The sequence below is a fragment of the Pedobacter riviphilus genome (assembly GCF_014692875.1).
Lineage (GTDB): Bacteria > Bacteroidota > Bacteroidia > Sphingobacteriales > Sphingobacteriaceae > Pedobacter > Pedobacter riviphilus.
The window spans coordinates 3,458,635-3,689,320 of record NZ_CP061171.1; the positions used below are offsets into that span (position 1 = coordinate 3,458,635).

The window sequence follows — 230,686 nt, forward strand, 5'->3', positions numbered from 1 at the left end:
TCTACGCCGCCAATGGCCAAAACCTGAGATAACTCTTCCAGGTTCCGTACCTCAATTTCGATCTGAAGAGATTTATTTTGATCTATAAGATATTTTTTAGCGGCTGTAATGGCGTTTGAAATTCCCCTGCATAATCTACATGATTATCCTTAATTAAGATCATATCATATAAACCAATGCGGTGATTTACACCTCCTCCTATCCTTACTGCCCATTTTTCTAAATAACGAAGCCCAGGAGTGGTTTTACGGGTATCTAAAATTTTGGTTTTAGTTGTTTTTAACAGTGCAACAATCCGATGGGTTTTAGTAGCAATACCGCTCATGCGTTGCATGCAATTTAAAACCAATCGTTCGGCAATTAAAATAGAATGTGTACTTCCTGAAACGGTTAAGGCAATATCTCCTACTTTTACTGTTACACCATCTTGCAAAAGTACATCAACCTTTAAAGTATCGTCAACCTCTTTAAAAATCTCAAGGGCTAATTCAACTCCAGCCAAAACGCCGTCTTCTTTGATAATCAGTTTTGCTTTTCCCTGCGTTCCTGGTGGAATTGTTGAAAGTGAAGTATGATCTCCATCACCAACATCTTCGGCAAGGGCATTTTTTATGAATTGATGTATAAGTTGAGTATCCAAAATGTAGATTTTATGCCGCAAAAATAAGAATTATTTGTTAGCAGACAATTTACTGAAGGGTTAAAGTGATTTGTTAACCTGAGTAATCTAATTCAACATACTACCGGAAACGCTTCGAAGGCCGAGCTAATTTTTAATGACCTTAATCTTTAGCTGGTTCAATCCTTAATTCGGTGATCGAAAAGCTGGTATTGAATTTTTTCATGGTGATAGACACCCTGAAAGTCTCTTTGGCGGTACTTAGAATAATTACACCAAAACGATAATTTGGATTTGTATTAATTTTATGAAAAATACTTGTTTTTACTGGAGGATGTTTAACAAAAAAATCTCTTAAAATCTGTTCACCCTGTGCTTTAGAGTATACATCTTCTTCATCAACAATAATAAGTTCGATAGTTGAGGCGAAATTTTTTGCAATTTCTTTTGAGTTGCTGGCCTTAAAATACGACGATAAATCATCAATAATATCTGCCTGAAGCGCTGTAGGGTGATATAATGACGACAAACTAATAATGAGTAAAAATAAGCTCCGGATCATTTCTGTATTTTATACAGAACCCTATAGCTAAAATTATGCCATTAGCACATCAAAAAAAGGATTTCTTCATTTGTATAAGCTTCAATAAAGTTATATTTGCGATATAAACAAAACACTAAAACATGTTATAAACGAAAATGTTTTAATGTATATCAAAAAATTTTACACTAAAAATGGTAAACAATAAAAAACTCGCACTTATAATTCTAGATGGTTGGGGCTACGGAAAACAAGATAATTCTGATGCAGCATATGCCGCCAATACTCCTTTTTTCGATTCTTTATTACAGAAATACCCAAATTCTAAGCTTGAAGCATCTGGTGAAGCAGTAGGTTTACCAGCCGGACAGATGGGAAATTCTGAAGTTGGACACATGAACCTAGGTGCAGGTCGGGTAGTTTACCAAGAGCTCGGACGAATCAACAAATCGATTGCCGACAGAGAATTGCACAGCAACCCGGTTTTGGTAAGCGCATTTGATTATGCTAAGCAGCATAACAAAGCCGTTCATTTTATCGGCCTCGTCTCAAACGGTGGTGTACATGCCCACATCGAACATTTAAAAGCTTTATGCGATGCCGCAAATGAAGCTAATGTGCCAAACACTTTTATTCATGCTTTTTTAGATGGCCGTGATACTGATCCAAATTCTGGTCTGGGTTTTATTACCGATCTGGAAAATCATATCCAAAATACCAATGCTAAATTGGCTACCATGGTTGGCCGTTATTATGCAATGGACCGTGATAACCGCTGGGAGCGTGTGAAGCAAGCTTATGATGTAATGGTAAATGGCATTGGCGAAAAAACCCAGGATGCTTTGGCAGCAATAAAAAAATCCTACGCTGATGGCATTACAGATGAGTTCTTAAAACCAATAGTATTAACACAGGCTAATGGAGCTCCTGTTGCCACCATACAAAATGATGATGTGGTTATCTGTTTTAATTTCCGTACGGATAGAGGCCGTGAAATTACTACTGCATTAACGCAAAAAGATTTCCCTGAACAGCAAATGCATAAACTGCCATTGTATTATGTTACCATGACTACTTATGATGAGAGCTTTGAAAAGGTAAATGTAATTTTTACCAAGGATGATTTAACCCAAACCATTGGAGAGGTATTGGCCAATAACAATAAAAATCAGATCCGTATTGCTGAAACCGAAAAATACCCTCACGTAACTTTCTTCTTCTCTGGCGGCAGGGAAGCTGAATTTAAAAACGAAAAACGCCTTTTAATCCCTTCTCCGAAAGTAGCAACCTACGATCTTCAACCCGAAATGAGTGCTGCAGGAATTACAGATGCTATTACCAAAGAAATGGAAACAGGATGGGCTGATTTTATTTGCTTAAACTTTGCCAATCCAGATATGGTTGGCCATACAGGTGTTTTTGAGGCCGTGGTAAAAGCGGTAGAAACTGCAGATAAATGTGCAGAAACCGTAGTAAAAAAGGGTCTGGAGCATGGCTATTCGTTTATTCTCTTGGCTGATCACGGAAACTCCGAATTTATGATCAATGGTGATGGATCTGCCAATACTGCACATACCACCAACTTGGTTCCTTGTATTTTAATTGATAAGGACTATAAAACCATTGCCGATGGTAAACTAGGCGACATTGCCCCTACCATTCTAAAAATATTAGGCGTGGCTATTCCAGCAGAAATGACAGGAAATGTTTTAGTATAATGATTAAAAAACTTTATATCCTGGTATTTGCTTTGGCGTTGTTTTCCTGCAACCAGCGAAAAGAAGCTGAAGCAAATACTGGTTTACGCTATTTCGATATAAAAGGATATTTCGGAAAGGAAATTTTGCGCTTACAAAAGCTAAACCCTATTGTAAATAAAACCGTTAGTGTAAATGGGGCAGCTGAAAGCAAAACGTCTAAAATCGCTGACTGGGCAAAAGAGTTAGCCATTTTCGTTAATGCCGACATTAATAAAATATCGTGGAAAGGAAGTTTTAAAATAAAAGAACAGAACGGAGTAGATATTTATACTTCCGATCATAAAAAAATCCCTATTAAAAAGGTTTCTATTACCTGGAAAGGCCAGAAAGCAGGCAAAATAGAGATCATCATCGATAATAAAAATATCTTATATCGATCTCAGGATACTTTAACTTACTATCCGGATAGCTTATACACAATCAAAAAACAACAGAAAATTAGATTGCTAAAGGGCAAAAAGTATTCAGTTATTGGAAAACTGAAATAAAAAAATGGGACTCGAAATATTCAAGTCCCATTTTTATTTAAAGGCTGTATTTTTATTTTAGGCTTGCAATCTGTGCTTTATCGTAGGTTACCCAATCGATAATGTCTTTTCTTAACGGCTGTAAGGTTAATACTTTTTGAAAATCAGCGATAGAGTTATTGAACAAAGCTACGCAAGCTACTTTTTCTTCTTTTTTCTTTGCTTTAAAAGACCTGAAAATTGCATAATCTTTGTAAGCTAAGCCACGGTTCTGAAACATTTGCGCATCTTCATCACCATTAATTTCAATGGCTTTTGTAAAATCTTTGAGAGATGCCAAATAAAAATTTTCGCGCATGCTATTTAACGATTCTTTAGGATCGTTAGCAATTTTTAACCTTGCTATACCACGATAATAATAGGCAGAAACCTCTGTAGGTTTAATGGTTAACAATCGGCTGTAAGTAGCAATACATTTCTCATATTCTCGATTTTGGAAGTAAGAATATCCGAGCATCTGAAGTACGGTTGCATTATCAGGAGTTTTAGCATCAGCTTTTTCTAATTGTATAGCGGCAGTTTTATAATCACCTTTCATAATAGCCTGCATGCTTCTATCGTAATTACTTTGTGCGAAACTACTAGTTGATGTAAAAATAATTAATCCTAAAATCGCCTTTTTAAAATAGTTCATGTATGAGTAATAAGTTTAACAAATTTAACGCCTAACCAAATTTATAGGAGAAATTTTTTGCAATATAATCCTATTCTGATAATTTAAAAGTTTTTAATTTTCTTTCATTCAAAACCAAATGCCCTAAACATTAGCTTAAACGCTAAAATATGCTTTATATGATATTGACGAAAATATTTATATTACTCTGCCTTTTTAACATAAGATTAATATTATTTTCACTTTGGCACAAGAGTTGAATTTATTAACTTAATACCAAAATTAAATAAAGTGAATACGATTAAACTGCCAGTTTGTCGTTAGCGGAAAATGTGATAATGAGTAAACAAGATATATTTGATTTCCATACAGCAATGCCAATTATAAATGAGGATACCGAATTTTTTCCCTTAATGTCTCAACAGGACGAGGAGGAAATGAATAATGAGGAAACGCCCGAAACGTTGGCCATATTGCCTTTGCGAAACACCGTTTTATTTCCAGGCGTAGTTATTCCTATTACGGTTGGAAGAGATAAATCCATTAAATTAATTAAAGAAGCTTACAAAGGAAATAAGATTATTGGGGTTGTTTCTCAAAAAGATGTTTCTATCGAAGATCCTACTTTTGAGCAGCTTAACACGGTTGGTACTGTGGCAAACATCATTAAGCTGTTACAGATGCCTGATGGAAATACCACCGTAATTATACAGGGTAAACAACGTTTCAGCTTAATTGAAGAGGTACAGAACGAACCTTATATCAAAGCTGTTGTTAAAAAATTCGAAGAACAAAAGCACAAAGCAGATAAAGAGTTTAAAACATTAATCGCTTCTATACGCGAGATGTCTGCGCAGATTATCCAGCTTTCACCAAATATTCCGAGCGAAGCCAGTATTGCACTAAAAAACATCGAGAGCAATTCATTTTTGATCAATTTCATTTCGTCAAATATGAATGCCGAAATGGCCGATAAGCAAAAAATCCTTGAAATGGATAAATTGCAGGAAAGAGCACAAAAAGTAATGGAACTTTTAATGGTCGAATTGCAGATGCTAGAGCTGCGAAACCAGATCCAGTCTAAAGTACGTACCGACCTTGATAAGCAACAGCGCGATTATTTCTTAAACCAGCAGTTAAAAACCATCCAGGAAGAATTGGGCGGTAACTCTGCCGATTTAGAGTTTGATGCTTTACAGGAAAGGGCTAAAAAGAAAAAATGGACGCAGACTGTTGCTGATCATTTTGATAAGGAACTAGATAAGTTGGGTAGAATGAACCCTGCTGCTCCTGATTACTCTGTTCAGTTAAATTATTTAGAACTCCTTTTAGATTTACCCTGGAGCGAGTTTACTAAAGACAATTTCGACCTAAAAAGAGCACAGCGTATCTTAGATAAAGATCATTTTGGTTTAGAAAAAGTTAAGCAGCGTATTATCGAATACTTAGCCGTATTAAAATTAAAGCGCAATATGAAAGCGCCGATTTTATGTTTGGTAGGCCCTCCGGGAGTTGGTAAAACATCTTTAGGAAAATCGATTGCGAAAGCATTAGGTCGCAAATATGTACGTATGGCTTTAGGTGGTATCCGCGATGAAGCCGAAATCCGTGGTCACCGTAAAACTTACATAGGTGCCATGCCGGGCCGTATCATTTCGTCTATTAAAAAAGCTGGAGCAGATAACCCTGTTTTTGTTTTGGATGAGATTGATAAAGTGGGAACCGACCATCGTGGTGATCCATCATCCGCTTTGCTGGAGGTTTTAGACCCTGAGCAGAACAATGCTTTTTACGATCACTATGTAGAGGTAGATTACGATTTATCAAACATCTTATTCATTGCCACAGCAAACTCTTTAAGTACAATACAGCCTGCTTTGTTAGACCGTATGGAGATTATTGAGGTGAACGGATATACTATTGAAGAAAAAATAGAGATTGCAAAAAAATACCTGTTGCCAAAACAGAAAGAAAACCATGGTTTGCAGGCCAAAGATATTGCGCTTAAACCTGCCCTAATCGAAAAAGTAATCGAAGATTATACAAGAGAATCGGGCGTACGTGGTTTAGAGAAAAAAATTGGCTCTTTGGTGCGTGGTGTGGCTACAAAAATTGCAATGGAAGAGGCCTACGATGCAAACTTAAGCAATGAAGATATTGAGCGTATTTTAGGTGCCCCGATTTATGATAAAGACTTATACGAGGGCAATGAAGTGGCTGGAGTGGTAACAGGCTTAGCCTGGACAAGTGTTGGAGGTGATATTTTATTTATCGAATCGAGCTTAAGTCCGGGGAAAGGAAAATTAACCTTAACCGGTAACCTGGGTGATGTAATGAAAGAATCGGCAGTAATTGCATTGGCTTATTTACGTGCGCACGCAGCTGAATTTGATATAGACTATACTTTATTTGATAACTGGGATGTTCACGTTCACGTGCCTGCAGGTGCTACGCCAAAAGACGGACCTTCGGCCGGGGTAACGATGCTTACCGCCTTAACGTCGGCATTTACACAACGTAAGGTAAAACAGCATTTAGCTATGACTGGTGAGATTACCTTACGCGGAAAAGTACTTCCTGTTGGCGGGATTAAAGAAAAAATTCTTGCAGCAAAAAGGGCAAACATTAAAGAAATTATCCTTTGCAAAAGCAACCGTAAAGATATTTTAGAAATTAAAGAAAGTTATATCAAGGATTTAAAATTCCATTATGTAACGGAAATGAGCGAAGTAATTGAATTGGCCTTAACCAAGAATAAGGTTAAAAAGCCTTTAGATTTAAGTGTTAAAATTGCACCGATTGTAAACTAATTGCTAATTCTTTTGGATTAACAATTGAAAATCCAATTACAATAAATACTTTTATAGCCTAGGTAAATTGCCTGGGCTTTTTTATGAGATCATTTTTATTCACTATAGGTTTTTGTTTGGCTGTTTCAACCAGTTTTTCTCAATCATTTAAAAACGAATTCGGTTTTAAAACCGAAAACGATGCTTATTTGGCCACATTAAACGATAGATATTATACTAACGGATTATTCATCTACTTCCGCCATGCTATTAATACCGAAAAACTATCTGATAAAATAGAGAAAAAGACCTACGAAATTTCTGCCGGACAAAAAATGTATACGCCTTATTGGGGGCAGGTACCTAACAAAGAAGATCAGGACAGGCCTTTTGCAGGTTATCTTTATGCAGGTGGTGCATACTCTATTTTCTATAAAAATGAGACTGTTTTAAAACCAGTGTAGAATTGGGAACGGTAGGCCCCAACTCGCTTGCTCAAGCGGCACAACGTTTTCTACATAAAACAGTGGGTTTTTATACGCCTGCAGGTTGGGATTACCAGATCAAAAATGAACTGGCTATAAACCTTGCTGCCAACTACAGTAAACTACTTTTTAGGCCTGAAGACCCTATTGTGGACATCAGTGCACAGGGTTATGCTAATTTAGGAACAACTTTTTCGGGTTTGGGTGCATCAGTGCTTTTTAGAGCCGGTAAATTAAATCAATTGTTCAACAGTGCCTATCATAACGCGGTAATCGGAAATTCAAAAACAAAAAGCTTAAACAATTCAGAGTTTTTCTTTTATGTAAAACCACAATTAAACTTTGTTGCTTACGATGCCACCATACAGGGAAGCCTTTTTAATGATAACAGTCCATTAACTTTTGGGGTAAAACCGATTGTTTTTGAGCAACAGTTTGGTGTAAATTATAGCTCAAAAAGGTTTACTGCAGATTTCAATATCATTTTTAAAACCAAAGAAGTTAAAAGCGTGGCTAAGGCACAGAATTACGGTGGTTTGAGTTTGTATTATCGGTTTGGGAAGAGTTAGAATAATCGGTTAACTGTTTAAATTGGTTAATTGAAAATTTTCAGTGTATGAAAAAAGCAATCCTTTTTACCATTTTGTTCTTTATTGCCTGTGCTGTAATTTACAATTTATACCCTGAAAAGAAATTACCTTTAAATACCGAAATCGATTATATCATTGTTAAAAAGTCAAATAGACAATTACTGGCTTATTCAAAGCAGAAATTGATTAAAACTTATCAGATTTCTTTGGGCGACAGCCCAGTTGGACATAAAGCGTATGAAGGTGATGAAAAAACGCCCGAAGGCCTGTACACCATCAACGCCAAAAACGCATTTAGTGGCTACCATAAAAATCTTGGGGTTTCTTACCCTAACTCAAAAGATATTGCACACGCAAAACTTTTGGGAAAACCCGTGGGTGGCGATATTAAAATACATGGCATCAGAAACAATTTCGGTTTTATCGGCAAATTTCAAAGATTTTCTGACTGGACCAATGGTTGTATGGCATTAACCAATAGTGAAGTTGATGAGCTATATGCTACCGTAAAAATTGGGACTAAAATTGAAATCAGACCCTGATTAATCTATTGAAGGTTTTTTACGACTTTCTTTCCGGTTTGCGGTAACAGCTTTATTTTTCAACCTCTTCTCGATAATACCTTTAGGGATTTTGGTTGGCTTTCTTTTTTTCTGAACAATCAATGCTTTTTTCAGCAAATCGATCAGTTTTGCAATCGTTCTCTCTTTATTTAGCAGCTGGCTCCTGTCTTCCTGGGCAACAATATGGAGCAAGCCTTCGCTATCTAAACGATGCTGCAGTTTTTCTTTGAGCAATACTTTTTCTTCATCAGTAAAATATGCAAAGGTTTCAATATTAAAAACCAACTCTACCTTACTCGAAACTTTGTTTACGTTTTGCCCGCCTTTACCTCCGCTACGTGAGGTTTTAAAAATGGCTGATCGTAAAATTTCTTCTCTGGCAGGTAACATGCGGCAAAAGTATAAAGAATATCGATTTAAAAAAAGTTAGCAAACCCATTGGCTTTTTTTACCTTTGTAGCAGAATGAAGAAAAACTTGGTTATAGCTATTGATGGCTATTCATCTTGCGGAAAAAGCACCTTGGCAAAGGCATTGGCTAAAAAATTAGGTTTTATTTATGTTGATAGCGGGGCAATGTACCGGGCTGTTACTTTATATTTTTTACGGAACCATATCGATATTACCGACGATGCTAAAGTTGAAGATGCTTTACAACACATCGAACTAAATTTCCATTCGCGCGATTACGAATCGCACATTACCCTTAACGGTGAAGAGGTTTCAGATGAAATCCGTTTAATGCCTGTTTCTGAAAATGTAAGTGAAGTTTCAGCACATAAAATTGTCCGCCATGAAATGGTGAAACAACAGCAGCGTATGGGTAAATCCAAAAATATTGTAATGGATGGGCGCGACATCGGCACTACTGTTTTCCCTGATGCACCTGTGAAATTCTTTATGACTGCTGATCCGAAAATAAGGGCTGAACGTAGGTTTAAGGAACTGGAAAGCAAAGGCAATAACGAAACCACTTTAGAAGAAGTTTTCGAAAACCTTGCGCACCGTGACTATGCCGATACTACTAGAAAAGAAAGTCCACTGGTTAGAGCTGATGACGCCATTATTTTAGATAATACCGATCTTACACAGGAGGAACAATTGGATTTTGCATTGGAAAGAGTGCAACCGTTTTTGATTCATTAGTTCATTGGTCAGTGCTCATCATAGTTGATGATTAATGGCTGTATCCGTCGTTGCGAGGCACGAAGCAATCTTGAAACGAAAGCTTGGTTAATTGTTTAAATTGATAACCGGATCCAAGCTATTGGCTACAAGACTATCAACCACGAACTATCTGGCTATTCACCATAAACTTCGGACTCCCGAGTGAAGACTCCCGACTTCCCTACCGTTTCCTCAGATAGAAAAAAATTCATATTTTTAGCACCTAACCCAAATGTTACTATGAAATTAAAATCAATTTACCTTGTTGTATTATTTTTATCGATTACGATCCTCAACGCCAGGGCCCAAAAAGGCTGGATCAATCTCTTTAACGGGAAAGATTTAAAAGATTGGAACATTAAAATTTCCAAACACGAATACAAAGAAAATTATGCCAATACTTTCCGCGTAGAAAATGGTGTAATGAAAGTGAGTTATGATGGATACAAAGAATTTAACCAACAATACGGACATATTTTCTATAAAAAACCGTTTTCGGCTTACCTATTAAAAGTAACCTATCGTTTTGTCGGCGATCAGGCTAAAGGTGGTGAAGGTTGGGCAACCAGAAATAGCGGTGCCATGTTACATTGCCAAGACCCGGCAACAATGTTGAAAGATCAGGATTTCCCGATTTCTATTGAAGGGCAGATTCTTGGTGGTGATGGTGAGCACGAACGCCATACCAGTAACGTATGTACGCCAGGAACACTGATTAATTATAATGGCAAACTATTTACACCTCATTGCTTAGATTCTAAATCGAAAACTTATGCTGGCGACCAATGGGTAACCGCAGAATTTTTAGTGTTAGGCGATTCTGTTATCAAACACATCATAGCCGGTGAAGTGGTTTTAGAATATACTAAGCCTCAAATTGGTGGAGGTAATGTTTCGAATTTCGACCCGAAAGTTAAAATAGATGGTAAACCATTAACATCAGGTTATATTTCGCTTCAAAGCGAAAGCCACCCGATAGAATTTAAAACAGTAAAGCTTTATGATCTGGAAGCGTACATGAAAGACAAAGCAAAACTGGATAAGGTATTGGCTAAAATATTAAAAGAGTAAACTAAATCGGCATCTGTTTGTTAAATGATGACGCAATAATTTTACACCTAAATTAATACAATGCTCAAAACCCATTTAATCAAACACTTTGCGCTTTTACTTTTCCTTTTCCTGACCAATTTTGCAATTGCGCAAACGGCTTATCATGTACAAGATATTCCCGATCCAAAAAACAACGGTGGTGGCTATGTTAGCGATCCTGACGGCATTTTGGGAAGCAGTACTGTTTCTGATTTAAATAACACCATTGCCCAGTTCGAACATAAAACCAACGTTCAGGTGGCAGTGGTGATTGTTAACGATTTCGACCATGATAAAGAAGATTTCGACTTTGCTTATGAGCTGTTTAATACCTGGGGAATTGGTTCAAAAACCAGCAATAATGGTTTGCTGCTATTTATTTCAAAAGATCGGCGAAAATACCGATTCATTACCGGAACGGGAATTGAAGGTGTATTGCCGGATGTAAAGCTTAAACATATTGCCGAGCAGAACCTCCTCCCAGCTTTCAGGCAAAATGATTTCAGCACTGAGATAACAAATACCATTAATGCCATTGGTGTAATTATTTTAAACCCTGAACATAAATCAGAGCTCAATCAGTTTTTCACCCAACACGAAAGCAATAGTTCACTCGAAAATTTTTGGCTTCCTACGGGAATTATCCTACTGGCATTTTGGGGGTGTTCAAAATTGTAAACAGACAAGCCAAAAATGGTTTAAATCTAAAAGGCTTTGACAAGAACAAAAATAGCTATGATGCCACCATAGCTAAAGGCTGTGGAGTGGCCTTCTTTATTGTATTCGTTTCTATTTTTATCTTTATCTTTACTGGTGCTTTTGAGCTGTTCGAAAAGATAAAATTAGCACACATCCCCTACATTCTTTTTACTATCCTGGCCATATTGCTTTTCTTTCGTTACCTTTTCTATTTGTCGGCATTAAGAAAAGCACACCAGGACGACAAAAATTTCTTTGATGCTGTTGTGGCTTTCCACAAAAAGAACTGGTGGTTAGTTCTTTTCTCTCCTATAATTTTAATTGCAATTATACTCCACCTCATCAAACGCGTTAAAACGATTGATCGTTTCAAGCCAGTTTTGGATAGTAAAAACAACCCGATGATCCGAGTAGATCGCGATATCAATATAGAAGGGAAACCATTTTTAACTGCAGGGCAACGTAAAGAAGAAGTTGTTTTAGCTTATGATTATGATATCTGGGAAAGCACAGACCATAAAGAACATATTATTAAGGCATGGCCAGCGGAAAAATACAATAGTTATACAGAATGCCCCGAATGCGCTTTTAGAACCTACGAACTGAACAAAAGCGTAACAGTTAAACAAGCCACTTACAGTCATGAAGGCCAGGCGAAGCTAGTAAACGAATGTAGCTTCTGTAAAAAAACAGAGTTTATAAAATGGATAACATTGGCCATGCTGGTCGAATCTAGTTCGTCATCAAGTTCCTCTTCATCCGGCAGCAGCTCATCATCTTCATCGAGCAGTAGCTGGGGCGGCGGCAGTAGCAGCGGTGGTGGTACTGGTGGAAGCTGGTAGTTGTCTTTTTTCAATCTTATCCCCACCTATTAAAAGTATTTTCTAATTTTGAAACACTTAGCACGGTGTTTGCTTATAGCGTGTTTGCAATTACCTATTAAAAACTGTTTCGCAGAACCCAATACTTATGACTAGAATTTTCTTCCTCCTCATCGCTCTTTCTATTTTTGCTAACCGTTTAAATGCGCAAGAATTGTATCGGGTTAAAGCCGACAAATTGCGCGTAAGGGAAAGTAGTGATCCGAAAAGTAAGGTTATTGGAAATATTGCTCAAAATGAAAACATTACGGTTTTAGATGCAAACAATGCCAAGTTTTACAAAGTAAAGTTTAAAAACCGCGAAGGATGGGTAAGCAAAGATTTCGTAGAAAAAATTGCATCAACTCCTAAACCATCAACTCCTCAGGCAAATGCTGCACAGCCCACCACTACCCCTCAAACGGCACCAAGCACCGACATGTATCGTGTAACTGCCAACGATTTGCGCGTAAGGCAACAAGCTGATCCGAAAAGCAAAATTGTTGGATATTTACCTAAAAATGAGAATGTTGCCGTTATCGATTCATCAAACACAAGCTTTTACAAAGTTAAGGTTACTAATGGAGAAGGATGGGTAAGTAAAGAATTTTTGGTTAGAATTTCTCCTGTAAAAACTGCAGCCGAAAAAACAAGCATTGCCGCATCGGTACCTCAGGAAAACAAAGATTATACGAACATCATCTTTTTTGTAGTTGTGGCCTTAATACTGATTACCATATTGTACTTTTCAATTAAATATGCGAGTGGCAATAAATTTTTGATCGGTTTTTCTGTGGTGGTAATCTTGATAATCGGATATTTCTGCTACATTACTTTTATACAGGCGAAAGTGGTAACAGGCACCTTTGCCAGCAACGAAGATATACAGTACAAGACCTTTAATTTTAAATCGAAAGATTCGGTAACGGTTACCGATGCCTATACTGATTCTATTTTCACCTCAAAATACGTTATCGAAGGCGATATGATCAAACTTTATGATCAGCAAAATACGATTATGCTATTAATCAGAGATGATGCAACATTAATTGGTGAAGGTTTTACAAGAGGCACTTTTACGAAAAAATAGAAGTTTATCATTTTAGATACTGAAATAAATTCAGCATGACGACGCGCTTTATTTCTATTCGTCAGTCTGAACTTGTTTCAGAATCTTTTTTAAAAGGTATGGATCGTCCTTCTATAGGCTACCATTGACAGGTCCTTATAAAAAGGTCGTCAGCTGACGGCTCTTCGGAATAGCCCGGAGCGTAGTGAGGGCTATAAGCGATAGCAGGACTGCTGCTCCCGATGAAATACGGAGCGCTCATTTTCAAATAATTAGAAAAATCAACCTGTAAACCGGTACCTCTCTGCATTTAGATTCTGATCCCGATTGGAGGATCGGGACAGGATGACGGACCACAATATTCTAATCAGCTAAAAATCAGCAAGATTTATTAAAAAAATCTTTTCTATTAATTAAAAAAGTTTTACCTTTGCAGTCCCTAAATAGGGAAAAAAGGAGATAATTAATTAATGGCTAAAAAACAAGTAGCAGAAAAAGAATTAGCAGCAAAAACAGCTGAACTTCAGGGAGAAGGCGGACGTCTAACTGAAAAAGAAACTATTGAATCAGAAGCTGATTCAGTTTCGATCGAATCGATCAAATCATCATTAGCAACACCAAGCGAAGATTTCGACTGGGATGCAGATGAAAAAGTTTTTGGTAACTACAATGAGGCAGACCGTAAAAAGTTTGAAGATATGTATGCCGGAACATTCAACCAGATCACTAAAGGTGAAATCATCAGCGGTATCGTTGTTTCAATCAACAACAAAGACGTAGTATTAAACGTAGGTTTCAAATCAGACGGTTTAGTTTCTACTTCTGAGTTCCGTGATACACCAGATCTAAAAATCGGCGATTCAGTTGACGTATTCGTTGAAGCACCAGAAGATGCTAACGGTCAATTGATCCTTTCTCGCAAAAGAGCTAAAACCCAAAGATCATGGGAAGCAATTAACGAGGCTCTTGAAAATGATAGAATCATCAACGGTTTCGTTAAGAGCCGTACTAAAGGTGGTTTAATTGTTGATATCATGGGCGTTGAGGCTTTCTTACCAGGATCTCAAATTGATATTAAACCTATCCGCGATTACGATGTATACGTGGGTAAAACAATGGAATTCAAAGTTGTTAAAATTAACCATGAGTTTAAAAACGTAGTTGTTTCTCATAAAGTGTTAATTGAAGACGATTTAGAAAGCCAAAAAGTAGAGATCGTTTCTAAATTAGAAAAAGGTCAGGTACTTGAAGGTACTGTTAAAAACATTACTGATTTCGGTGTGTTCATCGATTTAGGTGGTGTTGACGGTTTACTTCACATTACTGATATTTCTTGGGGCCGCATAGAGCATCCGAAAGAAGTATTATCATTAGATGAAAAAATCAACGTGGTTGTTTTAGATTTCGATGATGAGAAAAAACGTATCGCTTTAGGCTTGAAACAATTAACTCCACATCCTTGGGAGAACTTAAGTGCCGATATCCAAGTTGGTTCTAAAGTAAAAGGAAAAATCGTAACTGTTGCAGATTATGGTGCTTTCTTAGAAATCATCCCAGGTGTTGAAGGTTTAATCCACGTTTCTGAAATGAGCTGGTCACAAAACTTAAGAAATCCACAAGAATTCTTAAAAGTTGGTGATGAGATCGAAGCTGAAGTTTTAACTTTAGACAGAGACGAGCGCAAAATGAGCTTAGGTATTAAACAATTATCTAACGATCCATGGCAAGAAGTTGCGGCTAAATTCCCAGTTGGAAGCAAGCACAAAGCAACTGTTAAAAACATGACTAACTTCGGTGTTTTTGTTGAAATCGAAGAAGGTATTGATGGTTTAATCCACATTTCTGATTTATCTTGGTCTAAAAAAGTAAACCACCCTAACGAATTCACTAAAGTTGGTGATGTATTAGACGTTGTTGTTTTAGAACTTGATGTTGATAACCGTAAATTAAGCTTAGGTCACAAACAATTAGAAGAAAACCCTTGGGATACTTTCGAAACGATCTTCACTTTAGATTCGGTTCACCAAGGTACAGTTGTTAAAGTAACTGATAAAGGTGCTGTTATTGCTTTACCTTATGGTGTAGAAGGTTTCGTACCAACTAAACACATGGTTAAAGAAGATGGTACATCAGTTAAAGCTGAAGAAACCAATGACTTCAAAATCATTGAATTCAACAAAGAAGCAAAACGTATCGTAGTATCTCACGCCCGTATTTGGGAAGAGGTTAAAGCTGAAGCTGTAGCAGAAGAAAGAAATGCTAAGAAAAAAGAAGCTAAAGCTGCTGTAACTGCGGTTAAAAAAGTTAAAGATTCTGTAGAGAAATCTACTTTAGGAGACTTAGACGTATTAGCTCAATTGAAATCGCAATTAGAAGGCGAAGAAAGCAAAGCTAAAAAAGGCTAGTTCTTTTTAACTGATAAATTAAATCCCGATAACTTTCGTTATCGGGATTTTTTTTGGCTATTTTTTGCCACCTATCTTATTATTCAGCCAAGGAAACACGGAATGCACGTACCTCCTCCATGAATCGTCATTGCTGAGGCTGGGATTGAGCGAGCCGAAACAATCTTTTTCACTTTTCTTTTTATCTGAGACAAAATTTACATCCTGAGCTTACATTTTCTCAAATATCTTATATGGTAAATCATAATTAGAAAACGAAAGCAAGTGCCTGTCGGTAACTCCTGCCCCGCTATTCGTTCAATCTTTTTGCAACATCTGTTGTACATTGGCCAAAGGCAGTTATTTATCGGTTACATCTGCTTCGTACCTCAGTATGACAGGATATTCGCGTTTGCTACAAACAAAAAGGATTTCACTGCTATCTGGTTTATGTAACATCAGTAATTCGTTCTACCGCCCTATTCCCACCAATCCGCCAATAATGACTACTTTTGAAAAGCGTAACCTAGCCTTTTCAGCATGAGAAAAATTATCTTTTTGTTTCTGACCCTTATTTCGTTCAAAGTTTCTGCTCAGGAAATTAATATTATCCCGCAGCCGGTACAATTAAGACCAGGACTTTACCCAACCGACAAATTTAAAATTGATAATCAGACTATTATTTTCATAACAGATGATAAAGCGATGAATTCTGCTACATTTTTAGCAGAATATTTATTTAAACATTACAAACTCAATCTTAAAATAAGTAATACTGCAGAAGACGGAAATAAAAATAGTATTAAACTTGTATTATCAGACCAATTGTATACAAACCCAAACAAATACTTTGTGTCGGTACTTTCTACAACTCTAAATGCGGGCGCATCTTCAGAACAGGGCTTATTTTATGCAGTTCAAAGCATTATCCAACTATTACCTGCAACAACTGAGGATAAACTCTTCATTCCTTCCGTTGATATAATAGATTATCCCCGATTCGACTACCGAGGCATGCACCTAGATGTAAGCCGTCATTTTTTTGATGTTGCTTTTATCAAACAATACATTGATTATCTGGCCCTGCATAAAATGAACTATTTCCACTGGCATTTAACCGATGACCACGGCTGGCGGATCGAAATCAAAAAATATCCCAAACTAACCGAAATTGGTGCCTGGCGCAATGGCAGTATAATTGGTTTATGGCCCGGAAAAGGCAACGAAAATATTAAATACCAGGTACTGCCAAACGAAATTAAAATTACGCCAAAAGATGCTGTAATTAAAACTGATGGCATTAAACATGGTGGTTATTACACGCAGGAACAAATTAAAGAAGTGGTTGATTACGCCGCTAAGCGCTATATCACCATCATTCCGGAAATTGAAATGCCAGCCCACAGTATGGCTTTATTGGCGGCATATCCCGAATTAGGCACCGAACCCAACAAAAAATACACGGTTGCCGAAACCTGGGGCATGATGAACAAATACAACAATGTACTGCAGGCTTCTGATACCACTTTTAAGTTTCTGGAAAATGTATTAACTGAGGTAATGGCTTTGTTCCCCTCACCATACATCCACATTGGTGGCGATGAAGCCTCTAAAGTTTGGTGGAAACAATCTGCTGTTTCGCAACAGATTATGAAAGCCAATGGTTTGAAAAATGAAAGTGAGCTACAGAGTTATTTCATCCGCAGGATGGAAAAATTTGTGAACAGTAAAGGCAAAACCATTATCGGATGGAACGAAATTTTACAGGGCGGTTTAGCTCCAAATGCAGTTGTAATGAGCTGGCAGGGCAAAAAAGGTGGTATCGACGCTGCAAACCAAAACCACAAAGCAATTATGACACCCGAAAATAAGATGTACTTTAATCATGGACAGTTCGTAAAAGAAGATAGCCTGGCCGCAAATAAGTTTTCGCCTTTAATTGATGTTTACAATTATGAACCCATACCAGCTGAATTAAGTGCCGAGCAGGCTAAATACATTTGGGGTGCACAGGGCTGTTTATGGAGCGAGTACATTACCAATCCGGCAAAAGTACAGTACCAGCTTTTTCCCCGATTGGATGCTTTAAGCGAAGTATTGTGGAGCCCTAAAGAAAAACGGAATTACCCAGATTTTCAAAAAAGACTGAAAACACAGTTTAAACGCTACGATTTAATGGGAATTACCTACTCCAAAAGATATTTAGAAAATTAATTTTCGATTGCTGTAATTTTTCCTTGCTGCTGCTTACTAACTGTTCAAATCAATTAAATTAGCAATGGAAAATAACAATTCAAAATTAGGCATCGCTGCATTTTTAAGCATTGTAGCGAATACAACAGGCGTTCAAGGCTATACTAAATATTTCATATTAACAGTGGCTGTGATTTCGCTAATCATCGGAATTTATCAGTACCAGAAAGCATTCAAAGCCAACCAACTATCGAAAGACAGATAAGCTATAGCATATGATTGAAAAATCTTATCTCGACAAACTGGAAGCACATAAAGGTATTATCTATAAAATGATAAACCTTTATGCCGATGACGAAGAGGACCGCAAAGATTTATATCAAGAGATCGTTTTTCAAAGCTGGAGTGCTTATGGCAGGTTTAAAGGCGACGCTAAATTTTCTACCTGGCTTTATAAACTCAGCTTAAATGTATCGCTTTCATTTCTGAGCAAACAGAAAAAGCATAACCAGGTTAAAGATGCAGGGCAATTTGCCCATTACTTCGAACCACCCGAACTTTCGGAACGGGCTGATTGGCTGTATCGCTGTATCAAACAATTAACAGAAATAGACCGAAGTATAATTATGCTCCATCTCGATGGTTTCGATAACATCGAAATAAGCGAAATGACAGGAATATCGCGAAACAACACCAATGTGAAGTTACATCGGATTAAACAACAATTAACCACACTGCTAACCCGCAAATAAAATGAATTTAGAACAAGAATGGCAAAATTTGAGTGGAGAATTTAACTCAAAGGTGGATAAAATAAATATCTCGAACATTACAATCGATGAAAAATCGCACAGTCTTCTGCAAGACTTATTATTTAAATTAAGATGGAAATTAAGGTGGATCAGAATTATTGATTTACCAATTTTGGTTATGGCCTTTTTTATAAAAGGGGATTTAAAATTCCTCTTGCTTTTTGTGTTTATCACTTACGAAATTTCGAGGGCTTTGGGTGTAAACAGCTTCAGAAAAATTAAAACCGGCATAGATTATAATGCCAATACCAAACAAGTGCTTACCGATAACCTAAAGGCAGTTAAAAAAATTCTAAGGGGTGAAACTATTTATGGATACATTTTTTTACCACTTGCCGGACCAACTGGCTGGCTAGCATATAAATTATATGTACATCAAACTTTCGAAAAAGTACTCGGTTTACCTCATTTTTTCATTCAAATGGTATTGCTTATGCTAATAGGTATCCCTTTTATCTACATTACCAAGAAAATGAACGACAGCATATTTGCCAAACCTTTAAAAGAACTTAACGAAAAAATAAACGATTTAATGGATTAACTGATTGGCCACCTGCAATTGATATGCACCCGGCGTAATCCCAACTATCTTTTTAAATGCCCTTATAAAGTAATTGGCATCACTGAAACCAAGCTCGTAACTTATTGAGGCTACCTTAGCCCCGGGCTGCGCCAGTAAAAGCTTGGCTTTGTTAATCTTTTCGGTTAGGATAAAATCGTTAGGACTGATACCGAGCTCGCGTTTAAACAACCGATAAAAGGTTGCCTTGCTCATGCAAGCCTTATCACTCAGGCTGTTGATGCTGATCTTTTCGTTGAGATTTGTTTTAATATAATTTAGTACAAAAGCTAAGGGGTTTTGGTTCAGGTTATAGCCGTCGTCGCCAATTGTTTTAAGGTTCTGGGTCTGCATAATGCGCACCAATAATTCCTTTAAAGTTAAATCGGCTAAAACATCTTTTTCTTTTGTCCGTTCAGAGCAGATCCTGATTACTTTATTAATGAGATAGGCAATCTCTTCATTGTTATAAAAATGATATTCATCGTAATTCAGTAGCCATTTTTCGTTGCTTCCTTCCTTTGGAAAAAACTCGTTCAAATAAGCAATCGTTTTTTGGATCTGCTCCTGATCTATAGCCAAAGCAATACACTGGGTAGGATTAAGATTGGAAGCCTCAGGAAAATCAATTTCCATGGTAACGGCCGGCGGAACAATAACAGTTTGACCAGGAAAATAATCAAAGCCTTTCTTATCAAATAAATGCATTACCTTTTTGCCCCTCAGCATACTCGTAATTACAAAATCGTTAAAAGTTAGTGGAACTTTATACGATTCGGTATAGGTTTCGAAAACATTTAATTCGCAACGCTCTAAGGTATAAGAAGTTCTGTTCTCTACTAAAGTCTGCAACGTTTCTGAAGCACTGAGCTTTACATGATCTAATGTATGTTGCATAAACCGAAAATATTTGGTCAGACATATTTAACTAACTCAAATATAATTATTTCATCTAGTTATATCGCATGGATAAATGCCTGTTACCCGCATGGCATGATCCAATCTACATTTACTGGCTGTTAAGATCATTATGGTTTCAATTTGGTTACATAGCCTGAAATAATAATGCTACCAATTGATTCGATTGTACTACCTGCTTCATTGGCTTTGCCATTAGGTTTGTATCAACCAAATCTTATAAACATAAAAATCATGATGAGCCACCCCATTAAAAATGCTATTCCCAAACTCGCTCAAAATGGTTTTTTGAAATTTAATAATCAATAATAATTATGGAAAATTTAATTGAAAAACCATCATTCAAGCCCCATTACGATAATTACATCGGAGGAAAATTTGTAGCGCCCGTTAAAGGCGCTTACTTCGATAACATATCGCCGATTGATGGTAAAGTTTTTACTAAAGCAGCACACTCCACAAAAGAAGATTTAGAATTAGCCGTTGATGCCGCACATGAGGCATTTAAAACCTGGAGCAAAACCTCTTCAACCGAAAGAAGCATCATATTGAACAAAATTGCACAACGAATGGAAGACAACCTAGAGTATCTGGCAACGGTTGAAACCATTGATAATGGCAAAGCGGTTAGGGAAACCTTAGCGGCCGATTTACCTTTGGGTATAGACCATTTCAGGTATTTTGCAGGAGTTATCCGTTCCGAAGAAGGTTCATTATCAGAGCTTGACCAAAATACTGTTTCATTAATTGTACATGAGCCAATTGGTGTAGTGGCACAGATTATTCCGTGGAATTTTCCGCTTTTAATGGGCATCTGGAAACTGGCGCCTGCCCTCGCAGCAGGAAACTGCGTGGTTTTAAAACCTGCAGAAAGCACACCGGTTTCGATTATGGTTTTAATGGAACTGATTGGCGATTTATTGCCTCCGGGAGTGGTAAATATAGTAAACGGTTTTGGCGCTGAGCTTGGGCGTGCCTTGGTTACCAATCCTAAAGTTTCGAAAGCGGCATTTACAGGCTCTACCCCTACAGGTAGATTGGTAATGCAATATGCCACCGAAAATATTATCCCAGTTACACTCGAACTTGGTGGAAAATCGCCCAATATATTTTTCAGCTCGGTAATGGCCGAAGATGATGCATTTTTAGATAAAGCAGTAGAAGGAGCGGTAATGTTTGCCTTAAACCAAGGCGAAATTTGTACCTGCCCATCTCGTTTATTGATCCAGGAAGATATTTACGAAAAATTTATTGCAAAGGTAATCGAGCGAACCAAGGCAATAAAAATCGGTAGTCCGTTGGATAGAATGGTGATGATGGGTGCCCAGGCTTCTAAAATCCAGTTCGAAAAAATTGCCGCTTATATTAAATTAGGTAAAGAAGAAGGTGCCGAAGTTTTAACTGGCGGAGAAGTGAACAAACTTTCTGGCGAGCTTGGTGGCGGCTATTACATCAAACCAACCATCTTTAAAGGCCACAATAAAATGAGGATTTTTCAGGAAGAAATTTTCGGTCCGGTATTGGCCGTTACTACCTTTAAAACAGTAGAAGAAGCCATTGAAATTGCAAACGATACTTTATATGGTTTAGGTGCTGGTGTTTGGACACGCGATGCCCATGAGCTTTACCAGGTCCCGAGAGCCATTCAGGCGGGCCGCGTTTGGGTAAACCAATATCATGCTTATCCTGCAGGTGCTCCTTTTGGCGGCTACAAACAATCGGGTGTGGGCAGAGAAAACCACAAAATGATGTTGGCTCATTACCGCCAGACTAAAAATATGCTTATTTCTTATGATAAAAATAAATTAGGTTTCTTTTAGGTTGAAAACTGAATTCGATTAGTGGTATATCTTTTAAAAGATGTCTTGTAGATATTTTAATTTATGGCCGTCGCCCTGAACTGAGCTTTAGCGAGCTCACCGAAGGTAATTTATTTCAGGGTCTATCTTGCAGGAAAGATGCTGAAATAAATTCAGCATGACGATTGCGTCAGGGTGAATAGGCTAAAAATTAATCAATATGAATAAATATTAGAGTTCTGTGTTTTCTAAAAAAAGTCCATTTATAAAATTAAATCATTATGATTAAGCGTATAGATAGTACAGAAAAAGCAAAGGAGCTAATTGCCATACTTAAAGAAAAACATGGAGAACTGATGTTTTACCAGGCCGGTGGATGTTGCGAGGGTACACAGCCGCAATGTTTCGAAAAAGGAGGCTACTACCTTCGGATGCGTGATGTTTGTTTAGGTGAAATAGAAGGTTGCGAATTTTGGGTAGACAGAGATCTTTTCGAGTATTGGAAATTCTCACACTTTACTTTAGATGTGTTAGATGGATTTGGTGTAGGTGGTTTTTCTTTAGAGACCCCACTACAAAAAACGTTCAAGATTCACTACAGACTGTTCTCTGAAGAAGAACTAAAAGACCTTGAACCCGTTAAAACGGCTGAATAATTTTCGTTTATTCAGTAAGTTTAAGTCAGCTTGGAGAAATCCGGCTGACTTTTTTGGTTTCCTCTGGGTTATGCTGATCCGAGAGCTTTCGGATTTAGTTCAGCATCCTTCTTGTTTTTAAAAATTAATGCAATCTTTGCATAAAAATTAAACCATGCGTAAACTATTTGCCGTCCTTTCTACCATTATTACTTTATTTGCCATTAAAGAAACGGTATATGTATTTACTTCTACTGAAGCAGACATGGTTAAGCAAAAAGCCATTATGATTGTAATTGCCTTAAGCATTACCGTACCATTAATCATTTTAACACTTTGGCTTTGGTCGCCGGCTAGAAAGAAAAATGGTCAACAAAATTAAGCGATAAACTTACTTTTTAATTCAGGAGTCGGCACCCAACAACTCTCCTGCTTTCCCCACCATTGGTAACGGTTTTTGGCAATAATATCATAAACCCAATCGCGTATAAATTTAGGAACAATAAGAAACGCATAAAGAAGCGGGATTAATCCATTAAGTTTTCGGGCCACACGCAATGCTGCTGATGACTTGGTATAGAGTTTTCCATCCTCCAGCAATAAAATCGTATTCAACTTTTCTGGGTCAGCATTAAATTTAGGCAATATTTCCTTGGCGTAATTACCTTGTAGTGCCGTAAACTTGAATTGATCTTTTTTATCATGGGCAATAACAAACTGAACCGATGCATTGCAAAGATTACAAACGCCATCAAAAAAGATTACAGGTTGTTGCATCATATGCTATAAAAATAAAGCTTTTTAATTCAATAAATATCTGAAAGAATGTATAATAAAGATTAATTGATAAGTAGGTTAATCAACATACAGTGTACAGCCAGGCTAATACTAACAGAAAGGCAAAAATTGCTTTAAAAAAAATAGAATAAGAAAACAGTTTTTTTAATGTTGTAACAGAACAATTTAAGCGTAAAGCTAAAAACAATCGATCTTCAACTTTCTTAGCTTAAAACATTTTTATATATTTGCCCAATCCTTCTTCAATGCAAAAGAAAACACTTCTTGACGGACAAAAAATTCAGATTACAATTAAGAGGCTCTGCCATCAATTAATTGAAAACCATGACGATTTCGCAAATACCGTTTTAATTGGCATCCAGCCAAGGGGTATTTTTTTGGCAGATCGCATTCATCAGGATCTTCAACAGATTCTAAAAAACAAGAAAATTTTAAAGGGAAACCTTGATATTACTTTCTTTAGGGATGATTTCCGCCGTAAAGACGGATTGGTTACCGCAAGCAGTAACTCGATCGATTTTATCATCGAAGGTAAAAAAGTAATCTTAATTGATGATGTACTTTGGACAGGCAGAACCATTAGGGCAGCCCTTGATGCCTTGCTTGCATATGGTCGTCCGGAGAAAGTGGAACTTTTGGTTTTAATAGACCGCAGGTTTAGCAGGCATTTACCTATAGAACCCGATTATATTGGGCATCAGGTAGATAGCTTAAACTCACAACAGGTAAAAGTAACCTGGGCGAGTGAAGGAAGTGAAGACAAAGTGATTTTAATATCCGAAAATAATAAATAAAAATGGCAGCAGAAAAACTATCAACCCGACATCTTTTAGGCATTAAAGATATTAACCGGAATGATATCGAATTGATTTTCGAAACTGCAGATAATTTCAAGGAAGTGATAAACAGGCCGATAAAAAAGGTTCCTTCACTTCGTGATATTACGATTGCCAATATCTTTTTTGAAAACTCTACCCGCACCAAACTTTCATTCGAACTTGCCGAAAAAAGACTTTCGGCTGATGTGGTTAATTTTGCGGCTTCATCTTCGTCTGTAAGCAAGGGCGAAACCCTTATCGATACCGTAAACAACATCTTATCCATGAAAGTTGATATGGTAGTGATGCGTCATCCCTATGCTGGTGCCGGTCAGTTTTTAAGTAAACATGTAAAAGCCCAGATTGTAAATGCTGGAGATGGTGCGCACGAACACCCAACGCAGGCCTTACTTGATGCTTTCTCTATCCGCCAAAAATTGGGTGATGTAGCTGGCAAAAAAGTGGTAATTGTTGGCGATATCCTGCACTCGCGTGTAGCCATTTCGAACATCTTGTGCCTACAGCGTTTAGGTGCAGAGGTAATGGTTTGCGGCCCTACAACATTAATCCCAAAACACATCCATCAACTTGGAGTAAAAGTTGAGCATAACTTAATTAAAGCTCTGAACTGGTGCGATGTAGCAAACATGCTGCGTATCCAATTGGAACGCCAAGACATTAAATATTTCCCATCGTTAAGAGAATACGCCATGATGTACGGCCTTAACAAACAGATCTTAGATAATCTCGATAAAGAAATCATCGTCATGCACCCTGGCCCAATAAACAGAGGTGTTGAGATCACCAGCGATGTGGCCGACAGTAAACAATCGATCATTTTAGAACAGGTAGAAAATGGCGTTGCCATCCGGATGGCCGTGCTGTATCTGTTGGCAAGCCAGGGCTAGATTAGTTAGGAGTCGGAAGTTTTTAGTCCAGAGTCATGAGTCCTAAATTTAAATGATTAACTGGCTAACCTTTCTATTAAAATTGTTTCGTTGCCTAAAAAGCCGCCTCTTAATGACGGATGCGGCGACACCAATAAACCAACGACAACCGAACGAATGAACCCAAATTTTCCACATTCGTACGCCCTTAATACCAAACCAAAAATCCTGTCGTTAATTTGTGTTATTAACAGATGTTAATTACTTCTGTTGATAAGCTTTGATACTATTTCTAATTTAGTACCAACCATATTTGAAACCAATGCAGAAAAAATACTTACTAATTCCGCTAATTTTAGCAGGAAGTTTTAGCACCTACGCTCAGGTTAGCGCTGTGCAAAACCTCAACAAAAACTATCAAACGGGCTTAGAATTATTAGACAAAGAAAAATACACTGCAGCTGCACAACAGTTTAAACTTGTTGAGCTGCAACGTTATAAACCTTCCACACAAACGGAGAGCAATGCCGAATTATCTTTACTAAAGGAGAATGCAAAATTTTATGCCGCCGTTTGCGCATTAGAGTTAACCAATAGCGATGCCGAGAGTTTGTTTCAGGCCTTTATCCGCGATTATCCGTTAAACCCAAACACCAAACTGGCTTATTTCTATGTTGGAAAAACTTATTTCAACCAGAAAAACTATAAAAAAGCGCTAGAATGGTTCGAAAAAACCGACCCTTCTACACTTTCGGGCAAACAAAGAAACGAATACCAGTTTAAGCAGGGTTACGCCTATTTCGAACTTAAAGACTACGATAAGGCAGAACCTTTATTCGAAAAAGTTAAAAAAGAAGAAGGCGATTTTCAGGAAAGTGCTACCTACTACTTTGCTTATATCAATTACTTAAACAAAGAGTATAAAACGGCATTGGCCAATTTCGAAAAGTTAAAAGGCTCTCCTACTTATGAGGCCAGTTATCCATACTACATCACTTCGATGTACTATCTTGACGAGCGTTATGATGATGTGATCAGTTATGCTTTAGCTGCGATTCAAAAAACCAAACAACAGTTCGAACCAGAAATGTTGAGTTTGGTTGCTGCATCGTACTTTGCAAAATCTGAATTCAAAAATGCCGAAAAATATTTTGCTGAATATTATGCAAAAGATAAAAGCGAAACCAAGAACAACCTCTTCATTTATCAATATGGGTACTCTTTGTTCCAGAATAAAAAGTATAAAGAGTCTGTTGCCGTTTTAGAAAAACTGAATACCGATGATATTTACCTGCAAAACGGTATGCATACTTTGGGTAAAGCATTTATACAATTGGGCAACAAACAGAAAGCACAAAGCGCTTTTTTCAGGGCTTCTCGTTTAAGTTTTGACAAGGGTATACAGGAAGAAGCCTGGTTAAATTATGCCAAATTAAGTTATGAATTAGAATTCCACCAGCAAGCTTTGGAGGCTACACAGGGTTTCTTAAAAACTTTCCCAAAATCGCGTAAAATAAACGAAGCCAAAACTTTATTGGGCGAGGTTTTATTAACCACCAAAAACTATCAGGCAGCGGTAGACATTTTAGAGCCTATTCCGGATAAAAACCTTGAGGCTAAGGAAGCTTATCAGAAAGTTACTTATTTCCGCGGATTAGAGTTCTATAACGAAAGGGCTTTCCCTAATGCATTATCGATGTTTTTGCGTTCTGAAAAGTTCCCGGAAGACGATGAAATTAATGCCTTAAATACCTACTGGAAAGCAGAATCGATGTACGAACTGCGCAAATACGGAGAAGCGGTTACCACTTTCGAGAAATTCTTGAAGATGCCGGATGCCGATAAAACTGGTGTTTATAATTTCGCAAACTATGCTTTGGCTTATGCCGCTTTCGAAGACGAAAAATATAGTAAAGCAGCAAATTATTTTGAAAAATTTTTGGCGGGTAACGATAAAGACCAAAAAACAATTGATGATGCGACCATTCGTTTAGCAGATTCTTACTTCGTAAATAAGAATTATGGCGATGCAATGGCGAATTACAACAAAATCATTAACAGACATACCACTTCTGAGGATTATGCTACTTTCCAGAAAGGAATGATCCAGGGACTGGAAACGCAGTATGATGCAAAAATTGCAACAATGCAAAGTTTGTTAAAAGCTTTTCCGAATTCGAATTATGCAGATGATGCTGGTTTCGAAACGGCTTATACTTATTTTAACAAGGGTGATTTTGATAAATCTAAATCAGATCTGGTAGAATTGATAGCCAAGTACCCACGCAGTAGTTATGTAGCAAAAGCGCTGGTAACCATCGGCTTGGTTCAATACAACCAGGATCAGGACGATGCCGCTTTAGAATCGTTTAAAAAAGTAATCCGCGATTACCCTACTGCCGATGAAGCTAAACAGGCAATGGAATCAATCAAGAACATTTATGTAGATCGTGGCGATGCAAATGGTTTTATCGCTTATGCAGCTACAACGCCGCTTGGAAATTACTCAGGCTCAGAACAAGATAACATCGTTTTTGCTGCAGCCAATAATACCTATCTAAAAGGCGATGCCAATGGTGCATTCCAAGCTGTAAATGCTTATTTCGATAAATTTCCTAAAGCTAACCACGAAAAGGAGGCTAAATTTATCAGAGCAGAATCATTGGTTAAATTAGGTCGCCCAGATGAAGCCATTCCTGATTATGAGTTTATCTTAAACGATTGGACGAGCGATTATACTGAGCGTTCTTTAGTAAGTATCTCTCAACTCTTCTTAAACCAGAAGAAATACAACGAGGCGATTGTTTACCTGAAAAGATTAGAAACTACAACCGATTACAAATCGCACTATAGTTTTGCCATCAACAATTTATTAAAGGCTTACACCGCCTTAAATATGCCCGATGACATGCTTAAATATGCACAGTTGACCAAAGAATCGGAAAAAGCTTCAGAAGAAGAAAAAAACAGTTCCAGCTTATACTCTGGCAAAGCTTATTTGTTGAAAGGTGATACCACAACAGCCATAAAAGAATTTAAAAATGTGGTGGCTAAAACAAAAACCATTGCCGCTGCCGAAGCAAAATACAATTTAGCTTTATTGGAATACAGCAAAGGTGATTTCAAAACCTCATCTAAAACCTGTTTTGATCTGATTAACAACATGGCCGCTTATGATTATTGGGTAGCAAAGGCATTTATCCTTTTATCTGATAATTATGTTGCCCTGAAAGACAATTTACAGGCGAAAAGTACACTTCTCAGTATAATTGATAATTACGAAGGCAAGGATGATATCATCCCGACAGCCAAAGAAAAACTAGAAAAACTAAACCAGAAGAAGTAGCATTATGAAATCGATTAAATATATATATAGTTCACTGTTTTTTTTAGCTGTTGGATTAACGACTGCTCAGGCGCAGGATAAAAAAACGGAGGAAAAAGGGGTGGTAAATGAGGAGATAGAAGTAGTACGCCCGTATAAACCAATTTTGGCCGAGGCTGTAAAACTAAGAAGAAGCCCGAATTTGGATGATGTTAAAACTTACAAAGCAAAATTAAACTACAGCATTCTGGATAGAAAGCTGGAGTTGAACAGCGATATCCAAAAGTTACAGGCACAAGCCTTAGCAGAAGAAAAAGAAAGCATATTGGTTAACAATTATGTAAAAGGTGCATTCGGGTCCTTGGCTACCCTTTTGGGAGAAGCTTATTTTAATACCGGTAAAGATGAAGGCTTACAGGTAGGTGGTTATTTTAAGCATTTTAGTCAGGAAGGAAAGCTGAACAAACAGAATAGTAGCAACCAACAGTTAAGTGTTTTTGGCCGTAGTATTTTAGAGCAGAATACGGTGAGTGGCCGCATTAATTTTGAGCGTAACGGCACTTATTTTTACGGCATAGATGATGCTAGGCCTACACTTAATGCTAACCCTGATAAACAGGCCTTAACTACGATTGAACTGGAAGGTGAGCTGGTTAAAAACTTTACTGAGGATGAAGATGCTTTTAGTTATGCTTTAAAAGCCAATGGTTACATCTGGAATGATAAATTTAGTGCTAAAGAAAATTACCTGAGCTTAAACGGTTATGTAAACAAACGTATTAATTCGTTAAACTTAGGTTTAGCCGCATCAACTGAATTCGGTAATAGCAAAGATGCTTTAACCAGCGTTGGCAATAACCTGTTGCGTTTAAATCCGTATATCCGTTTGCAGGTTAAAGGTGCTAAAATTACAGCGGGGATTAATTTTGTGCAGGAATTTGGTGCATTCAGCAGCTCTAAAATATTCCCTGCCATTACCGCCGATTTCACTTTAATTCCTGATTACTTACAGGTTTTTGGAGAAGTTAAGGGTGATGTAAACAGAAACTCGTTAAAAGGCTTTACAGATGAGAACCCTTGGTTGAACAACAATATTGTCGTTAAAAATACAGTTGAAAAACTAAGTTTCAGTGCTGGTGTTAAAGGTACCGGAGGGCCAGGCTTTGGTTACAAAGCACGTGTATACGTAAAACAGTTTGACGATATGCCATTATTCATCAACAATTATACTGATTTTAACAAGTTTGATGTAATCTACGATTTCGGTAAAACGAAACTAACCGGTTTAGAAGGTGAAATCTCTGTTCAGGTAAGCGACGCCTTAAAATGGACAGGTAAATTAAATCTAGACGATTGGAAACCTGCTTCAGAGACTTACTCTTGGTTTAAACCAGGGTTAAAAGTAAGTTCGAACCTCGTTTATACCTACAATAAAAAACTAAGCTTTAATGCTGGTGTAGTGATCCAGGATGATGTTAAGGCAAAAGTAAACATTGCGAACCCTGTTAATCCTTCGCAGTATGTGATTCCAAATCCATCGATTGAATCGATTGTTACGGTGAAGGGATTTGTAGATTTAGGACTTGGTGCAGATTATAGGATAAACAAAAAATTCTCTGTTTTTGCGAAAGCAAACAATATCTTAAATACCAACTACAGCAGGTACTTATATTATCAGGTAAATGGATTTAATATTTTCGGAGGTTTAACCTACTCCTTTTAATTAGAAATATAAAATTCATTTTTAATAATTTATATGCCTTTAAGTTTATAAGCTTAAAGGCATATTTTGTTTGTGGGATTAAAGGCTGCCGATCATTATCAAAAACAACTTTAAGATAAGTTATTCCCAGAAAGAATTATTAATAGTTATTCTCTTAATTGAACAACATTTATATTGTTGTGATTTCTACTATATTTACTTTAGTTAGCGTAAAATTAAGGTGGAATGAGAATCCCAACAATACATGGATATATTGACAGAAGAATCTTGATCAACTTCACAGCCGACCCAAAGATTGTGAAAGAACTGATTCCCTTTCCTTTTAGACCAAAAGTTTATATGGAAAAGGCCATTGTTGGAATATGCCTAATCAGACTAAAAAATATAAAACCAAAAGGGTTACCAAACTTTATGGGTGTAAATTCTGAAAATGGTGCTCATCGAATTGCAGTTGAATGGGATGAGGACGGTGTAACAAAATCAGGAGTTTATATACCGCGTCGAGATACGTCACTAAAATTAAATGCGCTCATTGGTGGACGAATATTTCCAGGCAAACACTTTCATGCAAAATTCAGCATAGAAGAAGAAAACGGAAATTACCAAATTAGCTTTAAGAGCTCAGACAATACGGAGATATTAATTGATGCTAGTGAGACTCATTTGTTTAACAATAAATCAATTTTTAAAACACTAGAAAATGCGTCGGACTTTTTTGAAAACGGCGACCTTGGATATTCACCGAATAAAGACAAGTTTGATGGTCTGAGATTAAAAGCATACCATTGGAAAGTTAGACCACTTGAGGTTTTGAAGGTAAAATCAAGTTTTTTTGAAAATGAAGATCTTTTCCCTCGAGGATCGGTGACTTTTGACAATGCGCTGCTTATGACAAATGTTGAGCATGAGTGGAAAAGCGAAACAAACAAATAACTATAAACATTACAGCTCAAAAAAGAATGAAGCAAATATTCATAACCATCTTAAGCATTTTCACCCTGACCGCTTACGGGCAGGATAAAAATAACTATACTCATTTCAATAAATTGACAGAAGTTGAAGGAACAGATTATGTAATTGCAAGTGTTGAAAATTGGGGAAAAATACCTGATGCGAAAAATAAATACCTACTGTTTATTAATACTAAAAACGGGCAAACAAAACAGGTAGATTTCCCGAATGATGGCTATTTTGAAAAACTGGAGCAAGTTAAGATTGACCACCTAGGGATCAATCAAATTATTATCTCAGCTCAAACTATTGATCTTGACGAAAAAAAGGGAATAGACTGGAACGACCCAAAACAGATTATAATCTTATCTCCTGATGGGCAAAAAAGAACACAATTAACAGATAATAAATTCTTCGTAAATACCTGGGTTGTGAATAAACAAACCGGAACTATTATTGTAACGGGCCATACTGATACAAACAACAATAACAAGTACGATAAAACAGATAAAAGCGAAATTTTAATTTACGACTTAAAAACCCTAAAGCAGATCAGTAAAATTTGAGACGCCTTATATATAAGTTTCTCTATTATTACACCTGAAATTTCTGCTTTTATCATTTTTTTGAATTTGCAGTATATCTCATTTTTAATTTTGTTTCTACTATAGTTACTTAAACCTGTACCCTATCCCAATCCTGAAAACCTGATTGGTCTGTTTAAAAGAGCCCAAACTATTACTCACTTTATATGGTGTTAACCATTGGTAGCTTCCGTTAATATCAAATTGTTTAATGTGAATACTGATGCCACCTGTAAACCCTATATTTATCTTATTGCTTACTGTATTTACTAAGGTCGAGTCGATTTGCTTGCTATGGTATAATGTATCACGCGGATCGGCGATCGGGTTTAACCTGGTAATCATCTCAGATTGCTTGCCCACAAAACTAATTACCGGACCTGCTTTAACACTTATATGTTTCGAAAGCCTATAGGCAGCCATTAAAGGAACATCTACTGTAATCACTTTTCGCGTAGCTGTAATTGTGAACGGTGGTAACGAATCGGGACGGTAATAACTCGGATGTGTAAATTCGCCAATAATTTTTTGATAGCTATTAACATTTACGCCAACAGCAAGTTTCCATTTCTTACTTAACGCATATGTACCAAATATACCTGCATAAAAACTGCTATTCTCTTTTTGCACATTCATTCCTGTTGTTACACCATAACTATATGTGGGTTCTATAATTTCGCTTTCTTGTTTAATTTTAGTCGTTTTGATTTTGGGTGATTTGATATTTTTTACTTTCGGGGTTTTACTTGCAGTAGCGCGATCTGCTTTATTGTTGCTTCCCCTCCTACTGTTCTTTATTGAGGATGTACTTTGTAAATCGACAGGGGCATAGGTTTGTAAAACGATCCCTTGATTTAAAATGGAGACTGGTGAGACACCTCGTTTAAAAAATCCATTTGTTTCCTGATAGCTATCCGGTATTAATAACAGATTTTGTCCGTTCATAAATGAACGATCAATATTGCGGCCTTTAGGTTCGTGATCATCAACTTTTGAGCTAAGCTTTAATGATCTCGAACTCAAATTTTCAAATCGTCCAAAATTATCTCGTTTTTGTGTACCATCGTGTTTGTTTTGAGAAACAGCATTAGGTTTCACGGCAGACGAAATAAGGTTTTCATTATCATTCACACCTTTTACAACCTGAGCCGAATCATTGTCAACACCTCTGTTTTGCACTACAACATCATTTATTGCATTTCCATTCTGATCAATACTATCCTTGATTACAGTCGTATCGCCCAAATTGTTGTAATTTATCACCTTGCTACTATCAATAACTATTGAATCTAGAATTGCGGGTTTAACTTTCTTTTCTATTTCTTTATGTTTATTTTTTGATTTCAGCACTGTAAAGTAGCCTACAGTAGAAACCGTAGCAGCTACAGACAATGTATACCCAATTATTTTAAACAGTTTGGCTCCTGTAGATAAATTAGGGCCATGGCCACCGATGGTACTAATCGGCATCTGCTCATTGAGCAATTTGTGCATACCTGCCCATGAAGCATCCGCAGCATCCTGAATTGGAAGACTATCGAATTTATTGCGCCAGAGTTTATGATACCATGCTGAATTTCTCATCTTCTTTTTATGTTTTCAGTTGGTTTATCAATGGCTGAGGAAGCTAACATTGTCCTCAACTGTTTCTTTGCTTCTGTAAGATGCCACCTTGAGGTACTCTCGGTAATATTCAAATGTTCTCCAATTTCCTTATGCGAATAGCCATCTATAACCGAAAGGTTAAAAACCAACTGGGTAGCGGTTGGCAACAGGCGTATCAATTTTAGGAGATCTTCTACAAAAAGTTTATCTAACACCGACGGCTGGATAAAGATTTCCTCCATTTCATCTGTACTGATGGTTTCGTTAAACTTCGCCTCTCTTCGGCTAATATCAATGCACGACCTTACCATCACCGTCCTAATCCAGGCGCCAAATTCTCCTTTTTTAGCATCGAAAGTATGGATATGCTGAAAAACCTTCAAAAAACCAACGCTCAAGGCATCATGCGCCAGATCATCTGATTTTAAATAACGAAAACATATACGCAGCATATCGGCATAGTAAAGCTTATAGAGACCTTCCTGTGCTTGCCGCTCATTAGCTTTGCAGCCTCTGATTAGTTTAGTATCCTGCTTAAAAAAAAGGTTCATCCATTTGATTCGGTAAGCGTTTTTTCACGGTGTTATAATAAGGTTACGCAGTGGATATGAAAAACGCTGGGTTAAAATTAATTTATTTTTGATTGATACATTTTGTTTTTCGACCAAGCGTTTTCAGTACTGGCTTCGTATGATCTTATAAACCCTGATCTATGCGCCATAATGAAAGCTATAACCGACACAACGAATGGTACAATGAACATTTCCCATCCGAAAGTTCTAAAAGCGATTTTTATGGAAAGATAAGGGCTACAGGCGAAAACAATGTTGCGCACTGGCTGCAACAACTATTTTTCAGTTGTCTTGATCCGCTTCTGGACAGAAAAGGCAGAAGCTGGCTTACCGTAGGAGATGCCTATGGATTTGATGCACAATATATCCTAAACTCTGGCAATAAGGCATTAGCAACAGATTTGAATACCGATTTTTTAAACGTTGCACTAAAAGAGGGAATTATTAACGCCTGTGCCGCAGAAAATGCAGAAAAGCTATCGCGAGAAGACAATAGCTTTGATTTTGTGCTTTGCAAAGAATCTTACCATCATTTCCCCAGGCCATATGCTGCCATGTACGAGATGATCAGAGTAGCCAGATTGGGTGTAGTAGTGATGGAGCCGCAGGATCCGGTAACAAAAATGCCTTTACTTTTAATGTTAAGCAACCTTTTTGCTCAAAACGGGCAATTTATTAACAAACTATGGAAAAACCGTTTTTCATTTGAGCCTGTTGGAAATTTTGTATACAAGGTTTCTGAACGGGAATTTGAAAAACTGGCTGCAGGTTTAGGCCTGCCAATGGTTGGTTTTAAAAAAATCAATCCAAATTACTGGTTTAGAGGGGCAGAAGTGATATCAACCGACCAATACAACAGGCAGTTTTTCTTTATCAAAATGAAGAAGTTTCTTTTTGATGCCCTCGTTAAATTAAGAGCTATGCCTTCACAGGTGCTAACGACAGTTATTTTTAAACAATTACCTGATGAGCATACGATTAATCTGCTTAAGAAAAATGGCTATCACCTGGTTTACATTCCCGAAAATCCTTATCTAAATTAAACGATACCCACACTTATCATTTCACCTATATCTAAATAAAACATGAAAATCAACTCAACACCTAAAACCCTTTATTTTTTCTCAATCTTAATGTTACTAGGATTTTTGATACTAACTTATTTTTTTTATCCCCGTGTGCTATGGAGCGAGTTCTTCGCATCAGCAGCTATTTTTTTGCCCGTTGCAGTTGGGATAATGATTTCCGCTATTCTTCTATTTCTGGGCATATACCTGATGATAAAAGGCCTTAACCATGGAAAAGAAAAAAAACACGTTAGATATTTATAGACATTAAAACGCACCTATTATTATGGGATGATTTAGTTGTATCCTCAATATCCAATCATTACTTATCCCACCAAACCCTAGCAGTAAGCACATCGCCTCCAGCTATTCTTGCTACAGCATCTTTATAATTCTGGGGGTTGTTCAGCACCTCTGTTGATAGATAGATCATCCTGCGGGAATAGTGCCATTGGTTACATTACCTTTATAATTTATTGGAATAAGTTTAGGATAATCGCTCCGTTTCCAGTTTAGCCAGGCTTCTATAAAATTAAAATTAGTACCAGTAGCCACCCAATATTGTGTATTTATTTCAGCTATTGCATTTTGTGTGTTGCTTTCATCAAGTGGATTCTGGTTAACGAATGTAGTAATCTTATTGGCATCAACCGCAGCCAAAGGGTCTAATTGCGCAAGTGATTGTATGGCTCCGGTTAATCCGTTGGCATAATGTAGTTTTGCCGTCCCATTTATATTCCATCCTCTTGCCTTTGCTTCTGCCAGTAGAAATTCAGTTTCTGCATAACTCAAAATAAAGATTGGTCCACCTAGTTTAAGATACACGGAAGTTCGTGGTCGGGAGTATTTCCCGAGCGGGGCAAAATCACTTCCGCTACCTGTACCGCCAGGATAGTTTGGCGAATGGCTGATATCAGTTACACCGCCCTGCAAATCATACCCATTAGGCATACCCAGCTGAACGGCTGCATCGGTATTTCCGTTTAGGTTTTGGTCAGCATTTTTAGACAGTCCGTCTTTTGGCACCTCACCAATTACACCTAATCTTGGATCGTTAGTGTTTTTTAACTGATCGATTAAGGTTTTACTCCAGCGTACTTCCAGGTAATCAGAAAAGGTTCTTAAAGCAAGCGATGTTCCGTTCTGGCTGTTGAATGAGGAAGCATCAGTTAAAAGGATTGCATTGTCATTTATGCCTGTAAAAGTTTTATCTGCGGCTTTCTCTGCCCAGAGTCTTGCTTTTTCTGGATCGACCTTGATTAAACGCATTGCAATCCTCAGCATAAGCGAGTAGCCAAACTTTTTCCATTTTGTAATATCGCCCTTGTAAAAAAGATCGGCAGTTGGCCCTGGTTTTTCGGTATCCAGTTGTGCTGTAGCAGCTTCAAGATCTTTCAGCATTTGGTTGTAAATAGCTTCCTGGCTATCGTAAATCGGATATTTAATACCCTGCATAGCCTTAACTGCCTGCGTATAAGGCACATCACCATAGGTATCGGTAATCCGTTGCAAAATCAACACAAACATAATATCACCTATCGCAATCAGGTTTTTATAAGCTACAGTATCTTTCAACCTGGCGAGCCTTTGCATCTCTCTAATATAAGAAGCATCAGTATAACCTTCATCAAAAATGCGACCCTGATAATCGGTAAAGCTGCCCACATTGATGTATTTATCGCCATTATTGTAATAATAATAGGTTGAGGCAAGCAACTGCATCATCGTGCTTTGATACAAAAGCTGGTAATAGCCCAGATTAGAATACTTTAGCTGTGCCTGCCCAAGTAAACTATTAGGGTCATAATTGTTTTCGGTGAGCTTGGTCGGATCGGTATTAATCTCATCCAGCTTTGCTTTCGAACAGCTACTCGCTAAAGTGAGGAAGAACGCACCAATTATATATAACTTGTTCCAGCTCATCCTTTATTTGAATTTAAAGTTAAAATTGACTCCAAAGCTACGTGTAGCAGGTAATGAAGCACCTTCTATCCCCGCATAACCCAATGTAGGTGAAAACTGCGATTCGGGATCTATGTTTTGAGTGTACTTAAGCAAGGTAAATAAATTCCGGGCTACCAAATCAATTCCTATACTGCTAAACGGTGTTCTTTTTAAAAAACCTTCGCTAAAAGAATAACCCAATGTAGCTTGTCTCAGTTTGATAAAACTGCCATTAAGTACTGATAATGTAGAAATATTGGTGGCTAGCTCAGGGTAATAGGCATAAGCCGGAACATTTATCGTGTTCTTCTGCCCATTTTCTAGTACCCCATCGGCAACGATACCCGTCTCTCTACCCGCCAGAGTTGCCTTATTTAAGCCAAGTACGTAGCTATAATATTCTGTTGCCGAAAGAATTTTATTACCAAAGCGATAATCGATCAAAAAGGAAAAATTAAACTGTTTATAGCTAAAACTGTTGCTTATTCCTCCATATAATGTAGGCATGGTGCCGCCCATTGGGATAAAATTACCCCGTTTAGGTATGCCGTCCGATCCGATAATGATATTTCCACTGGCATCGCGCAGATAATCATAAGCCATAACCTGAGTAATCGGTTTACCAACTACCAACGCGGTATTGGCGTTTAAAGGCCTATAAGTACCTGTAAGTGTATAATTGCTATTTCCATCAATAGAGAGTAAGGTATTCTTTACCTTGGTCATGTTAAAGTTAATCTGCCATTTGCTCGTTGTTGTAAGCAGGGGCGTGTAGCCTAATGCAAGTTCTATCCCTGCATTGCGGGTTTCGCCAAGATTAACGTAAGCCGAGGTGAAACCTGTGGTAACGGATTGTTTTGCGTTAATGATTTCATTGTGGGTAATGCGATTGAAATAGGTAAAATCGATATCCAATCGGCTATTGAAAAACTTAAGATCGAGACCCGCTTCTATTTCGTTTAAGGTAAAGGGCTTTAAATTGTAATTGGGTAAATCGCCAGAAAAGCTGCCAACGGGAATACCATTTACCTGGTTATCTACTGTGTAATAAATTTGCGTCGTATAGGGTACAATGGGTTCGCCGCTGGTTTTGGCAAAATCAAGACGCAATTTACCAAAATTCAGTCCTTTCAACTTCAACAGATCTGAAAAAATAAAACTGCCCGAAATCCCTGGTACAAAAATACCACGGTTATTGGCAGGTAGAGTTGAATAAATATCGTATCGCCCCGTAACTGAGAAATTAAGAAACCGTTGATAGCTTAGATCGGCCGTGTAATAAGCAGATTCTGTTACGATCCTTGATACGGCCAATGTTTTGGTACTGGTAATCAGGTTTTCGGGGGTATATAAATAAGGTACCTTAAATTGCGAGCCTTTTAGCTTTTCGCTATTGCCTTTTCTTTCGCGGTAATTAGCCCCCATTGAAAGTTCGAGATTAAACTTATCGCCCAGATTCCGGCTGGCACTGAACAGGATATCGCTGTTAAGTTCAGAAGTACGGTTCTGATCGTAGGCGTTTATCCCGCCCTGTCTGTTGATGGAAAAGGCAGTCCCGGTAGGTAAAATACTCACTACTTCATCTTTACTTGAATCGTAGCCAATTCTTCCCTGTAATGATGCCCAGCTGGCCAACTTATATTTTAATACGGCTGAAGTGATATAACGGTTTCTATTAGCGTAATCAGCCTGTTTGTTCATTAAAAAATAAGGATTGGTTTTATATTCATCCGCATTCCACCGCGTTTCAAAACCTGTTCCGGCATCAAAACCAGGTGCCAGGATAGCTTGGTCTAAGCTGGTAGCCAGGGCAGAAATTCCATAATTAGGATTTAACGGACCATCGCTAAGGTAACTTTTGTTTTTGTTCCTTTCATAAATGTAATTACCAGTAAAGCTCAGCGATATTTTAGGATTTAAAGCAACTATGCCATAAAAATTCAGCGTTTTACGGTTGAGAGCTCCATTGCTTATAACAGAATTATAATCTAAATTGGAAACCGAAACACGATAGTTATTCTTTGTATTTCCTCCAACCAGCGAAAGTGTATTGATAAATGCCGGAGCTATACGGTAAAAAGTCTGAATGTTATTTTTAACGGGAGCATAAGGACGCATAGAGCCATCTACCTGAGGGCTTAATTTGCCATCCATAAGTTCTCCCCAGCTCAACAAACCCGTGGTAATTGCATTGTACAGATCAGCTGGACGTTTATTTTGTGTACCCTGACCGTACAAATATTGAAAATCAGTAGAATTAACAGGGATATCGAAAGCCAGGTTGGTATTGTATTCAAACTTAGCCTTGGTGTTTTCTCGCCCACCTTTGAGGTTAATAAGGATTACACCATTTGCCGCCCTGGCTCCGTACAAAGCTGAAGCCGCTGATCCTTTTAATATGGTGATGGTTTCAATATCATCTGGATTGATATTGCTGATCCCATCGCCGTAATCGGCGCCACCATACTCGTTGGCACTTCCCCTGATACTATTATCAATGGGTACACCATTTACGATAAATAATGGAGAAGCAGCAGTCATACTCGAAACACCTCTGATGAGTACGCGTGCGGCAGAACCCGGGCCACCGTTTACACCGGTAATATTTAGTCCGGCAACCCTGCCTTGCAGTGCCATAATCAGATTACTCTCTCTTGCTTTGGTAATAGATGAGCCTTTAATGGTGGTAAGGGCATAACCTACTTTATCATTATCTTTTTCGATCCCCAAAGCCGTAATTACCACTTCTTTTAAAAAACGGACACTATCTGTATCTATTTTTCCTTCGGCATTTTTTCTGATCACGATGAGATGATTGGGCAGTACAGAATAAGTATAACCACTGTTGAGCAGGAGTTGATCGATCACCTTAAGGGCTTCCTCTTCTTCTACCTTAATGGATACCAGATGTTTAGGGATTTTAGATTCACCGTAGGCAAAATGGTAAACAGTTTGTTGCTGTATCACTTCTACAACCTGCTCGAAATTTGCCCCGTTAAAATTTAAAGTAACTTTAGTTTGCGCATTGGCAAATAGCGGAAAAATCAATCCAATTAACAATATGATCCGCTGCGCACAATTCATGGCTACAAATATACATTGCTTAACTGTTTGTGCTAACGGTAGATATATACATTTTTACCCTTTATCGAATAATTGAAGTTTTCGATCAGTTTTAGCACATTTAAAGCTTCGGCAATGGTTTCTTTATCTACATGTCCGGTAAATTTCACCGTTTTAAGATCAGCTTCTTTAAAAGTTATTTTAACATCGTACCATCGCTCAAAAAGCTTGGCAATTTCATCAAAACGGTTATTTTTATAAATGAGTTCGTGGTTTGTCCATGCGGTTTCCATAACCCTGTCGGTCCCTGTTCCACTAAAATGGGTGAGTTGGCTTAAATTGGGTTTGCCATCAACCAGGGTAAACTTATCGTTTGGCTTTAAGGTAAAAGTTTGTTTGGTATTATTTTTAAGTGAGATGGCAACGCTTCCTCTAATTAAGGTGGTTTCGATAAAAGCATCGTTTTGATAGGCCTTAACGTCAAACGCTGTGCCCAGAACTTTTACGGCCAATTGCTCAGTGTGTACAATAAAGGGATGTTGTGCATCTTTTTTCACTTCAAAAAAGGCCTCACCCGATAGGTAAACGTTTCTGGTATCGCCACTAAAATGTTCAGGGTATCTCAAGCTACTCTCCGAATTCATTTTCACGGTAGAGCCATCGGCCAGTATAATGGTTTTAATTTCGGTTGCCTTAGTCTGCGCTTGCTTCAAAGCCAGCTGATCTGTTTTATTGAAGAAAATAGCTTCTCTGTTATACACCAAAACGCCAGCCAAAACAATAGCTGCAACAGCAGCAATTTTTAGCCAAACACTGTAACCTTTATTTTTGGCAACTTTTAAACGGGGTTCATCGGGTACCTGGATCTGTGCCCTGATCCGATCAAAAACAAGGTCGATATTTTCTTCTTCAGCTGTTTCAGATTCAAAATAGGTCTGCAGCTGTTTATATTCTGCTCTAAGTGCTTCGTTATCGGCTAAAATCGATTTCAGTTCAACAGATTCATCCGGTGAAATTTCACCGGCTAATTGTTTTCCAAGCAATTCTGTAAATCTTTGATCTGTCATTTTTTTTTAACTCTTTATGATATGTTCCTTTTTCTGTTAAAATTGCCTACAAGAAATAAAAAAAAGATAAAGTACCCACTAAGATAATCAGGGAGATCAGTTTTCCAAGTTTTTTTTCATCTGGTCCTTTGTCTTGTAAGGGCTGTAATATTAAGCGGAGTTTTGCAATAGCCCTGAACAATTGGGTCTGCACCGTTCGCGGCGAAATATTCAGCAGTTCTGCCACTTCCTTATATTTCATTCCACTTTCTTTTATTAATCTGAAAACAGTAGCTGCCTGAGGCGCCAAACCAGCAATGGCAAAATCAAGTTGCCGGTGCAGTTCTTTGGTTTCCAAAATATACTCTGGCGTTTGTGCTGTTACCGAAACATCCTCTTCAGCATCAACTAAATCGATAAACGTAATGGAAGAATTTTTTTTAAGGTATTTGAGTGATTGATTTTTTACAGCGATAAAAAAATAACTTTCGGGATTTAATACATGGGTACTTGTTGCGCGGTTTTCCCAACATTTAACAAATACCTCGGTAACCAGATCTTCTGCAGCCTGTTTATCAACTACATAATAAATAGAAAATTTGATTAACCTACTGTACAGAAAGCGGTAAAGTTGCTCAAAAGATTTTATATCGTCCTCGAGGCAAATCTTATTCCATAAAACGACTAGATCTGGCTTAGCTGCTTTCAACTTGGTTAGTTTGGTGAATCAAATGTAAGGTAATAAAAAATATTTCATAAAAAAATCTTGCCACTGTAGGCAATTTAACAAAAAAAGGACTCTTCATTCGGTACTACAATCAGGTACAAGCCATTTATAGATCTATTGAAGTAGAAAACAATGAATAAAAACAAATATGTGTTGGGCATTGATATCGGGGGTTCGCACATTACAGTTGCGGTACTCGATATGCAGCAACGGAACATTCTTAAAAATTCCTATACACGCGAACGTGTCGATTCTCATGGCTCAACAGAACAGATTATCAACACCTGGTGCAGTGCAATTAAAGCAGCTTATCAAAAGGTTGATATCAAAATTGGCCGTATAGGTATTGCCATGCCGGGCCCTTTCGATTATGATAAGGGCATCTCTTATATAGCTGGAAATGACAAATATGCAGCTTTTTATGGTCTAAACGTAAAAGATATGCTGGCCAGCGAACTGCAGATTAACCGCGATCAGATTTTAATGAGCAATGATGCTGCCTGCTTTTTGGCCGGAGAGGTATTTGCAGGCGAAGCCCATGCCTACCAAAATCTAATTGGTATTACCTTGGGCACAGGACTCGGAAGTGCTGTTTGTAAAGAAAGAAAAATTACCGATGCCAACCTGTGGTGTTCTTCTTTTTTGAATGGTATAGCAGAAGATTACCTTTCTACCCGTTGGTTTTTGAAACGTTATTATGAGCTCACAGGTTTAAACATCCTAAATGTCCGCGAACTGACCTTGCTTTACGAGGAGAACCAGACGGTTCGTAAAATATTTACAGAATTTGGGCATAACCTTGGTCTTTTTCTTAAGGATTTTCAACAGGATCATACAGCGGAGGCAATTATAATTGGCGGTAACATTGCCAATGCGTCTGGTCGTTTTATGCCCAATGTGATTAAATACCTCGAATCGCAAGGGATTGACACGTCTATTCATATATCCAAACTGAATGAAGATGCGGCACTAGTTGGTGCTGCAGGTTGCTGGGCCACACAAACAAAAGAGACAGTTGAATAAACCTGACTTAGATTAAATATTATATCATCATAGTCCTTTTCAGGCAATTGATATTATCCGGATCAAGGGCTTTATAACAGGAAATATGCTGAAATAAATTCAACAAGATGGAACAGAAAAAATTATTTAAAAATAATTCAATTCCCTTGTAGGCAATTTGTGTAAGCAAAATACTCTTAACTATAAAACCTGATGGATGGAAATCCCGAAGGCGACAAACAATTAACCAAATACTTATTCAAAATTATTCATAATGAATATGAAAAAATCTTTACAGCTAACGTGCTTATTGCTGTATGCATCCACAGGCTTGTATGCAGCTGCACCAAACGATCATTTTAATCGCGCTATTTCTTTCCATTCTGTTTATCAGGATGTAATAAAAGGGACGGTAAAAGACGAAACAGGTGCAACACTGCCGGGTGTAACCATTACTATAAAAGGAGCGCAGGGCGGAACCCAAACCAACACTTCAGGACAATACAGTATTACTGCGAAAACAGGCGATGTTTTGGTGTTCTCGTTTATCGGCTACCAGCGCAAGGAGGTTACCGTAGGTACGCAGAGCACTATTGATATCGCATTAACTCCTGACTCTAAAAATCTCGAAACCGTAGTAGTAACGGCATTAGGGATAAAAAGATCGACGAAGGCACTTACCTATAATGTTCAAACATTAAATACAAATGCAGTAAACGATGTAAAAGACCCAAGTTTTGTAAATAGCTTAACGGGTAAAGTGGCGGGTTTAACGTTAACGCACTCTTCCGCTCCTGGTGGTTCTACAAAAGCAGTTTTGCGTGGTAACAAATCCATCAATGGAAACAATAACGCCTTGTATGTGGTTGATGGTGTGCCTTTACCAAGTTTGAGCAGCTCGAGCGTGAGTGATGGTTTTCAGATTTCGGATAGCGGCGATGGTATTTCCAACCTCAATCCGGACGATATTGAAGAAATAAGTGTGTTAAGTGGTGCCTCTGCTTCGGCCTTATATGGTGGTGCAGCATCGAATGGGGTAATTTTAATTACCACCAAAAAAGGTAAATCGGGTAAAGCATCGCTTAATTTTAACTCGAGTGTTACCTTCGATAAGCCTTTTGTATTGCCAAAAGTGCAAACCATTTACGGTGCAGAAAGCAATGGCTTTAATGGTTGGGGCGCTCAGGCAGCTAATGCCAGTAATTACGATCCCAAAGACTTTTTTAATACGGGAAAAACCTATGCCAATGCTTTATCAATTTCCGGTGGAACAGAAAAAAACCAATCTTATTTTTCGGCTGCTTCTACTAATGCGCAAGGTATTATTCCCAATAATAAATTAGATCGTTATAACTTTTCTTATCGCAATACTTCATCATTTTTTAACGATAAGCTAAGTTTAGATGCCAATGTTGCCTATACTTATCAAAAGGCTTTAAATATGCCTGGACAGGGTCAATATTATAATCCTTTAACCGGTGTATATTTATTTCCGAGTGCTTCTGCCGATTTTAACCAGTATAAAAACTACGAGGTGTTTAATCCGGCCAGAAACATTAATGTACAGAACTGGCCATACGATCCAAGTGGTATTGCCTTACAAAACCCATACTGGGTTGCCAACCGTAACCTGTTTGCCACAGAAAGAAACCGGATTTTAGGTTCAGTTACGGCAAAATATAACTTTACAAGCTACTTAAATCTACAGGGCCGTGCTAAAATAGATAGAACAACAGATTTTGGGACTACCAAACTATATGCTACTACTATTCCGGTATTAACCGATAATAGCAATAACGGTAAATATGGCGAAAGAAATGCCTTAAATAGTCAAACCTATGCCGACCTATTGTTAAACTTTAACAAAACTTTTGATAAATTCAGCGTAACGGCAACTTTAGGAACGAGTATTTTAAATACTAAAATAAGAACTACGGATATTGGCGGACCTTTAGATCCATTTAAAGTGCCAAATTTCTTTAGTTTATACAATATAGATCCTGCTAAATTAAATATTAACCCTGCGCCTTATGGCTCAGATCCAAGACCGGAATACAGAGAGCAGAACCAGGCTGCGTTTTTTACAGGTACCCTTGGTTATAAAAACTACTTGTTTTTAGATATAACTGGTCGTAACGATTGGAATTCTTCTTTGCCGAAATCATTTTTCTATCCAGCAGTGGGTTTAAGTGCAGTGATTAGCGAAATGGCGAAATTGCCTGAGTTTATCTCTTTTGCCAAATTGCGAGTTTCGTATGCTGAAGTAGGTAACGCTATTCCCCCACAATACGCTTATGCAGGTAATCCAACTTATCCGGTATCGAGCGGTGGTATTTCGTTAAATACAGGTAAATCGTTAGGATCAGAGCTAAAACCAGAAAGATCAAAATCTTTTGAGATTGGTACTGATTTAAAGTTTTTGAAGAATAAACTAAGCTTAACTGCAACTTATTACAAAACCAACACGTTTAACCAGTTCTTCCGTGTGCCTGCTGCACCTTCTACCGGTTATACTTATGTAGATTACAATGCAGGTAAGGTAAGAAATCAGGGGCTTGAGTCATCATTAAGCTATAATGCTAACTTTGGCGAGTTTACCTGGACACCTACCGTTAATTTCTCTTTCAACCGCAATAAAGTAATCGATTTATTGAATACCATAGATCCAACTACAGGCCAAACGGTTCATATAACGAGTGTAAGTTTAAGTGGCAGTTCGGTTATTTTAGAAGGAAGTTCTTATGGCGATATTCAGGTTAAAGATTATGTGCGCAATACTGATGGAAGTTTAAAACTGGATGCAAGCGGATTGCCTCAATATTCTAACAACTTAGTTGTAGTGGGCAACGTGAATCCGAAATACCAGTTGAGCTTTAACAATAGCTTTAGCTATAAAAAATTCAGCTTAAGCTTTTTAATCGACGGCCGTTTTGGCGGTAATGTAGTTTCGAATACTGAAAAAGTATTGGATCAGTTTGGTATGTCTGAGCGAAGCGCAGCAGTGCGTTTGGCCGGAGGTGTGAAATCTGGTACTATCGATGTTACCAAAGATTATTTTGGAAGAATTTCATCAGAGTATACATCTTATGTATATAGCGCAACCAATATCCGTTTACGAGAATTATCGTTTGGCTATACTATACCAGCTAAAGTATTCAACAATAAAATTCAGGGCCTTCAACTTTCTATAATCGGAAGGAATTTATGGATGATCCATAATAAAGCGCCATTTGACCCTGAAGTGATTACACTTACAGGAAATAGTTTTCAAGGCTTCGAAGATTTTTCTGTGCCAAGTTTAAGAAGTATCGGCTTCAGTTTAAAATTCAATTTATAATATTAAGAGATATGAAATACTTAAATAAAACCACCAAGATCACCACCGTTTTTGCGATGGCTCTTGTTACCTTATTTAGCGCTTGTACTAAAAATTTTGAAGAATATAATACCAATCCAAACGGACTAACGAGCGAAGATCTTTTGAAAGATAATCTTGGAGCAGGTTCGTTCATTCCAACCATGCAGGTTAACGTGATTTATAACAAACCGCAAGATAACTGGAAGTATCAGGTACAACAAAACTTAACCGCCGATACCTATTCGGGTTATTTTGCCACGCCGGGTGGATTTGGAGGACCAAATACCACAACCTATGATTTTGTGGCAAAAAACTGGAATATCTGGGCTTTTCAAATAGCCTATAGCGGTATTATGGGTAGCTGGAAAGAAATCAAAAACCGCGCCGCCAATGCCCCTCAGGTAGTAGCAGTAGCCGATATATTAAAAGTAGAAGGCATGCACAGGGTTACCGATACTTATGGTCCTATACCTTACAGTAAATTTGGTGTAAATGCATTAACCACACCGTACGATGACCAACAAACGGTTTACAATACCTTCTTTCAGGATTTAGATAACGCAATAAAAGTATTGAGCGATTATGTAACCAAAAATCCCACAGATAATGGATTAAGTAAGTTTGATCTGGTATATAACGGAGATTATAAACAATGGATTAAATTTGCCAACTCATTAAAATTGCGTTTAGCTATCCGTATTGCTTACGCCAACAGAACATTAGCGCAAACCAAAGCTGAGGAGGCGGTAAACAACAGTTATGGCTTATTAAGCGCTAATACCGACAATGCATTAGTATTGCCTGGTAAAGGGATAACCACTTCGAACGGTTTATGGGTGGCAGATCAGGCTTATGACGATTGCCGCATGAATGCTTCGATTGAATCGATTTTGAAAGGTTATAACGATAACCGTTTAACCAAGTATTTTCAGGTTTCGAAAATAACACCAGGTGATTATCGCGGTATTAGAAATGGTATAACCATATCGGGTAATAAACCTGATGGATACCTTAAGGCATCATCTACCACTTTAAAAGAAAGCACACCAGTACAATACATGTGTGCAGCAGAGGTAGCATTTTTACGTGCCGAAGGTGCTTTGCTACACTGGAATATGGGTGGAAGTGCACAATCGTTTTACGAACAAGGTATTAAATTGTCTTTTGAACAATATGGCGCAAGTGGTGTAGACGCTTATATTGCCAACAATACCGGTACACAGGCTGCTTACACAGATCCGGCCAATGTTGCTGCTAACAATGTAGCTCCAGGCTCTCCATTGTTAAGCAAAACAACTGTTAAATGGGATGAAACCGCTGCTGATGAAGTAAAATTAGAAAAAATCATTACGCAAAAATGGATCGCTATTTTTCCTGACGGACAAGAAGCCTGGACTGAATTCAGACGTACAGGTTATCCTAAAATATTTCCGGTGGTAACCAATCTAAGCGGTGGTTTAATTGATACTCAAAAACAAATCAGAAGAGTACCTTTTTCTCCCGATGAGTATAAAAGCAACAATGCCGAAGTAGTAAAAGCTGTAGCTTTATTAGGTGGCCCGGATAATGGAGGCACCAAACTTTGGTGGGATAAAAAACCTTAATGATCAAGACGGTCGGATTATAAAAATAATCCGGCCGTTTTATTTTATAACAGTTACAGGAACTAAATAAGTAATTTTTGCATCAGGCAATAACATCCTAAATATTTCCTTTTTATTAAAACAATTTCTAACCAAAAATCTAAAATTATGAGAAAATTAATGACCATGGGAGTGGCGCTTCTTGCTCTTTTTACCATTTTTTACGCTTGTAAAAAAGCCAATCCTGAAAAAGAAGACAACCAATTAAACACCAAAGGTACAGCCAGAGCCGCTACCAATGCCTCTGCCCTGGCCTTAACTGGTCCATTCATGACCGCCTATGTAGAAGTAAACAGCAACAATTTTGTAAACCCGGGCTGTTATACCTATGGAACTTCTGCCAGCCAATTATTTGGTGTTTCTGTCATTTTCGCTGCCAATATCAATTCGGTAAACGGCACCCCTACCCTTTACTTCAATCCACAGGTACAAGAAACCTTAAATTCGGGCAAGGTGGCTTACCTTAAATCATTAGGCATAAAAGTAGTGCTCGATGTACTTGGAAATCACCAAGATGCAGGATGGGGCTGTTTTACCACTTATGCCCAGGCTGATGCCTTTGCCATTCAATGTGCCAATGCTGTACAGCAATATGGTTTAGATGGAATTGATATTGATGATGAGTATTCTACCTGTACCGCAAACGATGGCTCATTGGTGCTTGCAGCAGCAGCACTTAGGGCTAGAATGGGTGCTGATAAACTGATTACCATGGCCGCATTTAATCAGGCCAATTATTTTACCTCTACTTATAACAACCAAAAACTGGGCGATATTTTAGATTATGTATTTGAGCAAACGTACTTCTCTACCAATTATGCAGGGCGTTTACAACCTTATATTAATGCTGGTGTACCCAAAAGTAAATTGGGTTTAGGTACCGATTTAGGCAATAGCGATCAGGCAGCAGTAGCTACTTATGTAAAAGACAATGGTTTGGCCAGTGCGATGGTTTACAACGTAGCAAATAATTCGCAAACTAAGTTATCGGCCATGTCTAACGTACTTTATGGATCGGCAACTGCTGTAAAACCAAATTGTATAGATGGCACTGGAGGTACACCACCAGTAGCTGGAAACCGCTCATTGGTTTTCGACGGCACTAATGAGTACTTAAATTCGAATACTTTCAATCTTGCTGGCACCAGCTTAACTTACGAAGCATGGGTTAAACCAACGGCTTTTAAAGGAACTGCTCCAAATATCTCGACCATTATGGGGGTCGAAGTGAGTGATGCCAACGTGGCATTACTGCGTTTAGGTGATGCTGCTCTAGCCAACAACAAAGTACAGTTTGTACTGAATACAGGTGGTGCAACACCTAAAAAACTAAACTCCACTACAGCACTAAGCGCCAATACCTGGTATCATATTGCAGCAACGTATGATGGCTCGACCATGAAAATCTACATCAACGGCACTTTAGATGCCAGCATGAACGCAACAGGTACTATTGTTGCTAACGGCACATTCCAGATTTCGAGAAGCTGGGATGCCAATAGAGGCTTTAACGGCCAGTTCGATGAAATGCGGGTTTGGAAATCGGCACTGGCACAATCTACAATTTCTGCCAATAAATGTAGTGTTAGTGCAACAAGTACCAATTTAGAGGCTTACTGGAAATTTGATGAAGGAACGGGAACTACCACCGCCGATGCAACTGGACATGGACACACCGCTAGCCTACTTAACATGGAGAGTACTGATTGGTCTACCACAGTTCCTTGTTTATAGGTTTTCTTTATAGCTGTTATTCTTGTGATAGGTGCTTCGGCCCATCACCTAGAAAATACAATGGACGGTGAAGGCACCGTCCATTGTATTTTTTACGCTGTACTTTCTACATACGCTTTTCTATAGTAAAGCGTTTCTATAGCTTTAAGCTTTAGCTTCAAATTTGATATTATAATCGATTTAGCCATTTGCTTACTAGCATACCATTTCTATCTTTGTAACCGTTATCTTTGCACGGATACAGATATAGGTTTAAAAAACTGTGTTTTTTCATGATTAAAACAACAAAACTGTACTCGTTTTTGTCCCCCTTTTGGAATAGGATGTATAATAGCACCTGTAGACACTATTTGAAGGTAGAATATAATTTTTAATTTTAAACGCTTAATTTTACCCGAATGGATATCTTATCATACCTACTAGAACTCTTGCAGCAACGCAAAGAAGTTGGGATTACCGGCTTGGGCACTTTTTATAAAAAGAAATACCCAGGAAGATACGATAAGGAAAAACAAACGTTTTTGCCTCCCGGATATACGCTGCAGTTTTCGGCCGAAGTAAGTGAAGAAGAAGCTTTAGCCAACTTTATTTCTACAAAAGCAAACATCAATAATGAAGATGCCCGTAATCACATTGCCCAGTTTGTTGAAGAAGTAAATCAAAAATTAGAATTAGCCCATGAGGCTGAGCTGCAAAATACTGGCCGTTTATTTTTCACCGAACAGGGATTAGGTTTCGAACCGGTTAAAAACATGAACTATGGTTCTGAATTTTACGGACTTCCATCATTAGCAGAAACCGTAATTGAGGAAACAAAAACGGATTCACCTCAACAAGAGGAAGAAGTTTACGACGAAATTACCGAGGCACCAAGTGTACCCTCACCTTTTGAGAATAAGTCATACCACGCTCCGCTAATCGAAAATGTAGAACTGGATGAAGTTAAGGATGATCTTAAGAACACCTTAAAACATTCAGAAAATCCTACTGAAGAGATTGTTGAAGCACCAGAATTTATTAAGGAACAGCACGAGAAACATCCTGACCGCTTTGGTCATACACCAGAATCGGATGTAGAAAATATCGCTGCCGAACAACATGCAATTGAAACGCCTGAATCTGACGAAACACAAGAAGTAGAAGTTCCTGAATCAATTGTGGCACAGCACGAAGCGCATCCAGGCCATTTTGGTCATACGCCAGAATCGGATGTAGAAAATATCGCTGCTGCACATCAGACAATTGAGACACCTGAATCTGGCGACGTAAAAGACGAAGTAATTGCTACAGAAAATACCTCAGCAGCTGAAGAAACCAATACTATAGCGTTACCAGAAACGGTTATCCCGCAAAGCGAACATCCAGGTCGTTTCTCGCTTAGGTCAGAACCAGAAGAACCTAAAACATATATCAATTTAGAAGACGAAGCTAAAAAAGAAGAACCTGTAATTGAGGCTCCGGCCTTTATAAAGGAGCAACATGCAGAGCATCCCAACCGTTTTGGCCACGACCCAATTGAACATGGAGACGAAACGCGACAAGGCATGTCTACCTGGTTGATGATTACAATTGCAGTGTTAGCGCTGGTTGTTATTGCAGCGATAAGCTATTTGGTTAAACCAGAATTATTTACAGGTGAAACTACTGAAGCGGTAAAGCCTGCACAAGCAATTATCGATTCGCCAAAGGTTGTTGTTGATACCCTAAAAGCAAAACAGGATTCGATAGCCAAAACAGACAGCATTTTAAAAGCCAATCAGGTTCAGAAAAAAGCAGATACGGTTAAAAAAATAGAGGCAAAACCTGTGGTCAAACCTACCGTAGAAGCACCAAAAGAAAATAAAATTGTACCAAACACCGGTCCTTCTACGTTTTACGTTATTGCAGCATCTTTTCAATCAGAGAAAAAAGCACTTGTGTTTATTAAGCAAATGGAAAAAATCGGGTTAAATGCCGAAATCGCAAAAATACCTGGCCGTTTAAAAAAAGTAAGTATAGCGAGTTTCACAACTGAAAAAGAAGCTAAAGAACAGAAAGATATTTTACAGAAAAAACTAAAAGGAAAAGGATATTTCGTACAACAAAAATCTAACAACACACAACCATAATGATAACTTTATTAATTCAGGACACCACAAAAGCATTACAAGACACAGCAAATGCGGTTAACCAAGCCGTAACACAACCACAGCCAGAACTACATTTTATCGATCTGCTTTTTAAAGGCGGCTGGGTAATGGTTCCATTGGCTTTTTTAGCTTTGTTAGCCTTAGTTATTTTCTTCGAACGTTACTTAACCATTAAAAAAGCAACTAAAGACGAGTCGAATCTAATGGGTCAGATCAGATCTTATATCCAATCAGGAAATTTAGAGGGTGCCATGTCGCTTTTAAGAAATAATAACTCTCCCCTTTCGCGCATGTTGCAAAAAGGTTTAAAACGTATTGGTCGCCCAATTAAAGATATTGAAGGTGCAATTGAAAATGTTGGTAAATTAGAGGTTTCTAAATTAGAGAAGAACATTAGTATATTGGGTATTGTTGCTGGTATTGCTCCAATGCTTGGTTTCGTAGGTACAATTGTGGGGGTAATTACCATTTTCCACCAGGTATCAATAAAGGGTGCGATTGAAATCGGAACCATCTCTGGCGGTTTATATACCAAAATGATTACTTCTGCAACCGGATTAATTATTGGTATTATCGCTTACGTACTGTATCACATTTTAAACATTATGGTCGAAAAAATCATTCTTAAAATGGAAACCGATGCAATTGATTTTATTGATTTACTAGAAGAACCAGGCAAATAATGAATTTACGCAAAAGAACAAAAGGATCGGTAGAAGTACATACTTCAGCGTTGAACGATATTATGTTCTTCCTGATGCTGTTTTTCCTATTGGCCTCTGCCGTGGTAAATCCTACAGTAGTTAAATTATTATTGCCGCAATCATCAAGTGGCCAGCAATCTACCGCCAAGAAAGCGGTTACTGTTACGATAGACGAAAACCTTAAATATTTCGTTGAAAAAAAACCAGTTAGCATAGAAGAATTAGAACCAACTTTGGCATCATATCAAAAACTGGCACCAGATATGACTATTCTTTTATATGTATCGCGTAATGTGACGTATCAGGATGGATTTGTGGTAAACGACATTGCCAATAAATTAAAATTAAAACTTGTTGTAGCCGTTGAGCCTAAAAAATAATGAACTACAAATCACAAATACCTAACGAGGAAAATAATTACCCTAAGGCCATTGCCATAGCAAGCGGAATTATGGGCTTTTTATTGTTGATCAGCTTTTTTATCGTGATTGGTTCTTTCCAGCCACCTGAAGAAGTGGGTATGGGTGGTATGGTGGTTAATTATGGAACTTCTGCAGAAGGTATGGGTGATGATTATACCAGTATAGAAGAGCCATCAGCAGATCCAAACGCGAACGGTAAACCACCAGAAAAAGTAACGCCTGAAGAGAAAGTTACCCCAACCACCTCTACCGAAAGTAGCGATAAGGAAGTGCAGACACAAAATACCGAAGACGCCATTGCGGTAAATACCAAACCTACAAAACCGACTAAGGCTGCGCCAACTCCGGTAACTGAAGATAAACCTGCCAAGCCAGTAATTAATCAAAACGCACTTTACAAAGGTAAAAAGAATACTGGTCAAGGTCAGGGAGATGGTACCGGAAAAACACCAGGTAACCAGGGCGATAAAGATGGCGATCCATTAGCTTCTAATTATGGAGAAGGTGGCTCAGGAAATGGAAACGTTCAGCTTTCACTGGCCAGCAGAAAATTCATCGATATTCCAAGGATTCAGGATGATGGACAAAGTGCAGGAAAAATTGCCGTTCAAATCCGTGTTGATAAAAACGGCAAGGTGGTTCAGGCCCGTGCAGGTGCAAAAGGTACCACCCTATCTGATTTAGCACTCTGGAGAAAATGTGAACAGGCCGTATTAGGTTCAAGTTTAAACAAATTAGAATCAGCGCCCGATGTACAAACGGGTATCGTGATGTTCAACTTTAAAGTGAAGTAGAACCATAACCAGTCTATATAAAAAAGAGCCCAATATTTTATTGGGCTCTTTTTTATATGTGTCACTATAAAATTATATTGAGCTGAGGTTTATTGCTCGTTTGTTCCTTGCTTGTAAAATAAATATCGCTTTTACTACTTGCCGGAGCATCATTGGTGAGTACAAAGGTTATAATTTTATTACCTGCACTTAGATTTTGGTTGACTATGCTGGTTACATCAATTGAATAACGATCCGCTCCATAGGCTACAAAACTATTGACCAATGGATTACTTAATGGAGCATTATTCCAGGTTAATCCGGTTTCTGTCCAGTTATTTGTTGCTGCAGTATATACACTGATTGTTCTGGAAGGATCTGTATTTACAGATGAAGCGTTTAAAACCAATCTCGCATTAGAAACCGCAGTACCAGGCAGCGCAGAAAAATCAAATTTTAAATAGGCTTTTCTGGCATAAGAGCTTGCATCAGATTTTACAATAAACGTACTTTCAGTACCGTAATTATTGTCGGCGTAGGTACCGTTTCTCACATAGGTATCGGCATTAGCAACAAATCCTGTAAACGAGTATGAGCTTTGTGCAAAGCCAACGTCTGGATTGGTTAAAGGAAGATTAGTTTGAAAATAATCAATTCCGCCATTATTAGTCATATTAACCGCCCCGGCAATTAGAGGAGAAGTTTTTTGCAGTTTAAAATCTGCAGGTGTGCCGGTGGCAGATGCATTATTAAATTTCGGATCGGTATAAGTATTGCCAGAAACAGTTCCAGCCGGCCCATTTACAGCAGTAATAGACTGGGGATAAAAACAATTATTCTTAAAAACAGCAGATGCCATTATGGGTTTGTCCGAAAATCTGGTAATGGTTCCGGTAGCATAAATTATATTGTTGCTAAATGTGCTGTTAAATGCAAAAGTACTTGCCGTATTGGTGTATTGAAATATTCTGGTAAAGTTGTCATTCGTATAAAAGGTATTATTGTATATTTTGTTGGTGGTATAATTTGAGGTATAATTAATAAGTTTCGAACCGCTTGGCGAAGAATTGGCGTTCTTCACATCATTTACGCTAATGTTATATCTAACAATAATATTTTGAGCGCTGGGCATGAATAACATAAAACCACGGTCATTATCATGTGAGTAATTATATTCAAAAATATCTCCGTCGGTATTAATATCTGCATCAAAAGCCTGTCCATCATACGGTCCGCCACCTTTAATACCCGAAACCTCATTGTATGAAATGATGGTTCCTAAACTGCCGTAAGTCCAGCAAGCAGCGTAATTGGCCGCATCACTTTTACAGGTATTTCTTAAAATATTATGCGTAATTTTTGAATTCTTCACCCCATTAAGTACAATACCATCACCATAAATATTTTCAATTAAATTACCTTCAAACACTACATTATCTGCTTTTACTGAGCTTGATGTTCTGATTCCTTCAATATCACAATCCTTAACATGGCAGTTTAAAACCAGCACATTATTAATCAGGCCTGTAAATATAATTCCGCCCGAACCCTTATTATAATTTGGCGTACCAAAACCTGTTGAGTTTACATTATGCACGTAACAATTATTGATTGTAATATTGCTTGCTGCCGTAGTGCCAGAATTATTTACTTTAATACCTGTTACTGCGTATTGTTGTCCTAAGTTTACCGTATTGGTAATTTCAAGGTTATTAACTTCCCAGAAGGATTGATTGTTAAGCAAAAGTGTTATTGAACCATTAGTTAGTCCACCGCCATTTATAACTGGTTTATTACCCGTTCCATACTCGTCAATAATAATGGGGCTTCCTGCACTTCCTGAGCCCAATGGAGCAAGATTTCCGGTCCAAACACCATCTGTTTTAAACAAAATCTGATCACCGGGCATAAAAGTAACCGTATTTACTTTACTAATGGTTTTCCATGGTGTATCGGCACTCATACCGTTATTATTATCGTCTCCTAAAGGATCAACATAATAAATGGTTCCTACCGTGTTAATAAAATTGCTGGTATTACTGCTTAGTTTTTGATTTGACAAGCCTTCAGCAGCCTGTAAAGTCGCTTTTTTACACCCGCCAAGCATCAGCATGGCTAATGCTGAACAGGTAATTAGTAAGTTTTTCATTTTTAATTGAATTTGGTTAAATATTTTTCAATCAAATATTATCTATTTTGAAAGAAAAGAAGGGGGAAGAATCTTAAAGATTAGGGGTAATTTTAGTTCGTTTCTCATTTATTATGATAAAACCAAACATTAACTAAAATTTAATTTAAGGGAAATGTGAAATTGACTTAGTGACTGATTAAAATATTGACCATTTCGTTCCATAATCACTCCAGTCAACTTATATTTGACGCATATTATGAACTACCAACAAACGCTTGATTTTTTATACAGTAAACTCCCCATGTTTACCCGGGTTGGCGCATCTGCTTTCAAAAAAGATTTAACCAATACCATCATTCTTTGCGAAGCTTTGGATAATCCGCAAGATAAATTTAAGAGTATCCATGTGGCGGGTACAAACGGAAAGGGCTCTACCTCACACATGCTGGCTTCGGTACTGCAATCGCAAGGATATAAAACAGGATTGTACACCTCTCCCCATTTGAAAGATTTCCGCGAACGCATCCGCATCAACGGAAAAATGATGAGTAAAACTGAAGTCATATCGTTTGTAAAAGATCAACAAAAATTGATCGAAAAAACCGAGCCTTCATTTTTCGAAGTTACTGTGGCCATGGCATTCGATCATTTTGCCAAACATGAGGTTGATGTGGCCGTAATTGAGGTGGGTTTAGGCGGAAGATTAGATTCGACTAATATCATTACACCGCAAATTTCGGTTATTACCAATATTAGCCTCGACCATATGAATATGCTAGGTAATACACTGGCAGAAATTGCAGGCGAAAAAGCAGGTATCATTAAAAAGAATATTCCGGTTGTAATTGGCGAAACACAAGCAGAATCGGCTCCAGTTTTTGTCAGTAAGGCAAAAGAAGTGGGTGCGCCAATTGTTTTTGCTGATGCGGAATTAAGGGCTCAGGATTCTAAAATCAGGAATAATAAACTTTCCATATCTGTTTATCAGAATAGCGAAATCAAATACAAGGGTCTTCAAAGCGATCTTACCGGTATTTATCAGCATAAAAATATTTTAACCGTATTAGAAACCTTGGCCGTACTGAACGAGAAAACGGAAATTAAAACCGATCAGGAAGCGATTTATAATGGAATAAGCCAGGTTAAAAAACAAACCGGTTTACAGGGGCGTTGGCAGACTTTGAGTAAAAATCCTTTGGTGATCTGCGATACCGGTCATAATGAAGCTGGCATTACGGAGGTAATTAAAAATATCGCACAAACTCCTTATCAAAACCTACATATTGTTTTTGGTATGGTTAAGGACAAAGATATTTCGAAAGTTTTATCCCTGATGCCTAAAAATGCCACTTACTATTTCTGCAAGCCAGATTTAGAACGTGGTTTAGCAGCAGATGAACTTAAAGAACAGGCGGCAACATTTAACCTAAATGGAAGCAATTATGCATCCGTAGCCGAAGCAAAAGAAAAGGCTATTCAATCTGCCGATCCAAAAGACCTGGTTTTTATTGGAGGAAGTACATTTGTAGTGGCCGAAGCGATATAAAATCTTTACATAAACTTCAAAGTAGCTTTACCTAAATTTGCTACTTTAGCCCTTTAACTAAAACACAATGAAGAAAATATCCTGTCTAATCTTTTCCATTTCTATTTTTTCGATCGCACTCTCCTCAGCCCAAACTAAAAAACCTTCCACAACACAAGCTAAAGCATTTCCTGCCGAGGTGGCCCGCCCTAAATTGGTGGTTGGCTTAGTGGTTGATCAGATGCGTTGGGATTATTTATACCGCTACTATAACCGTTATACCAATGGTGGCTTTAAAAGATTAATCAACGAAGGTTTTTCTGTAGAAAACACATTTATTCCTTATACACCAACTTACACTGCTTGCGGACATACCTGCATTTATACAGGTTCAGTTCCGGCCGTTCATGGTATTATCGGTAACGATTGGTACGATCCTGAAACCAAAAAAAATGTATACTGTACTGAAGATTCATCAGTATCTACTGTTGGTAGTATACCATCTTCTGAAGGAAATATGTCGCCAAAAAATATGCTAACCACTACCATTACCGATGAATTGAGGTTAGCTACGAATTTTAGAGGTAAAGTAATTGGTATTTCATTAAAAGACAGGGGCTCGATCCTTCCGGCAGGCCACGCGGCAAATGCTGCATATTGGTATCAAGGTAGCACCGGAAACTGGATTACCAGTACCTATTACATGAAAGAAGTACCAACGTGGATTGCAGATTATAATAAGCTGAAACTAGCGAATAAATTCTATGCAAAAAACTGGGAAACTTTGTATCCGATGAATACCTATGTAAACAGTACTGCAGATGAGAAAGCTTACGAAGGCAAAGCGAGCACTTTTCCACACCAACTAACCCAAAACATAGATAAAAACTTCGATGCCATCAGAAGTACACCTTATGGCAATACCATCACGTTGGATCTTGCCAAATTAGCGATCCTTTCTGAAGATTTAGGACAGGACAACATTACCGATTTCTTGGCCGTAAGTTGCTCATCTACTGATTATGTTGGTCACGCTTATGGTCCGAACTCAGTAGAAGCAGAAGATACTTATCTACGTTTAGATAAAGATTTCGAAGAGTTTTTCAACTACCTGGATAAAAAAGTAGGTAAAGGAAACTATACCGTATTTTTAACTGCCGATCATGGTGCTGCTCATGTACCAGGCTTTATGCAGGAGAATAAACTGCCATCTGGGGTAGTGAGCGACAGAGATATCGCAAACAAATTAAATGCTTACTTAAATGATAAATTTAAAGTAAACAATGTGGTTTTAAAATCTCAGAACAACCAAATCATTTTCGATCACGATAAAACCGATAAAGGTGATGTAAGTTTTGATGTAATTAAATCAGCATCAGTAGAATTCTTAAAAAGATTAGATGGCTTCCAGAATGCTGTTGATATTGCAAAGATATCACAATCTACTTTGCAGGAAACCCAGAAAAAAATGATTACTAACGGCTACAATGCCCGTAGAAGTGGCGATATCTATTATGTTTTACAACCAAACTGGTTTAACGGTAGCAGTACTGGTACTACACACGGAAACTGGAATCCATACGATTCGCATATCCCATTGGTTTTTATGGGCTGGGGAATCAAGCCGGGAGCTTCTAACAAAACACACTACATGACCGATATTGCACCAACACTGGCAGCCTTACTCCATATTCAAATGCCAAATGGTAATGTAGGAGAACCAATTACAGAAATCACCAGCAAATAAATTAAAAAAACTATGCTCACCAGCATAGTTTTTTTGTTTATACCCTTCCTAGTCATTAGGGTGACCTCAAGTGACTAGAAAGTGATAAAAAAACGCAGTTAACTACTTATTCTGAACTACGTTAGTCATCTGGGTATATCTAAGATTCTATACAGTGATTTTGAACTGCGGCTTATATGAGCTTATATGGTAAAAATTAAACTATATTTTTTATTTTAACATCATGTCAACATACACCGCTACCAAACTTACTCCAATGCTCGAATCGCACGATATGCAGGCAACACTAACCTTTTATACAGAAATATTAAACTTCACCTGCGATGCAAAATTCGATGACCTTAGCTGGTTCAGCCTTAGCAAAGATGCTATAGAAATCATGTTCTCTATTCCCAATGCCCATCGCAATATCCCCAAACCGATGATGAGCGGCTCACTTTATATTAAAACAAACGAAGTGACTGCCCTATGGGAAAGTTTAAAAGATCAATGTGAAATCTGTTACCCGCTCGAAGATTTCGAATATGGCATGAGAGAGTTTGCCATTTACGACAATAATGGTTATTTACTGCAGTTCGGGCAAGATTTATAGTTGAACTAAAAGCCATAACGGTATAAGGTATTCGCTGTTTAAGCTGCTTATTTTAGTACATTTGCATACCAAATATATTTGGAAACAAGGATCGGTAATCAGCGCATACCGCCCCCTAAAATCCCATAGTATGCAACAAGTAGAAATCTATAAGCCTAAAAATAAAATCCGTTTTGTAACTGCTGCTTCTCTTTTCGACGGACACGATGCAACCATTAATATCATGCGTCGTATTCTCCAGTCTTCAGGGGCTGAAGTTATTCATCTTGGCCATAACAGATCGGTTGAAGAAGTGGTAAACTGCGCCATTCAGGAAGATGTTCAGGGCATCGCCATGACCTCCTATCAGGGCGGACATATCGAATATTTTAAATACATGTACGATCTCCTGCAGGAAAGAGGATCAGGTCACATCAAAATATTTGCAGGTGGCGGTGGTGTAATCTTACCTTCAGAAATTGAAGAATTGCAGGCCTACGGGATTTCTAAAATCTATTCTCCTGATGATGGCCGTAAAATGGGTTTGCAGGGCATGATCAACGATATGCTCGTACAAACCGATTTCATTACCAAAGCCAGCATTACTAACGAGCTCGAAACCATACCTACAAAAGATATCAAAGCCATCGCAGGGGCTATTACCGTTGCAGAAAATGACCCCGAAGGTGCCCAAAAATTTGTTGATGAATTAAAAAAACTGTCCAAAAACAACATCGCTCCTATTTTAGGTATTACCGGAACCGGCGGAGCTGGAAAATCATCACTGGTAGATGAACTTGTACGTCGTTTTTTGATAGAAGTGAAAGATAAAACCCTGGCCATTATCTCTGTCGATCCTTCCAAAAGAAAAACGGGCGGAGCTTTATTAGGCGATCGTATCCGGATGAATGCGATTAATAACCCAAGGGTTTACATGCGCTCATTGGCTACCCGCCAGGCCAACCTTGCCCTCTCCAAGAATGTACAGGAAAGTATCGATATCTGTAAAGCAGCAGGTTACGATTTAATTATTGTAGAAACCTCAGGCATTGGTCAATCAGACACCGAAATTACCGAACACTGCGACGTTTCGCTTTATGTAATGACACCCGAATTTGGTGCGGCTACACAATTGGAGAAAATCGACATGTTAGACTTTGCCGATCTGGTAGCCATTAATAAATTTGATAAAAGAGGTGCCTTAGATGCTTTGCGTGATGTACGCAAACAATACAAACGCAACCACAATATTTTCGATGCCAAGGATGATGAAATTCCAGTTTATGGCACTATGGCCTCGCAGTTTAACGATCCGGGCATGAACAACCTATTTGTGGCCTTAATGGAACAAATTAAGGTAAAAACCGGAACTGATTTTAAGGCCAAAATGGAACTAACTTCCGATCAATCAGAGAAGATTTACATCATTCCTCCCGATCGTATCCGATATTTGGCAGAAATTGCCGAATCGAGCCAAATGTATAACGAATGGGTAGATAAACAGGCTACTATCGCCAGGAAAATGTACCAGTTGAAAGGTGTGATTGATTTGGCAGGCGATATTAATTCCCCGCTATTAGAAGGCGATCAGCAAGATGGGATGCTAAAAAATTTAAATGCAACCTATCACTACTTTGAAGAACAATTAGATGGCGAATGCAAACGTTTATTGCGACAGTGGCCAGATACAAAAAAGGCCTATAAAGAAGAATTTTTCACCTATAAAGTCCGCGAAAAAGAGATTAAACAACCTTTATATTACGAATCACTTTCAAAGCTGAATATTCCTAAAGTTTCGTTACCCAGATATGAAGACTGGGGCGATATTTTAAGGTGGCTGTTAACAGAAAATCTTCCAGGCGAATTCCCTTATGCGGCGGGTGTATTTCCTTTAAAAAGAGATGGCGAAGACCCTACCAGGATGTTTGCTGGAGAAGGTGGCCCCGAAAGAACCAATAAACGTTTCCACTATGTTTCTTTGGGGCAGCCGGCACACCGTTTGTCTACAGCTTTCGACTCTGTTACCCTTTATGGTGAGGATCCGCATATCAGACCAGATATTTATGGAAAAATCGGTAACTCAGGCGTAAGTATTGCCACTTTGGATGATGCTAAAAAGCTCTATTCGGGTTTTGATCTTTGTGCGCCATCAACCTCAGTATCCATGACGATTAATGGCCCAGCCCCTATGCTGTTAGGCTTTTTCATGAATGCGGCAATCGATCAACAATGCGAAAAGTATATTATCGAAAACGATTTAATCAAAGAAGTTGAAGATAAAATTGAGGCCATCTATAAAGCGAAAAATATACCAAGGCCAACATACAATGGCACTTTGCCAGAAGGAAACGATGGCCTAGGCTTGATGCTTTTGGGAGTTACCGGTGATCAGGTTTTACCTGCCGATATTTATACTAAGATAAGGGCGAAAGCTATCAGTTCGGTTAGAGGAACGGTACAGGCCGATATTTTAAAAGAAGACCAAGCGCAGAATACCTGTATTTTCTCTACAGAATTCGCTTTAAGAATGATGGGCGATATCCAGAAATACTTTATCGATGAAAAAGTAAGGAATTTCTACTCAGTATCCATTTCTGGCTATCACATTGCCGAAGCAGGCGCTAATCCGATTTCACAGCTTGCCTTTACCCTAAGCAACGGATTTACCTTTGTAGAATATTATTTAAGCAGGGGCATGCATATTGATGATTTTGCACCTAACCTTTCATTCTTCTTCTCTAATGGTATCGATCCTGAATATGCTGTAATTGGCCGCGTAGCACGCAGAATCTGGGCAAAAGCCATTAAAAACAAATACAAAGGGAATGACCGTTCGCAGAAGCTAAAATACCATATACAAACTTCCGGCCGCTCCTTACATGCACAAGAAATCGACTTTAACGATATCCGCACCACTCTACAGGCGCTATATGCTATCTATGACAACTGTAATTCATTACACACCAATGCTTACGATGAAGCCATTACTACGCCTACTGAAGAATCAGTTCGGAGGGCAATGGCCATTCAATTGATCATTAACAGAGAATTGGGTTTAGCAAAAAATGAAAATCCATTGCAGGGCGCTTTTATTATCGAAGAATTAACCGATCTGGTAGAAGACGCTGTGCTTGCCGAATTTAAACGTATTAACGATCGTGGAGGTGTTTTGGGTGCTATGGAAACGATGTATCAGCGTGGAAAAATTCAGGAAGAAAGTCTGTATTACGAAACACTTAAACACACGGGTGAATATCCGATTGTTGGCGTTAATACTTTTTTAAACAAGAATGGTTCCCCTACTATTGTTCCCGGTGAGGTAATCCGTGCTACAGAAGATGAAAAACAATATCAGATTTCTGCATTGCAAAAATTTCAGAGCCGTAATGCAGACCGTGCTGCAACTCTCTTAAAACAACTCCAAAAATCGGCCATAGCAGGCGATAATATTTTTGAACAGCTGATGGAAGTATGCAAAATATGTTCGTTAGGACAAATCAGTAATGCACTTTACGAAGTTGGCGGCCAGTATAGAAGAAACATGTAAATGAGAACAATATTATTCTTTTTCATCATTGGTTTTTCGGTCCAAACATGGGCACAAAAGATGCCAGCCTCTTCTTTTATCATGGTACTGGGTGTTGCTCAAGATGGCGGCTACCCACACACGGGCTGTCAGAAAAACTGTTGCAAAATGGCTTGGAAAGATGAAAAGTTAAGGAAAAATGTGGTTTCGCTTGCTTTGGTAGATCCCAAAACAAAGAAATGGTGGCTTTTTGAAGCTACACCGGATATTAAGTTGCAGCTCCAGGATTTTAGAAAAAGAACCAATAAAGCTTATCCTTTTCTACCGGAAGGCATTTTTATTACCCATGCACACATTGGCCATTACATCGGCTTAATGGAGTTTGGTAGAGAAGTAATGTCAACAAATGGTTTAAAAGTTTATATACTTCCTAAATTAAAGTCTTTTCTCGAACAAAATGGCCCGTGGAGCCAATTGGTTTCCTTAAAAAACATAAGCCTTGTAGAGCTTAAAGCAAACAATCCGGTTGATGTAGCAGAAAATAAGATCACCGCATTTACAGTACCTCATCGCGATGAATTTTCGGAGACTGCGGGTTTTAAAATTGAAACACCCACAAAAAAATACCTCTTTATCCCCGACATAGACAAATGGAGCAAATGGGATAAAAATATAATTGATGAAGTGAAAAAGGTAGATATTGCGATGATAGACGCTACTTTTTATGGTAGTACAGAATTAGGAAACCGCCCAATTGCCGAAGTACCACATCCACTGGTCATCGAAACAGAAGAATTATTTGGCAAAGAAGATCATAATATTAAAAATAAAATCTTTTTAATCCATTTCAACCACACCAACCCTCTACTTTGGGATTCAACAATCCAAAAACAGGTTTTAAAAAATGGTTTTAACATCGCCAAACAGGGAGATGTTTATTGATATTCAATGTTTCAATTCTAAGGTTTTAGTTCTACTATCTAATGCAATCGTCATGCTGAATTTATTTCAGCATCTTTCTTGCAAGATAGACCCTGAAATGAATTCAGGGTGACGACTCTTACTTTATAGATATTTAATCAACAAAAAAAGCCCCGATTTACATCAGGGCTTCCACATATCTATTTAATTGCTATTATCCAGCAATCCAGCTAAATTTATAATCTATAGTAGGATTTTTCATTCTTTCGGCAACACGTAACAAACGCGAAGGCAAGGCCATAATATAATCACGGGCTTTTTCACCAGCTTCATTTAAATCACGCATCCCTTCAATTTTCCAATCAACTATTAATTGCTGCATAATTTCAACATAATCAATCGCTGTATAAACACCTAAACGTTGTGCAGCATCTGTAAAGTGACCGAATGTTTGACCGATTTTTAAACCTACTTCACGTAAGAAATGTGCCGGCATTACAATCTTTTTACGCATCATATCTTCAAAAGCTAACATTGCTTCGTTAGGATCAACCTCGAAAATACGGTTCATGAAATCTTTATATGCTTTTGCATGTCTCGCTTCATCAGAAGCAATTACACCACACATTCTCGATAATAAAGTATCACCATCTTTTTTTGCTAAAGAAGCTACCCTTCTGTGCGAGATGTTGGTAGCCATCTCCTGAAAAGAGGTGTAAATAAAGTTACGATAAGGATCGTGGCCAGTGCCGATATCGAAACCATCGGCAATGAGGTATTGCGTAGAAATTTCCATCTGGCGCATATCTACACGACCTGATAGATATAAATATTTATTTAACAAATCACCGTGACGGTTTTCTTCTGCGGTCCAGTGTCTGTTCCATTTCATCCATCCACCATCTTCTTTCATGCTCGGCCCCTGCACCATCGCTAACCACGATTCGTAAGTAGGCAAAGCTTCTTCAGTGATGGTATCGCCGATCAATACTGCTACAAGATCGTAAGAAAGATCCTTTGCATTATCCCTTAATATTCTAATGTCTTGATAAAATGTTTCGCTAGTAGAATCAGGAAGAAAATCAGACGGTTGCCAGTTAGTATCAATTGGTTTAAGATAGGTATCCATCATCTCCAGCATATACTTTTCTATATGCACCATTACTTCCCTTCTTTTATCTGCAAAAAAACTCATTACTTTTGTTTATATATTGTTAACAACAAAGATAACCAAATATTACAGCAAACCTTGTGATATTAACATATTTAGCATTAAATCAGCTTTAAAATAAGCTCTAAATTATCAACACCCCCTTAAATAGTTAAATACGGTGTTTAACTTATTTGTTAAGCCTAGCCCGGTGATTAATTTTTGGATGATCTGGAGCGCAGTGGCAGTAACCTTTAGTTTAGGTCCCGTCCTGCTGTCCGTTTTACTCCGCCAATGAAGGATTGGCTCCATGCCCACTCCCATCAGGGCTATAGTACTCAGGGCGGAAGTGTAAATGGAAGATGGATCAAGGTTCTGTGGAGATCAGTGTAACCTGCGGGAACAATTCCTTAACTTTTCTTCACTCCTTAATGGTAGAAATAACAAGAGTTTTAGGAGCGCAGTGGCAGTAGCCTTTAGTTTGGGTCCCGTCCTGCTGTCCGTTCTACTCCGCCAATGAAGGATCGGCTCCGTGCCCACTCCCATCAGGGCTATTGCACCCAGGGCGGAAGTGTAAAGGGAAGATGGATCAAGGTTCTGCGGAGATCCGCGTAACCTGCGGGAACAATTCCTTGACTTTTCTCCGCTGCTCAATACTGAAACGGGGACAGGTGCGGCTACAGAAAGGCCTTAAACGAAGAAAACCCTTCCGCATTTCTGCTGAAGGGTTTCTTTTAAGATTTGGCACCGACCTACTCTCCCACGTGTTACCGCAGTACCATCGGCTCTGGTGGGCTTAACTTCTCTGTTCGGAATGGGAAGAGGTGGACACCACCGATATAGGCACCTAAATATTTTTATTTGAGCTGAAAGGATAAAGCTCAAAGCTTAAAGCTGTTTCTATCACGCTTTAGTCTTTAGTCTTTTAGCTTTCCGCTTAAATGACATATTATTGAAAGAAGTTAAGTTTTGAAGAACAAACAACAGTCTGTTTAGCTTTGAAAGCTTCGGATGATTAGTACTACTCGACTGTGCTGTCACCAGCTTTACATCTGTAGCCTATCAACGTAGTAGTCTGCTACGGTCCTATATGGAATTCTCATCTCGTGGCTAGTTTCGCACTTAGATGCTTTCAGCGCTTATCTATTCCCAGCGTAGCTACTCTGCAATGCCCCTGGCGGAACAACAGATTCACTAGAGGCTGGTCCAACCCGGTCCTCTCGTACTAAGGTCAGCCCCACTCAAAATTCCTACGCCCACAACAGATAGGGACCGAACTGTCTCGCGACGTTCTGAACCCAGCTCGCGTGCCACTTTAATCGGCGAACAGCCGAACCCTTGGGACCTTCTCCAGCCCCAGGATGTGACGAGCCGACATCGAGGTGCCAAACCTCCCCGTCGATATGAGCTCTTGGGGGAGATCAGCCTGTTATCCCCAGCGTACCTTTTATCCTTTGAGCGATGGCCCTTCCATGCAGAACCACCGGATCACTATATCCGTCTTTCGACCCTGATCGACCTGTATGTCTCACAGTCAAGCAAGCTTATGCTATTGCACTCCGCGTACGGTTACCAAGCGTACTGAGCTTACCTTTGAAAGCCTCCGTTACCTTTTTGGAGGCGACCACCCCAGTCAAACTACCCATCAAACAATGTCTCCCGCTTGGCGGGATTAGACACCGAATACAGAAAGGGTGGTATTTCAACGTTGGCTCCACGACGCCTAGCGACGCCGCTTCAAAGCCTCCCACCTATCCTACACATCCTGTATCCAATGTCAATGTTAAATTGTAGTGAAGGTGCATGGGGTCTTTCCGTCCCGTTGCGGGTACCCGGCGTCTTCACCGGGACCACAATTTCACCGAGCTCATGGCTGAGACAGCGCCCAGATCGTTACACCATTCGTGCAGGTCGGAACTTACCCGACAAGGAATTTCGCTACCTTAGGACCGTTATAGTTACGGCCGCCGTTTACTGGGGCTTCGATTCAATGCTTCTCTTACGATGACATCCCCTCTTAACCTTCCAGCACCGGGCAGGTGTCAGGCCTTATACCTCATCTTTCGATTTTGCAAAGCCATGTGTTTTTGTTAAACAGTCGCCTGGGCCTTTTCACTGCGGCTTACATTACTGCAAGCGCCCCTTCTCCCGAAGTTACAGGGCCATTTTGCCGAGTTCCTTAGCCATGATTCACTCGAGCACCTTAGAATCCTCTTCCCGGATACCTGTGTCGGTTTGCGGTACGGGTTTTTATAACCTGAAGCTTAGCGGTTTTTCTTGGAAGTCTGATTACCTGCGCTATCAACTCACCCGAAGGCTCGTCGTACTATCAGCTTTCAGCATCGTTGGCGGATTTGCCTACCATCGATATACCTACGGCCTTTAACGATCTATTCCGTCAGATCGCGGCAGTGTCACTACTCCGTCCCCACATCGCAGTTATAAAAAGTACTGGAATATTAACCAGTTGTCCATCGAATTTCCCCTTCGGGTTCTCCTTAGGTCCCGACTGACCCTGATCCGATTAGCGTTGATCAGGAAACCTTATCCTTTCGGTGGGCGGGTTTCTCGCCCGCCTTATCGTTACTTATGCCTACATTTGCTTTTCTATACACTCCAGCACCCATTACCAGATACCTTCACTGTATATAGAATGCTCCCCTACCGATATATTTCAATCCCATAGCTTCGGTGTACAATTTTATGCCCGTTTATTATCCATGCCCGATCGCTCGACTAGTGAGCTGTTACGCACTCTTTAAATGAATGGCTGCTTCCAAGCCAACATCCTAGCTGTCTGTGCAATCGGACCTCGTTAGTTCAACTTAACTGTAACTTGGGGACCTTAGCTGATGGTCTGGGTTCTTTCCCTCTCGGCGCGTGACCTTAGCACCCCGCGCCTCACTGCCGGTTATATTATATAGCATTCGGAGTTTGTCTGGATTTGGTAGGATTTGACTCCCCCGCACCCAATCAGTAGCTCTACCTCTATATAACTCAATACCGACGCTGTTCCTAAAAACATTTCGGGGAGTACGAGCTATTTCCCAGTTTGATTAGCCTTTCACCCCTACCCACAGATCATCCGGAAACTTTTCAACGTTTATCGGTTCGGTCCTCCAGTACGTGTTACCGCACCTTCAACCTGTCCATGGGTAGATCACAAGGTTTCGCGTCTACCTCCTCTGACTATACGCCCTATTCAGACTCGCTTTCGCTTCGGATCCGTGCCTGAAGCACTTAACCTTGCCAGAGAAGAGTAACTCGTAGGCTCATTATGCAAAAGGCACGCCGTCACACCACTTGGATGCTCCGACCGCTTGTAAGTACACGGTTTCAGGTTCTATTTCACTCCCCTGTTCGGGGTTCTTTTCACCTTTCCCTCACGGTACTGGTTCACTATCGGTCTCTCAGGAGTATTTAGCCTTACCGGATGGTGCCGGCTGATTCCCACAAGGCGTCTCCGACCTCGCGGTACTCAGGATACTGCTAGGCTAGCATTCTATACGTGTACTGGGCTATCACCATGTATCGCCGGGCTTCCCATCCCGTTCCACTTCTGTTTGCTAATGCCACGTTGCAGTCCTACAACCCCCACTTTGCCGTAACAAGGTAGGTTTGGGCTCTTTCCCTTTCGCTCGCCACTACTCAGGAAATCATTGTTATTTTCTCTTCCTCTGCTTACTTAGATGTTTCAGTTCGGCAGGTTTGCTCATTATATGTGACATGTCTTCAACATGCCGGGTTGCCCCATTCGGAAATCTTCGGATCAGTTCCTATTTGCAAATACCCGAAGCTTATCGCAGCTTATCACGTCCTTCATCGCCTCTGAGAGCCAAGGCATCCCCCGTGTACTCTTTTTTACTTTCTTCTACGCTTGCGCCTTTTGCGCCGCAAGGTATGCTTTTTTTGCTCTTGTCATGATGTCTCATACTTGTTGGTTGATTGCTCTTCCTTCAAGTGAGCACAAACACAACAGTCGCCTATTGTTGTTTGCTCTTCTTTTTTAACTTCTTCCAATATGTCAAAGAACTTTATTAAGGTATAACCCTTAGGGTATAAAAGTCCGGGTGTCATGTGCCCATCCTTAAGCCTAAGCTTATTCCTTATTAGTAAAAACTGCGGTCTCGAACCGTTTCAGATGTGCTGTTCAGTGCATCTGTGCCCCATGGCGTTTCTTTCTTAATCTTTATGTCAATGTATATTACCGATCCCGGTAATTTCTGTGTTTTTTGAAAGCTTTCCGCTTTGGTCTTTAAGCTTTATGCTCAAATGTGGAGAATAACGGAGTCGAACCGTTGACCTCCTGCGTGCAAGGCAGGCGCTCTAGCCAGCTGAGCTAATCCCCCAAAAGTTAGTCTTGAGTTTGCAGTTATCAGTTTGGAGTAACCTAACTCCCAACTATTTTCTCCAAACTCCCAACTTAATGTGTAGTCCCGTCCAGATTTGAACTGGAGACCCCTACATTATCAGTGTAGTGCTCTAACCAGGCTGAGCTACGGGACTATGGTTTTAAGGCAGGCAGCTGTTCGCAGTATATAGTATCTTACCGCTACTGCTTCCTTTGGCTTACCCCATTTCAAGTTCCGTTAAGCTTACCCTTACAGTAGCCCACCGTTGTCTTCTGGGTGTTTCTTGTTTTTCTTTTTTTTTGAAATATCATGTTGCGTGGCGAGTAGGCGGTGCTACTCCAGAAAGGAGGTATTCCAGCCGCACCTTCCGGTACGGCTACCTTGTTACGACTTAGCCCCAGTTACCGGTTTTACCCTAGGACGCTCCTTGCGGTTACATACTTTAGGTACCCCCAGCTTCCATGGCTTGACGGGCGGTGTGTACAAGGCCCGGGAACGTATTCACCGCGTCATTGCTGATACGCGATTACTAGCGAATCCAACTTCATGGGGTCGAGTTGCAGACCCCAATCCGAACTGTGAACGGCTTTATGAGATTCGCATACCGTTGCCGGCTAGCTGCCCTCTGTACCGTCCATTGTAGCACGTGTGTAGCCCCGGACGTAAGGGCCATGATGACTTGACGTCGTCCCCTCCTTCCTCTCTGTTTGCACAGGCAGTCTGTTTAGAGTCCCCACCATTACATGCTGGCAACTAAACATAGGGGTTGCGCTCGTTGCGGGACTTAACCCAACACCTCACGGCACGAGCTGACGACAGCCATGCAGCACCTAGTTTCGTGTGATTGCTCAAGGTACTATCTCTAGTACCGTCACTAACTTTCAAGCCCGGGTAAGGTTCCTCGCGTATCATCGAATTAAACCACATGCTCCTCCGCTTGTGCGGGCCCCCGTCAATTCCTTTGAGTTTCACCCTTGCGGGCGTACTCCCCAGGTGGAACACTTAACGCTTTCGCTTAGCCGCTGACTGTGTATCGCCAACAGCGAGTGTTCATCGTTTAGGGCGTGGACTACCAGGGTATCTAATCCTGTTTGATCCCCACGCTTTCGTGCCTCAGCGTCAATAAGACCATAGTAAGCTGCCTTCGCAATCGGTGTTCTGAGACATATCTATGCATTTCACCGCTACTTGTCTCATTCCGCCTACCTCTAGTCCATTCAAGCCCATCAGTATCAAGGGCACTGCGATAGTTGAGCTACCGTCTTTCACCCCTGACTTAACAGGCCGCCTACGCACCCTTTAAACCCAATAAATCCGGATAACGCTTGGATCCTCCGTATTACCGCGGCTGCTGGCACGGAGTTAGCCGATCCTTATTCTTCCGGTACATTCAGCTTCCTACACGTAGAAAGGTTTATTCCCGGATAAAAGCAGTTTACAACCCATAGGGCAGTCTTCCTGCACGCGGCATGGCTGGTTCAGAGTTGCCTCCATTGACCAATATTCCTTACTGCTGCCTCCCGTAGGAGTCTGGTCCGTGTCTCAGTACCAGTGTGGGGGGCCATCCTCTCAGATCCCCTAGTCATCGTCGCCTTGGTGGGCCGTTACCCCGCCAACTAGCTAATGACACGCATGCCCATCTTTATCCCATAAATGTTTGATCATTGCACTATGCAGTGCTGTGATTTTATGCGGTATTAATCCGGATTTCTCCGGGCTATCCCCCTGATAAAGGTAGGTTGCATACGCGTTACGCACCCGTGCGCCACTTTCATGCCCAGCAAGCTGGACAATCTCGTTCGACTTGCATGTATTAGGCCTGCCGCTAGCGTTCATCCTGAGCCAGGATCAAACTCTCCATTGTAAAATGTGTTGTAAGATGCTGACCAGTTTTAACTATTGTTAAAAATAGTCTTCTTTTTTTATGTTGTCTGTTAGACACCACCTTTAAAATAAAGCTACGTAATCATGTACTTTGATCGGTACTCCATTACCTCGCTACGCTACATTGACATCTCTTTTAAGAACTTATCGATCTGCTAAACCTCACGGCCGATCGCTTATATATCTTCGGTTTCAGTTCCGGCCGGTCTTGTTCGTCCTGCCTGTGTTTCAATCCGTTTCAATCTTTTTTTCTATCTTTCCGGCATCCGCCGTTCCGATTTTTTCCCCTTCCCTTTCGGTTGGGAGTGCAAAGGTAAGGATCTTTTTCAAACTTCCAAATAAAATAAATTTTATTTTTTAAGCCTTCTTTTTTTTCCTTTCCCTCTATTTCAATACGCTGGTCTTATCCAGCTCCCCCCTCCTTCCGGACCGGGCTGCAAAGGTAGCAATCTTTTCCTCATCCGCAATATTTATTTTAAAATAAATACCGCTCTATCTATCTCCTGCGCCATCCTTTCATTCAAAACCCTTCCTCCGAAGCGGGATGCAAAAGTAGAAAAAATTACAGTACATACAAAGGGTTTGCCAGGAATTAAAGCAGATTAGTAGCTAACCTGGTGGATTACAGGCCAAAATAATTAAGAACAATGTAAAACAATAAGGCAGCCCAGTTGTTCAAAGGTGGTTTTTAGGGGTAAACCTAGCGTTTTTATCATTAAGCAATTAAGGTCATTAAGGGCTGAAAGGCTACTTTTATCTTTTTTTGGGCGCCATGACAGTGTGCCCCGCACTGCCCCTGCAGCATAAACCCGATTGCAATGGAAAGCCCGCAGCGCAGCGAGGACTTGAAATGGAAAGCGGGAACAAACCTATATAGTAGTACGAAACCTGATTTACGGAAAAACAAACAACACTCTAGTATATAATCAATACTTATATATATGTTAAAATTTGTTAACTGTATATTTGTACTGAATTGCTTTGCATAGCTTAGCGGCCAATTGTTTTTATTGATGTTATCGTATTATTAATTATCTTTGCAGAATGTTTAAAGTTAAACACTTAATTATTTTAGTATTTGTTGCCGCTTTAGGTATTGCGGGTTGTAAAAGTCGTTTCGAGAAATTGAGAGCGAGTAATGATGTTGCAAAAAAATACCAAGAGGCTCTTCGTTTGTATAATAAACGTGATTACAGCAAAGCTTTGGTACTTTTTGAAGATCTTTCTCAAAAATATAGGGGCCGTGCAGAAGCTGAGGATCTGAACTATTATTATGCTTATACACTATACAGATTAAGTGATTATACAACTGCAAGATACCAGTTTAAAAGTTTTGCAGAAACCTATCCAGCAAGTAAAAATGCCGAAGAAGCTAGATACATGGGGGCTTATTGTTTCTATTTAGAATCTCCAAATTTCTCTTTAGACCAGGAAAACACCTATAAAGCTATTGATGCGCTACAATTATTTATCAACTTATACCCTACCAGCGATCGTGCTGCAGCTGCTGGCAAATATATTGCCACACTAAGGGGCAAGTTAGAGGATAAAGCATTTGAAAATGCTAAAATGTACTTAACTACAGGGCCTAGTAATGTAGATAACTATAGAGCAGCTGTTATTGCCTTAAAAAATGCGCAGAGAGATTACCCAGATATTAAATATGCTGAGGAAATGGACTACCTGATGATTAAAGCGCAATATTTATACGCAAAAAACAGTTATGTCATTCGCCAGGAAGACCGTTATAATGAAGCACTTGCTTTATATACCGAGTTTACTGAAAACCACCCTGACAGTAAATACACTAAAGACGCAAAGGCGCTTAAGGATGATGTTGAGGCAGGAATTGCGGCTACTAAACAAGAATTGGCATTATATGCCGCTGATCAAGAAAAATACAAGCAGATGCTGATCAGAACCGGGAAGTTAAAAGATACTTCTGCTACAATTAATAAAACGGATATTAAAAACAAGTAATACATGAATACTAACAAACCTGCTGTACCCAATACTACGGTAACCAGAAACGTACACGATTTAGATAAAACTACAGATAACTTATACGAATCTTTAGTGGTAATTGCTAAAAGAGCAAATCAGATTTCGAACAACGTTAAAGAAGAGTTACACGGTAAATTGGCAGAATTTGCTTCAAGCAACGACAATTTAGAAGAAATTTTCGAAAATCGTGAGCAGATTGAAATCAGCAAGCATTACGAGCGTATGCCGAAACCTGTTTTGATTGCTATTGATGAATTTTTGAACGAGAAAATCTATCACAGAAATCCTGCTAAAGAACAAAAGTAACTGGCATAGCGCATAGCGTTTAGGGCAAAGCGTTTAATACTACGCTCTATGCTTTATGCCCCATGCCCTAAACACTATGCTCAAAAATAAAAACATAATCCTTGGCGTTTGCGGTAGCATCGCGGCATATAAGTCGGCTATTTTAGTTCGACTGCTCGTAAAAGCTGGTGCAAACGTAAAGGTTATTCTTACTCCTGATGGTGCTAATTTCATTACACCACTTACCCTTGCTACGCTTTCTAAAAATCCGGTTTATACGCAATACTTCGAAGAAGAAACTGGCGTGTGGAGCAACCATGTTGAGCTGGGCTTATGGGCCGATCTAATGATAATCGCTCCAATAAGTGCCAATACACTGGCTAAACTGGCAACCGGCATCTGCGATAATTTATTAACGGCTGTTTACCTTTCGGCCAAATGTCCGGTTTACGTAGCCCCGGCTATGGATCTGGATATGTGGAAGCACGAAACTACCCAGGGCAATATCGAACGTATTACTAGCTACAGTAATACAGTTATAGCACCTGCTAATGGCGAACTTGCCAGTGGGCTCTGGGGTGAAGGTCGGATGGCCGAACCTGACGAAATTGTTTCTTTTCTGGATGGTGCCATAAAAAAATCGATGCCGCTATTTGGCAAAAAAGTAATGGTTACCGCTGGCCCAACTTACGAGTCCATTGACCCGGTACGTTTTATAGGCAATCATTCATCAGGAAAAATGGGCTTTGCACTGGCCGATGAACTGGCAAGGCTTGGAGCTGATGTTACTTTAATTGCCGGACCAACAGCACAAAAATCTAATCAAACTTTAAAAAGGATTGACGTAATAAGTGCACAGGATATGCTCGATGCTTGTTCATCGGTGTTCCCGAAACAGATATTACGGTAATGTGTGCAGCCGTGGCAGATTATCGCCCTAAAGTAATTGCCACTCAAAAAATTAAAAAGCAGGACAGCGGATTGGTTTTGGAACTGGAAAAAACAAAGGATATACTCGCCTCCTTGGGTGCGGCAAAAAAAGCGCACCAGATTTTGGTTGGTTTTGCTTTAGAAACCAATGATGAAGAGAATTATGCCAAAGGCAAACTAGAAAAGAAAAATCTAGATCTTGTTGTTCTAAATTCTTTAAATGACAAGGGCGCAGGTTTTAAATCAGATACCAATAAAATTACTATTTTTAACAAAGCTTTGGAACGGACTGTATTTGAAATGAAATCGAAAACGGATGTTGCTAAAGATATTTGTACTGCCATTTTAAAAATTGCGAAATGATAAAAAAGATTGTTTGGATATTGATATTGGTTGGTTTCGGAAAACTGCAGGCGCAGGAGTTAAATGCAAGGGTAACTTTGCTGGCGCCCCAGGTTTCGAACATCAGCAAGCCAACTTTAGATGCTTTGCAGAAAACAATCCGCGATTTTTTAAACAATAACAAATTCAGCAACGAAAGTTATCAACCACAGGAACGTATCAACTGTAGTTTTATCATCACCATCAATTCGTGGGATGGTGGTTCTGGATATACTGCAGAAGCACAGATCCAAAGCAGCCGCCCGGTTTTTAACAGCTCTTACAACAGCACTTTGTTAAATATGAGTGATAAGAATTTCGATTTTAATTTCAACGATGGTGCTACAATCGACTTTTCTGATCAGAATTACATTTCCAATATCAGTGCCCTCCTCACCTATTACGCTTATACCATTATCGGAATGGATAAAGATAGTTTTAGCAAGATGGGCGGAACTCCCTTTTATAAAAAAGCACAGAACATCATTAACCTGGCGCAAGCCTCAGGCAATACCGGCTGGAGAGCAGCTGATGGTTTGCGCAATCGCTTTTGGTTTAATGAAAATGTTTTGAATCCTATTTTTAGCGAACTGCGCAATTTCATCTATAGTTACCATTTAAGTGGCCTAGATCAGCTAACCGATAATGATAAGGGCTTAACACAGATTGTTGCTGCCTTACCTGCCCTCCAACAAATGGATAAGCAGAAACTGGGTTCTATTTTCCCTAATGTTTACTTTGCGGCTAAAGCCGAAGAAGTAACGAATGTACTTTCTAAACTAAACGGCCAGGAACGCATGAAAGCTTACAATATGTTGGCAGAAATCGATCCGGCGAATATTGGCAAGTACGAAGTGCTGAAGAAAAATTAGTTTTTTGGTTAAGCGGTTAATTGTTTTAATCGGTTAGTTGTACATAATATGGTTAAACAGTTTCAATGGTTAAACGCTAAGTAGTTTCTCTATTCGTTGCGGTTAATTTTAGAAAAGCAATCTCAGCATTTCAATTAAAGCTAGTCCTGCTTTTGTTCATACGCCTGCAGGCCTTACACACAGGCCGGTATCCACGTCAATCAGGTTTAATAACTAGAGTCAGTTTTTCATAGGCGGAGTTTTCCTTTCCAAAGCCTAATAGGCATGCAACATTCTACCTGCTCATGCGTCTTATATCACAGTTATTAACCAATAAAGTTAAAAATTTGTTAAAATATTTTGATCTTACGAATATCTTCGTACATTTGAATACGAAATAATTCGTACAATTTGTAACATATGACTAATCATAACATCAAACCAACAGAAGGTGAAATGGAAATCCTCCAGGTGCTTTGGCAAAAGGGGAATGCGACAGTAAGAGAGGTTCATGAAGCACTGAATAAAAAAGACTCTGGCTATACCACAACTTTAAAACTGATGCAGATTCTGCACGAGAAAGGAATGGTAGAAAGAGATACCAACCAAAAAACGCACATCTATAAAGCGCTTGTTAGTCGGGATAAAACTGAAAAACAATTGGTAAACAAAATGATCGATAACGTATTTAACGGATCGGCAGCGAGATTGGTGATGCAGGCTTTGGGTAACCACAGTGCAAGTGCTGATGAAATTGACGAAATAAAAAAATATTTAGATAGCCTAAAGTAAGGTTAGTGTTGAAGGTTGAAAGGTGTAGGGTTTTGATCCCTAATAAACAGTAAAATTTTCGGATTGTCTCCGTATAAAAAATTAAAATCACCGTTATGGAAACTTTATTACAACAGTTCATCAAAGCATTTGGCTGGAGTATTTTAAACTCACTTTGGCAAAGCGCCATCATCTATGGCATCCTATTTATCGTAATGCTAAGCATTCCGAAGCTGGCGGCAAAACACAAGCACAACCTAGCCTTTGGTGCCATCATTTTAATGTTTATTGGCTTTGGCTATAATTTCATTCATCAATTAACTTTAAATGCAAATAATCAGCCTCCCGCCATTAATGCACAAAATATACAGGTTTACCAATATTTTAACAACCTTCCTCCAAGTTTTAGCAGTAAGGCAGAGCAGTATTTCCCTATAGTAGTCATATTTTATGCCATTGGCATCTTGCTGCAGTTATTCGTTATTATTAAAGGCTATAGTCAGCTTTCAAAACTTAAAAAAGAAAGTTTAAGCGCTATTCCAGATAGTTGGAAAACCATTTTTGAGCAGGTAATTGCTCACCTTAAAATCAACAAAGTTATCCAGTTCCACCTCTCCTCTATTGTTAACGTACCTTTGGTAATCGGTTATTTAAAACCTGTGGTATTATTTCCACTGGCCCTGGTAAACCAATTAGACAACGATCAGGTAGAAGCGATATTAATCCATGAGTTATCACACATCAGAAGAAACGATTTCTTATTAAACCTGATTAAAACCGCCATAGAAACATTATTATTCTATAATCCATTTGTGTGGATGGCAGGTAGATTTATACATATTGAGCGCGAGCATGCCTGCGATGATCTGGTATTAAAAATTACCGGGAAACCGTTGAATTATGCCCATGCCCTACTTAAACTCGAACTATTAAAAGACAAAAACAGTCCGGCTTATGCACTGGCAGCAACAGGCAAGACCCAGAATTTATATCAACGCATAAAAAGAATAACCAACATGAAAACAAATTATTTAAACGCCAAACAACAAATGGCAGCCTTAACTTTAGGCGTAGCCTGCTTGTTTTCTATTGCTTGGATCAATCCAACGGAAAAGAAAAAAGAAACTAAAAAAACGCCGAAAACTGAGGTTTTGAGTTTGATTAACCACCATAATGTGAAAACCATCGTTTGCACAGACACCACAAAAAAACGCAAAATTAAAATTGTAACCATTGATGCAGATGGTAAGAAAACAGAGTATAACTCCTTAAAAGAAATGCCTGATAGCTTAAGAAAAGACTTTTATAGAGATGAACTTTTCGCAGGAAAAAACATTTACAGACTGCATACCGATAGTAATTTTAAATTTAAGTTCAACGATTCGTTATTACTGGCCAAAATACATAAAGACTATAATTCTCCGGAAGCGCAAGCTAAGTGGAAAAAATTCGGAGAAGATATGGCCAAACAATATAACTCACCAGAGGCACAGGCTAAATGGAAAAAATTCGGTGAAGATATTGCCAAACAATACAATTCGCCGGAAGCACAGGCCAAGTGGAAAAAATTTGGAGAAGAGATGCAAAAGAAAATGAATTCTCCTGAAGCCCAGGCCAAATGGAAAAAAATGGGTGAAGATATGGCGAAAGAGTTTAGCAGCCCCGAAGCGCAAGCAAAATGGAGAAAGATGGGCGAAGAAATATCTGCCAAAATGAATACGCCTGAATTTAGAGCGCAGATCGATAACATCAGGATGCAAGCTTTAAAATCTGGAGATATTGCAAAATTATCTGGTTTAAGCAAATTACATACCGATTCTTTATTTAAAACCAAAGGTTACCAGCTTTCTTCAGATGGTGTAATTTTTAAATACAATGATAACTCGAACAGTAAGGTGAGACAAACTGAGGAGTATAAAAAATTGAAAGAAAAATTCGACAACGAAGTAAAAGAGCTGAAAGAAAAGTTGGAGAAAAAAGAGAAAAAAGAAAAGGTAGAAGGTGGTAACAAAAGTTCACAGGTAACTCCCGCAGTAATGTTATACAATAATCAAAATTTTACCAGTGCTGTTAAACCACTGAACACCCTAAATGCGGTAGTAACGTATAAAAAATCTGATTTTACCAATGCCGATCAAACAGCAATAAAAAGTTATGTTCAGGCCGTTAACTTAAAAGTTGATAATGGTAATGTAATTAACATTTCGATAAAATAACAACACATAAACCAAACAGATCATGAGCAGCGAAGATTATTCTTCGCTGTTTTTGTTTTGTATGCACCTGTTGAATAAATTTTAATATTTTTGCTTAGCATGCTACAAAAACTTTCTATACGTAATTACGCATTAATTGATAGTCTCGATATCGAATTCGATAAAGGCTTAAATATTATAACTGGTGAAACAGGAGCTGGTAAATCTATCATTTTAGGAGCGTTATCGCTAATTTTAGGACAGCGGGCAGAAAGCAAATACTTTTTTAACCAGGATAAAAAATGTGTTATTGAAGGAAGTTTTGCACTGGAAGATGAAAACCTGAAAGAACTTTTCGAAGAAAATGATTTAGATTTTGCAAACGAAAGTATTTTACGTAGAGAGATATCCATAGATGGTAAAACCAGATCGTTTATTAACGACACCCCGGTTAATTTATCAATCCTTAAACAAATTGGCGAAAAGCTGATCGATATCCATTCTCAGCATGCCACCCAGGAGATTAACGATGCCGATTTTCAATTGTTAATTGTCGATTCTTTAGCTAACCACCAGTCGCTATTGTTTAATTACCGCAGCGGGTTTAAAAAGCTAAAGCAAGAAATTAACCAGTTGAAGAAATTAGTGAGCGAGGCAGACGAGGCAAGAAATAAGCAAGATTATGAGCAGTTTCTATTTAATGAACTCGAGCAGGCAAAACTACAAGATGGTGAACAGGAAGATTTAGAGCAAGAGTTAGAACGTTTAACGCATGCCGAAACCATAAAAAGAGCATTACTTACCGCTTCGGGCTTAATTAACGAAAGTGAACCATCTGCCCTTCAGATTTTAAAAGAAGCTTCCTTACAACTACAGAATATAGAAAAATTCGATCCTGCAATTAATGTGCTGTACGAACGTTTACGCTCATCAATTATCGAAATAAAAGATATTACCGACGAGGTTTCTGGCATTGAAGAGAATACCATACACAGTGCCGATCGGTTAGAAATTGTAAACCAAAGGTTGGATCTGTTTTATACCCTTCAGCAAAAGCACCGGGTTGCTAATAATACCGAATTACTGGTACTTCAAAAACAATTGGAAGAGAATCTTAACAAACTGTTATCTTCTGATGAGCATATAGAAAAACTACAGAAAGAAATAGATCAACTTAATAAAGAATTGCATAAACAGGCCGAGCAATTAAGTGCCAACCGAAAGAAAGCAATTAAAATGGTTGAGGAACAGACCCGTATTACTTTGAAACAGGTAGGTATGCTTAATGCTAAATTGGTGTTAGAACAAAAAAGCTTGAACGAATTGAATAAAGATGGATTGGATGAAATCAACCTACTCTTTACAGCCAATGCTGGCCAAGCCCCTGCCCCGGTAAATAAAGTAGCATCTGGTGGTGAATTATCACGGCTGATGTTAGCCATAAAAGCTTTATTGGCCAAACATACTTCGTTACCAACCATTATTTTCGATGAGATTGATACCGGGATTTCTGGCGAGACCGCTTTAAAAGTTGGAGAAGTAATTGCCGATTTAGGCCAGAACATGCAGGTAATTTCGATTACACACCTACCACAAATTGCCGCCAAAGGCATATCGCATTACTTTGTTCACAAAAATGAAGACCGTGGAAAAACCACAACCGGCATTCGTAAACTTAAACAAGAAGAACGTATTGGTGTTATTGCCGAAATGTTAAGTGGTAAAAACCCGGGTACATCGGCTATAGAAAATGCACGGGAGTTGCTCGCTTAGTTTATCAATCGGGCGTCACCTTGATTTCATTTCGGGGTCTTGTCATTTGTAAATTTACTGCTAGATTTTACCATTTGGCTATAAGACATATTAATTCCATGGCCTATATCACCACAGGACCATCTAGAATTCAATAGTATTTAGCCGTCTGTAAGGACACAGACCATGACGATAGACCGAAAAATTTCAAAAAGCACTAATAATTTTACATCCGCGCCTTATTAAAACTAACAAATTAGTTTATATTTAAATAATGAAATCTTTTATACTTCTACTTTCATTATTAATCATCGGTAACTTTTGTGCTGCTCAACAAAGTTATATTCTTTCGGGTATAGTTAAAGATAAACGGGGTGAGGCTTTACCCGGTGCAGGCGTATATGTAAGTGGTTATAAAATTGCGACCGTTTCTAACAATGATGGTAGTTATAGCCTACCGCTAAAACCTGGCAATTACGATATTTTGGCACAGCTTATTGGCTATAAAGCGCTAAATAAAAACGTTATTATTTCAGACAAGGCCATAAAACTCGATCTGATTTTGGAAGAAAGCATTACCCAATTAAATGAAGTAACCATTAAGCCAGATCCGAACAGGGAACATTATATTGCCATGTTCAAAGATTTTTTTATTGGTACAACACCAAATGCCGCGCAATGTAAAATGATTAATCCAAATGTGCTGATGATCGATTACGATCAGGACAATGCTTTACTTACTGTAAAATGCAACCAGTTTCTCATCATCGAAAATAAGGCATTGGGCTACCGAATCAAGTACCTGGTTAATAATTTCGAGTACAGCCGTAAAACCAACATTGTTTATTACCAGGGCTTTCCTACCTACGAAGATTTAAAAGGTTCTAAGCACAAAAAGGAAGTTTGGAATAAAATGCGTTTAACAGCCTACCTTGGCTCTCCCCAGCATTTTTTTAAATCGTTATACCATAAAAAGGTCACCGAAGAAGGTTTTATCATCAACAAATTAAAAAGTATCCCTAATAGCAACAGGCCCAAAGACAGCCTAATTAATGCCAATATCAGGCGATTTACCCAGGCTCAAACCTTTACAGGTAATATTCACCTCACCATGGGCGATTCGCTAAATTACTGGATCAAAAAGAAAAATCTACCTAAGGAGGTTTCGGTATTGAGCAAAGTTCCTGTGTTGCAGGATACACTGGCCAGACTAACAACCGAACCTGCCATTCAGGAAATTAATTTTACTGATAAACTTTATGTGGTTTATACTAAAGAGCCCGAGAATCCCGCATTTACAGGAAGGATTGGTTTCGCTATTAGCAGGCCACCCGATTATTTTGGCTATCAGGTATCAACTATCACCTTACAGCAACCTCCTATTTATTTTTACGAAAACGGAGGCATTTACAACCCGCGATCGATGCTTTTTTCGGGCTATTGGGCCTGGGAAAAAATAGCGGATAGCGTGCCGATGGATTATTTACCTCCTGCTAATTTAGAAGAGAAAAAGTAGAAATGGCATCAGCCCGATTTAAAGCACAACTACGGTAGATTATTTTTTTCCTTTTTTTGGAAAGCAGGCAGTGCTATTGGGTTCAAACGGTCCCGCATTTCGTTACAAATCCTTGCCTTCATGCTTCAGGCAGGGGTTTAGCTGGCAATACCAGTAATACTATTCAGGTACCATGCAAACCTACCTTTGTTAAATAAACGCGACAGAGCGGGTAGCCCACAGTGAAGCCTAGCGTAACGAGGACTACAAGCGATGGCGGGACTGCTCTAGCCATGAAAAACAGGCCTTTCGTTTTCAGAAAACAATATTTGCTATTCACTTGACCTATTTTAATCAAATTCCCTTCTTAAAGATCTTTCGATGCACTCAGGATTACAAATTGTATTAGCCCGCTCTCAGCTCAAAATGACGATTATTTGCAAATGTTAAATTTGTTAAAAATCTTTTGCGTTTTTAATAAATATTACGCCTTTTGGTTACATTCGTCTCTATGATTAAAAGCCTTTTAGTAGCCCTTACGCTGATCATATTGGGTACTAATGCCATTGCTCAAAACACCTTCTCAATTAGTGGTTTGGTTCGGGATCAAAAAGATGGATTACCTGGCGCAAGTATCTATTTAAGTGGGTACAAGATTGCTACTGTGGCTGATAACGATGGTCGATTTAAATTATCTAATCTAAAACCGGGCAGTTACGATCTGCTCGTTCAACTGGTTGGTTATCTCCCCTATTCTAAAAGTGTAATCATTTCCGATAAATCGGTACAGGTAGAACTGGTTTTGAAAGAAAATGTTGCGCAGCTGGAAGAAGTTGTAATTAGGGCCGATCCCAACCGTCAGAAGTATATCAACCAGTTTAAAGACTTTTTTATTGGGAAAACGCCAAATGCTTTACAGTGCAAGATATTAAATCCACAGGTGCTAAATATAGATTTCGACATAACCAAAAGTACCTTAACGGTTTCTACAACTGAGTTTCTGATTGTAGAGAATAAAGCTTTAGGTTATCGGCTTAAATATATGCTTGACCGTTTCGAGTATAATTCGAGAACACATATCATTTATTATTCTGGTCACCCGTTTTTTGAAGAATTAAAAGCATCGGCGGCTAAAAAGAAAAAGTATATTGCTGCCAGAGAGGTTGCATATTATGGTTCGTCGCAACATTTCTTCCGTTCGCTTTATGCCAACAAAACGCAAGAAGAAGGGTTTATCATTAATAAGATGATTAAAGTACCCAATCCTAACCGTTATCCTGAATATTTAATTAATGCCAATTTAGAAAAGATTAAGGCTGTACCGGAGAAAACAGGTATCAGACAGAATAAAGGTAAAATAGATACCGCCCTGCTCGCCTTTTGGACCAAACAAAAAGAAATGCCCCGAACCATCGACAAATTTTCGAGAGCAGAGGTACTTACCGATACTTTAGTGCACTATTTTAACCAGAATTTGAAATACTTGAGCTATACCGATGCTCTTTTGATTCAGTATACCAAAGAAAAGAATCACTTGCTTATTCTAAAACAGGTTTCTGGATTTTCAGGCCTCTGGATGTTCCGGAAAATGAAATTTCAGTAGCGAATTTAACCGGCGAAGGTGTGCGTTTCTACGAAAATGGTGGCATTTATGATTCCAGATCATTGCTTTATGAAGGTTACTGGGCGTATGAAAAAGTGGCCGATATGGTACCGATGGATTATGTACCTCTCCCAAAGAAGTAAACGAATGAAGTTGCTAGTGAAAATAAAAATGTTGAAAAGTAGGCATTCGTAGAAATTAAAATTACTAAAAATATTAGTAATTTTAATTTATGATCGGCGAAGAAGAAAAACAATATTTTAAAGGACGGGGCGCTCAAGTTAATCCACACAATAAATTTTTAAAGGATGTTTATGTAAAGGAACATGACGAAGGAATAGATGACTGGGAGGAGAGCGATCGAAAAACTTCCTTTATTTTTGAAAATTCGAAAACCATTGTAAACAAAGTTGACAGCCCCGATGTAGGCATGGCTTATTCTTTAAATCCATACCAGGGCTGCGAACATGGCTGTACTTATTGTTATGCCCGCAACTCGCATCAATATTGGGGTTATAGCGCAGGAATTGAGTTTGAACGGAAAATAATCGTTAAAAAAGATGCCCCAGCACTATTTAAAAAGTTCTTAGAGAAAAAAGGCTGGGATGCTACCACTATTTCTCTTTCTGGCAATACCGATTGTTACCAGCCTGCTGAAAGGAAGTTTAAACTTACCAGGCAGCTGCTCGAAATTGCATTGGCCTACAAACAGCCCATCGGTATGATTACCAAAAATTCACTTATTCTTCGCGATCGGGATATTCTGCAAGAAATGGCGAAGCTGAATCTCTGCATGGTTTACGTTTCCATCAATAGCTTAAATGAAGATTTAAGGCAGGTGATGGAACCCCGTACTACAACTGCTAAACAGCGCTTAAAGGTTGTAGAGGAACTTAGTAAAGATGGAATCCCTATGGGGGTTATGGTTGCTCCACTTGTGCCTGGTTTAAGCGACCATGAAATTCCTAAAATTTTAAAGGCTATAGCAAATGCTGGTGCGATTAAGGCGGGTTATACGGTGGTGAGGCTAAATGGAGCGATTGGGCAAATATTTGAAGACTGGCTACAGAAAAATTTCCCAGATCGTTTTGATAAAGTTTGGCATATGATTCAAAGTTGCCATGGTGGGCATGTTAACGATAGCAGATTTGGCGATAGAATGCGGGGAGATGGTAATATTTCTCAAATGATCAGAGATAATTTTAGGCTGCACTGCCGTTTAAATGGCTTAAATGTAAAAGACATTATTTTAGACCACACTTTGTTCAAAATTCCAAGTAACCAGGTGAGTCTGTTTTAAAATTCGGGGAGAAAAATCCCTAGCGCTCAGGCCGTGGTTTTATCATCACGGCCATCTCAACGTTTTGGTCCTGATCTGCAATCGGGATGTTAGAACAATCAAAATATTAGATTCTTTATAAACCCAAATTTGTAATCCACATTGATTAAACTTAGTTTTAACCTTATGAATATTGCCTTAATAACCTACCTAGATAAAGGTGCTTACGATACAACTACCGTTGAAAGTGAGGATGATAAACTCTTATATTTTTTAAAAGATAAAGGATTAAATATTGAAAAAATCATCTGGAATGATACAAACATTAAATGGGAAGATTACTCGCTTGCCATTTTAAAATCGCCATGGGATTACTTTGACCTGATTGAAGAATTTTACGCCTGGCTCGACCTTTTGGAAGCTAAAAAAGTGAGGCTGCTTAACCCAATCGATGTGGTGAGGTGGAATTCGAATAAAAAATATCTTCAGGAGATTGAAACTGCCGGCTTAAAAATTATACCCAGCGCCTTTATCAATAAGCAGGAAGATGTAACGTTTAAACACTTCTTTGAAAAATTTAATACCAATAAATTAATTGTGAAGCCCTGTGTGAGTGGCGGCGCAAAAAATACCTTCAAGGTGACAGCAGAAAATGTTGAAGAAGTAAACCAAAAGCTAGATAAACTTATTCAGGAAGAAGATTTTATTGTTCAACCGTTTTTGCCAGAAATCCTGGACAGTGGCGAATGGTCTTTCATTTTCTTTAATGGTGTATATAGTCATTCGTTAATCAAACAGGCTAAACCTGGCGATTTTAGGGTTCAGCCAGCCCATGGCGGCACTGTTCATCCACACAAACCTAACGAAGAACTGGTTGCTACGGCACAGCAATATGTAACGTTGTTTGCTAAAGATTGCCTATATGCGCGGGTTGATGGTACTATTGTTAATGGCAATTTTTTATTGATGGAACTGGAATTGATAGAACCTTTCCTATTTTTAAATACCGAACCCGAAAATTATATTCGGTATTATAAGGCATTGAAGGAGCTGATGTAAAGAGAATCGTCATTTTGAGCGGAGTGCAACCGAGTCGAGAACCACATTAGTACTCAGCGAAGCTGAATCTACTGTAAATAGATCTCTCCCCGCCTGCACTGGCAGGTATTCCACTGCGTTCCAAAAGATGACGATTGTTAGTTTTAGATTACTTAGCGGCAAAAACCTGTACCCAATAGTTATCTGTTTTGGCTGCACCCATTTCTTTAAAAGATGCTGTCATGATGTTTTTGCAGTGACTTTCGCTGGCAATCCAATCATTAAAAACCTGTGCTTCTGTAGTTTGCCCAAATGCAATATTTTCACCCACTGTTGTCCAGTTATAGCCAGTCGCCGTAACCCTCGAACCAACTGTTTCGCCATTTGCAGAGGTATGTACCATGCTTTTAATCGATGCCATGTATTTACTTTGATAAATTGCAGCCGAGGCCAGATTGGCATTCCAGGTTAAAGCTGCAACAGGTGGCATTTTAGTAGTACCGCAATTACAACCGGCCAAACGGGTATCGTTAACCAGTTTTAACAGCACATCGTTGTTAATGTTCGTAGCAGTAGAGTTTTCTATTTTTAATGTTGTATCTGGTGTATTGGAATCAGTTCCTTTTTTACAGGACAATGCACAACATAGCGTTAAACACGCTAAAGAAAAGGTAATTAGTTTCATTAATAAGGAATAGTTTAAGGAAAGGTACAACGATTTTCTTTATAAAAATTAATTTCTACCTATTTTTTTATATTCCAAAAAACAGCTAAGTAGTAGTCTAGTATCCTAAACAAAAAAACTCCCGATTTTTATCGGGAGTTTCTTACTTATTTACTTGAAGAATCTTCTTCTTGTTTTGGCTCTTCTTTTTTCTTTTCGCCTTTTTTGTGGTTGATCAAAATCTGTTCGGTAGTTTTATCATAATCAATTTCTAAAACGTCACCTTCAGCCAATTCGCCTTTAAGAATCTCTTCAGCAATTGGATCTTCTAAATATTTCTGAATGGCTCTTTTTAACGGACGAGCACCAAAATTACTATCAAAACCTTTATCAGCAATATATTCTTTAGCATTTTCAGTTAATGCAATTTCATAACCAAGGGTATGAACGCGACCAAATAAGGCTTTTAATTCGATATCGATAATTCTGAAGATTTCTTCTTTACCCAAGCTATTAAATACCACTACATCATCAACACGGTTTAAGAACTCAGGAGCAAAAGCACGTTTTAAAGCACTTTCGATTACACCACGGCTGTGAGAATCGGCCTGATTTGTTTTCGCTGTTGTAGAGAAACCAACGCCTTGACCAAAATCTTTTAGCTGACGGGCACCAATATTAGATGTCATAATGATGATTGTATTTCTAAAATCAACTTTACGGCCTAAACTATCGGTTAATTGTCCCTCATCTAAAACCTGTAATAAGATATTGAATACGTCAGGGTGCGCTTTCTCAATCTCATCCAATAAGATTACGGCATAAGGTTTTCTTCTAACTTTTTCAGTTAATTGTCCGCCTTCTTCATAACCTACATATCCTGGAGGCGCTCCCACTAAACGTGACACCGCAAATTTCTCCATATACTCACTCATGTCGATCTGGATCAAAGAATCATCACTATCGAACATGAAACGAGCCAATTCTTTCGCCAATTCTGTTTTACCTACACCAGTTGGGCCTAAGAAAATAAATGAACCGATTGGTTTTTTAGGATCTTTTAATCCAGCTCTTGTACGTTGAATGGCTTTGGTTAATTTTTTGATCGCATCGTCCTGACCGATAATTTTCTCAGCCACCTTATCGTACATGTTCAACAGTTTTGCACTGTCTGTTTGCCCCACACGTTGTACCGGAATACCAGTCATCATCGAAACCACTTCGGCTACGTTATCTTCTGATACTTCGTAACGTTTAGTTTTGGTTTCGGCTTCCCACTCCGCTTTAGCTTTATCTAATTCTTCAATTAAATTTTTCTCTGTATCGCGTAGTTTTGCCGCTTCTTCGTATTTCTGGCTACGTACAACCTTGTTTTTCTCTAATTTGATATCTTCAATTTTAGCTTCAATATCAATAATGTTCTGAGGAACATGGATGTTGGTTAAGTGAACACGTGAACCTGCTTCATCTAAAGCATCAATGGCTTTATCAGGTAAGAAACGATCAGAGATATAACGCGATGTTAAAGTAACGCAAGCTAAAATAGCTTCATCAGTATAAGTTACACCATGGTGTTCTTCGTACTTATCTTTTATACGTGTTAAAATTTCTACAGTTTCATCCGGTGTAGCCGGTTCTACCATCACTTTTTGGAAACGACGGTCTAAAGCACCATCTTTTTCAATGTACTGACGGTATTCATCTAATGTTGTAGCACCAATACATTGAATTTCGCCCCTTGCCAAAGCAGGTTTGAACATATTGGATGCATCTAATGAACCTGATGCGCCACCAGCACCAACAATGGTATGGATCTCATCAATAAATAAAATTACATCTGTAGATTTTTCAAGCTCGTTCATCACGGCTTTCATACGTTCTTCGAACTGGCCACGGTATTTTGTACCGGCCACCAGTGATGCCAAATCTAATGTAACTACACGTTTACCAAAAAGCACACGCGAAACTTTACGTTGCACAATGCGTAAGGCAAGGCCTTCTGCAATTGCCGATTTACCAACACCTGGTTCTCCGATTAAAATCGGATTGTTCTTTTTTCTGCGGGATAAAATCTGCGATACACGCTCAATTTCTTTCTCGCGACCTACAATAGGATCTAAACGACCTTCTTCAGCAGCTTTTGTTAAATCACGGCCGAAGTTATCCAAAACAGGGGTTTTAGATTTTATATCTGAAACCTTTTTAGGCGTACTAAAGCTTTCTTCTTCGCGATAATCATCATCGCCTCCTGTAGAAGCACTATTTGAGATATCATCTCTGAAACCATTTTTATTCACTTCAACCTCCTGTTTAAAAACATCGTAAGTAACACCATACTGCAATAAGATTTGCGAGGCGATGTTATCATCATCTCTCAAAACCGATAATAGCAAATGTTCGGTGCCAATTAAATCGCTTTTAAATATTTTGGCTTCTAAATAAGTGATTTTTAAAACTTTTTCTGCCTGTTTTGTTAATGGAATATTGCCTAAGTTTACTGTAACACTCGAAGTACCGCGAACGGCATCTTCAATTGAGCGGCGCAATTTACCGGTATCAACCCCTAACGATCGTAAAATTTTTATAGCCATGCCATCGCCTTCGCGGATGAGGCCCAATAATAAATGCTCGGTTCCGATGTAATCGTGCCCTAAGCGGAGCGCTTCCTCCCTACTAAAAGAGATTACATCTTTAACCTGTGGTGAAAATTTTGCTTCCATAATACCTTTCTTAACAGCTACGTCCCTAAACTATAAAATAACTTTATAAAAACGAACGTACTGTTTTCTTTATTTTATCAACAATTGCGCCATATGGGTGGATAAAGAGGCTTTTGAATGCCTGAGAACCCAAAATTCAATGTAAGACTATCGCTTCGACAAATATTATTTTATTTATATCTATCTACGTAATAAGTGTTCTATAGGTTTTAAAGGGACATTTGCCAAAAACATCCGATTACAAATATTACATTGTCGGTTTATTGTAAGGATTTTTTCGCCATCAAAAACTGACAATATGTATCTTTTTACTAAGGCAATTTACAAGTTTTGACAGAAAAACAAAAACAACGTGACATCATTTAACAATTTCATTAGATAAAAATCAACAAACGAATCCAATAGACCCACCCTATAATAATCTTAATACGAGATTAACTGTAATTAGGTTGTTTTTGTTTTTTAAACATAGTAGTTTATTGCAATTCATTTTTCATAAAGAAAGTATATCCTTTGGTATGCAGCTTTAACCGTTTGGGCTATAAAAACGTTTCAGCTAATTGCGCTTTGTTGTTGGAGGATAACTTCTGCAAAAACTGCAACGGAACATCAGTAGCACCAAGTTTATTACATCGTGAAACTAAATCATTTAAATCGAAATGGCCAGATAGCGATTGATAAAATTCTCCGGCAGCCTGCTCAAACCCCACACTCCAATCTGTAAAACAACGTCGGTCATATTTGCCAATTTGCAGTAAAGCAACTGATTCATGACGTTCGTCATTTACAATTTTTTTAAAAAGTCTGCGGATGATCCGTTCATCCCCTTCCAGCAATTGCATAAACCTTCCTTTACTCTTTGTAATTTGCTGACCTCTTACATACAATAGTATTCCGGTAATATTATTCCGGTTATTAAAATCCTTACACTGATTAAGCAAGACTTTAAGTTCATCGTGATTAAACAAATCACTCTCTACACTTGTATAAATTAAATAAAAGACGGGTTTTAAAATTTCATTCTCAAATTTCATAGGGATAATTAACGCTATTTTTTATATCTCCGATAAAATACGCCAATTATCTGATTATTCTTAAAAAAATTAAACAAAAAAACAACCTCAATCGCTTAAATTCAACTAAAAAACTATTAACAAACCAATTATTTACCTTTATAGGCTAATGGTTTAGAAAATAATAAGCATAATTTTCGTTTTTATTTTAGCCGCCAAGAAAAAATCGTCTATTTTCTTTAAAACATGATCTACAAAACAAACATTGTTTTGATGATGATAAAACATAAAAGAACATGGGCTTCTCTTTACGCTGATGTACGAGTTTTAGATTTTCCCAGTTGCAAAATGGCAACCGGGAAAATCAAAAAATCAGGAAGCTTAAAAATGAGTACTAATTTTCATTGTACGATGCAAAATTGACAGATATACTATTATATCAGAATAATCATTATGGGATATAGGCACCGCTGAATTCCGTTAAACCATCTTTACGCATGGCTTCGATAATTAAACAGGTATAGGCAAAATCCCAGCTTGAAGTAACCTCTGAATTCTGATTAAGACCATAAGGCCAGTAATGTTGGCTATCACCACTAAGTTGGGCCGTATTGTCATTTGTGATCTGCCTCAATATTGCGGTTACGCTTGGTGCTTGCAGTTTACCATTAACAAGCGTACTCCACCACCACGAAGAAGTTCCGGTACCTAAAGTGTGCGAACCTTCATGAAGCATTGTTCTGAGGTTTTGATAGGAAGAATTGGTTCCAAACCGCATCCAACCTTGATTGTTGGCATCGGCCGTTGGTACACCGTCAACATAATTTAAATACACGTGTTTCGTAACAGAGGTATAGTTGTTAAAATACCAAAGTGCACTATCAATGGCCACCTGCAACCTGCCATATGCCGCAAGCTCTTCTGCACCAGGATTTTGAGATTTGTTAAAGGTGTAGGTGAAATTACCTTTTGCAATGGTTTTAAAGGTAATTTCATTACTATAATTCACACCCTTCGCATTAATGGCATAGGCCCTGGCATAATAGGTGGTTTTTGGTGTAAGGTTCTTTAAGCTCACCCTAAACTTACCAAGTCCCGCATTATTATGCTTCACTTTGCTATTGCTGATGGTAGGATTTGGCGAGGATGCATAAACAATACCTCGTTCTGTAATGGCATCTCCACCATCTGTTAACACTTCAATATCTGCTGCTGCTACCGTTGAGCCTATAATATACATAGGCGAAAAACCAAATGTAGAGCTGGCTATACTGGCTGTGGTGAGTTCGATTTCATTACCGTAAGCAACTCCTGCTTTATTAATGGCGAAGGCTCTGACATAATATTTAGTGGAAGCCGTTAAGCCCGTAAGCTGACTGGTAAAAACACCTGCCCCGTTAATGCTAATAACACCAACCTTCTTGCTGTCAATAGTTGGTTTTGGTGAGGTACTCCAGCAAATTCCCTGGTCAGTAACAGCAGAACCTCCCTTATCGGTAATGGTTCCTCCGCCCGTTGCACCAGTAGTTGTAATGGAAGTAAATTCGGTAGTAGTTAAAGTAGCGACAGCACCAGTTACCTCCGTCTTAGTAGTTGTAGGTTCTGCTACTTTTTCAGTTTTTTTACAGCCAACGAATAAAGTAAGAACCATAAACGCCGGGATGAGATATATTTTAGGTTGGTTATTCATTTTTTTTCGTTATCAGAAGTTAATGCCGATAGATTTAAGCACTAATAATTAAGAGGAATGATCATAATCTTCCTACGAACACCTTATTAAGCGTAAGTATTTTTTATAGAAAAACACCCTGGGAAAGTGACCATCCCAAGGTGTTTATTTAATCTATTTAGCCCACTTCAATAATTTGACGCTTTTAACTTTTATATATTGGCCAGAATTATCTATCGATACGCCGAAACCTATTGAGACAGTGGTTTGTTGCGTAAGTGAAAAATTCAATTCACCATCAGCGATATTAGCATAAGCAATAGCCGCAGCCGGAATATCAGTTACATTCGGTAAGGTATTACCGGCAGCAACAGCAATATACCTTGAACCTCCGCTATTCTGATCAATACCTGATAACCTAAAAGTATATCTGCCCGCGGGCAATGTGATGGTTTGATAAATAAGACCATTGGTAACAGGTGTATTGATTCCCCAGCCGGATTCGAAAGATAATACACCAACGCCACTTCTTAACTCATACCCACCATATTGATTGTTGTTGATATTCTTAGCACCTGAACTAGTGGTCCATCCTGCTAATGTTCCCCATCTTGATCCATCGTAAGCAGCTCTTGTAAATGGGCCGGTATTCGATAATAAGCTGGTCATATCTTCATCAACGGAGAGATTGGCCGAATAAGCTACTCTGAAAGTATCTACACAATTTGTATCGGGCAGAAACAAAGTACGGTACTTAAATGTAGAACCACTCTTGTAATTTTTAAGAATTGTTTTGGTAGAATCAATCGGTGTTCTAACCGTAACCAAGGTGTTGCTGGAATTGGTATACTGAAGTTCAGTGGTAAAAACACCGGTTAATTTATCCATACCTAACCACTGGATGGTTGCGTTGCCATCTGTTCCTTTAACCGCTGTGGAAATCCCGCGGTTACTTAGTGAAGCTTTATAACGATCGCCATAAGATCTGGCATTGGCATAAACCGGAATAGACTTATTACCCGCTTTATCATAAGTATATATGGTAAAATTCTGTAAACCTTCTGTACTGATGGGTATAGAGTAATTAAGTGTATCTACGATATTTTTTTTCACAACCGGGATTACTATTGAATCTTTTTTGTTGTTCCAAAATATTTTACAACTTACAACTTTAGGATCTGCCAGAAAAAGTCCTTTTAACACTACTCTCGAATCACCGGAATACATTTTCACAGAATCCAGCTTACCTGTATAAGAAATTTCACCACCTGCTACAAATTTCTTAAAGTCATCCTGTTTGGTACAGGCACTGTAAACACCTGCAACCAATATGAGCAAGGCAAAAACAGTTAACTTTTTATATTTTTTTGATTTATAATTATTCATCTTTATAATTTTTAAATGAAACTTAAATCGCTATCGCGGATCTCCATAACATTGAATCTCAGAAATGGATTGAAAAGTTGTGCCCTGCCAGTTTTTATTAGATTTAATGCGCAGATAACGGAATTTTTTACCAACAGCTCCAAAAGTATAACTGATACCGGCATTGGCAAAGGCATAATCTTCTGATGTTTGAACACCATAAGCACTACCTGATGGTTTTGTAGATTTATATGATCCAATCATTACCCAATTATTAAAGCTACCATCTGCAGGAGGGTTATCCGATGCCCAGATCTCAAAATCCTTTAAATTTCCACCATAATAATACATCCTTCCGGCATTCAGATATTCAGGATAGTTCCACACCACAATTCTGCTTAAAACAGCAGGTTTTCCGATATCGAAAGTTACCCATTGTGGTGTTATCTGTGTTACATCTGTAAGTGAACACCTTGGCCAGTCAATAAAGTTATTATCCCACATATTCTCTAATGCAGTTGAAGTGTAAGTCTGTACTGCATCTGTTGGAAGTTTTAACGCTTTATACAGCGATTTAGAAAGTGCTGTTTCATACAGTGGCTTTAAGGTAGTATATAAGGTATCACTATAATTTAACCACCTGTCGCGAATAGTAATGGCAAATTTACTGCTAAGTGTGTCCAAACCACGAATTGACTGGTTAATATCTGCCGCAGAAGTGTATATGTTTTTACCCAGCGATTCATATTTACCATTTTTCATGATCATTACTTCAATGGATAAATCGGCTTTGGCCGGATTGCTTGATGTAAAGTTAATCCCTGCAAAATCAGGTATCACTTTTAGGTTTCTGAACACCCCCCTAATTGGATTTTCCAAAGGTTTTATTTTAACAATTTTTGGTGCTGAAGCGACCTCACTTCTGTTTACAGCATAAATCATCACTTCATGTTCATTGGTATCGCCAAAGCCTTCTACCAATAGGCTGCTGCTATAATAAGATGCTTTAACTTCAGCCTGCGTACCATTTGCTAGTTTATATACCGCTTTAACATAAAGCAAATCCTTGTCAGCAGGCAAGGTATAGCTAATTTTTGCATTTGCCGGACCGTTCTCTACTAAAATGTTGGAAACCTGCCCTGGTGGCGTTTCATTCTTTTCGAATGGTATAAGTGCCTCCTGCTTACATCCTATAAATGATACTATCATCATTGATAGCACCCAAAAAAATAGTTTATTAATCTTTTTCATATTTTTCTATTGATTAATGATAATTTTACCATCCAGGGTTTTGTACCAGATTAGGGTTAACTGTCAAATCATAAGTTCTAATTGGCCACAAATAATCACGCGGTGCTATAAAATTCTGATTTAATACCGTTCTCACACGATAATAAGACTGCTCGTCAGGCTGGTTTACACTCCATGCTGTAATGGGCTGGTTAAACATCTCGGCTGCACGTTTCCACCTTCTGATGTCCCAATAGCGGCTACCTTCAAAAGCCATTTCAATTAAACGCTCCTGTTGAATAATCTGGCGCATACCATCTTTAGTGGTATATTTTGATGGATTGGTTGAATAGTTCGTCCATGATGTTTCTACACTTTGTAAACCTGCCCTGGTTCTGATTTTATTAATATAATTATATACATCAGAAGAAGGACTTGACAAAGTCTCATTTAATGCTTCCGCATACATCAGATATAAATCTGCTAAACGGACCTCCGGCCATGCATAAGTTCTGTATGTTGCCCCGCTGTTGCTTTGCGACATATTCCAATCCACCACTTTCTTAACAAAATAACCAGTTTCATTATACCAGCCAAAGTTATTTGCGCCGGCCAATTGTGTAGATTTTGCTTCAACAGTATAGGTATTTTCATCAGAGCCTGAAGGGCTGTCATATTTGTACCAGGTAGCGCCGTCAAATGCTAAATCGGCATAGAAACGTGGCTCTCTGTCAAAATTTAATCTTGCAGTATTATACCCTTCTTTGATGTAAAAACGCTCAGCTTTTACCGCTTTCCTAATAGTATAGCGATTACTGAAATCGAGTGTTTTATCTTCATTGATAGGTACTCCGTTTTTTGAATAAAACATCTCTGCAATCTTAATAGGCGGCGCTAATTGTTGTCTGGCTGATCCTACCGGGATCGGATCTGAACCTTTCATTAAACGTGGCATAGCTACCTGTTGCATAAATGATGATAAACTATTTGGGTTAGCCCAAACATGCTCAGAATTTTGAGCAACTCTTTCCGTCAAAGCTCCTCTGATGGTAAGCTGCCTCAATGTACTGTCAGATAATTTAAACTGTGACCCAGGAAATTGATATAATTTAAATCCTGCACTTTCGGCTGCATCTACCGCAGCTTTTGCCGCATCCTTAGCCTTTATCCATTTATTAGCATCGTATGTAGTATTAAAAAGGGCAACTCCATCTTTATCCCTGAAGCCTGCATAATCTGTATTTCCATTAAACAACGGGCTTGCCGCTGTGAGGAGTAATCTAGCCTTAATTGCAAGTGCGATAGGTTTTGTAATACGTCCCAGCTCATTGGTCCTATCGGTAATAATCATGGGTAAGTTGGTTGTCGCTTCATCCAACAAATTATTCACATAATTTACACAATCATCAAAAGGCATCCTTTTAATCCTTACTTCCTCAACAGATGCATCAAGATTCAGATTTTTATCTACGATTGGAATCGGGCCATACATACGCAGCAGCAAAAAGTTATAATATGCTTTTAAAAATTTTACTTCTGCAATCCAGCGCTGTCTTTCATCCAATTTAAGATCCGGAACTTTGGTTTGATCCTGTACATTATCCAAGAAAATATTACAAGTTCTGATCGCTTTGTATAAACCAAAGTTATCATTATATCCTCCTCCCTGATAACGTCCATTCCATGCATCCATTAATGGATTGTCGGCATTCTGGCTACCTCTGGCTATACGCCAACCATAGGAGATAAATTCCCGCTCTTCTATATTTGACCAGATTTCATCCCCAGCCATAAACCCCATATTATATAATGGTTCGCCGTCTTTAGGCAAAAAGGAATAACAGGTAAATAAATACTTTTCTGCCTCACTTCTTAAGGTAAATGCATTGTCTATTGTGGCCACGTTATCAGGAACGATATCCAGATACTTTTTACACGAGCCCAATAAAACTAAACTCAGCATTAAAATGGTGGCAAACCCCATTAAACCAGGCTTCTTTTTATTTTGAAATAATATTTCGGTACTTTTCATTGTATTTTCTTTAACAATCTTTAAAAACTTAAACTCACACCTAAATTGTATACCGTTTGTACAGGGTAACCTAAACCGTTTCCACCCATTTCGACATCCCATAAGCTAAATGAACTAAATGCGGTAGGATTACTGGCATTTAAATAAAACCGGGTAGCCTTGATTCCAAGTTTGTTTTGGATTCTAGTTGGAAGATTATAACCAATCTCTACCGTTTTTAATCTTAAAAATGATCCATTACGCATCCACCAGGTTGATGTTTGATTATTATTAGCAATAAATTTATCGCTCAATCGTGGCCAGAATGCATATATATCACGATTTTCTTCACTCCAATGGCTCTTGGCAATCACATCAAGAAGACCATTTTGCGAACCTCCGTTAAATACAAAAGGAGAAATATTTTGCGGATTGATAAAAAATGATGAACGGGCAGAACCTTGGAAAAAAGCAGAGATATCAAAACCTTTAAAGCCAAATGTTCCTCCAAAACCATAAATAATTTCTGGTGCTTGTGGTAGTCCGATAGGCACAGCATCCGCTTCTGATATGATACCGTCCCCATTTACATCTCTGTATTTGAGATCACCACCACCGTAATCAAGTCCAGGTTTACCGGCAAACTGCACAGGTGAATTTTTGGCTTCAGCATCGTCAACAAATAGCCTTTCTGCGATATATCCAAAAGTTTGCGTACTTGGTAGTCCTACACGGGAGCGGTATGCCTCATTTGTATTATAAGCAGGCTCATCGTTGATTAAGATTTTATTAGTAGCATAGGTAAGATTACCTCTTAACTGCAAATACATACCGTTTCCAAAAGACTTGTTATAATTAGCCGAAAAGTCAACTCCCCTGCTTTCCATCTCATTGGTATTGGCCTTAACTGCCGCCTGAAGTCCCATTGTACTTGGCACATATACCCTATCTGTTAAAATATTTGAGCGGTTTTGTTTATATACATCAATATTGAGACTTAATGCATCAAACAGGGTCATGTCCAAACCAAGATTGAGTTGCTTAGATTTTTCCCATGTGATTAAAGGATTTGCATAACGAGAAATAGAGATACCATTTTTATAATAAAAGTTATTCTCTCCAAATGTTCCGCCAAAATCTCCATTATTCATGTTTACCTCTGAAAGATAGAAGAAACGATCCTGAGTTCTTCCAATTTGATCATTACCGGTTATCCCATAAGTGGCTCTTAATTTTACATTGCTTAATACTTTGCTCAATGGCTTGAAGAATTTTTCATTTGAGATCAAATAACCCAAACCAAATGATGGAAAGAAACCAAAACGATTATTTGCAGCAAAACGCTCCGATCCATTATAACCAAAATTGAATTCTGCCAGATAGCGATTATCATATCCATAAGTTGCACGTCCGGACACGCCCTGATTACGGGATGGCAACGACAACTGAAGACTTCCTGCATTTGCAGCCAGATAATTCCTCATATTGGTAATCAACATTCCGGTTACCGCGTGTTTCTCTTTAAAAGTATGATTATAATTTACAGCTACTTCTGTATAAAAAGTAGAGTTTAAACTTTTAGTTCCTTCTGAATAATTAAGATATTCTGTTCCTGTAAGTCCATATGTTGGAGGTGCACCACTATTTAATAAGTTGAGCATAATATCTCCACCTGCCGGATTAGGAACAGCTGAATAGTAAAAAGGATTATAATTGCGCGCAATATCAAAATAGGAATACCGGATTACGTAAGACATCAGTCGCGCACTTAAACCTGGTAGTACCCCTTTTAAATCTTGCTTTAGTTCAATTTGTGTTTGTAAGGTTGAAGAATTGTTATCCTGATATCCTTTCACCATTTCTGCGTAAGGATTAATATAAAGTGATCCACTAGGAGAAATTGCGTTACCGAATAGAGGATGTTTGGAATAGGGCTGATAACTTGCAGGATAAACTGCAGGGAACATCACCGGATTTGACCAAAGTGCCTGATTAAAAATCTTCTGACCGCCATTGATTTTATTTCCCTTATCATCAAAACCGCCAACCGGGCCTCTGTAATCATCAAACTGACCATAAACCCTCACAATAGCTTCCGTAGTGTTGGTTAGGTTTATATTAACCGTAGATCTCAATGAATAGTTTCTAAGTTTGATGTTACTATTGAAATTATTGAGATCTGCCACTTTCAGTACCCCATTATCAATATTATAAGTACCCGAAATATAATAGCTTGCTTTACTTCCACCACCCGTTACGTTCATATTATAACGTTGGTTAAATGTATAATCCTTAATTAACTCTTTTATCCAGTTGTTATTAGGATATAAAAGCGGATTCTCACCAGCCGCCGTAGCATCAATTTTAGTCTGCAGGTAAGGCAATATCGCCAATCTACTCCTGGTCAAAGCTGCTTCGTTAGCCAGTTTCATATAAGTAACATTATCTGCGAATTTGAAATTTTTCGTATTGCCGGATAATGAAGTTTCAGCACGGAAAAAATATTTGGTTTCTCCAGCCTGTCCTGCTTTTGTTAAAATCAAAAGTACACCATTTGCACCCCTGGCCCCATAAACTGCTGAAGCAGTTGCATCCTTCAACACGTTGAATGAGGCAATATCATCAGGCTGTAAACGTGCCATATCATTTTGAGTAGATTCTACACCATCAATCAAAATTAACGGATCTTGCTTACCTGCACCGAAACTACCCAACCCCCGAATAAAAAAAGACGCATTATCTGCACCTGGTTCACCGCTACGTTGATAAGCAATCATACCAGCCACTCTTCCTGCCAGCATTGTTGTCAGGTTACTGGTTGGTCCTTTTAGCTCTTTTGGGTTAATGGAAGTGATGGAACTGATCACACTGGTTTTTTTCTGTGTACCAAAACCAACCACAGCAACGTCATTAAGTGTATTCGCATCCGGCTTTAATACTACGCTAATAGTATATACTCCATCACTTCCATGTTCATAGTCAGCAATGCTTTTTGTTACTGCTTTGTATCCCACTAAGCTAAAAAGTAATTTTCCAGATTTTGCAACCTTAATGGTATAGCGCCCCTGATCATCTGTGGATATTCCACGGCTTGATCCAGATACCTTAACGTTTACCCCGGGTAAACCGCCTACAGTATCTCTCACCACCCCCTTAACAGTTACTTCACTTTGTGCAGAAGCAGAAAAACAAAAGCCCGTGAACATTATTATGCCCACAAGCGTTCGGAAAACGCTTCCACGGAAAAATAAACAGCCCGAATTTTGAGCCTTCTTTTTGTAGATTTTTCTCATTGTTTGATTTTAGTTTGATATAGTTTGTCGATTAGTTTATTCATGAGCATACCAATCACCATATGGTCAAACCTTATGATGGCAGATATTCTTACTTTGCAAAACTCAGCTGAAAGCTTTTCTAGTTAGTGAAAGAGCTTGATGATAAATTAGGCAAAATCATCTATTATAGAGATAACTATAAGCAGATGTTATTCTAATGTTTTTAATAGTTTGGTTTTCTTCATATGTGCATTATTATATTTGGTTGGTTGCAACAAATTAACTACTAAAATCCCTATCCGAGTGAGGGGCAATATGGTAATTTTTAGGGGCCAAATTAATATGAAAAGCCTTTCAACTACTCAATTAAACACATTTCATCAAATTAAAACGTTTAACTAACGTTTATTTTTTTTCGAAAAAAAATTATTACTAACGCACGAAGTTTTGAAGAATACAGCAAATGGTTATAATACTTGTTAAAGTTTAGATACCCTCTGGTTTCGATGACATTATAATATAGCAGGATTCTAAGTCCTTTAATTCGAAATTATGATCCAGCCATCGTCAAAAAGTTATGATATACTTCATAAACCACTTTGTAATGGGCTTGTTGTTCTTATCTTTGTAAGCAATTTTGGCGTTGCCATTATTTGGTTGGGCAAAATCAGTCTGTAAGAAAAACTGTTACCTTCCTTTAATATCAATCTTAGCATTAAAAACTACTTTAAAAACAATACAATTATAATGTCTGACGAAAAAATAATCTTTTCAATGGCAGGAGTAAATAAAATTTACCCTCCACAAAAACAGGTTTTAAAAAATATTTACCTTTCTTTCTTTTACGGGGCTAAAATCGGGGTTATCGGTTTAAACGGCTCTGGTAAGTCATCTCTTTTAAAAATTATTGCTGGTTTAGATAAATCTTATCAGGGCGAAGTGGTTTTCTCACCAGGTTATTCGGTGGGTTATTTAGCGCAAGAACCGATCTTAGATCCAGAAAAAACCGTTCGCGAGGTGGTTGAAGAAGGCGTTGCCGAAGTTACCGCCATTTTAAAAGAATACGAAGAAGTAAATGAGGCCTTTGGTTTGGAAGAAAACTATTCTGATCCTGACAAAATGGATAAGTTAATGGCCAGACAGGGCGAACTTCAGGATAAAATCGATTCTTTGGGCGCCTGGGAAATTGATTCGAAATTGGAAAGAGCCATGGATGCCTTACGTTGCCCTGATCCTGACACTAAAATAGGTGTATTATCGGGAGGTGAACGCCGCCGTGTGGCCATGTGCCGTTTATTGCTTCAACACCCTGATGTATTGTTACTGGATGAGCCTACCAACCACTTGGATGCCGAAAGTATCGATTGGTTAGAGCAATTCTTACAAAACTACGAAGGAACCGTTATTGCAGTTACCCACGATAGGTATTTCTTAGATAATGTGGCCGGATGGATTTTAGAGTTAGACCGCGGTGAGGGTATTCCATGGAAAGGGAATTACAGCAGCTGGTTAGATCAGAAAGCAAAACGTTTATCGCAGGAAGAGAAAACAGAAAGCAAACGCCAGAAAACTTTGGAACGTGAGCTGGAATGGGTACGTATGGCACCAAAAGCACGTCATGCAAAATCTAAAGCACGTTTAGCCAACTACGATAAATTAGCTTCAGAAGATGGCAGAGAAAGAGAAGATAAATTAGAGCTCTTTATTCCTGCAGGCCCACGCCTGGGTAATGTGGTAATTGAAGCAACAAATGTTACCAAAGCTTACGGCGATAAAGTATTGTTCGATAACTTAAACTTCTCCCTTCCTCCAGCAGGTATTGTGGGTATTATTGGTCCCAATGGTGCAGGTAAAACCACATTATTCCGTTTAATTACCGGACAGGAAGAAGCAGATGCCGGTACTTTCCGTGTTGGCGAAACGGTTGAGCTGGGTTATGTAGATCAGATGCATAATGATTTAGATGCCGATAAAACCGTGTACGAAAATATTACCGATGGATTAGACAATATACAATTGGGAAATAAAGCGGTTAACGGACGTGCTTATGTTTCAAAATTCAACTTTAATGGTGGCGATCAGCAGAAAAAAGTAGGTATTTTATCAGGTGGTGAGCGTAACCGTGTGCACTTGGCCATTACCTTGAAAAAAGGAGCCAATGTATTGCTATTGGATGAGCCAACCAACGATATTGACGTGAATACTTTACGTGCACTGGAAGAAGCCTTAGAAAACTTTGGTGGTTGTGCCGTAGTGATCAGTCACGATAGGTGGTTTTTGGATAGGATCTGTACACACATTCTTGCTTTCGAAGGTAACTCTGAAGTTTACTTCTTCGAAGGCAACTATTCAGATTATGAAGAAAACCGCAAAAAGCGCTTGGGCGATGTTACCCCAAAACGCATCAGATATAAAAAATTAAATTAATACAAAGTCCCGATTTTCATCGGGACTTTTTTGTTTGAGAAGCGTAATTTGAAATATATTTCCAATTTCACCGAAGTCAGGTTTAGCGTCATTTTACTATAAAACTTGACTTCTTTTATTGCCGCTACATAGATGGTTGAAAAGGATTTGGCCTTTGGTTTTCTTTCGCTTTGCGTTTCCCCCTAAAAAAGAAGTACAGGTTAATAAACAGCATAATTCCAAGATAAATGGCAAAGCCACCAATTTTAGAACCCAATGCCTCAATTAAATTACGGTAATCGTTAGCGCCAATCGTAATCTTCATAATGAGCAGTGCGAAACCAATGTTCAATAGATAAAAACCCGTTTCGAAGAGTTTGTTCGTCGCATTGGCAATCTCTTCTCTTCCCTTAAAAATATCTAACATATATACCTTACTGTTTTTGAACAGCGTTTTTGAAACATAAAAAGTCAAAAAAAGTGCAACTGGTAAATAAACTGCGTAGCCGATTAAAATTTTTGTCGTTTCCATAATTGAAAATTTTAGATTGTTACTTTATTAATTTATGAATGGTATTGGTAAGCAAATAGATATTTAAATAGTGAAGAATAGACAGGATGCAAACAATGGTGGCCACTTTTACCGACATCACTTCTACAAGCTGCTGCGATGAAAGGATTGTCTCCCACCCTATTAATGTCATGGCACAGTAGCCAATATTCACCAAGTAGTAAGAAACCAGTAACGATTTATTAATCTGCTGACAGAGATCGAGATGATCGGGAATGAGTTCGGCTACAAAGATATTTCCGTTACGGTAACATATTTTTCCTACTACTACGATGATGAATACGATAACCGTTATAAAGATGGCATATCCGAGTACATTGTAATCCATAACCAACAATTTTAAATTATTTAATTTTCAGGAAAAACTGAAAGAATAGATTAAAAAAATACGCCCCTTTGGAGGCATTCTTAAAAATATATTATACTCTTTTTCCTTTCACCATGTAAAAGTAAGTCAAATTTACTAAACTTTCAAATATTACTGAAAATTAATTATAAAAGATCACTTCGTTACCATTAACAAACTTAATATAAGAAACATCTTTCCTTTGGTTAAGCAAAGGAAAGATGTTTTGATTTACATTGGTCAAATTTCTGCATCATGTTAACTGATGAACTTATAATTAACAAGTGAACTAATGGCCAATGAACTTCTAGCGACTATTTTTCAAGGCTTTTTTCACCGCAACATCCGTCACTTCTTCCATTATTTTATAACCTGCAAGGTTAGGATGAACACCATCAACTGTTAGTTCAGCCCGCTGTCCTTTCCTTTCGTCTACCAGCGGCGTCCAATAATCCAAAATGGTGTAATTTCTATCTTTGGCATAGGCCTCAATTTTTTCATTTAAGTTCACAATGGAATCGGCCGCTTTAATACGCTTATTCCATGGATATTCGTAAACAGGCAGATATTTACAGAGTATTACCTTAATATGGTGTAACCGCGCCAGTTCTGCCATCGATTTAATGTTATCCATAATCTTATCCGTGGTAACATGACCAGTATTGCCCGCAATATCATTACTACCTGCCAAAATAATCACCACTTTTGGTTTAAGGTTAATTACATCCTGCCGGAAACGGATAAGCAGTTGCGGCGAAATCTGCCCACTTATCCCCCTATCCAGATATGGGTTTTTAGCAAAATATTCAGGATCTTTCTGTTTCCAGAATTCAAAAATCGAACTCCCTAAAAATACCACCCGCTTTTCTTTTCGGTTTGGAGGTGGCAAAAGCTCATTCTCTTTCTGGTACTTTGTAAGGGCCGCCCAATCATCGGCAAAGTTTTCTTTTTCAGGTTTATTGTTTAAAGAATCCGCTTTCTGAGCCTGGGCAAACAAACTACTTGTAGAAATCAGCAAGATAAAAAACAAGAAATTACTTTTCATGGGGATATGTTATTGGTAAACGAGCGAAACGCTAAACTAAACAAACCGGGTTTAATTATTCTATTCGTCGACATTAAAGTTACCATTCGTTTTACCTTTTTTATTTCCAAACTGGCTCAGGTTATAACTCAAGGTAGCTTGTACAAAACGGCTGATAAACCTTGTCCTATTCTCGGAGATAGAGTTATTGGTAATACTGGTGCTAAAAAGTGCCCCCTGATTAAATAAATCGTTCGCCTGGACAGAAAAAAGGAGTTTGTTGCCCTTAAGGAACGAAGTATTTATTCCCATGTTTACCAGTAAAGGATTGCCGGCATACAAACTATAGCCAAAATTCAAGCTTTTAGAAGCCGATGCATTTACCCGAAAATGCTTGTCGGGGATCCAGCTGACACTTCCACTCAAAGCCACAACCTGTACATTTTTAATGTTTTGGTTCATTACCGAATAGGTATTTGAACTGAAACTATACGACGCACTGGTATTAAAAGAATATTTTTTCTGATTGAGGTTAAACCTAAATCCGTTCGAAACGTTAATGCCGCTACTCCTGTTCAATACATTATCGGTATAAAAAACATTGTGGCTGTAAGCAACATTCCCATTTATAGATAAAGACAGTTTATTATCAAGCATTCTTTTGTTGAAAGAATAATTTCCTCCTACATTATAAATGCCGTTCACATTCTCGTAGGTGGTTTGTTGCTTTAAGCTGTTCAGCGTATCCCTGAGAAAAACTGTATTGCTTACCACGCTGTTAATGGCGAAAGTTCCCGATAAGCCAGCCATAATACTTAAGCCAGATTTCGTACTAAATTTGTTAAAACTCAGATCAGCAGTGTGGCTCGATGTCGCTTTCAGGTCGGGGTTACCAATAATTAGGTTCTGTACATCATTATTGTTCCTTACTGGCTGCAGTTTATTAAAATCAGGCGAATTGGTATAACCATTATAGCCAAAACTCAGGTTTCCGTTGTCTTTAATCTGATAGCTTAAATTGGCCGAAGGAGAAAAATTCAGCTGATAATTTTTGAGTTCCTGTCCGGTGTTCTGGTATTTACCAATAATGATGCTTGGCGAAAAATTAAGACCAAAATTATAACTGATCCGGTTGCTATTGGTATTGTAACCGATGCTGATATTCTGGTTAATGAAATTCGATACATAATCCTGTCCTAATGAATCGACCACAAAACTATTTCCCAATGGACTGGTAACGGACGTAGTTTGTAGGTTCCTGCTCCTGCTTACCGAAAAGCGATAGGAAAAATTGATAAAACTGTATCCGCTACTATCATCTACCTTTTTTAAGGAGTTTGAAAACTGGATATTTCCACCAAAGTTCGAATTTGAAGTATTATTATCTACCAAACGGTTTAATAACGAATCTTTAACCAGTACATTTGTAGTTTCGTTATAATAACGGATAATATCGTTAATGATACTGTTGCTATTTCCGCCACTGCTGCCAAAATTGAAACCCATGGATAGCGAACGTTTATTATTGGCCAAACGCCTTGACCAGTTGATGCTTCCATTAAGATTTGGATTACTATTGCGGGAAGCCGAATTGGAAATAAGATCCTGCTTGATATAGCCTGTTTTATTGGAGGTAGAAAAAGCATCATTCCTGGTATTGGCCAAAGAACCGGCCAGCGAAGCATTGAAATAATTCTTTTTTGTAGCACCGTTTAACCCCAGGTTAATGTTATTGTTTAAAGAATTAGAGTTATTGGTACTTTCCCTTAAATCGTAAATGGTTCCCTGTGGGTTAAAAGTTTCGAGGTAATTGCTCTGAATGGATTTATTGGTGCCGCTGCTAAAATTATAACTCCCGTTAACGCTAAATTCTTTTGAAATTTTATCCCTGATATTACCATTCAAGGCACCATTATTCATCTGGCTGAACTCATTATTGGTAATGCCATAGCGACCGCCAAAACCAATCTGTTTTGTTTTTTTCCATATACTGCCGTTGGTTCCCAGATTATGCGCATTGTTGGTGGCAGAATTCACATTCATTCCCCCAAAAATACCCTTATCCATGCCAGGCTTGGTAACCAGGTTCAGCATTTTTTGAGGGGTACCGATTTTAATGCCGGTAAAATTAGCTTCATCGCCATAATCATCAATTACCTGTAGTTTGGCAATGATATCTGCTGGTAACTGCCTGATATAATCTTCTACATTGCTGGTAAAAAAATCTTCACCATTTACCCGAAGCTTGGTCATTTTTTTTCCCATTGCCGTAACAGCACCTTTTTCATCAACCTCAATGCCCTGTAACTGTTTTAAAAGGTCTTCAACCTTGTCGTTTTCCCTAATGGTATAAGCGCCGGCATTATACTCGATGGTATCTTTTTTGATTTTAATGGGATCAATCTTTACTTTAACCTCTACATCTTCGAGGCGGATGCTTTCGGTTTTAAGCATAATTGGATCCAGGTTGGAACTTTTTTTGGAAGATTCGACTTCGTAAATTGACGCATAAGGTTTATAGCCCAACGCTTTTATACTAAGGTAGAATTTGTTGTGGCCTACTTTTGGGAATGTAAAATTGCCTTTCGAATCTGAATTAGACCGTAGGGTATCCTTATCGGTAATCAATTGGATACTTACCCCCTCAATAGGCTTTTTTAAAGAATCGGTTACGTGGCCGCTTATTTTAAACTGAGACTGAGCGAGAGCGTTAAAGGAGAAAGTGATCAGTATAAAAAATAATAAAAAGCATAAATTATTGCTTTTTCTCATCCCTCGGACCTCTTTTATAAATTACCAGACCATTTAAAAAATTACGCAGGATCTGATCGCCACAGGGTTTAAAATTTTCGTGGTCTTCATTCCTGAAAATATCGCCCAATTCTGCCTTGGTTACCTTAAATCCAACGAGGTCGCAAATGGTTATAATATCCTCTGTTTTTAATGATAAGGCCACTCTCAGTTTTTTTAATATATCATTGTTGCTCATTGCTAATTGTTGTAAAGTTATAATGTTGGGATGTTTTAAAGCTGTAGAATACTTAAAACGTTTAGTTGGCTACTCAGACTCCCGATTTCGGATTAATCTAACTCGCTACTTCTAATTTAAGTTTTTTCCCTTTAATTTTTTCGCCGCTTAATGCTTTTAATAATTTCTCTACTTTGCTTCTTTTAACCGCGACATAACTCGTAGTATCTTTAACTTCGATCAAGCCAAGATCTTCTTTTGTTAAATTACCTTTCTGCAAAAATAAACCTACAATATCAATTTTGTTAATTTTATCCTTTTTGCCATGTGCAAGATATAAAGTTATCCAATCGCTGGCTTCTGGTAATTTATACTGCTCTGATAAAACTTCTTCTTCAATATCATCCGGCAAATATTTATAATGCTCTTCTGTGGTTAAAATAGCGTATGCCGTTCCTTTTGCATGCATCCTGGCCGTTCTACCATTGCGATGGATATAAGCATCTTCGGTGTAGGGCAATTGATAATGTACAATATGCTCTACTTCAGGAATATCTAGACCACGGGCGGCTAAATCTGTTGTAATTAAAATCCGATGGCTACCATTTCTAAATTTAAGCAATGCCTTTTCACGATCGAACTGTTCCATCCCACCGTGAAAAACATCGTGACCTAAACCATTTTCGAAAAGTAAGTCACTTATCCGATCTACCGTTTCCCTATGGTTACAGAAAACCAATGTATTTTTACTACCTATTTTACTCAGTAATCGGAAAAGGTAATCTAGCTTATCGGCTGCGGGCGCAGTTATTTTTTTAAGCTTTAGATCTGGTTTTGCTTCGATATTTTTTGAAAAATCAACTTCAACAGGCACATTTAACTTTACAAAAGCCGGAATTTCCTCCATTTTGGTAGCAGAAGTAAGTATACGCTGTTTTAACGAAAGCAGTGATCCAATGATGTAAGACATGTCTTGCTCAAAGCCAAACTCCAGCGCTTTATCAAATTCGTCTAAAATTAAGGTCTCGATAAAAGATTCGTCAAAGTTTTGATGTTCTAAATGGTAAGCTATCCTACCAGGTGTTCCGATCAGGACAGCAGGTGGATGTGCAAGATTATTCTTTTCTATCCGTACGGCATGCCCACCGTAACAGCAGTTTACTTTAAACGGAGTACCCATTTGTTTAAAAACCTGCTCTATTTGTAAGGCAAGCTCTCTCGACGGTACCAAAACTAAGGCTTGCACGCCCTTAACTCCGGCTTTTAGGTTGGAAAGTAATGGCAATAAAAAGGCCAGCGTTTTCCCCGAACCCGTTGGCGCAATCAATATCACATCTTTACCAGTCTTGGCTGCTTTTACAGAAGACTCCTGCATCTCATTAAGTGCAGTAATGTTTAATTTTTTTAAGGCATTTTCTATCATTCCGCCATAAAGGTAATCATTTCTCTTTAGGGCTAAAACGGCATCCTTTTTTAGGGCTTGAAAAATCTTTCCCTGAGTTTCCGCAGGGTAGAAAAGTTTAATCTTTTCTCGAGCAACATTAACATATTACCACGTTTAGACATTGATGATAGCACTTTTTCGTTAACCGCATCAACTGATGATAAGATCTTGTCAGCCAGTTCATCTGCAAATTTATTCGCTCTGCTATTTTGTAATAACTGGAACTCTTGAATCAATTCTGCTCTCATAATTAAGAATTTTTAATGAATGTACAAATATTAACGGACCGAATAATAATTTGTTTCAAGAAATAATAAGTCCATCTAAACTATTATCACTAACTTGTTGATAACTAACTTTTTGTTAGCAAATAAACAATCTGCACTTAACACATATTTAATTTTTAGCGCCTATTTTTATAAAAACCTGATTACCATTCGTTAACCTCAAAAACTCAAATGTATGACGTGGAAAAAATTTAGTGGTGAAATTATTCAGTCTTCAATCCTCGAAGAAGTAGAAAATGCGATTATCAGAGAAACAGAAAATGGCTATAAGCTTAAAGTTTGCATCGGTACCGATTCGCAGGTTAAAGGGGCAGTAACCGATTTTGCAACCGTAATTGTTCTGTTAAGAGAACACCATGGTGGTTTTATGTACATCCACCAGGAAAAGAGCTCACAACAGGTAAGCATTAAAGAAAGAATGTTAATGGAAGTACAAAAATCTATTGAAACAGCTTACTCTATTTGCGATTTACTTGACATTTATGACGTAGCGCTTGAAGTACATGCCGATATCAACACGAGTCCATCGTTTAAATCGAACAAGGCACTTAATGATGCAATGGGATATATTTTAAGCATGGGCTTTATCTTTAAAGCTAAACCGGAAGCATTTGCCAGTTCTACCTGTGCGGATAAGATGGTACATTAGCAGAAAAGCTTTGACAAATTTCTTAGTCTAATGCTAGAAATTTGTCAAAGCCGATCTTTTTTATAAATAACATATAGTTTTTTTTTGGAAAGCAGTTTCAGTAGCTTTTGATTATTGTAGTCCCGCTCCCGCTTCTGCCGATGAAATATCGGCATCTCGCTCTGATCGGGTTTAGGGGGCTTAAACAGTGCAGCTATCCGGGGTAAAATAAACATAGCCGATATCAATCTCCTTACAAATTATACTGTTAAGTCTTCGACTACGCTCAAACTGGCATACATTTAGTATATTTCCCTAACTTTATGCCATCTAGTGGTCTTCGTGGTAAAAAAGATGTAAAATGGATAGCACACTCAACTCTGCGATCTCTGCGCCTTCATTCTGCGAACTTTGCGGTTAAACCTAAACTATTCTCAACAAAACCCCATCTTTGTTGTTGTGCTTTAAAACAAAGACTTGAAAACATATAGATTAGAATTTACCCAAGAACTCCCTGCTGATTTAGATACCGCATGGGACTTTTTCTCTTCACCATTGAATTTAGCCGAGATTACACCGAATAACATGACATTCGAGGTAACCTCCCCAAACATGGCCAATACCAAAATGTATCCCGGCCTGATCATTACTTACAAAGTTTCGCCCTTATTCGGTATCAAACTAAACTGGGTAACAGAAATAACGCATGTTAAGGATAAAGAATATTTTATAGACGAACAGCGGTTTGGTCCATTTTCATTCTGGCATCACCAGCACCATTTCGAAAAGGTACACGACGGTGTATTAATGCACGACATTTTGCATTACGGCATCGGTTGGGGACCAATTGGTACCATTGCAAATGCCTTGATCGTAAATCATAAAATCAATGAAATTTTCAAATTCCGATCTCAGAAAGTAGAAGAATTATTTGGAAAATTTTAGGCTGAACCAACTACCATTGTTTAGTAGAAATGGTTTCGACTTTCTTCTTGGCTTTTTCGACTCTGTTGGTGGCTAAATACTTTTTAAAATCATCGCCAAATTTTTCAACTTTAAGATAAGTGCTATTTAAAATATCTTTCCATGCACCTGCGTTCAGCTTACCTGGCGTACGCTCTAAAGGCACACCAATTTTTGTAGTTGGCACAAAATTCCCGTAACGATCTCTCTGGTATGGAATAAACAACATATTAGTTAGCCAGAATCTATATCTTCCATTACGTGCCTCAAAAACAAAACTATAACTTACCTCTCCACTGGGATGGCCAGCAACTAAAATTGTTTTATCAATTACTATCGTGCCTTTAGCTAAAACAGAAGAATCGGTAACACTTTCCTGAATCATCGATTTTTTATAAGCAACATTAACGAAAGCTTTTGCTCTTTGCAGTAAAGTATCTTTGCTTAGCAGTTGAGAATCTACAACCTTATAATAGATAAATTTACCGTTATCATCTTTAGAAAACTGTTTTTGCTGTGCAGATAATTGAATTGAAAAGGCGGCAAGAATAATAAAAAGAAGATATTTCATGTAAAATTGGTTAATAGATAAATCTAAATATTTAAAGGTAAGAAAAAGCCGTCCCGATTTCACATCGGGACGGCCTAATATTATTTATTTCCTTAAAAAGCGTAAACTGCCGCTAAAGAGAACTGGCCTCCATTTGGTGCAGCGGCGCCACCTTCTTTAAAGAAAGGTTTATCGCTATTGTGGTCTAATCTTACCTCTGGAATAAAGGTTAAACCACCAGATTTAATGTTTGCGGTAAGTGTTACTGCCGTAAAGGCCGTAGCTGGAACTGCACCTGCTGCTTTAAATTTGAAATATTCACCTCTTAACCCTAAAGTTACTGCATCTAATACTGCGTACTGCGGGTATAAAGCAGCACCAGCATAACTTCCTGGTACAGCACTATCCTTAATATCATAATTAGCGGCATTTAAACCTAATTTAAACTTTTCCGTAATCTGATATGCAGTAGTTAAATCCACAATCGTTCCGTACCCACCAAAACCCGCGCCCGATAAAGCATTAATGTAGGCTGTCCAACCTTCTACCGGTGCAACCATTAACTGACCGCCAATAGCCGAAACACCTCGCGATGCACTGTAAACATTCCAATCATTAAATAAACCAGCCATTAAACTTACTTTATCGCTGAATTTATAAGTTGCTTTAATACCTGCATTTTGGAATGGACCATTAGTAAATAAGTATGAAGTTGAGTAGTTGAAGTTTCCAACCGGAGAAATTACCTCATATCCAATAAAGGTACCCATGTAACCAGCAGTCATGCTAAATTCATTTGTGAACTCGTAGTTAACATATAAATTCTGGATATTAAATGAAGAACCACCAGCAGCGGCATCAGGAATAGATTGCGATTGTCCTCTCGGGCCAAAAGAAAGCTCTCCAACAAATGAAGCCTTGCCTGTTTTTTTCTTCAGCGCAATATCAATCATCCCTAGCGATACTGAGTTGTGATCTGTTACAAAAGATGTTTTTGCATTTAATGGATTCTTAGCAAAATCATATTTAAAGTACGTATCTACCGACCCTGAAATTTCAAGTGGTGATGTAGTGGTTTCTTGAGCCAGGGCACACGTAGTGCTGGCCATTGCAAAAATAGCTGTTAAAAGTTTCTTCATGTTTGAGCTTGATTTGAGTTTAGATATATAAAGTCCTTAAGAAATTGATTCTGTTAATGGGCTGTTTTTTTCGATATAGATGGCTCTCTCCTCTACCAGTAAAGTACCTTGAGAGTATTTTTCATCATGCTGAGAAGCATCAAGACCTAGTTCTTCTTCTTCTTCAGAAACCCTGATTGGATTGATCAGATTTACCAGTTTGAAAATAACGAACGATACAACGAAACTGAAGATGATTACGATTACAGCGCCTTTTAGTTGTGTAATAAAGAAAGCTGGGTTACCATAAAATAATCCGTCAGCACCGGCAGCATTTACTGTTTTTGTAGCAAAAACACCAGTTAACAACATACCAACAATACCACCTACACCATGACAAGGAAAAACGTCTAATGTATCATCCAAACTGGTTTTTTGTTTCCATGTAACTACAAGGTTAGAGATAACTGCAGCAATAGCACCAATAAATATACTTGATGAAATACTTACAAAACCTGCACCTGGTGTAATAGCTACCAAACCAACTACTGCACCGATACAAAAACCTAACACAGAAGGTTTTTTACCTCTTGCAACATCAAAGAACATCCACGATAAACCTGCAGCACCTGCAGCAGTATTTGTAGTTAAAAATGCCGAAACAGCTAAGCTACCTGCACTTAATGCAGAACCTGCATTAAATCCAAACCAACCGAACCATAATAAACCAGTACCAATTAATACATATGGAATATTAGCCGGTGGAACTTCTTTATGCTCTAAGTGAGATTTTCTACGTTTTAAAACCAATGCTCCTGCTAAAGCTGCCATACCTGCAGAAATGTGTACTACTGTACCGCCTGCAAAGTCTAACACACCCATTTTAAACAAGAAACCTTGTGGGTGCCATGTCCAGTGAGCCAAAGGAGAATAAACAAATATTGCGAACAAAACAATAAACAGAATGTATGAAGTAAAACGAATACGTTCTGCAACTGCTCCAACTACCAAACCTGGCGTAATAATGGCAAACATTAATTGAAACACAGCAAATAAAGAAAGCGGAATAGTTAAATCCGATCCTCCTTGAAGATGTGGTGCTCCAGAATTTACACCTTTGAAGAACAAAAATGTTGATGGATTTCCGATAAAGCCACCAATAGTATCTCCAAAAGCCAAACTAAAACCAACAACTGTCCACAAAACTGTAATTACTCCTGCCGCTACAACACTTTTAATCATTGTGGATAATACATTTTTACGGTGAACCATACCACCATAAAAGAATGCAAGACCTGGGGTCATTAAAAATACAAGCGCTGCTGCGATTAATATGAATGCAATATCAGGTCCACTATACTTGCCTTCATCAAAATTAGGGAGAAGCGGAATAAATAGAGCGAAAATCGCGACGATCATTAAGATCGCGAAAGGCGCAAACTGTTTAAAGGAGAATTTACTCATAGTTTTTAGTTTAATTTGTTTGTAATATTTAATTATTAATCAAACGTTTGACAATAATTGATCAAACGTTTGATTTATTTTTATAAAAATACGATATATTGTAGTTTTTACACCATTAAATTAAAATATTTTAATAAAAACAAATGATTTTTATAAAATAGAGCAAAAATTAACCGTAAAATTAAAAATAACAAAAAATTCAGCGGATTTTAATGTAAGTTTTTAATAAAAACAAAATCACATATTAACCATCATTTATCCAATTTTAGCTAAAATTTGTAATTTTTAACCTAAAAAACTCATCAATAACAGAAAAACCCATGAAATTTCATGGGTTTTTCTAAAAATTATTAAAAATTTTATCTTTTTAAGAAAAATAAGCAGATCCTTGAACTATCCCTCTTTTTTCTATTTCTTTATCCATATACGTTTGAATTGCCGATTTATTAAGCCCCCAGTTTGGTGCAATTAGCAAATCCCAGTCTGAAATGCCAAAAAGGCGTTGAATAACAATATCTGGACGCAAAAGCGGGATCAACTCGCAAAGCAGATCCGTATATTCTTCAAGTGAAAATAACTTAAAAGGCTCTTTTTTGTATTTAGCGCCCATTATAGAACCCTCCACAACATGAAGATGGTGAAATTTAACAAACTTAATTTGCGGAAAACGGTTAATTTCATGAATATAACCATACATCTGCTCTCTGGTTTCCCAAGGGAAACCAAAAATAGTATGCACACACAAATCAAGCTTACTGTCTTTTAAAAGCTCAACCGCAGCAACAAATTCGCCATGACTACAGCCCCTGTTAATCTGATCGAGGGTTTCATCATAGATAGATTCCATACCCATCTCCAAGTCTACGTCAAAACGATCGGTATAACTTTCTAATAAAGCTACCTTTTCGGCATCGATACAGTCAGGACGGGTACCCACTGCAAACCCCACTATATCTTCGGTATTAATAGATAAGGCCTCATCGTACATCATCTTTAAATAATGCACCGGAGCGTAAGTATTAGTGTTCGGCTGAAAATAAACAATATACTTATCAGCTTTATAAGAGGTTTTAGCCCTTAACATGCCTTCGGCAAGCTGATCTTTAATATTTGGATTTTTACGCGAAGGTTCTGGTGTAAAAGAATCTACATTACAATAAGTACATCCACCGTAACCCTTGCTACCATCGCGATTAGGGCAGGTAAAACCACCATCTACAATTACTTTAAACACACGCTGCCCTTTATACTTTTCGCGCAAATACGTACCGTAATTTTTATACCCCTTTATCCCTGAATCTACAAGTGTTCCCATTAATTGCAAAAATACGCTTTTTGTTCGAGACACAAGGTTAGATTTGAGATATTAGAGCGGAGATGTGAGATTAGGCGTACAATTGGGGCTAGGGAAAAACACACTGCTGATCATTAAAGTTTAGAAATTCTATTTTTTTTAGAAAATCAACACCTGTGTTTCACTTTCATGTCAGGCCCGCCACAGGTACCTGGCAGGTCTTACACCCTGACCGGTATTTGCCATGTCGGGTTTAGAATAAGCTGTTACCTGCACAAATCTAAGTTAACTAAACCCGGTAGCAGCGAGCACGAGGCAATAGTTCATTGCCGAAGAAAAGCGGATAACGGGGCTTTCGGAACCTATTGATGCAGAACCCTGATTTTCAAAATGTAAAAATTAGATTTGGGGCGGTAAGATTTAGCATATATATATAAGGTAGATGGTTTAGGGTTTAGGGTTTAGGGTTTAGGTAAACAACCAGCAACTCAACAGCGTTTAAAAATTTAGTTCTTTTTTTAGAAAAGCAAAACCTGTGGTTCTTCGCAGTGCCAGTCCCGCCACATGCTCATACGCCTGCAGGCCTTAGGCGCGGGGCCGGTATCCGCCATGTCGGGTTTAAAATAAGCTGTTACCTGCACAAACCTAAGCTAACTAAACCCGGTAGCTGCGAACACGAGGCAATAGTTCATTGCCGAAGTAAAGCGGATAACGGGGCTTTCGGAACCGATAGATACCAACTCTTGCTTTTCAAAATCAGATTGAGGGGGTTAATATCAGATGAGGTCTAAAAGCCGGGTTGGCAAGCAGTATTCTTTAATGTAAAAAACCTCGCAGTTTTTAAAGCCTGCGAGGTTCCGTAATAAATTCTTCATCTCGTACCGTCATCCTGAACTTGTTTCAGGATCTATCCTATCACTAAGATGCTGAAACAATTTCAGCAGGACGACCCTGGCTAATCTTACTGTTCTTTTTTGTTAATGAAAAAGTAGACCGGTACACCTAGCAAAACAATCACAAGCCCAGGCCAGGTATATTGTTGTTTATAAATGAGCAGTAAAATGCAAAATGCCGCCCCTATTAATAAATAAACAATTGGAGTAACTGGATATAACCAGGTTTTGTAAGGTCTTTCAAGTTTAGGTTGTTTTATCCTTAAATAAATAACCCCAAAAACAGTTATCATATAAAAGAGTACAATAACAAAAGAGATCATATCTAACAGATTGCCATACTGCCCACTTAAACATAAAGCAGATGCCCAGATTCCCTGCATCCAAAGCGATTTTTCCGGAACACCATTTTTATTGTTTTTAAGCGCTGCTTTAAAAAACATTCCATCTTTTGCCATAGTCTGAAAAACCCTTGCCCCTGCTAATACAATTCCATTAACGCAGCCAAAAGTAGAAATCATCACCAACAAGGCAATTACAATTGTACCAATTCCATTACCAAAAATTTGTTCTGAAGCGGCAACAGCAACCCGATCATTTAATGCAAAAGCAATACTATCTCTGTTTAGGGTATTGAGATAAATAAAGTTGACCAATAGATAAAGAATCATTACTGCCGAGGTACCTAAAACCATAGAACGTACTACATTTTTTTTAGGATTTTCAATCTCTCCTGAAACGAAAGTTACGTTTTCCCAGGCCACACTCGAAAATACTGAACCTACCATTGCCGCTGCAATTCCACCCATTATAGTCATCCCAGAAATAGTTTCCCATCCAGATTTTAAGAAATTTCCACTCGAATCTGTTTTAAGATTATTAAAAGCACTAGACCCAAAACCTAAATTTTCAGTCCAAAAGCTATTTTTTACTAAGAAGAAGCCTAAAATAATTAAAGCAATTAAAGCAACAATTTTAGATCCTGTAAAAATATTCTGCAATATTTTACCACTTTCAACCCCCTTTGTGTTAATATAAGTTAAAAGCAGAATAACAGCAATGGCAAGAATCTGTATCCAGGTAATTTTATAACCGCCGCTTTGGAAAATCGGAGCAGCATCGTTTAATGCAGGGATTAGATAAGCCGTAAATTTACCAAAAGCAACGGCAACGGCTGCAATAGTTCCGGTTTGAATTACAGTAAACAAACCCCAGCCGTAAAGAAACCCCATCATTTTGCCAAAAATCTCTTTCAGGTAAGTGTATTGTCCGCCCGCTTTAGGAAACATAGAAGAAAGCTCCCATAAGAAATTGCAGCTGCAACTGTCATCCCCCCGGTTATTACCCATACCACAATCAACCAGTAACCAGAACCTAAGTTTCTCATTATATCGGCACTGACAATAAAGATCCCGCTTCCGATCATCGAGCCCATTACCAACATTGTAGCATCAAAAAGGCTTAATTTTCTCTTAGAAGGTCCATCTTCTTTTTCAATTTTCATCTTTAGTTTGGTTTAGTTTGTGGCTAATTTATTTAAAAAAAAGAAAATAGGAGCGCTTCGATTGTATTATTTTAATTGAGCAAAATTTTATTTGTCTTGGCAATGAAAATTTTAATCACAAGAAGAATATTTTATTATCTTGCTAATTATAAGTCCGAGGTCTGGAGTCCGAAGTCCATAGTAGATTAACGGATTAAAGAATTTCGGAGTTTGAGCGGGATGTCTGGAGTCGATAAAACAATTAACAGATTTATACAGTTAAGCAATAACAACTAACCAAATATAAAACCAATTATTAACTATGGATTTTTTACAAAACAATTTAATTTACTGTATCCCGGCTCTGGGCCTTGCGGGGATTATAGTTATGATGATTAAAAGTGCCTGGGTAAACAAGCAAGATGCAGGTGATAAGAATATGCAAGAGCTTGCGGGCTACATAGCCGATGGTGCTATGGCCTTTTTAAAAGCCGAATGGAGGGTATTGAGCATTTTTGTCGTTTTTACGGCTGCGCTCCTAGCCTACTCGGGAACAATTACTGAAATTAAAGGTATTCCGATGCACTCGAGCTGGATTATCTCTATCTCTTTTATTATAGGAGCGGTATTTTCTGCAACTGCGGGTTATATCGGAATGAAATCGGCTACTAAAGCCAATGTTAGAACCACACAAGCGGCCAGAACAAGTTTAAAACAAGCATTAAAAGTTTCATTTACCGGAGGTACGGTAATGGGTTTGGGTGTTGCCGGATTAGCTGTTTTGGGTTTAGGTGGCTTATTCATTGTGTTTTTAAAGCATTTTAACGTAGTATCTGTAAACAGCGTTGAAATGAAAACTGCTATAGAGGTTTTAACCGGATTTTCTTTGGGTGCCGAATCTATTGCCTTATTTGCCCGTGTTGGCGGTGGTATTTATACCAAAGCTGCCGATGTTGGTGCAGATTTAGTGGGTAAAGTTGAGGCTGGTATCCCTGAAGATGATGTACGCAACCCTGCTACCATAGCCGATAACGTTGGCGATAATGTAGGTGATGTTGCGGGTATGGGTGCCGATTTGTTCGGTTCATACGTAGCTACTATATTAGCTACTATGGTTTTAGGGCAGGAAATTGATGTGAAGGATAATTTCGGAGGGATGTCTCCTATTCTTCTTCCAATGGTAATCTGTGGTTTGGGCATTATATTTTCGATTATCGGAACCTGGTTTGTAACCATTAAAGACGAAAAATCAAATGTTCAAAATGCGTTAAACCTGGGTAACTGGTCGTCGATTGTGATTACGGCGGTGGCTTCATTCTTTATTGTGAAATGGATGCTACCAGAAACCCTTAACCTTCGTGGTTATGAGTTTTCGAGCATCAATGTATTTTATGCCATTATAGTAGGCTTGGTAGTGGGCACCATTATGAGTATTGTGACCGAATATTTCACCGCAATGGGCAAAGGGCCCGTAAACTCGATTATTCAACAATCTTCAACTGGCCATGCCACCAATATTATTGCAGGTTTATCTGTAGGAATGAAATCTACCGTAATCCCTATCCTGGTATTAGCAGGAGGAATTATGGCTTCCTATCACTTTGCTGGTTTATATGGCGTGGCTATTGCAGCGGCAGGAATGATGGCTACAACAGCTATGCAGCTGGCGATTGATGCTTTCGGACCAATTGCAGATAATGCAGGCGGCATTGCCGAAATGAGCCAATTGCCGCCAGAGGTACGCGAACGTACCGACAATTTAGATGCAGTTGGAAATACAACCGCAGCAACCGGTAAAGGATTTGCTATTGCATCTGCAGCCTTAACATCTTTAGCTTTATTTGCAGCTTTTGTAGGTATTGCGGGTATTAATGCGATAGATATTTATAAAGCGCCAGTTTTGGCCGGACTATTTGTTGGCGGTATGATCCCGTTTATCTTTTCTGCACTTTGTATTCAGGCGGTGGGTAAAGCGGCAATGGATATGGTTCAGGAAGTTCGCCGCCAGTTCCGCGAAATCCCGGGCATTATGGAATACAAAGCTAAACCTGAATACGAAAAATGTGTAGCCATTTCTACCAAGGCTTCTATCCGTGAAATGATGATGCCGGGAGCTATTGCTTTAATTACCCCGGTAATTGTAGGCTTTACCTTTGGGCCAGAAGTTTTGGGTGGCTTATTGGCTGGAGTAACCGTTACTGGTGTATTGATGGGAATTTTCCAAAGTAATGCGGGGGGTGCCTGGGATAATGCCAAAAAATCTTTTGAGCAGGGTGTAATCATTAACGGCGAAACATTTTACAAAAAATCAGAACCGCACAAGGCTTCGGTTACCGGAGATACCGTTGGCGATCCTTTTAAAGATACTTCAGGCCCTTCGATGAATATTTTGATTAAATTAATGTCTATTGTTTCACTAGTTATTGCTCCGTACATCGCAGTTAAGGCAATTGCAAGCGAACATAAGCAAGAAGTTCGGAAAGAAATCAGAATTGAGCAAAAAACCGATAGTTTGGGACATACAATTACCGACACTTTAACAAATACAACCGATACATTAAAGTTTTAGTTGTAAAATCATAGATATAATAAAAGTAAAAGGGATTTTTAACCAAAATCCCTTTTACTTTTCCGTAATTTTTAATTACGTTTGAGGCTGAAATAATCTAAACAAAAACTAAAATATGGGTTTATTTACTAAGAAGCCGATGCATTTACTGCTAGAAGAAGCGGGAGATTCAGCCAAAGGCTTAAAGCGTACACTTAGTGCTGGTGCATTAGTGGCATTAGGTGTGGGCGCAATTATTGGTGCTGGTTTATTTGTTAGAACAGCAGCAGCAGCAGCACAAAATGCTGGGCCATCTGTTACCATTGGCTTTATTATAGCCGCAATTGGTTGTGCATTAGCCGGTTTATGCTACGCAGAACTATCATCATCTATTCCGATCTCCGGTAGTGCTTACACTTACACTTATGCCACTATGGGCGAGTTTATGGCCTGGATAATTGGCTGGGATTTAGTGTTAGAATATGCTGTTGGGGCTGCAACAGTAGGTATTGCCTGGAGCGAATACTTAAATAAATTACTGGTCGAAGTATTGCATACCTCGCCCATACCTTACGAGTGGTGCCACTCACCTTTCCAGTCGCATCCAGATGGTACCGTAAATGGAATTATCAACCTTCCTGCATTATTTATTGTAGGCTTATTGAGCTTACTTTTAATTAAAGGAACTTCAGAATCTGCTTTTGTAAACGGTCTGATCGTAATTACTAAAGTAAGTATTGTAATCTTAATCATTGTTTTAGGTTGGGGCTTTATTCATGAAGCCAATCACCATCCATATATTCCAAAAGCAACTACTTATGTAGATCATGCAGGCATCAGCCATAGTTTTGGTGGTTTCTGGGGTGTTCTCGGTGCGGCCGGAACAGTATTCTTTGCCTTCATCGGTTTTGATGCTGTAAGTACTGCAGCACAGGAAACTAAAAACCCTAAAACAGCAATGCCAATTGGTATCTTAGGTTCATTAGCTGTGTGTACTGTTTTATACATCTTATTTGCACACGTTTTAACCGGTATCGCTCCAGTTGAGTTCTTTAGAACTAAAGGTGGTGAAGCATCGGTTGTGGCTGCAATTAGCGAATACATGACAGGTTATGGCTGGTTAGCTAAATTGGTTACCGTAGCTATTTTAGCAGGTTTTTCTTCCGTAATTTTGGTAATGTTATTGGGCCAGAGCCGTGTATTTTACTCCATGAGTAAAGATGGTTTATTACCAAAAATGTTCAGCGATTTACACCCTAAATTCAAAACACCTTACAAAGCCAACCTAGTAATTTTGGTAATCGTAGGTTTATTTGCAGCTTTCATCCCTGGTGATGTAGTGGGTGATATGACCAGTATTGGTACTTTATTTGCCTTTATGCTGGTTTGTATCGCAGTAATTATTTTAAGAAAAACTGATCCTGATCTTCCACGTCAATTCAAGACACCTTGGGTACCTTTAATCCCAATTTTAGGTGTAATTACCTGCGGATTAATGATCCTTGGTTTAGGCTGGACAAACTGGTTAAGGTTATTTGGCTGGTTAGCTTTAGGCTTTATTATCTATTTTGGATACAGCAAACAGCATTCTCATTTAAAAGATTCTAAATAAGCCGAATATTTAAAAAAAATTAAGCCTCGACCAAAAGTCGGGGCTTTTTTTATGTTAAATAATTGTTAATAAAACTACCTTTGCAAAAAATTGATAACATGTACCGCCATCCAGCCAAATTTAAGCGCGTTTATTTCTCCCTAACTATTGTTTTGTTATTCATTTCTGCTGCAGGATACGCACAAAGAACAATTAATGATGTAATGGATTCCACAACAGTAAACCATTTGCTCATTATCTCGAAGAAATATGGTTCATTATCTTTCAGTGGTTATTTACAGCCACAGTTCCAATTGGCGCAATCGAAAGGTACGCAGGCTGAGTTTCAGGGTGGAAATTTTGGCGATTTTACCAATAACAGGTTCAGGTTAAGAAGAGGCCGTTTGAGGGCAGATTACATGATGTTAACGGAAGATGGTGCTCCCTCTACCTACTTCGTACTTCAGTTTGATGGTACAGAACAAGGTGTAGCGATCCGGGATTTCTGGGGACGTTATTACGAGAATAAATGGAAAATATTGGCAGTAACTCTTGGTCTTTCGGGCCGTCCCTTTGGTAATGAGCTCCAACTGTCATCATCAGTAAGGGAAGCACCTGAACGTGGTCGAATGTCGCAGATTTTAATGAAAACAGAACGTGATCTGGGTGTAACCTTTACTTTAAACCCACGCTGGAAAGATGCCAAACTCAAAAATTTTGTACTCGATTTTGGTGTTTATAATGGTCAGGGCTTAGCTGGTAACGGAGAATTCGATAACAGCAAGGATTATATTTTAAGGTTAAGCCATAAAACTTATGCATTTAAAAACTTTACCATTGCAGGTGGGATAAGTACGCTTCAGGGAGGCTTAGATCACCGCTTGCCTGTGAGCTATAAGATGGAGCAAATAAATGATACATGGAAAATGGTTAAAGATTCATCTACAGCTACCATAAACAAAGTGGCCCCAAGAAGATATTATGGTGCGGATATACAACTGGCTACCAAAACCAAAAGCTGGAAATCAGAGTTTAGGGCAGAAGTAATATCGGGCTTACAAACAGGTACCTCAACCACATCAACCACACCTGGCTCTTACCCTGTTGATAATAAGGCCGTGGCCTTGCCTTTTTATACACGTACTTTTAATGGTGCCTACTTTACCTTTGTACAAACCTTAAACAGTACAGATAACCAGCTAATTTTAAAATATGACTGGTACGATCCGAATGCTAAAGTAAAAGGCATGGATATTTCTAGCGATAAAGGGCTTTCTCCGGCTGATGTGCGTTTCGACACCTTTGGATTTGGTTTTTTACACCACTTTAACCCACATTTTAAAGCGGTGCTTTATTACGATATTATTAAAAACGAATCGACTCAAATTCAGGGCTATACAGTTGACAGAAAAGACAATGTGCTTACTTTAAGAACACAGTTCTATTTCTAATAAATAACTGTACAATTGAGGAATTGATACAAATTCCACTACCTTTGCTTAAAATTGCGCCGCTATGAAATTCGATTTTATGACGTTCAACTTAAGCCAGATCCTATCGACAACGATGGTACTCTTTGCTATTATCGATATTTTGGGCGCTATTCCCGTTGTGATCGAATTGCGTAGAAAAGCTGGCCATATCGAATCAGAAAAAGCATCATTAGTGGCTACGGGCTTAATGATCCTCTTTCTGTTTGTCGGAGAATCTTTATTGAAAGTGATTGGATTAGATGTAGAATCTTTTGCCATAGCAGGTTCATTTGTGATCTTCTTTATTGCCATGGAAATGGTATTGGGATTAACCATTTTTAAAGAAGAAGCACCAGAAACGGTTTCTATTGTTCCATTAGCCTTTCCTTTAATTGCCGGAGCAGGTACAATGACAACTTTGCTATCATTAAAAACAGAATACCATACCCAGAATATTTTAGTGGGCATTATACTTAATATGTTGTTCGTTTACTTTGTATTGAAAAATACCAACAGACTGGAAAAACTTTTCGGAAAATCTGGTTTAAACATCTTACGTAAAGCCTTTGGGGTAATTTTATTGGCAATAGCAATTAAATTATTCAGAAATAATACAGGGCTTTAAAGTACCATTTCAACGATTCATCACCCTGGATTTATTTCTGGGTCTATCTGCAAGAAAGATGCTGAAATAAATGCAGCATGACGATTAATCGAGAGAAGTAACGTTTCTAAATGACAATCCTCCAATTTAGCTTGTAACAATAATTCCGTATATTCATCTAAACATAAAGCTTACATCATGAACAGCTTTGAAGAATATACCTTAATTATCGGAGCAATAGCCGTTTTAATCGAAGCGGTAAAATACTTTAAAAAGAATTTCAAATCTTGGTTTGAACATACGTAGCGTTACATTATATCGACGTCACCCTGACCTGTAGCGTAGCGGAAAGCTGCGAAGTAAATTTATTTCGAGATCTATTTTACAGGAAAAATGCTGACCACGTAGTAGCTACAAGACCATTGAAAACACTACTTCTACTTGTAAAACAAGTTCAGCATGACGATCGCTTTGAGAAAGCACGTTAAAAAATGATCGTTATAAATAAAAATTAATCGAACTCAGGTTAATAAGTCACTTGATCTTAAAATCGCAGAATCCCTTAATCTTGGCTATTCCTGACCTTTTTTAATCAACCTCGCTACAAACATCGTATCGGCGTTATTTTCATAACCTTTAATCAGTTCCATTTTTTCCAGCTCTAGCGGCAACTGCTCAATCATATGCTGCACAATGGCTTCGTTTTCTTCGGCAAAGGCGGAGCAGGTAATATAAATTAAAGGCTTACCAGGCTTTAAATATTTTACAATATTTTGGACGATCCCCCTTTGGATGTTTGCAAATTGATTGATTTTCCGTTCCTCAAAAAACGTAAGCATTTCGGGTGTTCTGCCCCATGTTCCGGAACCTGTACAAGGCGCATCCAAAATGATCCCATCAAATTGATAGTGGTGTAAAACCTGATCGTTGTTCTGTAAAAGATCTAGCTCTTTTTTATGGTATTTTTTGATCCCGGCTAAGCGGAAACGTTCATCTAGATTTAAGAGTATACTTTCTCTCAGATCGGAAACCAAAAGCTCGATAACAGGCTCCAAACTGTGCAAAAGCAATGTTTTTCCACCTGATGCCGCACAGCAGTCCCACCATTTATCCCATTTGTTAGGTTTAAAATAATGGCCCGTATGCTGAGAAGATAAATCCTGAACCTGGTAACTGCCTTCTTTTAAAACAGTTTCGAGCCTGGTTCCATTGGGCAAGGCTAAAGCAGTTGGAGAAATAGCTTTAACCTCAATTTTTTCATCTTCTAATTTGGAGATGATGCTTGCAGATTCGTCGGCTCCTACCCTAATAAACAGATCGGGCTGTTTGAAGAATGAGGTATAAAATGCCTCCCGGTCTAATCCATCAGATAGATTTGCATGAAACGGATATATCTCCTGAAAATTAAAATCCGGATACTTCGTTTTGATAATGGATATTTTTTCTTCAAGCTGCAGCGTAATGCTTTCTTTTAGTTCCGGCAAATTTTTCTCCACAATAAGGCTAAGCGTATCGTGGCACAAGAAATCGGCAATACTCAAACGTTCTTCCTGTGGAAGCCCTGATAAAGCCTTACCTAATCTAAAAAAGCTATATATATGACGCGTGGCCCATCTCCTATCAGATGATCCCATTTGTTTATGTTGCTTAAAATAGGTCGGTAAAAAACGATGTAAGGGCAAACTTCCATCATAATTATTCAAAATCTGTTCAAAGGCTCTTAATTGATGATCTGCTCTCATGCAATAATTAAAATGGAAGAAAAATAAATATAGAATTACTCAACTATGTTTAACGCAAAGTTTTTAAACTTCAATAACATTAAACTGGTGTTAATATAGCCTAATTTTTCATCATGGATAAATGAAAAGTTATTATGAAGACCTTTATATTTATCTTTTATCAGATAATCTCTATAATCCTCTCCGTATGTGGTTAACAGTTTACCGAAGTAGTAGCCAACATCAAAGCCCTTAAAAGCATATTCTCCAGGCTCAAATCCGTATCTGTAGCGATATTTTTTAACAAAGGCAATAACTGCGCTGCTTTTGTAGTCTATTTTATAAGAAGAGCTGATAATCGTATTCAGATCCTGTAATTTATCGGTAGGATAATTCTGTTTTACCCAGTGAGGATGGCCAAACAGATTAATACTATAACCACCTGTAGGTAAATGCTTTAATTTATACAGTTTTTCTACTGTTGGCAATACAAAAGCCCTGTCAGATGAGGTAAGCACCACTACATACTCTTTACCTTTGATCATTTTTGTTTCAAAAGCATAGGCCGAAGCGTACTCCTGTACCACAAACTTGGTATTGCTTTGAAAATAGTTCCTTATCGGTGCTGCAAACTGTTCGTCTTCTGTTTTCTTAGGGTTAATCAACACCACTATGGTATTAGCAGGATTATAATTTTTAGCAATATATGTAGCTATCTTTTTTCCATGCAAGCCAATATTATTTACAATGGACACCAGATTTGGATTATTAAATTCAGCAGGTTCGGAAGCGGCCAGAGGAGATACAATAATTGCATTATTTTCTTTGGCATAATTGGCGATAAACTTTAATCCATCAGGAAAAACGGGGCCAATAATTAAATTGCTTTGTTTAAACCGCTCATTTTTGTACAGGAGCGATATATGTGCATTATCATCTTGCGTATCGAAAACATTCAGTTTAAAATTTAAGCCCTGGGCCGCTGCAGAATCCAATCCCAATTTAAAACCCTGATAGAAATCAATAGGCATGGCATATTTCTCGATATCGGCTTTTGTGGCTGTTTTTAAATTCAGTTCATCCAATTTAAAGGGAACGAGCAGAGAAATACTTGCCTGCGAAAACTTTTTGATAGGCTTTTTATCTGCTGGCTTTTCTTTTTCAACAGGTTTACCGGCTTCGGGCTTGGGTGTCCTGATTTTAGGCGAACAAGCACCCAAAACTACCGCAAACAAAACCAGCAATCCATAAACCTTCTTGAAATTCATACCTATCATTTTTAACAAAATATGCTAGCAAAGGTTATTCCACCTTGCTAGCATCACATTTATTTTATGCAGTTTGGACTGAAAACTCCAAACTGAAAACTCCCAACTCAAAACTAAACAACTATTCCCACTCAATAGTTGCAGGTGGTTTAGAGCTGATATCGTATACGACTCTATTGATGCCTTTAACTTTATTGATGATTTCGTTTGAGATTTTAGCCAATACCGGATAAGGTAGGTGGCACCAATCTGCCGTCATTCCATCAAGCGATTCTACAGCTCTTAGTGCAATTACATTTTCGTAAGTACGTTCATCGCCCATTACCCCAACAGATCTCACGGGTAAGAAGATAGCGCCTGCCTGCCATACTTTATCATAAAGGCCTGCTTCTTTTAAATTGTCTATATAAATTTTATCGGCATCTTGTAAAATGGCTACCTTTTCTGGGGTAACCTCTCCAATAATGCGGATACCTAAACCTGGTCCTGGAAATGGATGACGGCCTAAAATAAACGATTCTAAACCTAAAGTGGTACCTACTCTTCTTACTTCATCTTTAAACAAAGTTTTAAGTGGTTCTACTACTTTAAGTTTCATGAAATCTGGCAAACCGCCCACATTATGGTGCGATTTAATAGTTGCAGATGGACCTTTAACCGAAACCGACTCAATAATATCTGGGTAAATTGTACCTTGGGCCAACCACTTTACATCTTGAATAAGGTGAGATTCTTCATCGAAAACTTCGATAAACACACGGCCAATAATTTTACGTTTTGTTTCTGGATCTTCTACTCCAGCCAACTGACCCAAGAATTTGTCTTTAGCATCAACGCCTTTAATATTTAAGCCAAAATCTTTGTATTGCTCTAAAACACTTTCATATTCGTTTTTACGCAATAAACCGTTATCAACAAATATACAGTGTAGGTTTGTGCCAATAGCTTTATGCAAAAGCACTGCAGCTACGCTACTATCAACACCACCTGAAAGCGCCAGAACAACTTTATCGTTACCTACAGTAGCTTTAATATCGGCAATTGTAGTTTCAACAAAAGCAGCAGAAGTCCAGTCCTGGCTACATCCGCAGATATCAACCAAGAAGTTTTCTAAAAGGATTTTTCCATCAATACTGTGCGTTACCTCAGGGTGAAATTGGATCGCATAAGTATCAGAATCTTTGATGTGATATGCTGCTACTTTTACACTATCGGTACTGGCAATCAATTCAAAGTTTTCAGGAATATCGGTAATGGTATCGCCATGGCTCATCCAAACTTGCGAGTCGATGTTTATGCCTTTAAATAATTTGTTCTCCTGGTTTACAAAATTCAAATTAGCACGGCCGTACTCGCGTGTTGAAGATGGCTGAACCGCACCACCCGAATGTTGGGCAATATATTGTGCACCATAACAAACAGCCAATAATGGATATTTTAAATGGTATTTCGATAAATCGATTTGAGGTGCATCTTCCTGACGGACAGAATAAGGACTACCCGAAAAAATAACCCCTTTTACGTCAGGTGTAACCTCAGGAAGATTGTTGTATGGATATATTTCACAGTAAATATTTAATTCGCGAACCCTACGAGCGATGAGTTGTGTAAATTGCGAACCAAAATCGACGATAATGATTTTTTCTTGCATCCGCAAAGGTACCAATTAGATATGAGATTTGAAGCCGGAGATTTGAGATTTTTAGCGGAAAAAGTCCGAAGCTGGCAGTCAGGAGTCCAAAGTCAAATATGGGGAGATAACTCAAGGAAACGAGCATCCATCTTAATATCAATTATTCGATCAAGCATTACGAGTTATAAGCTAAATTAGACCAAGTAGTTCCTCATCAGTCATGGCAAAATCTCCTCTGAAAATCACTTGAGCTTTTCCATCAAGTAGACCTATTTTTCTTTTTTTACCATTTTTAGATTTTTTAGAAACAAAATAATTGATGATTTCATTTCTCTTCCAATAACCGAAAACGATTCCTACACCTACAATTAAAAAAACCTTATTCATTTAGGTAAAGTACGAAAACTATTTAACCTTATCAATCATGTATTTTTTTCGTTTATGAATTAGCGGCCCCTTACTCTTAAACTTGCGAAGCTCTCCCCTGCTTTCCCTCTGTGAAACTTTGTAAGGCACCACACTATTCACCAATGAACCGATGACAAGTAAACTAATGAACCTCTACGATTCTATCAAAACCACCTCGACACCAAATTTTCTTAAAAAATCTACGCCTTCGTCGCTAGGCAAACCTTTGTAAGCTGCATAAGATTTAGAATAGTATACCAGTTTGATTCCTGAAGATAAAATTAAACGGGCACAGGCAATACAAGGCGACAAGGTGGTGTATAAAGTACATCCTTCTATCCTCGATCCATTTTTTGAGGCATACAGTATGGCATTTTCCTCAGCATGTAAAGCCAAAGAACAACTTCCTTTACTATCGCGGGCACAGCCATGCTCTGGCCATTCCTCGTCACAGTTGTGGGTACCGGCCGGCGGACCATTGTAACCGATAGAAATTATGCGCGTATCTTTTGTTAACACTGCACCTACATGGGCACGCACACAATGTGAGCGGGCAGCCAAATCGGTGGCCAGGTTCATAAATATCGAGTCGAAACTTGGTTTATCTGTCATTATAAAAATTAAAAAAGCCACAAAGAACTAAATCTCTGTGGCTGTAAAATTACTTTATTAAAAATTAATGTCCACCAGAAATTTTCTCATCAAAATTAATTCCCTGTGTCTTCAAAATGGCACTTCCTTTAATTGCATAAAATGCAAGGTATGCAAAACACAGCACCCCAACTAAGTAACTGTATTGGATACCTGTAAACTTTGAAAGGTATCCTTGCGCTAAACTCACAATACCACCGCCCATAATCATCATAATTAAAAAACTACTTCCCTGACTGGTGTGTTTACCTAAGCCACTAACAGCCAAAGTAAAAATACATGGCCACAATGTACTGCAGAATAAACCCACGCTAGTAAACGCGTAAACACTAGTCATACCTGTAGTAAACATACCAATAAATAAGGCTATAATGCCCATTACCGAAAAAATTAATAGCATGCGCGCCGGGTTTCCTTTACTGGCCATATCGGCACCAATTAATACAACTATTACTGCTGCATATACATAAAATGGTGTTAAATCGTGTTTAGCGATAGCATTTGCAACTAAGAAAACACCAAAAGCTAAATAAGGTGCTACAAATCTCAATATCTTTTGTAAGGTCATATCTTCAGTAAAAGCTTCTACCGCCCCTGTCCAACGACCAATCATTAAACTAGCCCAATATAAAGAAACATATGGAGCAATATCTTTAATGGCAAATCCTAATTTCTCTTCCATATATGCGGGTAAATTACTGGCAGTAGATACCTCTACACCAACATATAGAAAAATAGCAATCATTCCCAGTACCAACTGCGGGTAATTCAAAGCAGATCCCTTAATCGATTTAGTATCATTTGCTGAAGCTTCTACTAAAGTAGGTCGATCAGGCAAAGACGACATTTTTAAAAATACAGCTACTAAAAGAAAGGCTACTCCTAATATTAAATATGGAATTTTTACACTTTCGATGCTCACATTGGTAGTAGCGCTTGTAGCAACACCAAAAATAGCGAAGTTTACCAATAGTGGACCAATGGTTGTACCAAAATTATTAATACCACCTGCAAGTGTTAAACGTTGTGAACCAGTTTTAATTGGCCCCAAGGCAATAGCTAAAGGATTTGCAACAGTTTGTTGTAAAGAGAAACCCAGGGCAACAATAAACAAGCCAGATAACATTAACGGAAATGAGTGCAGATTTGCTGCCGGGTAAAACAAAAGCGTTCCGGCTGCCGAAATAACAAGCCCCAAAGCTAAAGAGTTTTTGTAGCCTAATTTATTTACAATATCCTGGCCCATTACTACCGAAATGCCATTATAAATTAAAGCGCCAACCGTATATGCAATGTAAAATGCAAATGATACCAACTGGCTTTGAAATTGAGTTAAATTAAAGGCCTGCTTAAATACCGGTATTAAAATATCATTACTGGCGGCCACAAAGCCCCAGAAAAAGAATACCGTGACCAAAGGAATAAATTGCCCCCATTTGGTTTGTGTTTGTTCTGAACTCATTTTTTAAATTTAGTTTTAGTGGCTCTAAACATAAATAAAAAAAAATGAAAACCAGTAATTTTATGCAACCTATGCAACAAAAATAAATGTTATATGTTTAGGTATAAAGTTGCATATTCGCATATTATAAACAATACAATGCATGTTTGAAGCCATATTACTCGGTATAGGAGCAGGGATTATTTCGTCGTTTTTAACTGGGCCGGTATTTTTTGCAATGATCAAAACTAGCATAGAAAGGGGCTTCAAAGCTGGGTTTTCTTTAGCTATTGGCGTAATTATTAGTGATGTGATCTTAATTGGCCTGGTTCTTTTTGGTAGCCAGTTTGTTGATTATAAAGCCGAATTTGATAAATACGTTGGCAGCATTGGCGGTGTATTTCTGCTTGCAGTGGGTATTTATTACCTGCTTTCTAAAATTACCGTACATTACGATAGCACCACGCTTCAAAAAGTGAGTAAACGGGGTTATGTACTCAAAGGTTTTTTAATGTGCATCCTCACTCCTTCTACCCTCATGTTCTGGATTATTGTAAGTGGGATCATTTCGGTTAAATTGAACAATATGCTGAACGAAAAATTAGTTTGCTTTTTTATCGCCATGGCTACTCAATTAAGCATCGATGGAGCAAAGAGCTTTTACTCCAGTAAACTCCGTTATAAAATAAAAGAAGATGCACTGAAGAAACTCAATAAAATAGCCGGGGTAGTGATTATCTTTTTCGCCTTCTGGCTCATTATTAAAACCTACCTGAAGTTTTACGCATAAAAATTGAACAGACTCAGTACATTAATGTCTGATGTACGCTGTACCTTTGAGGTTAATATTATTTTTTGGAAAGCAACAGCACTGCTCCTATTAAACGCTAGTCCTGCCAATGCTGCATTCCTCACCCGATAAAAGATCGGGTTCCGGGCTTTCCGCGAATGTCAGGTTTAGATTAGGGAAGATCGTACTCGATCTTACGGTCACCCTGGCAGAAAATGAGCGCAAAAAAATAGCCCATATAAATATGAGCTATTTGTTATTCAAGTACCCTTTAGGGGGTATGGGCCTAATAAGCCCTTTGGTTATTTCCTTCTTTCCAGTTAACAAAAGCTTTATTAACCACTTTGTTTCCACCTGGGGTGGGATAATTTCCTGAGAAATACCAGTCACCTTTGTTTTTCGGACAAGCTTCATGCAGGTTCTCTAAACTTTGATAAATGACTTCAACCTCAGCAACAGTACCTTTTGGTGTAATAATCTGTGCTATTTTAGCCGAAATTTCTTCTGGAGTAAATGGTTTATAAATTTCCTTAACGTGGTTTACAATTTCCTCTTTTGGTAAAAGTAACGAAGCTTTACATTTCGTGTAAACATCTTCTATTACCTGCCACATACCGCGCTCTGTTAACAGTTGAATAGCCGCATCGAAAGCCACGAACTGTCCCATCCTACTCATATCGATACCATAACAATCAGGGTAACGGATCTGAGGTGCAGAAGAAACAATAATAATTTTCTTCGGATGTAAACGGTCAACAATTTTAATGATACTCTGCTTTAAGGTAGTACCACGTACAATCGAATCATCAAGTGCTACTAAAGTATCCTGGTGGTTATTGATAATACCATAAGTAGTATCGTAAACGTGTGCCACCATTTCGCTACGATCAGCATCCTGGGTGATGAAAGTTCTTAGCTTTACATCTTTAACAGCCAGCTTTTCTACACGTGGTGCTAAAGACAACAGGTCTTCAAGCTGTTGATCTGTTAGCGATTCTTTTTTATGTAAAAGTATATCTTTCTGGTGCCTGCGTACATATTGCTGAACACCATCAACCATTCCGAAAAACGCCACTTCTGCCGTATTTGGAATAAATGAGAATACTGTATTTTTTAAATCGTAATTAACGGCCTGAAGAATTTTATCACTCAATAAACGGCCTAACTGCTTGCGTTCGCGGTAAATCTCTACATCACTTCCTTTTGAGAAATAGATACGCTCGAAAGAGCAAGATAACCTTTCGGTAGGCTCGCGGAATTGCTCCATGCTTACCTCACCATTTTTCTTGATAATTAAAGCATGGCCCGGATCGATCTCTTTAACATCTTTAAACTGAATATTAAATGCAGTTTGCAAAGCTGGTCTTTCAGAGGCCGCTACAACGATCTCATCATCATAATAATAATATGCCGGACGGATACCTGCCGGATCGCGCATAATAAACGAGTCGCCATTACCAACCATACCACAGATAGAATAACCACCATCCCAGGTTTTGGCCGAGCGGCGAAGGATATTGGCAATATCTAAATTATCAGATATTTTGTGTGTAATAGCAACGTTATCATGCCCTTCTTTTTTATACTGATCGAAAAGCTCCTGGTTCTCATCATCTAAAAAGTGACCGATTTTTTCTAATACTGTAACCGTATCTGCTTTTTCTTTTGGGTGTTGACCTAACTCGTATAATTGTTCCAGTAACTCATCAACATTCGTCATGTTAAAGTTACCTGCAATAACCAGGTTACGTGTCATCCAATTATTTTGCCTTAAAAAAGGGTGGCAATTTTCGATACTGTTTTTACCATGCGTACCATAACGCAAATGGCCCATTAACACCTCGCCGATAAAGCTTACGTTGTTTTTGAGCCATTCTGTATCCTGCATTAATTCAGGAGTGTTTTCTTGGATATCAACAAATTTGTTCTGCACATATTCGAAAATATCGGCTACCGCATTAGATGCCATGCTCCGGTATCGGCTAATGTACCTACTGCCCGGTTTCATATCCAATTTAATGGTGGCAATACCTGCGCCATCCTGGCCCCGGTTATGCTGTTTTTCCATTAAAAGGTATAATTTGTTAAGGCCGTAAAGTGCTGTACCGTACTTTTGCTGGTAGTAAGAAAGTGGTTTTAACAGGCGAATAAAAGCGATTCCGCATTCGTGTTTTATCTGATCACTCATTGTGTGGGTTTGAAGCCGCAAAGTTATCCTTTTAACTTGTTACAACCTAAAGAAAAATACTTTCTTTTGTCACAACGGAGTTAATTTGGAATCATACAATTTAACCATTTAGAATTATTCAAAAATAGCTAAAAACGATAAGTTATTAAAAAGATCCAAAAAAAGCGCAAAATTCCTTTACCCTTTGTTTACCCTTTCTTGCTACCAAGTTAACCCCAGGGTTACCCCAGGCTTACCCCAGGCTTACCCCAGGCTTACCTATTCTTTACCTTTTGGTTACCTAAAAGGTAAAGCCAGGGGCTGCTTTGGGCCTTTCTTCGGTATGCCAGGGCCGATGCTGCCCGCCAGCAAGTACGAAGCGCACCTGTTCAAGAATGGCCTTGCAATACATTCCTCCCTGTTTTAAACAAGCATAGATTTGCTAAAGAACATCTTCAATCCGTTAACATTTCATCTTAATGAAAAGTGCTAAACAGACATGGGTTGCCAGTTAGCAATTTGCAGTTAACCTATTTTAGCTGGCAATTGGCCGTCAACAATCAAAACAATCTGGCAATTTAACAATTCATATCCCTCATAGCTTATTAGATTTCAGCGACTCTCCAAAAAAAACGGAGGCATGTTCATCAAAAGCAATTGGATCGCCACTAGTATAAAAAGATTTCTCTCCCTGCTTACCTAACTTTTGTTCCATTTCAGGGTGTCTCTTTAAATAATCAGCTAAACTATTGGCTACAATCTCGCCTTGCGTTAAAACGCTTATATGATCTGGAAATACTTTCTTCAGTTTAGGCATTAACAAGGGATAATGCGTGCAAGCCAATAGTACACAATCGATATCTGCCGATTGGTTAAGTAATTGATCGCAATACTCACTTATAAAAAAGTCTGCGCCAGGCTGTAAGTGTTCGTTGTTTTCGATCAGTGGAACCCACATTGGGCAGCTTTGCTGGTAAACTTTAATTTCAGGAAAAAATTTATTGATCTCTAAAAGATAAGATTGAGAATTAACCGTTCCCCTGGTTCCCATTACGCCAACTTGTTTTGTGCTGGTATATCTGTCAATAACCTCTGCAGTAGGCCTAATTACCCCCAATACTCTCCTATCGGGATATTTAGCAGGAAGATCTATTTGCTGGATGGTTCTAAGTGCTTTCGCAGATGCGGTGTTGCATGCCAGGATAACCAAATGGCATCCTTTAGCAAAAAGCCATTCTACGCATTCTAAAGTATATTTATAAATGGTATCAAAAGAATGATCGCCATAGGGCGAACGGGCATTATCGCCTAAATAGATATAATTGTAATCGGGCAATTTATCAGCAATAGAACGGAAAACCGTTAACCCACCATAACCTGAATCGAAAATGCCTATTGGCGAAGAGTTTTGCATGCCTTTGATGTTGGAAAGTTGAAATGTAGGAATATTAGTTGAAATGTTAAAATGATCGCCTTCCTAAACTTGTTTCAGGATATTACCCACAGGAAAATGAGACATTAAAGATGCTGAAATAAATCCGATGGCTATCGGATCAGCATGACGAAACTGCGTAAACAAAAAAGCGGAACTAAGTTAGACTTAATTCCGCAGTATCTTTTTATGGCTTGAGCCGTATAACTCAAGACTATAGATTGATAAAGACTATTTCTTAGGAGCAGCTGTTTTTGCAGCGGTTGCTGTAATACCTAATTTAGATTTAACTGCAGCAGTAATATCATCACCACCATCCCAGAATACTAAATTGTTACCACCCTGTCCGTTTGCGATATCGAAAACGTAAGCTAAACCTTTTTCTTTAGCTACAGCAGAAATTGCGGTTGCAACTTTAGCTTGGATTGGTTGGAATAATTCACCTTGTTTAGTACCTATATCTTGTGAAGCTTTAGTGCGCGCATCAGTAATGCGTTTTTCTAAATCCTGTAATTCTTGACCTGCAGCTTGTAATTCTTTACCCACTGTTTCTTTATTAGCCTCGCTTAAAGTTTTTTGTTTAGCTTCTGCAGCAGCCATTTTACTTTGATATTCTTTGATCATTGCATCAATATCTGCTTGCTTTTGTTTACCTAATGTTTCTAAAGTGGTTTGAGCGGTTTTAGCTTCTGGTAAATTTGCAAATACCTCCTCAGAATTAATGTGACCCAATTTTTGTTGTGCATTTGCCATATTCGCTGTAAACAATAAACCTGCTGCTACAAAGAATACGTTAATTAACTTTCTCATCGTTTTATTTTACTTTTTTATTTTTTTCTAATTGTTTTTCTTCAAAAATCAGGGGCGAATATACTAATTATTTACAGTCCCCGGTTTATAACCTAATTTTACAATTACATCATTACTAACATCGTAACTGCTACTTGCATAAATCATCATTGTTGCTTCACTGCTCTTGTCGAAAATGAAGTCTAAATATTTAGATTTTGCAATCTGTTTAATCGCCTCGGCTACTTTATCCTGAATAGGTTTAATTAATTTTACCCTGCTTTGAAAAAGATCTCCATCTGGTCCAAACTTAGAACGTTGAAATTCTTTAGCCTGTTTTTCTTTTTCTATAATTTCGTTTTCACGGCGTTTGCGCATATCATCAGTTAACAAAACCTGATCGGCCTGATAAGCTTTGTACATCCTGTCTATTTCAGAAAAATTCTGATCTACTTGTTGTTGCCACTGTTTAGAGGCAACGTCTAATTGAGTTAATGCCGATTTATATTCTGGTAAATGCTTCAAAATATACTCCGTGTCTACATAAGCAAACTTCTGTGCAAAGGCACCAAAAGAAGTGCAAAGTAGGAATGCGATAAAAAGATATTTCTTCATTTTGTGTGTGTGTTAATGATATAGTTAATAACCTAAGCTTTGTTTAAACTCTTATTGCAATGATTTATTGCATAATTAGTTAATTTTTTGTTCTTTATCAATTAAAATCCACCTAATTGTTGTGCGATACTAAAATGGAACTGACCTTTGTTCGCGCTTGGTAAACCAGGAATAGCATCAAAGCCATATCCGTAATCAATACCCAACAAACCAAATATAGGAAGGAAGATCCTTGCACCAACACCAACTGATCTTCTAATGTTGAAAGGATTAAAATCACTAAACCTGTTCCAGGTATTACCACCTTCTGCAAAGGCCAAAACAAATGCAGTAGCTTGTTGACTTGCAATAACCGGATAACGTGCTTCCAATACATATTTAGTATAAATTGGGCTACCAGACTGTTGTGCCACATTTGGATTAGAACCTACCGGAATTACCGTATTATTAGAATAACCACGCATTGCAATTAACTCAGATCCTTGTAAGAAATCGAATCCTTGCATACCATCACCACCTAGTTTGAAACGCTCGAATGCTGATTGACCAACTGCTTTATTGTATTGGCCCAAGAAACCGAACTGTGCTTGTGCTTTAATTACCAGGTTACCTACAACACGTTGATACCATTGTGAATCGAATTTCCATTTATGATATTCTGTAAAACGGTATTTTTCTTTATCAGATGCTGTTGCATAATTCACCTTGTTAAACAGTGAATATGGTGGCGTTGCCTGAATAGTGAAACGTAAGAACGATCCCGATTTAGGAAAAATAGGCGAATCTCTTGAATCGCGGCTAATCTCTTGTGATAAGTTTAAGTTATAAGAAGTACCAGTACTAAATAAATATCCTGAATAATTATTTAAGATATATTGTTGCAGGTTAACCGCATGGCTTAACTGAAAATAGTTATCTGGCCAGTTTAATCTTCTACCCAAGCTAACCGTTACACCATTTAAACGTATTTTTTGGAACTGGGCATTATCAGAACTTAATCCATTAGATTGTAATGAGGTAAATGCACTCACCCCAAAACTTACCGGTTTCTCGCCACCAAACCAAGGTTGTGAGAATGAGAAACTATATGATTGGTAATATTTACCATTCGTCTGTCCACGTAAGCTTAATTTTTGCCCATCTCCTTTTGGCAATGGTTTGTAAGCTTTTAGATTAAATAAGTTACGTAATGAGAAGTTATTGAAAGTTAAACCTAATGTACCAATGATACGGCCACCACCAAACCACCTGATAGCTCAATCTGATCTGAAGGTTTCTCTTCTACTGCATATTCAATATCTACAGTACCATCTGCCGGGTTAGGACGAGGTGTAGGTACAGTTTTAGACTCATCGAAATTACCTAATTGACCAATTTCGCGAATGGTACGAATTAGATCACTTTTATTAAATTTCTGTCCTGGTTTAGTGCGGATCTCACGTAAAACAACCTTATCGTTCGTAATTGTGTTACCTTTTAACGTAATGCGGTTGTTGGTATACTGTGGTCCTTCGTACATGCGCAATTCCACATCAACAGTATCGCCATAAATTTTGGTCTGTACCGGATCGATATTAAAAGTTAAATATCCGTTATCGGTATACATACTGTTAATGTCGCCACCGTTTTCGCCACCACCGTTTAATTTTTTATTTAATTTCTCTTCGCTAAAAACATCACCTTTTTCGATGGTTAATACTTTTTGCAAAATACTATCCGGATAAATGGCATTACCTGCCCAGGTAATATTACCAAAATAATACTTTTTACCTTCGTAAAGGTCCATTCTAATGTTAACCTTTTTCTTGTTATATTGGTAAATGGTATCTTTCAGTAATTCTGCATCACGATAACCTTTCTCGTGCATTTTAGCAATCATTTTTACCTTATTCTCTTCGTATTTCTCTTTCGCGAATTTTCCTGAGCCCCAAAAACGCCACCATGCAAACTGTTTAGGGTTTTTAAGGTATTTTCTCAGTTTTGCTGATTTGAAATCTTTGTTTCCGGTAAAATCGATATGCTGTACTTTAACACGGTGACCTTTATCTATATTAGCTTCTAATACCACACTGTTTTCTGCATTCGGATCTTTACGTGTTTTGTACTCGATCTGGGTAAAGAAAAAGCCCTTATCCAATAAGTATTTTTTAACAATAGCCGAGGTGGTATTGTACAAGTTATCGTTTACGATTTTACCTGTTTTATCATTTAACTTTTCTTGAATGGCAGTTTTTTCAGATTTGCGAATACCTTTTAAATCGATAGAACTTAAACGTGGGCGTTCTACTACTTCAATTTCAAAATAAACAGAATCCTGAACAATTTTTTCGATGTTAAGTTTAACATCATCAAACAAGCCCTGTGCCCACAACGTTTTAATTGCATCAGAAGTTGCCTCGCCGGGAAGAACGATTTTATCACCTTTAGCTAATTTAGACAAGGTAATTAATACTTCTTTATCTAAATATTGGGTTCCGGTTACTGTGGTACCGCCAATGATATATTCTTTTGGACTAAAATAATCGAGATCTAAGCCACCAACCTTTAAAGAAGGGGTTACCGGTGCCTGACCTTGTGGACGTATTTGAGCGAAGGCCGGAGCGGCTAAAACTAGTAGGATTAAAACTTGAAATATTCTTTTCATTAAAATTAGTTGTTCAGTAATGGCCAAAAGGTAACGATATTTTATAAAGTAAAATTTCTTTACGTTGTTCCCTTATTATGGTTTCATTTATCGTATAAAAGTGGTGCTAAGTTAGTTTAAACGCTTGTTAAAAAGTGTTAAAAGAAAAATTAGTTTAATTGTTCACTAATTTTACCAAAACGGCGTTCGCGTTTTTGATAGTCTACAATAGCCTCGAAAAGATCTTCACGTCTGAAATCCGGCCATAAAACATCAGTAAAATAAAACTCGGTATAAGCCATTTGCCAAAGCAGATAATTGCTAATACGATGTTCGCCACTTGTCCTGATCATCAATTCAGGATCGGGTATATTTACGGTTGTTAGTTTAGATGAAAACAGGTCTTCGTTAATATCATCCAAAGAAATGATATTGTTTTTTACTGCTGATGCAATTTTTTTTGCAGCCTCCAAAATCTCCCACTTTGCACTATAACTTAATGCCAGTGTTAATGTACATTTTTCGTTATGGGCTGTTTTCTCCATAGCTTCTTTTAAATCATCAATACACTCTTGGGGTAAAGATGCAATATTGCCAATTGCATTCAGCTTAATATTATTTTTATTAAGTGTTTCGGTTTCTTTGTTAATGGTAGAAATCAGGATCTGCATTAAAGCATCTACCTCTTCTTTGGGTCTGTTCCAATTTTCGGTAGAAAAAGCATATAAAGTAAGGTATTCAATACCTACTTCAACACAACCTTCTACAATGTCTTTTACAGAAAGCACACCTTGTTCATGTCCGAAAACCCGCACTTTACCCTGGCCTTTTGCCCATCTTCCATTACCATCCATGATTACGGCAATGTGCTTTGGCAGGCGGCTATAGTCTATTTGTTCTTTAAATCCCATTAATTATGTCAAAATCAGCTTAAAAGGAATAGCATTTTGAGGATACAAAGGTAAAAGATATGCCAACACTAACAAATAGATAAGTGTCCCTTTTTCGAAAATCGCCTCTTTGAGTCCCTGGCTGTCCGATTTGATAGCGTGAAGGATCGGATAAATTAACCTGATTTTGGCCTTCTCCAACAAATACAGGATTAACCGGATAACGGCCGCTCACATCGTCTAGATAATCGGTAAATGCTGTCCTATAACCCAATTCGGTAAAAACGCTCCAGGTGTTTTTGTAATTATACCTTAGCCCTAATCCATATGGGATAGTTAAAACAGCATTGTTATAACCATTTTCCTGACCTTCGGTTCTTAGTCGGTCTAACCGATATCTTTCACCATCAATTTTTACCGTTGGTTTAAATATAAGTAAACCTGCACCCGTAAAAAGGTATGGTGTAAATTGTCTGTTTCCTCCACCAAGATTAAAATTGAAAAAATTGAAATCAATTAAGCCACTAAATTCGTTCAGCATCGTTTTAAAACGCAGGTTCCTTTCTCGGAACTGCTCATTACTCGAGTAAGAATCATCGGCTTTTATTTGCCCGTAAGTATAATTTAAACGTACGCCAAGGTATTGGTTAAAGTTCCGTTTTACATAAAGCCCGCCCGAGAGACCACTAATTAGCAAAGGATTGTTCTGATTAAGATCGCCCATATAACCTGCACCACCAGCCATAATCCCAACTTCCCAAGAGGGTTCGCCTATTACCGCACGCTGTGCATGAACAAGCTGCCCGCTAAAGATGAAAAAGAGGATAATTAATAACTGTTTGTTTGGCGTCATACTTAGTAGTTACGGGTATCGATGCCCCATAATAATTTATTTCTTAACGTGTTTAAGTAGGTTTCATTATTAAGGCGGATAAGATTTACACAAAAATCTGCCTTTTTTATACTAATTTTTACCGAACGCTCTACAGTAACAGTTCGGCTATCGCAGGAAACCAAAAATTTTGATTCTCTGGCTTCTACCTCAAAAGAGAGCTTATTGTTATCTGGTACGACTACTGGCCTCACATTCAAATTATGTGGCGCAATAGGGGTAATTACGAAGTTTTCAGAATCTGGATAAATAATCGGTCCGCCGCAACTTAATGAGTATGCTGTTGAACCTGTTGGGGTGGCAATAATTAATCCATCGGCCCAATAAGAGTTAATAAACTCATTATTCATTGAAGCATGGATAATCATCATTGCTGAATTATCGCGACGGTGAATGGTAATATCGTTCAATGCAAAATTTTCTTCGCCAAATAAACCATTATCAGATTCTAACGTTAAAAGGGACCTGGAATCTAAGGTATATTCTTTATTGATCAGCGCATTGAGGGCCGATCCAATTTCGTTTTTGTTTATACTGGCCAAGAATCCTAAACGGCCAAAGTTAATTCCGATTACCGGTATGCCCGAATTACGGATTAACGATAGGGTATCGAGTAAGGTACCATCTCCACCTAAGCTCAGCAATACATCGGCAAGTTCCTTTAATTCGGTATGATTGTGAAAAATAACGGTATTTGCAGGCAGTTTAATTTTACCATGAAGCGATGTTTTAAACTTAGAATATAAAACAGGCTGAATACGATGTTCAGCTAAATGATTAAAAACCTCTTGTACATAGGGCAAAACCGTATCATTAAAATCTCTGCCGTAAATTGCAATCCTCATAAAGTAGGTTTATACATTTAAATAGTTCATGAAAGAATCGTAACGCTCCTGCGATCCATCATCAATCTGGGTGTTATTGTATACCTCTTTAACCAGATAATCATATCTTTCGAAAGAGGCTACCAATGAAGTAATTTCTGTTTTGTTTACTTTGAGCGTTACTTCTAAACGTGTAGAATCTTCGAAAGAATTCACATATGAAGAGAGTACCTGCGCATTATCGGCTTCAACAATCTGCGCAATATGTGCCAAAGAATTATCGCGGTTACTAATCTCCAAAACAATAATTCCGCCAGGTTCGTTTACCGCATACTGTTCGGCCACCGCATTTACCATATTATTGATAGAAATTAAACCAACATAATTTTTCTGTTGATCTAAAACCGGAACAGCCGTTAATTTTAGCTGGCTCAATAACCTGATTACATCGTAAGCATGTGCATTACCCAATACGAAAACATTAAGTATGTTTACCGCACTATCGCTTAAAAGGGTATCGTGGTTATCAATATTTAATAAATCATCTTCAGAAACCAAACCCAATAAAGTTACCTCGTTAACAACTGGCAAGTGCTTTAGTTTAAAATCGTTCATACGATCTAAAGCTTTCTGTACCGTGTCATCGGTTCTTAGTGATGGAATTGCATCTGATATGATTTCTGCTGCAAACATTTATTTCAACAATATTCTATTTAAAAATTTCTCTAAAAATGCATTAAATATTTCCGGATGCTCCATCATAGGTGCATGACCGCATTTATCAACCCAGTTCAATTCCGAATTCGGCAACAATTCGTGAAATTCTTCTGCCACTTCTGGCGGAGTAACCTTATCGTTTTTGCCCCATATTAAGGAAACCGGTATGGTAATCTTAGACAGTTCTTTAGCCATATTGTGGCGTATTGCCGATTTTGCCATGGTTAAGATACGAATAACCCTCGATCTATCGTTAACTGTTTTAAAAACATCATCAACCAGTTCTTTAGTTGCTGTGGCCGGATCGTAAAAAGTAAATTCTACTTTTTCTTTAATATAATCGTAGCTCTCTCTACGTGGAAAAGATCCTCCAAAAGCATTTTCGTATAAACCAGAACTACCCGTAAGCACCAGGGCTTTAACAAATTCCTGGTGAGCAACCGTAAATACCAAACCTACGTGGCCACCAAGTGAATTACCAACAAGCACTACCTGGTTTAAATTTTTATATTTTAAAAAGCGATGAAGATACCTCGACAGTGCTTTTACGCCCAATGTTAAAATAGGCAAATCGTAAATTGGTAAAATTGGAATAATTACACGATAGCGATCTTTAAACTGTTCGATAACCAGTTCCCAATTGCTTAGTTCGCCCATTAGGCCATGTAGCAATACCAGTGTCTCGCCTGTTCCAGCTTCGATGTATTTAAATCCGTCTTCTTCTATTATCGGGTAAGTCATATATATTCTAGATGGTATTGTGCTACTAAGTTAGTAGAGTAAAATTAAATTTATGCATTTATATGCCATTTTTCTGAAATAAAATCGAAAACGGTATAAAAACCCATTTATAAGTATCAAGAAACAAGTATTAAGTATCAAGATATGTATTTTACAGCAAGCTTTCAGCTTTAGTCTTTAAGCTTTTACCTTAATTAAGCCAGTTTTTCTTTAACAATCTCTGCAATTAATTTACCATCAGCTTTACCTGCAAGTTCCTTATTTGCCATGCCCATTACTTTACCCATATCCTTAACCGATGTAGCACCAGATTGTTTGATTACGGCCTCGATAATTGTAGCAACCTCAGCCCTGTCTAACTGTTTTGGTAAAAATTGATTAATTACTTCAATTTCTTCTTCTTCTACCCGATATAAATCTTCCCGATTTTGTTGCTTGTAAATATCAGCAGATTCGCGGCGTTGTTTAATCAGTTTCTGAAGAATTTTAAGTTCAGCTTCTTCGGTAATTTCTTCCGAAGATCCTTTCTCTGTTTTAGCTAAAAGTAAGGCTGCTTTTATTGCCCTTAAACCTCTTAACTGTGCATTATTTTTAGCCAACATGGCTTTTTTTATTTCCTGATCTATTGTATTTGATATCATTTTTAAGCCCAAAGCCCTAAAGGGGCTTTCCTTTCATTAGTTTAAAATAAAAAAATTATATTGTTATTTCCTCCCCGTATTAATCCCCCCTTCAGGGGACTAGGGGGTTCTATTTATAATCGTTGCTGTAGCCTGTACGGTTGGCATAATCAGCATATCGTTAATATTAACATGCTTCGGCCTGCTTACTACATACCAAATCGCATCGGCAATATCATCGGCAATTAGCGGCTCCAGGTCTTCATACACCTTTTTCGCCCGGTCTTCATCACCTTTAAAGCGCACCACCGAAAATTCGGTTTCTACCATCCCTGGATTAATTTCGGTAACCTTTATGCCATGAGGCAATAAATCGATACGCATACCTTTGCTTAAAGCATCTACAGCATGTTTGCTGGCACAATATACGTTTCCATTTGGATAAACTTCTTTCCCGGCAATAGAACCAATGTTAATAATATGGCCCGATTGATTTGGGATCATCCAGTTGGAAACAATTTTGGTTACGTAAAGCAAGCCTTTTACATTGGTATCAATCATGGTGTCCCAATCGTTGGTATCGCCTTTATCAATGGGGTCTAAACCCTGACTCAAGCCTGCATTGTTAATCAAAACATCAACCTTTTTCCATTCTGCTGGCAAAACTTCTAAAGCATTGGTAAGACTTTCTTTATCGCGAACATCTGCAAAAACCTGTTTGATGGTAATGGCATATTTATCTTCCAAATGATGGGCAATTTTAGCCAACCGATCTTCTCTGCGGGCCAATAATATCAAATTATAACCTTTTTGGGCAAATGTATGTGCGCACGCCTCGCCAATACCAGAAGTTGCACCTGTAATTAATGCGATTTTAGACATTTTTATGAATTTTAAGTCTCGGTAATCCTTTAAGATATCATCTTTGATTTACCTACACCAACAAAGGTAAGTTTTTTTGGATTGCAGGACTATTGAAAAATCAAACTGAATGTTAATTGACGTAATTTCAACTTATCTATCGGATTGGCATAAACAGTATTGTCGTGCTGAAGCAAATCATTGGTTGAATACGAGAGTTTTATTTCGGGCGACATTTTAAAATACTCGAAATAAATATCGAAACCGATACCTGTTTCGTAAGACAGGTAATTTCTTTTATTTTTTAAAAACTTATTTACAGCTGTTTCTCCTTCATCGAAGGTTTTCTTTTTCGAAGCTATATCTATCGAATATTTAACACCGCCCAACCAATATGCCCTAAAATTGTTCATCCGGTTCGACTTTACCTTTATGCCTAACGGAAATTCGAACATCGTGGCCTGAACTTTTCTTTCTACTACTGTTTGAAAGTTTTTTGTTTGTCCGTTGCCAACATTAATCGGCGCCATGGGCTCATACTCGTAAGTTACCACCCTATCGCTAAAAATAAGGGAAGGTGTTGCCCTGATATCGAAGTTATCTGAGATCATCCTATTCATTACAAAACCCAACCCAAAACCCTGAGATGGTGGGCTAGAAATAGAATTTAATGTTGAGGTAACCGGAATACCAGAATTTGGATCGTAAGAGGGATCCAGGGAATTTGGCATCTCATAAAAAGGCGATCGCCAGTTTTGCTTTTTAAGAATTTTGTATTCGGCTGAGATATACTGGAAATTAAAACCAAAACTCCAATCTTCATCATCTATTCCGCCACCCCAATTTTGAGCAAAGGCGGTTGTATAAATAATAAAAAGTGAAAGAATGAGGCTTAATTTTCTGATCATTTGGTCCCTACATATATCGAACTTATTCCAAACGTTAAAATTCTTTGTTTGGTACTTTTAAAGCCAACTTTTTCCATCAGATTGGTAAAATCTTCCCCGTCTGGAAAAGCTGCTACCGATTCTGGCAAATAGGTGTAGGCTCTGTGGTCTTTAGAAAATAGTTTTCCAAAGAAAGGCGTTACCTGTTTAAAATAAAAACTGTACAATTGTTTTACCGGAAAAACTTTTGGTTTCGAAAATTCCAATATCACCATTTTCCCGTTGGGCTTTAATACCCTGTACATATCTGCCAATCCTTTTTCGAGGTTTTCGAAATTACGCACACCATAAGCGCAGGTAATCGCATCAAAAGTATTATTTTCGAAATGCAGACCTTCGGAATCGCCTACCTGAACAGTAAAAACTTCGTTTAAACTACGCTCGTTAATTTTCTTCTTGGCTACTTCTAACATTCCTTCAGAAATATCAACGCCAATTACCTTTTCGGGATGAAGCTTTTTTATGGATTCAAAAGCAAAATCACCAGTTCCCGTAGCTACATCAAGTAAAGTTCTTGGATGGATGGAAACCAATTCTTTAATGGCTTTCTTGCGCCATAATACATCAATGCCTAAAGAAAGAAAATGATTTAAAAAATCGTAAGTGCCAGAAATGTTGTTAAACATGGTTGCAACCTGCTCTTTTTTAGTTGCATCTTCTACTTGGTATGGAGTGATATTCTGATTCATGATATGGAACAAAGATAGAGAAAAGTCCGGAGTCTTTAGCCCGGAGTCCGAAGTCTTTGGGGCAAAGTATTCACTATAGTGTCAAAAATTAGATTTAAAATTTCAATTTGTACTTCAGACTTCGGACTTCGGACTTCGGACTCAAAACCCTACCTTTGCACTATGATTATCAAAACGGCAACATTTGTTTGCAGCAACACGCAGATTTCGGCGCTACCCGTACCAACCATGCCCGAATATGCATTTATTGGCCGCTCTAACGTGGGTAAATCTTCATTAATTAATATGTTGGTTAATCAGCATGGATTGGCCAAAACCTCGCAACGTCCGGGAAAAACACAGTTAATTAATCACTTTTTAATTAATGAGGCCTGGTATATTGTCGATTTACCCGGTTATGGTTATGCTAAGGTTTCTAAAACCAGCAGAGAGAAATGGGAGAAATTTATCCGCGCTTATATCACCAAAAGAGAAAGTCTGCAATGCGTTTTTGTTTTGATAGACAGCCGTTTAGAACCTCAGGGAATTGATATTGAATTTTGCTATTGGTTAGGTGAAAAACAGATACCGTTTTCGCTAATTTTTACCAAAGCCGATAAACAAGGTATGACCACTACCCAGAAAAATGTAGCTGCCTTTAAGAAAAAATTAGGCGAATTTTTTGAAGAAATTCCGGCCACCTTTATCACTTCTGCAGAAAAAGGAAACGGAAAAGATGATGTTTTAAATTTCATCTACGAAGTAAATAAGGATTTTGTTGTACCAACAGATTATAAGAAGTTTTAACCAGTTCAATGGTTCACTAGTTCATTGGTCAATAGTTCATGATTTATAGTCGAATGGATATCTAAGCGCCCTATCAATGAACCATTTAGCCATTAACCAAAATAACAAATTAACCAGTTAACCGATTTATACCGTTAACCCTTTCCAATAAATGAAAAAATACTTTTCACTCGTATTATTCGCCCATTCTGTTTTTGCCCTACCATTTGCCATGATTGGTTTCTTTTTGGGCGTAACCACAACAGAAAATCCATTTTCCTGGTATAAGCTGATTTTAGTTTTGCTCTGTATGGTTTTTGCCAGAAACTCGGCTATGGCTTTTAACCGTTATCTCGACAGAAATATTGACGCGAAGAACCCGCGGACTAAAATGCGCGACATACCTGCAGGTAAAGTTTCGGCAAATGAGGCGTTGATTTTCGTTATTGCCAATTGTGTACTTTTCGCCATTACCACCTACTTCATTAACCCGCTTTGTTTCTATTTATCGCCAGTGGCTTTGTTTGTGGTTTTGTTTTATAGCTACACCAAACGCTTCACTGCGCTTTGCCATTTGGTATTGGGTTTAGGTCTGGCGCTTGCTCCCATTGGTGCTTATATTGCCGTAACCGGGCATTTTGCGCTGGTTCCTGTACTTTACTCCTTAACCGTATTATTCTGGGTAAGTGGATTTGATATTATATATGCCCTACAGGATGAAGAATTTGACCGTGAAGAAAAATTACATTCCATCCCATCGGCACTTGGCATTAAAAATGCTTTGAATGTTTCGGTGCTGTTGCATATACTCTCTGCCACCTGTGTTATTTTGCCTGTGTTTTTTACATCCTTCAGTTGGGTTTATTACGTAGGTATTGTGTTTTTCTGTTCGATGTTGATTTATCAGCACTTATTAGTAAAACCAAATGATATTAGCAAAGTAAACAGGGCATTTCAAACCTTAAATGGTTATGCATCGGTAGTATTTGCCATATGCTTTTTAATAGACGCGTATTTGAGACATAAATAAATGACTGAATTTTGAATGACAATATAGCATTGCGCAGTAAACCATTCACTCTTTCAATCATTCTATAATTCAATAATTAATTACTATGATAACTAAGAAACCTAGAACATATATTCCACAGGAATTAAACATTACCTGGGAAAATTTAGAACCACTTTTCACTGAACTGCAAAACCGCGAAATAACCAGCGCTGTGGAATTAGAGCATTGGTTAAAAGACCGTTCTGAGCTGGAAGCAGCTTTGGAAGAAGACTTTGCCTGGAGATACATCAGAATGAGCTGCGATACCGCAAATGAAGAGTTGGTTAAAAACTTTCAATATTTTGCGACTGAAATAGAGCCAAAAATTTCTCCATTAGCCAATGAATTGAACAAAAAATTTGTCGATAGTCCATTTATGGATGATTTGGACAAAGAAAAATATTTCGTCTACAGCCGTGCGATAAAAAAAGCATTAGAGCTTTATCGCGATGAAAACATCGAGCTGTTTACTGAATTACAGGTGAAACAACAAAAATATCAAGGCATTACCGGTGCCATGAGTGTTGAGTTAAATGGTCAGGAATATACTTTGGAACAGGCCTCGATTTTTATTAAAGATTTAAACCGTGAGGTACGCGAAAATGCATGGAAAACAATCCAACAGCGCCGTTTGGTTGATAAAGATGATTTAAATATTTTGTTTGATGAGCTGATTAAACTGCGTAACCAGGTTGCCTTAAATGCGGGTTTTGAGAACTACCGCGATTACATGTTTCAGGCTTTAGGCCGTTTTGATTATACCCCGCAGGATTGTTATGATTTCGCGAATGCCATCGAAAAAGAAATTGTTCCGATTTTAAAAGAACAGGCAGAAAAACGCCGAGAAGCTTTAGGACTAGAAGTATTAAAACCTTGGGATTTAGAAGTAAGCATTAGTGGCAAACCGGCTTTGAAACCTTTTAACAACGGCGAAGAGCTGATTGATAAAAGTATTGCCTGTTTTAATGCTATTGATGAAAAGTTAGGCTCAAAATTGGCAACCATGAAAGCCAATAACCTTTTTGACGTAGAGAGCAGAAAGGGTAAAGCGCCAGGTGGATATAATTACCCATTGGCCGAAACAGGAGCGCCTTTTATCTTCATGAACTCGGCAAATTCATTGCGCGATTTAACCACGATGGTTCACGAAGGCGGTCATGCCATCCATACCTTTTTAACCGCAAATTTAGAACTAAACGATTTTAAGCACTGCCCATCTGAGGTAGCCGAACTGGCATCGATGAGTATGGAACTCATCTCAATGGATAAGTGGGATGTTTATTTCGATAACGAAGAAGATTTAAACCGTGCTAAAAAAGAACAATTGGCTGATGTTTTGAAAACATTACCTTGGGTTGCCGTAATTGATCAGTTTCAACACTGGATTTACACCAACCCTAACCATACCGCAGCCGACCGTGAAGAAACCTTTAAGCAGATATTTAACCGTTTTGGTGCTGGTTTTGCCGATTGGACAGATTTAGAACAACAATTCGGAAATGGCTGGCAAAAGCAGCTGCATTTATTCGAAGTTCCTTTTTATTATATCGAATATGCAATTGCTCAGTTAGGCGCCATTGCCGTTTGGAAAAATTATAAAGAAAATCCGGGAAAGGCTTTAAATCAATACTTGGCGGCACTTTCATTAGGTTATACCAAGCCAATGAACGAAATATATGAAACTGCAGGAATTAAGTTTGATTTCAGCGCAGAATATGTAAAAGAACTGGCAAATTTTGTAAAAACAGAACTGGAAAAACTGGGATAAGGCAGAAGGGTTTTTTCCCTTAAAATGATAAATTAGAAGTCGTTGCATTTAGCCACGACTTTTTTGTTTGTTGTACTTTTTACCACGGAAACACAGAGGGCACGGAACCGTATTTACAGCATGGGTGATCAAAACCAATGTTTTATGTGCAGCACCCAACTGAATAGACCTGATGGAAGTGAAAATCCCTTTTGGGTATTGGATATATTTTGTTCTTCCCAGAATTCCTCCAAAAGGATTGTAACAAACAGCAGGGCTGAACCCTACCTATGTATAACAGGCTTTGCTCTCCAAAAAAACATGCTACTTCTTGAGGGAGAAAACACATAATCTCCTATAAATTACGCTTCATCCTTTTTCCTGATCCTTAGTATGACAAACATCACCAAAACCGATAATAGAATCATGATCAGATAACTGTAACTGAGGTTACTTTCATCTTTGGCAGGAATCAGGTTTACGATACCATAACTCAAAAAAGAAACAATCACGTAAGTAATCCCTCCTGTTAATCCACCTGCAATGCCCGCATTTTTCGGGAATTTGCTCAGGCAGAAAGTAAAGTAATTATTAAAGGTAAAGCCTGCTCCTACGTGGATTAAAAAGGCAAAGAAAATTAAGGACCAGAGGTTAGAAACAAAATTTAAACTTATAATCATCAGCACAACAAAAGCCACCTGAAACAAAGAATTGATCATTAATCTTTTAAAGAAAGGCCTGTTAATGGTGGCCTTACCGATAAAGCCCCCTACCATCCAGGCGAAACCTAAAAACAGGGAACTATAACCTGCAATAACCGGCGAAAAATTAAAGTGATGTTCAATGATAAACGGACCAGTCATATTGTAAACCATCACCATACAATAGGCTAAACCCAACATTACAATCCCCAATGTAAAGCTCGTTGTTTTAATCATTTCGATATAAATGCCCGTTATCTTTTTCAGTTGAAAATCGGTAAAATGTTTTAAGGTTTCACCACTGAACAATAATTCCAATACAGCAAAAACAAGTGCAAACCCGGCCAAAAAATAGAAATTAGATTCCCAACCAAATGCCGTTTGGAGATAACCGCCAATAAATGGTGCTACAATTGGCCCGGTAGACCAAATAATGGAAAACATGCTGAGATAGTGTTTTAGCTGGTCGCCTTCATAAAGATCGACAAAGTAAGCCCTTTTTGCCACTACGATTGCGCCTACCGTAAGTCCATGAACAATCCGCATCAGATAAATGAGATAAATGTTGTGGGTAGTGGCGATAATGATACTTGCAGCAGCAAAGATTAATAGCGAGTATAAACAGATCTTATACCTGCCAAAACTATCGAGTACACTCCCGATAAAAAGTTGTGCCACCCCATAGCTAATTAAGAAAATACTTAATGTAAGTTGAACCTGAACGCTGCTTACCTGCATTTCGCCAGCCATTGTTGGTAAAGAAGGGATGTAAATATCGGTAGCAAAACCTGATAACGGAATTAAAGCAAAGGCCAGTAAAGTAGCCAAACCCTGGTGACGTTCTTTAATGTATTTTATTTGTGTTGTATCTGCATTCATATTGGTACTATAATCGTTAAAAATATTCAAATCAAACATCTATTTAAGGGCTCTTATATATCTGATTGATTATTGGCAACAAAATTAGGGCTTTCACTTATCCAAAAATTATGCGAATCAAACAAAGGATTATTTAAGCCAAATAATTGCAAATTTTTACTTTAATCTAATAATTACCTTTCTTTTCGATGTCATTATACCATCCAACGAGTAGTGAAATGAAAATTATATCCTGCTTTAAACGTTTTTAACCAAACTTTTTATAAGTTTGAAGAAACAAGCAAATAAAAGATGTTCGAAAAGCTATTCAGAAAGAAATCTATTTCCAAGATATTACAAGATGCGGCAAAAGGCTATGGCGACCATGAAAATACATTACATAAAACACTCGGTGTACGCGATTTAACAGCTTTTGGAATTGCAGCGATTATTGGAGCAGGAATTTTTAGTACGATTGGCAAGGCAAGTGCAGATGGTGGTCCGGCAGTAATCTTTTTATTTATTTTTACGGCAGTAGCCTGTAGTTTTGCGGCCTTTGCTTATGCAGAGTTTGCATCAATGGTGCCCGTTTCCGGTAGTGCTTATACCTATTCTTATGTGGCCTTTGGCGAACTGATTGCCTGGATTATCGGATGGTCGCTCATTATGGAGTATTCCATTGGTAATATTACGGTAGCCATATCCTGGTCTGATTACTTTACGGGACTACTCTCTACCATAAAAATACCTCCCCTGGGCATAGATGGCATCCATGTACCCGATTGGATGACAATGGATTACCTCAGTGCTTATAACGGACATAAACACGCTGAAGCGCTTCTGGCGGCTGGCAAAAACCTGGCAGATTTAGATTCGGCTACAGCTTTAGCCAATAATGCATGGCTTACCGCTCCTAAAATAGGTGGTTTTCACCTCGTTGCAGATATTCCTGCTCTAGGTATTATCATTTTAATTACCTGGTTAATTTACCGCGGTATGAAAGAGAGCCGCAATGCCAGCAACGCCATGGTGGTGGTTAAACTTGCGGTAATTCTTTTGGTATTGGCGGTTGGTATTTTTTACGTAGACACAAAAAACTGGGATCCATTTGCGCCAAACGGAGTTTCTGGAATTTTAAAGGGCGTTTCGGCTGTGTTTTTTGCGTATATCGGTTTCGATGCCATTTCTACAACGGCTGAAGAATGTAAAAACCCGCAACGCGATTTACCCCGTGGAATGATGTGGGCAATTATTATCTGCACCATCCTTTATGTAGCTATTGCATTGGTTTTAACCGGTATTGTTAAATCGAATACCTTAGCTGTTGGCGATCCGTTAGCTTTCGTTTTTGATCAGATTAACTTAAAATTAATGAGCGGTATTATTGCCGTAAGTGCGGTATTTGCTATGGCCAGTGTACTTTTGGTTTTCCAAATGGGACAACCACGTATCTGGATGAGCATGAGCAGAGATGGCTTATTACCAAAATCTTTTTCGAAAATTCACCCAAAATATAAAACACCTTCGTTTGCAACCATTGTAGTAGGCTTTGTGGTGGCTGTACCATCGTTGTTTATGAATCTTACTATTGTTACCGATCTCTGTTCTATCGGGACACTTTTCGCTTTTGTACTGGTTTGCGCAGGGGTTTTAGTATTACAGAACAGGCCCGATGTACAGCGTGGAAAATTCAGGATACCTTATGTAAACAGTAAGTTTATTGTACCTATTGTTTTAATTGCGACTATAATTTTTGCATTCACAAAATATGGCAAAGAAACAAAAGCATTCTTTTTCAATTCGCCTAAAACCATCCAAACCGTAACTTTTGTTACTTCTTTAAGTGGCGATGAACTGAAAATTGTTAAAGAGGAAATTGTTAAGAATGCTGCTCCACAAATTTTATTGGCAGAAAAAGTAGATGCAGAATCTTATCTAAGTGCATTGTCTGCTGATCGTTACGAGCAGTTTATTTCAGCCTCAAAAGTACCTGTGGAAAAGAAATACGAAAGTGGTTGGGGCTTATTTAAGCACAAAATTCCAATGTGGATTTTCTTGATCATCTGCGTAATCATTACCTACTATTGCATCACCAAAAACTTGTCGTTAATTCCAGTTTTAGGGCTGATCAGCTGTTTGTACATGATGTGCGAACTTGGTATTTCAAACTGGATTGGTTTCGGCATCTGGCTGGTAGTAGGGCTTGTGGTTTATTTTGCCTATGGTTACAAGCATAGTAAATTGGCAAATCCGGAGGTTTAAGCTATAGATGAATGATATGACAATTTTTGAGAAAATAGAGAAACATCAGGCAGAGAAAGACTATGTCAAAATTAAAAGAGACGTTGGTAACAAATCTTATGTACTTTCTCATGGTTATATCTTAGATCACTCATTTGATTTTGTTCTCCTTAAAGTGAACGATGATTTTCTATTTAACGGATTTACCATTTTTCCAATATCTTCTATTACCAAAATCAGACACAACGACTATGACCAATTTTTCGATTCCATAATGGAACAGGAGGGCCAGAAAAAGCTGATCGAAATGCCTTACCAAATTAATTTAGAAAGCTGGGAAACCATTTTCAATTCTATAAAAAGTACAAACTTAAACTGTTCGGTAGAAAACGAAAACAATAAGAGATTCTTTTTTAAAATCGGTGAGATTGTAAAAGTGAAGAAAAGAAGTTTAAAAATTTTGAACTTCGATCCCGCAGGTTATCTGGATGATGAGCCGACAAAGATAAAGTATAAGGAAATTTCTGCTATAGACTTTGATGATAACTATACCAATACAATGGCTAAATACTTAAGGACAAAGCTATAAATTGTTACTTAATTACTCATTCTGCGTCACGCTGAAATCTATTTATAGTATCTTCTAATTCTTCTGTCAGTGAGACGCCAACCGATAGCCCTCGAGTGGTAAGATCATGAAACAAATTGAGGGTGACGATCTCGCAAATGTCCTTCTAACATTAAATCTTCTTTCTTTAATAAAAAGAAAATTATATTTATTCTATCGGTCGGTGTCTCACCGACCGAAAAAATTTGATAATAATTGTAATATCTGTATTTTGTATAAAAGTTGTCCCTGCAACTCAAATACGAATAAATTATGCACATTTTCCACAAAAGACAGGGACAAATGGATTATAACTATCCATATTTTTATACCGATACCATCTGTAATTTTGCTCATTTATTAAATGATGATAACTTGAAAATGATCATCATAAATTTACTTAAATTTTTAGTTTATCAAAAGCTTATTGAGGTATATGGTTATGTTATCATGCCCAATCACATCCATTTAATCTGGAATATGCTCAAATTAAATGGAAAGGAATCTCCAGCAGCCAGCTTTACTAAATTCACAGCACACGAATTTAGAAAGTATCTTTTGGTAAATAATCCTATACTTATAAATCAATACCGTTCTCAAAAGAACGACAGGATTTTTCAGTTCTGGAAAAGAGACCCACTGGCGATTCCTTTAAGTAAGGAAAGTATTATAATACAAAAATTAGATTATATCCATGATAATCCAATTAAAGAAAAATGGAATTTATGTACTCATCCTGAAGATTATAACTGGAGTAGTGCAAACTTTTATGAAACAGGGATTGATCAATTCAAGATACTCACGCATTTTAGGGATTAATCATTTCGGTCGGTGAGACACCAACCGATAGGAAAATTATTTATGGATAAAATAAAAATCCCCTTTCTTTAAAAGAAAGAGGATTATATTTATTTCTTCTTTATAAAAGCTAGCACTGTAATCATCACCAGTCCCAATCCAGATGCAATCATGTAATTATTGGCATGGTCGAGATGATATATTTTAGCTATGGGGCCGGCTAAAAACAAGCCAATTCCCATTATCATGATCGCTTTTCTCATCAATTAAACTGGTAACCTGTTTAATTCAATATCATCTGGTGTAACGAAAATCAATGGAACTTTCTCTACATCAACATAACTGCTATCCAAACCAAAACTCCGCTCTTCAGACAAACTTAATTTCTTAAGGATAAAATAGTAATCCATAATCTGTCTCTCGTAGAAACTCAACTTGGTAAATTTAGATAAATGTTTTTCTAAAAGAACAAACCTGAAATCGCCAGCAATTTTATGTTTGTTTAACGAGGTATACTGGCTCGTAATATCGATCTCTCCATTTTTCACTAACTCTTCAACCACTTTACGGTACAATAAATTTACACGTTGTTCAATCCTGAAACCTAACCTAAAGTCGATCCTGATTAACTTGCCCGGAATTAGGAATTCAACTTTATAATCTAAAGTATAGGGCTCATCCATTACATCAACGTGCACCAACCAGTACACATCAGCACGTTTTGGTTCCTTTTGAATAATGGAATAGATAATCTTCGATTCGATCTCAGTTTTAAAGTTAGCACTCGTTAAATAAACCAGCTGAGAGGAGTATTTTGGAACAGATTCATCGCTGCTTAATTCAGTTAAAATCTCATAATAATCTTCAATTTCGACATATTTAACAAAGCGGTTTTTGATTTTTCGGGCCACAAACCAACTCCACATCACTGTAAATAACAAGGAACCGATTAATACCGTTACCCAACCACCATGTAAGAATTTGGTTAAATTACTGATCAAAAATGTACCCTCAATAATAACGTACGTAAAAAAGAATAAGGCTATTAAATATTTCGGGAAACGTTTACTTCTCAAATAAAAACTCACCAAAATAGTGGTCATTAACATGGCTATCGTAATAGATAAACCATAGGCTGCGTCCATTTTCTCTGCTTTTTGGAACAGCAAGACAATGCCACAGCAACCAATCCACAACATCCAGTTAATCGAAGGAACGTATAACTGGCCTTTAGAAACTGATGGGTAAACAATTTTAATTTTAGGCCAAAGGTTTAAGCGCACGGCCTCAGCAATTAAGGTAAAAGAGCCGCTAATTAAAGCCTGACTGGCAATTACTGCTGCCATTGTTGCCAGTATAACCATTGGAATCTGAAACTGATCAGGAACGATCTGGAAAAACGGATTCATCTTTGCCCCAGGAACGTAACTCCCGCTGTTCTGCAAAATCCAAACACCTTGCCCCAAATAGTTTAGAATAAGGGTGAGTTTCACAAAAATCCAACTGATCCTGATGTTATTTCTACCACAGTGCCCCAAGTCAGAATATAAAGCCTCTGCCCCTGTTGTACATAAAAAGACACCACCCAGAATTAAAAATGCTAATTTATTGGTAACCAGTAAATGAATAGCATAGTATGGATTAAATGCCTTTAGGATGCTGAAATCTTTTACAATAAAAGATACGCCTAAAACACCCAAAACAGCAAACCAAACAAACATTACCGGACCAAATAGTTTCCCTACCAAATTGGTTCCGAACTGCTGGATAACAAATAGGATAGTTAAAATGGTTAGTACAATTGGAATAACCGGTACCTCAAACTTATTGGTAAGCCCTTCAATTGCTGATGTTACGGTAATACTGGGCGTGATAATACCATCTGCAAGTAATGCACAGCCACCTACAACAGCTGGAACCACCAGCCACTTAGCCTTTTTGCGCACCAGGGAGAATAAGGAGAAAATACCACCCTCACCCTTATTATCGGCTCTTAGGGTAATAATAACATACTTAATGGTGGTTTGTAAGGTTAATGTCCAAATGATACAGGATAAAACGCCTAGAACATTTGTTGGGTTGATATCTTGCTTGCCCCCTAAAATTGTTGTAAAAATTGCATTTAAGGTATATAGGGGTGATGTACCAATATCACCGAACACAATTCCTAAACTGATTAGAACACCGCCGGCGGTTAACGCGTTGACATTTTTATGATTTGACACTTCGTTGATTATTTTAGTGCGGCAAAAGTAAACTAACTATAACAATTTAACAACCAAATTATTGTGTATTTTCAACACTATGAAAATTAAATTTTATTGTTAAATTGTGTTAAATTATGGGTTTTAAACAAAATGTTTAATTTCTTTGTTTTAAATTAATACATTTGCTATACCAATTTGATGAAACTCTACACTAAGATAACGTTACTCACAAAACTCGCATGCACATTGTGCATCGTTTTGTTGTGCAATGTAAATTCTTGGTCGCAACAAACTGATAGCATTCACATCAGCTTAAAAAACAGAACAAAAAAAACAAGCCGAATTCCTGAAATTAAAGCCAATATTACACCTTACAAGCCGCTTTATATGACTGTAGGTGGTTCTGGAATATTCAATACTTACGGTACAGCCCCTAAAAATGCAACAGTTGTAGCGAAAGATAAATTGTTAAGCATTGTAAAAATATATCCTAATCCAGTAGAAGATCAGTTAAATATTATTTTATCTATAGGAAAAGATGGCACCCAAACTACGATCAAAATCATCGATTTATTGGGAAATGAAGTGGCGACACTTCTAAATGAACGCTTAAATGCAGGTGAACAGACCAAAAGTTTTGTCATTCCGAATAGAATTAACCCAGGCATTTACTTTTTAAGGGTTATTGCTGGTTCTGAAAGCCAGGTAAAACGGATCTCAGTTTTATAACACCATTTTCTTTTCTATTTTTGATTGATGTGGATTTAATTCCCGTCTATTTTATCATATTTTATATTCTTAAAAATGAAAATCATCGCCATTGGCAGAAACTATGCCGAACATGCAAAAGAACTGAACAACCCAGTTCCAACCACACCAGTAATTTTTCTTAAACCTGATACAGCAGTTTTAAAAGATAATAAACCTTTTTACCTACCTGATTTTTCTGATGATATTCACTACGAACTAGAGGTGGTGTTAAAAATTTGTAAAGAAGGAAAACACATTGCCGAAAAATTTGCAGCTAATTATTATGATGAAATTGGATTAGGCATCGACTTTACAGCGCGCGATATACAGAGCAGGCACAAAGAAAAAGGATTACCCTGGGAGCTGGCCAAAGCATTCGACAATTCTGCCCCCATTAGCGTTTTTCTTCCTAAAAGCGATTTTGAAGATCTTTACAATTTAAATTTCGAGTTAAAAATAAACGGCGAAAGCAGGCAGATTGGCCATACTAAAGATCTGTTATTCTCGTTCGAGAAGATAATCAGCTTTGTTTCCCAATATATTACTTTAAAAAAAGGCGATCTAATTTTTACCGGAACACCACAGGGTGTCGGAAAAATAAATAAAGGCGATAAACTGGAAGCCTGGTTAGAAGGAAAGCAACTTTTAAATTTTGATGTAAAGTAACGAATGATTAAAAACCCGATCCACTCCAAGTTAAAATTTTCCATTTCAATTTACCTTTTATTTGCTTCAACCTTTGTTCAGGCACAACAGATTTTCAGCACGAATAAGTACCCGATTACAGATTTCAGGCAGCCTTTAGATATTAGCCCCCCTGCCCTGGCAGGTTCTTTTGGAGAGATCAGAGGCAACCACTTCCATTCTGGAATTGATTTCAGGACCAACCAACGCGAAGGTTATCCTGTTTATGCAGTTGCAGACGGATATATTTCGAGGTTAAGGGTTCAGAACAGTGGTTTTGGGCAGGCATTGTACATCAATCATCCTAATGGTTTTACCACGGTTTACGGCCACTTACAGCGTTTCGCCCCAAAAATTGCCACAATTGTTAAAAATCTCGAATATGAAAAGAAGTCTTTTGAGATTGATGAATTTCCTGATGCCACATTAATTCCAGTACATAAAGGCGAAATTATTGCCTGGTCTGGTAACCGTGGCAGCTCTGGCGGTCCACATTTACATTTCGAAATCAGAGATACCAAAACTGAAGAAACCATAAATCCACAGTTTTTCGGGATCATCATACCCGATAATATCCCCCCTGTTATTCATGGCTTGTATGTATACCGCTTAAATGGCAAAACCTTTAATGAAAATATACCAAAACAGGCCATTAGCATTAGTGGAACAAATGGCAGTTATAAAACTACTGCACCTATTAGCTTAACTGGTGAGGTTGGCTTCGGTATCGTGGTAACTGACAGACATAATGGTTTATCAGGCACCAATGGAGTATATTCCATTCAGTTAGAGGTAGATGGCAAGAAAGTATATACTTCTGCTCTTGAACGTTTTGCCTTCGAAGACAGTAAAGCAATTAATTCGCATATCGATTACCCTGTCTACTTAAATACTAAAAGAAGTATCCAGAAAAGTTTTATTGAGCCTGGCAACCCATTAAAAATTTACAGTGGTTTAGTCAATAGCGGACGGATTAATTTCAACGACGGTGCCACACATCAGCTTCGTTATATCGTTACCGATTCCAAAGGAAATTCAGCTGTATTACCTTTTACAGTAAATGCGGGTTTAGAACCCATAGCAAAAGCAAGCGTTCCTGCAGGGATAATTTATCCGTATAATAAAGTGAATGAATTTAATGCCGATGATATTAAGGTGGTTTTCCCACTCGGGACATTGTATAGTGATTTAAACTTCACTTATAAAAAATTGCCTAAACCGGTTGGTAATGCCTGGTCGGCTGTACATCAGATTCACAATAAGTATACGCCACTGCATGTCGGTTTCGATATCTCAATCAAAGCTGATAATCTGCCGGAGAACCTGAGGAGTAAAGCATTAATTGTAAATTCTAATGGTTCATCTCAAGGCGGTTTTTTCGAGAATGGGTATGTTAAAGCTACTCCAAAAAACTTTGGCAGCTTTTATATTGCCATTGATACCATTGCACCGAGGATAGTACCCGTAAATATCTCGGAAGGGAAAAATATGGCCGGTTTATCTAAAATATTTTTTAAGATCAGCGATAATCTATCCGGAATAAAAAGTTTTAATGGCTATATTGATGGCAAGTGGGCGTTGATGGAATTCGATGCTAAAACGGCAACGCTATGGCACAGTTTCGACGAAAGAACAGCTTCAGGGAAACATACACTTGAACTGGTTGTGGCAGACATGAAAGAAAATACACGGAAATACACGGTAACATTTTTTAAATAGATACAAGATTTTGAGGATTGATGGATTTAAAGATCAAGTCGACATCAAAATCCATGTTTTAAACCAAAAAATGTCATCTTTTAACATATATCGAACACTATAACAGCTTAAACTGTTTAAATTGCACTGCGGTTAACAATAGCGATTAACCGATTTAAACCGTTAACCGATTAACCAATAATTATGGCAGAGTTAAAAGAAGGTGATCAGGCACCAGCAATTACATCAAAAGATCAAAATGGTATTGATGTTTCTTTAAGCGATTATAAAGGCAAAACAGTTGTGCTTTACTTTTATCCGAAAGACGATACTCCTGGCTGTACCGCCGAAGCTTGTGATTTCAGAGATAACTATCAAGGTTTACAGGCCAAGGGCATTGTAGTTTTAGGCGTTAGTGTTGATGATGAAAAATCGCACCAGAAATTTGTAACCAAACATAATTTGCCATTTACCTTACTGGCAGATACCGATCAGAAAATTGTAAATGATTATGGTGTTTGGGCAGAGAAAAACATGTATGGCAAAAAATATATGGGTACAGTTCGCACAACTTTTATTATAGATGGCGATGGAAAAATCATCCATATCATCAAAAAAGTTGACACAAAAAACTCAACACAACAAGTACTCAATTTAATCAATAACTAATTATGATATAGCGGGTAAAATATTACCTTTGTTATATAACAACAACCTCTTATTTTAATGAAACATACAATTAAAGAGCTAGAAGATATTGCCTCTCAAATCAGAAGAGATATCGTAAGAATGGTTCATGGATGTCAGTCTGGCCACCCTGGTGCCTCACTTGGATGCGCAGATTTTTTTACTGCATTATACTTTGAAGTAATGAACTACAAAACCGACTTCACGATGGAAGGCGCTGGCGAAGATTTATTCTTCCTTTCGAACGGACATATTTCTCCTGTTTGGTACAGCACATTGGCTCATGCTGGTTTTTTCGATAAAAGTGAACTGGCAACTTTCCGTAAACTAGATTCCAGATTACAAGGTCACCCAACTACACATGAACATTTGCCTGGTATCCGCATCGCTTCAGGTTCATTAGGCCAAGGCTTATCAGTTGCCATTGGTGCTGCATTAGCTAAAAGGCTAAATGGCGATAAATCTACCATTTTTGCCTTATTGGGTGATGGAGAATTACAGGAAGGACAAAACTGGGAAGCAGCTATGTTCGCCCCATTTAATAAAGTTGATCATTTAATCGCATCGGTTGATTACAACGGACAGCAAATTGATGGTCCCACAAGTAAAGTTCTTGCCCTAGATGATTTACAAGCTAAATTCGAAGCTTTCGGATGGCATGTAATTAATACAGACGGTAATGATATGCAAGCTATAGTGGAAGGTTTACATTATGCTAAAACCTTAACCGGAAAAGGCAAGCCGATTTTGAATTTAATGAGCACGCAGATGGGTGCTGGTGTAGATTATATGATGGGTACGCACAAATGGCATGGTACAGCGCCAAATGATGAGCAATTAGCAGCAGCATTAGCGCAATTACCAGAAACTTTAGGGGACTATTAGCCCTTCTCCCCTAAAAGGGGGAGTAAATAACTTTTAATTTTAACTACAAATAGAGCCCCTTTAGGGCTTTGGGGTATGAAAACCTGCGAAGCAATTTTGAACGCAGCTAATTAAAAATATAAAAAACGTGAAAAAATATACATATACAGAAAAAAAAGATACACGTTCGGGTTTTGGTGCTGGCCTGCATGAGGCTGGAAAGAAAAACGAAAATGTGGTTGCCTTATGTGCCGATTTAGTTGGATCGCTTAAAATGGATGCTTTTATTAAAGATTTTCCTGAGCGTTTTACACAAGTTGGTATTGCCGAAGCAAACATGATCGGTATTGCAGCAGGTATGACCATAGGTGGTAAAATTCCTTTTACAGGTACTTTTGCCAACTTCTCTACTGGCCGTGTTTACGATCAAATCCGTCAATCAGTAGCTTATTCTAACAAAAACGTTAAAATCTGTGCATCACATGCTGGTTTAACCTTAGGCGAAGATGGTGCAACACACCAGATCTTAGAAGATATCGGTTTAATGAAAATGTTGCCAGGAATGGTAGTAATCAATCCTTGCGATTACAATCAAACCAAAGCAGCAACAATGGCCATTGCAGAATATGAAGGTCCGGTTTATTTACGTTTTGGTCGCCCGGTAATCCCTGTTTTTACAGATCCGGATCAAAAATTTGAGATCGGTAAAGCATGGATGGTTAACGAAGGAACAGATGTGACTATTATTGCTACAGGCCATATGGTTTGGAAAGCGATTGAGGCTGGTGAAAAATTAGCTGAATTGGGTATTGACGCTGAAATTATTAATATCCACACCATTAAACCTTTGGATGACGAAGCCATCTTAAAATCAGTTAAGAAAACAGGCTGTGTGGTTACCTGCGAAGAGCACAATAAATTTGGTGGCCTAGGCGAAAGTGTAGCACGTTTGTTAACTACTGAATTGCCAACTCCACAAGAGTTTGTAGCCACTAACGATACTTTTGGCGAAAGCGGAACACCAGATCAGTTAATGTCTAAATATGGCTTAGATGCTGTAAACATTGTTGAAGCTGTTCAAAAAGTAATTGGCAGGAAAAAATAGATTTGAGATAAAGATATGAGAATTGAGATATGAGATCGAATCTCATATCCAATTCTCATATCTCAATTCTCACATCTCAAATCTAGAGATAGAATGAAACAAGTTGAAGATTCAGAAATTCTTACCATGTTTGCTGTCGAGCGCACGCGTAATGAAGCCTTTAACCTGTTGTTAAAAAAATACCAGCAAAAAATATACTGGCACATTAGGAGATTGGTGCTAAACCACGATGACTGCGATGACCTTTTGCAGGAAGTATTTGTTAAAGTTTGGAAAAACCTCGATAAATTCAGAAGTGATTCACAATTGTATACCTGGATATACCGCATCGCTACAAACGAATCGATTACTTTTTTAAACAAGCAAAAACAAAAAAACAATACTCCTTTAGATGAAGTTTCATCTGAACTGGCCGACAATCTGGTGGCATCATCTTATTTTAACGGCGATAAGCTTGAGCTTAAACTGCAAAAAGCAATCCTTACCCTACCCGAAAAACAACGGATTATCTTCAATATGAAATATTTTGATGATATGAAATATGAAGAGATTTCGGAAGTTTTAGGAACCTCGGTAGGCGCGCTAAAGGCATCGTTTCACATTGCCGCAAAAAAAATTGAAGCTTTTATTACAAATGATGAAATAGACTATTAAACCTTTTCACTTTAATTGTATCATATATCTGTGATGAACGAAAATATAGAAAATAATGATTGGATGAACGAAGCCCCTGCACTTGCGGCAATGGGGAAACGCAATCCTTTCTCCGTTCCTGATGGATATTTCGAAAATTGTGATGAGGCCATTTTTTCTGCTGTCTTTTTAAATGGATTGAAACAGAAAACCAGTGACAATAATTTTGAAGTTCCGCAGAATTATTTTGAAGATTTAACGGAACGCATTCAAATCCGGATTGCCCTTTCCGAAATGCCTAAGGCAAAACAAGCCTTTGCAGTACCCGAAAATTATTTCGACACGCTGCAGACTAGAATTGCCGATAAGATTGCAGCATCAGCGCCTAAAAAGGAGGTTAAAGTTATTCCTTTATGGAGACGCAACATTGTTAAATATACAAGTGCAGCATGTTTCTTATTAATGACCTCGATTGGTGTTTATTTTTACCAGAACAGCTCAATTACGACAGCTCAACAGGTACAATCACCGGAAGCAATAAACGAACAACTATTATATGATATTGATGAAAGTACAATCATTGATCATTTAGAAGCGCAAAATACTACATCATCTAATATAAAAACTACTTCTGCCTCAGATACAGAAATGGAAAACTATATCTTGAGTAATTTCTCTTCAAGTGATTTATCTCAGGAACTAAATAATTAAGAAATGAAGAATTTACTTTTTGTTGCTTTAATGTTTTTATTACCTACAAGCCTATTGGCACAAAGGCCAAAGGCAGAAGAAATAGAATCACTTAAAATAGCTTTTTTCACTCAAAAACTGGATTTATCGCCAGAAGAGGCTAAGATTTTCTGGCCAATTTATAACGATATGCAGGCAGAACAAGCTGCCTTACGCAAAGAACGGATGCAGAAAATGATCTCTTTCAGAAAAACGACTGAAATAGATAATCTAACCGATGCACAGGTACAAAGTTTAATTACCAGCGAATTCGATTTCAAGCAAAAAGATCTTAATCTTGATAAAAAATATTACAACAAACTTAAATCGGTATTGCCGATAAAAATTGTTGGAAAGTTTTACCGGGCGCAGGAAGGGTTTAAACGCGAGTTACTCAATAGATTTAAAGGCGGCCAAAGGCAATAAAGAAAAAGGCTTACAGCAATGTAGGTCTTTTTTGTTTTAAAGCACTCTTTCAATTCCGTACTTTTGTACCATGCTTACCCAACGTCAGTTGTTTTTACAACACAATGCACAAACCTCTCCAGAGCCGCTTATGCTCGAATTTGTAAGAGCAAAAGGAATCTACATTTACGATGCACAAAACAAAAAACACATCGATCTTATTGCCGGTATTGGTGTAAGTAATGTTGGCCATTGCCATCCTGCGGTAGTGAAGGCTATTCAAGATCAGGCAGAAACTTATATGCACCTGATGGTTTATGGCGAATATGTACAAACGCCTCAGGTAAATTTTGCCAAAGCCCTTGCCGATATTTTACCCGAAAGTTTAAGTTGCACCTACTTTTTAAACTCAGGAACCGAGGCTGTAGAAGGTGCCATGAAGCTGGCTAAACGGTATACTGGCAGAAAAGGGTTTATTGCCTGCAAAAATGCTTACCACGGCAGTACGCAAGGAGCAGAAAGTTTAATGGAAAGTGATTTCTACTCTTCTGGCTATGGTCCTTTCTTGCCTCACGTAAGTTTTATTGAACATAACAATGTTGATGATCTCGAAAAAATCACTTCAGAAATCGCTGCTGTTTTTATCGAGCCTATACAAGGTGAAGCCGGAATAAGGGTTGCCGATTTAAACTATATGAAAGCTTTGCGTGCAAAATGTACAGAAACCGGAACTTTATTAATCTTCGACGAAATACAATCTGGCTTTGGCCGCAGTGGTAAAATGTTTGCCTTCCAGCATTATAATGTAGTGCCTGATGTACTGCTCCTGGCGAAAGGAATTGGTGGTGGAATGCCAATCGGTGCTTTTATCAGTTCATTGGAAATAATGTCGGTATTATCGCATACACCAATTTTGGGTCACATGACTACTTTTGGTGGTCATCCGGTTTGTTGCGCTGCCGGTTTGGCAACCTTACGTACCTTGGTTGATGATCTCATTGTTGATGAAGTAGAAGAAAAAGGGCAATTATTTAAACAGCTCCTTCAACATCCTGCCATTAAAGAAATTAGAGGAAAAGGTTTGATGCTTGCTATTGAGTTTGAGAATTTCGAGATCAATAAAAAAATCATCGATGCCTGTATCTTAGACGGCGTACTGTCTGACTGGTTTTTACATTGCAGCAATTCTATGCGCATTGCCCCTCCTTTAATTATTACAAAAGAAGAAATTAAAGAAGCTTGCAAGACCATCTTAAAAAATATTAACTTAGTTGCAGGGTAAAAAGCATGGGGCATAGCTTAAAATGCTGAAAAATAAAACTACTAACTGTTAGCTGAAATGAATGTATTAATCGTTGAAGATGAAAAGAGCCTGGCACTTGAAATGGACGAATTCTTGAGTAAAGAAGGATTTATTGTAGAACATGCCTGGAAAAAATCTTCTGCAGAAGAAAAGATATTTGTAAACAATTACGATTTCATTTTGTTAGATCTGGGTTTGCCAGATGGCGATGGCTTCGACATTTTGAAACAATTAAAATCTACGAAAGACCGAGATGATGCCGTAATCATTTTAACTGCCCGTAGTGCTGTTGATGACCGCATTAAAGGCCTTGATGAAGGTGCAGATGATTATTTACCGAAGCCATTTTCGTTAAACGAACTTTTAGCGCGTATGCACGCGATTACCCGTAGAAAACACAAATTGGAGAAAAACGAGGTAAACATCCACAACTTCTTGCTCAATATTCAGAATAGAACCGTTTCTTTTGGTGATGAAAGATTAAACCTTACCAAAAAGGAATTCGAAATATTTAACTATTTGGTGTTGAACAAAAACCGGGTGGTATCGAGAATGAGCTTAACTGAACATGTTTGGGGTGATATTTTAGAAGTTAATTCTGATTCGAACTTTGTAGATGTGCATGTTAAAAATCTGCGAAAAAAACTTGCAGGAATTAGCCCAATAGATTGGTTTGAAACCGTAAGGAGTATTGGATACAGGATTAATTGCTAATGAGTTAGAAAGTTGGAGGTCGGAAGCTTAGTGGGTTGTAATTTTCAATCAGCAGTTTGCAGTTAGCAATTTAACAAATACAAAAATTTAATTAACCGATTTAAACAATTAACCAGTTAACCCATTACCCAATAAAGCATCATGTCAAACATCATCCATATAAATGAAGTTACAGGTTAAATTTTCTTTATATAATGCGATAACCAAAATTGCCATCATTTTGGTATTGGGTGCCATCATTCTATTCTCGCTTGACAGACTTGCCTACAACCAGTTTGATAACCGTCTGATCAAAAAAAAGAATAAAATTATTAAGCACTTAAATGATGATGAAATCGACAGCCTATTAAATAAACAGCAATCTTTTACCGATTATAACATATTAAAAGAAGAATTTATTGTTCTAACAGACATTCCAGACAATCAAAAAGATTCTACAGCGAAGGTATTTACCGAAAAGAGGGAAATTGAAGGTGATATTGAGGTATACAGAATACTGAATTATAAATTTTCTTATCATACAAACTGGTATAACCTGGAGATTGGAGAAACAATGACCGCCCTCCAGTCCATTAAAAATTCGATCCGTTTTTATATGCTGATTGTACTGGTTGCTGCCTTACTGATTACCCTTGTAACCGACTTTACTTTTTCCAACTTCTTATTGAAACCCTTTTATCAAATTATCGATAAAAAAATTAATCTGGTTGACGATCCATCTCACTACAACTATCAGAATATACCAACCACTACCAACGATTTTAAAATCTTGGATAACAGCATAAATTCTCTTATGCGTAAAATAAACACACTTTTCGCCTTAGAAAAGCAGTTTATTGCTAACGTTTCGCACGAACTACTTACCCCAATTTCAATTTTAAGTACACGTTTCGAAAACATGCTCAACACACCTGGCATTCCTGTGGAGCACGAAAATAAGATATATGCATCATTAAAAACCCTGAACCGCTTAAAGGTGATCATTAACAGTTTGTTACTTATTTCGAAAGTAGAAAACAATCAATACCTAAAAACAGAAGAAATTAGCCTTAAACGCGAAATAGATGATATATATGAAGACCTGGAAGATCGAATAGTGGATAAAAACATCAGCTATAATGCCAACCTCTCGAAGGATTTTCATTTCACCGGAAATAAAGCACTGATACATACACTTCTAATCAACATTATCAATAATGCGATAAAGTACAATGTTGTGGGCGGTTCCATTACCATAACAGATAAAACCGAAGCAGAAAAATATATCATTTCCATTAGCGATACCGGATCCGGCATGAGTATGGCACTTGTAGAAAATGCATTCGATCGTTTTAAAAGGGGAAATACCGAAGAAAATGGCTTTGGCTTAGGGCTCGCTATTGTGCAAAGTATTGCCCGTTTCCATAAAATAGAGGTCGATATTAAATCTGAAGAACACAAAGGAACCAGCATTTCGCTGTTTTTTTCAAAATAAAACCAGCTAAAATAAGGGGTACAAAGAAATAGATTTTTTTGTATTCGGTAGAGTTTCGTTAATAAAACAAAAGGTTACACCAATTAAAGATGCAACCTTTTTTAACTTTTTCAACTACTTTACAGCATCGGTTGCTGCTTTCGACCACTCCTCGCTTAACTTAAGCACGTAATCAGAATATTTTTGTATTTCATCTGGCTTTAGCTTACTTGCCCAGCCCGTTGCCTGATTTGCCCAAGCAGTGTATTTATCGCTTATGGCTTTAATTTCAGCAGCGTTTTTACTTTTTACCGCTACAACATATTCATCTTTTAATTTGCTATATTCAGCAAGGCCTTTATTTACTTCTTCACTTGAGAAAGTCGGAACATCTGTTTTAACGGTTTCAGTTGTTTTTGTAGTTACTTTCGTAATGGTGTCTCCATTAGCAGAAATTTCGCTTGAGTCTTTGGTCGTTTCTGTTTTTTTAGTACTATCGCACGATACTAATGTAGAAGCCAGCAGACCTACTGCAGCAATTGATAAGAAGGTGTTTTTCATGATGGATTTAGTTTTTAGCCGAAAGATGACTAAATATTGTGCCAAATCATTAAAAGCCCGATTAATCAAGAGATAATTTTGTCTATAAATCCTCAAACCGTTCCCAAAACCCATCAACAGGTAATTTGGCGAATATGTTTACAGGTTCTTTTTTTACCGGGTGTATAAACTGTAAGCGCCGCGCATGTAGGCAAATACTTCCTTTTCTGCTTCCTCGCGGATAACCATATTTATTATCACCCATAATCGGGCAGCCCATTGATGATAGCTGAACCCTAATCTGGTGCGATCGGCCTGTTAAAGGATCAACCTCCAAAAGATAATAATCGCCAACCTTGGCTTTTACTTTATAAGAAAGCTCGGCCCGCTGGCTGCCAGTAACTTCTGTATTATAATAAGAAACCACATTTTTCTGCGGGTTTTTCACCAGCCAATGCACCAAAGTAGCCGATTCTTTCTCTGGCTTGTTCTTCACCACTGCCCAATAGGTTTTCTTTACTTCCCTGTTTTTAAAAACAGCATTCATCCGTTCTAAAGCCTTACTGGTTTTAGCAAACAAAATTACACCACTCACCGGTCGGTCTAAACGGTGTACTACCCCTAAAAAAGCACCATTGGGTTTATTGTACTTTTTAGCGATATACTTTTTCACCTGTTCATCCAAAGGCTCATCGCCAGTTTCATCAACCTGCACAATATCACCTGCTCTTTTGTTAATAGCGATTAAATGATTGTCTTCAAAAAGGATGTCGTTATCGGTAATTGGCATTTAACCCCTCCGGCCCCTAAAGGGGAACTTAAATTTAATTATATATTGATTTATTTTTTAAATATTAACCTCTTGTAATAAAGGCCCATTTAGGGGTTTGAGGTTAATATTGTTCTTTCTCGTTCGGGAAATCATTTCCTTTTACGTCGCGGATGTACGATTGCGCTGCACCCAAAATTTCGTCGTAAAGATTTATATACTGGCGTAAAAAACGGGGCTTAAATCCTTTGGTTAAACCAATCATATCATTTACCACCAAAACCTGTCCATCGCAGTTTGGTCCAGCACCAATACCAATAGTTGGGATATGCAGGCTTTCTGTAACTTCTTTACCTAGTGCAGCAGGAATTTTCTCCAACACGATTGCAAAGCAACCAGCAGCCTGTAAAGCCAAAACATCTGTTTTTAACTTATTGGCTTCTTCTTCTTCCTTAGCGCGAACAGTATAGGTGCCGAATTTATAAATAGACTGTGGTGTTAAGCCCAAGTGTCCCATTACAGGAATTCCCGCTGTGATGATGCGTTGAACAGATTCGATAATTTCTTCACCGCCTTCCAATTTAACGCCATGAGCCCCCGATTCTTTCATAATCCTTATTGCCGAGTTCAAAGCTTCCTTCGAGTTTCCCTGATAAGAGCCAAAAGGTAAATCAACTACAACGAAAGCCCGTTTAACGGCCCTTATTACAGATGCAGCATGATAAATCATCTGATCTAGGGTTATAGGCAAAGTAGTTTCATGACCAGCCATTACATTTGAAGCAGAATCGCCAACAAGTAAAACGTCTAATCCTGCATCATCTAGGATAGTTGCCATCGAATAATCGTAGGCCGTTAACATAGATATTTTTTCACCACGTTGTTTCATTTCCTGTAAAATGTGCGTGGTGATGCGTTTGATTTCTTTATGTACCGACATGGGATTTGTTTTGTGTTGCCAAAAGTATCGTTTTTTCTTTAAAAAGGTATAAGGTTTGAGGCATAAGGTTTAGGACTGAGTCATCTTATACCCTACAGCCTAAACCTTTCACCTTATTTCACTTTTCTCTTTACATTCCCAATCTAAAATTCTATCTTTGTACCCCGAAATGGAAGGGATATATTCATCTTTTTTTGCACCCTGCAAAAACGGCTTTAATGCCGAAAGCCATTCTTTTTTCAACTCTTTTTTAAATCAAAATCCATATTGTAATTACCATGACTAACTACACCAAGTTACCTGCGATTTTATTACTGGCCGATGGCACAGTTTTTTACGGCAAAGCTGCCGGAAAAATTGGCACCACTACTGGCGAAATCTGTTTTAATACCGGGATGACAGGTTACCAGGAAATTTTTACTGATCCAAGTTATTTTGGACAGATAATGGTTACCACCAATGCTCACATTGGTAATTATGGTATCCATAAAGACGAAATCGAATCAGGTTCGATCAAAATTGCTGGTTTAGTTTGCAAAAATTACAACATTGTTTATAGCCGTAAAGAAGCGACAGAATCTATTCAGGATTATTTCCAGAATGATAACCTGGTAGCCATTTCTGATATCGACACCCGTGCATTGGTTCGCCACATTAGAGATAAAGGCGCAATGAATGCAATTATTTCTTCTGAAATCACCGATATTGAAGAGTTAAAACAAAAACTGGCTGAAGTACCTTCTATGGAAGGCTTAGAGCTTTCTTCTAAAGTAAGTACAACTGAACCATATTTTTACGGTAACCCTGAAGCAAGCTTAAAAGTGGCTGCTTTAGATTTAGGTATCAAGAAAAACATTTTGCGCAATTTCGAAAACCGCGATATTTACGTTCAGGTTTTCCCGGCTAAAACTACTTTTGCCGAAATGGAAAAATTTAACCCTGACGGCTACTTTATTTCAAATGGCCCTGGCGATCCATCGGTAATGCCATATGCTGTAGAAACGATCACGGAAATTTTAGCGGCAGACAAGCCATTGTTCGGTATCTGCTTAGGTCACCAGTTATTGGCCGAGGCGAACGGCATTGGCACCATGAAAATGTTTAATGGTCACCGCGGATTAAACCACCCTGTAAAAAACATCATTAAAAATCATTGCGAAGTTACTTCTCAAAACCACGGTTTTGGGGTAATTCCTGATGAGGTTAGAAACTCCGATAAAGTAGAGATTACCCACGTTAACTTAAACGATAAATCAATCGAAGGAATCCGTGTTAAAGGTAAAAAAGCATTTTCGGTTCAATATCACCCTGAGTCTTCTCCAGGCCCACACGATTCGCGTTACTTATTCGATGATTTTGTTGATGTAATGAAAGGTGCGCTAGCGTGGTAGGGTTAAGGTTGAAAGACTAAAGCTTAAAGACCAAAGTTTAAAGGCGAAAATACAATAATATGATCTGCGGATTTGCGGCAAAAACAAGCTGTTGATCCGCAGATTTCTTTTATAATCTATTTTCGCCTGTATAAAACATCATTTTACCGACATTTTCGACTATGTATCCAAAAATTCATTTCCTATTCATTTAAAGCTCCTTACATTCGCAACATGGAAACAAAAAAAGCCATTATCAGTGTGAAAGACCTGGTAAAAAAATACGATGATTTCGTGGCCGTTCAAGGGCTTAGTTTTGAGGTATATGAGCATGAGATTTTCGGTCTGCTTGGCCCTAATGGCGCTGGAAAAACCACGACCCTCGAAATTATTGAAACTTTGAGAGCTAAAACATCGGGTGAAATTATTGTAGATGGTTTTTCTGTAGATAAACAACCACAAGACATTAAACAGATTATAGGTGTACAGCTACAGGCTGCGGGTTATTATCCAAATCTCAACCTGATCGAACTGATCGAACTTTTTGCCGGTCTATATGGCGCCAACATCAAACCCATGGAGATGCTGGAGAAAGTAAACCTCCAAGATAAAGCCAAAGCTAAATACAAAGCGCTTTCAGGCGGACAAAAGCAGCGTTTTTCTATAGCTACAACACTCATTAACCAACCGAAGATTATTTTTTTGGATGAACCTACAACAGGTCTAGATCCACAGGCCCGCAGAAATCTCTGGGACCTGATTACAGAAATCCGCGATGCAGGAACAACTGTGGTTATTACCACTCACTATATGGACGAAGCCGAACAGCTTTGTGATCGCGTAGCTTTTGTAGAACGTGGTCAGATTATCGCGCTGGATACTCCTGATAATTTAATAGATAAATTAGTGAGCAGCGGTTTTGAACGCAAAAAAGAGGTTAAAAAAGCCAATCTGGAGGATGTTTTCATTAATCTAACAGGTCAGGAATGGAGAGAATAATTTAAATTCTATTTTTTTTGAAAAGCAAGGGCAGCATTCCAATTAATGTTACTCCCGCTTTTCGTTACAATCTTTTTGTAAATCTTATGAACAGGTAATAAAAACATCTAGAACAAAAAGGATTTACACTACAATCGGGTTTAAGAACATAAAACAGCACAACTATTAATCAAATAGTAAATGAAAAAATATAACAACCTTACAGCAACCCTGGCCCTTGCCAAAGCGAGTTTCCGGTCGATTATGCGGAGCCCTTCGGCGGTGGTTTTTACCCTGGCTTTCCCTTTGATATTTATCCTCGTTTTTGGCTTTTTGGGTGGCGGTGGAACACGTATCGATGTGGGCGTTACCCCTGGCTCAGACGTTAACAACCCAGTGATGGGCATGCTAGAAAAAACAGGCATGATCCGTTTGGTAAAAGATAAATCAAAAGCCGAGTTTGATAAATTACTTGAAAAAGGCAACGTTGATGCCATGATTGATGTGCACAGAAAAGTAAATTCTGCTGCCTATTCGGTTAATGTAGTTTATACTTCTGCATCGAGAGATAAAGGCGGGATTTTAAAATCAGTTTTAAACAATATCTTTTACGATAAAACCTTAAAACCTACAGTAGCAGAAATTAAAGAAAGCACCATTACTGGCCGAGAATATAAAACGATTGATTTTATCCTTCCAGGTCAACTGGGCTTTTCGCTATTAAGCACAGGCGTTTTCGGAACAGCATTCGTATTCTTAAGTCTTCGCCAAACCCTGGTAATTAAGCGCTTTTTTGCAACTCCGGTAAAGCGTTCGAGCATTGTAATTGGTGAAGGGGTTGCCCGTATTGGCTTTGCCTTAATTGGTGCGTTATTTATTATTTTAATTGGCCATTTCTTTTTTGGCTTTACCCTTGTACATGGTGCACTAACGGTCGTCAATATGCTTATACTGGCCACACTTGGTGTTATCGTATTTATGGGCTTTGGTTTTATTATTTCGGGTATTGCCAAAAGCGAAAGCATGGTACCTCCAATATCGAACATCGTTACTTTACCACAGTTTTTACTTTCGGGAACATTTTTTTCTATAGAAGCTTTTCCAAGCTGGTTACAACCCATTAGCCGGGCCTTACCGCTTACCTATTTAAACGATGCCATGCGTAAGGTAGCCTTTGAAGGTTTAGGTTTGTGGGATGTTAAATTCCAGATTATGATCCTATTAATTTGGGGTATTGGCATTTACGCAGTAGCGGTAAAAGTATTTAAGTGGGAATAAGCACTTTAAAAACATTTTGAAATGATAACGTATACGTTATCATTTTTTTTTGGAGAAAAATTTAGTATCGGATATGTTTATTTTTAAGTCTAACCGATAATTATTACCTTTGGGAATGTGGGATTTTGATTTAAGCGATTTAGAAGAGCTATTACCGCAAATAGAAAGGTTATACGAAAAAAAGGCCAAGTTAGAAACTTCAAGGCCATTGCCTAATAGTGCCCTACACCGTATCAAAGAAGACCTTACCCTAGAGTGGACTTATAACTCGAACAGCATAGAAGGAAACACCCTAAGCCTGAAAGAAACCCAAATGGTTTTACAAGAAGGCATGACCGTTAAAGGCAAATCGTTACGAGAACATTTTGAAGCCTATAATCACGAAAAAGCTATTGATTACCTCTACACCTTAGTTAATAAAAACTATACGCTCAGAAGTATTGATATTTTATCGCTTCATGGCCTAGTGCTTAGAAGCATTGAAGATGAATATGCGGGCCGTTTAAGAAATGGCGGTGTGCGCATTGTAGGCGCAAACTTTACACCACCCAATGCCAATAAGGTTTCTGATTTATTAGATCAATTAATCAGCTTTGTAAATGATAACCCATTGGGCTTAAATGATATTCTATTATCTAGTATTTTCCATCATAAACTCGTTTGGATCCATCCTTTTTTTGATGGGAATGGGCGTACCGTGAGGCTTGCCATGAATTTACTACTCATGCGAAATGGCTTCCCCCCTGCTATTATCCTTAAAAATGACAGAAAGAAATACTACGAAGCACTTAACCAAGCTAATAAAGGCAATTACCATAAACTTTGCTTATTAATGTTACAGGCCTTAGAGCGTTCGTTAAATATCTATGTAAATGCATTGCCTGGAAACAATTATGGCGATTATGAACCAATATCAAATATCGTTTCTGAGCCTGATGTTCCCTATGGCCAAGAGTATGTGAGCCTATTGGCCAGACAGGGCAAAATAGATGCCTACAAAGAAGGCAGAGATTGGCTTACTACAAAGTCTGCGGTACAAAGCTATATCAAAACACGCAAAAGAAAACGTTAACCTTTTTTAACTTTTCGGTGGATGGTATTGACGTAATTTTATCGAAAAAATTTAATGAAAAGTTTGATCATCTTTTGTGGTATTTTACTTATTGCCAATACTTCGGAAGCACAGTTTAAATTCTTGGCAAACAACAGCTCTGACCAATACAAGGCTAAAATTTTTGTTGATAAATGTGAAGGGAATGCCTGTAGTGGGAAAGCCACGATTATTATTTACGATATGGCCACAGACAGAGAAATAGATACTTTCCACTCCGAAGACCTAGATTTTAGCTTAACTGAAACTCAAAATGCTAAACTTGGATGGCTGGAACTTGGCAAATACCAAACACCATTAATTTTTGGCGATTTTAATTTTGACGGCTTTGAAGATCTTGCCATCAGAAATGGTAATAATGGTGCTTATGCCAGCCCATCATACCAGGTTTATTTATCATCAAAAGAAAACAAATTCCTGCTTAGCAAGGAACTCACCAAACTGGCCAGCGAAAACCTGGGCATGTTTGATATTGATAAAAAAACAAGGCAAATTGCCATCCATCAAAAAGATGGCTGTTGTTTTGATAAAACCATCAATTACAAATTTGATGCAAAAAATGCATTATACGAAGACTCATCGGTAATTGAAGATTCGAGCATCGCCGATAACGTTACGGTGATTACTCAGAAACTGGTTGATGGAAAAATAAAAAGAACCGTGCAAAAATTCAAGATCAAAGATTATTACAATCAATAATAAGAATTCACCAAGCACAGTTTAACACGGATTTCTGCCTTCGTTACCTTTTTATTTTAGCCGTAGCGTCTCGATACGACATACCAATAGTTTGTTTTTTTAGTCTTTTAATGGGATCCTAAGACCAGATTGTGATGTTATTACTGAGGGTCTATATCGCAGGAAAGATGCTGAAATAAATTCAGCATGACGATCGCGGTCTATGCAGCTCAATAAACTTAAAGGGCTGCTTTTACCAAAAATGGCAGTATTTCTTTCTGGAAACTTACAAAGTTTTTACGAACATCCGAATCGCTAACCGAAGTAAATGCAAAAGAAAACACAATGCTTTTACTTGCTTTTAATAAAAAGGCCAATCCTTCTCTTCTTGCAGGATTATTCTTAAAGTTATCCAATTGCAGATAGGCGGCTAATAATAAGGCCTCAAGCTGATCTGATAAATGTTTTAAAAACTCCTGCGAATTTGCATTTTCACGAACAAAATCCCAGCCGATAAATTCGTTACACGCGGTAAATGATAAGCGGCTTGTTTTCATTACCAGTGCTTTTAAGTGCTCTTCTTCTGAAGTGTAACTTACTTTATTGTGCAATATTTCATAAAGGTTTTGATCCAGGTAATCCATCAGGATACCATCTAAAACCTGTTCCTTACTCTCAAAATATTTGTAAATTGTAGCTTTAGCTATACGGGCCTTTTTTGCAATTTCGTTTACACTGGTTTTATGGTAACCGTATTTTCTAAATAGTTCTTTGGCAGCCTTTTTTACTGTTTCTTTTATTTTTTCAGCTTCCATTTTAATTGCTTACGTGTATTAGTGTGTTGCCTTGCAAAGAAACATTATATGCTTTTAAGCTTCTTTCTGCTGGTGCTTTTTGTGGACTACCATCAAGCAGTAAAAATTTCGCTCCAGAACAAGGGTCAGTTGCAGTAAAACCACCTTCATCAGGAGTAACCTTGCAAATTTTCTCTGGGTTTACAGTACTGCAGCGATCGAAACAAACATATCCAAAATCAGTTTTTACAATAAGTAATCCACCAACTCCTTTATCTGGAACCACCAAAACTGTATTATTAATGGCTTTCAGGCTAAATTCGGTTATGGTTACATTATAATTTACAGCCACATCAGGAATGTAACCTCCATCTTTACCGCAACCTGTAACAATTAGCAGTACAAACAATATGCTATATAGGTATTTCATCATTAAATTAAAGCAGATTTAAATTGCTTTAAGAAACGTGCATCATTCTCAGAGAATAAGCGCAAATCTTTAATTACGTATTTCAGATTGGCAATACGTTCTATTCCCATTCCAAATGCAAAACCACTATATTTTTTTGAATCAATACCGCAGTTTTCCAAAACATTTGGATCTACCATACCGCAACCCAAAATTTCTACCCAACCACTGTATTTACAAAACTGGCAGCCAGCACCTTTACAAATGGTACAAGAAATATCCATCTCTGCAGATGGTTCGGTAAAAGGGAAATATGATGGACGGAAACGCACTTTTGTACCTTCTCCGTATAACTCCTGAACGAAATAAAACAAGGTCTGCTTTAAATCGGCAAATGAAACATTTTCATCAACATACAAACCTTCCACTTGGTGGAAAAAGCAGTGGGCACGGGCAGAAATGGCTTCGTTACGGTAAACACGGCCTGGCATAATTGCCCTGAATGGCGGCTGGCCCTGTTCCATCATACGTACCTGTACCGAAGAAGTATGCGTACGTAAGGCAATATCGCCTTTTTCTCCACCTTTTTTTATGAAGAAAGTATCTTGCATATCTCTTGCAGGATGCTCTTCAGGGAAGTTTAGTGCCGAAAAGTTATGCCAATCATCTTCAATTTCAGGACCTTCAGCTACGGTAAAACCTAGTTTAGCAAAAATCTCTACGATTTCTCTCCGTACTAAGGCTAAAGGATGGCGTGAGCCAATCTCGAAACCTTCGCCAGGTAAAGTTAAATCTTGTTGCGTGTTTTCAGTTTTTGCTTCAGAATTTTCAGTAGATTCTTTTAAGGTGAGGTATTTTGATTCAGCAAGTTGCTTAAACTCATTTAAAACCTTACCTAACGACCTTTTTTCTTCAACAGAAACCGATTTGAATTCGTCGAAAATTTCTTTGATTATACCTTTGCTCCCTAAATATTTAATACGGAATTGCTCTAACTCGTCTGCTTTTTCAGTTACGAAAGCATTAATTTTATCGGTATACTGTGCTATTTTATCCTGTAACATGGCTTCAAATATACGGCAAATTATCCAATAATTTTAGGGTTGGTGAGTTCAAATAATCTGTTTACAATACCATTATAAAAGAAAATGAACCCATAAACAACAAAAGCCGCTTAAGCGGCTTTTGTTGTAATCGTAAATCTATGGGTTTTAAATTACCCCCAATTCTTTACCTACTTTGGTAAATGCGGCAATCGCTTTATCTAAGTGATGTTGCTCATGTCCGGCTGATAACTGCACACGAATTCTCGCTTTGCCCTGTGGCACAACTGGATAAAAGAACCCGATTACATAAATACCCTCTTCTAACATTTTAGCAGCGAACTGCTGTGCAATTTTAGCATCATACAACATTACTGGAACAATTGGATGGAAACCTGGTTTAATATCGAAACCAGCCTCGGTCATTTTTTCACGGAAATATTTGGTATTGTTTTCCAATTTATCTCTTAACGATGTGGTTTCGCTTAACATATCCAATACCGCAATAGATGCACCTGCAATTGCTGGCGCTAAGGTATTAGAGAATAAATATGGACGTGAACGTTGGCGTAACATATCGATAATTTCTTTTTTGCCAGAGGTAAAACCACCAGATGCACCACCTAAAGCTTTACCCAAAGTACCGGTAATAATATCGATACGGTCGATCACATTGAAATGCTCGTGTGTTCCGCGGCCATTTTTACCGATAAAACCTGTACAATGCGATTCATCGATCATAATCAAGGCTTCGTATTTATCAGCCAGATCTGCAATTTTATCCAGCGGAGCAACCGACCCATCCATAGAGAAAGCACCATCAGTAACAATAATTCTATGTCTGCAATCTTTGGCAGCAATTAACTGTTTTTCCAGATCTTCCATATCTGCATTTTTATAACGGAAACGTTGTGCTTTACACAATCTAACACCGTCGATAATTGATGCGTGATTTAACTCATCAGAAATAATAGCATCTTCTGCATTAAACAATGGTTCGAAAACCCCACCATTTGCATCAAATGCGGCAGCATATAAAATGGTATCCTCCGTACCTAAAAATTTAGAAATCTTAGCTTCCAGTTCTTTGTGCACATCTTGTGTTCCACAGATAAAACGCACTGAAGACATTCCATAGCCATGATCGTCGATTGCTTTCTTAGCTGCTTCTATCACTTTTGGATGAGAAGAAAGACCTAAATAATTATTTGCACAAAAGTTGACTACTTCAGCACCACCACTTACTTTAATGTCGGCACCCTGAGGTGTAATAATTATACGTTCGCGTTTAAATAATCCAGCGTTTTCGATTTCTTCAAGTTCTTTTTGAAGAACAGGTTGTAATGTTTTATACATGGCCTTTTTATATGGTTGATTTTGGGTCCAAAGTTATAAAAAAAAGTCTTTTCAGACCTAAAAACGCAATTTCCATCATAAACCTTACAGACAAACGTTTGATCGGCAAACTAATTGATGTTATGCATTTTATTATTATTATAAAACATTGTACCATCACTATTTTTTTTCGATCTTAACAAACTTTAACATGTAACTATGTGTATAGTGTTAAAAGATATTCGATATTTAGAGCATACTAATTAATTATGATAAGAATTTGCGCACTCCTGTTTTTTTGTGGCTTTACCAATATTATTTTTGCTCAACAATCTACCGTTACAGGTGTAGTTAAAGATAATAGCGGTCAGCCTATTCCGTTCGCCTCAGTTTATTTAAAAAATACAACTAGTGGAACATCTGCAAATATTGATGGAAAATACTCCATGAAGTTAAAAAACGGTGAATATACTTTGAGTTTTAGGGCTGTAGGCTATAAACAGCAAGATCATATCATTAACCTTTCGGCAGATCAATCGCTTAACGTAACATTAACATCAGAAAGTTATACTTTAGAAAACGTAAATATAAGGGCAAATGCTGAGGACCCGGCTTATGCCATTATCCGCAAGGCTATTAAACAGAGAAAAACACATTTAAATGAGGTGAAGGAATTTAGTTGTGATGTTTATATCAAAGGTGTGCAACGTTTAAGGGGTGCCCCTAAAAAGTTCTTTGGTCGGGATATCCAAAAAGTTTTAGAACTCGATACCAATAGAAAAGGCATCATTTATTTATCAGAATCGCAAAGCAAGTTCAATTTCAAAAGGCCCAACGAGGTGCATGAAGAAATGATTTCATCAAAAGTTGCAGGCAGAAACAATTCATTTAGTTTTAACAAAGCTTCTGATTTAATTATTAATTTTTATGACAATTATCTACTTGAAAACAAATTAAGCGCTAGGGGGTTCATTTCTCCAATTGCAGACAATGCCTTATTTTATTATAAATATAAATTATTGGGCGAAAGCAAGGAAAACGGGGAGATTATCCATAAAATAGAAGTAATCCCCCGCCGTGAAAATGACCCGGTTTTTAGGGGTATTATTTATATTATTGATGATAGCTGGAGAATTTACAACACTGATGTTTACCTAACCAAGAACGCGGGAATCAATTTTATAGATACTTTAAACATCAGTCAGCAGTTTACCAAGGTTCAGGATATTTATATGCCTACTGCTATTAATTTTCAATTTGCGGGGAATGTGCTGGGCTTTAAAATTGCAGGTTATTATGTGGGTATTTACAATAATTATAACCTGGACCCTAAATTCCCTAAAAACTTTTTTAGCGGCGAGATCTTAAAAATTACCGAAATGGTAAACAAAAAAGATTCTCTTTACTGGAAAAACAACAGGCCTATTCCTTTAACAGAAGATGAAAAAATCAACTATGTTAAAAAAGACAGCATAGCGAAGTTAAAAGAATCGAAAAAGTATCTCGATTCGCTTGAAAAAGACAATAATAAGTTCGGCATAGCTAAATTGTTATTACATGGCTATAGCGTTAACGACCGCTATGATAAGGAATATTGGTCTTTTGATCCAGTACTTAGGGCTATATTTTACAATACCGTAGAAGGTTTTGCAGTAAAATACGGGGTTACCTATAGAAAGGATTTCGAGAACAGGAGATCTTATTACATCCGTCCTGAACTGAGATATGGTTTTGCCAACCAAAAACTTACCGGAAGCTTAACGGGAAGCTACTACTACAATCCACTTAAAAGGGCTAGTATAGGTGCATCATTCGGAAATGGTATTTTTGATTTGAACAACTTAGGATCAATGACTGCATTGGGAAATACCATTAACTCGTTACTTTATGAAAAAAACTTCTCAAAATTTTATGAGAAGGGTTTTATTAACATTAATACAACCAGAGAATTGGCAACGGGCCTGCAGGGAAGTATAAGTGTAGATTATAGCAAAAATAAAAGCTTAACCAATAATTCTACCTTTAAATTCATCGACGCAAAAGATAGGGAATTCACCTCCAACAATCCTTTCAGTCCAGATACTGAAACGCCACTTTTCCCAACCTATAACTCTTTTAGTGCAACTGCAAGTTTAACTTATACTATTGGGCAGAAATACATTACACGTCCGGATGGGAAGTTTTACACCGAATCTAAATTCCCAAAGATGACCTTATTGTATAAAAAAGGGTTTAACGGAGTATTAAACAGTGATGTTGATTATGATTTTGTAAAACTTGAGGTTTCTCAGGACAGGATCGGGCTGGGCTTATGGGGTTACACTTCATTTTTGGCTGGCGTGGGCAAATTCCTGAACAACAAAAGCATGTTTTATCCTGATTTTAAACACTTTGCAGGTAACATTTCTACCATTTTTCCTCCAAATCTGCGGAAGTTTCAATATTTAGATTTTTACCAGTTCAGTACCAATCAACAATATTTCGAAGCGCATTTAGAACATAATTTCGCAGGCTTTTTCATGAATAAGGTTCCATTATTGCGTAAGGCTAAGTTGGAAGAATTTATTGGAGGCGGCTATCTTTCTTCTCCAGAAAAGCGGAATTATAAAGAATTTTACTTCGGTATCCAACGTTTGGTATTAAGGGCCAGTTATGGTTTTGCGTACGATGGTGCCCGCAAATTAACACAAGGATTTAGAATAGCTTACACCTTATAATAAAGTTTAGGGTTTAGAAGTTAGGTTTGAAGGTATATTTAGAGGGCAAAACCTTACACCTTTATCTTTTTACCTTCAAGCTTTTTTATTATCTTTGCACCGCTTTAAACGCCGTTTGCAACGGTATCAACAGCGTTATGAAAAAATATCAGACACTACTTTACTATTGCTATAGTTATATAGCGGAGGCAGAACAATTTGCTGCTGATCATCTTAAATTTTGTAAATCCTTGGGCCTAGTTGGCCGTATTATCGTTGCCGACGAAGGTTTAAACGGCACTGTTTCGGGAACAGCCGAAGCCTGCGAAGCTTATATGAAAGCAGTACATGCTGACGAAAGGTTTGCAAAAACTGAATTTAAAATCGATAATGTTGAAGAACTTTCGTTCTTGAAAATGCACTGCCGTTACAAATCGGAAATCGTGCACTCAGGCTTAAGGGATACATCGATTATTGATCCGAACAAACAAACAGGTAAACACTTAGAGCCAGTCGATTTTATGAAAATGAAAGATGACGAGGATGTGGTTATCCTTGATGTGCGCTCTAATTATGAACATAACCTTGGTAAGTTTAAGAATGCTGTAACGCTGGATATTGAGAATTTCCGCGATTTCCCTGAACAGATCAACCAGCTTGCCCAATATAAAGACAAAAAAATATTAACCTATTGTACTGGAGGCATTAAATGCGAAAAAGCTTCTGCTTTGCTTTTACACCACGGCTTTAATGATGTTTATCAATTACACGGTGGTATTATTAAATACGGAAAAGAAGCAGGCGGTAAAGACTTTGAAGGCAAATGTTATGTTTTCGATAACCGCATTGCAGTTGATGTAAATGAGGTAAATCCAACTATAGTTTCGGTTTGCTATAATTGTGGTAAAACTACTCCAAAAATGATCAACTGTGCCAATCCGGAGTGTAATGAGCACATTACCCAATGTGATGAATGCGGCGATCAGCTTCAGGGCTGTTGCTCAGTTGAGTGCACTACCAATCCACGCAAGCGCCCTTACGATGGCACGGGCTATTATGTAAAGGTTCCGCAGCCGGTTGCTGTGAAAAGTTAGGTTTTGGTATGATTTTCTATAGTTGATTAATGAAGCTTCAATTGTAGCGATTATAACATCATAAGTTTTTTTGGAGCGCAGTGTCATTGCAAACAACACGGGTTCCGTCCTGCTGTACGTTTTACTTCGCCAATGAAGAATTGGCTTCGTGCCACTGCCATCAGGGCTAGTTGGCGGGTTCCGGCATTCAATTCTTGAATTACTTGACTGCTTAATATTTCTTAATCTCTCAATGGCGAAGGCAATTAACCATTATAATATTGCATAACCACGATCTCTTTTAATAGTGCGATTATTGATCATTTATCAAAAAGCCTTCATTAAACTAATAGTCATGAACTATAGACCATTAACGATCGACTATTAAACAATTTTTCATTTACTTTGTGTATTAATGGCTTTACTTATTAACCATTTTATGCTAAACTATTTCCGGGTCCTTTTATTACTATCCTGCTTCGCTATAAATACCTATGCATCAGAAATTAAAAGCATAGGCGTTCCCTATATCGAAAACTATCCTAAATCTGTTTATTCATCGGGAAACCAGAACTGGAGCATAGCAAAAGATAAAAATGGTGTGATGTACTTTGGCAATGCAGAAGGGTTATTAACTTTCGATGGCCGTTACTGGCAGAAATACCAGATGCCCAACCGACAGATTGTAAGATCAGTAGCTACAGACAATAAGGGAAGAATTTATACGGGTAGTTTTGGTGAGTTTGGCTTCTGGTCTATTAAGAACAACAAACTAAGCTATAGCTCACTTACCAATCTATTACCAAAAGGCATCAAAATCAATGATGAGGTCTGGAAAATTTATGTAGACAAGGATCGGGTAATTTTTCAATCCTTTTCTAAGATTTTCATTTACAAAAACAACAAAATAGAGGTGATAAAATCACCGTCTTCATTTCTGTTCCTGCATAAGGTAAACAACAGATATTTTATCGAAGTGCTTGAAAAAGGTTTATTCGAGCTCGTTGGCAACAAATTAGTCTATATCCCGAACAGCGAAAAGCTAGGCAAAGAGGGTATATTATCCATTCTTCCTTATAAAAACAATGGCCTAATTATCGGAACCAGCAAACAGGGATTATTTACCTACGACGGTAAAGATTTTACACCTTTAAACACACCTGCCAATGCTTACCTAAAAACCTATCAGCTCAACAATGGAGTAAGTTTACTGGGTAAATATTTCGCTTATGGTACCATTCTCAACGGTCTGATCATTATAGATGAAAATGGAAAAGTTGTGCAACGGATCAATAAATCGAGTGGTTTACAGAACAATACTGTTTTAAGCTTATATGCGGATAATGAGCAAAACCTTTGGACTGGATTGGATAACGGAATTGACCGGATAGAACTTAATTCGCCCTTATATTTTTACTTCGATAAAACAGGCCAGTTTGGAACCGTCTATTCCAGTATTATCTTCAATAATAAAATTTACCTCGGCACCAATCAAGGGCTGTTTTATAGTGAGTGGTCGCCTGATAACCTATTACCTTTTAATTTTAGACTGATCCCAAATTCACAGGGGCAGGTATGGGAACTTACCATTATTGATAATGAGTTAATATGTGGTCATAACAGCGGTACGTTTAAGGTAAATGGTGATAAAATTGATTGGCTATCGAGATCTGCAGGTGGCTGGACCATTAAAAAATTAAATTCAAATCCCAATTACCTTATTCAGGGTACCTATACCGGGCTTTCGCTCTTTATAGAATCTCCGGCTTCGGGATTAAAGTTTACTACAAAAATTGCGGGCTTTGACGCTCCATCAAGATATGTAGAGCAGGATAACAAAGGCGATATCTGGGTCGCTCATGCCTATAAGGGTTTATATAAATTAAATTTAAGTCCCAGCTACACCAGCGTAATCAGCACTAAATATTTTGATGAAAAGAATGGCCTGCCCGGTAATTACAATATCAACATCTTCAATTTAGAGAATAAGATTGTTTTTTCTTCAGACGCTGGCTTTTACACCTATGATGAGTTAAGTGATAAATTTACCAAGTATGCCGCGTTAAATAAAGAACTTGGTTCGTTCCAGTCATCGAACAAAATCATCAATGCAGGTGGCAAAAAATATTGGTTTATCAATCATGGAAAAACGGCCTTGGTTAACTTTAGTGAGCCGGGTAAGGTAGAAATCGATTCGAACCAGTTCAGCATTTTAGATGGTCGGATGGTCCAATATTATGAAAATATTAGCCGCATAGGTAATTCCATTTACCTCATCAGTGTTGATGATGGTTTTGTGATCTACAGCTCCACTGCCCAACTCAATGCACAAAAGCAAAAACTTCCTGCAGTCTTGATCAGACGGGTAGAGGATATTACGGATAAGTTTTCGCTCATTAGTGAAGCTGGTAATGGTGAGGGAGCTACTGAGATCCAAAACAGCCGTAACAATATCCGCATTTCTTATGCCCTTCCCTATTACCGACAGGCTAAGGTTAAATACCAGTTCTATTTAGAAGGCTATTCGAGAGCATGGTCTGATTGGACTTATGCCACACAAAAAGATTTCACCAACTTAAGCGCAGGCAACTACGTTTTTAAGGTTAGGGCAAAAACAGATGACAGCTCAGTAAGTGAGGAAGCCGTTTACACATTTACCATTTTACGCCCTTGGTATTTAAACAACTGGGCCATTTTGTGCTACACTATATTATTTGTGGTAGTATTGATTCTGGGTAAGAAAATTTACGAAAGAAAACTCTACAGGGATAGTCAGAAAATAAGTGACCGTTTACAGGCCGAGCAGGAAGAAATATTAAGACAAGAAGCAGAAACCAACGAAAAGCAGATTATTAAACTCCAAACAGAAAAACTGCAGGCCGAACTGGCCTCAAAAAACAGGGAACTGGCCAATTCTGCTATGACATTGGTCTATAAAAATGAGCTGCTCCAAAAACTTAGCGACGAGATCACCAAGTTAAAGGATGAGAACGGAAAAAAACTTTCTGATGATCAAACCCGCAAAATCCAGAAGGTAATTAATGACGGGATGAACGATGAACGTGATTGGCACCTCTTCGAAAATAGCTTTAACGAGGCGCATGAAAGTTTCTTTAAGAAACTAAAAGCCCAACATCCCGATCTTGTTCCAAACGATTTAAAACTCTGTGCTTACCTTAGGATGAACATGAGCAGTAAGGAAATGTCGTCGTTACTAAATATCAGTTTACGCGGGGTAGAAATACGCCGATACCGCCTACGTAAAAAACTGGAAGTGCCACACGACAAAAATTTAACAGAGTTTTTGATGGAACTTTAATCCTAAACCCCTAATCAAATTCAGCAATCAAAATTGCTTCAATCTGCCTCCGAAACATCTACGGAAAAAACGGTTTTAGAAGCTTTTTCGTGTTATCTTATCAGATCAAGACTACATCATTACCTCTCATAACGAATTTCTGCACCCCACAAAACACTTAGTGTTATTATTACACTTATACGTATGTTAATATAATGTTAAAATCCAAAAAAACTACGTTTTTAAGCTAAAATCGCATTTGGTTTTATTAAGTGAGATAGCCCGTCGCCTACTATGATGTATTAATGTTGAGGTAAAAACACTTGCACATCAGCAAAAACAACCCCACATTTAACTAACAATTAAACTAAATTTATAATAAGGCATGAAAAGAATTTTTACAAGAATTTCTGTTCTCGCTGCATTTTGTTTGCTAACAATTAACGTAGCATTAGCGCAAAACATTACCGTAAAAGGTAAAGTAATTGATGGTGGTGATAAGACATCATTACCGGGCGTAACTATCTTAATTAAAGGAACACAAAATGGCACGCAAACAGATGAAAACGGCAACTACTCAATAAGTGCGCCAGCAAACGCCACATTGGTATTTAACTTTGTAGGCTATACAGCATTAGAACAGGCTGTAAATAATCAAACTACACTTAATGTATCACTAACTTCATCAACACAACAATTAGAGCAGGTTGTGGTTGTGGGTTATGGCACGCAGCGGAAAATTGATGTTACGGGATCGGTAGGAACAGTAAAAGGTGAAGATATTTCAAAACAGGCATCAGTAAATGCAATTAGTGCTTTACAAGGCAAGGTTGCAGGTGTAACCATTACCAATAATGGCGCACCAGGTTCATCGCCACAGATAACTATTCGTGGTACCGGAACAATTTATGGTAATACTGGCGTTCTATACGTGGTTGATGGTGTATGGTATGATGATATCAGTTTTTTAAATCCTGCTGATATTGAAAATTTAAGCATTCTGAAAGATGCATCATCACAATCTATTTATGGTATTCGTGCAGCAAACGGGGTGGTACTGATTACTACTAAAAGAGGTACCAAAGGCCTAGCAACTATTACTTATAACGGATCTGTAGGATATAAAGTTGTAACCAATCAAATAGAAATGGCCAATGCAACCGAATATGCTACACTAATAAATGAATTATCAGCGTCGAGCGGAGCGGCAAAACTATTTGCTAATCCAGAAAGCTATGGCGTAGGAACCAACTGGTATAATCAGGTATTTAGAAATGCGTTACAAACCAATCATCAATTATCTGTAAATGGTGGAGGTGATAAATCGACATATAATTTTTCTTTAGGGTATACCAACGAAGATGGAATTGTAAAAAAACAAAACTATCAGCGTTATACAGCGAAATTATCTAACGATTTCCAAATATTGGCCCCTTTAAAAATAGGCTATACTGTTTCCGGTACTGCTATCAAATCAAACGATATTCCATCAAGCATATTCCGTCAATTATATGCGGCGGGGCCAGTAGTTCCAGTTTATTACGCAGATGGGACTTATGGCGATGCCAACGATTTCAGTTTAGGCGGCGGGAATAATTTTAATCCACAGGCCACAATCGATTTCTTTAATCAAAAATCTTTAAATTATAGGATTAATGGAAATGTATATGCAGAATTAACCATTGCAAAAAATTTCACATTTAAAACAAGCTTAGGTGGAGACTTTGGTCAAAATGAAGTTAGGGCATATATTCCTGTTTATAAAGCTACCCAAGGCCAACAAAGTACGCAAAGCCAATTAGATGTTAAACGTGATGAAACCAGAAACTGGATCATTGAAAACACATTAACTTATAAAAATACATTTGGAGCACACAATTTAACTGTTTTGGCTGGTCAAACTGCACAAAGAAGAAAATCTTACTTCTTAAACGCTACAGCATTTGATGTGCCATACTCAAGTGATGGCGATTTATATCTAACGTTAGGTAGTGCAGACAAGCGCTCAGTTACAGATGGTGGTGCGCTTACAACTTATGCTTCTTATTTTGGCAGGGTTAATTACTCTTTTAAAGACCGCTACCTGTTAAATGCAACACTTCGTGCTGATGCTGCTTCACAGTTTTTTGGTGGAGGTGATCTTTGGGGTTATTTCCCTTCAGTAGGTGCTGGATGGGTAATTTCTCAAGAAGATTTTATGAAGGACCAAACGGTATTTAACAATTTAAAGTTAAAAGCTTCATGGGGTAAGGTGGGTAATGCGGGTGTACCGATAAATCCAACAACCTTAACCGTTACACAAAATGGTGGATATGTAGCTATTTTTAATGGTGTAGCATATACTGGTAAAAACGTAAGTACATTGGTTCCTTCATTTTTAAATTGGGAACGTACAACTGGAACAGATGTTGGTTTTGAAGCTGCATTCTTAAAAAACAGGTTAAACATTGAAGCTGGTTTTTACAATAAGAGAACCGAGCAGGCGATTTTCGAAATCCCTGTTTTAACTTCAATAGGTACCAGTTCGGGTAATCAAATAGGCAATCAAGCAGATTTCCAAAATCGTGGTTTTGAATTTTCAGCAACGTGGAGAGATACAAACGAATCTGGTCTTGCTTACTCAATTAGTGGTAATCTTGGCTATAACAAAAATAAAGTTTTATCAGTTGTTACAGGTAACAACCCAATTTATGCAGGTGGCGCAGGTCTTTCAAATGGTGGCCTTGCTACACGTACCATTCAAGGCGGCGCAATAGGAGAGTTTTATGGTTATGAGGTTGCTGGTATTTTCCAAAATGCTGCCGAAATCGCTGCTTCTGCACAAAAAGGTGCTAAGCCAGGCGACTTTAAATACGTTGATACAGATGGTAACGGTATTATTAATGGTAATGACCGCATTGTTTTAGGCAATCCAAATCCAACATATTCATATGGTTTAAGCGCAAATCTAGCTTATAAAAACTTCGATCTTACTGTTGATATTCAGGGTTTAGCTGGTGTTGATGTCTATAATGCCAATATTGCATCTCGTTTTGGTAACGAAAACTTCACTAAAGATTTTTATGATAACAGATGGCATGGTGAAGGTACTTCAACTACCTATCCTTCTGTAAATTTAGGAACAACTGCTAACTCTGCACCTAATTCATTTTATGTTGAGGATGGCTCTTATATCCGCTTAAGAAATGTACAGTTGGGTTATGCGCTTCCTTCTTTATTAGTGAACAAATGGAAAATGCAAAAACTCCGCTTTTTCCTTGATGCGCAGAATCCTGTAACGCTATTTGGTTACAAAGGTTTTACTCCTGAAGTAGGCGGCACTCCTACCAACGCAGGTATAGATGCAAACGTTTATCCACTTCAGGCCACATACAGATTTGGTGTTCAAGTTACTTTTTAATCACAATGAAAATGAATTACAAAAATACTTATATACAAAAGATCGGAATGCTTACCATTTGCTCCTCTCTTTTAGTAATGTCTGCATGTAAAAAAAGTTTTTTAGATGTAGATCCACAAGCAAAACAACCAGCAGTAACCTTCTGGAAAACCGCTGATGATGCAACTGCTGCAGTAAATTCTATCTATGGTAACTTAAGAAATTGGGCCAATACTGCATTTCCTGCCCTTGCAATCGAAAGTATAGGGAGCGATGAGGCCGAAAAAGGCAGTAGCCCGAACGATTCGAGTTATATGAATGAATATGATCAGTTTACGGCTTCTTCTACTACCATTCAGTTAAATGGTTTCTGGGAAGGCCAATATCAGAATATTAATTTATGCAACCAGGTATTGGATAATGTTCCGGGGATAAGCATGGATGCCAGTCTTAAGGCACGTTACTTGGCAGAAGCAAAATTTATTCGCGCCTATTCTTATTTCAGATTGGTACGTGCATTTGGAGATATTCCTTTACGCTTAAACGTACCTAAAGATCCATCTGAATTTAACATTCCAAGAACACCTAAAGCACAGGTATACGCGGCGATTGAAAAAGATTTAGATGAAGCAGCTGCAGTATTGCCTCAATCTTATCCATCTGCTGATTTAGGCAGGGCAACTAAAGGTGCAGCTTTAGCACTTCATGCTAAAGTGGCAATGTATCTTAAAAAATGGGATCAAGTATTATCACTTACCAATACCGTTATGACTTTAGGATATGATTTATACCCTAATTTCGAACAGGGTTTTCGTTTAAATCACGAGAACAATATTGAATCTATTTTCGAAATCCAATGCGAACTTTTGTTGAACAACAAAGATGCATCTAACTCACAATATAGCCAGGTACAGGGTGCCAGAGGAAATACTCCCGATACAGGTTGGGGCTTTAATGTACCAACTGCCGCATTAGAATCGGCTTACGAAGCTGGCGATGTACGTCGTGATGCAACTATCCTTTACAGGGGAGAAACTACTCCGGAAGGTGATGCTATTTCCAATACTGCTGATAATCCCATGTATAATCAAAAGGCTTATGTACCATTTAATAAAATTATTACTGGCTTTAATCAAGGGGCTGATCAAAACGTAAGAGTAATGCGTTTTGCAGAGGTTTTATTAATGAATGCTGAGGCAGCAAACGAACAGGGAAATACAACTTTAGCACTAACTTCTTTAAACCGTGTCCGCGCACGTGCAAGAGGTGGTGTAACAGGTGTTGTGCCTGATGTAACTACAACAGATAAAGAGACTTTACGTCAAGCCATCTGGAAAGAAAGATTTGTTGAATTGGCTATGGAATCTGATCGTTATTTTGATGTAATCCGTCAAGGACGTGCTGCAACCGTTTTTGGTCCTAAAGGATGGAAAGCTGGTAAAAACGAAGTTTGGCCAATCCCTTCGCAGGAGATTGAAAAAAGTGCAGGAACAATTACACAAAATCCGGGTTATTAATTGCTAACTTTTATAGAAAAGAAATGAAAACAAAATATTTTTTATTGATGGCAGCTGTAACCTTAGGGTTATCCTCTTGCCAGAAAAAATTTGATCCATCGAGCTATGCACCAGCATTAAATATCGGTGGCTATACCAGCGCAAAACAAATTGCACCAAGTAATCTTGTTTCCTACTTTGCATTTGATGGCAGCTTGATTGACAGTGCTTCTAATACTGCAGGTGTAAACACGGGTACAACATTTGGAACAGGTATAAAAAAACAATCGTTACAGGGTGCTTTAAATAGTTACGTACTAGCAACACCGTCAAATAAGGTTGCCGCTTTAAAAAGTTTTACAGTAAGTGAATGGTTTAATAGCCCAGCGCCAAGTACCGGCATTATCGGATTATTTACCTTAGCCAATACCACCCAATTTTGGGGTAACATTGAAATCTTTATCGAAAATGGAAGCACAGCAACTGATGGAAAATTAAGAATACATCTTAATCAGGGTGGGTCAGACAAAGAATATCAGGTAAATGGTGTTCAAAATCTATTTGGCAAATGGGTAAACTTAACAGTTTCTTACGATCAAACAACTTCTACTGTTAAAGTTTATATCAATGGTTCAAGAGTAGCAGCCATCGTTTCTACTGCTACAGGTCCTCTTGCATTTACCAATACAGGAAAGTTTGTTTTTGGTACCGTTCAGTTCCAAACTACCCCAAGTCAGACTACTGGAACAACCAAACAAGATTGGGCCAGCTTTTTAACCGGACAGATTGATGAAGTTAGACTTTTTGATAAAGCCTTAACTGATGCAGAAGTAAGCGCACTTTCTATTTTAGAAGGTAGAGGAAAATAATCCTTTTCTAACGCTTAAAAAAGGCAATTAATAATAAAGGGTTGTCAGTAATGGCAACCCTTTTTAACCACGTGTAATGACAAAAATCTTCCCATATTTTTTAATTCTTGTTCTTTTTGTAACAGCCTGCAAAAAAGGGGAGACACCCGTACCGGTTGATCCACCTGTTACACCAACATCTTTCGCTTTTAGCGATTTAAAGGTAAACGACACTTACAGTGGCTTTACCTATTATGGTTTAAACAATAGCCCAATTATCAAAATAACATTCTCATCACCGATCAGTTCCACTTCCATAAGTGGCAATGTTACCCTTACCGATGCCTCCGGAAATCCGGCCGCATTCGCTTCAAAATTAGAGAACAACGATAATACGGTTGTAATTACCACTACGGCATTGCAGCCCATTACTAAATATATTTTAAATGTTAATAACAACTTATTATCAAAAACTGGTGGCAAACTTCAATCGGCGATTGCTGTAAACCTGATTACTGCTGTAGATGATGCAGATAAATTTGCCCGCATCAGCGACGACGACCTTTTAACTTTAGTTCAAAAGCAGACCTTTAAATATTTCTGGGATTTTGCACACCCAACCAGTGGCCTAGCAAGAGAAAGAAATACATCTGGTAATACCGTAACTTCAGGTGGATCGGGTTTTGGGATTATGGCCTTGGTTACCGGTATCAGCAGGAATTTCATCAGCAGGGCCGATGGATTGACGAGGATCCAAAAGATGGTATCCTTTTTAAAAACTGCCGATCGCTTTCATGGCGCCTATCCACATTGGCTGGATGGAAATACCGGAAAAGTAATTCCGTTCAGTAACAAAGATAATGGTGGCGACCTTGTTGAGACTTCATTTTTAATGGCAGGCCTAATCACAGCCCGTCAATTTTTTAATGGAACTGATGCAACAGAAACTACATTACGAGCTGATATTAATACCATTTATAACGGCGTAGAGTGGAGCTGGTACAGAAAAGATAACAGTAATACACTTTACTGGCATTGGAGCCCTAATTATAATTGGGACATGAACCTGCCGATTAAAGGCTGGAACGAATGCTTAATCACTTATGTGATGGCTGCAGCCTCTCCTACTTATTCGATCCCTAAAGCTGTTTATGATATCGGATGGGCTCAAAACGGTGCTATGAAAAATGGGAACACCTATTACGGTTTACAACTTCCTTTAGGTGCAGCCAATGGTGGTCCGTTATTTTTTTCGCACTATTCTTTCTTGGGCATCAATCCAATAGGTTTAAACGATGCTTACGCAAATTACGAAACACAGACTAAGGCGCATACTTTAATCAATTATAACTACTGCAAAGCTAATCCACTTAATAACTACGGCTATAGCGAAAACTGCTGGGGCTTAACTGCGAGCGATATTCCAAACGGATATACTGCTAGTGCACCAGGTAATGATGTGGGTGTAATTGCGCCTACCGCGGCCTTATCATCTTTTCCTTATACGCCAACAGAATCGATGCAGGCGCTAAAATATTTTTATTACAAACTGGGCAATAAAACCTGGGGAGATTATGGTTTTTACGATGCTTTCTCCCTAAAAGATCAATGGTTTGCTTCTTCTACTCTTGCGATAGATCAGGGACCAATAGTAGTGATGATCGAAAATTATAGAACCAAATTAATCTGGAACTTATTTATGTCGGCCCCTGAAGTTAAAACAGGCATGAAAAATCTTGGTTTTAGCAGCCCCAATCTTTAACATTATATCAGCAATGAAACTTATATTCCGAAACTTCCTCTTATTATCATTTACCCTTTTTACACTATCATCATGTGCACAGCGTGAAAAACAGACTTATAATCCCGATCTCACCATCAAAAAAAACCTTTCCGACATCGAATTATTGGATCTCGTTCAAAAACAGACATTCCAATATTTTTGGGATGGGGCTGAACCCACATCGGGTGCTGGTAGAGAACGTTTTCATGTGGATAACGTATACCCGGAAAATGATAAGAATACAGTGGCAACCGGTGCAACCGGCTTTGGCTTAATGGCTATTTTAAGCGGTATTGATAGAGGTTATGTAACCCAAAAAGAAGGATTAGACCGTTTAAACAAAATACTGGATTTCCTTTCCAAAGCAGATCGCTTTCATGGCGCATGGCCGCATTGGATAAATGGTGAAACAGGAAAAGTACGTCCATTTGGACAAAAAGACAATGGAGGCGATCTTGTAGAAACTTCTTTTGTTGCACAGGCTTTAATCTGTATTAACGAATATTATAAAAATGGGGCCGAACCTGAAAAAGCTTTGGCAAAAAAGGCAGATGAACTTTGGAAAGGAATCGATTTTAATTGGTTCCGCAACGGACAAAATGTGCTATACTGGCATTGGTCGCCAGCGTACAAATGGGAAATGAACTTTCCTGTAAAAGGCTATAATGAATGTTTGATCATGTATGTAATGGCCGCCTCCTCCCCTACGCATGGTGTTCCTGCAGAGGTTTATCACGAAGGCTGGGCGAGAAACGGGCAGATTAAAACTAATTTCAACTTTTATGGTCATCCTTTTACACTTGATTATCAAGGTCAGAAAAATTCAGTAGGTCCATTATTTTGGGCGCATTACTCTTATCTGGGTTTAAACCCTAGGGGATTGAAAGACCGTTATGCAGATTATTGGGAAAACAATGTAAACCATACCCTTGCCATACACGATTATTGCGTAGCGAACCCTAAGAAATTTAAAGGTTATGGAGAAAATAGCTGGGGTTTAACAGCCAGTTATTCGGTAAAAGGTTATGCCGCGCATAACCCTCAGGAAGATTTTGGCGTAATCTCGCCTACCGCAGCCATATCATCAATCCCATACACGCCAAAAGAATCGATGAAGGTAATCAGACATCTTTACGAAGATCTGGGAGATAAAGTTTGGGGGAAATATGGTTTTTACGACGCCTTTTCAGAGCAAGAGAACTGGTATCCAAAAAGATATTTAGGTATCGACCAAGGACCAATGGTAGTGATGATCGAAAATTACAGATCAGGCCTACTTTGGAAGCTTTTTATGGGAAACAAAGATGTTCAAAGTGGATTAAAGAAACTGGATTTCCAATTTAAGCCATAGTATTCAATAGTATATAAATGTTTAGCCATCATATATTTCAAATTAAATCTACAGAACCATGAAAAGAATAATTTTAATATTAACAGCAATAATAGGATTTGCGACCCTAAATTCGGGCTTCACTACCATCCCGGGCGCTAAACATAAAACCATAAAATCAAAGTTTGCAACCGTAAATGTAACTGCAACAAATTCTACCAGCGATGGCGTGTATGTTAGACTAGAAAACAATACCAGTGGTGGTGTTTATTCTTTCTTTATCCCACCAAACTCGCCAAGCGGAACAGTAATCGGACAAATACCAGAAAACGGAGACATTTACACTGTAAAATTAACTTCAACAGGTGGGGCACATGACATGTGGGTTTACTGGGAGCATCAATCGCACGTTACCGGACTAAGCGTTAGCGGAATGGCCATTGGCTGTTCGAGCTGTGCACGAATAAACATTTTTAATTAATCCCCATACGAATAATGGCTAAACATTTATTCAAAATATTTTTAATTTCATTGCTGTTCAGCGGTACTTATGCTGCATACGCCCAGCAAAAAACATATTGCAACCCAATTAATGTAGACTATGGATATACCCCTTTCGAGTCTTTTACCGAATGGGGCAAACACCGCGCCACAGCCGATCCGGTGATCGTAAATTATAAAGGCGATTTTTACCTTTTCAGCACCAACCAATGGGGTTATTGGCACAGCGCCGATATGCTGAACTGGAAATTCCACGAAAGAAAATTTCTCCGTCCATGGAATAAAACCAAAGACGAACTCTGTGCACCGGGTGTTGGCATTATTGGCGATACCATGGTGGTTTTTGGTAGCACTTACACCAAAAACTTCACCTTATGGGGAAGTACCGACCCCAAAGGCAATAAATGGTTTCCATTAGTCGATTCATTAGAAATAGGTGGCTGGGATCCATCATTTTTTACGGACGATGATGGCAAATTTTACATGTATAATGGAAGCAGTAACAACTATCCGATGTATGGTGTAGAATTAGATCGCAAAACTTTTCAACCCAAAGGTACCCGTACCCCCATGTACCTACTCCAAAGCTGGAGATATGGCTGGCAGCGTTTTGGGGAATATATGGACGATACTTTCCTTGATCCTTTTGCAGAAGGTGCCTGGATGACCAAGCATAATGGCAAATATTACTTTCAATACGGCGCACCGGGAACCGAATTTAGTGGCTATTCTGACGGCGTGGTAGTTGGAACCAAGCCTTTGTTTTACGATACGCCTACAACCCCACAATCCGATCCTTTAAGTTATAAAGGCGGAGGATTTTCGCGTGGTGCTGGTCATGGAGCGACCTTCCAGGATAATAGCAAAAATTACTGGCATATTTCTACCAGCATTATTTGTGTAAAAAACACCTGGGAACGCAGAATGGGCATTTGGCCAACTGGTTTTGATAAAGACGATGTGATGTGGACGAATACCGCTTTTGGCGATTATCCACTCTATTTACCTTCCGAAAGGAAAGAGGGCGGACCTGCCGGGCCTGGCTGGATGCTCATCAACTATAAAAAACCGGTAACCGTTTCCTCAACTTTGGGAAGCTTTAACGCTAACAACGCCGTTGATGAAAATATAAAAACCTACTGGAGTGCCAAAACCGCCAATAATGGCGAGTGGATCCAGACCGATTTGGGCAGCTTGGCAACGGTAAACGCCATACAGATCAATTATGCAGATCAGGATGCTGAATTTTTAGGAAAACAGATCGGAATTTACCATCAATATAAAATCCTTTCCTCAACAGATGGAAAAAAATGGACGACCTTGGTTGATAAAAGCCAAAATAAAACCGATGTTCCACATGATTACATAGAACTCCAAAAACCAGTCAAAACCAGGTTCATCAAAATGGTGAATATCCACATGCCTACAGGGAAATTTGCCATTAGCGGTTTACGCGTTTTCGGCAATGGAAATGGAGAAAAACCAACAATGGTTAAAAACCTGATTGTATTAAGGACTGAAAAAGACAAGCGCAGCGCCTACATTAAATGGCAGCCTGTTGATAATGCTTTTGCCTACAACCTTTATTACGGTACTGCACCCGATAAACTGTACAACTGCATCATGATCCACGATTTTAATGAATACTGGTTTAAAGCAATGGACAGTCAGAAAACGTATTATTTTGCCATAGAAGCAATAAATGAGAATGGTGTATCGGCAAAAACCGAAGTGAAGAAAGTTGATTAATAAAGAATAAATACACATATAATGATAATGAAGAGAGCGAATATCCTGGTTGTTTTTTTAACCCTGTTTGTGCTGAACGGATCGGCACAAACCAAAAAGCCTGTTTCGACAGAAGAAGCGAAGATGAACACTTTCATCAGCAACCTGATGGCGAAAATGACCATTGACGAAAAAATTGGTCAGCTGAACCTGCCTAGTTCTGGCGATATCACCACTGGACAGGCCAACAGCAGTGACATTTCTAAAAAAATAAAAGCAGGACAAGTTGGTGGCTTATTCAACATCAAAGGTGTAGATAAGATCAAGGCTGTTCAAAAAATAGCAGTAGAAAACAGTCGTATGAAAATTCCTTTGCTTTTTGGAATGGATGTTATACACGGTTACAATACCGTTTTCCCGATTCCTTTGGGCGTAAGCTGCATCTGGGATATGGCAACTGTACAAAAATCGGCCCGTATAGCAGCAATAGAAGCCAGTGCGAGCGGCATTAACTGGACCTTCTCTCCTATGGTTGATATTTCGAGAGATCCACGTTGGGGACGTATCTCAGAAGGCAGTGGAGAAGATGCTTATTTAGGCTCGCAGATTGCTGCAGCCATGGTAAAAGGTTATCAGGGTAAACTTCAGGCCAATAATGAGATTTTAGCCTGTGTAAAACACTATGCGCTTTATGGTGCTGCCGAAGCTGGTAGAGATTACAATACCACCGATATGAGCAAAGTACGCATGTACAACGAATATTTTCCACCTTATAAAGCAGCCGTTGACGCAGGAGCTGCCAGCATAATGGCATCCTTTAACGAAGTTGATGGTATTCCTGCAACGGGGAACAAATGGTTAATGACCGATGTTTTACGCAATCAATGGGGTTTTAAAGGCTTTGTGGTAACCGATTATACAGGTATTCCTGAAATGATTGCACATGGTATGGGCGATTTACAGACCGTTTCAGCACTGGCCTTAAATGCAGGTATTGATATGGACATGGTTGGTGAAGGTTTTTTAGGAACCCTAAAAAAATCATTGGCTGAGAAAAAAGTAGGAATCACGCAGATCGATAGAGCCTGCAGATTGGTACTTCAGGCAAAATACAAACTTGGCTTATTTACCGATCCTTATAAATTCTGTAACGCAGAAAGGGCAGAAAAAGAGGTTTTTAGTCCGGCTAATCGCCAAGTGGCGCGTGAAGTTGCTGGCGAAAGCTTTGTATTGTTAAAAAACAATAACAATATCCTGCCGTTAAAAAAATCAGGCACCATTGGTTTGATTGGTCCACTGGCCGATAATACCGCAAATATGTATGGTACCTGGAGTGTTGCTGCCCTTTTTGATCAATCGGTAACCGTGCTGCAAGGTTTAAAAAATGCTTTGGGTAATAATGCTAAAATATTAACTGCACGTGGTGCCAACTTCCTGTCCGATTCTACCATGGAGCACCGATATGTAAACATCCATAACCCTACTTACAAACGCGATCCACGTACAGAAGCTGAAATGATCAAAGAAGCTTTAGAAGTAGCGAAAAAATCGGATGTAATTGTGGCTACTGTTGGCGAAGGCTCCGAATTTACAGGTGAAAGTAGTAGTGTTACGGATATACAGATACCGGAAACACAGAAAAATTTGTTAAAAGCTTTGGCCAAAACTGGTAAACCAGTAGTATTGGTGCTCTTTACAGGCCGCCCATTGGCATTGAATTGGGAACAAGAGAACATTCCGGCTATTTTGAATGTATGGTTTCCGGGTAGTGAAGCAGGAAATGCCATTGCCGATGTTCTTTTTGGCGATGTGAATCCTTCAGGCAAATTAAGCGCAACCTTTCCTCAAAACGTTGGTCAGGTGCCATTGTACTATGCGCATAAAAATACCGGTCGTCCATTGGCTGAAGGCAAATGGTTCGAAAAATTCCGTTCCAATTATTTAGACGTAAGCAACGATCCATTATATCCATTCGGCTTTGGTTTAAGCTATACCTCATTTAATTATAGTGATGTTAAACTGAGCGCAAATACATTAACCAAAGGGAAATCGATCACTGCATCGATTACATTAAGCAATACAGGCAAATATGAAGGTAAAGAGGTTGTTCAATTATATATTCAAGACCTTGTGGGTAGCATTACCCGACCGGTAAAAGAGCTAAAAGGTTTTCAAAAAATTAATTTAAAAGCTGGAGAAAGTAAAACCGTTATTTTCAATATTTCCGAAAACGACCTTAAGTTTTACAATTCTGATCTAAAATTTGTTGCAGAACCCGGCGATTTTAAAGTATTTATAGGAACAAATTCGCGTGATGTAAAAGAAGCATCTTTTACACTGAAATAAAGACAATTTGGTTTGGTTATAAACCCTGAGCTATTGTAAAATAGCCAGGGTTTTCTATTTTTGTTAAATGAAAAAGATTATTTTAACTACCTGCATTCTTTTTTCTGTACTCTTTTTAAACGCTCAAGACTTAAAAAAATACGACAGGGGAAGCTATATCAAAGGAAAGGACTCTATTTACTATAGAATCCTGTTTCCAGAGAATTTTAATCCCGACCAAAAATATCCACTCGTAATTTTTCTGCATGGTGTTGGAGAAAGAGGTATCGATAATGGCAATCAATTATTGCACGGAGGAAAACTGTTTTTAAAGAACGATGTGCGTAAAAATTTCCCTGCTATTGTGGTTTTCCCTCAGTGCCCACCTAACGATTTTTGGGCAAATGCCAATTTTGAGAAAGATGCCAAAGGTAAAAGGAAAATCAGTTTTGTAGAAGGTGGCAAACCAACTAAAATTATGCATGCACTACAAGGAATGGTTAGAAATTTCCTTAATAAACCTTATATAAACCAAGATCAAGTATATGTAGGTGGTTTATCTATGGGAGCAATGGGTACCTACGAATTGTTAAGGAGAGAACGCCGTAAATTTGCCGCAGCTATTGCTATTTGTGGTGGAGACAATACCAACAACATTAAAAAATATCAAAAAATACCACTTTGGATCTTTCATGGTGCAAAAGATGATATTGTAGACCCTGTATTTTCGATTGCCATTGCCGAGCGACTAAAAACCGTTGGCGACGAAGTGAAATTCACCCTGTATCCAAATGCAAACCACAATAGCTGGGACAATGCCTTTGCCGAACCGGAGTTGTTAAGCTGGTTGTTTTCGCATAAGCGGTAATAGATAAATCAAACTCTGCGGTTTTCTCGCTATCGTCGCCCTGAACTTATTTTAGGGTCTTTCTTAGATAGATGCTGACCACCTTGTAGCTGTTAGGTATTTAATACAATAGGAAATAACTACTAAAAATAAGTTCAGCATAACGACCAAATGCAAAAAAAGGTCCTGACAATAAAATCAGGACCTTTTCTATACATTTTCTAATTGATATTATTCTGCCATATTATGGTAAACGGCCTGCACATCATCATCTTCCTCCAACTTATCGATTAATTTTAACACATCAGCAGCCTGCTCTTCTGTAACCTCGTGATGAGATAAAGCAATACGCTCCAATTTAGAGCTTTTTAACTCGATGCCTTTTTCTTCTAAAGCTTTTTGCAAAGAACCAAAGTTTTCGAATGCACCCTGTGCTACTGCGATATCATTTCCTTCTTCATCGGCCTCAACATAAAGTTCCTCTAGGCCCGCATCAATTAATTCGAACTCTAACTCTTCCAGATCTAAACCTTCTGCAGGCACGAAACGGAAAATAGATTTACGGTTAAAAACAAAATCCAACGATCCGGTTTTTCCTAAAGTTCCATTCGTTTTATTAAAATAACTACGAACATTTGCTACGGTACGGTTGGTATTATCAGTAGCTGTTTCAATTAAAACGGCTACGCCATGTGGCGCATAACCTTCGTATACAATTTCTTCATAGTTAGCCAAAGATTTATCAGATGCTCGTTTAATTGCTGCCTCTACCCTATCTTTTGGCATGTTTACGGCTTTCGCATTTTGCATAGCCGTACGTAAACGAGAGTTGGTTTCAGGATGAGGTCCTGATTCCTTAACCGCCATTACGATATCTTTACCAATACGCGTAAACTGAACCGCCATTTTGGCCCAACGCTTAAATTTTCTCTCTTTTCTAAATTCGAATGCTCTTCCCATTGTTTGGAGTATTGAGATATAAGATTTGAGATGTGAGACCTTAAGCCTTCAACCTTCAAACCCTCTACCTTTACATTATTTTTTTAAATTATTTAACATATCAGTCGTCAGTTTCGATAAATCGAACTCTGGTTTCCATCCCCAATCTTTTGCTGCGTAGTTGTCATCAATAGAACGTGGCCAGCTGTTTGCAATTTGCTGACGAGGATCGTTAGCGCTGTAAGTTAGCGTAAAATCCGGAATATGTTTTCTGATCTCGGCTGCTAAAACCTCTGGTGTAAAACTTACCCCAGCAAAATTATAACTGCTGCGCACTGAAATCTGATCTGCAGGGGCATCCATCAGCTCGATTGTTCCGCGGATAGCATCATCCATATACATCATAGGTAATTCTGTTTCCGCATTTAAGAAACTCTGGTAGCTACCTTTTTTCAACGCATCGTGGAAAATGTGGATGGCATAATCTGTTGTTCCGCCACCTGGTGCAGCTTTCCAGCTGATTAATCCCGGATACCGGATGCTACGTACATCTAATCCGTATTTCTGGTTATAATATTCGCACCAGCGCTCACCTGCCAGTTTACTAATTCCATAAACAGTATTCGGATCCATTACACAATATTGTGAGGTATTATCTTTTGGCGAATTCGGTCCAAATACTGCGATAGAACTTGGCCAATATACTTTTGCAGTTTTATATTCTAAAGCTAAATCTAAAACATTCAATAAGCCATTCATATTCAAATCCCAGGCTAGCTTCGGATTTTGCTCGCCTGTAGCCGATAATAAAGCCGCTAAAAGGTAAACCTGTGTTGGTCTGTATTTATGGAAAATGCCATTGATCATTTCCTTATCAAGTACATTCACAAATTCAAACGGTGCAGAGTTTTTGATATCATAATCAGGCCTGCGTATATCGCATGCAACAACATGATCATCACCATATATTTTACGTAACATGGTTACCAACTCGGTACCAATTTGCCCGTTAGAGCCTAAAACAACAATTTTTTCTTGCATATTTTTTTTGAGATTGAGCAAAGGTAAAAAAATGAGATAAAAGGCGATAAAATATTTATACTTAGTGTATAGAATAATGGAGAATTATTTAAAATAAGCTAATTGGATAAACTGGTTAACTGTTAACTGCAAATTGCCAACTGAAACTTCAACATTAATTTTATACATTTACTACACGCGTACCGTATAACCAAATAACAAATGACTCACCCTGAGCCTGAAAAATCTGAAGATTTAATTAAACGCCTGAAACTAGGCGATAAGCAGGCTTACGAAAAAATATATTTTATCTACAGTAACGAGCTTTTATTGGCAGCCTACAAAAAAACAGGCGATAAGGTAATTGCTGAAGAACTGGTACAGAATATCTTTATCTCCCTTTGGGAAAAGCGGGAGAGAACAGGAATCAATAACCTCCAGGCTTATTTGTTCGGCGCCTTGAAGTTAAGCGTAATCAACTACATCAGGAGTTTGGTTATGCAAAACAAATACATGGAGTACCAAACCCTAACCTATTCAGAAAACCATCAGGATACCGCAAATCTGGTCGATCTTCACGATCTATCTTCCATCATTGAAGAAGGTATCAACTCACTTCCAGAAAAAACACAAGAAGTTTTCAGGCTTAGCCGATACCAACACCAATCTACTAAAGATATTTCTGCAGGTCTAAATATCTCCGAAAAAGCCGTAGAGTATCATATCACCCAATCTATTAAAAGGATAAAAGAGTACATTAAAAATTTTTACATCTTTTTATAGCTGATTATCAGGTAATTAAAATTTATTTCATTTTTTATCGTGCCTAGCTTTAGGGTTTCACTCCTGTTGCGTTACTTGTGTAATATAAGACCAAATATTCTTTTTTATGGACCAGAAATCATTTTACGATTTACTAAGCCGTTACGAAAACGGAAATTGTACTGAAGCCGAAAGGCTATGGGTAGATAAATGGTACCATAACTTAAATAGCCAGAATTTTAAAGATTTATCGTCAACTGCGCTCGAAGAGATGCAGATAAATACCTGGTTTGGCATCAATAGCATTGGGCAGAAACCAACAAACACATTAAGGGTTAAAAAGCTTTGGCCAAAATTTGCCATTGCAGCATCTATTGTCATTGCATTTTTTATTGCTGGTTTATATTTAACCACTTACAACCATGCCGAACAATCTTTCATTGATGAAAATGATGGTTTAAGCTTAATCAGCAAAACAAATGAGGGCGACAGTAGTCTGGTTATCACGCTTAGTGATGAAAGTACGGTAACACTTAAACCGCAGGCAAACATTATTTACCCTAAGGTTTTTGCAACTAACAAAAGAATGGTTTACCTAAAAGGAAGTGCATTTTTCTCGGTAAGCAAAAATCCTAAGCGTCCATTTTATGTATACAATCAAAAATTGGTTGTTCGGGTTTTGGGCACTAGCTTTTGGGTAAAATCATCAACTGATAAACTTCCAGCTCAGGTTGCGGTAAGAACTGGTAAAGTTCAGGTAGCCGAAAATCAGAAAAGTTCGCTGTTTACTTTTGCTAAAGAGAAATTGGCTAAACCAATTCTACTTACGCCAAACCAAAAGGGCGTTTTTGCTGATCACAAATTAAACAAAACATTGGTAAGCAAGCCCATCCCACTGGCCGAAGCTTATAATATACCCACAAGTTTGAGCTACAATTTTAAAGAAGAAAGCGTTAAGGAAATTTTCAAAACCTTATCTGAAGCTTATGGGATAGAGATAAAATCGGATAATGAACAGATTTCGACCTATACTTTTACCGGAGATTTAAGCAAGAAAGGGCTATATGAGCAGCTCGACCTGATCTGCGGAACCATCTCAAGCAAATATTATATTCAGGGAACTAGTATTATAGTTTCCAATAAAAACTAACCAATATATAAACATGATGAAGAAGAACCACAACACCAACAGCCCGTAACCGCGGCTCCGTTTTCCATAATATTTTTCTAAAAACAAAGCCGACAATGTGGGGCATTGCCGGCGAGTTAAATACATCAGAAATGTATTCATGGTATTTCTATGTCCAATAAATCCAATCATTTAATGAACAATAACCAAATTTATGAAAAAAAATCAACTTATTTCGCTGGCGATATATGCAATGAGAGTTTCGATTTACCAAATACTTGCAATAATAATTTTTACTTGTGCTGCATTTGCAAATAATGTAGGCGCACAGGATTTTTTGAATATACCCATTTCGATCAAAGCCGATCAAACAGATATTAAAACCATTATTGAAAAAACAGAACACTTAGCCAATGTTAAATTTGTTTACAGTCCACAGTTAATAAACTCTAACCGTAAAGTTTCTATCAATGTGGTTAACCAAAAACTTAAATACTTTCTTGAGAATTCGCTAAAACGTTATGACGTGGGATATAGGATAGTTAAGGATCAGATTCTGCTCTATTCTATTCCCGCAAATAACAACCTCGAACTACTCAGAACCTTCGAAGGTATTGTTACCGGAAAAGTAACAGATAGTAAAGGCAATGCCATTCCCGGTGTATCGATTACCGTTAAGGGGAAATCAATAGGAACCACAACCGACGAAAATGGAGCCTTTGCATTAAAGGGCCTAACTGTTGATAGCCGAATACTCGTGGTAAGATACGTAGGTTTCATTTCTAAGGAGGTAAATCTATCACCAGGCAATGCCGACGAAAACCTGAGCATCAGCCTATCAGAAGATAACCTGCAACTGGAAAGTGTGATGGTAACCGGCGGTAACCCAAAGAAAAAATTAGAAAGTAGTGTAGCTTTAACCTCGGTGAGCAATAAAGATATCACCAACAGGGCGCCACTAAACAGCACCGATTTATTAAAGGCGATACCGGGCTTAACAGTAGAAAGTACAGGTGGCGATGGGCCAGGTAACGTTTGGGTAAGGGGCTTTCCGCAACAGGGCGGCTACATTTTCTTAGGCATACAAGAAGATGGCTTACCGCTTTTGCCAACAGGTTTCAACACTAACCCCTCTGTAGATCAATATTATAAAACAGATTTAACCATCCAGAATATCGAAGCCATTAGAGGTGGTAATGCTTCAATTGTACAAGCCAATACACCAGGTGCTGTGGTAAACAACATCAGTTATGTTGGTGCAGATAAACAGTATGGCCAATTTAAGTTTACAACAGGTTTTTCGCAAGGTTTATACCGTTTTGATGGAAATACCGGCGGCAAAATAAACGATCAGATTAAATATAATATCGGTGGTTTTTACCGTACCGATAATGGCGTGGTAGATCAGGGCTTTAATCCGGCTAACCAGGGCGGGCAGATTAAAGGAAACATGACTTTCAATTTTAAGAACAACAAGGGCTTTATCAGAGTATATGGCAAATACCTGAATGATAAGGTTCAGTTCTTATTAACAAGTTATTACCCTTACGATGGTACCGGAAAACCAACTACTTACCGCGATTATAATATGGCAACGCAATCAATTACACCGATTCAAACCGATTGGAGCTACAATGATCCTACCAACGGGAGCCATAATTTCAGTTTAACAGATGGAATCCACACCAAATTAGGTTCAGGTGGTTTTCAATTCAACTATTTAACTGATAATGGCTGGCAGATTGTGAACAATTTCCGTTACCAAAATACACATACTAATTCTACTTATACTGCCCCTGCAGGAATTGTAGCGAGAACAGCAGCAACACCTTATTACTACCCTGGTGGTTCAGTAGCGCCTTTTGTAGCTGGAGATTATGTAATTACTTCTAATGCACAGGGGCAAATTAACAGTGATGTTCAGATCATTAATTACCTGGATTTAAGAAAAAAAGTAAAAGATCATAGTATTAACATCGGATTGGGCATTCACCAATATAACAGAGATGATTTACGTTATGCTTTCCGTTCATTTACCGAATTTAAAGAACATCCAAGCATTTTATTACAGTCACCAACAGCGGCAGAACGTACCATTCAAACCAAAAATACTTTCATTGGCGATACCAGAACGCTATCTGCTTATGCAGGTGATGAAATTAAAATATCAGAAAAATGGCGTTTAGATATTGGAGTAAGGATTGACAATCAGAATGTTAAAGGCGACCGGCCTTACTACGCACTAAATGCCAATGGCACAGTTAATACAACCGCCAGCGCAACCCCTACAATTTTAGGTTACACGCATTATGATGAAACTTTAACCAATTGGGCAGCTTCGTTAGGGGCAAACTACAAAATAAACACAACATCAAGTATTTTCGCTAGAGCAACAAAAGCTTACAATGCGCCAAACATTGGCGATTATAATGCATCGGCTTATAACGCAGCAAACATAAAAAAACGTCCTGTTTATTTGGGTGAAATTGGTTTTAAATATGCTAAAAACAATCTGGCTATCTTTGCCTCAGGCAGTTACTCAGCAATTAAAAACACATCATTAACCATTAATGTTCCTACAGTTGCATCAGGCTTACAGGCATTGGTGGCATTTGGTTCTACACGTACCTGGAGTGCCGAGTATGAGGTTTCTTACAAAATTGCCAAACCACTAAGCTTACGTTTAACGGGGACATTGCAAGATTCTAAATACACAGATTACGAAGCAAACACAAGTGGAAATGCCGCTGTTGCGGCCGAATTTGGCAATCGTATTTACAGTTTCACTGGCAATAGAACCGAACGTGTTCCGGTACTCAACACAGAACTTGGTGCCAATTACGACTACAAAAACTTTAACCTCTATATAGCAGCCAATTATGTTGGCAACCGTTTCACTTCACCTAGCGAAAGTTATAAACTACCAAGTTACGTGGTAATGAAAGCTGGTGCCGGTTATAACTTTACTAAGAAAATAGCAATAAGATTTTGGGCAGACAACTTGTTAAATGCAAAAGTGTTGACAGAAGGCGATGTTCGCGGAGATCAGTTTAGAGATTTCTCAACAGTAAGCCCTGGTCAATTAATGATTGGCAGAACTTTACTTCAACGTACATTCTGGGGATCATTAGCTTATTCATTCTAACAAATAAAACCGGAGTTTACGCTCCGGTTTTTTTAATTCAAAAACATCATGACAACAAGAAGATCATTTTTACAACAGGTAAGCATTGCTGGTGCAGCAGCTTTTTTAAGTCCATCTATCATTACAACAGCTTTAGCCCAATCTGCCAAAGTCTCAAAAATCGGAATTGGCCTTTTTACCCTACGCGAACAACTAACTGCAGATGTAAAAGCCACCATTGAGCAGGTTGCCAAAATTGGTTATAATCAGGTAGAAACCTATTATGGTTATCCTGGCAAATATGAAGTAAAAGGCTTTTGGGGTTTGGAGGCAAAAGACTTCAATGCGTTGTTAAAAGCAAATGGACTCTCCTCTCCCAGCGGCCATTACAACGTAACTGAGTTTTTATCCTCAGGTGATGATAAAGTGCTAAAATCGCACATTGAAACTGCGGCAACTGTTGGGCAGAAATATTTCGTTATCCCAGCCTTGCCTGCAGATATCAGAGCCAATGGAACATTGGATGATTATAAACGCATGGCCGCAAAATTTAACCAGGCAGCTGAACTTTGTCGAAAATCAGGTTTAAAACTGGCCTACCACAATCACAACTTCGAATTTAAAGACCAGGGAAACGGTGTTACGGGTTATGAAATCCTGCTCAACGAAACAGATACCAACCTGGTAGGTTTTGAACTCGATATTTTTTGGGCAGTGAATGCAGGCTTAAACCCAGTGGATATGTTCAAGAAAAATCCCGGACGTTTTAAAATGTTTCATGTTAAAGATATGGACAAAACTGATAAAGCGGTTTTTGTAGAAGTGGGTGCCGGAAGGATCGATTTCAAAAGTATTTTTGCAGTGTCGAAACTCGCCGGAGTAGATTATATTTTCACAGAGCAAGACATCATTAAAAAACCACCCTATGAGAGTATAACAGAAAGCTATAATTACATCAAAAAAAATTTACTTTAGGCCGATTTTCTCCCTAAAAAATCTACCTTTTTATATTTATTAGTAAATAATATGCTCGCCTATACTAAATGTACTTTTTACACCAAGTAAAATCCACATAAAAACAGGCTCTAAACCACAATAAAGCAATAAAATACCTATTATTTAGAATAATTCTACTCAGTAACAATCACATTGCAGACTGATAATTTAACTAAAAAAAGTTATTCTTTCCGTTATATTTTTTCTAATATTACTAATTCAACACGTAAGTAACCAATATATAAAATCATAAAGACGATGCACAGAAGAGAAGCACTCAAAAACGTTGCATTTTTGCTGGGAGGAGCAATCTCGGCAAGTACAATGGGCGTTTTATTTGAAAGTTTTACGCTCCCGGAAAACGAAAAGAATTTTGTACTTTATTCGCTCGAAGATGAAAAGATCTTTGCTGAATTCGCTGATATTATTGTCCCGACGACCAAATCATCTGCTGGAGCCAAAGCTGCAGGCTTAGGAAAGTTTATTCCTATGATGATGAAAGATTGTTATCCTGCTACAATGCAAGCCTCATTTGCACAAGGATTTAAAGATCTTCAGGCTAAATCAATGAAAGATTTCGGAAAAAGCTACATTACCTTAACACCTGCCGACCGTAAAAAACTAATGATCGATTTGAGAACAATTGCACTTGCCCAAAAAGAGAGCAAATCGGAAGAGAACAAAGATTTAGCTTACTTTTTTATTACCGCAAGAGATTTAACCCTACTCGGTTATTATTCTTCAGAAATTGGTTGCACCAAAGCACGCGAATATGTGCTTATTCCAGGCCGATATGATGGCAACGCACCTTTAAAACCTGGCCAAAGATCTTGGGCAACGTAATTTCTAACAACAACTACAAAACATCATGAATTTAAATACTAATTTAAAAGCAGAAAATACTTACGATGCTATTGTTATAGGATCGGGGATTAGTGGCGGCTGGGCTGCGAAAGAACTTACAGAAAAGGGCTTGCGTGTATTAATGCTCGAAAGAGGAATGAACATCGAGCACATTACGGGTTACGAAACAGCAATGAAAAATCCATGGGATTTTAAACATGCAGGTAAACTTACTGAAGAGCAAAAACGTACCCACCCTGTACAAAAAAGAGATTATCCTTACCAGGAAGCAAATGAAAAATGGTGGGTAAACGATTTAGAATGTCCATATACTGAAGATAAACGTTTCGATTGGTACCGTGGTTTCCATGTGGGTGGAAAATCGTTAATGTGGGGTCGCCAAAGTTATCGGTTAAGTGATCATAACTTTGAAGATAATGCAAGAGACGGACACGGAAGCGATTGGCCGATTAGATATGCAGAACTCTCTCCATGGTATGATTATGCTGAGCGTTTTGCAGGAATCAGTGGTTCGAAAGAAAACTGGCCTACCTGTCCTGACGGACAATTTTTACCTCCAATGGATTTAAACATTGTGGAAAAATCGGTAAAAGCACGTATCGAAGAGCATTATAAAAGGGAACGGATTATGATGATTGGCCGTGTTGCCAATCTAACAGTTCCGCATAAAGGCCGTGGTAATTGCCAATACAGAAATTTATGTAGCCGTGGCTGTCCATTTGGTGCATATTTCAGCACGCAGTCTTCTACCCTGCCTGCAGCAATGGCAACCAAACGTTTAACATTAAGGCCATATTCTATCGTAAATCATATTATTTATGATAAAGATACCAAAAAAGCTAAGGGCGTAATGGTTATTGATGCGCAGACCAACAAAACGATGGAATTTTATGCTAAAATTGTTTTTGTAAACGGTTCTACATTAGGTTCAACATTCATTCTGTTAAACTCTACATCAGAAGCACATCCAAACGGACTGGGCAATGGAAGCGGCCAGTTAGGGCACAATTTAATGGATCACCATTTCCGTTGTGGAGCATCAGGCGAAGCAGAAGGTTTTGACGACAAATATACGTATGGTCGCCGTGCAAATGGCATTTACGTACCAAGGTACCAGAACATTGGTAACGATAAACGCGATTACTTGCGCGGATTTGGATATCAGGGCGGTGCAAGCAGGGCCAACTGGCAAAGTGATGTGGCCGAATTATCGTTCGGTGCTGATTTGAAAGAGAAAATGACCAAACCAGGCAAATGGACCATGGGCTTGGGGGGCTTTGGAGAAATGCTTCCTTATTACGAAAACAAGGTTTACATCGACCATAATAAAAAAGATAAATGGGGACAACCTGTATTGGCTATCGATTGCGAATACAAAGAGAACGAGAAAAAAATGCGTGTGGATATGATGAATGATGCAGCTGAAATGTTAGAGAAAGCTGGCATGAAAAATATCCAAACATACGATAATGGCTGTTATCCAGGTATGGCTATCCACGAAATGGGTACCGCTAGAATGGGTAACGATCCAAAAACTTCTGTGCTAAATAAATGGAACCAGATGCACGAAGTAAACAATGTTTTTGTAACTGACGGATCGTGCATGCCATCAATTGCTTGCCAAAACCCTTCATTAACATTTATGGCACTAACTGCACGCGCTGCAGATTACGCAGTAAAAGAATTAAAGAAAAAGAATATCTAGAAAGGTTTAAGGTAAAAGGTTTAAGGTGTAGGGCTCAATGTCTCTATGCCTTAAACCTTTAGCCCTATACCCCATACCACAAAAATGAAAAGAAAATTAAGAATGGGCATGATAGGCGGCGGAAAAGACGCCTTTATCGGTGCCGTACACCGTTTGGCCGCCAATATGGATGGCCTAATCGAATTATCTGCCGGAGCGCTTAGTATAAATCCCGAAATTGGTTACGAATCAGGAAAGATCCTTTTTCTTCCCGACAATAGGATTTATACCAGTTACGAAGAAATGCTGACAAAAGAAAGTGAATTGCCAGCTGATGAAAGAATTGATTTTGTAACCATTGTTACCCCAAACTTTGCGCACTTTGCACCTGCAATGATGGCATTGGATAAAGGTTTCAATGTGGTAATAGAAAAACCGATGACTTTAACCTTAGAAGAAGCGAAACAGCTACAGGCTAAAGTACAAGAAACCGGATTAACCCTTTGTTTAACACACACTTACTCGGGTTACCCAATGGTTAAGCAGGCCAAACAAATGGTAAATGAAGGCGAATTAGGTGCCATCCGTAAAATTGTGGTAGAATATCCACAAGGTTGGTTAAGTACGCTTTCTGAGCGCGAAGGCAATGCACAAGCAGCATGGCGCACCGACCCATCTAAAACCGGAAAAAGCGGTTGTATGGGTGATATTGGTACACACGCAGCACACCTTGCTGAATATATTTCGGGATTAAAAATCACTAAAATTTGTGCTGATCTGAATATTGTAGTGCCTGGAAGAGCCATTGATGACGACGGTAACGTACTATTGAAATTTGATAATGGAGCTAACGGTGTATTGGTGGCCTCACAAATTGCTGCCGGCGAAGAAAACGCACTAAAAATTAGGGTTTATGGCGAAAAAGGTGGTTTAGAATGGCACCAGATGGAACCAAACACACTAATTGTAAGATGGTTAAATGCACCTGCCCAGATCTACAGAACCGGCAACGGCTATATGGGTAGTTTTGCAAAACACAATACCCGTACGCCAGGTGGTCACCCTGAAGGTTATTTAGAGGCATTTGCTAACATTTATAAAAACTTTGCACTTACCGTAAATGCAAAATTAAACAATGAGCAACCAACTGCAGAAATGCTCGATTTCCCTGGTACTTCAGATGGAATCAGAGGAATGGCATTTATAGAAAATGTAGTGGCTTCAAGCCAATCAGATCAAAAATGGCTCGACTTTAAAATATAATCATCAGGCATGACAACGATAAAAGGACCAGGAGTATTTTTAGCACAATTTATAAGCGACGAGGCTCCATTTAATTCACTTGATAGCATTTGCAAATGGGCTGCGGATTTAGGATTCAAAGGTATCCAGATGCCAACACTCGATACCCGCTTTATTGATCTTAAACAAGCAGCTGAAAGCAAAACCTATGCTGATGAATTAAAAGGTAAAATTGCAACTTACGGTTTAGAAATTACTGAACTTTCTACACACTTACAAGGACAGTTAGTTGCAGTTCATCCTGCTTACGACGACTTGTTTGATGCCTTTGCACCAAAAGAAGTACACAAAAACCCAAAAGCCAGAACGGAATGGGCAGTACAACAGATGAAATATGCTGCCAAAGCATCTCAAAATCTGGGTTTAAATGCACATGCAACCTTTAGTGGTTCGTTATTGTGGCAGTATTTCCACCCTTGGCCACAACGCCCTGCCGGATTAGTTGAAGAAGGTTTTGCAGAATTGGCTAAACGCTGGACACCCATATTAAACGAATTCGACCAATGTGGTGTTGATGTTTGCTACGAAATACATCCAGGGGAAGATTTATTTGATGGCGAAACATACGAAATGTTCCTCGCTGCCGTAAATAATCATCCTCGGGCATGCTTATTGTATGATCCATCTCACTTTGTGTTGCAACAATTGGATTACATTCAATACATCGATTTTTACCACGAACGCATAAAAGCTTTCCATGTTAAAGATGCAGAATTTAACCCTACAGGCAAACAAGGCACCTTTGGTGGATACCAGAGCTGGGCAAATCGTGCTGGTCGTTACCGTTCACCTGGCGATGGTCAGGTTGATTTTAAAACCATTTTTAGTAAATTGGCGCAATATGATTTTAAAGGTTGGGCCGTTATGGAATGGGAATGTTGTATCAAAAACCAGCAGGATGGTGCGCGCGAAGGCGCAGCGTTTATCAAAAATAATATCATTAATGTAACCGATAAAGCATTTGACGATTTTGCAGCATCGGGTAGTGATAGCGCTTTTAATAAAAGAATATTAGGATTATAAAAACAACAAAACACACAAAAACCTGCATAAGCATCAACTAACAAACAATACTGCTTGTGCAAAGCTTGAATAGCAATAAAAACAATAAACACACATGAAAAAAACATTTTTAATTTTAGGCGCTGTAGTCATTTTTATGGCGTCGTTTTCAAAAGCAGATTTAGCGAAGGAGAAAACCGTGATTGCAACGGCAACAACAAACCATGCTGCTTTTCAATCAAATCCGGGCGAAAAACTGATCAATAAATCAGATTGTTTAGGTTGCCACAACAAGACCAACAAAATTATTGGCCCTGCTTACGTAGACATTGCAAAAAAATATCCGGCTACAGAGAAAAACATCAACATGTTAGCGGATAAGATTATTAAAGGTGGAACTGGAGTTTGGGGCAATATGCCAATGAGCGCTCATGCTACTCTTAAAAAAGACGATGCAAAATTGATGGTAAAGTATATTTTATCTTTAAAGAAAAAATAATCGAATTCCTTTAGCAACTCGATTTACTACATATGAAAACAGAGCAAGAAAATAAAAACACGAGTAACCGTCGTGATTTTATTAAAACTTCGGCAATCGCTGCCGCTGCCTTTATGATTGTTCCGCGCCATGTTTTGGGCGGAACAGGCTATTTAGCACCAAGCGATCGCTTATTGGTTGCCGGCATTGGTGTTGGCGGAAAAGGTCAAAGCGATTTAGACATGTTTTACAAAAGCGGAAAAGCAGATATCGCTTTTCTGTGTGATGTAGACGATCGCCGTGCAGCCAATAGTGTAAAAGCTTTCCCTAAAGCAAAATATTATAAAGATTGGCGCGAGATGTTGGATAAAGAACATAAAAACTTCGACGCTGTCTCTGTTTCAACTCCTGACCACAACCATGCTATCCAGGCTTTAGCAGCCATGCAGTTGGGCAAACATGTTTACGTTCAAAAGCCTTTAACACACGATATTTATGAAGCGCGTATTCTAACCGCAGCTGCAAAAAAATATAAAGTGGTTACGCAAATGGGTAATCAAGGTGCATCAAATGACGGTCCACGCCAAATGAAAGAATGGTACGAAGCTGGTTTAATCGGCGATGTACATACAGTTTATGCCTGGACTAACCGTCCGGTTTGGCCTCAAGGTATTCCTTGGCCAAGCAAAAAAGCAGAAATTCCTAAAGAATTAGATTGGAATTTATGGTTGGGAACGGCCCCTGAAAAGGATTTTGTAGATAAATTAGTTCCTTTTAACTGGCGTGGCTGGTGGGATTACGGAACCGGTGCCTTGGGCGATATGGGTTGCCACTTAATCGAAGCTCCTTTTAGTGTGTTAAACTTAAAATACGCTAAAGAAGTTGAGGCCAGTGTGGGCTCTGTTTATGTAGATGAGTTTAAACGCGGTTATTTCCCTGAAAGCTGTCCGCCATCAAGCCATGTTACCTTAAAATTTCCTAAAACCGATAAAACCAAAGGCGATGTTACGCTACACTGGATGGATGGTGGTATTCAACCAGAACGCCCAGAGGAGTTAGAAGCAAACGAAACTTTTGGCGATGGTGGTAATGGAACCTTATTTATCGGAACAAAAGGAAAAATGATGTCTGAGACATATAGTGCAAATCCAAAATTATTGCCTTTAAGTAAAAACAAAGACATTAAAGTTGCACCAAAATATGCTCGCGTACCAGATGGCGCAAACGGCCACTACAAACAGTGGGTTGAAGCTGCAATTGCAGGTTATGGTAAACAAGAGGTGAGTTCGCCTTTCGAAATTGCAGGTCCATTAACAGAAGCTTTATTAATGGCCAACCTGGCAATCAGAAGTTTCGACATCCAAAAAACGGTAAACGATAAGATTACTTACCCAGGCAGGTACATCAAAATGCTATGGGATAACGATAATATGAAAGTGACCAATTTTGATGAAGCAAACCAGTTTGTAAAACGCGAATACCGTAAAGGCTGGAACAATTTAACGCTTTAATAAAAAGTACTTACAAACCTGATGGGTTTTTAAACGGCGAAGTCTTCAATGAGGCTTTGGAAACATTAAAAATCTCGAATTAAACCCATCAGGTTTAAATTTAAAAAAATGAAAAAAATCTTTCTTTCTGCTTTTATCATATTAGCAGTTACGCAAATATCAAAAGCACAAAAAGGCTTTAAACCATTGTTTGATGGTAAAACAACAACAGGTTGGCATACTTACAACAAAACTACTGTTGGTAGTGGTTGGCAAGTTCAGGATGGTGCATTACACTTAGATTTAGCTAAAAAAGGCACTGATGGTGGGGGCGATTTGGTAACCGACAAAGAATACGGCGATTTCCATTTAAAGTATGAGTGGAAAGTGGCTCCAAAAGCAAATAGCGGTTTGATTTTTTATGTTCACGAAGAACCTAAATACCATGCCACCTATTCTACAGGTTTAGAAATGCAGGTTATTGATAACGATGGCCACCCAGATGGAAAAATCACTAAACACCGTGCCGGCGATTTATATGACCTGGTGAAAAGCTCATCAGAACCTGTTAAAGCGGTTGGTGAATGGAATAAAGCAGAAATCATCAGTAAAAAGGGCAAACTAACATTAATTTTAAACGGTGTTGAAGTAGTAAAAACTACCCTTTGGGATGATAACTGGAAAAAGATTGTTGCAGGCAGCAAATTTGCAACATGGGAAAACTGGGGAACCTTTAAAACTGGTAAAATTGCCTTACAGGATCACGGAGATGAGGTTTGGTACAAAAACATTTCTATAAAAGAACTATAACCGAGGTAAAAGGCGTAAGGTAAAAGGTTGAAAGTTTTTCTTCCCTTATACCTTGCACCCTAAACCCTCCGTCCTAACCTAATAACTTTATATAACCAAATGAATAGCACTACCCGCTTCAAACTCTCTGCCATGATGTTCCTGGAATTTTTTATCTGGGGCGCCTGGTTTGTAACACTTGGGACTTTCTTAGGAAACAATCTTAAAGCTACTGGTTCAGAAACCGGAGCCGTATTTTCAACCCAATCATGGGGCGCCATCATCGCTCCTTTTATTGTAGGCTTAATAGCCGACAGATATTTTAACGCTGAAAGAATTTTAGGCGTACTTCATATCATCGGTGCTGTATTAATGTATCAAATGTACAACGCTACCGATGTTAGCATTTTTTACCCATACGTGTTGGGTTACATGATCCTTTTTATGCCAACACTAGCTCTGGTCAACTCAGTTTCTTTCAATCAAATGAAAGATCCGGAAAAAGAGTTTTCATCAATCCGCATCTGGGGTACTATAGGCTGGATTGCTGCAGGCTTACTAATCAGTTATTTCTTCCATTGGGATTCAAAAGAAGGTACAGAGGCTGGTTTATTGAAGAATACTTTCTTAATGGCCGGCATAGTATCTTTAGCTTTAGGTTTGTTTAGCTTTACGCTACCAAAAACTCCACCTAAAGTCTCTTCAGATGAAAAAATTACCGTTTCTGATGTTTTAGGCCTTGATGCTTTAAAACTTTTGAAAGACAGAAACTTCTTGATCTTCTTTATTTCATCTATTTTGATCTGTATTCCTCTTGCTTTTTATTATCAAAATGCAAACCCATTCCTGTCTAATATCGGTATGGATAACCCTACAGGAAAAATGACTATAGGCCAAGCTTCAGAAGTTATTTTCTTATTGTTTATCCCTGTATTTTTTAAAAGATTCGGTTTTAAAATGACCATCTTGGTGGGTATGCTGGCATGGGCAGTACGTTATGCATTATTTGCTTATGGTAACGCAGGCGAATTGAGCTTCATGTTAATTTTAGGAATCGCTTTACATGGCGTTTGTTACGATTTCTTTTTCGTTTCAGGGCAGATTTATACCAACTCGAAAGCTGGCGAACGTTTTAAAAGTTCAGCCCAAGGCTTAATTACATTAGCTACTTATGGTGTAGGCATGTTGATTGGATTTGCTGTAGCAGGTAAAATTTCTGACGCCTACAAAGCTGCAGATGGAGTAATGGATTGGAAAATGATCTGGATTATACCTGCTGGGATTGCCCTGGTGGTATTTTTATTATTTGCACTAGTTTTTAACGATAAAACCAAGTCTGAAATAGACGCTAAAGCAGTTTAATATGGCCTCTAACATAAATAGGAGAAATGCATTAAAGAACATCGTCGCAGGAACCGCTGCGATTGGAGTTTCTTCAGGACTATCAGCCCTCGCAATGGATAAACGAGAATCAAACGAGCCGCATAGGCTAAAAGGAAATATTAATCACGCCGTATGCCGCTGGTGTTTTAGTAGTTTCGAGGTAGAAGCACTCTGCATCGAAGCAAAAAAATAGGTATTAAAGGCATTGATTTGGTGGGACCGAAAGATTGGCCTACTTTAAAAAAACATGGTTTGGAATCTACCATGTGTAATGGTGCAGAGATTAATTTAGTAGACGGTTTTAACGACGAAAAATTTCACGAAAAGTTAATTCAAAATTATACCGCAATGATTCCGCTTGTTGCCGAAGCTGGTTATAAAAACCTGATCTGCTTTAGTGGAAACCGTCGGGGTAAAGATGATGAAACCGGTTGGAACAATTGCGTTAAAGGGTTAAAACAGTTAATTCCTTTGGCCGAAAAGCACAATGTAGTATTGGTTATGGAGTTGTTAAATAGCAAAGTTAACCATAAAGATTACCAATGCGATAGAACATCATGGGGAGCTGAGCTTTGCAAACGTGTGGGCTCAGAAAACTTCAAATTGCTTTACGATATCTATCACATGCAAATTGATGAAGGTGACGTAATCAGAAACATCAGAGATTATCACCAGTATATTGCACACTATCACACTGCAGGCGTACCTGGCCGCAATGAAATAGACGATACTCAGGAGCTGTATTACCCAGCTATTATGAAAGCCATTGCCGAAACCGGCTTTAAAGGTTACGTGGCACAAGAATTTATACCTAAACAAGCAGATAAAATTGCCTCATTAAAAAAGGCTGTTGAGATCTGCGATATTTAATCTACATTATGATATCAAGAAGAAATTTTATAATCAACAGCAGCATGGCTGCAGCAGCGGCCCTTTTAGTTCCCTCATTTGTTTTTGCAGCAGCCGATAAAAGAGCAGTTGGCCTCCAATTGTATTCTTTAAGAGAAGAATTGCCAAAAGATGTAAAAGGGACATTAGAAAAAATTGCCAAAGCTGGTTTTAAAGAAGTTGAAACATATGGCTTTTCAATAAAGGATCAGTTTTGGGGTTTAACACCTGCCCAGTTTAAAAAACTGCTAGATGATAATGGATTAAAAGCACCAAGTGGTCATTATGGTTTAGGCACTTATTTAAGCGATGGCAATACAACTGAATTAAAAGCTGCAATTGCAGCAGCTAAAGTACTTAAAAGCGAGTATGTAACCATTCCCTGGTTAGATTCAAGCATCAGAAAAAATGCTGAGGATTATAAGAAAATTGCAGCCAGAATAAATGAAGCTGGGAAAATGTGTAAAGCAGCTGGTATCCGTTTAGCTTACCACAACCACAATTTTGAATTCGAAAAAATTGGCAATACTACCGGTTATGAAATTTTGTTAAAAGGTACCGATAAAAAATTAGTTGATTTCGAACTCGATCTGTATTGGGTGGTACGTTCAGGAAACGATCCTATAAAACTGTTTAAAGAAAATCCCGGCCGTTTTACCATGTGGCATGTTAAAGATATGGATAAAGCTAATCCAGCCTTAAATGCTGAAGTAGGAACCGGCGCTATAAATTTCAAACCGATTTTTGCCAATGCTAAACTTTCGGGTATGAAACATTTCTTTGTTGAGCACGAAACCAACTACAAACCAAATCCAATGGCATCTGTTGCAGCAAGCTGTGCTTACATTAAAAAGGAGATCATTTAAAAAGAGATGAATTCAAGAAGAACATTCTTAAAGCAAGCAGGGTTAGCCGCTGGAGCAGCATTCTTAATCCCTTCTTTTGCCTTTGATAAAGCCAGTAAAAATATTGGTTTACAACTGTACTCTTTACGTAATGAATTGCCAAAAGATGTTAAAGGCATTATCGAAAAAGTAGCACAGGCCGGTTATAAAGAAGTTGAAACCTATGGTTTTTCTAACGGAAAATTTTGGGGCTTAACACCAAAAGAATTTAAAGCATTACTTAATGCCAATGGTTTAAAAGCACCAAGCGGTCATTATGGCATGGATGATTTCTTAAAAACAGGCAAAACTGATAAGTTAAAGGCAGATATCGAATCTTCAGCAGCCATTGGCGGTAAATTTTTTACTATTGCTGGTGCACATGTAGACATGAGCAAAGGTGTGGATGGCTTTAAGAAAACTGCTGAAGCTTTTAACAAAGTTGCCCAAATTGCAAAAGCATCAGGTTTAAAATTTGCTTACCACAACCACGATTTCGAATTTAAAAAATTAGGCGATACCACTGGTTATGATGTTTACTTAAGCGAAACCGATAAAAATCTGGTCAATTTCGAAATGGATTTATACTGGGTTGTACGCTCGGGTAATGATCCGTTAGCTTTGTTTAAAAAATATCCAGGCCGCTTCCCAATGTGGCATGTTAAAGATATGGATAAAGCCAAACCTGAATGGAATACCGAAGTGGGTAAAGGTTCTATTGATTTTAAAAGCATTTTTGCCCAGGCAAAACTTTCAGGCATGCAACATTTCTTTGTAGAGCACGAAACCAACTATCAACCTGATCCTATTGGTTCAATCAAAACAAGCTGCGATTATATCAAAGCCAATTTGATTTAAAAATTATCCAAACCTCGCAGGTTTCTAAAACTTGCGAGGTTTAAATCTCTCCTATCGTCATGCTGAATGTAGTTCAGCATCTTTCTTGCGAAATAGACTTGAAATAAATTACCTTCTGTCAGCTCGGTTTATTTCGTAGCTTTCGTAAACTCAGATCAGGGCGACGACTCACTCGAGTTGTTACGCGATCTACAACCTAAGGTCACCAAACACCTTCTCATTTAATACACTTCAAGTATAGCTAAATCGAATTATGCCTAATCTTTTTAATCTTATTTTCTATTGAAAAAGTAAGATTTTAAATATTAAAAGCAAATTAAATTGGCTACGATAGGGATATAAGCTTAATTTTTAGCATATTTGGACTTATATCAAATGTTTAATAAAAAATAATTAAAATTTAAAATGAAAGTAGCAGTAGTGGGTGCCACCGGATTGGTCGGCACTGTCATGTTAAAAGTATTGGAGGAAAGAAATTTCCCTTTAACAGAGTTAATTCCCGTAGCATCAGAAAAGAGTGTTGGCAAGGAAATTACTTTTAAGGGTAAGAAGTTCCCAATTGTTAGCATGGATACTGCAATCAGCATGAAGCCAGATATCGCTTTGTTTTCGGCAGGTGGAAATACTTCATTGGAACATGCTCCGCGTTTTAAAGAAGCCGGAACAACCGTTATCGATAACTCTTCTGCATGGCGAATGGATCCTGCAATTAAATTAATTGTACCAGAAGTTAATGCACACGAGCTTTCTATCGATAACAAAATTATTGCTAACCCGAATTGTTCTACCATTCAAATGGTTGTGGTTTTAAAACCTTTGCACGATAAATACAAAATTAAACGTGTAATCGTTTCCACCTATCAATCGGTTACAGGTACAGGTGTTAAAGCCGTTGAGCAGCTAATGAACGAGCGTAAAGGCATTGATGGCCCTAAAGCTTATCCATACGAAATTGATTTGAATGTTCTTCCGCATATTGATGTTTTCACAGATAACGGATATACCAAAGAAGAAATGAAAATGGTTAAAGAAACGAACAAAATAATGAGCGATGATAGCATTAAAGTTACCGCTACTACAGTTCGTATCCCGGTTATGGGCGGCCACTCAGAATCAGTAAATATCGAGTTCGAAAATGATTTCGATTTAGCTGAAGTGCGTAGTATTTTAGAAAAAGCACCAGGCGTGATCGTTATTGATGATGTTGCTAACCTAAAATACCCAATGCCTAAAGATGCGCATGAAAAAGATGAAGTTTTTGTAGGCCGTATCCGTAGAGACGAATCGGCACCGAAAGCATTAAACCTTTGGATTGTTGCAGATAATTTGCGCAAAGGCGCTGCAACCAATGCTGTTCAGATTGCCGAATATCTAATTCAGAAAGAATTAGTTTAATCAATAATCCCAAGAAAAGTCTCCCGATGTAAAAAATCGGGAGACTTTTTTTATACCTGCTCTCCAACATGAAACATATTCCAATCGCTTTAATATATTCCAGATTACTGATTGGTTTTATAATAATACTATTAAGCTTTTTCCACACCAATCACTATTCTTTTCTGGCAATCACATTATTATCGATCGGTTTATTAACAGATGTATTCGATGGAATAATAGCCAGAAAATTCAATATCTCCACAGAAAAATTACGACGTTTAGACTCCAGCATCGATCAGGTATTTTTTATTTCAGTTGCGGTTGCTACTTATTTACAATGTCCCGATTTTTTCAAAGTCAACTTGGTAAAACTGATTGTCCTTGGCGCTTTCGAAGCTTCAACCTATACATTAAGCTATATCAAATTCAGAAAAGAAATCGCTACGCATTCTATCGGCGCCAAAATATGGACTTTGACTATATTTACCACTTTGGTTGAAATTATAGTTCATTGCGAATCGGTAATATTATTTGAGTTTTGCTTTTGGATCGGGCTGGCAACGAGGTTAGAAATACTCGCCATTGTTTTCACCCTAAAAAAATGGACCAACGACGTACCAAGCATCTATCACGCAGTAAAATTGAGAAAGGGAAAAGAAATTAAGCGCAACAAACTGTTTAATGGATAAACGGTATGAAATTAAAAACGTATAATTTGGAGATTATAATCACTAAATGATATATAAATTAGTGATTAGCCTTTTAATTTTATCTTTGTTAATCTTCAAAGGATAAAATCTCTATGCGATTAAAAATATATCCCCTATTGTTTCTAGTTTTTGCTGCAAACATTACAATTGCCCAAAACCGAGTTCAGAACCTTGAAAAAGCCTTCGATAATTTATTAAATGATGAACAGGCAAAACATGCCATAGCTTCACTTTGCGTTTTAGATGCTAATACAGGCAAAACGCTTTATGCCAAAAATGAGCAAATCGGCCTGGCTACGGCTTCAACCTTAAAAACCATAACTGCAGCCACGGCTTTCAGTATTTTAGGGAAAGATTTTCAATTCCAAACCACATTGGCTTATACTGGAACCATTACTACAGAAGGAATATTAAAAGGAAACCTGATCATTATTGGCAGTGGCGACCCCACTTTGGGCTCCTGGCGATATCAAAACAAAGAGAATGCTGTTTTAACGCAATGGGTTGCTGCAATAAAATCGGCAGGTATCAAAAAAATTGAAGGTACAGTAATTGGGGACGATCGCATTTTCGGTACACAAACAACTCCTGAAGGCTGGGTTTGGCAAGATATTGGCAATTACTATGGTGCAGGAACTTCAGGTTTAGCCTGGCGGGAAAATCAATTCGATATTCAGTTAAGGCCTGGAAGTAGCACAGCAGATGCAGTAAAAATTGTAAAAACAGTTCCGGCTACACCTTATGTTCAAATTGTAAATGAATTAAAAACTGGCGATCCGGGATCTGGAGATCGGGCCTATGCTTTTTTACCTCCATATAGCAATACCGCTTATATCCGCGGTAGCTTGGGCATGGGCATTAGTAAATCGGGGATTTCAGTCGCAACACCCGACCCTGCCTTCGATTGTGCTTACCGCTTACAGGATACCCTTAAAAGATTGGGAATCCCGACCAGCCAACAAGCAACAACAGCTCGCTTAATGACTTTAAATAACCAGGTAATTCCTTCTATTACACAGAAAATAAGCACCATAAGTTCGCCTAACTTAAGTGAGATCACCTATTGGTTTTTAAAGAAAAGCATCAATCTATATGGCGAATCGCTTTTAAAAACCATTGCGATAAAATCAGGCAAATTGAGTACAACAAGTAAAGGGGCAGAAACTGAAATCAGTTTCTGGGCCGATAAAGGCATTGATAAAACAGCATTGAATATTATCGACGGCAGCGGACTCTCTCCAGGTGACAGGATAACCACTTCGGCAATGGCCAGTATACTTTTCCAGATTCAAAAAGAAAATTGGTTTCCTGATTATTATAAAGCCCTGCCAGAATACAATGGCATGAAGATTAAAAGCGGAACGATAAATGACGTTTCGGCGTTTGCAGGCTACCATACTGATGCAGCGGGCAACAAATATGTGGTAGTGATTAATATTAATAATTATAGCGGAAGTGGGATTAACAAGAAACTGTTTAGGGTACTAGATGAATTGAAGTAATATCAACACAAAACATTACTATCCCATTCCACGGTCTGTATCTTCACAGAACTCCTGTAAAATTAATTATTTACTTTTTACAATATCGCACTCATAAATGGCAGGAAAGATGTTGGCCACACAGTAGCTACAAGGGAATTGAAAGCACTATTTCTACGTGTAAAATAAATTCAACATGATAATCGTGATAGACAAACCTTTACCTTAAATACCCCTCAAATTATCATTCAAATAATTTCTCCTAAACACCATCCAAGCCACAACCATATTTATCGGAATTAGAATTGAGCCTAAGCCAAACATAATAAAGATGTAGAAAAGAAAAAACAGACAAAAAATGCCTGTTAAAAACCCTTTAACCCGAATCCCACTCAGTAAAAGCAAACTTCTAAATAACAAAATCGCAGAAAAGGCAAATGCGATTAACTCAAGCGATGTTAAAATACCAAAGTTGGTAAATATCCAACATATTTCGGGCAATAATAAAACGAGATAGTTTAAACAAAAGCTAAAGAATATCTTCGCTTTGGTAAATGGAAAATTTGAGAGGAAAGACAGATAGCGATCGTTAAAGATCTTTTCCTGATAAATGATGGCTACATGCGCCACAACAATACAGGAAGTAATCAGCTTGAGCAACTTATCATTATCTTTAAGATCAGTAAAAACCAAAAACACACTCGAAATCAATACCCACGAAAGCAGCTTGGTAAGCACATAAGCCAGCTTCGATTGATTGAAAACCTGAAAACTGTATAACAAAAAGACTGGCTTATTCCATTTTCTGGTAATCCTGATCAACCAACTAGGCCTATTAGCCTCGATTAAACAATTATTTTCTTTTAAACAGACATAGGCACCAGCCATAATCAGTAGCAGCTGAAAAAGTAATATAATTATAGAAATAAAGTAGAAACCAAATATCAGTCCAACGGTTATTGCATATAACGTATAACTTAAAACCGGAATGAAAATATATACCTGTACAATAAACCAATTTTTAAACTGCTGTTTTTTGCTTGATGCGATAAAACTATAATAGAGAAACTCTTGTTGGGGCAAAGCAAGCTGGCTTAAAACATATTTTAAGCTTTTATAAGCATAAAATGAACTTCCTATCAGGTAAAAAGTTAAAATAAGTGGATTACTCACTATACTAATGGTAAAGAAAAACTGCCAGAAGTCAATTTGCTCTGGCCGAACAGTGCCCAAAGTATTAATAAACAAACAGTAACTGATCAGTATCACAAAGATGAATACCAACATACCTGCATGGGTACGGTAAAATCCATCAACAAATATTTTCTTTAAGGCAGTATTTGAAAGCAAAGACATTAAAAATTCAATGTTATTTTTTTATCATCGATATTAATCTGTTTTAATCCAGGCAGTTTCGCTTCATCTAATGATTGATGTGAAGACAATAAAAAACTGATTTTTTCATTTTGATACTTTTCATTGATCCAACGGTATAATATTTCTAAAGATTCTACATCGATTGTATTTAAAGGTTCATCTAATAAGATCAATCTTGGTTGCCCTAAAAAAGCCAAAACCAACGACAGCTTTTTTAACATGCCACTAGAATATGAACCCACCGGGTTATGGATGTATGGCTTCATTCCCATATCAGTTATTAAAGTCTCTCCTTGACTGGAGATAGCTCCTTTTGCTTTAGCAAAAAGATCAACCATTTCAAATCCAGTTAAAAATTCAGGGTATAACGGTTCTGCTTCGGCAAAATTTACAAGCTTTCGATAAGAAACGCCATGATCTTTTAAGTAGACTGTACCAATTGCGATATCGCCCTTAAAAGACAATATTCCAGCAATTGCTTTCAGCAGCGTGCTTTTACCTGCCCCATTGCTACCTTTTATCCAGAAAATGCCTTCAGGAATTTTAATATTATCTATCTTTAAAATAAGATGATTGAAATAAGATTTTTCAAATTGATTGAAGTGTAACATAAAGCCATTTTATTTCTGACTTTAGTTTTAATAAAAAGTTACAATTCTCATTCATCTTGATAAAATTATAAACGATGCAATTAGTTTTACGCCCTTATCAACCTAGTGATGTTGAAAATTTGGTTAAACATGCCAATAATTTCAACATTTCTAAATACCTGACCAATAAATTCCCTTTCCCGTACGAAGAAAAAGATGGAAAGGCTTTTATCCAGTTAGCTTTGAGTCACGATCCCCTACAGATCAAAGCCATTGTGTTGAACGATGAAGTAATCGGATCGATAGGTGTGCATCAACTTACAGATATCTACAGCAAAAGTGCAGAAATGGGCTATTGGATTGCTGAGGAACATTGGGGCAAGGGCATTGCTCCGCTTGTTATAAAAGAAATGCTTAAATATGGTTTCGAAACATTTGATATCGAAAGGATTTTCGCCAGGACTTCACATACCAACTTGGCCTCACAACAGGTTTTAAAAAAAGCAGGTTTTGTTTTCGAGGCGGAGTTGAAAGGAACCATTTTTAAAAATGGCGAATATTTTGATGAATTAATTTTCGGGTTCAGGAAACATCAGTTAAGCTAAGGGCCAAATTAAAACATTTTGTTAAACTCAAAGCTTATTGCGTAAATTCGTACAAACCAAAAACAACAAAACAATGAAATTATTCAACAAAATTACAGCACTATTTATCATGCTATTAGCTGTGGTAGATTTAGCAAATGCACAAGATTTAAAAATACCGCAAGCCAGTAGTGGGCAAACCATTATCCAGGATTTTGGATTAGGCAAAATCACTTTAAGCTACTCGCGCCCAAATGTTAAGGGTCGAAAAATATTTGGCGGAATGGAACCAATGGGAGCAGTTTGGCGCACTGGAGCAAATGCAGCAACACGTATTAAATTTACGGATGCTGTTCAAATTGAAGGCAAAGACCTGCCTGCCGGAGAATATGGTCTATTCAGCATACCAGGCAAAAACGAATGGACAGTTATTTTTAACAAAACGGCCAATCAATGGGGTGCGTACGAGTATAAAGAAAGTGACGATGTACTACGTGTAAAAGTAAAAACAACAACTTTAAAGGATAAAGTAGAAACCCTTACCATGCAATTTTCGGCTGTTAGCGAAACTTCTGCAACGTTAAATATGATGTGGGAAAATAGTGCCTTTGCCATCAATGTTACTACTTCCATTGACGAAAAAGTAATGGCTAATATTGCTGAAGCGATGAAAGGTGAAAAGAAACCATATTTTGCGGCTGCACAATATTATTTTCAAAATGGAAAAGATTTAAAACAAGCTTTAGAATGGATGACTGAGGCAGAAAAATCTGACATGAAGGCACCTTGGTTTAAATACTGGAAAGGCCGTATCCAATTAAAAATGGGTGATAAAGCTGGTGCAGAAGCTTCAGCCAAAGCAGGCTTGGCTTTAGCAACTGAAGCAAAGGTAGATGAGTATATACGTTTAAACTCTCAATTATTGGCTGAAGCTAAAAAATAAGGATATTCTATATATTCTATATCGGTCGGTGTGACACCGAAATAGAAAGATCGTCATTGCGAGGAGAAACGACGAAGCAATCTTTCAACTACGGGTTTATAGCGACCGCATTAAGATTGCTTCGTCGGCTGAAAAAGCCTTCTCGCAATGACGATTTATCGCAGACGATCACCATAATAGAAATCTTCTGCAATTTATATTGATTTTTATATAATAAATTAAACCACAGCATTACAGACAGCTCGTATTAACTTAAAATTAAGCATTGGTTAACTCAGACAACTATCGTAACATTAACCCTTAAAACGCTTTATTTATTTAAAAATAATACTAACTTTGATGTTGCGCTTAGTAATTGTACTTTATACACTAAGCAGGTTAAAAAATCAATAAAAAATCAAATAAAAATGAGCATAATCGTTAATGTCCATGCCAGACAGATTCTCGATTCGAGAGGCAATCCAACAGTAGAAGTAGAAGTAGTAACAGAGGCAGGCGCTTTTGGCCGTGCTGCTGTACCAAGCGGTGCATCTACTGGACAATATGAGGCTGTTGAATTACGTGATGGTGATAAATCTACATATTTAGGTAAAGGTGTTTTAAAAGCTGTAGAAAATGTAAATACTAAAATTGCTGATGCATTAAGAGGTATTGATGTTTTTGAGCAAAATACAATTGATAAAATCATGTTAGACCTAGATGGTACCGAAAACAAAGGTAACTTAGGTGCTAATGCTATTTTAGGCGTTTCATTGGCTGCTGCTAAAGCTGCTGCTGACGAAATCGGCCAGCCATTATACCGCTATATTGGTGGTGTTAACGCAAACACTTTACCAATTCCGATGATGAACATCATTAACGGTGGTTCTCACTCTGATGCGCCTATCGCTTTCCAGGAATTTATGATTATGCCGGTTGGTGCTCCTTCTTTCTCTGAGGCTTTACGTTGGGGAACTGAAGTTTTCCATAGCTTGAAAAAAATTCTTCACGATAGAGGCTTATCTACTGCTGTAGGTGATGAAGGTGGTTTTGCACCAACTTTTGATGGTACTGAAGATGCAATTGAAACCGTATTAAAAGCAATTGAAACTGCTGGTTACAAACCAGGTTCTCAAATCTGTTTAGCTTTAGATTGTGCATCATCTGAGTTCTATAAAGATGGTAAATATGACTATACTAAATTTGAAGGCGCTACTGGAGTAATTCGTTCTAGTGAAGAGCAGGCACAGTATTTAGCTGATCTTTCTGCAAAATATCCAATTATCTCTATTGAAGATGGTATGGACGAGAACGACTGGACAGGCTGGAAAAGCTTAACGGATAAAATCGGCGACCATGTTCAATTGGTTGGTGATGATTTATTTGTAACTAACGTTACCCGTTTACAACGTGGTATCGACGAGGCTACTGCTAACTCGATCCTGGTAAAAGTAAACCAGATCGGTTCTTTAACTGAAACCATCAATGCCGTAACTTTAGCACAAAACAATGGCTATACTTCAGTAATGAGTCACCGTTCTGGCGAAACTGAAGATGTTACCATCGCTGATTTAGCTGTTGCATTAAACTGCGGACAGATTAAAACCGGTTCTGCATCACGTTCGGACAGGATCGCAAAATACAATCAATTATTACGTATTGAAGAAGAATTAGGCGAAAACGCTCGTTTCATCGGTTCAAAATTCAAATACGCTAAAAAATAACCCATTATGCATTGGGTTTAAACCCACTACGATAGTGTTAACAAGTTGAAAAACTTATTTGCAGAACATCCGGAGATTTTAAATCTTCGGATGTTTTTATTTTAATACTATATTTGTTTGTTGAGATCTGGCTTTTTGCAGATCTCACATCTAAAACTCATATCAATATATGAAACGTTTAATAGACCTGTTCCGCAATAAATATTTCCTTGCAACTGTCGCTTTTGCGATGTGGATGCTATTTTTCGACAAAAACGATATGATGTCGCAATACGAGTACCGCAGTCAGGCCAATAAACTGCAGGAAGAAAAAGAATATTTCGAGAAAGAAACCGCCCAGGTTAAAAAAGATTTAAACGAACTAAATACCAATCTGAATACAGCTGAAAAATTTGCCCGCGAAAAATATTTCATGAAAAAAGACAATGAAGATGTTTTTGTGATTATCCAGGAAGAGAAAAAAGATTAATTTTCAGTTGGCAGTTGACAAGTTCAACTATTAAACAATTCGCCAAACAGTTAACCGATTAACAGATTCAAACAGTTAACCATTCGAATGCTCCACGTCCTTTACATTATCGCCATAACAGCCGAAGCCATGACTGCCGCGCTTTCTGCTGGCAGACGTGATATGGATTGGGTTGGTGTTTGTATTATTGCCTGGGTTACAGCATTAGGTGGTGGAACGGTTAGAAATGTGCTGTTTGGACATTACCCGATGAGCTGGGTAGAACACCCTGAATATTTAGTGATTACCGCTGCCGCAGCCTTACTTGCTGCATTTATTGCTTCGATCATGACTAAGCTTAAAAAGCTATTCCTTTACCTTGATGCTTTAGGTTTAGTGGTATTTACCATTATTGGTTGTCAGGTAGCACAGCAAATCCATTTACCTTATTTAATTGTACTTTTTAGCGGCATGATAACCGGTTGTGCAGGCGGCGTACTTCGTGATGTACTTTGCAATGAGGTTCCATTTCTTTTTAGAAAAGAGATTTATGCCAGTGCAGCCATCGTTACCGGTGCCATTTATATCGGCATAGAGCATTTTCATGGTTCCGAAATGCTGGCTACTGTTTTGGCTGCCATAGTAGGCTTAACACTAAGGTTGCTTTCCATACGTTTCGAATGGCACATGCCCAAGTTTGTTTACCGGGATGAATGGCACTAGGCAAGTTGGGCGTTTTCAACTTAGCGCTTTTTTCCGTGGTGTCAGGTGTTACCACCTGATACTTTCAAATTATTGAACACCATTCATTATTCTCCGATTTAAGGATTATTTATCAGTCAGATTAACATCTGACTGCACAATGAGATGATAACATATGGCTGTACACTAAACTCCAAACTTAGAGTTCCCCGTTTCTTTTTCTTAAAAACCACTCAACTCCTAGCAGAATCATAATTAAACCGAACAGCCATTTCATACTGATCAGTTCATCGTACTTACGATCTTCGTAGCTGATGGTTTTAATATTTTCGTTTTTAGTAATCTCCTCGGCTATTTTAAGCAGGTTTTCG

184 protein-coding genes, 2 tRNA genes, 3 rRNA genes and 2 pseudogenes (2 of these 191 running past the window's edge) are annotated in these 230,686 nt (G+C 38.1%); 116 read left to right on the forward strand and 75 right to left on the reverse strand.

Annotation, left to right across the window (positions count from 1 at the left end):
• Together nadC and H9N25_RS14110 are read right to left on the reverse strand one after the other, a co-directional pair.
• A pseudogene (gene nadC, locus H9N25_RS14105) lies at positions 1-661 on the reverse strand (carboxylating nicotinate-nucleotide diphosphorylase) (it extends 202 nt beyond the left edge of the window).
• Between the two features lie 121 nt (positions 662-782).
• Positions 783-1,181 carry a DUF4783 domain-containing protein gene (locus H9N25_RS14110; RefSeq protein ID WP_167295385.1) on the reverse strand — a complete coding sequence of 133 codons (399 nt, stop codon included), beginning with the start codon at positions 1,179-1,181 and terminating at the stop codon, positions 783-785.
• Positions 1,182-1,354: 173 nt separating this feature from the next.
• On the opposite strand from H9N25_RS14110, the gene gpmI reads away from it, so the two are divergent.
• Both gpmI and H9N25_RS14120 read left to right on the forward strand, forming a co-directional pair.
• Positions 1,355-2,878: a 2,3-bisphosphoglycerate-independent phosphoglycerate mutase gene (gene gpmI / locus H9N25_RS14115; RefSeq protein ID WP_190326321.1), complete on the forward strand. Its 1,524-nt coding sequence runs from the start codon at positions 1,355-1,357 to the stop codon at positions 2,876-2,878.
• A complete protein-coding gene (locus H9N25_RS14120) occupies positions 2,878-3,408 on the forward strand; it encodes a hypothetical protein (RefSeq protein WP_190326322.1) in 531 nt (176 codons plus the stop codon). Before gpmI ends, H9N25_RS14120 begins: the two co-directional genes overlap by 1 nt.
• 52 nt (positions 3,409-3,460) lie before the next feature.
• Here the strand turns inward: H9N25_RS14120 and H9N25_RS14125 are convergent, their stop codons facing one another.
• Positions 3,461-4,081, reverse strand: coding sequence for a tetratricopeptide repeat protein (locus H9N25_RS14125; RefSeq protein WP_190326323.1), 621 nt, complete (start codon positions 4,079-4,081; stop codon positions 3,461-3,463).
• A gap of 317 nt (positions 4,082-4,398) precedes the next feature.
• Between H9N25_RS14125 and lon the strand changes: the two genes are divergently transcribed.
• From lon to H9N25_RS14140, 4 genes are all read left to right on the forward strand, one after another.
• A complete protein-coding gene (gene lon / locus H9N25_RS14130) occupies positions 4,399-6,870 on the forward strand; it encodes an endopeptidase La (RefSeq protein ID WP_167295389.1) in 2,472 nt (823 codons plus the stop codon).
• A gap of 83 nt (positions 6,871-6,953) precedes the next feature.
• Entirely contained in the window at positions 6,954-7,313 is a 360-nt protein-coding gene (locus H9N25_RS25115; protein ID WP_255524466.1) for a lipid A-modifier LpxR family protein, read from the forward strand.
• 2 nt (positions 7,314-7,315) lie between these two features.
• Complete coding sequence (locus tag H9N25_RS25120; RefSeq protein WP_255524467.1) at positions 7,316-7,903, forward strand: lipid A-modifier LpxR family protein; 588 nt, start codon at positions 7,316-7,318, stop codon at positions 7,901-7,903.
• 47 nt (positions 7,904-7,950) lie between these two features.
• A complete protein-coding gene (locus tag H9N25_RS14140; protein ID WP_190326324.1) occupies positions 7,951-8,466 on the forward strand; it encodes a L,D-transpeptidase family protein in 516 nt (171 codons plus the stop codon).
• Here H9N25_RS14140 and arfB read toward each other — a convergent pair whose 3' ends face one another.
• Positions 8,467-8,877 (reverse strand): alternative ribosome rescue aminoacyl-tRNA hydrolase ArfB, encoded by a 411-nt coding sequence (gene arfB, locus H9N25_RS14145; RefSeq protein WP_190326325.1) that lies wholly within the window; start codon positions 8,875-8,877, stop codon positions 8,467-8,469.
• A 74-nt stretch (positions 8,878-8,951) separates the two neighbouring features.
• Between arfB and cmk the strand changes: the two genes are divergently transcribed.
• The 10 genes from cmk to H9N25_RS14195 all read left to right on the forward strand — a co-directional run bounded on the left by cmk (position 8,952) and on the right by H9N25_RS14195 (position 19,303).
• A complete protein-coding gene (gene cmk / locus H9N25_RS14150) occupies positions 8,952-9,632 on the forward strand; it encodes a (d)CMP kinase (protein WP_190326326.1) in 681 nt (226 codons plus the stop codon).
• Positions 9,633-9,893: 261 nt separating this feature from the next.
• Entirely contained in the window at positions 9,894-10,724 is an 831-nt protein-coding gene (locus H9N25_RS14155; protein ID WP_190326327.1) for a 3-keto-disaccharide hydrolase, read from the forward strand.
• 60 nt (positions 10,725-10,784) lie between these two features.
• Positions 10,785-11,423 (forward strand): TPM domain-containing protein, encoded by a 639-nt coding sequence (locus H9N25_RS14160; protein WP_190326328.1) that lies wholly within the window; start codon positions 10,785-10,787, stop codon positions 11,421-11,423.
• Positions 11,408-12,286: a hypothetical protein gene (locus H9N25_RS14165; RefSeq protein ID WP_190326329.1), complete on the forward strand. Its 879-nt coding sequence runs from the start codon at positions 11,408-11,410 to the stop codon at positions 12,284-12,286. Before H9N25_RS14160 ends, H9N25_RS14165 begins: the two co-directional genes overlap by 16 nt.
• A 127-nt stretch (positions 12,287-12,413) precedes the next feature.
• Positions 12,414-13,394 carry an SH3 domain-containing protein gene (locus H9N25_RS14170; protein WP_190326330.1) on the forward strand — a complete coding sequence of 327 codons (981 nt, stop codon included), beginning with the start codon at positions 12,414-12,416 and terminating at the stop codon, positions 13,392-13,394.
• A gap of 449 nt (positions 13,395-13,843) precedes the next feature.
• Positions 13,844-15,778 (forward strand): 30S ribosomal protein S1, encoded by a 1,935-nt coding sequence (rpsA, locus tag H9N25_RS14175; RefSeq protein WP_039482263.1) that lies wholly within the window; start codon positions 13,844-13,846, stop codon positions 15,776-15,778.
• Between the two features lie 519 nt (positions 15,779-16,297).
• A complete protein-coding gene (locus H9N25_RS14180) occupies positions 16,298-17,971 on the forward strand; it encodes a beta-N-acetylhexosaminidase (protein ID WP_190326331.1) in 1,674 nt (557 codons plus the stop codon).
• Between the two features lie 64 nt (positions 17,972-18,035).
• Complete coding sequence (locus H9N25_RS14185) at positions 18,036-18,215, forward strand: hypothetical protein (RefSeq protein WP_190326332.1); 180 nt, start codon at positions 18,036-18,038, stop codon at positions 18,213-18,215.
• 10 nt (positions 18,216-18,225) lie between these two features.
• Positions 18,226-18,702 (forward strand): RNA polymerase sigma factor, encoded by a 477-nt coding sequence (locus tag H9N25_RS14190; RefSeq protein WP_190326333.1) that lies wholly within the window; start codon positions 18,226-18,228, stop codon positions 18,700-18,702.
• 1 nt (position 18,703) lies between these two features.
• Positions 18,704-19,303 carry a hypothetical protein gene (locus tag H9N25_RS14195; protein ID WP_190326334.1) on the forward strand — a complete coding sequence of 200 codons (600 nt, stop codon included), beginning with the start codon at positions 18,704-18,706 and terminating at the stop codon, positions 19,301-19,303.
• Here H9N25_RS14195 and H9N25_RS14200 read toward each other — a convergent pair.
• Positions 19,292-20,218, reverse strand: a complete 927-nt coding sequence (locus H9N25_RS14200; protein ID WP_190326335.1) for an AraC family transcriptional regulator — start codon at positions 20,216-20,218, stop codon at positions 19,292-19,294. The genes H9N25_RS14195 and H9N25_RS14200 overlap by 12 nt on opposite strands.
• A 335-nt stretch (positions 20,219-20,553) precedes the next feature.
• On the opposite strand from H9N25_RS14200, the gene H9N25_RS14205 reads away from it, so the two are divergent.
• The 3 genes from H9N25_RS14205 (at position 20,554) to H9N25_RS14215 (ending at position 23,055) form a co-directional block, all read left to right on the forward strand.
• A complete protein-coding gene (locus tag H9N25_RS14205; protein ID WP_190326336.1) occupies positions 20,554-22,059 on the forward strand; it encodes an aldehyde dehydrogenase family protein in 1,506 nt (501 codons plus the stop codon).
• Between the two features lie 260 nt (positions 22,060-22,319).
• Complete coding sequence (locus tag H9N25_RS14210; RefSeq protein WP_190326337.1) at positions 22,320-22,694, forward strand: DUF779 domain-containing protein; 375 nt, start codon at positions 22,320-22,322, stop codon at positions 22,692-22,694.
• A gap of 154 nt (positions 22,695-22,848) precedes the next feature.
• A complete protein-coding gene (locus H9N25_RS14215; RefSeq protein ID WP_190326338.1) occupies positions 22,849-23,055 on the forward strand; it encodes a hypothetical protein in 207 nt (68 codons plus the stop codon).
• On the opposite strand, the gene H9N25_RS14220 is transcribed toward H9N25_RS14215, so the two are convergent.
• Complete coding sequence (locus tag H9N25_RS14220; protein WP_190326339.1) at positions 23,052-23,453, reverse strand: thiol-disulfide oxidoreductase DCC family protein; 402 nt, start codon at positions 23,451-23,453, stop codon at positions 23,052-23,054. The genes H9N25_RS14215 and H9N25_RS14220 overlap by 4 nt on opposite strands.
• A 263-nt stretch (positions 23,454-23,716) precedes the next feature.
• On the opposite strand from H9N25_RS14220, the gene pyrR reads away from it, so the two are divergent.
• The 6 genes from pyrR (at position 23,717) to H9N25_RS14250 (ending at position 31,741) form a co-directional block, all read left to right on the forward strand.
• Positions 23,717-24,265, forward strand: coding sequence for a bifunctional pyr operon transcriptional regulator/uracil phosphoribosyltransferase PyrR (pyrR, locus tag H9N25_RS14225; RefSeq protein WP_190326340.1), 549 nt, complete (start codon positions 23,717-23,719; stop codon positions 24,263-24,265).
• Between the two features lie 2 nt (positions 24,266-24,267).
• Positions 24,268-25,197 carry an aspartate carbamoyltransferase catalytic subunit gene (locus tag H9N25_RS14230; RefSeq protein WP_057933671.1) on the forward strand — a complete coding sequence of 310 codons (930 nt, stop codon included), beginning with the start codon at positions 24,268-24,270 and terminating at the stop codon, positions 25,195-25,197.
• Positions 25,198-25,498: 301 nt separating this feature from the next.
• On the forward strand, positions 25,499-28,522 hold the full coding sequence (locus H9N25_RS14235; protein WP_167295402.1) for a tetratricopeptide repeat protein: 3,024 nt from the start codon (positions 25,499-25,501) through the stop codon (positions 28,520-28,522).
• 4 nt (positions 28,523-28,526) lie between these two features.
• Positions 28,527-30,224, forward strand: coding sequence for a porin family protein (locus tag H9N25_RS14240; protein ID WP_190326341.1), 1,698 nt, complete (start codon positions 28,527-28,529; stop codon positions 30,222-30,224).
• 225 nt (positions 30,225-30,449) lie between these two features.
• A complete protein-coding gene (locus tag H9N25_RS14245; protein WP_190326342.1) occupies positions 30,450-31,157 on the forward strand; it encodes a DUF2071 domain-containing protein in 708 nt (235 codons plus the stop codon).
• 26 nt (positions 31,158-31,183) lie between these two features.
• Entirely contained in the window at positions 31,184-31,741 is a 558-nt protein-coding gene (locus H9N25_RS14250) for a hypothetical protein (protein ID WP_190326343.1), read from the forward strand.
• Between the two features lie 105 nt (positions 31,742-31,846).
• Here the strand turns inward: H9N25_RS14250 and H9N25_RS14255 are convergent, their stop codons facing one another.
• Positions 31,847-33,343, reverse strand: a complete 1,497-nt coding sequence (locus H9N25_RS14255; RefSeq protein WP_190326344.1) for an outer membrane beta-barrel protein — start codon at positions 33,341-33,343, stop codon at positions 31,847-31,849.
• On the reverse strand, positions 33,340-33,915 hold the full coding sequence (locus tag H9N25_RS14260) for an RNA polymerase sigma factor (RefSeq protein WP_190326345.1): 576 nt from the start codon (positions 33,913-33,915) through the stop codon (positions 33,340-33,342). Before H9N25_RS14260 ends, H9N25_RS14255 begins: the two co-directional genes overlap by 4 nt.
• Positions 33,916-34,076: 161 nt before the next feature.
• On the opposite strand from H9N25_RS14260, the gene H9N25_RS14265 reads away from it, so the two are divergent.
• On the forward strand, positions 34,077-34,979 hold the full coding sequence (locus tag H9N25_RS14265) for a class I SAM-dependent methyltransferase (RefSeq protein WP_190326346.1): 903 nt from the start codon (positions 34,077-34,079) through the stop codon (positions 34,977-34,979).
• A gap of 453 nt (positions 34,980-35,432) precedes the next feature.
• Here H9N25_RS14265 and H9N25_RS14270 read toward each other — a convergent pair whose 3' ends face one another.
• The 4 genes from H9N25_RS14270 to H9N25_RS14285 are packed head-to-tail and all read right to left on the reverse strand — an operon-like array spanning position 35,433 to position 41,765.
• Positions 35,433-36,926 (reverse strand): SusD/RagB family nutrient-binding outer membrane lipoprotein, encoded by a 1,494-nt coding sequence (locus tag H9N25_RS14270; RefSeq protein WP_330221040.1) that lies wholly within the window; start codon positions 36,924-36,926, stop codon positions 35,433-35,435.
• A 3-nt stretch (positions 36,927-36,929) separates the two neighbouring features.
• Positions 36,930-40,031, reverse strand: coding sequence for a SusC/RagA family TonB-linked outer membrane protein (locus H9N25_RS14275; RefSeq protein WP_190326347.1), 3,102 nt, complete (start codon positions 40,029-40,031; stop codon positions 36,930-36,932).
• Between the two features lie 32 nt (positions 40,032-40,063).
• Positions 40,064-41,077 (reverse strand): FecR domain-containing protein, encoded by a 1,014-nt coding sequence (locus tag H9N25_RS14280; protein ID WP_190326348.1) that lies wholly within the window; start codon positions 41,075-41,077, stop codon positions 40,064-40,066.
• 46 nt (positions 41,078-41,123) lie between these two features.
• Positions 41,124-41,765: an RNA polymerase sigma-70 factor gene (locus tag H9N25_RS14285; protein ID WP_167295412.1), complete on the reverse strand. Its 642-nt coding sequence runs from the start codon at positions 41,763-41,765 to the stop codon at positions 41,124-41,126.
• A gap of 150 nt (positions 41,766-41,915) precedes the next feature.
• On the opposite strand from H9N25_RS14285, the gene H9N25_RS14290 reads away from it, so the two are divergent.
• The 8 genes from H9N25_RS14290 (at position 41,916) to H9N25_RS14325 (ending at position 53,569) form a co-directional block, all read left to right on the forward strand.
• Positions 41,916-42,806: an ROK family protein gene (locus H9N25_RS14290; protein WP_190326349.1), complete on the forward strand. Its 891-nt coding sequence runs from the start codon at positions 41,916-41,918 to the stop codon at positions 42,804-42,806.
• Between the two features lie 259 nt (positions 42,807-43,065).
• On the forward strand, positions 43,066-46,122 hold the full coding sequence (locus H9N25_RS14295) for a SusC/RagA family TonB-linked outer membrane protein (RefSeq protein ID WP_190326350.1): 3,057 nt from the start codon (positions 43,066-43,068) through the stop codon (positions 46,120-46,122).
• Between the two features lie 11 nt (positions 46,123-46,133).
• Entirely contained in the window at positions 46,134-47,747 is a 1,614-nt protein-coding gene (locus H9N25_RS14300) for a RagB/SusD family nutrient uptake outer membrane protein (protein WP_190326351.1), read from the forward strand.
• A 147-nt stretch (positions 47,748-47,894) separates the two neighbouring features.
• Positions 47,895-49,520: a LamG-like jellyroll fold domain-containing protein gene (locus tag H9N25_RS14305; protein WP_190326352.1), complete on the forward strand. Its 1,626-nt coding sequence runs from the start codon at positions 47,895-47,897 to the stop codon at positions 49,518-49,520.
• Between the two features lie 398 nt (positions 49,521-49,918).
• A complete protein-coding gene (locus H9N25_RS14310; RefSeq protein WP_190326353.1) occupies positions 49,919-51,628 on the forward strand; it encodes an HU domain-containing protein in 1,710 nt (569 codons plus the stop codon).
• On the forward strand, positions 51,628-52,332 hold the full coding sequence (locus tag H9N25_RS14315; RefSeq protein ID WP_167295418.1) for a MotA/TolQ/ExbB proton channel family protein: 705 nt from the start codon (positions 51,628-51,630) through the stop codon (positions 52,330-52,332). Before H9N25_RS14310 ends, H9N25_RS14315 begins: the two co-directional genes overlap by 1 nt.
• Complete coding sequence (locus H9N25_RS14320; protein WP_025144642.1) at positions 52,332-52,733, forward strand: ExbD/TolR family protein; 402 nt, start codon at positions 52,332-52,334, stop codon at positions 52,731-52,733. The genes H9N25_RS14315 and H9N25_RS14320 overlap by 1 nt, the downstream gene beginning before the upstream one ends.
• Complete coding sequence (locus tag H9N25_RS14325; RefSeq protein ID WP_190326354.1) at positions 52,733-53,569, forward strand: energy transducer TonB; 837 nt, start codon at positions 52,733-52,735, stop codon at positions 53,567-53,569. The genes H9N25_RS14320 and H9N25_RS14325 overlap by 1 nt, the downstream gene beginning before the upstream one ends.
• 64 nt (positions 53,570-53,633) lie before the next feature.
• Here the strand turns inward: H9N25_RS14325 and H9N25_RS14330 are convergent, their stop codons facing one another.
• Positions 53,634-55,697, reverse strand: coding sequence for a CBM96 family carbohydrate-binding protein (locus tag H9N25_RS14330; RefSeq protein ID WP_190326355.1), 2,064 nt, complete (start codon positions 55,695-55,697; stop codon positions 53,634-53,636).
• Between the two features lie 238 nt (positions 55,698-55,935).
• Here H9N25_RS14330 and H9N25_RS14335 point away from each other — a divergent pair, with 238 nt between their 5' ends.
• The 5 genes from H9N25_RS14335 (at position 55,936) to H9N25_RS14355 (ending at position 63,990) form a co-directional block, all read left to right on the forward strand.
• The gene (locus H9N25_RS14335; protein ID WP_190326356.1) at positions 55,936-57,225 is read left to right on the forward strand and encodes a bifunctional folylpolyglutamate synthase/dihydrofolate synthase; all 1,290 of its coding nucleotides are present in this window, start codon (positions 55,936-55,938) and stop codon (positions 57,223-57,225) included.
• A gap of 67 nt (positions 57,226-57,292) precedes the next feature.
• Positions 57,293-58,951, forward strand: coding sequence for an alkaline phosphatase PafA (gene pafA, locus H9N25_RS14340; RefSeq protein WP_190326357.1), 1,659 nt, complete (start codon positions 57,293-57,295; stop codon positions 58,949-58,951).
• A gap of 223 nt (positions 58,952-59,174) precedes the next feature.
• Positions 59,175-59,543 carry a VOC family protein gene (locus H9N25_RS14345; RefSeq protein WP_223833390.1) on the forward strand — a complete coding sequence of 123 codons (369 nt, stop codon included), beginning with the start codon at positions 59,175-59,177 and terminating at the stop codon, positions 59,541-59,543.
• Positions 59,544-59,673: 130 nt separating this feature from the next.
• Complete coding sequence (locus tag H9N25_RS14350; RefSeq protein ID WP_190326358.1) at positions 59,674-63,069, forward strand: methylmalonyl-CoA mutase family protein; 3,396 nt, start codon at positions 59,674-59,676, stop codon at positions 63,067-63,069.
• On the forward strand, positions 63,070-63,990 hold the full coding sequence (locus H9N25_RS14355; RefSeq protein ID WP_190326359.1) for an MBL fold metallo-hydrolase: 921 nt from the start codon (positions 63,070-63,072) through the stop codon (positions 63,988-63,990).
• Positions 63,991-64,183: 193 nt separating this feature from the next.
• On the opposite strand, the gene H9N25_RS14360 is transcribed toward H9N25_RS14355, so the two are convergent.
• The 6 genes from H9N25_RS14360 to H9N25_RS14385 form a co-directional block, all read right to left on the reverse strand.
• On the reverse strand, positions 64,184-65,164 hold the full coding sequence (locus tag H9N25_RS14360) for an acyl-ACP desaturase (RefSeq protein ID WP_167295425.1): 981 nt from the start codon (positions 65,162-65,164) through the stop codon (positions 64,184-64,186).
• A 694-nt stretch (positions 65,165-65,858) separates the two neighbouring features.
• Positions 65,859-65,970, reverse strand: a 5S ribosomal RNA gene (gene rrf, locus H9N25_RS14365).
• 145 nt (positions 65,971-66,115) lie between these two features.
• Positions 66,116-68,990, reverse strand: a 23S ribosomal RNA gene (locus H9N25_RS14370).
• Between the two features lie 404 nt (positions 68,991-69,394).
• Positions 69,395-69,468 (reverse strand) — tRNA-Ala (locus H9N25_RS14375).
• Positions 69,469-69,550: 82 nt separating this feature from the next.
• Positions 69,551-69,625: transfer RNA gene (locus tag H9N25_RS14380), tRNA-Ile, on the reverse strand.
• A 188-nt stretch (positions 69,626-69,813) separates the two neighbouring features.
• A 16S ribosomal RNA gene (locus tag H9N25_RS14385) occupies positions 69,814-71,335 on the reverse strand.
• Together the 16S, 23S and 5S rRNA genes with 2 tRNA genes alongside form the textbook arrangement of a ribosomal RNA operon.
• A gap of 1,064 nt (positions 71,336-72,399) precedes the next feature.
• On the opposite strand from H9N25_RS14385, the gene H9N25_RS14390 reads away from it, so the two are divergent.
• The 11 genes and pseudogenes from H9N25_RS14390 to H9N25_RS14440 all read left to right on the forward strand — a co-directional run bounded on the left by H9N25_RS14390 (position 72,400) and on the right by H9N25_RS14440 (position 85,960).
• The gene (locus H9N25_RS14390) at positions 72,400-73,335 is read left to right on the forward strand and encodes an outer membrane protein assembly factor BamD (RefSeq protein WP_167296658.1); all 936 of its coding nucleotides are present in this window, start codon (positions 72,400-72,402) and stop codon (positions 73,333-73,335) included.
• 3 nt (positions 73,336-73,338) lie between these two features.
• On the forward strand, positions 73,339-73,665 hold the full coding sequence (locus tag H9N25_RS14395; RefSeq protein ID WP_167296659.1) for a DNA-directed RNA polymerase subunit omega: 327 nt from the start codon (positions 73,339-73,341) through the stop codon (positions 73,663-73,665).
• A 76-nt stretch (positions 73,666-73,741) separates the two neighbouring features.
• Positions 73,742-74,937: pseudogene (coaBC, locus tag H9N25_RS14400) on the forward strand (bifunctional phosphopantothenoylcysteine decarboxylase/phosphopantothenate--cysteine ligase CoaBC).
• Positions 74,934-75,827, forward strand: coding sequence for a type IX secretion system protein PorD (porD, locus tag H9N25_RS14405; protein WP_167296661.1), 894 nt, complete (start codon positions 74,934-74,936; stop codon positions 75,825-75,827). The pseudogene coaBC and the gene porD overlap by 4 nt, the downstream one beginning before the upstream one ends.
• Positions 75,828-76,226: 399 nt before the next feature.
• Complete coding sequence (locus H9N25_RS14410; protein ID WP_167296662.1) at positions 76,227-76,598, forward strand: BlaI/MecI/CopY family transcriptional regulator; 372 nt, start codon at positions 76,227-76,229, stop codon at positions 76,596-76,598.
• Positions 76,599-76,693: 95 nt separating this feature from the next.
• Positions 76,694-78,793 (forward strand): M56 family metallopeptidase, encoded by a 2,100-nt coding sequence (locus H9N25_RS14415; RefSeq protein ID WP_190326360.1) that lies wholly within the window; start codon positions 76,694-76,696, stop codon positions 78,791-78,793.
• Positions 78,794-78,892: 99 nt separating this feature from the next.
• Positions 78,893-80,545, forward strand: a complete 1,653-nt coding sequence (recN, locus tag H9N25_RS14420) for a DNA repair protein RecN (RefSeq protein ID WP_190326361.1) — start codon at positions 78,893-78,895, stop codon at positions 80,543-80,545.
• 253 nt (positions 80,546-80,798) lie between these two features.
• Positions 80,799-82,040: a carboxypeptidase-like regulatory domain-containing protein gene (locus tag H9N25_RS14425; protein WP_190326362.1), complete on the forward strand. Its 1,242-nt coding sequence runs from the start codon at positions 80,799-80,801 to the stop codon at positions 82,038-82,040.
• Between the two features lie 490 nt (positions 82,041-82,530).
• Positions 82,531-83,622 (forward strand): carboxypeptidase-like regulatory domain-containing protein, encoded by a 1,092-nt coding sequence (locus H9N25_RS14430; RefSeq protein ID WP_223833391.1) that lies wholly within the window; start codon positions 82,531-82,533, stop codon positions 83,620-83,622.
• A 232-nt stretch (positions 83,623-83,854) separates the two neighbouring features.
• Positions 83,855-84,922 carry a PA0069 family radical SAM protein gene (locus H9N25_RS14435; protein WP_190326363.1) on the forward strand — a complete coding sequence of 356 codons (1,068 nt, stop codon included), beginning with the start codon at positions 83,855-83,857 and terminating at the stop codon, positions 84,920-84,922.
• A 165-nt stretch (positions 84,923-85,087) separates the two neighbouring features.
• Entirely contained in the window at positions 85,088-85,960 is an 873-nt protein-coding gene (locus H9N25_RS14440) for an ATP-grasp domain-containing protein (protein WP_190326364.1), read from the forward strand.
• A gap of 148 nt (positions 85,961-86,108) precedes the next feature.
• Here H9N25_RS14440 and H9N25_RS14445 read toward each other — a convergent pair whose 3' ends face one another.
• The 8 genes from H9N25_RS14445 to H9N25_RS14480 all read right to left on the reverse strand — a co-directional run bounded on the left by H9N25_RS14445 (position 86,109) and on the right by H9N25_RS14480 (position 99,904).
• Positions 86,109-86,624 (reverse strand): CAP domain-containing protein, encoded by a 516-nt coding sequence (locus H9N25_RS14445; protein ID WP_190326365.1) that lies wholly within the window; start codon positions 86,622-86,624, stop codon positions 86,109-86,111.
• A gap of 146 nt (positions 86,625-86,770) precedes the next feature.
• Positions 86,771-89,323, reverse strand: a complete 2,553-nt coding sequence (locus H9N25_RS14450) for an ATP-dependent Clp protease ATP-binding subunit (protein WP_167296670.1) — start codon at positions 89,321-89,323, stop codon at positions 86,771-86,773.
• A gap of 539 nt (positions 89,324-89,862) precedes the next feature.
• Positions 89,863-90,357, reverse strand: coding sequence for a BLUF domain-containing protein (locus tag H9N25_RS14455; protein WP_190326366.1), 495 nt, complete (start codon positions 90,355-90,357; stop codon positions 89,863-89,865).
• 430 nt (positions 90,358-90,787) lie between these two features.
• Positions 90,788-92,026, reverse strand: coding sequence for a hypothetical protein (locus H9N25_RS14460; protein WP_190326367.1), 1,239 nt, complete (start codon positions 92,024-92,026; stop codon positions 90,788-90,790).
• A gap of 153 nt (positions 92,027-92,179) precedes the next feature.
• The gene (locus tag H9N25_RS14465) at positions 92,180-93,391 is read right to left on the reverse strand and encodes a DUF4998 domain-containing protein (RefSeq protein WP_167296673.1); all 1,212 of its coding nucleotides are present in this window, start codon (positions 93,389-93,391) and stop codon (positions 92,180-92,182) included.
• 30 nt (positions 93,392-93,421) lie between these two features.
• Positions 93,422-94,621, reverse strand: coding sequence for a DUF5000 domain-containing lipoprotein (locus H9N25_RS14470; protein ID WP_190326368.1), 1,200 nt, complete (start codon positions 94,619-94,621; stop codon positions 93,422-93,424).
• 25 nt (positions 94,622-94,646) lie between these two features.
• The gene (locus H9N25_RS14475) at positions 94,647-96,632 is read right to left on the reverse strand and encodes a RagB/SusD family nutrient uptake outer membrane protein (protein ID WP_223833392.1); all 1,986 of its coding nucleotides are present in this window, start codon (positions 96,630-96,632) and stop codon (positions 94,647-94,649) included.
• Positions 96,633-96,652: 20 nt separating this feature from the next.
• Positions 96,653-99,904, reverse strand: a complete 3,252-nt coding sequence (locus H9N25_RS14480; protein WP_190326369.1) for a SusC/RagA family TonB-linked outer membrane protein — start codon at positions 99,902-99,904, stop codon at positions 96,653-96,655.
• Between the two features lie 729 nt (positions 99,905-100,633).
• Here H9N25_RS14480 and ettA point away from each other — a divergent pair.
• Positions 100,634-102,313, forward strand: coding sequence for an energy-dependent translational throttle protein EttA (gene ettA / locus H9N25_RS14485; protein ID WP_167296676.1), 1,680 nt, complete (start codon positions 100,634-100,636; stop codon positions 102,311-102,313).
• A 124-nt stretch (positions 102,314-102,437) separates the two neighbouring features.
• On the opposite strand, the gene H9N25_RS14490 is transcribed toward ettA, so the two are convergent.
• The 7 genes from H9N25_RS14490 to H9N25_RS14520 form a co-directional block, all read right to left on the reverse strand.
• Complete coding sequence (locus H9N25_RS14490; RefSeq protein WP_167296677.1) at positions 102,438-102,824, reverse strand: hypothetical protein; 387 nt, start codon at positions 102,822-102,824, stop codon at positions 102,438-102,440.
• Between the two features lie 19 nt (positions 102,825-102,843).
• A complete protein-coding gene (locus tag H9N25_RS14495) occupies positions 102,844-103,191 on the reverse strand; it encodes a hypothetical protein (protein ID WP_190326370.1) in 348 nt (115 codons plus the stop codon).
• A 325-nt stretch (positions 103,192-103,516) separates the two neighbouring features.
• On the reverse strand, positions 103,517-104,254 hold the full coding sequence (locus H9N25_RS14500; protein ID WP_190326371.1) for a GDSL-type esterase/lipase family protein: 738 nt from the start codon (positions 104,252-104,254) through the stop codon (positions 103,517-103,519).
• 60 nt (positions 104,255-104,314) lie between these two features.
• Complete coding sequence (locus tag H9N25_RS14505) at positions 104,315-107,005, reverse strand: outer membrane beta-barrel protein (protein WP_190326372.1); 2,691 nt, start codon at positions 107,003-107,005, stop codon at positions 104,315-104,317.
• Complete coding sequence (locus H9N25_RS14510; RefSeq protein ID WP_029274124.1) at positions 106,989-107,222, reverse strand: DUF1456 family protein; 234 nt, start codon at positions 107,220-107,222, stop codon at positions 106,989-106,991. Before H9N25_RS14510 ends, H9N25_RS14505 begins: the two co-directional genes overlap by 17 nt.
• 97 nt (positions 107,223-107,319) lie before the next feature.
• Complete coding sequence (locus H9N25_RS14515; RefSeq protein WP_190326373.1) at positions 107,320-108,624, reverse strand: DEAD/DEAH box helicase; 1,305 nt, start codon at positions 108,622-108,624, stop codon at positions 107,320-107,322.
• A gap of 50 nt (positions 108,625-108,674) precedes the next feature.
• Positions 108,675-108,893 (reverse strand): hypothetical protein, encoded by a 219-nt coding sequence (locus tag H9N25_RS14520; protein WP_169502871.1) that lies wholly within the window; start codon positions 108,891-108,893, stop codon positions 108,675-108,677.
• A 214-nt stretch (positions 108,894-109,107) separates the two neighbouring features.
• Between H9N25_RS14520 and H9N25_RS14525 the strand changes: the two genes are divergently transcribed.
• Together H9N25_RS14525 and H9N25_RS14530 are read left to right on the forward strand one after the other, a co-directional pair.
• Complete coding sequence (locus H9N25_RS14525) at positions 109,108-109,581, forward strand: ribonuclease H-like YkuK family protein (RefSeq protein ID WP_167296683.1); 474 nt, start codon at positions 109,108-109,110, stop codon at positions 109,579-109,581.
• A gap of 456 nt (positions 109,582-110,037) precedes the next feature.
• Positions 110,038-110,505: an SRPBCC family protein gene (locus H9N25_RS14530; RefSeq protein WP_190326374.1), complete on the forward strand. Its 468-nt coding sequence runs from the start codon at positions 110,038-110,040 to the stop codon at positions 110,503-110,505.
• 10 nt (positions 110,506-110,515) lie between these two features.
• Here H9N25_RS14530 and H9N25_RS14535 read toward each other — a convergent pair whose 3' ends face one another.
• The 6 genes from H9N25_RS14535 to H9N25_RS25320 all read right to left on the reverse strand — a co-directional run bounded on the left by H9N25_RS14535 (position 110,516) and on the right by H9N25_RS25320 (position 117,346).
• Positions 110,516-111,094 (reverse strand): DUF4468 domain-containing protein, encoded by a 579-nt coding sequence (locus H9N25_RS14535; RefSeq protein WP_190326375.1) that lies wholly within the window; start codon positions 111,092-111,094, stop codon positions 110,516-110,518.
• Positions 111,095-111,186: 92 nt separating this feature from the next.
• Positions 111,187-112,212, reverse strand: coding sequence for a porin (locus H9N25_RS14540; RefSeq protein ID WP_169502868.1), 1,026 nt, complete (start codon positions 112,210-112,212; stop codon positions 111,187-111,189).
• A 36-nt stretch (positions 112,213-112,248) separates the two neighbouring features.
• A complete protein-coding gene (locus H9N25_RS14545) occupies positions 112,249-113,655 on the reverse strand; it encodes an ammonium transporter (protein ID WP_167296687.1) in 1,407 nt (468 codons plus the stop codon).
• Positions 113,656-114,022: 367 nt separating this feature from the next.
• On the reverse strand, positions 114,023-114,970 hold the full coding sequence (locus tag H9N25_RS14550) for a TIGR01212 family radical SAM protein (RefSeq protein ID WP_169502867.1): 948 nt from the start codon (positions 114,968-114,970) through the stop codon (positions 114,023-114,025).
• Between the two features lie 940 nt (positions 114,971-115,910).
• A complete protein-coding gene (locus tag H9N25_RS14555; protein ID WP_330221041.1) occupies positions 115,911-117,131 on the reverse strand; it encodes an APC family permease in 1,221 nt (406 codons plus the stop codon).
• Positions 117,095-117,346: a hypothetical protein gene (locus H9N25_RS25320; RefSeq protein WP_330221042.1), complete on the reverse strand. Its 252-nt coding sequence runs from the start codon at positions 117,344-117,346 to the stop codon at positions 117,095-117,097. Before H9N25_RS25320 ends, H9N25_RS14555 begins: the two co-directional genes overlap by 37 nt.
• 301 nt (positions 117,347-117,647) lie before the next feature.
• Between H9N25_RS25320 and H9N25_RS14560 the strand changes: the two genes are divergently transcribed.
• The 4 genes from H9N25_RS14560 (at position 117,648) to H9N25_RS14575 (ending at position 123,561) form a co-directional block, all read left to right on the forward strand.
• Positions 117,648-119,894, forward strand: a complete 2,247-nt coding sequence (locus H9N25_RS14560) for a sodium-translocating pyrophosphatase (protein WP_169502865.1) — start codon at positions 117,648-117,650, stop codon at positions 119,892-119,894.
• A 115-nt stretch (positions 119,895-120,009) separates the two neighbouring features.
• A complete protein-coding gene (locus H9N25_RS14565; protein WP_167296691.1) occupies positions 120,010-121,485 on the forward strand; it encodes an amino acid permease in 1,476 nt (491 codons plus the stop codon).
• Between the two features lie 98 nt (positions 121,486-121,583).
• Positions 121,584-122,915, forward strand: a complete 1,332-nt coding sequence (locus H9N25_RS14570) for a porin (RefSeq protein ID WP_190326376.1) — start codon at positions 121,584-121,586, stop codon at positions 122,913-122,915.
• A gap of 79 nt (positions 122,916-122,994) precedes the next feature.
• Entirely contained in the window at positions 122,995-123,561 is a 567-nt protein-coding gene (locus tag H9N25_RS14575) for a MarC family protein (protein ID WP_029274105.1), read from the forward strand.
• A gap of 551 nt (positions 123,562-124,112) precedes the next feature.
• Here the strand turns inward: H9N25_RS14575 and H9N25_RS14580 are convergent.
• From H9N25_RS14580 to H9N25_RS14605, 6 genes are all read right to left on the reverse strand, one after another.
• A complete protein-coding gene (locus tag H9N25_RS14580) occupies positions 124,113-125,282 on the reverse strand; it encodes an RsmB/NOP family class I SAM-dependent RNA methyltransferase (protein WP_190326377.1) in 1,170 nt (389 codons plus the stop codon).
• Between the two features lie 35 nt (positions 125,283-125,317).
• A complete protein-coding gene (locus H9N25_RS14585) occupies positions 125,318-126,529 on the reverse strand; it encodes an ABC transporter substrate-binding protein (RefSeq protein WP_190326378.1) in 1,212 nt (403 codons plus the stop codon).
• Positions 126,530-126,650: 121 nt separating this feature from the next.
• Positions 126,651-128,180, reverse strand: a complete 1,530-nt coding sequence (guaA, locus tag H9N25_RS14590; protein WP_190326379.1) for a glutamine-hydrolyzing GMP synthase — start codon at positions 128,178-128,180, stop codon at positions 126,651-126,653.
• A gap of 171 nt (positions 128,181-128,351) precedes the next feature.
• Positions 128,352-128,549, reverse strand: coding sequence for a prevent-host-death protein (locus tag H9N25_RS14595; RefSeq protein WP_167296696.1), 198 nt, complete (start codon positions 128,547-128,549; stop codon positions 128,352-128,354).
• A gap of 174 nt (positions 128,550-128,723) precedes the next feature.
• Entirely contained in the window at positions 128,724-129,182 is a 459-nt protein-coding gene (locus H9N25_RS14600; protein ID WP_190326380.1) for a deoxycytidylate deaminase, read from the reverse strand.
• 64 nt (positions 129,183-129,246) lie between these two features.
• Positions 129,247-130,683, reverse strand: a complete 1,437-nt coding sequence (locus H9N25_RS14605) for an MFS transporter (protein WP_167296697.1) — start codon at positions 130,681-130,683, stop codon at positions 129,247-129,249.
• A 142-nt stretch (positions 130,684-130,825) separates the two neighbouring features.
• On the opposite strand from H9N25_RS14605, the gene H9N25_RS14610 reads away from it, so the two are divergent.
• The gene (locus H9N25_RS14610) at positions 130,826-131,452 is read left to right on the forward strand and encodes a LysE family translocator (protein WP_167296698.1); all 627 of its coding nucleotides are present in this window, start codon (positions 130,826-130,828) and stop codon (positions 131,450-131,452) included.
• A 286-nt stretch (positions 131,453-131,738) separates the two neighbouring features.
• On the opposite strand, the gene H9N25_RS14615 is transcribed toward H9N25_RS14610, so the two are convergent.
• The 15 genes from H9N25_RS14615 to ubiE all read right to left on the reverse strand — a co-directional run bounded on the left by H9N25_RS14615 (position 131,739) and on the right by ubiE (position 146,259).
• Complete coding sequence (locus H9N25_RS14615; RefSeq protein ID WP_167296699.1) at positions 131,739-133,640, reverse strand: amidophosphoribosyltransferase; 1,902 nt, start codon at positions 133,638-133,640, stop codon at positions 131,739-131,741.
• Between the two features lie 574 nt (positions 133,641-134,214).
• The gene (gene murI, locus H9N25_RS14620) at positions 134,215-135,033 is read right to left on the reverse strand and encodes a glutamate racemase (protein ID WP_167296700.1); all 819 of its coding nucleotides are present in this window, start codon (positions 135,031-135,033) and stop codon (positions 134,215-134,217) included.
• Between the two features lie 249 nt (positions 135,034-135,282).
• Entirely contained in the window at positions 135,283-135,804 is a 522-nt protein-coding gene (locus tag H9N25_RS14625; RefSeq protein ID WP_223833393.1) for an OmpH family outer membrane protein, read from the reverse strand.
• 120 nt (positions 135,805-135,924) lie between these two features.
• Positions 135,925-136,455: an OmpH family outer membrane protein gene (locus H9N25_RS14630; protein WP_167296702.1), complete on the reverse strand. Its 531-nt coding sequence runs from the start codon at positions 136,453-136,455 to the stop codon at positions 135,925-135,927.
• A gap of 101 nt (positions 136,456-136,556) precedes the next feature.
• The gene (locus H9N25_RS25325; protein ID WP_330221043.1) at positions 136,557-137,609 is read right to left on the reverse strand and encodes a BamA/OMP85 family outer membrane protein; all 1,053 of its coding nucleotides are present in this window, start codon (positions 137,607-137,609) and stop codon (positions 136,557-136,559) included.
• Between the two features lie 59 nt (positions 137,610-137,668).
• Positions 137,669-139,099 (reverse strand): BamA/OMP85 family outer membrane protein, encoded by a 1,431-nt coding sequence (locus H9N25_RS25330; protein WP_330221044.1) that lies wholly within the window; start codon positions 139,097-139,099, stop codon positions 137,669-137,671.
• A gap of 149 nt (positions 139,100-139,248) precedes the next feature.
• On the reverse strand, positions 139,249-139,989 hold the full coding sequence (locus H9N25_RS14640; RefSeq protein ID WP_167296704.1) for an isoprenyl transferase: 741 nt from the start codon (positions 139,987-139,989) through the stop codon (positions 139,249-139,251).
• A 19-nt stretch (positions 139,990-140,008) separates the two neighbouring features.
• The gene (porG, locus tag H9N25_RS14645; protein WP_167296705.1) at positions 140,009-140,821 is read right to left on the reverse strand and encodes a type IX secretion system protein PorG; all 813 of its coding nucleotides are present in this window, start codon (positions 140,819-140,821) and stop codon (positions 140,009-140,011) included.
• 2 nt (positions 140,822-140,823) lie between these two features.
• The gene (locus H9N25_RS14650) at positions 140,824-141,705 is read right to left on the reverse strand and encodes an NAD kinase (RefSeq protein ID WP_167296706.1); all 882 of its coding nucleotides are present in this window, start codon (positions 141,703-141,705) and stop codon (positions 140,824-140,826) included.
• 9 nt (positions 141,706-141,714) lie between these two features.
• Complete coding sequence (locus H9N25_RS14655; RefSeq protein WP_167296707.1) at positions 141,715-142,377, reverse strand: CBS domain-containing protein; 663 nt, start codon at positions 142,375-142,377, stop codon at positions 141,715-141,717.
• Positions 142,378-143,142 (reverse strand): alpha/beta fold hydrolase, encoded by a 765-nt coding sequence (locus H9N25_RS14660; RefSeq protein WP_167296708.1) that lies wholly within the window; start codon positions 143,140-143,142, stop codon positions 142,378-142,380.
• Positions 143,143-143,336: 194 nt separating this feature from the next.
• Positions 143,337-143,783 carry a GatB/YqeY domain-containing protein gene (locus H9N25_RS14665; protein WP_167296709.1) on the reverse strand — a complete coding sequence of 149 codons (447 nt, stop codon included), beginning with the start codon at positions 143,781-143,783 and terminating at the stop codon, positions 143,337-143,339.
• A 99-nt stretch (positions 143,784-143,882) separates the two neighbouring features.
• Complete coding sequence (locus H9N25_RS14670; RefSeq protein ID WP_167296710.1) at positions 143,883-144,644, reverse strand: SDR family oxidoreductase; 762 nt, start codon at positions 144,642-144,644, stop codon at positions 143,883-143,885.
• An 89-nt stretch (positions 144,645-144,733) separates the two neighbouring features.
• On the reverse strand, positions 144,734-145,531 hold the full coding sequence (gene porT, locus H9N25_RS14675; protein ID WP_190326381.1) for a type IX secretion/gliding motility protein PorT/SprT: 798 nt from the start codon (positions 145,529-145,531) through the stop codon (positions 144,734-144,736).
• Positions 145,528-146,259, reverse strand: coding sequence for a bifunctional demethylmenaquinone methyltransferase/2-methoxy-6-polyprenyl-1,4-benzoquinol methylase UbiE (gene ubiE, locus H9N25_RS14680; RefSeq protein WP_190326382.1), 732 nt, complete (start codon positions 146,257-146,259; stop codon positions 145,528-145,530). The genes porT and ubiE overlap by 4 nt, the downstream gene beginning before the upstream one ends.
• A 162-nt stretch (positions 146,260-146,421) precedes the next feature.
• On the opposite strand from ubiE, the gene yihA reads away from it, so the two are divergent.
• From yihA to H9N25_RS14695, 3 genes are all read left to right on the forward strand, one after another.
• Entirely contained in the window at positions 146,422-147,045 is a 624-nt protein-coding gene (gene yihA, locus H9N25_RS14685) for a ribosome biogenesis GTP-binding protein YihA/YsxC (protein ID WP_167296712.1), read from the forward strand.
• Between the two features lie 151 nt (positions 147,046-147,196).
• Complete coding sequence (locus H9N25_RS14690) at positions 147,197-148,054, forward strand: UbiA-like polyprenyltransferase (RefSeq protein WP_029274080.1); 858 nt, start codon at positions 147,197-147,199, stop codon at positions 148,052-148,054.
• Between the two features lie 85 nt (positions 148,055-148,139).
• A complete protein-coding gene (locus tag H9N25_RS14695) occupies positions 148,140-149,843 on the forward strand; it encodes a M3 family oligoendopeptidase (protein ID WP_190326383.1) in 1,704 nt (567 codons plus the stop codon).
• 341 nt (positions 149,844-150,184) lie between these two features.
• Here H9N25_RS14695 and H9N25_RS14700 read toward each other — a convergent pair whose 3' ends face one another.
• Complete coding sequence (locus tag H9N25_RS14700; protein WP_190329161.1) at positions 150,185-151,402, reverse strand: MFS transporter; 1,218 nt, start codon at positions 151,400-151,402, stop codon at positions 150,185-150,187.
• Positions 151,403-151,693: 291 nt separating this feature from the next.
• Between H9N25_RS14700 and H9N25_RS14705 the strand changes: the two genes are divergently transcribed.
• The 3 genes from H9N25_RS14705 to H9N25_RS14715 all read left to right on the forward strand — a co-directional run bounded on the left by H9N25_RS14705 (position 151,694) and on the right by H9N25_RS14715 (position 155,048).
• On the forward strand, positions 151,694-153,643 hold the full coding sequence (locus H9N25_RS14705) for an amino acid permease (protein WP_190326384.1): 1,950 nt from the start codon (positions 151,694-151,696) through the stop codon (positions 153,641-153,643).
• A gap of 16 nt (positions 153,644-153,659) precedes the next feature.
• The gene (locus H9N25_RS14710) at positions 153,660-154,211 is read left to right on the forward strand and encodes a hypothetical protein (RefSeq protein ID WP_190326385.1); all 552 of its coding nucleotides are present in this window, start codon (positions 153,660-153,662) and stop codon (positions 154,209-154,211) included.
• 291 nt (positions 154,212-154,502) lie between these two features.
• Positions 154,503-155,048, forward strand: coding sequence for a transposase (locus H9N25_RS14715; RefSeq protein ID WP_190326386.1), 546 nt, complete (start codon positions 154,503-154,505; stop codon positions 155,046-155,048).
• Positions 155,049-155,293: 245 nt separating this feature from the next.
• Here the strand turns inward: H9N25_RS14715 and H9N25_RS14725 are convergent, their stop codons facing one another.
• Positions 155,294-157,252 (reverse strand): KUP/HAK/KT family potassium transporter, encoded by a 1,959-nt coding sequence (locus tag H9N25_RS14725; protein WP_167296718.1) that lies wholly within the window; start codon positions 157,250-157,252, stop codon positions 155,294-155,296.
• A 180-nt stretch (positions 157,253-157,432) separates the two neighbouring features.
• Between H9N25_RS14725 and H9N25_RS14730 the strand changes: the two genes are divergently transcribed.
• From H9N25_RS14730 to H9N25_RS14785, 12 genes are all read left to right on the forward strand, one after another.
• A complete protein-coding gene (locus H9N25_RS14730) occupies positions 157,433-157,963 on the forward strand; it encodes a T9SS type A sorting domain-containing protein (protein ID WP_208399009.1) in 531 nt (176 codons plus the stop codon).
• A gap of 75 nt (positions 157,964-158,038) precedes the next feature.
• On the forward strand, positions 158,039-158,650 hold the full coding sequence (locus H9N25_RS14735) for a fumarylacetoacetate hydrolase family protein (protein WP_167296719.1): 612 nt from the start codon (positions 158,039-158,041) through the stop codon (positions 158,648-158,650).
• Between the two features lie 3 nt (positions 158,651-158,653).
• Positions 158,654-160,387, forward strand: a complete 1,734-nt coding sequence (locus H9N25_RS14740; RefSeq protein ID WP_190326388.1) for a M23 family metallopeptidase — start codon at positions 158,654-158,656, stop codon at positions 160,385-160,387.
• Between the two features lie 183 nt (positions 160,388-160,570).
• Positions 160,571-161,035 carry a thioredoxin-dependent thiol peroxidase gene (gene bcp / locus H9N25_RS14745; protein ID WP_167296721.1) on the forward strand — a complete coding sequence of 155 codons (465 nt, stop codon included), beginning with the start codon at positions 160,571-160,573 and terminating at the stop codon, positions 161,033-161,035.
• Positions 161,036-161,092: 57 nt separating this feature from the next.
• Positions 161,093-161,938 carry a transketolase gene (locus H9N25_RS14750; protein WP_167296722.1) on the forward strand — a complete coding sequence of 282 codons (846 nt, stop codon included), beginning with the start codon at positions 161,093-161,095 and terminating at the stop codon, positions 161,936-161,938.
• Positions 161,939-162,065: 127 nt separating this feature from the next.
• On the forward strand, positions 162,066-163,022 hold the full coding sequence (locus tag H9N25_RS14755; protein WP_029274068.1) for a transketolase family protein: 957 nt from the start codon (positions 162,066-162,068) through the stop codon (positions 163,020-163,022).
• Between the two features lie 93 nt (positions 163,023-163,115).
• Positions 163,116-163,676: an RNA polymerase sigma factor gene (locus tag H9N25_RS14760; RefSeq protein ID WP_167296723.1), complete on the forward strand. Its 561-nt coding sequence runs from the start codon at positions 163,116-163,118 to the stop codon at positions 163,674-163,676.
• Positions 163,677-163,709: 33 nt separating this feature from the next.
• Complete coding sequence (locus H9N25_RS14765) at positions 163,710-164,366, forward strand: hypothetical protein (protein WP_190326389.1); 657 nt, start codon at positions 163,710-163,712, stop codon at positions 164,364-164,366.
• 3 nt (positions 164,367-164,369) lie between these two features.
• Positions 164,370-164,810, forward strand: coding sequence for a hypothetical protein (locus H9N25_RS14770; protein ID WP_190326390.1), 441 nt, complete (start codon positions 164,370-164,372; stop codon positions 164,808-164,810).
• A gap of 70 nt (positions 164,811-164,880) precedes the next feature.
• Positions 164,881-166,071 carry an aspartate aminotransferase family protein gene (locus tag H9N25_RS14775; protein WP_190326391.1) on the forward strand — a complete coding sequence of 397 codons (1,191 nt, stop codon included), beginning with the start codon at positions 164,881-164,883 and terminating at the stop codon, positions 166,069-166,071.
• Between the two features lie 57 nt (positions 166,072-166,128).
• Positions 166,129-166,806 (forward strand): response regulator transcription factor, encoded by a 678-nt coding sequence (locus H9N25_RS14780; RefSeq protein ID WP_167296727.1) that lies wholly within the window; start codon positions 166,129-166,131, stop codon positions 166,804-166,806.
• Between the two features lie 163 nt (positions 166,807-166,969).
• Complete coding sequence (locus H9N25_RS14785) at positions 166,970-168,280, forward strand: sensor histidine kinase (RefSeq protein ID WP_190326392.1); 1,311 nt, start codon at positions 166,970-166,972, stop codon at positions 168,278-168,280.
• A 114-nt stretch (positions 168,281-168,394) separates the two neighbouring features.
• On the opposite strand, the gene H9N25_RS14790 is transcribed toward H9N25_RS14785, so the two are convergent.
• From H9N25_RS14790 to panB, 3 genes are all read right to left on the reverse strand, one after another.
• Positions 168,395-168,820: a hypothetical protein gene (locus H9N25_RS14790; RefSeq protein ID WP_190326393.1), complete on the reverse strand. Its 426-nt coding sequence runs from the start codon at positions 168,818-168,820 to the stop codon at positions 168,395-168,397.
• 82 nt (positions 168,821-168,902) lie between these two features.
• Entirely contained in the window at positions 168,903-169,589 is a 687-nt protein-coding gene (locus H9N25_RS14795) for an RluA family pseudouridine synthase (protein WP_086547465.1), read from the reverse strand.
• A gap of 103 nt (positions 169,590-169,692) precedes the next feature.
• Entirely contained in the window at positions 169,693-170,508 is an 816-nt protein-coding gene (panB, locus tag H9N25_RS14800; protein WP_167296730.1) for a 3-methyl-2-oxobutanoate hydroxymethyltransferase, read from the reverse strand.
• Between the two features lie 278 nt (positions 170,509-170,786).
• On the opposite strand from panB, the gene carA reads away from it, so the two are divergent.
• The 5 genes from carA (at position 170,787) to H9N25_RS14825 (ending at position 175,944) form a co-directional block, all read left to right on the forward strand.
• Positions 170,787-171,899 carry a glutamine-hydrolyzing carbamoyl-phosphate synthase small subunit gene (gene carA / locus H9N25_RS14805; RefSeq protein WP_190326394.1) on the forward strand — a complete coding sequence of 371 codons (1,113 nt, stop codon included), beginning with the start codon at positions 170,787-170,789 and terminating at the stop codon, positions 171,897-171,899.
• Between the two features lie 213 nt (positions 171,900-172,112).
• Complete coding sequence (locus H9N25_RS14810) at positions 172,113-172,877, forward strand: ABC transporter ATP-binding protein (RefSeq protein ID WP_167296732.1); 765 nt, start codon at positions 172,113-172,115, stop codon at positions 172,875-172,877.
• Between the two features lie 180 nt (positions 172,878-173,057).
• A complete protein-coding gene (locus H9N25_RS14815; RefSeq protein WP_190326395.1) occupies positions 173,058-174,134 on the forward strand; it encodes an ABC transporter permease in 1,077 nt (358 codons plus the stop codon).
• A 115-nt stretch (positions 174,135-174,249) separates the two neighbouring features.
• Positions 174,250-175,206, forward strand: a complete 957-nt coding sequence (locus H9N25_RS14820) for a Fic family protein (RefSeq protein WP_190326396.1) — start codon at positions 174,250-174,252, stop codon at positions 175,204-175,206.
• Positions 175,207-175,260: 54 nt separating this feature from the next.
• Complete coding sequence (locus tag H9N25_RS14825) at positions 175,261-175,944, forward strand: FG-GAP repeat protein (protein WP_190326397.1); 684 nt, start codon at positions 175,261-175,263, stop codon at positions 175,942-175,944.
• Between the two features lie 218 nt (positions 175,945-176,162).
• Here the strand turns inward: H9N25_RS14825 and H9N25_RS14830 are convergent, their stop codons facing one another.
• The 4 genes from H9N25_RS14830 to kbl all read right to left on the reverse strand — a co-directional run bounded on the left by H9N25_RS14830 (position 176,163) and on the right by kbl (position 179,525).
• Positions 176,163-176,738, reverse strand: a complete 576-nt coding sequence (locus H9N25_RS14830; protein WP_167296736.1) for a TetR/AcrR family transcriptional regulator — start codon at positions 176,736-176,738, stop codon at positions 176,163-176,165.
• A gap of 1 nt (position 176,739) precedes the next feature.
• Positions 176,740-177,150, reverse strand: coding sequence for a Rieske (2Fe-2S) protein (locus H9N25_RS14835; protein ID WP_190326398.1), 411 nt, complete (start codon positions 177,148-177,150; stop codon positions 176,740-176,742).
• A complete protein-coding gene (gene pheS, locus H9N25_RS14840) occupies positions 177,150-178,190 on the reverse strand; it encodes a phenylalanine--tRNA ligase subunit alpha (RefSeq protein WP_167296738.1) in 1,041 nt (346 codons plus the stop codon). The genes H9N25_RS14835 and pheS overlap by 1 nt, the downstream gene beginning before the upstream one ends.
• Positions 178,191-178,337: 147 nt before the next feature.
• Positions 178,338-179,525 carry a glycine C-acetyltransferase gene (kbl, locus tag H9N25_RS14845; protein WP_086547474.1) on the reverse strand — a complete coding sequence of 396 codons (1,188 nt, stop codon included), beginning with the start codon at positions 179,523-179,525 and terminating at the stop codon, positions 178,338-178,340.
• Between the two features lie 248 nt (positions 179,526-179,773).
• Between kbl and H9N25_RS14850 the strand changes: the two genes are divergently transcribed.
• From H9N25_RS14850 to H9N25_RS14905, 12 genes are all read left to right on the forward strand, one after another.
• Positions 179,774-182,221 carry a DUF5686 and carboxypeptidase regulatory-like domain-containing protein gene (locus H9N25_RS14850; RefSeq protein ID WP_190326399.1) on the forward strand — a complete coding sequence of 816 codons (2,448 nt, stop codon included), beginning with the start codon at positions 179,774-179,776 and terminating at the stop codon, positions 182,219-182,221.
• Positions 182,222-182,358: 137 nt separating this feature from the next.
• Positions 182,359-183,294 (forward strand): oxygen-dependent tRNA uridine(34) hydroxylase TrhO, encoded by a 936-nt coding sequence (gene trhO, locus H9N25_RS14855; RefSeq protein WP_167296740.1) that lies wholly within the window; start codon positions 182,359-182,361, stop codon positions 183,292-183,294.
• 394 nt (positions 183,295-183,688) lie between these two features.
• Positions 183,689-186,592 (forward strand): triple tyrosine motif-containing protein, encoded by a 2,904-nt coding sequence (locus H9N25_RS14860; RefSeq protein WP_223833394.1) that lies wholly within the window; start codon positions 183,689-183,691, stop codon positions 186,590-186,592.
• Between the two features lie 364 nt (positions 186,593-186,956).
• Positions 186,957-189,971 (forward strand): SusC/RagA family TonB-linked outer membrane protein, encoded by a 3,015-nt coding sequence (locus tag H9N25_RS14865; RefSeq protein ID WP_190326400.1) that lies wholly within the window; start codon positions 186,957-186,959, stop codon positions 189,969-189,971.
• A gap of 11 nt (positions 189,972-189,982) precedes the next feature.
• Positions 189,983-191,467, forward strand: a complete 1,485-nt coding sequence (locus tag H9N25_RS14870; protein ID WP_223833395.1) for a RagB/SusD family nutrient uptake outer membrane protein — start codon at positions 189,983-189,985, stop codon at positions 191,465-191,467.
• Positions 191,468-191,490: 23 nt separating this feature from the next.
• Entirely contained in the window at positions 191,491-192,315 is an 825-nt protein-coding gene (locus H9N25_RS14875; protein WP_190326402.1) for a LamG domain-containing protein, read from the forward strand.
• A 76-nt stretch (positions 192,316-192,391) separates the two neighbouring features.
• Entirely contained in the window at positions 192,392-194,056 is a 1,665-nt protein-coding gene (locus H9N25_RS14880; protein ID WP_190326403.1) for a glucoamylase family protein, read from the forward strand.
• Positions 194,057-194,069: 13 nt separating this feature from the next.
• Entirely contained in the window at positions 194,070-195,428 is a 1,359-nt protein-coding gene (locus H9N25_RS14885; protein WP_190326404.1) for a glucoamylase family protein, read from the forward strand.
• Between the two features lie 58 nt (positions 195,429-195,486).
• Complete coding sequence (locus tag H9N25_RS14890; protein ID WP_190326405.1) at positions 195,487-195,888, forward strand: hypothetical protein; 402 nt, start codon at positions 195,487-195,489, stop codon at positions 195,886-195,888.
• 14 nt (positions 195,889-195,902) lie between these two features.
• Positions 195,903-197,657, forward strand: coding sequence for a discoidin domain-containing protein (locus H9N25_RS14895; RefSeq protein ID WP_190326406.1), 1,755 nt, complete (start codon positions 195,903-195,905; stop codon positions 197,655-197,657).
• Between the two features lie 27 nt (positions 197,658-197,684).
• Positions 197,685-199,982 carry a beta-glucosidase BglX gene (gene bglX, locus H9N25_RS14900; protein ID WP_190326407.1) on the forward strand — a complete coding sequence of 766 codons (2,298 nt, stop codon included), beginning with the start codon at positions 197,685-197,687 and terminating at the stop codon, positions 199,980-199,982.
• Positions 199,983-200,049: 67 nt separating this feature from the next.
• On the forward strand, positions 200,050-200,829 hold the full coding sequence (locus H9N25_RS14905; protein ID WP_167296748.1) for a carboxylesterase family protein: 780 nt from the start codon (positions 200,050-200,052) through the stop codon (positions 200,827-200,829).
• Between the two features lie 210 nt (positions 200,830-201,039).
• On the opposite strand, the gene H9N25_RS14910 is transcribed toward H9N25_RS14905, so the two are convergent.
• Both H9N25_RS14910 and H9N25_RS14915 read right to left on the reverse strand, forming a co-directional pair.
• Complete coding sequence (locus H9N25_RS14910) at positions 201,040-201,768, reverse strand: YebC/PmpR family DNA-binding transcriptional regulator (protein ID WP_167296749.1); 729 nt, start codon at positions 201,766-201,768, stop codon at positions 201,040-201,042.
• 75 nt (positions 201,769-201,843) lie between these two features.
• Complete coding sequence (locus H9N25_RS14915; RefSeq protein ID WP_167296750.1) at positions 201,844-202,788, reverse strand: NAD-dependent epimerase/dehydratase family protein; 945 nt, start codon at positions 202,786-202,788, stop codon at positions 201,844-201,846.
• Positions 202,789-202,989: 201 nt separating this feature from the next.
• On the opposite strand from H9N25_RS14915, the gene H9N25_RS14920 reads away from it, so the two are divergent.
• The 18 genes from H9N25_RS14920 (at position 202,990) to dacB (ending at position 223,989) form a co-directional block, all read left to right on the forward strand.
• Positions 202,990-203,550 carry a sigma-70 family RNA polymerase sigma factor gene (locus H9N25_RS14920; protein WP_190326408.1) on the forward strand — a complete coding sequence of 187 codons (561 nt, stop codon included), beginning with the start codon at positions 202,990-202,992 and terminating at the stop codon, positions 203,548-203,550.
• A gap of 106 nt (positions 203,551-203,656) precedes the next feature.
• Positions 203,657-204,679, forward strand: a complete 1,023-nt coding sequence (locus H9N25_RS14925) for a FecR family protein (RefSeq protein ID WP_190326409.1) — start codon at positions 203,657-203,659, stop codon at positions 204,677-204,679.
• A 193-nt stretch (positions 204,680-204,872) separates the two neighbouring features.
• Positions 204,873-207,803, forward strand: coding sequence for a TonB-dependent receptor domain-containing protein (locus tag H9N25_RS14930; protein ID WP_190326410.1), 2,931 nt, complete (start codon positions 204,873-204,875; stop codon positions 207,801-207,803).
• 48 nt (positions 207,804-207,851) lie between these two features.
• Entirely contained in the window at positions 207,852-208,757 is a 906-nt protein-coding gene (locus H9N25_RS14935) for a TIM barrel protein (protein WP_190326411.1), read from the forward strand.
• Positions 208,758-209,036: 279 nt separating this feature from the next.
• Positions 209,037-209,621, forward strand: a complete 585-nt coding sequence (locus tag H9N25_RS14940; RefSeq protein WP_167296755.1) for a gluconate 2-dehydrogenase subunit 3 family protein — start codon at positions 209,037-209,039, stop codon at positions 209,619-209,621.
• 25 nt (positions 209,622-209,646) lie between these two features.
• Complete coding sequence (locus tag H9N25_RS14945; protein WP_190326412.1) at positions 209,647-211,347, forward strand: GMC oxidoreductase; 1,701 nt, start codon at positions 209,647-209,649, stop codon at positions 211,345-211,347.
• An 84-nt stretch (positions 211,348-211,431) separates the two neighbouring features.
• Complete coding sequence (locus H9N25_RS14950) at positions 211,432-212,589, forward strand: Gfo/Idh/MocA family protein (protein ID WP_190326413.1); 1,158 nt, start codon at positions 211,432-211,434, stop codon at positions 212,587-212,589.
• Between the two features lie 9 nt (positions 212,590-212,598).
• On the forward strand, positions 212,599-213,651 hold the full coding sequence (locus H9N25_RS14955) for a sugar phosphate isomerase/epimerase family protein (RefSeq protein ID WP_190326414.1): 1,053 nt from the start codon (positions 212,599-212,601) through the stop codon (positions 213,649-213,651).
• Positions 213,652-213,745: 94 nt separating this feature from the next.
• Positions 213,746-214,129 carry a c-type cytochrome gene (locus H9N25_RS14960; protein ID WP_167296758.1) on the forward strand — a complete coding sequence of 128 codons (384 nt, stop codon included), beginning with the start codon at positions 213,746-213,748 and terminating at the stop codon, positions 214,127-214,129.
• A gap of 32 nt (positions 214,130-214,161) precedes the next feature.
• Positions 214,162-215,619, forward strand: coding sequence for a Gfo/Idh/MocA family protein (locus H9N25_RS14965; RefSeq protein ID WP_167296759.1), 1,458 nt, complete (start codon positions 214,162-214,164; stop codon positions 215,617-215,619).
• Between the two features lie 108 nt (positions 215,620-215,727).
• A complete protein-coding gene (locus tag H9N25_RS14970; RefSeq protein ID WP_167296760.1) occupies positions 215,728-216,408 on the forward strand; it encodes a 3-keto-disaccharide hydrolase in 681 nt (226 codons plus the stop codon).
• A 99-nt stretch (positions 216,409-216,507) separates the two neighbouring features.
• Positions 216,508-217,749: a nucleoside permease gene (locus tag H9N25_RS14975; protein ID WP_167296761.1), complete on the forward strand. Its 1,242-nt coding sequence runs from the start codon at positions 216,508-216,510 to the stop codon at positions 217,747-217,749.
• A gap of 234 nt (positions 217,750-217,983) precedes the next feature.
• On the forward strand, positions 217,984-218,640 hold the full coding sequence (locus H9N25_RS14980) for a hydroxypyruvate isomerase family protein (RefSeq protein ID WP_223833396.1): 657 nt from the start codon (positions 217,984-217,986) through the stop codon (positions 218,638-218,640).
• A gap of 8 nt (positions 218,641-218,648) precedes the next feature.
• Complete coding sequence (locus H9N25_RS14985; protein ID WP_167296763.1) at positions 218,649-219,524, forward strand: sugar phosphate isomerase/epimerase family protein; 876 nt, start codon at positions 218,649-218,651, stop codon at positions 219,522-219,524.
• Positions 219,525-219,530: 6 nt separating this feature from the next.
• The gene (locus tag H9N25_RS14990; protein WP_190326415.1) at positions 219,531-220,400 is read left to right on the forward strand and encodes a sugar phosphate isomerase/epimerase family protein; all 870 of its coding nucleotides are present in this window, start codon (positions 219,531-219,533) and stop codon (positions 220,398-220,400) included.
• Between the two features lie 405 nt (positions 220,401-220,805).
• Complete coding sequence (locus H9N25_RS14995; RefSeq protein ID WP_190326416.1) at positions 220,806-221,795, forward strand: aspartate-semialdehyde dehydrogenase; 990 nt, start codon at positions 220,806-220,808, stop codon at positions 221,793-221,795.
• 68 nt (positions 221,796-221,863) lie between these two features.
• Complete coding sequence (locus H9N25_RS15000) at positions 221,864-222,466, forward strand: CDP-alcohol phosphatidyltransferase family protein (protein WP_190326417.1); 603 nt, start codon at positions 221,864-221,866, stop codon at positions 222,464-222,466.
• A 113-nt stretch (positions 222,467-222,579) separates the two neighbouring features.
• Positions 222,580-223,989 carry a D-alanyl-D-alanine carboxypeptidase/D-alanyl-D-alanine endopeptidase gene (gene dacB / locus H9N25_RS15005; protein ID WP_190326418.1) on the forward strand — a complete coding sequence of 470 codons (1,410 nt, stop codon included), beginning with the start codon at positions 222,580-222,582 and terminating at the stop codon, positions 223,987-223,989.
• Between the two features lie 204 nt (positions 223,990-224,193).
• On the opposite strand, the gene H9N25_RS15010 is transcribed toward dacB, so the two are convergent.
• Positions 224,194-225,324 carry a hypothetical protein gene (locus H9N25_RS15010; RefSeq protein ID WP_190326419.1) on the reverse strand — a complete coding sequence of 377 codons (1,131 nt, stop codon included), beginning with the start codon at positions 225,322-225,324 and terminating at the stop codon, positions 224,194-224,196.
• Entirely contained in the window at positions 225,324-225,956 is a 633-nt protein-coding gene (locus H9N25_RS15015; protein ID WP_167296769.1) for an ABC transporter ATP-binding protein, read from the reverse strand. The genes H9N25_RS15010 and H9N25_RS15015 overlap by 1 nt, the downstream gene beginning before the upstream one ends.
• A gap of 74 nt (positions 225,957-226,030) precedes the next feature.
• Between H9N25_RS15015 and H9N25_RS15020 the strand changes: the two genes are divergently transcribed.
• The 5 genes from H9N25_RS15020 to H9N25_RS15040 all read left to right on the forward strand — a co-directional run bounded on the left by H9N25_RS15020 (position 226,031) and on the right by H9N25_RS15040 (position 230,336).
• The gene (locus tag H9N25_RS15020) at positions 226,031-226,540 is read left to right on the forward strand and encodes a GNAT family N-acetyltransferase (protein WP_190326420.1); all 510 of its coding nucleotides are present in this window, start codon (positions 226,031-226,033) and stop codon (positions 226,538-226,540) included.
• 73 nt (positions 226,541-226,613) lie between these two features.
• The gene (locus H9N25_RS15025; RefSeq protein ID WP_190326421.1) at positions 226,614-227,462 is read left to right on the forward strand and encodes a DUF2911 domain-containing protein; all 849 of its coding nucleotides are present in this window, start codon (positions 226,614-226,616) and stop codon (positions 227,460-227,462) included.
• 407 nt (positions 227,463-227,869) lie between these two features.
• Positions 227,870-229,165 carry a phosphopyruvate hydratase gene (gene eno, locus H9N25_RS15030; protein ID WP_029278432.1) on the forward strand — a complete coding sequence of 432 codons (1,296 nt, stop codon included), beginning with the start codon at positions 227,870-227,872 and terminating at the stop codon, positions 229,163-229,165.
• A 169-nt stretch (positions 229,166-229,334) separates the two neighbouring features.
• The gene (locus H9N25_RS15035) at positions 229,335-229,634 is read left to right on the forward strand and encodes an FtsB family cell division protein (RefSeq protein ID WP_025145767.1); all 300 of its coding nucleotides are present in this window, start codon (positions 229,335-229,337) and stop codon (positions 229,632-229,634) included.
• 87 nt (positions 229,635-229,721) lie between these two features.
• On the forward strand, positions 229,722-230,336 hold the full coding sequence (locus H9N25_RS15040) for a trimeric intracellular cation channel family protein (protein WP_167296772.1): 615 nt from the start codon (positions 229,722-229,724) through the stop codon (positions 230,334-230,336).
• A gap of 178 nt (positions 230,337-230,514) precedes the next feature.
• On the opposite strand, the gene H9N25_RS15045 is transcribed toward H9N25_RS15040, so the two are convergent.
• A protein-coding gene (locus tag H9N25_RS15045) for a hypothetical protein (RefSeq protein ID WP_190326422.1) crosses the window boundary here: on the reverse strand, positions 230,515-230,686 show its 3' end. It continues 1,913 nt past the right edge of the window; 172 of the gene's 2,085 nt are visible here — the last part of the coding sequence; its start codon lies off the right edge, out of view; the stop codon is at positions 230,515-230,517.

What these genes read in the sequence shown, in the direction of transcription:
- H9N25_RS14110 (WP_167295385.1), bottom strand. Translation starts at nt 1,181, where the DNA reads ATGATCCGGAGCTTATTTTTACTCATTATTAGTTTGTCGTCATTATAT.
- gpmI (WP_190326321.1), top strand. Translation starts at nt 1,355, where the DNA reads ATGGTAAACAATAAAAAACTCGCACTTATAATTCTAGATGGTTGGGGC.
- H9N25_RS14120 (WP_190326322.1), top strand. Translation starts at nt 2,878, where the DNA reads ATGATTAAAAAACTTTATATCCTGGTATTTGCTTTGGCGTTGTTTTCC.
- H9N25_RS14125 (WP_190326323.1), bottom strand. Translation starts at nt 4,081, where the DNA reads ATGAACTATTTTAAAAAGGCGATTTTAGGATTAATTATTTTTACATCA.
- lon (WP_167295389.1), top strand. Translation starts at nt 4,399, where the DNA reads ATGAGTAAACAAGATATATTTGATTTCCATACAGCAATGCCAATTATA.
- H9N25_RS25115 (WP_255524466.1), top strand. Translation starts at nt 6,954, where the DNA reads ATGAGATCATTTTTATTCACTATAGGTTTTTGTTTGGCTGTTTCAACC.
- H9N25_RS14140 (WP_190326324.1), top strand. Translation starts at nt 7,951, where the DNA reads ATGAAAAAAGCAATCCTTTTTACCATTTTGTTCTTTATTGCCTGTGCT.
- arfB (WP_190326325.1), bottom strand. Translation starts at nt 8,877, where the DNA reads ATGTTACCTGCCAGAGAAGAAATTTTACGATCAGCCATTTTTAAAACC.
- cmk (WP_190326326.1), top strand. Translation starts at nt 8,952, where the DNA reads ATGAAGAAAAACTTGGTTATAGCTATTGATGGCTATTCATCTTGCGGA.
- H9N25_RS14155 (WP_190326327.1), top strand. Translation starts at nt 9,894, where the DNA reads ATGAAATTAAAATCAATTTACCTTGTTGTATTATTTTTATCGATTACG.
- H9N25_RS14160 (WP_190326328.1), top strand. Translation starts at nt 10,785, where the DNA reads ATGCTCAAAACCCATTTAATCAAACACTTTGCGCTTTTACTTTTCCTT.
- H9N25_RS14170 (WP_190326330.1), top strand. Translation starts at nt 12,414, where the DNA reads ATGACTAGAATTTTCTTCCTCCTCATCGCTCTTTCTATTTTTGCTAAC.
- rpsA (WP_039482263.1), top strand. Translation starts at nt 13,844, where the DNA reads ATGGCTAAAAAACAAGTAGCAGAAAAAGAATTAGCAGCAAAAACAGCT.
- H9N25_RS14180 (WP_190326331.1), top strand. Translation starts at nt 16,298, where the DNA reads ATGAGAAAAATTATCTTTTTGTTTCTGACCCTTATTTCGTTCAAAGTT.
- H9N25_RS14185 (WP_190326332.1), top strand. Translation starts at nt 18,036, where the DNA reads ATGGAAAATAACAATTCAAAATTAGGCATCGCTGCATTTTTAAGCATT.
- H9N25_RS14190 (WP_190326333.1), top strand. Translation starts at nt 18,226, where the DNA reads ATGATTGAAAAATCTTATCTCGACAAACTGGAAGCACATAAAGGTATT.
- H9N25_RS14195 (WP_190326334.1), top strand. Translation starts at nt 18,704, where the DNA reads ATGAATTTAGAACAAGAATGGCAAAATTTGAGTGGAGAATTTAACTCA.
- H9N25_RS14200 (WP_190326335.1), bottom strand. Translation starts at nt 20,218, where the DNA reads ATGCAACATACATTAGATCATGTAAAGCTCAGTGCTTCAGAAACGTTG.
- H9N25_RS14205 (WP_190326336.1), top strand. Translation starts at nt 20,554, where the DNA reads ATGGAAAATTTAATTGAAAAACCATCATTCAAGCCCCATTACGATAAT.
- H9N25_RS14210 (WP_190326337.1), top strand. Translation starts at nt 22,320, where the DNA reads ATGATTAAGCGTATAGATAGTACAGAAAAAGCAAAGGAGCTAATTGCC.
- H9N25_RS14215 (WP_190326338.1), top strand. Translation starts at nt 22,849, where the DNA reads ATGCGTAAACTATTTGCCGTCCTTTCTACCATTATTACTTTATTTGCC.
- H9N25_RS14220 (WP_190326339.1), bottom strand. Translation starts at nt 23,453, where the DNA reads ATGATGCAACAACCTGTAATCTTTTTTGATGGCGTTTGTAATCTTTGC.
- pyrR (WP_190326340.1), top strand. Translation starts at nt 23,717, where the DNA reads ATGCAAAAGAAAACACTTCTTGACGGACAAAAAATTCAGATTACAATT.
- H9N25_RS14230 (WP_057933671.1), top strand. Translation starts at nt 24,268, where the DNA reads ATGGCAGCAGAAAAACTATCAACCCGACATCTTTTAGGCATTAAAGAT.
- H9N25_RS14235 (WP_167295402.1), top strand. Translation starts at nt 25,499, where the DNA reads ATGCAGAAAAAATACTTACTAATTCCGCTAATTTTAGCAGGAAGTTTT.
- H9N25_RS14240 (WP_190326341.1), top strand. Translation starts at nt 28,527, where the DNA reads ATGAAATCGATTAAATATATATATAGTTCACTGTTTTTTTTAGCTGTT.
- H9N25_RS14245 (WP_190326342.1), top strand. Translation starts at nt 30,450, where the DNA reads ATGAGAATCCCAACAATACATGGATATATTGACAGAAGAATCTTGATC.
- H9N25_RS14250 (WP_190326343.1), top strand. Translation starts at nt 31,184, where the DNA reads ATGAAGCAAATATTCATAACCATCTTAAGCATTTTCACCCTGACCGCT.
- H9N25_RS14255 (WP_190326344.1), bottom strand. Translation starts at nt 33,343, where the DNA reads ATGAGAAATTCAGCATGGTATCATAAACTCTGGCGCAATAAATTCGAT.
- H9N25_RS14260 (WP_190326345.1), bottom strand. Translation starts at nt 33,915, where the DNA reads ATGAACCTTTTTTTTAAGCAGGATACTAAACTAATCAGAGGCTGCAAA.
- H9N25_RS14265 (WP_190326346.1), top strand. Translation starts at nt 34,077, where the DNA reads ATGCGCCATAATGAAAGCTATAACCGACACAACGAATGGTACAATGAA.
- H9N25_RS14270 (WP_330221040.1), bottom strand. Translation starts at nt 36,926, where the DNA reads ATGAGCTGGAACAAGTTATATATAATTGGTGCGTTCTTCCTCACTTTA.
- H9N25_RS14275 (WP_190326347.1), bottom strand. Translation starts at nt 40,031, where the DNA reads ATGAATTGTGCGCAGCGGATCATATTGTTAATTGGATTGATTTTTCCG.
- H9N25_RS14280 (WP_190326348.1), bottom strand. Translation starts at nt 41,077, where the DNA reads ATGACAGATCAAAGATTTACAGAATTGCTTGGAAAACAATTAGCCGGT.
- H9N25_RS14290 (WP_190326349.1), top strand. Translation starts at nt 41,916, where the DNA reads ATGAATAAAAACAAATATGTGTTGGGCATTGATATCGGGGGTTCGCAC.
- H9N25_RS14295 (WP_190326350.1), top strand. Translation starts at nt 43,066, where the DNA reads ATGAAAAAATCTTTACAGCTAACGTGCTTATTGCTGTATGCATCCACA.
- H9N25_RS14300 (WP_190326351.1), top strand. Translation starts at nt 46,134, where the DNA reads ATGAAATACTTAAATAAAACCACCAAGATCACCACCGTTTTTGCGATG.
- H9N25_RS14305 (WP_190326352.1), top strand. Translation starts at nt 47,895, where the DNA reads ATGAGAAAATTAATGACCATGGGAGTGGCGCTTCTTGCTCTTTTTACC.
- H9N25_RS14310 (WP_190326353.1), top strand. Translation starts at nt 49,919, where the DNA reads ATGGATATCTTATCATACCTACTAGAACTCTTGCAGCAACGCAAAGAA.
- H9N25_RS14315 (WP_167295418.1), top strand. Translation starts at nt 51,628, where the DNA reads ATGATAACTTTATTAATTCAGGACACCACAAAAGCATTACAAGACACA.
- H9N25_RS14320 (WP_025144642.1), top strand. Translation starts at nt 52,332, where the DNA reads ATGAATTTACGCAAAAGAACAAAAGGATCGGTAGAAGTACATACTTCA.
- H9N25_RS14325 (WP_190326354.1), top strand. Translation starts at nt 52,733, where the DNA reads ATGAACTACAAATCACAAATACCTAACGAGGAAAATAATTACCCTAAG.
- H9N25_RS14330 (WP_190326355.1), bottom strand. Translation starts at nt 55,697, where the DNA reads ATGAAAAACTTACTAATTACCTGTTCAGCATTAGCCATGCTGATGCTT.
- H9N25_RS14335 (WP_190326356.1), top strand. Translation starts at nt 55,936, where the DNA reads ATGAACTACCAACAAACGCTTGATTTTTTATACAGTAAACTCCCCATG.
- pafA (WP_190326357.1), top strand. Translation starts at nt 57,293, where the DNA reads ATGAAGAAAATATCCTGTCTAATCTTTTCCATTTCTATTTTTTCGATC.
- H9N25_RS14345 (WP_223833390.1), top strand. Translation starts at nt 59,175, where the DNA reads ATGTCAACATACACCGCTACCAAACTTACTCCAATGCTCGAATCGCAC.
- H9N25_RS14350 (WP_190326358.1), top strand. Translation starts at nt 59,674, where the DNA reads ATGCAACAAGTAGAAATCTATAAGCCTAAAAATAAAATCCGTTTTGTA.
- H9N25_RS14355 (WP_190326359.1), top strand. Translation starts at nt 63,070, where the DNA reads ATGAGAACAATATTATTCTTTTTCATCATTGGTTTTTCGGTCCAAACA.
- H9N25_RS14360 (WP_167295425.1), bottom strand. Translation starts at nt 65,164, where the DNA reads ATGAGTTTTTTTGCAGATAAAAGAAGGGAAGTAATGGTGCATATAGAA.
- H9N25_RS14390 (WP_167296658.1), top strand. Translation starts at nt 72,400, where the DNA reads ATGTTTAAAGTTAAACACTTAATTATTTTAGTATTTGTTGCCGCTTTA.
- H9N25_RS14395 (WP_167296659.1), top strand. Translation starts at nt 73,339, where the DNA reads ATGAATACTAACAAACCTGCTGTACCCAATACTACGGTAACCAGAAAC.
- porD (WP_167296661.1), top strand. Translation starts at nt 74,934, where the DNA reads ATGATAAAAAAGATTGTTTGGATATTGATATTGGTTGGTTTCGGAAAA.
- H9N25_RS14410 (WP_167296662.1), top strand. Translation starts at nt 76,227, where the DNA reads ATGACTAATCATAACATCAAACCAACAGAAGGTGAAATGGAAATCCTC.
- H9N25_RS14415 (WP_190326360.1), top strand. Translation starts at nt 76,694, where the DNA reads ATGGAAACTTTATTACAACAGTTCATCAAAGCATTTGGCTGGAGTATT.
- recN (WP_190326361.1), top strand. Translation starts at nt 78,893, where the DNA reads ATGCTACAAAAACTTTCTATACGTAATTACGCATTAATTGATAGTCTC.
- H9N25_RS14425 (WP_190326362.1), top strand. Translation starts at nt 80,799, where the DNA reads ATGAAATCTTTTATACTTCTACTTTCATTATTAATCATCGGTAACTTT.
- H9N25_RS14430 (WP_223833391.1), top strand. Translation starts at nt 82,531, where the DNA reads ATGATTAAAAGCCTTTTAGTAGCCCTTACGCTGATCATATTGGGTACT.
- H9N25_RS14435 (WP_190326363.1), top strand. Translation starts at nt 83,855, where the DNA reads ATGATCGGCGAAGAAGAAAAACAATATTTTAAAGGACGGGGCGCTCAA.
- H9N25_RS14440 (WP_190326364.1), top strand. Translation starts at nt 85,088, where the DNA reads ATGAATATTGCCTTAATAACCTACCTAGATAAAGGTGCTTACGATACA.
- H9N25_RS14445 (WP_190326365.1), bottom strand. Translation starts at nt 86,624, where the DNA reads ATGAAACTAATTACCTTTTCTTTAGCGTGTTTAACGCTATGTTGTGCA.
- H9N25_RS14450 (WP_167296670.1), bottom strand. Translation starts at nt 89,323, where the DNA reads ATGGAAGCAAAATTTTCACCACAGGTTAAAGATGTAATCTCTTTTAGT.
- H9N25_RS14455 (WP_190326366.1), bottom strand. Translation starts at nt 90,357, where the DNA reads ATGAAATTTGAGAATGAAATTTTAAAACCCGTCTTTTATTTAATTTAT.
- H9N25_RS14460 (WP_190326367.1), bottom strand. Translation starts at nt 92,026, where the DNA reads ATGAATAACCAACCTAAAATATATCTCATCCCGGCGTTTATGGTTCTT.
- H9N25_RS14465 (WP_167296673.1), bottom strand. Translation starts at nt 93,391, where the DNA reads ATGAATAATTATAAATCAAAAAAATATAAAAAGTTAACTGTTTTTGCC.
- H9N25_RS14470 (WP_190326368.1), bottom strand. Translation starts at nt 94,621, where the DNA reads ATGAAAAAGATTAATAAACTATTTTTTTGGGTGCTATCAATGATGATA.
- H9N25_RS14475 (WP_223833392.1), bottom strand. Translation starts at nt 96,632, where the DNA reads ATGAAAAGTACCGAAATATTATTTCAAAATAAAAAGAAGCCTGGTTTA.
- H9N25_RS14480 (WP_190326369.1), bottom strand. Translation starts at nt 99,904, where the DNA reads ATGAGAAAAATCTACAAAAAGAAGGCTCAAAATTCGGGCTGTTTATTT.
- ettA (WP_167296676.1), top strand. Translation starts at nt 100,634, where the DNA reads ATGTCTGACGAAAAAATAATCTTTTCAATGGCAGGAGTAAATAAAATT.
- H9N25_RS14490 (WP_167296677.1), bottom strand. Translation starts at nt 102,824, where the DNA reads ATGGAAACGACAAAAATTTTAATCGGCTACGCAGTTTATTTACCAGTT.
- H9N25_RS14495 (WP_190326370.1), bottom strand. Translation starts at nt 103,191, where the DNA reads ATGGATTACAATGTACTCGGATATGCCATCTTTATAACGGTTATCGTA.
- H9N25_RS14500 (WP_190326371.1), bottom strand. Translation starts at nt 104,254, where the DNA reads ATGAAAAGTAATTTCTTGTTTTTTATCTTGCTGATTTCTACAAGTAGT.
- H9N25_RS14505 (WP_190326372.1), bottom strand. Translation starts at nt 107,005, where the DNA reads ATGAGAAAAAGCAATAATTTATGCTTTTTATTATTTTTTATACTGATC.
- H9N25_RS14510 (WP_029274124.1), bottom strand. Translation starts at nt 107,222, where the DNA reads ATGAGCAACAATGATATATTAAAAAAACTGAGAGTGGCCTTATCATTA.
- H9N25_RS14515 (WP_190326373.1), bottom strand. Translation starts at nt 108,624, where the DNA reads ATGATAGAAAATGCCTTAAAAAAATTAAACATTACTGCACTTAATGAG.
- H9N25_RS14520 (WP_169502871.1), bottom strand. Translation starts at nt 108,893, where the DNA reads ATGAGAGCAGAATTGATTCAAGAGTTCCAGTTATTACAAAATAGCAGA.
- H9N25_RS14525 (WP_167296683.1), top strand. Translation starts at nt 109,108, where the DNA reads ATGACGTGGAAAAAATTTAGTGGTGAAATTATTCAGTCTTCAATCCTC.
- H9N25_RS14535 (WP_190326375.1), bottom strand. Translation starts at nt 111,094, where the DNA reads ATGAAATATCTTCTTTTTATTATTCTTGCCGCCTTTTCAATTCAATTA.
- H9N25_RS14540 (WP_169502868.1), bottom strand. Translation starts at nt 112,212, where the DNA reads ATGAAGAAACTTTTAACAGCTATTTTTGCAATGGCCAGCACTACGTGT.
- H9N25_RS14545 (WP_167296687.1), bottom strand. Translation starts at nt 113,655, where the DNA reads ATGAGTAAATTCTCCTTTAAACAGTTTGCGCCTTTCGCGATCTTAATG.
- H9N25_RS14550 (WP_169502867.1), bottom strand. Translation starts at nt 114,970, where the DNA reads ATGGGAACACTTGTAGATTCAGGGATAAAGGGGTATAAAAATTACGGT.
- H9N25_RS14555 (WP_330221041.1), bottom strand. Translation starts at nt 117,131, where the DNA reads ATGTTTCCTAAAGCGGGCGGACAATACACTTACCTGAAAGAGATTTTT.
- H9N25_RS25320 (WP_330221042.1), bottom strand. Translation starts at nt 117,346, where the DNA reads ATGAAAATTGAAAAAGAAGATGGACCTTCTAAGAGAAAATTAAGCCTT.
- H9N25_RS14560 (WP_169502865.1), top strand. Translation starts at nt 117,648, where the DNA reads ATGGATTTTTTACAAAACAATTTAATTTACTGTATCCCGGCTCTGGGC.
- H9N25_RS14565 (WP_167296691.1), top strand. Translation starts at nt 120,010, where the DNA reads ATGGGTTTATTTACTAAGAAGCCGATGCATTTACTGCTAGAAGAAGCG.
- H9N25_RS14570 (WP_190326376.1), top strand. Translation starts at nt 121,584, where the DNA reads ATGTACCGCCATCCAGCCAAATTTAAGCGCGTTTATTTCTCCCTAACT.
- H9N25_RS14575 (WP_029274105.1), top strand. Translation starts at nt 122,995, where the DNA reads ATGACGTTCAACTTAAGCCAGATCCTATCGACAACGATGGTACTCTTT.
- H9N25_RS14580 (WP_190326377.1), bottom strand. Translation starts at nt 125,282, where the DNA reads ATGAGAGCAGATCATCAATTAAGAGCCTTTGAACAGATTTTGAATAAT.
- H9N25_RS14585 (WP_190326378.1), bottom strand. Translation starts at nt 126,529, where the DNA reads ATGAATTTCAAGAAGGTTTATGGATTGCTGGTTTTGTTTGCGGTAGTT.
- guaA (WP_190326379.1), bottom strand. Translation starts at nt 128,180, where the DNA reads ATGCAAGAAAAAATCATTATCGTCGATTTTGGTTCGCAATTTACACAA.
- H9N25_RS14595 (WP_167296696.1), bottom strand. Translation starts at nt 128,549, where the DNA reads ATGAATAAGGTTTTTTTAATTGTAGGTGTAGGAATCGTTTTCGGTTAT.
- H9N25_RS14600 (WP_190326380.1), bottom strand. Translation starts at nt 129,182, where the DNA reads ATGACAGATAAACCAAGTTTCGACTCGATATTTATGAACCTGGCCACC.
- H9N25_RS14605 (WP_167296697.1), bottom strand. Translation starts at nt 130,683, where the DNA reads ATGAGTTCAGAACAAACACAAACCAAATGGGGGCAATTTATTCCTTTG.
- H9N25_RS14610 (WP_167296698.1), top strand. Translation starts at nt 130,826, where the DNA reads ATGTTTGAAGCCATATTACTCGGTATAGGAGCAGGGATTATTTCGTCG.
- H9N25_RS14615 (WP_167296699.1), bottom strand. Translation starts at nt 133,640, where the DNA reads ATGAGTGATCAGATAAAACACGAATGCGGAATCGCTTTTATTCGCCTG.
- murI (WP_167296700.1), bottom strand. Translation starts at nt 135,033, where the DNA reads ATGCAAAACTCTTCGCCAATAGGCATTTTCGATTCAGGTTATGGTGGG.
- H9N25_RS14625 (WP_223833393.1), bottom strand. Translation starts at nt 135,804, where the DNA reads ATGGCAAATGCACAACAAAAATTGGGTCACATTAATTCTGAGGAGGTA.
- H9N25_RS14630 (WP_167296702.1), bottom strand. Translation starts at nt 136,455, where the DNA reads ATGAAGAAATATCTTTTTATCGCATTCCTACTTTGCACTTCTTTTGGT.
- H9N25_RS25330 (WP_330221044.1), bottom strand. Translation starts at nt 139,099, where the DNA reads ATGAAAAGAATATTTCAAGTTTTAATCCTACTAGTTTTAGCCGCTCCG.
- H9N25_RS14640 (WP_167296704.1), bottom strand. Translation starts at nt 139,989, where the DNA reads ATGGGATTTAAAGAACAAATAGACTATAGCCGCCTGCCAAAGCACATT.
- porG (WP_167296705.1), bottom strand. Translation starts at nt 140,821, where the DNA reads ATGACGCCAAACAAACAGTTATTAATTATCCTCTTTTTCATCTTTAGC.
- H9N25_RS14650 (WP_167296706.1), bottom strand. Translation starts at nt 141,705, where the DNA reads ATGAGGATTGCAATTTACGGCAGAGATTTTAATGATACGGTTTTGCCC.
- H9N25_RS14655 (WP_167296707.1), bottom strand. Translation starts at nt 142,377, where the DNA reads ATGTTTGCAGCAGAAATCATATCAGATGCAATTCCATCACTAAGAACC.
- H9N25_RS14660 (WP_167296708.1), bottom strand. Translation starts at nt 143,142, where the DNA reads ATGACTTACCCGATAATAGAAGAAGACGGATTTAAATACATCGAAGCT.
- H9N25_RS14665 (WP_167296709.1), bottom strand. Translation starts at nt 143,783, where the DNA reads ATGATATCAAATACAATAGATCAGGAAATAAAAAAAGCCATGTTGGCT.
- H9N25_RS14670 (WP_167296710.1), bottom strand. Translation starts at nt 144,644, where the DNA reads ATGTCTAAAATCGCATTAATTACAGGTGCAACTTCTGGTATTGGCGAG.
- porT (WP_190326381.1), bottom strand. Translation starts at nt 145,531, where the DNA reads ATGATCAGAAAATTAAGCCTCATTCTTTCACTTTTTATTATTTATACA.
- ubiE (WP_190326382.1), bottom strand. Translation starts at nt 146,259, where the DNA reads ATGAATCAGAATATCACTCCATACCAAGTAGAAGATGCAACTAAAAAA.
- yihA (WP_167296712.1), top strand. Translation starts at nt 146,422, where the DNA reads ATGATTATCAAAACGGCAACATTTGTTTGCAGCAACACGCAGATTTCG.
- H9N25_RS14690 (WP_029274080.1), top strand. Translation starts at nt 147,197, where the DNA reads ATGAAAAAATACTTTTCACTCGTATTATTCGCCCATTCTGTTTTTGCC.
- H9N25_RS14695 (WP_190326383.1), top strand. Translation starts at nt 148,140, where the DNA reads ATGATAACTAAGAAACCTAGAACATATATTCCACAGGAATTAAACATT.
- H9N25_RS14700 (WP_190329161.1), bottom strand. Translation starts at nt 151,402, where the DNA reads ATGAATGCAGATACAACACAAATAAAATACATTAAAGAACGTCACCAG.
- H9N25_RS14705 (WP_190326384.1), top strand. Translation starts at nt 151,694, where the DNA reads ATGTTCGAAAAGCTATTCAGAAAGAAATCTATTTCCAAGATATTACAA.
- H9N25_RS14710 (WP_190326385.1), top strand. Translation starts at nt 153,660, where the DNA reads ATGACAATTTTTGAGAAAATAGAGAAACATCAGGCAGAGAAAGACTAT.
- H9N25_RS14715 (WP_190326386.1), top strand. Translation starts at nt 154,503, where the DNA reads ATGCACATTTTCCACAAAAGACAGGGACAAATGGATTATAACTATCCA.
- H9N25_RS14730 (WP_208399009.1), top strand. Translation starts at nt 157,433, where the DNA reads ATGAAACTCTACACTAAGATAACGTTACTCACAAAACTCGCATGCACA.
- H9N25_RS14735 (WP_167296719.1), top strand. Translation starts at nt 158,039, where the DNA reads ATGAAAATCATCGCCATTGGCAGAAACTATGCCGAACATGCAAAAGAA.
- H9N25_RS14740 (WP_190326388.1), top strand. Translation starts at nt 158,654, where the DNA reads ATGATTAAAAACCCGATCCACTCCAAGTTAAAATTTTCCATTTCAATT.
- bcp (WP_167296721.1), top strand. Translation starts at nt 160,571, where the DNA reads ATGGCAGAGTTAAAAGAAGGTGATCAGGCACCAGCAATTACATCAAAA.
- H9N25_RS14750 (WP_167296722.1), top strand. Translation starts at nt 161,093, where the DNA reads ATGAAACATACAATTAAAGAGCTAGAAGATATTGCCTCTCAAATCAGA.
- H9N25_RS14760 (WP_167296723.1), top strand. Translation starts at nt 163,116, where the DNA reads ATGAAACAAGTTGAAGATTCAGAAATTCTTACCATGTTTGCTGTCGAG.
- H9N25_RS14765 (WP_190326389.1), top strand. Translation starts at nt 163,710, where the DNA reads ATGAACGAAAATATAGAAAATAATGATTGGATGAACGAAGCCCCTGCA.
- H9N25_RS14770 (WP_190326390.1), top strand. Translation starts at nt 164,370, where the DNA reads ATGAAGAATTTACTTTTTGTTGCTTTAATGTTTTTATTACCTACAAGC.
- H9N25_RS14775 (WP_190326391.1), top strand. Translation starts at nt 164,881, where the DNA reads ATGCTTACCCAACGTCAGTTGTTTTTACAACACAATGCACAAACCTCT.
- H9N25_RS14780 (WP_167296727.1), top strand. Translation starts at nt 166,129, where the DNA reads ATGAATGTATTAATCGTTGAAGATGAAAAGAGCCTGGCACTTGAAATG.
- H9N25_RS14785 (WP_190326392.1), top strand. Translation starts at nt 166,970, where the DNA reads ATGAAGTTACAGGTTAAATTTTCTTTATATAATGCGATAACCAAAATT.
- H9N25_RS14790 (WP_190326393.1), bottom strand. Translation starts at nt 168,820, where the DNA reads ATGAAAAACACCTTCTTATCAATTGCTGCAGTAGGTCTGCTGGCTTCT.
- H9N25_RS14795 (WP_086547465.1), bottom strand. Translation starts at nt 169,589, where the DNA reads ATGCCAATTACCGATAACGACATCCTTTTTGAAGACAATCATTTAATC.
- panB (WP_167296730.1), bottom strand. Translation starts at nt 170,508, where the DNA reads ATGTCGGTACATAAAGAAATCAAACGCATCACCACGCACATTTTACAG.
- carA (WP_190326394.1), top strand. Translation starts at nt 170,787, where the DNA reads ATGACTAACTACACCAAGTTACCTGCGATTTTATTACTGGCCGATGGC.
- H9N25_RS14810 (WP_167296732.1), top strand. Translation starts at nt 172,113, where the DNA reads ATGGAAACAAAAAAAGCCATTATCAGTGTGAAAGACCTGGTAAAAAAA.
- H9N25_RS14815 (WP_190326395.1), top strand. Translation starts at nt 173,058, where the DNA reads ATGAAAAAATATAACAACCTTACAGCAACCCTGGCCCTTGCCAAAGCG.
- H9N25_RS14820 (WP_190326396.1), top strand. Translation starts at nt 174,250, where the DNA reads ATGTGGGATTTTGATTTAAGCGATTTAGAAGAGCTATTACCGCAAATA.
- H9N25_RS14825 (WP_190326397.1), top strand. Translation starts at nt 175,261, where the DNA reads ATGAAAAGTTTGATCATCTTTTGTGGTATTTTACTTATTGCCAATACT.
- H9N25_RS14830 (WP_167296736.1), bottom strand. Translation starts at nt 176,738, where the DNA reads ATGGAAGCTGAAAAAATAAAAGAAACAGTAAAAAAGGCTGCCAAAGAA.
- H9N25_RS14835 (WP_190326398.1), bottom strand. Translation starts at nt 177,150, where the DNA reads ATGATGAAATACCTATATAGCATATTGTTTGTACTGCTAATTGTTACA.
- pheS (WP_167296738.1), bottom strand. Translation starts at nt 178,190, where the DNA reads ATGTTACAGGATAAAATAGCACAGTATACCGATAAAATTAATGCTTTC.
- kbl (WP_086547474.1), bottom strand. Translation starts at nt 179,525, where the DNA reads ATGTATAAAACATTACAACCTGTTCTTCAAAAAGAACTTGAAGAAATC.
- H9N25_RS14850 (WP_190326399.1), top strand. Translation starts at nt 179,774, where the DNA reads ATGATAAGAATTTGCGCACTCCTGTTTTTTTGTGGCTTTACCAATATT.
- trhO (WP_167296740.1), top strand. Translation starts at nt 182,359, where the DNA reads ATGAAAAAATATCAGACACTACTTTACTATTGCTATAGTTATATAGCG.
- H9N25_RS14860 (WP_223833394.1), top strand. Translation starts at nt 183,689, where the DNA reads ATGGCTTTACTTATTAACCATTTTATGCTAAACTATTTCCGGGTCCTT.
- H9N25_RS14865 (WP_190326400.1), top strand. Translation starts at nt 186,957, where the DNA reads ATGAAAAGAATTTTTACAAGAATTTCTGTTCTCGCTGCATTTTGTTTG.
- H9N25_RS14870 (WP_223833395.1), top strand. Translation starts at nt 189,983, where the DNA reads ATGAATTACAAAAATACTTATATACAAAAGATCGGAATGCTTACCATT.
- H9N25_RS14875 (WP_190326402.1), top strand. Translation starts at nt 191,491, where the DNA reads ATGAAAACAAAATATTTTTTATTGATGGCAGCTGTAACCTTAGGGTTA.
- H9N25_RS14880 (WP_190326403.1), top strand. Translation starts at nt 192,392, where the DNA reads ATGACAAAAATCTTCCCATATTTTTTAATTCTTGTTCTTTTTGTAACA.
- H9N25_RS14885 (WP_190326404.1), top strand. Translation starts at nt 194,070, where the DNA reads ATGAAACTTATATTCCGAAACTTCCTCTTATTATCATTTACCCTTTTT.
- H9N25_RS14890 (WP_190326405.1), top strand. Translation starts at nt 195,487, where the DNA reads ATGAAAAGAATAATTTTAATATTAACAGCAATAATAGGATTTGCGACC.
- H9N25_RS14895 (WP_190326406.1), top strand. Translation starts at nt 195,903, where the DNA reads ATGGCTAAACATTTATTCAAAATATTTTTAATTTCATTGCTGTTCAGC.
- bglX (WP_190326407.1), top strand. Translation starts at nt 197,685, where the DNA reads ATGAAGAGAGCGAATATCCTGGTTGTTTTTTTAACCCTGTTTGTGCTG.
- H9N25_RS14905 (WP_167296748.1), top strand. Translation starts at nt 200,050, where the DNA reads ATGAAAAAGATTATTTTAACTACCTGCATTCTTTTTTCTGTACTCTTT.
- H9N25_RS14910 (WP_167296749.1), bottom strand. Translation starts at nt 201,768, where the DNA reads ATGGGAAGAGCATTCGAATTTAGAAAAGAGAGAAAATTTAAGCGTTGG.
- H9N25_RS14915 (WP_167296750.1), bottom strand. Translation starts at nt 202,788, where the DNA reads ATGCAAGAAAAAATTGTTGTTTTAGGCTCTAACGGGCAAATTGGTACC.
- H9N25_RS14920 (WP_190326408.1), top strand. Translation starts at nt 202,990, where the DNA reads ATGACTCACCCTGAGCCTGAAAAATCTGAAGATTTAATTAAACGCCTG.
- H9N25_RS14925 (WP_190326409.1), top strand. Translation starts at nt 203,657, where the DNA reads ATGGACCAGAAATCATTTTACGATTTACTAAGCCGTTACGAAAACGGA.
- H9N25_RS14930 (WP_190326410.1), top strand. Translation starts at nt 204,873, where the DNA reads ATGAAAAAAAATCAACTTATTTCGCTGGCGATATATGCAATGAGAGTT.
- H9N25_RS14935 (WP_190326411.1), top strand. Translation starts at nt 207,852, where the DNA reads ATGACAACAAGAAGATCATTTTTACAACAGGTAAGCATTGCTGGTGCA.
- H9N25_RS14940 (WP_167296755.1), top strand. Translation starts at nt 209,037, where the DNA reads ATGCACAGAAGAGAAGCACTCAAAAACGTTGCATTTTTGCTGGGAGGA.
- H9N25_RS14945 (WP_190326412.1), top strand. Translation starts at nt 209,647, where the DNA reads ATGAATTTAAATACTAATTTAAAAGCAGAAAATACTTACGATGCTATT.
- H9N25_RS14950 (WP_190326413.1), top strand. Translation starts at nt 211,432, where the DNA reads ATGAAAAGAAAATTAAGAATGGGCATGATAGGCGGCGGAAAAGACGCC.
- H9N25_RS14955 (WP_190326414.1), top strand. Translation starts at nt 212,599, where the DNA reads ATGACAACGATAAAAGGACCAGGAGTATTTTTAGCACAATTTATAAGC.
- H9N25_RS14960 (WP_167296758.1), top strand. Translation starts at nt 213,746, where the DNA reads ATGAAAAAAACATTTTTAATTTTAGGCGCTGTAGTCATTTTTATGGCG.
- H9N25_RS14965 (WP_167296759.1), top strand. Translation starts at nt 214,162, where the DNA reads ATGAAAACAGAGCAAGAAAATAAAAACACGAGTAACCGTCGTGATTTT.
- H9N25_RS14970 (WP_167296760.1), top strand. Translation starts at nt 215,728, where the DNA reads ATGAAAAAAATCTTTCTTTCTGCTTTTATCATATTAGCAGTTACGCAA.
- H9N25_RS14975 (WP_167296761.1), top strand. Translation starts at nt 216,508, where the DNA reads ATGAATAGCACTACCCGCTTCAAACTCTCTGCCATGATGTTCCTGGAA.
- H9N25_RS14985 (WP_167296763.1), top strand. Translation starts at nt 218,649, where the DNA reads ATGATATCAAGAAGAAATTTTATAATCAACAGCAGCATGGCTGCAGCA.
- H9N25_RS14990 (WP_190326415.1), top strand. Translation starts at nt 219,531, where the DNA reads ATGAATTCAAGAAGAACATTCTTAAAGCAAGCAGGGTTAGCCGCTGGA.
- H9N25_RS14995 (WP_190326416.1), top strand. Translation starts at nt 220,806, where the DNA reads ATGAAAGTAGCAGTAGTGGGTGCCACCGGATTGGTCGGCACTGTCATG.
- H9N25_RS15000 (WP_190326417.1), top strand. Translation starts at nt 221,864, where the DNA reads ATGAAACATATTCCAATCGCTTTAATATATTCCAGATTACTGATTGGT.
- dacB (WP_190326418.1), top strand. Translation starts at nt 222,580, where the DNA reads ATGCGATTAAAAATATATCCCCTATTGTTTCTAGTTTTTGCTGCAAAC.
- H9N25_RS15010 (WP_190326419.1), bottom strand. Translation starts at nt 225,324, where the DNA reads ATGTCTTTGCTTTCAAATACTGCCTTAAAGAAAATATTTGTTGATGGA.
- H9N25_RS15015 (WP_167296769.1), bottom strand. Translation starts at nt 225,956, where the DNA reads ATGTTACACTTCAATCAATTTGAAAAATCTTATTTCAATCATCTTATT.
- H9N25_RS15020 (WP_190326420.1), top strand. Translation starts at nt 226,031, where the DNA reads ATGCAATTAGTTTTACGCCCTTATCAACCTAGTGATGTTGAAAATTTG.
- H9N25_RS15025 (WP_190326421.1), top strand. Translation starts at nt 226,614, where the DNA reads ATGAAATTATTCAACAAAATTACAGCACTATTTATCATGCTATTAGCT.
- eno (WP_029278432.1), top strand. Translation starts at nt 227,870, where the DNA reads ATGAGCATAATCGTTAATGTCCATGCCAGACAGATTCTCGATTCGAGA.
- H9N25_RS15035 (WP_025145767.1), top strand. Translation starts at nt 229,335, where the DNA reads ATGAAACGTTTAATAGACCTGTTCCGCAATAAATATTTCCTTGCAACT.
- H9N25_RS15040 (WP_167296772.1), top strand. Translation starts at nt 229,722, where the DNA reads ATGCTCCACGTCCTTTACATTATCGCCATAACAGCCGAAGCCATGACT.